The organism is Flavobacterium algoriphilum (assembly GCF_048158655.1).
Classification (GTDB): domain Bacteria; phylum Bacteroidota; class Bacteroidia; order Flavobacteriales; family Flavobacteriaceae; genus Flavobacterium; species Flavobacterium algoriphilum.
This window is the reverse complement of sequence record NZ_JBLNKY010000002.1, coordinates 173,014-403,699: the sequence shown is the minus strand read 5'-3', so window position 1 is coordinate 403,699 and position 230,686 is coordinate 173,014. Positions and strand designations below refer to the sequence as shown.

At 33.6% G+C, this 230,686-nt stretch carries 210 protein-coding genes, 3 tRNA genes and 1 pseudogene (2 of these 214 running past the window's edge); 83 read left to right on the top strand and 131 right to left on the bottom strand.

Features of this window, described 5'->3' with window-relative positions; genetic code table 11:
* From ACM55G_RS06650 to ACM55G_RS06625, 6 genes and pseudogenes are all read left to right on the top strand, one after another.
* A protein-coding gene (locus tag ACM55G_RS06650) for a Gfo/Idh/MocA family protein (RefSeq protein WP_416843107.1) crosses the window boundary here: on the top strand, positions 1–20 show its end. Its footprint begins 1,087 nt before the window's first position; only the last 20 of its 1,107 coding nucleotides appear in the window; its start codon lies off the left edge, out of view; it ends in the stop codon at positions 18–20.
* Positions 21–125: 105 nt separating this feature from the next.
* Positions 126–437, top strand: a pseudogene (locus ACM55G_RS06645) (dienelactone hydrolase family protein).
* Between the two features lie 434 nt (positions 438–871).
* The gene (locus ACM55G_RS06640) at positions 872–1,624 is read left to right on the top strand and encodes a dienelactone hydrolase family protein (RefSeq protein WP_416843106.1); all 753 of its coding nucleotides are present in this window, start codon (positions 872–874) and stop codon (positions 1,622–1,624) included.
* Between the two features lie 321 nt (positions 1,625–1,945).
* The gene (locus tag ACM55G_RS06635; protein WP_416843105.1) at positions 1,946–2,530 is read left to right on the top strand and encodes a zeta toxin family protein; all 585 of its coding nucleotides are present in this window, start codon (positions 1,946–1,948) and stop codon (positions 2,528–2,530) included.
* Complete coding sequence (locus tag ACM55G_RS06630) at positions 2,517–2,663, top strand: hypothetical protein (protein WP_416843104.1); 147 nt, start codon at positions 2,517–2,519, stop codon at positions 2,661–2,663. The genes ACM55G_RS06635 and ACM55G_RS06630 overlap by 14 nt, the downstream gene beginning before the upstream one ends.
* Positions 2,664–3,087: 424 nt before the next feature.
* Positions 3,088–3,444, top strand: coding sequence for a hypothetical protein (locus ACM55G_RS06625; protein WP_416843103.1), 357 nt, complete (start codon positions 3,088–3,090; stop codon positions 3,442–3,444).
* Between the two features lie 172 nt (positions 3,445–3,616).
* Here the strand turns inward: ACM55G_RS06625 and carB are convergent, their stop codons facing one another.
* Together carB and rpmH are read right to left on the bottom strand one after the other, a co-directional pair.
* Complete coding sequence (carB, locus tag ACM55G_RS06620) at positions 3,617–6,469, bottom strand: carbamoyl-phosphate synthase large subunit (protein WP_416843102.1); 2,853 nt, start codon at positions 6,467–6,469, stop codon at positions 3,617–3,619.
* A gap of 164 nt (positions 6,470–6,633) precedes the next feature.
* Positions 6,634–6,795 (bottom strand): 50S ribosomal protein L34, encoded by a 162-nt coding sequence (gene rpmH, locus ACM55G_RS06615; RefSeq protein ID WP_007136275.1) that lies wholly within the window; start codon positions 6,793–6,795, stop codon positions 6,634–6,636.
* 164 nt (positions 6,796–6,959) lie between these two features.
* Here rpmH and ACM55G_RS06610 point away from each other — a divergent pair, with 164 nt between their 5' ends.
* Positions 6,960–7,475 (top strand): DUF2892 domain-containing protein, encoded by a 516-nt coding sequence (locus ACM55G_RS06610; RefSeq protein ID WP_416843101.1) that lies wholly within the window; start codon positions 6,960–6,962, stop codon positions 7,473–7,475.
* Between the two features lie 224 nt (positions 7,476–7,699).
* Here ACM55G_RS06610 and ACM55G_RS06605 read toward each other — a convergent pair whose 3' ends face one another.
* Both ACM55G_RS06605 and ACM55G_RS06600 read right to left on the bottom strand, forming a co-directional pair.
* Positions 7,700–8,593: a lytic transglycosylase domain-containing protein gene (locus ACM55G_RS06605; RefSeq protein WP_416843100.1), complete on the bottom strand. Its 894-nt coding sequence runs from the start codon at positions 8,591–8,593 to the stop codon at positions 7,700–7,702.
* A gap of 30 nt (positions 8,594–8,623) precedes the next feature.
* Positions 8,624–9,307, bottom strand: a complete 684-nt coding sequence (locus ACM55G_RS06600) for an alpha/beta hydrolase family protein (protein WP_416843099.1) — start codon at positions 9,305–9,307, stop codon at positions 8,624–8,626.
* 443 nt (positions 9,308–9,750) lie between these two features.
* Between ACM55G_RS06600 and ACM55G_RS06595 the strand changes: the two genes are divergently transcribed.
* Both ACM55G_RS06595 and ACM55G_RS06590 read left to right on the top strand, forming a co-directional pair.
* Positions 9,751–9,885, top strand: coding sequence for a pirin family protein (locus ACM55G_RS06595; RefSeq protein WP_416843201.1), 135 nt, complete (start codon positions 9,751–9,753; stop codon positions 9,883–9,885).
* A gap of 70 nt (positions 9,886–9,955) precedes the next feature.
* Positions 9,956–10,240: a GNAT family N-acetyltransferase gene (locus ACM55G_RS06590; protein ID WP_416843200.1), complete on the top strand. Its 285-nt coding sequence runs from the start codon at positions 9,956–9,958 to the stop codon at positions 10,238–10,240.
* Positions 10,241–10,315: 75 nt separating this feature from the next.
* Here ACM55G_RS06590 and ACM55G_RS06585 read toward each other — a convergent pair whose 3' ends face one another.
* The 3 genes from ACM55G_RS06585 to ACM55G_RS06575 form a co-directional block, all read right to left on the bottom strand.
* Complete coding sequence (locus ACM55G_RS06585) at positions 10,316–11,953, bottom strand: ABC-F family ATP-binding cassette domain-containing protein (RefSeq protein ID WP_416843098.1); 1,638 nt, start codon at positions 11,951–11,953, stop codon at positions 10,316–10,318.
* A 199-nt stretch (positions 11,954–12,152) separates the two neighbouring features.
* On the bottom strand, positions 12,153–13,328 hold the full coding sequence (locus ACM55G_RS06580) for a GlmU family protein (protein WP_416843097.1): 1,176 nt from the start codon (positions 13,326–13,328) through the stop codon (positions 12,153–12,155).
* Between the two features lie 162 nt (positions 13,329–13,490).
* On the bottom strand, positions 13,491–13,742 hold the full coding sequence (locus tag ACM55G_RS06575; protein ID WP_039109118.1) for a type B 50S ribosomal protein L31: 252 nt from the start codon (positions 13,740–13,742) through the stop codon (positions 13,491–13,493).
* 242 nt (positions 13,743–13,984) lie between these two features.
* Here ACM55G_RS06575 and ACM55G_RS06570 point away from each other — a divergent pair, with 242 nt between their 5' ends.
* The 5 genes from ACM55G_RS06570 (at position 13,985) to ACM55G_RS06550 (ending at position 20,073) form a co-directional block, all read left to right on the top strand.
* Entirely contained in the window at positions 13,985–14,518 is a 534-nt protein-coding gene (locus ACM55G_RS06570) for a DUF4199 domain-containing protein (protein ID WP_416843096.1), read from the top strand.
* A 6-nt stretch (positions 14,519–14,524) separates the two neighbouring features.
* Positions 14,525–15,484 (top strand): glycosyltransferase family 2 protein, encoded by a 960-nt coding sequence (locus ACM55G_RS06565; protein WP_416843095.1) that lies wholly within the window; start codon positions 14,525–14,527, stop codon positions 15,482–15,484.
* A gap of 284 nt (positions 15,485–15,768) precedes the next feature.
* Entirely contained in the window at positions 15,769–17,496 is a 1,728-nt protein-coding gene (locus tag ACM55G_RS06560) for a phospho-sugar mutase (RefSeq protein WP_416843094.1), read from the top strand.
* Entirely contained in the window at positions 17,496–19,325 is a 1,830-nt protein-coding gene (locus ACM55G_RS06555; RefSeq protein ID WP_416843093.1) for an ABC transporter ATP-binding protein, read from the top strand. The genes ACM55G_RS06560 and ACM55G_RS06555 overlap by 1 nt, the downstream gene beginning before the upstream one ends.
* A gap of 49 nt (positions 19,326–19,374) precedes the next feature.
* Complete coding sequence (locus tag ACM55G_RS06550) at positions 19,375–20,073, top strand: hypothetical protein (RefSeq protein WP_416843092.1); 699 nt, start codon at positions 19,375–19,377, stop codon at positions 20,071–20,073.
* A gap of 3 nt (positions 20,074–20,076) precedes the next feature.
* On the opposite strand, the gene ACM55G_RS06545 is transcribed toward ACM55G_RS06550, so the two are convergent.
* The 3 genes from ACM55G_RS06545 to ACM55G_RS06535 all read right to left on the bottom strand — a co-directional run bounded on the left by ACM55G_RS06545 (position 20,077) and on the right by ACM55G_RS06535 (position 25,096).
* Complete coding sequence (locus ACM55G_RS06545) at positions 20,077–20,793, bottom strand: hypothetical protein (protein WP_416843091.1); 717 nt, start codon at positions 20,791–20,793, stop codon at positions 20,077–20,079.
* 124 nt (positions 20,794–20,917) lie between these two features.
* On the bottom strand, positions 20,918–23,386 hold the full coding sequence (locus tag ACM55G_RS06540; protein WP_416843090.1) for a TonB-dependent receptor plug domain-containing protein: 2,469 nt from the start codon (positions 23,384–23,386) through the stop codon (positions 20,918–20,920).
* A 12-nt stretch (positions 23,387–23,398) separates the two neighbouring features.
* Positions 23,399–25,096 carry a M23 family metallopeptidase gene (locus tag ACM55G_RS06535; RefSeq protein WP_416843089.1) on the bottom strand — a complete coding sequence of 566 codons (1,698 nt, stop codon included), beginning with the start codon at positions 25,094–25,096 and terminating at the stop codon, positions 23,399–23,401.
* Positions 25,097–25,275: 179 nt separating this feature from the next.
* Between ACM55G_RS06535 and ACM55G_RS06530 the strand changes: the two genes are divergently transcribed.
* From ACM55G_RS06530 to rny, 3 genes are all read left to right on the top strand, one after another.
* On the top strand, positions 25,276–25,566 hold the full coding sequence (locus ACM55G_RS06530) for a hypothetical protein (protein ID WP_416843088.1): 291 nt from the start codon (positions 25,276–25,278) through the stop codon (positions 25,564–25,566).
* 8 nt (positions 25,567–25,574) lie between these two features.
* A complete protein-coding gene (locus tag ACM55G_RS06525; RefSeq protein WP_416843087.1) occupies positions 25,575–25,868 on the top strand; it encodes a cell division protein ZapA in 294 nt (97 codons plus the stop codon).
* A gap of 209 nt (positions 25,869–26,077) precedes the next feature.
* Positions 26,078–27,643, top strand: coding sequence for a ribonuclease Y (rny, locus tag ACM55G_RS06520; RefSeq protein ID WP_416843086.1), 1,566 nt, complete (start codon positions 26,078–26,080; stop codon positions 27,641–27,643).
* A gap of 91 nt (positions 27,644–27,734) precedes the next feature.
* On the opposite strand, the gene xerD is transcribed toward rny, so the two are convergent.
* Complete coding sequence (gene xerD / locus ACM55G_RS06515) at positions 27,735–28,643, bottom strand: site-specific tyrosine recombinase XerD (protein ID WP_416843085.1); 909 nt, start codon at positions 28,641–28,643, stop codon at positions 27,735–27,737.
* Between the two features lie 77 nt (positions 28,644–28,720).
* Entirely contained in the window at positions 28,721–29,314 is a 594-nt protein-coding gene (locus ACM55G_RS06510) for a hypothetical protein (RefSeq protein WP_416843084.1), read from the bottom strand.
* Between the two features lie 272 nt (positions 29,315–29,586).
* Here ACM55G_RS06510 and ACM55G_RS06505 point away from each other — a divergent pair, with 272 nt between their 5' ends.
* Both ACM55G_RS06505 and aroQ read left to right on the top strand, forming a co-directional pair.
* The gene (locus tag ACM55G_RS06505; protein WP_416843083.1) at positions 29,587–30,150 is read left to right on the top strand and encodes a porin family protein; all 564 of its coding nucleotides are present in this window, start codon (positions 29,587–29,589) and stop codon (positions 30,148–30,150) included.
* 75 nt (positions 30,151–30,225) lie between these two features.
* Complete coding sequence (aroQ, locus tag ACM55G_RS06500; RefSeq protein ID WP_416843082.1) at positions 30,226–30,639, top strand: type II 3-dehydroquinate dehydratase; 414 nt, start codon at positions 30,226–30,228, stop codon at positions 30,637–30,639.
* Between the two features lie 68 nt (positions 30,640–30,707).
* Here aroQ and ACM55G_RS06495 read toward each other — a convergent pair whose 3' ends face one another.
* From ACM55G_RS06495 to ACM55G_RS06480, 4 genes are all read right to left on the bottom strand, one after another.
* On the bottom strand, positions 30,708–31,592 hold the full coding sequence (locus tag ACM55G_RS06495) for a cation diffusion facilitator family transporter (protein ID WP_416843081.1): 885 nt from the start codon (positions 31,590–31,592) through the stop codon (positions 30,708–30,710).
* Between the two features lie 115 nt (positions 31,593–31,707).
* Entirely contained in the window at positions 31,708–33,018 is a 1,311-nt protein-coding gene (gene murA, locus ACM55G_RS06490) for a UDP-N-acetylglucosamine 1-carboxyvinyltransferase (RefSeq protein WP_416843080.1), read from the bottom strand.
* Positions 33,019–33,120: 102 nt separating this feature from the next.
* On the bottom strand, positions 33,121–33,840 hold the full coding sequence (locus ACM55G_RS06485; protein WP_416843079.1) for a DUF4290 domain-containing protein: 720 nt from the start codon (positions 33,838–33,840) through the stop codon (positions 33,121–33,123).
* A 79-nt stretch (positions 33,841–33,919) separates the two neighbouring features.
* Entirely contained in the window at positions 33,920–34,216 is a 297-nt protein-coding gene (locus tag ACM55G_RS06480; RefSeq protein ID WP_416843078.1) for a DUF493 family protein, read from the bottom strand.
* 149 nt (positions 34,217–34,365) lie between these two features.
* Here ACM55G_RS06480 and ACM55G_RS06475 point away from each other — a divergent pair, with 149 nt between their 5' ends.
* The 5 genes from ACM55G_RS06475 to ACM55G_RS06455 all read left to right on the top strand — a co-directional run bounded on the left by ACM55G_RS06475 (position 34,366) and on the right by ACM55G_RS06455 (position 38,962).
* On the top strand, positions 34,366–34,905 hold the full coding sequence (locus ACM55G_RS06475) for an AAA family ATPase (protein ID WP_416843077.1): 540 nt from the start codon (positions 34,366–34,368) through the stop codon (positions 34,903–34,905).
* An 83-nt stretch (positions 34,906–34,988) separates the two neighbouring features.
* On the top strand, positions 34,989–36,884 hold the full coding sequence (locus ACM55G_RS06470; protein ID WP_416843076.1) for a RecQ family ATP-dependent DNA helicase: 1,896 nt from the start codon (positions 34,989–34,991) through the stop codon (positions 36,882–36,884).
* Positions 36,884–37,831, top strand: coding sequence for a methionyl-tRNA formyltransferase (gene fmt / locus ACM55G_RS06465; RefSeq protein ID WP_416843075.1), 948 nt, complete (start codon positions 36,884–36,886; stop codon positions 37,829–37,831). The genes ACM55G_RS06470 and fmt overlap by 1 nt, the downstream gene beginning before the upstream one ends.
* Positions 37,832–38,011: 180 nt before the next feature.
* On the top strand, positions 38,012–38,284 hold the full coding sequence (locus ACM55G_RS06460) for an HU family DNA-binding protein (protein WP_035667751.1): 273 nt from the start codon (positions 38,012–38,014) through the stop codon (positions 38,282–38,284).
* A gap of 117 nt (positions 38,285–38,401) precedes the next feature.
* Positions 38,402–38,962, top strand: a complete 561-nt coding sequence (locus ACM55G_RS06455) for a YqgE/AlgH family protein (RefSeq protein WP_416843074.1) — start codon at positions 38,402–38,404, stop codon at positions 38,960–38,962.
* Here the strand turns inward: ACM55G_RS06455 and ACM55G_RS06450 are convergent.
* Together ACM55G_RS06450 and ACM55G_RS06445 are read right to left on the bottom strand one after the other, a co-directional pair.
* Positions 38,959–39,798 carry an aminotransferase class IV gene (locus tag ACM55G_RS06450; RefSeq protein ID WP_416843073.1) on the bottom strand — a complete coding sequence of 280 codons (840 nt, stop codon included), beginning with the start codon at positions 39,796–39,798 and terminating at the stop codon, positions 38,959–38,961. The genes ACM55G_RS06455 and ACM55G_RS06450 overlap by 4 nt on opposite strands.
* 54 nt (positions 39,799–39,852) lie before the next feature.
* Positions 39,853–40,245, bottom strand: coding sequence for an START-like domain-containing protein (locus ACM55G_RS06445; protein WP_416843072.1), 393 nt, complete (start codon positions 40,243–40,245; stop codon positions 39,853–39,855).
* Positions 40,246–40,400: 155 nt separating this feature from the next.
* Here ACM55G_RS06445 and ACM55G_RS06440 point away from each other — a divergent pair.
* Positions 40,401–40,477, top strand: a tRNA-Met gene (locus ACM55G_RS06440).
* Between the two features lie 431 nt (positions 40,478–40,908).
* Here the strand turns inward: ACM55G_RS06440 and ACM55G_RS06435 are convergent.
* Positions 40,909–41,583 (bottom strand): TonB-dependent receptor plug domain-containing protein, encoded by a 675-nt coding sequence (locus ACM55G_RS06435; protein WP_416843071.1) that lies wholly within the window; start codon positions 41,581–41,583, stop codon positions 40,909–40,911.
* 786 nt (positions 41,584–42,369) lie between these two features.
* On the opposite strand from ACM55G_RS06435, the gene ACM55G_RS06430 reads away from it, so the two are divergent.
* From ACM55G_RS06430 to ACM55G_RS06420, 3 genes are all read left to right on the top strand, one after another.
* The gene (locus ACM55G_RS06430; RefSeq protein WP_416843070.1) at positions 42,370–48,099 is read left to right on the top strand and encodes a LamG-like jellyroll fold domain-containing protein; all 5,730 of its coding nucleotides are present in this window, start codon (positions 42,370–42,372) and stop codon (positions 48,097–48,099) included.
* 440 nt (positions 48,100–48,539) lie between these two features.
* A complete protein-coding gene (locus ACM55G_RS06425; protein WP_416843069.1) occupies positions 48,540–61,070 on the top strand; it encodes a PKD-like domain-containing protein in 12,531 nt (4,176 codons plus the stop codon).
* A gap of 139 nt (positions 61,071–61,209) precedes the next feature.
* Positions 61,210–61,392, top strand: a complete 183-nt coding sequence (locus tag ACM55G_RS06420) for a hypothetical protein (RefSeq protein WP_416843068.1) — start codon at positions 61,210–61,212, stop codon at positions 61,390–61,392.
* Positions 61,393–61,488: 96 nt separating this feature from the next.
* Here ACM55G_RS06420 and ACM55G_RS06415 read toward each other — a convergent pair whose 3' ends face one another.
* Positions 61,489–61,941, bottom strand: coding sequence for a DUF4442 domain-containing protein (locus tag ACM55G_RS06415; protein WP_416843067.1), 453 nt, complete (start codon positions 61,939–61,941; stop codon positions 61,489–61,491).
* A gap of 192 nt (positions 61,942–62,133) precedes the next feature.
* Here ACM55G_RS06415 and ACM55G_RS06410 point away from each other — a divergent pair, with 192 nt between their 5' ends.
* From ACM55G_RS06410 to ACM55G_RS06390, 5 genes are all read left to right on the top strand, one after another.
* Complete coding sequence (locus ACM55G_RS06410) at positions 62,134–62,589, top strand: DUF4870 domain-containing protein (protein ID WP_416843066.1); 456 nt, start codon at positions 62,134–62,136, stop codon at positions 62,587–62,589.
* A gap of 183 nt (positions 62,590–62,772) precedes the next feature.
* Positions 62,773–63,105, top strand: a complete 333-nt coding sequence (locus tag ACM55G_RS06405; RefSeq protein WP_314897111.1) for a PadR family transcriptional regulator — start codon at positions 62,773–62,775, stop codon at positions 63,103–63,105.
* A gap of 2 nt (positions 63,106–63,107) precedes the next feature.
* Entirely contained in the window at positions 63,108–64,772 is a 1,665-nt protein-coding gene (locus tag ACM55G_RS06400) for a PspC domain-containing protein (protein ID WP_416843065.1), read from the top strand.
* A 2-nt stretch (positions 64,773–64,774) separates the two neighbouring features.
* Entirely contained in the window at positions 64,775–65,515 is a 741-nt protein-coding gene (locus ACM55G_RS06395; RefSeq protein WP_416843064.1) for a head GIN domain-containing protein, read from the top strand.
* Between the two features lie 89 nt (positions 65,516–65,604).
* Positions 65,605–66,438, top strand: a complete 834-nt coding sequence (locus tag ACM55G_RS06390) for a GIN domain-containing protein (protein ID WP_416843063.1) — start codon at positions 65,605–65,607, stop codon at positions 66,436–66,438.
* Positions 66,439–66,637: 199 nt separating this feature from the next.
* Here the strand turns inward: ACM55G_RS06390 and trxB are convergent, their stop codons facing one another.
* A complete protein-coding gene (gene trxB, locus ACM55G_RS06385; protein ID WP_416843062.1) occupies positions 66,638–67,585 on the bottom strand; it encodes a thioredoxin-disulfide reductase in 948 nt (315 codons plus the stop codon).
* A 158-nt stretch (positions 67,586–67,743) separates the two neighbouring features.
* Here trxB and ACM55G_RS06380 point away from each other — a divergent pair.
* The 7 genes from ACM55G_RS06380 (at position 67,744) to ACM55G_RS06350 (ending at position 73,414) form a co-directional block, all read left to right on the top strand.
* A tRNA-Pro gene (locus ACM55G_RS06380) sits at positions 67,744–67,818 on the top strand.
* A 263-nt stretch (positions 67,819–68,081) separates the two neighbouring features.
* Positions 68,082–68,849, top strand: a complete 768-nt coding sequence (locus tag ACM55G_RS06375) for a ParA family protein (protein WP_416843061.1) — start codon at positions 68,082–68,084, stop codon at positions 68,847–68,849.
* 4 nt (positions 68,850–68,853) lie between these two features.
* On the top strand, positions 68,854–69,753 hold the full coding sequence (locus ACM55G_RS06370) for a ParB/RepB/Spo0J family partition protein (protein ID WP_416843060.1): 900 nt from the start codon (positions 68,854–68,856) through the stop codon (positions 69,751–69,753).
* Entirely contained in the window at positions 69,753–70,316 is a 564-nt protein-coding gene (locus tag ACM55G_RS06365; protein WP_416843059.1) for a DUF5683 domain-containing protein, read from the top strand. Before ACM55G_RS06370 ends, ACM55G_RS06365 begins: the two co-directional genes overlap by 1 nt.
* 60 nt (positions 70,317–70,376) lie before the next feature.
* A complete protein-coding gene (gene dapB, locus ACM55G_RS06360) occupies positions 70,377–71,078 on the top strand; it encodes a 4-hydroxy-tetrahydrodipicolinate reductase (RefSeq protein ID WP_416843058.1) in 702 nt (233 codons plus the stop codon).
* 60 nt (positions 71,079–71,138) lie between these two features.
* A complete protein-coding gene (gene lepB, locus ACM55G_RS06355) occupies positions 71,139–72,689 on the top strand; it encodes a signal peptidase I (protein ID WP_416843057.1) in 1,551 nt (516 codons plus the stop codon).
* Positions 72,690–72,787: 98 nt separating this feature from the next.
* Complete coding sequence (locus ACM55G_RS06350; protein WP_416843056.1) at positions 72,788–73,414, top strand: WbqC family protein; 627 nt, start codon at positions 72,788–72,790, stop codon at positions 73,412–73,414.
* 9 nt (positions 73,415–73,423) lie between these two features.
* On the opposite strand, the gene ACM55G_RS06345 is transcribed toward ACM55G_RS06350, so the two are convergent.
* From ACM55G_RS06345 to mutL, 4 genes are read right to left on the bottom strand one after another with little or no spacing between them, the layout of a single operon-like run.
* Positions 73,424–74,476 (bottom strand): endonuclease/exonuclease/phosphatase family protein, encoded by a 1,053-nt coding sequence (locus ACM55G_RS06345; RefSeq protein ID WP_416843055.1) that lies wholly within the window; start codon positions 74,474–74,476, stop codon positions 73,424–73,426.
* Positions 74,477–74,513: 37 nt separating this feature from the next.
* Entirely contained in the window at positions 74,514–75,380 is an 867-nt protein-coding gene (locus ACM55G_RS06340; protein WP_416843054.1) for a rhomboid family intramembrane serine protease, read from the bottom strand.
* A 9-nt stretch (positions 75,381–75,389) separates the two neighbouring features.
* Positions 75,390–76,136 (bottom strand): rhomboid family intramembrane serine protease, encoded by a 747-nt coding sequence (locus tag ACM55G_RS06335; RefSeq protein WP_416843053.1) that lies wholly within the window; start codon positions 76,134–76,136, stop codon positions 75,390–75,392.
* Positions 76,133–77,974, bottom strand: a complete 1,842-nt coding sequence (mutL, locus tag ACM55G_RS06330) for a DNA mismatch repair endonuclease MutL (RefSeq protein ID WP_416843052.1) — start codon at positions 77,972–77,974, stop codon at positions 76,133–76,135. The genes ACM55G_RS06335 and mutL overlap by 4 nt, the downstream gene beginning before the upstream one ends.
* A 392-nt stretch (positions 77,975–78,366) precedes the next feature.
* Between mutL and ACM55G_RS06325 the strand changes: the two genes are divergently transcribed.
* The gene (locus ACM55G_RS06325) at positions 78,367–78,939 is read left to right on the top strand and encodes a YciE/YciF ferroxidase family protein (RefSeq protein WP_416843051.1); all 573 of its coding nucleotides are present in this window, start codon (positions 78,367–78,369) and stop codon (positions 78,937–78,939) included.
* A gap of 171 nt (positions 78,940–79,110) precedes the next feature.
* On the opposite strand, the gene ribH is transcribed toward ACM55G_RS06325, so the two are convergent.
* Together ribH and ACM55G_RS06315 are read right to left on the bottom strand one after the other, a co-directional pair.
* On the bottom strand, positions 79,111–79,686 hold the full coding sequence (gene ribH / locus ACM55G_RS06320; protein WP_416843050.1) for a 6,7-dimethyl-8-ribityllumazine synthase: 576 nt from the start codon (positions 79,684–79,686) through the stop codon (positions 79,111–79,113).
* Positions 79,687–79,784: 98 nt separating this feature from the next.
* Complete coding sequence (locus ACM55G_RS06315; protein ID WP_416843049.1) at positions 79,785–80,558, bottom strand: tetratricopeptide repeat protein; 774 nt, start codon at positions 80,556–80,558, stop codon at positions 79,785–79,787.
* A 231-nt stretch (positions 80,559–80,789) separates the two neighbouring features.
* Here ACM55G_RS06315 and recF point away from each other — a divergent pair, with 231 nt between their 5' ends.
* The 9 genes from recF to ACM55G_RS06270 all read left to right on the top strand — a co-directional run bounded on the left by recF (position 80,790) and on the right by ACM55G_RS06270 (position 89,781).
* Positions 80,790–81,869 carry a DNA replication/repair protein RecF gene (recF, locus tag ACM55G_RS06310; protein ID WP_416843048.1) on the top strand — a complete coding sequence of 360 codons (1,080 nt, stop codon included), beginning with the start codon at positions 80,790–80,792 and terminating at the stop codon, positions 81,867–81,869.
* Between the two features lie 76 nt (positions 81,870–81,945).
* Positions 81,946–82,641, top strand: coding sequence for a thioredoxin domain-containing protein (locus tag ACM55G_RS06305; protein WP_416843047.1), 696 nt, complete (start codon positions 81,946–81,948; stop codon positions 82,639–82,641).
* Between the two features lie 10 nt (positions 82,642–82,651).
* Positions 82,652–83,323: a DUF2461 domain-containing protein gene (locus ACM55G_RS06300; RefSeq protein WP_416843046.1), complete on the top strand. Its 672-nt coding sequence runs from the start codon at positions 82,652–82,654 to the stop codon at positions 83,321–83,323.
* Between the two features lie 15 nt (positions 83,324–83,338).
* Positions 83,339–84,406, top strand: a complete 1,068-nt coding sequence (locus ACM55G_RS06295; protein ID WP_416843045.1) for a glycosyltransferase — start codon at positions 83,339–83,341, stop codon at positions 84,404–84,406.
* Positions 84,407–84,408: 2 nt separating this feature from the next.
* Positions 84,409–86,256 carry an asparagine synthase (glutamine-hydrolyzing) gene (gene asnB, locus ACM55G_RS06290; protein ID WP_416843044.1) on the top strand — a complete coding sequence of 616 codons (1,848 nt, stop codon included), beginning with the start codon at positions 84,409–84,411 and terminating at the stop codon, positions 86,254–86,256.
* Between the two features lie 49 nt (positions 86,257–86,305).
* A complete protein-coding gene (gene murB / locus ACM55G_RS06285; protein ID WP_416843043.1) occupies positions 86,306–87,319 on the top strand; it encodes a UDP-N-acetylmuramate dehydrogenase in 1,014 nt (337 codons plus the stop codon).
* Positions 87,320–87,438: 119 nt separating this feature from the next.
* On the top strand, positions 87,439–88,053 hold the full coding sequence (locus ACM55G_RS06280) for an FMN-binding negative transcriptional regulator (protein WP_416843042.1): 615 nt from the start codon (positions 87,439–87,441) through the stop codon (positions 88,051–88,053).
* A gap of 79 nt (positions 88,054–88,132) precedes the next feature.
* Positions 88,133–89,239, top strand: coding sequence for a glycosyltransferase (locus ACM55G_RS06275; protein ID WP_416843041.1), 1,107 nt, complete (start codon positions 88,133–88,135; stop codon positions 89,237–89,239).
* Positions 89,230–89,781, top strand: coding sequence for an RNA polymerase sigma factor (locus ACM55G_RS06270; protein ID WP_416843040.1), 552 nt, complete (start codon positions 89,230–89,232; stop codon positions 89,779–89,781). The genes ACM55G_RS06275 and ACM55G_RS06270 overlap by 10 nt, the downstream gene beginning before the upstream one ends.
* 110 nt (positions 89,782–89,891) lie before the next feature.
* On the opposite strand, the gene ACM55G_RS06265 is transcribed toward ACM55G_RS06270, so the two are convergent.
* On the bottom strand, positions 89,892–90,644 hold the full coding sequence (locus tag ACM55G_RS06265; RefSeq protein WP_416843039.1) for a glycerophosphodiester phosphodiesterase: 753 nt from the start codon (positions 90,642–90,644) through the stop codon (positions 89,892–89,894).
* A 265-nt stretch (positions 90,645–90,909) separates the two neighbouring features.
* Here ACM55G_RS06265 and ACM55G_RS06260 point away from each other — a divergent pair, with 265 nt between their 5' ends.
* The 3 genes from ACM55G_RS06260 (at position 90,910) to gap (ending at position 96,513) form a co-directional block, all read left to right on the top strand.
* Positions 90,910–94,086 carry a TonB-dependent receptor gene (locus ACM55G_RS06260; RefSeq protein WP_416843038.1) on the top strand — a complete coding sequence of 1,059 codons (3,177 nt, stop codon included), beginning with the start codon at positions 90,910–90,912 and terminating at the stop codon, positions 94,084–94,086.
* A gap of 493 nt (positions 94,087–94,579) precedes the next feature.
* Complete coding sequence (gene lipA / locus ACM55G_RS06255; protein WP_039110082.1) at positions 94,580–95,449, top strand: lipoyl synthase; 870 nt, start codon at positions 94,580–94,582, stop codon at positions 95,447–95,449.
* A 50-nt stretch (positions 95,450–95,499) separates the two neighbouring features.
* Positions 95,500–96,513 (top strand): type I glyceraldehyde-3-phosphate dehydrogenase, encoded by a 1,014-nt coding sequence (gene gap / locus ACM55G_RS06250; protein ID WP_416843037.1) that lies wholly within the window; start codon positions 95,500–95,502, stop codon positions 96,511–96,513.
* Positions 96,514–96,536: 23 nt separating this feature from the next.
* Here the strand turns inward: gap and ACM55G_RS06245 are convergent, their stop codons facing one another.
* Both ACM55G_RS06245 and lpxK read right to left on the bottom strand, forming a co-directional pair.
* On the bottom strand, positions 96,537–97,349 hold the full coding sequence (locus ACM55G_RS06245) for a purine-nucleoside phosphorylase (RefSeq protein WP_416843036.1): 813 nt from the start codon (positions 97,347–97,349) through the stop codon (positions 96,537–96,539).
* The gene (lpxK, locus tag ACM55G_RS06240; protein ID WP_416843035.1) at positions 97,321–98,346 is read right to left on the bottom strand and encodes a tetraacyldisaccharide 4'-kinase; all 1,026 of its coding nucleotides are present in this window, start codon (positions 98,344–98,346) and stop codon (positions 97,321–97,323) included. Before lpxK ends, ACM55G_RS06245 begins: the two co-directional genes overlap by 29 nt.
* A 147-nt stretch (positions 98,347–98,493) precedes the next feature.
* Here lpxK and ACM55G_RS06235 point away from each other — a divergent pair, with 147 nt between their 5' ends.
* The 4 genes from ACM55G_RS06235 (at position 98,494) to rluF (ending at position 102,169) form a co-directional block, all read left to right on the top strand.
* Positions 98,494–99,591 (top strand): Nif3-like dinuclear metal center hexameric protein, encoded by a 1,098-nt coding sequence (locus ACM55G_RS06235; protein ID WP_416843034.1) that lies wholly within the window; start codon positions 98,494–98,496, stop codon positions 99,589–99,591.
* 3 nt (positions 99,592–99,594) lie between these two features.
* On the top strand, positions 99,595–100,374 hold the full coding sequence (locus ACM55G_RS06230) for a zinc ribbon domain-containing protein (protein ID WP_416843033.1): 780 nt from the start codon (positions 99,595–99,597) through the stop codon (positions 100,372–100,374).
* Positions 100,375–100,468: 94 nt separating this feature from the next.
* Positions 100,469–101,260, top strand: a complete 792-nt coding sequence (locus tag ACM55G_RS06225; protein ID WP_416843032.1) for an alpha/beta fold hydrolase — start codon at positions 100,469–100,471, stop codon at positions 101,258–101,260.
* 96 nt (positions 101,261–101,356) lie between these two features.
* Complete coding sequence (gene rluF, locus ACM55G_RS06220; protein ID WP_416843031.1) at positions 101,357–102,169, top strand: 23S rRNA pseudouridine(2604) synthase RluF; 813 nt, start codon at positions 101,357–101,359, stop codon at positions 102,167–102,169.
* Positions 102,170–102,260: 91 nt separating this feature from the next.
* Here rluF and ACM55G_RS06215 read toward each other — a convergent pair whose 3' ends face one another.
* From ACM55G_RS06215 to argS, 6 genes are all read right to left on the bottom strand, one after another.
* Positions 102,261–103,646 (bottom strand): DUF4153 domain-containing protein, encoded by a 1,386-nt coding sequence (locus ACM55G_RS06215; protein ID WP_416843030.1) that lies wholly within the window; start codon positions 103,644–103,646, stop codon positions 102,261–102,263.
* A 54-nt stretch (positions 103,647–103,700) separates the two neighbouring features.
* The gene (locus tag ACM55G_RS06210) at positions 103,701–103,994 is read right to left on the bottom strand and encodes a winged helix-turn-helix domain-containing protein (protein ID WP_416843029.1); all 294 of its coding nucleotides are present in this window, start codon (positions 103,992–103,994) and stop codon (positions 103,701–103,703) included.
* Between the two features lie 2 nt (positions 103,995–103,996).
* On the bottom strand, positions 103,997–104,611 hold the full coding sequence (locus ACM55G_RS06205) for a hypothetical protein (protein ID WP_416843199.1): 615 nt from the start codon (positions 104,609–104,611) through the stop codon (positions 103,997–103,999).
* Between the two features lie 556 nt (positions 104,612–105,167).
* Positions 105,168–106,052 (bottom strand): bifunctional 5,10-methylenetetrahydrofolate dehydrogenase/5,10-methenyltetrahydrofolate cyclohydrolase, encoded by an 885-nt coding sequence (locus ACM55G_RS06200; RefSeq protein ID WP_416843028.1) that lies wholly within the window; start codon positions 106,050–106,052, stop codon positions 105,168–105,170.
* Between the two features lie 125 nt (positions 106,053–106,177).
* Positions 106,178–107,527 carry a signal recognition particle protein gene (ffh, locus tag ACM55G_RS06195; RefSeq protein WP_416843027.1) on the bottom strand — a complete coding sequence of 450 codons (1,350 nt, stop codon included), beginning with the start codon at positions 107,525–107,527 and terminating at the stop codon, positions 106,178–106,180.
* A 154-nt stretch (positions 107,528–107,681) separates the two neighbouring features.
* On the bottom strand, positions 107,682–109,460 hold the full coding sequence (argS, locus tag ACM55G_RS06190; RefSeq protein ID WP_416843026.1) for an arginine--tRNA ligase: 1,779 nt from the start codon (positions 109,458–109,460) through the stop codon (positions 107,682–107,684).
* Positions 109,461–109,748: 288 nt separating this feature from the next.
* On the opposite strand from argS, the gene ACM55G_RS06185 reads away from it, so the two are divergent.
* Positions 109,749–112,118 (top strand): TonB-dependent receptor, encoded by a 2,370-nt coding sequence (locus ACM55G_RS06185; protein ID WP_416843025.1) that lies wholly within the window; start codon positions 109,749–109,751, stop codon positions 112,116–112,118.
* 99 nt (positions 112,119–112,217) lie between these two features.
* Here the strand turns inward: ACM55G_RS06185 and ACM55G_RS06180 are convergent, their stop codons facing one another.
* The 4 genes from ACM55G_RS06180 to ACM55G_RS06165 form a co-directional block, all read right to left on the bottom strand.
* Positions 112,218–113,225, bottom strand: coding sequence for a 3-oxoacyl-ACP synthase III family protein (locus ACM55G_RS06180; protein ID WP_416843024.1), 1,008 nt, complete (start codon positions 113,223–113,225; stop codon positions 112,218–112,220).
* A gap of 157 nt (positions 113,226–113,382) precedes the next feature.
* On the bottom strand, positions 113,383–114,327 hold the full coding sequence (locus tag ACM55G_RS06175) for an ABC transporter ATP-binding protein (protein WP_416843023.1): 945 nt from the start codon (positions 114,325–114,327) through the stop codon (positions 113,383–113,385).
* Positions 114,328–114,430: 103 nt separating this feature from the next.
* Positions 114,431–115,126, bottom strand: a complete 696-nt coding sequence (locus tag ACM55G_RS06170) for a YiaD family glycine zipper/OmpA-like lipoprotein (protein WP_416843022.1) — start codon at positions 115,124–115,126, stop codon at positions 114,431–114,433.
* An 18-nt stretch (positions 115,127–115,144) separates the two neighbouring features.
* Positions 115,145–115,618, bottom strand: coding sequence for a lipocalin family protein (locus tag ACM55G_RS06165; protein ID WP_416843021.1), 474 nt, complete (start codon positions 115,616–115,618; stop codon positions 115,145–115,147).
* Positions 115,619–115,794: 176 nt separating this feature from the next.
* Here ACM55G_RS06165 and htpG point away from each other — a divergent pair, with 176 nt between their 5' ends.
* Positions 115,795–117,696, top strand: a complete 1,902-nt coding sequence (htpG, locus tag ACM55G_RS06160) for a molecular chaperone HtpG (protein WP_416843020.1) — start codon at positions 115,795–115,797, stop codon at positions 117,694–117,696.
* 162 nt (positions 117,697–117,858) lie between these two features.
* On the opposite strand, the gene ACM55G_RS06155 is transcribed toward htpG, so the two are convergent.
* Positions 117,859–118,326, bottom strand: a complete 468-nt coding sequence (locus ACM55G_RS06155; protein ID WP_416843019.1) for a hypothetical protein — start codon at positions 118,324–118,326, stop codon at positions 117,859–117,861.
* Between the two features lie 224 nt (positions 118,327–118,550).
* Here ACM55G_RS06155 and ACM55G_RS06150 point away from each other — a divergent pair, with 224 nt between their 5' ends.
* The 10 genes from ACM55G_RS06150 (at position 118,551) to ACM55G_RS06105 (ending at position 125,961) form a co-directional block, all read left to right on the top strand.
* Positions 118,551–118,955, top strand: coding sequence for a DUF2721 domain-containing protein (locus ACM55G_RS06150; protein ID WP_416843198.1), 405 nt, complete (start codon positions 118,551–118,553; stop codon positions 118,953–118,955).
* A 145-nt stretch (positions 118,956–119,100) separates the two neighbouring features.
* Positions 119,101–119,667: a DUF1800 family protein gene (locus ACM55G_RS06145; protein ID WP_416843018.1), complete on the top strand. Its 567-nt coding sequence runs from the start codon at positions 119,101–119,103 to the stop codon at positions 119,665–119,667.
* The gene (locus ACM55G_RS06140) at positions 119,642–119,836 is read left to right on the top strand and encodes a hypothetical protein (protein WP_416843017.1); all 195 of its coding nucleotides are present in this window, start codon (positions 119,642–119,644) and stop codon (positions 119,834–119,836) included. The genes ACM55G_RS06145 and ACM55G_RS06140 overlap by 26 nt, the downstream gene beginning before the upstream one ends.
* 56 nt (positions 119,837–119,892) lie before the next feature.
* Positions 119,893–120,789: an EamA family transporter gene (locus tag ACM55G_RS06135; RefSeq protein ID WP_416843016.1), complete on the top strand. Its 897-nt coding sequence runs from the start codon at positions 119,893–119,895 to the stop codon at positions 120,787–120,789.
* 66 nt (positions 120,790–120,855) lie between these two features.
* Positions 120,856–121,209 carry a DoxX family protein gene (locus ACM55G_RS06130; RefSeq protein ID WP_416843015.1) on the top strand — a complete coding sequence of 118 codons (354 nt, stop codon included), beginning with the start codon at positions 120,856–120,858 and terminating at the stop codon, positions 121,207–121,209.
* Between the two features lie 4 nt (positions 121,210–121,213).
* Positions 121,214–121,822: an alpha-ketoglutarate-dependent dioxygenase AlkB family protein gene (locus ACM55G_RS06125; protein WP_416843014.1), complete on the top strand. Its 609-nt coding sequence runs from the start codon at positions 121,214–121,216 to the stop codon at positions 121,820–121,822.
* A 45-nt stretch (positions 121,823–121,867) separates the two neighbouring features.
* Entirely contained in the window at positions 121,868–122,695 is an 828-nt protein-coding gene (locus tag ACM55G_RS06120; RefSeq protein ID WP_416843013.1) for a sterol desaturase family protein, read from the top strand.
* A 119-nt stretch (positions 122,696–122,814) separates the two neighbouring features.
* Positions 122,815–123,093 (top strand): DUF2805 domain-containing protein, encoded by a 279-nt coding sequence (locus ACM55G_RS06115; RefSeq protein WP_035670363.1) that lies wholly within the window; start codon positions 122,815–122,817, stop codon positions 123,091–123,093.
* 171 nt (positions 123,094–123,264) lie between these two features.
* Positions 123,265–125,127, top strand: a complete 1,863-nt coding sequence (locus ACM55G_RS06110) for a M61 family metallopeptidase (RefSeq protein ID WP_416843012.1) — start codon at positions 123,265–123,267, stop codon at positions 125,125–125,127.
* Positions 125,128–125,250: 123 nt separating this feature from the next.
* A complete protein-coding gene (locus ACM55G_RS06105) occupies positions 125,251–125,961 on the top strand; it encodes a DUF4369 domain-containing protein (protein ID WP_416843011.1) in 711 nt (236 codons plus the stop codon).
* Between the two features lie 143 nt (positions 125,962–126,104).
* Here the strand turns inward: ACM55G_RS06105 and ACM55G_RS06100 are convergent.
* From ACM55G_RS06100 to idi, 6 genes are all read right to left on the bottom strand, one after another.
* Positions 126,105–126,178: transfer RNA gene (locus ACM55G_RS06100), tRNA-Thr, on the bottom strand.
* A gap of 78 nt (positions 126,179–126,256) precedes the next feature.
* The gene (locus ACM55G_RS06095; protein WP_416843010.1) at positions 126,257–126,523 is read right to left on the bottom strand and encodes a hypothetical protein; all 267 of its coding nucleotides are present in this window, start codon (positions 126,521–126,523) and stop codon (positions 126,257–126,259) included.
* 68 nt (positions 126,524–126,591) lie between these two features.
* Positions 126,592–127,554, bottom strand: a complete 963-nt coding sequence (locus ACM55G_RS06090) for a type I phosphomannose isomerase catalytic subunit (RefSeq protein ID WP_416843009.1) — start codon at positions 127,552–127,554, stop codon at positions 126,592–126,594.
* Positions 127,555–127,631: 77 nt separating this feature from the next.
* Positions 127,632–128,090, bottom strand: coding sequence for a peroxiredoxin (locus ACM55G_RS06085; RefSeq protein WP_416843008.1), 459 nt, complete (start codon positions 128,088–128,090; stop codon positions 127,632–127,634).
* Positions 128,090–128,500: a 6-pyruvoyl trahydropterin synthase family protein gene (locus ACM55G_RS06080; protein ID WP_416843007.1), complete on the bottom strand. Its 411-nt coding sequence runs from the start codon at positions 128,498–128,500 to the stop codon at positions 128,090–128,092. The genes ACM55G_RS06085 and ACM55G_RS06080 overlap by 1 nt, the downstream gene beginning before the upstream one ends.
* Positions 128,501–128,520: 20 nt before the next feature.
* Positions 128,521–129,048: an isopentenyl-diphosphate Delta-isomerase gene (idi, locus tag ACM55G_RS06075; RefSeq protein ID WP_416843006.1), complete on the bottom strand. Its 528-nt coding sequence runs from the start codon at positions 129,046–129,048 to the stop codon at positions 128,521–128,523.
* Positions 129,049–129,205: 157 nt separating this feature from the next.
* Between idi and ACM55G_RS06070 the strand changes: the two genes are divergently transcribed.
* The 4 genes from ACM55G_RS06070 to ACM55G_RS06055 all read left to right on the top strand — a co-directional run bounded on the left by ACM55G_RS06070 (position 129,206) and on the right by ACM55G_RS06055 (position 134,106).
* Positions 129,206–129,667, top strand: coding sequence for a GNAT family N-acetyltransferase (locus ACM55G_RS06070; protein ID WP_416843005.1), 462 nt, complete (start codon positions 129,206–129,208; stop codon positions 129,665–129,667).
* Positions 129,668–129,813: 146 nt separating this feature from the next.
* Complete coding sequence (msrB, locus tag ACM55G_RS06065; RefSeq protein WP_416843004.1) at positions 129,814–130,374, top strand: peptide-methionine (R)-S-oxide reductase MsrB; 561 nt, start codon at positions 129,814–129,816, stop codon at positions 130,372–130,374.
* Position 130,375: 1 nt separating this feature from the next.
* Complete coding sequence (msrA, locus tag ACM55G_RS06060; RefSeq protein ID WP_416843003.1) at positions 130,376–131,002, top strand: peptide-methionine (S)-S-oxide reductase MsrA; 627 nt, start codon at positions 130,376–130,378, stop codon at positions 131,000–131,002.
* Positions 131,003–131,616: 614 nt separating this feature from the next.
* On the top strand, positions 131,617–134,106 hold the full coding sequence (locus tag ACM55G_RS06055) for a PAS domain-containing hybrid sensor histidine kinase/response regulator (RefSeq protein ID WP_416843002.1): 2,490 nt from the start codon (positions 131,617–131,619) through the stop codon (positions 134,104–134,106).
* Between the two features lie 64 nt (positions 134,107–134,170).
* Here ACM55G_RS06055 and ACM55G_RS06050 read toward each other — a convergent pair whose 3' ends face one another.
* Positions 134,171–135,733, bottom strand: coding sequence for an NAD(P)/FAD-dependent oxidoreductase (locus ACM55G_RS06050; protein WP_416843001.1), 1,563 nt, complete (start codon positions 135,731–135,733; stop codon positions 134,171–134,173).
* A 200-nt stretch (positions 135,734–135,933) separates the two neighbouring features.
* Between ACM55G_RS06050 and ACM55G_RS06045 the strand changes: the two genes are divergently transcribed.
* Positions 135,934–136,173, top strand: a complete 240-nt coding sequence (locus ACM55G_RS06045) for a hypothetical protein (RefSeq protein WP_416843000.1) — start codon at positions 135,934–135,936, stop codon at positions 136,171–136,173.
* A 78-nt stretch (positions 136,174–136,251) separates the two neighbouring features.
* On the opposite strand, the gene recQ is transcribed toward ACM55G_RS06045, so the two are convergent.
* Complete coding sequence (gene recQ, locus ACM55G_RS06040; protein ID WP_416842999.1) at positions 136,252–138,447, bottom strand: DNA helicase RecQ; 2,196 nt, start codon at positions 138,445–138,447, stop codon at positions 136,252–136,254.
* 84 nt (positions 138,448–138,531) lie between these two features.
* Here recQ and ACM55G_RS06035 point away from each other — a divergent pair, with 84 nt between their 5' ends.
* The 4 genes from ACM55G_RS06035 (at position 138,532) to lptB (ending at position 141,560) form a co-directional block, all read left to right on the top strand.
* Complete coding sequence (locus tag ACM55G_RS06035) at positions 138,532–139,497, top strand: KpsF/GutQ family sugar-phosphate isomerase (RefSeq protein ID WP_416842998.1); 966 nt, start codon at positions 138,532–138,534, stop codon at positions 139,495–139,497.
* The gene (tatC, locus tag ACM55G_RS06030; protein WP_416842997.1) at positions 139,497–140,312 is read left to right on the top strand and encodes a twin-arginine translocase subunit TatC; all 816 of its coding nucleotides are present in this window, start codon (positions 139,497–139,499) and stop codon (positions 140,310–140,312) included. Before ACM55G_RS06035 ends, tatC begins: the two co-directional genes overlap by 1 nt.
* A complete protein-coding gene (locus ACM55G_RS06025) occupies positions 140,305–140,658 on the top strand; it encodes a carboxymuconolactone decarboxylase family protein (protein ID WP_416842996.1) in 354 nt (117 codons plus the stop codon). Before tatC ends, ACM55G_RS06025 begins: the two co-directional genes overlap by 8 nt.
* A 161-nt stretch (positions 140,659–140,819) precedes the next feature.
* Complete coding sequence (gene lptB / locus ACM55G_RS06020) at positions 140,820–141,560, top strand: LPS export ABC transporter ATP-binding protein (protein ID WP_416842995.1); 741 nt, start codon at positions 140,820–140,822, stop codon at positions 141,558–141,560.
* A gap of 141 nt (positions 141,561–141,701) precedes the next feature.
* Here lptB and ACM55G_RS06015 read toward each other — a convergent pair whose 3' ends face one another.
* Both ACM55G_RS06015 and ACM55G_RS06010 read right to left on the bottom strand, forming a co-directional pair.
* Positions 141,702–142,565, bottom strand: coding sequence for a glycoside hydrolase family 25 protein (locus tag ACM55G_RS06015; protein WP_416842994.1), 864 nt, complete (start codon positions 142,563–142,565; stop codon positions 141,702–141,704).
* A gap of 9 nt (positions 142,566–142,574) precedes the next feature.
* Positions 142,575–143,291, bottom strand: coding sequence for a CDP-alcohol phosphatidyltransferase family protein (locus tag ACM55G_RS06010; protein ID WP_416842993.1), 717 nt, complete (start codon positions 143,289–143,291; stop codon positions 142,575–142,577).
* 193 nt (positions 143,292–143,484) lie between these two features.
* Here ACM55G_RS06010 and ACM55G_RS06005 point away from each other — a divergent pair, with 193 nt between their 5' ends.
* Positions 143,485–144,555 carry a putative type IX sorting system protein PorV2 gene (locus ACM55G_RS06005; protein ID WP_465245443.1) on the top strand — a complete coding sequence of 357 codons (1,071 nt, stop codon included), beginning with the start codon at positions 143,485–143,487 and terminating at the stop codon, positions 144,553–144,555.
* Between the two features lie 112 nt (positions 144,556–144,667).
* Positions 144,668–145,807 (top strand): lipoprotein N-acyltransferase Lnb domain-containing protein, encoded by a 1,140-nt coding sequence (locus ACM55G_RS06000; protein ID WP_416842992.1) that lies wholly within the window; start codon positions 144,668–144,670, stop codon positions 145,805–145,807.
* 39 nt (positions 145,808–145,846) lie between these two features.
* Here ACM55G_RS06000 and ACM55G_RS05995 read toward each other — a convergent pair whose 3' ends face one another.
* The 34 genes from ACM55G_RS05995 to ACM55G_RS05830 all read right to left on the bottom strand — a co-directional run bounded on the left by ACM55G_RS05995 (position 145,847) and on the right by ACM55G_RS05830 (position 183,445).
* Positions 145,847–147,241 (bottom strand): exopolysaccharide biosynthesis polyprenyl glycosylphosphotransferase, encoded by a 1,395-nt coding sequence (locus ACM55G_RS05995; RefSeq protein WP_416842991.1) that lies wholly within the window; start codon positions 147,239–147,241, stop codon positions 145,847–145,849.
* A 226-nt stretch (positions 147,242–147,467) separates the two neighbouring features.
* Entirely contained in the window at positions 147,468–148,823 is a 1,356-nt protein-coding gene (locus ACM55G_RS05990; protein WP_416842990.1) for an O-antigen ligase family protein, read from the bottom strand.
* A complete protein-coding gene (locus ACM55G_RS05985) occupies positions 148,820–149,899 on the bottom strand; it encodes a glycosyltransferase family 4 protein (RefSeq protein ID WP_416842989.1) in 1,080 nt (359 codons plus the stop codon). The genes ACM55G_RS05990 and ACM55G_RS05985 overlap by 4 nt, the downstream gene beginning before the upstream one ends.
* 67 nt (positions 149,900–149,966) lie before the next feature.
* Positions 149,967–151,100, bottom strand: a complete 1,134-nt coding sequence (locus ACM55G_RS05980; protein ID WP_416842988.1) for a glycosyltransferase — start codon at positions 151,098–151,100, stop codon at positions 149,967–149,969.
* Positions 151,101–151,174: 74 nt separating this feature from the next.
* On the bottom strand, positions 151,175–151,903 hold the full coding sequence (locus tag ACM55G_RS05975; RefSeq protein ID WP_416842987.1) for a class I SAM-dependent methyltransferase: 729 nt from the start codon (positions 151,901–151,903) through the stop codon (positions 151,175–151,177).
* Positions 151,904–151,930: 27 nt separating this feature from the next.
* Positions 151,931–152,890 carry a glycosyltransferase family 2 protein gene (locus ACM55G_RS05970; protein ID WP_416842986.1) on the bottom strand — a complete coding sequence of 320 codons (960 nt, stop codon included), beginning with the start codon at positions 152,888–152,890 and terminating at the stop codon, positions 151,931–151,933.
* A complete protein-coding gene (locus ACM55G_RS05965) occupies positions 152,887–154,248 on the bottom strand; it encodes a hypothetical protein (protein WP_416842985.1) in 1,362 nt (453 codons plus the stop codon). The genes ACM55G_RS05970 and ACM55G_RS05965 overlap by 4 nt, the downstream gene beginning before the upstream one ends.
* Positions 154,249–154,321: 73 nt before the next feature.
* Positions 154,322–155,314 (bottom strand): glycosyltransferase family 2 protein, encoded by a 993-nt coding sequence (locus ACM55G_RS05960; RefSeq protein WP_416842984.1) that lies wholly within the window; start codon positions 155,312–155,314, stop codon positions 154,322–154,324.
* On the bottom strand, positions 155,311–156,846 hold the full coding sequence (locus ACM55G_RS05955) for a glycosyltransferase family 2 protein (RefSeq protein ID WP_416842983.1): 1,536 nt from the start codon (positions 156,844–156,846) through the stop codon (positions 155,311–155,313). The genes ACM55G_RS05960 and ACM55G_RS05955 overlap by 4 nt, the downstream gene beginning before the upstream one ends.
* 4 nt (positions 156,847–156,850) lie before the next feature.
* Positions 156,851–157,657: an FkbM family methyltransferase gene (locus ACM55G_RS05950; RefSeq protein WP_416842982.1), complete on the bottom strand. Its 807-nt coding sequence runs from the start codon at positions 157,655–157,657 to the stop codon at positions 156,851–156,853.
* The gene (locus ACM55G_RS05945; RefSeq protein ID WP_416842981.1) at positions 157,654–158,829 is read right to left on the bottom strand and encodes a glycosyltransferase family 4 protein; all 1,176 of its coding nucleotides are present in this window, start codon (positions 158,827–158,829) and stop codon (positions 157,654–157,656) included. Before ACM55G_RS05945 ends, ACM55G_RS05950 begins: the two co-directional genes overlap by 4 nt.
* A gap of 3 nt (positions 158,830–158,832) precedes the next feature.
* Entirely contained in the window at positions 158,833–159,708 is an 876-nt protein-coding gene (locus ACM55G_RS05940; RefSeq protein ID WP_416843196.1) for a hypothetical protein, read from the bottom strand.
* Positions 159,709–159,847: 139 nt separating this feature from the next.
* Positions 159,848–161,281 (bottom strand): MBOAT family O-acyltransferase, encoded by a 1,434-nt coding sequence (locus ACM55G_RS05935; RefSeq protein ID WP_416842980.1) that lies wholly within the window; start codon positions 161,279–161,281, stop codon positions 159,848–159,850.
* Between the two features lie 31 nt (positions 161,282–161,312).
* The gene (locus ACM55G_RS05930) at positions 161,313–162,392 is read right to left on the bottom strand and encodes a glycosyltransferase family 4 protein (RefSeq protein ID WP_416842979.1); all 1,080 of its coding nucleotides are present in this window, start codon (positions 162,390–162,392) and stop codon (positions 161,313–161,315) included.
* Complete coding sequence (locus tag ACM55G_RS05925) at positions 162,385–163,782, bottom strand: hypothetical protein (protein WP_416842978.1); 1,398 nt, start codon at positions 163,780–163,782, stop codon at positions 162,385–162,387. The genes ACM55G_RS05930 and ACM55G_RS05925 overlap by 8 nt, the downstream gene beginning before the upstream one ends.
* A 5-nt stretch (positions 163,783–163,787) precedes the next feature.
* A complete protein-coding gene (locus ACM55G_RS05920) occupies positions 163,788–164,531 on the bottom strand; it encodes an FkbM family methyltransferase (protein ID WP_416842977.1) in 744 nt (247 codons plus the stop codon).
* A gap of 263 nt (positions 164,532–164,794) precedes the next feature.
* A complete protein-coding gene (gene neuC / locus ACM55G_RS05915) occupies positions 164,795–165,916 on the bottom strand; it encodes a UDP-N-acetylglucosamine 2-epimerase (protein ID WP_416842976.1) in 1,122 nt (373 codons plus the stop codon).
* Positions 165,917–165,981: 65 nt separating this feature from the next.
* Positions 165,982–167,025 (bottom strand): N-acetylneuraminate synthase family protein, encoded by a 1,044-nt coding sequence (locus ACM55G_RS05910; protein ID WP_416842975.1) that lies wholly within the window; start codon positions 167,023–167,025, stop codon positions 165,982–165,984.
* 85 nt (positions 167,026–167,110) lie between these two features.
* Complete coding sequence (locus ACM55G_RS05905; RefSeq protein ID WP_416842974.1) at positions 167,111–167,785, bottom strand: acylneuraminate cytidylyltransferase family protein; 675 nt, start codon at positions 167,783–167,785, stop codon at positions 167,111–167,113.
* 25 nt (positions 167,786–167,810) lie between these two features.
* Positions 167,811–168,719 carry a glycosyltransferase family 2 protein gene (locus ACM55G_RS05900; RefSeq protein WP_416842973.1) on the bottom strand — a complete coding sequence of 303 codons (909 nt, stop codon included), beginning with the start codon at positions 168,717–168,719 and terminating at the stop codon, positions 167,811–167,813.
* 5 nt (positions 168,720–168,724) lie between these two features.
* The gene (locus ACM55G_RS05895; RefSeq protein ID WP_416842972.1) at positions 168,725–169,966 is read right to left on the bottom strand and encodes a glycosyltransferase family protein; all 1,242 of its coding nucleotides are present in this window, start codon (positions 169,964–169,966) and stop codon (positions 168,725–168,727) included.
* Complete coding sequence (gene wecB / locus ACM55G_RS05890; RefSeq protein WP_416842971.1) at positions 169,963–171,075, bottom strand: non-hydrolyzing UDP-N-acetylglucosamine 2-epimerase; 1,113 nt, start codon at positions 171,073–171,075, stop codon at positions 169,963–169,965. The genes ACM55G_RS05895 and wecB (ACM55G_RS05890) overlap by 4 nt, the downstream gene beginning before the upstream one ends.
* An 8-nt stretch (positions 171,076–171,083) precedes the next feature.
* Positions 171,084–172,016, bottom strand: coding sequence for a glycosyltransferase family 2 protein (locus ACM55G_RS05885; RefSeq protein WP_416842970.1), 933 nt, complete (start codon positions 172,014–172,016; stop codon positions 171,084–171,086).
* Between the two features lie 78 nt (positions 172,017–172,094).
* On the bottom strand, positions 172,095–173,036 hold the full coding sequence (locus ACM55G_RS05880; RefSeq protein ID WP_416842969.1) for a glycosyltransferase family 2 protein: 942 nt from the start codon (positions 173,034–173,036) through the stop codon (positions 172,095–172,097).
* Between the two features lie 22 nt (positions 173,037–173,058).
* On the bottom strand, positions 173,059–174,192 hold the full coding sequence (locus tag ACM55G_RS05875; RefSeq protein ID WP_416842968.1) for a glycosyltransferase WbsX family protein: 1,134 nt from the start codon (positions 174,190–174,192) through the stop codon (positions 173,059–173,061).
* Positions 174,193–174,258: 66 nt separating this feature from the next.
* Positions 174,259–175,095, bottom strand: coding sequence for a glycosyltransferase family 2 protein (locus ACM55G_RS05870; protein WP_416842967.1), 837 nt, complete (start codon positions 175,093–175,095; stop codon positions 174,259–174,261).
* Positions 175,085–175,990, bottom strand: a complete 906-nt coding sequence (locus ACM55G_RS05865) for a glycosyltransferase (RefSeq protein ID WP_416842966.1) — start codon at positions 175,988–175,990, stop codon at positions 175,085–175,087. The genes ACM55G_RS05870 and ACM55G_RS05865 overlap by 11 nt, the downstream gene beginning before the upstream one ends.
* A complete protein-coding gene (locus ACM55G_RS05860; RefSeq protein WP_416842965.1) occupies positions 175,990–177,078 on the bottom strand; it encodes a glycosyltransferase WbsX family protein in 1,089 nt (362 codons plus the stop codon). The genes ACM55G_RS05865 and ACM55G_RS05860 overlap by 1 nt, the downstream gene beginning before the upstream one ends.
* 1 nt (position 177,079) lies before the next feature.
* Positions 177,080–178,315, bottom strand: coding sequence for a glycosyltransferase family 4 protein (locus tag ACM55G_RS05855; RefSeq protein ID WP_416842964.1), 1,236 nt, complete (start codon positions 178,313–178,315; stop codon positions 177,080–177,082).
* Between the two features lie 28 nt (positions 178,316–178,343).
* Complete coding sequence (locus ACM55G_RS05850) at positions 178,344–179,309, bottom strand: FkbM family methyltransferase (protein WP_416842963.1); 966 nt, start codon at positions 179,307–179,309, stop codon at positions 178,344–178,346.
* Positions 179,310–179,316: 7 nt separating this feature from the next.
* Positions 179,317–180,588, bottom strand: a complete 1,272-nt coding sequence (locus ACM55G_RS05845) for an ABC transporter ATP-binding protein (protein WP_416842962.1) — start codon at positions 180,586–180,588, stop codon at positions 179,317–179,319.
* Positions 180,589–180,756: 168 nt separating this feature from the next.
* The gene (locus ACM55G_RS05840) at positions 180,757–181,602 is read right to left on the bottom strand and encodes a glycosyltransferase family 2 protein (protein ID WP_416842961.1); all 846 of its coding nucleotides are present in this window, start codon (positions 181,600–181,602) and stop codon (positions 180,757–180,759) included.
* 26 nt (positions 181,603–181,628) lie between these two features.
* Positions 181,629–182,513 (bottom strand): FkbM family methyltransferase, encoded by an 885-nt coding sequence (locus ACM55G_RS05835; protein WP_416842960.1) that lies wholly within the window; start codon positions 182,511–182,513, stop codon positions 181,629–181,631.
* A 62-nt stretch (positions 182,514–182,575) separates the two neighbouring features.
* The gene (locus ACM55G_RS05830; RefSeq protein ID WP_416842959.1) at positions 182,576–183,445 is read right to left on the bottom strand and encodes an ABC transporter permease; all 870 of its coding nucleotides are present in this window, start codon (positions 183,443–183,445) and stop codon (positions 182,576–182,578) included.
* 933 nt (positions 183,446–184,378) lie between these two features.
* On the opposite strand from ACM55G_RS05830, the gene ACM55G_RS05825 reads away from it, so the two are divergent.
* Positions 184,379–184,891 carry a hypothetical protein gene (locus ACM55G_RS05825; RefSeq protein WP_416842958.1) on the top strand — a complete coding sequence of 171 codons (513 nt, stop codon included), beginning with the start codon at positions 184,379–184,381 and terminating at the stop codon, positions 184,889–184,891.
* 460 nt (positions 184,892–185,351) lie between these two features.
* On the opposite strand, the gene ACM55G_RS05820 is transcribed toward ACM55G_RS05825, so the two are convergent.
* Positions 185,352–185,819: a hypothetical protein gene (locus ACM55G_RS05820; protein WP_416842957.1), complete on the bottom strand. Its 468-nt coding sequence runs from the start codon at positions 185,817–185,819 to the stop codon at positions 185,352–185,354.
* A 312-nt stretch (positions 185,820–186,131) separates the two neighbouring features.
* Here ACM55G_RS05820 and ACM55G_RS05815 point away from each other — a divergent pair, with 312 nt between their 5' ends.
* Together ACM55G_RS05815 and ACM55G_RS05810 are read left to right on the top strand one after the other, a co-directional pair.
* Positions 186,132–186,293 (top strand): IS3 family transposase, encoded by a 162-nt coding sequence (locus tag ACM55G_RS05815; protein ID WP_416842956.1) that lies wholly within the window; start codon positions 186,132–186,134, stop codon positions 186,291–186,293.
* 180 nt (positions 186,294–186,473) lie between these two features.
* Positions 186,474–187,214 carry a tyrosine-protein phosphatase gene (locus tag ACM55G_RS05810; protein ID WP_416842955.1) on the top strand — a complete coding sequence of 247 codons (741 nt, stop codon included), beginning with the start codon at positions 186,474–186,476 and terminating at the stop codon, positions 187,212–187,214.
* 235 nt (positions 187,215–187,449) lie between these two features.
* Here the strand turns inward: ACM55G_RS05810 and ACM55G_RS05805 are convergent, their stop codons facing one another.
* From ACM55G_RS05805 to neuB, 45 genes are all read right to left on the bottom strand, one after another.
* The gene (locus tag ACM55G_RS05805; RefSeq protein ID WP_416842954.1) at positions 187,450–189,303 is read right to left on the bottom strand and encodes a polysaccharide biosynthesis protein; all 1,854 of its coding nucleotides are present in this window, start codon (positions 189,301–189,303) and stop codon (positions 187,450–187,452) included.
* A 269-nt stretch (positions 189,304–189,572) separates the two neighbouring features.
* A complete protein-coding gene (locus ACM55G_RS05800) occupies positions 189,573–190,712 on the bottom strand; it encodes a DegT/DnrJ/EryC1/StrS family aminotransferase (RefSeq protein ID WP_416842953.1) in 1,140 nt (379 codons plus the stop codon).
* Between the two features lie 249 nt (positions 190,713–190,961).
* The gene (locus ACM55G_RS05795) at positions 190,962–191,537 is read right to left on the bottom strand and encodes a sugar transferase (RefSeq protein ID WP_416842952.1); all 576 of its coding nucleotides are present in this window, start codon (positions 191,535–191,537) and stop codon (positions 190,962–190,964) included.
* A gap of 48 nt (positions 191,538–191,585) precedes the next feature.
* Positions 191,586–192,539 carry an MraY family glycosyltransferase gene (locus ACM55G_RS05790; protein WP_416842951.1) on the bottom strand — a complete coding sequence of 318 codons (954 nt, stop codon included), beginning with the start codon at positions 192,537–192,539 and terminating at the stop codon, positions 191,586–191,588.
* Positions 192,540–192,756: 217 nt separating this feature from the next.
* Complete coding sequence (gene rfbA, locus ACM55G_RS05785) at positions 192,757–193,626, bottom strand: glucose-1-phosphate thymidylyltransferase RfbA (protein ID WP_416842950.1); 870 nt, start codon at positions 193,624–193,626, stop codon at positions 192,757–192,759.
* A 20-nt stretch (positions 193,627–193,646) separates the two neighbouring features.
* On the bottom strand, positions 193,647–193,754 hold the full coding sequence (locus ACM55G_RS05780) for a GxxExxY protein (RefSeq protein ID WP_416842949.1): 108 nt from the start codon (positions 193,752–193,754) through the stop codon (positions 193,647–193,649).
* A 47-nt stretch (positions 193,755–193,801) separates the two neighbouring features.
* Positions 193,802–194,044, bottom strand: a complete 243-nt coding sequence (locus tag ACM55G_RS05775) for a GxxExxY protein (protein ID WP_416842948.1) — start codon at positions 194,042–194,044, stop codon at positions 193,802–193,804.
* Between the two features lie 14 nt (positions 194,045–194,058).
* Entirely contained in the window at positions 194,059–195,108 is a 1,050-nt protein-coding gene (gene rfbB / locus ACM55G_RS05770) for a dTDP-glucose 4,6-dehydratase (protein WP_416842947.1), read from the bottom strand.
* Between the two features lie 87 nt (positions 195,109–195,195).
* On the bottom strand, positions 195,196–196,050 hold the full coding sequence (gene rfbD / locus ACM55G_RS05765) for a dTDP-4-dehydrorhamnose reductase (RefSeq protein WP_416842946.1): 855 nt from the start codon (positions 196,048–196,050) through the stop codon (positions 195,196–195,198).
* Between the two features lies 1 nt (position 196,051).
* On the bottom strand, positions 196,052–196,603 hold the full coding sequence (gene rfbC, locus ACM55G_RS05760) for a dTDP-4-dehydrorhamnose 3,5-epimerase (RefSeq protein ID WP_416842945.1): 552 nt from the start codon (positions 196,601–196,603) through the stop codon (positions 196,052–196,054).
* Between the two features lie 98 nt (positions 196,604–196,701).
* Positions 196,702–197,598: an NAD-dependent epimerase/dehydratase family protein gene (locus ACM55G_RS05755; RefSeq protein ID WP_416843195.1), complete on the bottom strand. Its 897-nt coding sequence runs from the start codon at positions 197,596–197,598 to the stop codon at positions 196,702–196,704.
* Positions 197,599–197,600: 2 nt separating this feature from the next.
* Positions 197,601–198,803, bottom strand: a complete 1,203-nt coding sequence (locus ACM55G_RS05750; protein WP_416842944.1) for a glycosyltransferase family 4 protein — start codon at positions 198,801–198,803, stop codon at positions 197,601–197,603.
* A 4-nt stretch (positions 198,804–198,807) separates the two neighbouring features.
* A complete protein-coding gene (gene wecB / locus ACM55G_RS05745; protein ID WP_416842943.1) occupies positions 198,808–199,950 on the bottom strand; it encodes a non-hydrolyzing UDP-N-acetylglucosamine 2-epimerase in 1,143 nt (380 codons plus the stop codon).
* Positions 199,951–199,995: 45 nt separating this feature from the next.
* Positions 199,996–201,114 (bottom strand): polysaccharide biosynthesis C-terminal domain-containing protein, encoded by a 1,119-nt coding sequence (locus ACM55G_RS05740; protein WP_416842942.1) that lies wholly within the window; start codon positions 201,112–201,114, stop codon positions 199,996–199,998.
* 98 nt (positions 201,115–201,212) lie between these two features.
* Positions 201,213–201,626, bottom strand: a complete 414-nt coding sequence (locus tag ACM55G_RS05735; RefSeq protein ID WP_416842941.1) for a WxcM-like domain-containing protein — start codon at positions 201,624–201,626, stop codon at positions 201,213–201,215.
* Positions 201,627–201,702: 76 nt separating this feature from the next.
* On the bottom strand, positions 201,703–202,737 hold the full coding sequence (locus ACM55G_RS05730; protein ID WP_416842940.1) for a polysaccharide biosynthesis protein: 1,035 nt from the start codon (positions 202,735–202,737) through the stop codon (positions 201,703–201,705).
* Positions 202,737–203,507: an AglZ/HisF2 family acetamidino modification protein gene (locus ACM55G_RS05725; protein ID WP_416842939.1), complete on the bottom strand. Its 771-nt coding sequence runs from the start codon at positions 203,505–203,507 to the stop codon at positions 202,737–202,739. The genes ACM55G_RS05730 and ACM55G_RS05725 overlap by 1 nt, the downstream gene beginning before the upstream one ends.
* A gap of 2 nt (positions 203,508–203,509) precedes the next feature.
* The gene (gene hisH, locus ACM55G_RS05720) at positions 203,510–204,124 is read right to left on the bottom strand and encodes an imidazole glycerol phosphate synthase subunit HisH (protein WP_416842938.1); all 615 of its coding nucleotides are present in this window, start codon (positions 204,122–204,124) and stop codon (positions 203,510–203,512) included.
* A complete protein-coding gene (locus ACM55G_RS05715; protein WP_416842937.1) occupies positions 204,121–205,266 on the bottom strand; it encodes an N-acetyl sugar amidotransferase in 1,146 nt (381 codons plus the stop codon). The genes hisH and ACM55G_RS05715 overlap by 4 nt, the downstream gene beginning before the upstream one ends.
* The gene (locus ACM55G_RS05710) at positions 205,253–206,488 is read right to left on the bottom strand and encodes a glycosyltransferase (protein WP_416842936.1); all 1,236 of its coding nucleotides are present in this window, start codon (positions 206,486–206,488) and stop codon (positions 205,253–205,255) included. The genes ACM55G_RS05715 and ACM55G_RS05710 overlap by 14 nt, the downstream gene beginning before the upstream one ends.
* Positions 206,489–206,503: 15 nt before the next feature.
* Positions 206,504–207,955: a hypothetical protein gene (locus tag ACM55G_RS05705; RefSeq protein ID WP_416842935.1), complete on the bottom strand. Its 1,452-nt coding sequence runs from the start codon at positions 207,953–207,955 to the stop codon at positions 206,504–206,506.
* Between the two features lie 14 nt (positions 207,956–207,969).
* Positions 207,970–208,839, bottom strand: a complete 870-nt coding sequence (locus ACM55G_RS05700) for a glycosyltransferase family 2 protein (protein ID WP_416842934.1) — start codon at positions 208,837–208,839, stop codon at positions 207,970–207,972.
* 8 nt (positions 208,840–208,847) lie between these two features.
* Positions 208,848–209,786: an NAD-dependent epimerase/dehydratase family protein gene (locus ACM55G_RS05695; RefSeq protein WP_416842933.1), complete on the bottom strand. Its 939-nt coding sequence runs from the start codon at positions 209,784–209,786 to the stop codon at positions 208,848–208,850.
* On the bottom strand, positions 209,783–210,229 hold the full coding sequence (locus tag ACM55G_RS05690; RefSeq protein ID WP_416842932.1) for a dTDP-4-dehydrorhamnose 3,5-epimerase: 447 nt from the start codon (positions 210,227–210,229) through the stop codon (positions 209,783–209,785). The genes ACM55G_RS05695 and ACM55G_RS05690 overlap by 4 nt, the downstream gene beginning before the upstream one ends.
* Positions 210,217–211,332 (bottom strand): CDP-glucose 4,6-dehydratase, encoded by a 1,116-nt coding sequence (gene rfbG, locus ACM55G_RS05685; protein WP_416842931.1) that lies wholly within the window; start codon positions 211,330–211,332, stop codon positions 210,217–210,219. Before rfbG ends, ACM55G_RS05690 begins: the two co-directional genes overlap by 13 nt.
* Positions 211,317–212,114: a glucose-1-phosphate cytidylyltransferase gene (gene rfbF, locus ACM55G_RS05680; protein WP_416842930.1), complete on the bottom strand. Its 798-nt coding sequence runs from the start codon at positions 212,112–212,114 to the stop codon at positions 211,317–211,319. The genes rfbG and rfbF overlap by 16 nt, the downstream gene beginning before the upstream one ends.
* Before the next feature lie 95 nt (positions 212,115–212,209).
* Positions 212,210–213,190 (bottom strand): glycosyltransferase, encoded by a 981-nt coding sequence (locus ACM55G_RS05675; protein ID WP_416842929.1) that lies wholly within the window; start codon positions 213,188–213,190, stop codon positions 212,210–212,212.
* Entirely contained in the window at positions 213,183–214,319 is a 1,137-nt protein-coding gene (locus tag ACM55G_RS05670) for an NAD-dependent epimerase/dehydratase family protein (protein WP_416842928.1), read from the bottom strand. Before ACM55G_RS05670 ends, ACM55G_RS05675 begins: the two co-directional genes overlap by 8 nt.
* Before the next feature lie 209 nt (positions 214,320–214,528).
* Positions 214,529–216,313, bottom strand: coding sequence for a carbamoyltransferase family protein (locus ACM55G_RS05665; RefSeq protein ID WP_416842927.1), 1,785 nt, complete (start codon positions 216,311–216,313; stop codon positions 214,529–214,531).
* A gap of 6 nt (positions 216,314–216,319) precedes the next feature.
* Positions 216,320–216,880, bottom strand: a complete 561-nt coding sequence (locus ACM55G_RS05660; RefSeq protein ID WP_416842926.1) for a CatB-related O-acetyltransferase — start codon at positions 216,878–216,880, stop codon at positions 216,320–216,322.
* A gap of 131 nt (positions 216,881–217,011) precedes the next feature.
* The gene (locus ACM55G_RS05655) at positions 217,012–218,565 is read right to left on the bottom strand and encodes a lipopolysaccharide biosynthesis protein (RefSeq protein WP_416842925.1); all 1,554 of its coding nucleotides are present in this window, start codon (positions 218,563–218,565) and stop codon (positions 217,012–217,014) included.
* A gap of 4 nt (positions 218,566–218,569) precedes the next feature.
* Positions 218,570–219,757, bottom strand: a complete 1,188-nt coding sequence (locus tag ACM55G_RS05650) for a hypothetical protein (RefSeq protein ID WP_416842924.1) — start codon at positions 219,755–219,757, stop codon at positions 218,570–218,572.
* Between the two features lie 3 nt (positions 219,758–219,760).
* A complete protein-coding gene (locus ACM55G_RS05645) occupies positions 219,761–220,312 on the bottom strand; it encodes an acyltransferase (protein ID WP_416842923.1) in 552 nt (183 codons plus the stop codon).
* An 8-nt stretch (positions 220,313–220,320) separates the two neighbouring features.
* Positions 220,321–221,295 carry a polysaccharide deacetylase family protein gene (locus ACM55G_RS05640; protein ID WP_416842922.1) on the bottom strand — a complete coding sequence of 325 codons (975 nt, stop codon included), beginning with the start codon at positions 221,293–221,295 and terminating at the stop codon, positions 220,321–220,323.
* Positions 221,296–221,302: 7 nt separating this feature from the next.
* Positions 221,303–222,310, bottom strand: coding sequence for a hypothetical protein (locus tag ACM55G_RS05635; RefSeq protein WP_416842921.1), 1,008 nt, complete (start codon positions 222,308–222,310; stop codon positions 221,303–221,305).
* A 4-nt stretch (positions 222,311–222,314) separates the two neighbouring features.
* Positions 222,315–223,043 carry an SDR family NAD(P)-dependent oxidoreductase gene (locus tag ACM55G_RS05630; protein WP_416842920.1) on the bottom strand — a complete coding sequence of 243 codons (729 nt, stop codon included), beginning with the start codon at positions 223,041–223,043 and terminating at the stop codon, positions 222,315–222,317.
* A complete protein-coding gene (locus tag ACM55G_RS05625) occupies positions 223,036–223,455 on the bottom strand; it encodes a MaoC family dehydratase (RefSeq protein WP_416842919.1) in 420 nt (139 codons plus the stop codon). The genes ACM55G_RS05630 and ACM55G_RS05625 overlap by 8 nt, the downstream gene beginning before the upstream one ends.
* Positions 223,456–223,701: an acyl carrier protein gene (locus tag ACM55G_RS05620; RefSeq protein ID WP_416842918.1), complete on the bottom strand. Its 246-nt coding sequence runs from the start codon at positions 223,699–223,701 to the stop codon at positions 223,456–223,458.
* 1 nt (position 223,702) lies between these two features.
* Positions 223,703–225,478 (bottom strand): HAD-IIIC family phosphatase, encoded by a 1,776-nt coding sequence (locus ACM55G_RS05615; RefSeq protein WP_416842917.1) that lies wholly within the window; start codon positions 225,476–225,478, stop codon positions 223,703–223,705.
* Positions 225,479–225,493: 15 nt separating this feature from the next.
* A complete protein-coding gene (locus ACM55G_RS05610; RefSeq protein WP_416842916.1) occupies positions 225,494–226,237 on the bottom strand; it encodes an SDR family oxidoreductase in 744 nt (247 codons plus the stop codon).
* Positions 226,227–227,150, bottom strand: a complete 924-nt coding sequence (locus ACM55G_RS05605; protein WP_416842915.1) for a Gfo/Idh/MocA family protein — start codon at positions 227,148–227,150, stop codon at positions 226,227–226,229. The genes ACM55G_RS05610 and ACM55G_RS05605 overlap by 11 nt, the downstream gene beginning before the upstream one ends.
* On the bottom strand, positions 227,147–227,869 hold the full coding sequence (locus ACM55G_RS05600) for an acylneuraminate cytidylyltransferase family protein (protein WP_416842914.1): 723 nt from the start codon (positions 227,867–227,869) through the stop codon (positions 227,147–227,149). The genes ACM55G_RS05605 and ACM55G_RS05600 overlap by 4 nt, the downstream gene beginning before the upstream one ends.
* A gap of 1 nt (position 227,870) precedes the next feature.
* Positions 227,871–228,917: a nucleotidyltransferase family protein gene (locus ACM55G_RS05595; protein WP_416842913.1), complete on the bottom strand. Its 1,047-nt coding sequence runs from the start codon at positions 228,915–228,917 to the stop codon at positions 227,871–227,873.
* Positions 228,914–230,017: a UDP-N-acetylglucosamine 2-epimerase gene (neuC, locus tag ACM55G_RS05590; RefSeq protein WP_416842912.1), complete on the bottom strand. Its 1,104-nt coding sequence runs from the start codon at positions 230,015–230,017 to the stop codon at positions 228,914–228,916. Before neuC (ACM55G_RS05590) ends, ACM55G_RS05595 begins: the two co-directional genes overlap by 4 nt.
* Positions 230,014–230,686, bottom strand: the 3' portion of a protein-coding gene (gene neuB, locus ACM55G_RS05585; RefSeq protein WP_416842911.1) for an N-acetylneuraminate synthase. Its footprint extends 350 nt past the window's final position; the window shows 673 of its 1,023 coding nt (coding positions 351–1,023); its start codon lies beyond the right edge, outside the window — the gene reads right to left on this strand; the stop codon is at positions 230,014–230,016. The genes neuC (ACM55G_RS05590) and neuB overlap by 4 nt, the downstream gene beginning before the upstream one ends.

Sequence of the window (230,686 nt, the reverse complement as noted above, 5' to 3'; positions counted from 1 at the left end):
CAATTGAAATCAATAAATAGAAACTGCATCCATAAGAAAGTGGAAATTCTTAATACTTTGAAATAAAAAATAATTATAGTTCACTAAATTGTCGAAAATGAAAACAGAGGACTGAAATTGCCAATATGATGGCGTTCAAGATTCCTACTTTAGCTGCGGCAGTTCCTTATTACGGCGGACAACCAACAGCCGAACAAGCAAAAAAAAAAATGTCCATCATGGCACACTATGCCAGTTTAGACACCAAAGTAAATGAGGGTTGACCCGCTTTTGAAGCTATCCTTAAAAGAACAAAGTAGAACATACAGCTTAATTTCTATCCCGGAGTGAATCATGGTTTTCATTATAACACCACACCCAGATACGACGAAGCAGCCGCAACCTTATCTTGGACAAGAACTATTGATTTTTTTAAGGATAAACTGAAGAAGAAATAAGTTTAGCATTTTGATATTTAAAAGTCCCGTGATTGGGACTTTTTTTGGGATTAGCTTGAACAATTTTTAAAGAAAATACTTAATAAATAATAAGAGAGTGGCAATTTGATTATATTTGAAAAGACGAATTTAATTACAAATAGTTTTAACTCTTTTAGCATTGATTATATTAGATTTAGCTATGAGCAATTTTAAAAGACCCAACAAAAAATGAAATATTGTCAAACATTATTATTCCTTTTTTTATCTCTTAATTTACTAGGACAATTTAACCCAAAACCAGAAAAATATCAACACTATTCAATAATTAAAAGAAAGACACTATCAATTTTCATTTATATTCAAATGATAAAATTGAGAATACAAATAGCATTTTACTTTTTCTACAGGGTTCTGGGCCAGAACCTTTTATGAATATTAAAAAAGAAGGCAAAATGACTTATATAAAAAGTCATATTCCTTTTGACTTAGAAAAAATACCCAAAAACTTCGTATTTGTTATATCAAAAAAAGGAATCCCTTTTTCAACAATAAATAGTGAATTTAAAGCTACAAAATTGTTTTATGAAAATGAATCTTTAGAATACAGGGCAAACCAAGCAAATGAAGTCCTTAAATATATAATAAGGAATTTAGTCAAAAAACCTAAAAAAATTATTGCAATTGGTCATTCTGAAGGAAGCGATGTTGCTGCTAAATTAGGTACAATAAATAAAGATTTAACTCATATTGGGTTTTGGTCAGGTGATGGAAACACTCAGTATTATGATTTCACACTTTTTATCAGAAAAGAGATTCAAAAAGGTACTTTAACAGAAAATCAAGGAAAAGTAAAAATGGACTCTTTATTAAATCAACTTAAAGAAATTGAAGTGGATGAAAACTCCATTAGTAAATTTTGGGAAGGGCATACATTTCGACGTTGGACAAAATTTTCTGAAGCAGCGATTGATAATTTACTGCAAATCAAAATCCCAATTTTTGTTACAGCTTGTGGAAAAGACGAATCTGTACCTATTGAATCTACCTATTTGATTCCAATTGAGTTCATCAGACATAAAAAAAACAATCTAACATTTAAAGTATATCCAGATTATGACCATTCATTTATCATTTGGCAAAAAAATAAACCCGAATATCATTGGATGGATGTATTTGAAGAATTTATGATGTGGACTAATGATTAATAAATATAGCCTGCTGGGTAGCAAAGTCACTCGCTCTATGAAGAGTTAGTCGGTTTACGCTGGGCAAATGTCTCCGACTTTGACCCCATAACGATAAGCCACTAACACACAAAAAACCCGAAATTTCGGGGCTTTTTACATATAACAAATTCAAGTTTTTATTTACTCAAATACATTTTCTTCTAGCGTACAATTCGTAGAAATGATTGTCTTTCAAGTCATCGATAAACAAGTTCTTTATCCAGTTGATTCATCTATAGATTAAGATGATGGAATAAAAACTAATAATTTTCAAACCTAAAATTATTTACCTTTGTATAAATGAATAAAAACCTTTACATTATTGCTGGTTGCAATGGAGCAGGAAAAACAACTGCTTCCTTTACTATTTTACCAGAAATTTTAAATTGCAAAGAATTTGTAAATGCAGATGAAATTGCCAAAGGATTATCGCCTTTTCAGCCTGAAAAAGTATCTTTTGAAGCAGGAAGAATAATGCTCAAACGAATTAACGAACTTCTGGAAACAAATCAAACCTTTGCTTTTGAAACTACTTTGGCAACCAAAAGTTATAAATCTAAAATTGCCGAAGCAAAAAAGCAAAAATATAACGTAACGTTGTTATTTTTTTGGTTAGAAACTGTTGATTTAGCTATAGAAAGAGTTAAAACTCGAGTCATTGAAGGAGGTCATAATATTGAAACCGAAGTCATAAAGCGTAGATACATCAATGGAATTAAAAACCTTTTTGAAATTTATCTTGAAATTGCAGATGAAGTACTTATTTTTGATAATTCATTTGGAGTACCAGAATTAATTGCAGAAAAATCTTTAGAAACTGAAATAAAAATTTTAAGCGAAACTAAATTCTATAACTTAAAAAAATATTGGAATGAAAGAGTATAAAAGATCTCAAAACCAACAAAAAATTGTTGATGGGATGAACAAAGTTTACGAGAAATTAATCGAATTCAAAAAGAGAACAAATAGTGAATTGGTTATTCTCAAGGATAATAAAATAGTTAGGGTAAAACCTTAAAACCACAAAAAAAAGCCCCAAACGGGGCTTTTTCAATATATAAACTCAAGCTTATTTACTCAAATACATTTTTCTTCTGGAGTACAATTCGTAGAATTGATCGTCTTTCAAGTCATCAATTTCGCAGCTCTTTCTACCTGAATAAAAATGACAATACCAATGCACAATGCTTTTTGAAATACTTATTAAGAAGGGTAACTGAAAAATGCGAAATTATATGAGTAGTAAGTTTCATGAAAAGTCAACCATAATAAATCTACTTGTTTTTTTATTCCAATTATTGAAAAATTAATTTATATAAAAATTAATTATATTTTCATAATTCACAGATAATCACCTCAACCATTAATATTTAGCTACATTTGAGAATTAATCCTTATTTAAACAAAAGGTGAAAATTCAACCCCAATTAAACAATTATTTTATGATCAAGAAACAAATTCTCGCATTTTTATTTATTGCGCTATCAATTGTAAGCTGTAGTAAAGACGAACCGACATCGACACCAGCAATTGCATTTACACAGGCAGAAGGAAAAGCTGTAAATGGAGAATATACTATTACAGGAACAATTACTTCTTCGGTAGCATTATTAAAGGTTATTCTTACGAAAGAAGGGGCTGCAACACCATTTATTGTTGATGACACAACAGCAAAAAATAAAAACAACTATCCTTACTCTTACCTAATTACTGGTATTACCAAGGACACTTACATTATGATTGATGTCTATGATCAAAACAACACAAAAACCTCTACGAGATTTTTAATCAGAGTTTAGTACTACTATTAATAACCAGAAAGCTCATTTTTACATTTGGGCTTTTTTTATCTTTAAATTTCAAAGGTGGTACGTACAAATAAATTATACTACCAAGTGGTCCTTTCAAACACACACACCCACAAAAAAAAGCCCCAAACGGGGCTTTTTCAATATCAATAAATTCAAGTTTTTATTTACTCAAATACATTTTTCTTCTAGAGTACAATTCGTAGAATTGATCGTCTTTCAAGTCATCAATAAACAAGATGCTTTCTCCTGTTGATTTCATTTCCGGTCCTAATGCTTTGTTCACATTATGGAATTTGCTGAAAGAGAAAACCGGTTGCTTGATAGCATATCCTTTCAACTGTGGGTTGAAAGTAAAATCGGTTACTTTATTGTGACCTAACATTACTTTAGTCGCATAGTTCACATAAGGTTCTCCATACGCTTTTGCAATAAATGGAACCGTACGAGACGCTCTAGGATTTGCTTCAATGATGTAAACGATATCATCTTTTATCGCAAACTGAATGTTGATTAAACCAACGGTTCTCAAAGCCAATGCAATATTTTTGGTATGGTCTTTTATTTGTTGCATTACAAATTCACCTAAGTTAAACGGTGGCAAAGTGGCGTTACTATCTCCAGAGTGTACTCCGCAAGGTTCGATATGCTCCATAATTCCTATGATGTATACATTCTCCCCATCGCAAATCGCATCCGCTTCCGCTTCAATCGCACCATCTAAATAATGGTCTAAAAGCAATTTATTTCCTGGAATCGTTTTCAATAAATTGATAACGTGTTCTTCTAATTCTTGTTTGTTGATGACAATTTTCATTCCCTGACCACCCAACACATACGAAGGACGAATCAATAATGGAAAGTCTAAAGTATCAGCCAAAGCAGAAGCTTCGTCCGCTGTTTCTGCAATTCCAAACTGTGGAAAAGGAATTTTTAAATCGGTTAACAATTCTGAGAAACGTCCTCTGTCTTCGGCTAAATCCAAAGCATCAAAACTCGTACCTATAATTTTAATACCGTATTTAGACAGTTTTTCGGCCAATTTCAAGGCCGTTTGCCCACCTAATTGTACGATAACGCCTTCCGGTTTCTCATGTTGAATAATATCGTAAATATGCTCCCAGAAAACCGGTTCGAAATACAATTTATCCGCTGTATCAAAATCAGTCGAAACTGTTTCTGGATTACAGTTGATCATAATCGTTTCATAACCACATTCTTTGGCGGCAAGCACCCCGTGAACACAAGAATAATCAAACTCGATTCCTTGTCCAATTCTATTTGGGCCTGACCCAAGAACAATTATTTTCTTTTTATCCGTTACTATACTTTCGTTATCAACGTAACGTGTTCCATCTGCTTTTTCAATTTCGGCTTCAAAAGTCGAGTAATAGTAAGGCGTTTTCGCTTTAAATTCGGCCGCACAAGTATCAACGAGTTTGAATACACGATTGATGTTCATTTCTGAACGTAAATTGTGAACTTGGCTTTCCAGGCAACCTACCATGTGCGCGATTTGTCTGTCGGCAAAACCTTTTTGTTTCGCTTCAAGCAACAATTCTCTTGGTAAAGATTCTACTTTATAGTTTGAAATTTCTTTTTCTAACGTATAAAGCTCTTCGTATTGTTTCAAGAACCACATATCGATTTTAGTGATTTCATGAATACGGCTCAATGGAATTCCCATCACGATAGCATCATAAATCACAAAAACACGATCCCAACTCGCAAAAGTCAGTTTCTCGATAATTTGTTCGTAGTTAGTATATCCTTTTCCGTCAGCACCCAGACCATTTCTTTTGATTTCCAATGATTGAGTCGCTTTGTGCAATGCTTCTTGGAACGAACGTCCAATTCCCATTACTTCCCCAACAGATTTCATTTGAAGTCCTAACGTTCTATCAGCTCCTTCAAATTTATCAAAGTTCCAACGAGGAATTTTCACAATCACATAATCCAAAGTTGGTTCGAATAAAGCCGAAGTCGATTTGGTAATTTGATTTTGTAATTCATCTAAATTGTAACCCAAAGCCAGTTTGGAAGCGATTTTTGCAATAGGATATCCCGTTGCTTTTGATGCCAAAGCAGAGGAACGAGACACACGAGGATTGATTTCAATCGCTACAATGTCTTCCTTATCGTCAGGAGAAACGGCAAACTGCACGTTACAACCTCCGGCAAAGTTTCCGATGCTTCTCATCATCAAGATTGCATAATCACGCATTCTTTGAAATGTCGTGTCCGATAATGTCATTGCTGGCGCAACAGTGATGGAATCTCCGGTATGAATTCCCATTGGATCCATATTTTCGATAGAACAGATAATCACAACATTATCGTTTTTATCTCTCAAAAGTTCCAATTCGTATTCTTTCCAACCCATTAAAGCCTTATCAATTAAAACTTCGTGAATGGGTGAAGCTTCTAAACCTCTGGTTAAAAGTTCATCAAAATCTTCTTTTTTATAAACGATAGCAGCTCCAGTTCCACCTAAAGTAAAGGACGGACGGATTACTAAAGGGAAACCAAATTCCTGAGCAATTTCTTTTCCTCTAAGATAAGAGGTACATATTTCTGCAGGGGCAGATGGAACTCCGATTTTTTTAAGAAGTTGTTTGAACTGCTCTCTGTCTTCGGTAATATTAATGGCATTGACATCAACACCTATCAATTTCACTCCGAAATCCTGCCAAATTCCTTTTTCATCCGCTTCCAAACACAAGTTTAACGCCGTTTGTCCACCCATAGTAGGCAAAACAGCATCAATTTGAGGATGTGCTTTCAGGATTTCAATAATGGATTTAGTTGTTAATGGCTTCAAGTAGACATGATCGGCCATAGTTGGGTCGGTCATAATCGTAGCCGGATTGGAGTTGATTAGAATCACTTCAATTCCTTCCTCACGAATAGAACGTGCAGATTGTGATCCTGCATAATCAAATTCGCATGCTTGACCAATAACAATTGGGCCTGAACCTATTATTAAAACTGATTTTATGGATGTATCTTTTGGCATTGTATTATAATTGTAGTTAGTTTTTTTGTTTAAAATTTAAGGTTTAAGGTCAGTTGCACAACATTAAACCTTTAAACATTAAACTTTTAATCTTATTTTAACGATAAGGTATAAAAAAAGGCGATACTAAAAAAAGTAACGCCTTATATATGTTTATAAAAACATTATTTTTTGTGTCTTGGTTCACAAGAAACAGTCAATTTATGTCTTCCTTTAGCTCTTCTACGCGCTAGAACTTTTCTTCCATTAGCAGAAGCCATTCTGTCCATAAATCCGTGCTTATTTCTTCTTTTTCTTTTCGATGGTTGAAACGTTCTTTTGCTCATTGCTTTGTATCTTTAAATCTTATTTATATGTCTTCCTATTTTTAGAACAACTGTTATTCTAAAACCGAGTGCAAATATACAAAGACTTTTTTTTCTCACAAGCAGTTTTGTAAAAATATTTTCAATTCCTTTTACTATATTTGTGATCTTAAAATAAACACACTATGTTTCACAGAAATATTAAACTTATTATCGCCGGACTTATTATAGCTACTGGCATTTGGCAATTTACAGAAGGAAATATCGGTAATGGAATATTCCTTATTTTATTGAGTGCAATTCCTATTTTTCTGTACTTCAAAAACGAATTCATCTTACTTGCCTTCTTAAAACTAAGAAAACAGGATTTTGAAGGCGCTAAAAAATGGTTGACTTACATCAAAAACCCCGAAACTGCGTTAGTACAAAAACAACAAGGATACTTTAATTACTTACACGGAATCATGCTTTCGCAAACGAATATCAATCAAGCAGAGAAATATTTCAAGAAAGCAATTGAGTTAGGATTATCAATGGATATGGATTTGGCTGTAGCCAAATTAAATTTAGCCGGAGTTGCCATGACACGTCGCCGAAAATTAGAAGCTACTTCTCTATTAAATGAAGCCAAAAAATTAGACAAACAGAATATGTTGAAAGATCAGATTACGATGATGAAAGATCAAATGAAAAAAATATAATTATATTCAACTATTGAAAAAGGGTCAAATGATACACATTTGACCTTTTTTTATTTCGTTCAATCCTGCTTTGAAAGAACAAAAATTACTCTACATTTCAAATCAACCACATAAGAAATATAAGTTCATTTAAACATTTGTGCATTTTAGTTTAAGACTAACACCATATATTTTCCCGTTTGCCTTATATTTTCTTAAATATCTTATATGGTTTAAAAAAACAGCTAATATCCATTTAAAGGAATTTCGATTTGGTATTTTTTACCGGTATCATTTATTAATTTCGTTTCCCTTAACCAAGGATTGTGTATTTTCAAAATCTTATAGTTAATTCCCTGGCTTTTTGCAAAATCAGCCAAATCAGTAATCGAACTGTCAATTTCGATTTTCTTAGTTGGTAACGTTACATATAAATCTTTCGAAGCAATTGAAAACCCATATTTTACGGGGTTTTTCATGATCTCTTTCAATGCTAAAATTCTAAAAACATAGCGAGACGTTTCTTCCGTCAGCAACAAATCATAATAATTAGATACTTTTTGAATGTCGATTTGTTTATTCACACCCGTCATTCCGCCATTATAGGAAGCTGCCGCCAAAGTCCAACTGCCAAATTTTCCTTTGGCACTCAAAAGATAACTGCAAGCTGCTTCTGTAGATTTTTCTAAATCATAGCGTTCATCAACATTTTCATTGACTTCCATTTTTCTTTCTTTGGCTGTCTCAGGCATAAATTGCCAAACACCTCTTGCTCCTGCTGGTGAAACGACATTCACTAGACCACTCTCTATAACTGCCAGATATTTAAAATCATCCGGAATCCCATTCTTTTTCAAAATAGGTTCAATCACAGGAAATGCACGATTGGCTCTTTTTATAGCCAAAATAGTCGACGCATGCAGGTTTACATTTACCAGTAATTCCCTGTCCAAACGTTCTTTAACATCGGATATTTTTAATGGTGTTTCTTCCCCTGCAAAATCCATTAGTACAGGAAAAATCGACACTGATTCTCTTTTTAAATCTTTAACTTCGTCCGGATTTGCAGCAGCAAAAATAAATATCCCACTAGCAACAACTACGGTAAAGAGTAGCGTAATCTTATTTATCAATTTCATATTTCTGTTTTTTTTAAGTCTTTCGTTTGCTTACAAAAGCACCTTTGCTTCCTTTTCTGTTTTTAATATAATGGAAGGCAAATTTTCATTCAACCATTTGTACTTATTCAAAATCATAATATGCGTCCCTCCTTTAACAACGACACAATTTTTAATATTTTTTATAGGAAAAACATCATCCATATCTCCATGAATATGAATTACGTTTTCATCAACAACCGTTCTATCCCAAAGAACAACTTGTTCAACTGCCCAGTTCAAATACCTAATATCCCGAACCGAAAGAAATTTTTCATACAATTTCAATCTTTGATTCACTTTTTCTCCAAAGGAAAATTTAGCCAAACTCTCCATATTTAAAATTAGATTCATCGGAATCAGTTTATAGGCTTTAGTGGTTTTGGCAATTTTTAATCTGCGGGGAAATTCCAAATTACTTTTCACACTAGAAATAATAATTACTTTTCTTGCTTTGATGTATTTTGCCATTTCCTGAACTAAAATACCCCCAAAGGAAACCCCAATCAAAACGGGATTTGGATGTTTAATTTTCTCGGCAATCCGCTTTCCATAATTCGTTAAAGATTCATTATTCAACGGAATTTCCCATTCTAATAAATGCGTTTCAAAAGTATCCTCCGGAAGCGCAATTCGTTCAAAAATTGCAGTACTTGCCGCTAATCCTGGCATTAGATAAACTGGGATTTTACTCATAATGATTTTAATAATTTTACAACCGCATTCCACTTTTTTATAACGATTTTTTATAAAAATAATTTTTTTATCGGAAACTACCCGAATTCCCTCCTTATATTATCAATAATTTATGACTACACAACTATTCGAATCGGACACAAGAGACAAGCCAATTTCTCCTTTTCATTTGGAAATTATTACAATTTGAAGCACCAACACTTTGGATAGTTAGGCATTTTTAATGCATGCCGACCAAAAAGACCAAAACAGCACAATTATGGACATTCCCTGACAAAGAAGCGGTTACACCAAGATATGACCAAAAATGATTTGATATTGAGAATCAAATCTATACCTTTGTAGATATTGTTCGAGAAATATAGTAATGACGGAAATGCGCTTTGGGTTTACCAGAAAACCTTTTTTCATTTAGGAATTTTCGATAGCAATACCACTATGCCATACGAATTAAAATTCCTCAAAACGGAGTTTGTTTATTTTTAATTAAAGGCGAAATAAAAGTTTATAATCAAATTTTGAAGGCAAGAGATGCCATGGGAATAACTTTTTCGATCAATTTGAAATCAAGCTTATAACCAAATCAAAAATAATTTTGGTAGAAGTGCCAATGAATCACATTAAATTATTATGGAAGCAGCAATCACTATGGAAATCAAGGACAATACTTTTGCCAGACAATTTGAAACTATAGTTGACGAAGGATTAGTTTCTGTTGAATATTCGTTTCAAGAGAAAAAAATATTTTTAACAAAAATAAATGTTCCTGATTTATACGATGACGAGGAATTCATTTCTAATTTTCTAAAAAACATCATGGAAATTGCGATTGAACGAAAATTCAAAGTCGTCCCAATCCTTCCTAAAATAGTGTTATTTTTCAAAAAAAACACTATTTACAAAGAGTTACTTCCTCCTGGAATACGATTATAAGAAAAGAGGCGTCCGAAAATTACTTTTCGGACGCCTCTTTTTTATTTCCGAAGTGTTTCGTCTTAAAACTGAATACTACTTCTTCTCTATCTCTCTCATGCTGTCCATTTTTTTATTTGCCAAGAAACCTGTAATATCTTCAAAATGTTCCACTACTCTTTTGTTTCCAAATTCAAAAACCTTAGTCGCTAATCCATCCAAGAAATCCCTATCGTGAGAAACCAAAATTAATGTTCCATCAAAATCACGTAGCGCTTCCTTGATAATGTCTTTGGTTTTCATATCCAAGTGATTTGAAGGCTCATCCAGGATCAATAAATTTACCGGTTCCAATAATAATTTTATCATTGCCAAACGGGTTTTCTCTCCACCGGAAAGCACTTTTACTTTCTTGGTTACATCATCACCGTGAAACATGAAAGCTCCCAAAATATCTTTAATTTTAGTTCGAACCTCACCCACGGCAATATCATCTATAGTTTCAAAAATAGTGGCATTTTCATTTAATAAAGAAGCTTGGTTTTGGGCAAAATAACCAATTTGTGCATTGTGACCGATCTCTAGACTTCCACCATCAATCTCAATTTGCTTCATGATTGCTTTAATCATCGTCGATTTTCCTTCGCCATTTTTTCCTACGAAAGCTACTTTCTCCCCTCTTTCGATAACAACATTAGCATCTTTAAAAACAACATGCTCGCCGTATGATTTGGACAAATCTTTTACAATCACAGGATATTGTCCAGAACGTACTGCAGCAGGAAACTTTAATTTTAATGCCGAAGTATCTACTTCGTCAACCTGTACAATGACCAATTTCTCTAACATCTTAACTCGGGATTGAACGGCATCTGTTTTAGAAAACGTCCCTTTAAAACGGTCAATAAAAGTCCTATTATCCGCAATCATTCGTTGTTGCTCATCGTATGCTTTTTGTTGGTGAACTCTCCTATCTTTTCTCAGTTCTAAATAATGAGAATATTTAGCTTTATAATCATAAATACGCCCCATGGTAACCTCGATGGTACGATTGGTAATATTATCTACAAACGCTCTATCGTGAGAAATCACTACTACCGCTTTGGCTGAATTAATCAAGAAATCCTCTAACCATTGAATACTTTCAATATCCATGTGATTGGTAGGCTCATCCAGTAAAATTAAGTCTGGTTTTTGCAAAAGGATTTTGGCCAGTTCTATTCGCATTCTCCATCCTCCAGAAAACTCCGAAGTTTGACGGCTAAAATCTTCGCGAACAAATCCCAAACCAATTAGAATTTTTTCTACTTCAGCTTCATAATTTATTTCTTCAATAGCATAAAATTTCTCGCTTAAATCAGAAACTCTCTCGATCAATTTCATGTATGCATCACTTTCATAATCCGTACGAATTGTCAATTGCTCATTGATTTCATCGATCTCTGCTTTCATTCCAAAAACTTCACCAAAAGCTTTAGAAGTTTCTTCCATAACCGTTGCGCCATCAGTTGTCAATAAATGCTGGGGCAAATATGCTACAACAGCATCTTTTGGTGCCGAAATATTCCCGGTTGAAGGCTTACTTTGTCCCGCAATAATTTTAAGAAGCGTCGATTTTCCTGCTCCATTTTTACCCATAAGGGCAATTTTATCATTTTCATTTATGGCAAAAGAAACATCACTAAAAAGTGTTGTGCCACCAAATTGCACGGAAATATCGTTAACTGTAATCATTTATTTTTGTTTAAAGTTTAATGTCAAAATGTTTAAAGTTGTCATTTGCACTTTGAACATTTTTTTGAAAGTGCAAAGATAGATTAAATTGATAATTAGACAATTTGGAAAAGGGATTATAAGAAATTATTATTTCAAATTTCTTATAATCCCTTTTCAGATCCATACATTTCAGTCTTTCAAATGATTTTATGTCGTATTACTCTTTCCTCCACTTTTTAGATTCCTCAAAGACATGTTCTAAAATCGCAGCTTCTCTTTCATCAAAGTCAACATTTCTGCGAGCCATAACTAATCGAGCCGTTTCAAACGCTTTTTTGGTCACATACGTAGTAAAACCAGAAGCACCTCCCCAAGAAAAACTCGGTATAAAATTGCGCGGAAATCCACTGCCAAAAATATTAGCGCTAACTCCTACTACTGTCCCCGTATTAAACATCGTATTAATTCCGCATTTACTGTGATCTCCCATCATCAATCCACAAAACTGAAGTCCTGTTTTGGCAAAACCTTCGGTTTCATAACTCCACAATTTCACTTCTTCGTAATTATTTTTTAGGTTCGAATTATTACTGTCGGCACCTATGTTACACCATTCTCCAAGAACGGAATTTCCTAAAAACCCATCATGTCCTTTATTAGAATAACCAAACAATACCGAATTATTAACTTCTCCTCCAATTCTGGAATGCGGACCAACAGTTGTAGCGCCATACACTTTGGAAGCCATTTTTACAACTGCATTTTCGCACAAGGCAAAAGGACCTCGGATTACGGAACCTTCCATAATTTCGGAATCTTTACCTATGTATATCGGTCCCATTGAAGCATTTAAAGTCACAAATTCTAACTTTGCCCCTTCTTCAATAAATATATTTTCCGGTGCGATGACATTGACACTTTTAGGAATGGGTTGTGATTTTCTATCTTCGGTTAAGAATTCAAAATCCTCTCGAATTGCTGCATCGTTTTTGGAAAAAATATCCCATGTATGCTCTACCGTTAAGCAATCGTCTTGATATTCTATAATTTCATAGGTATCAAAATCGACTTCTTCCTGGTTTTCGTTGGTATGAAAAGCAATTACTTCATCTCCTTTGAAGATAGCCTGATTCGACTCCAAATTACTGACCATTTCTACCAAAACATCGTTAGGCAGAAAAGAGGCATTTATCATTACATTTTCTTCTAGTTCTACCATTGGATATTTTTCAGACAAATATTCTTCTGTCAATGTTGTCGTAGTGGAACCCAAACGCATTTCCCATTTTTGACGAATGGTCATTATCCCAATAAGAATATCAGCAACTGGACGCGTGAAAGTAAAAGGCAATAATGCATTTCGTGAAGGACCGTCAAAAAGTATGTAATTCATAAATTTTTTTTATTTGTTGATTCGGTTATTGGTTGATTCAAAAATTAATTTTAGTCTACCGTTATAATACTATTGGGCCAAAGTTACAAAGTTTTCAAATAGATAAAAATAAAAAAAGCCCTCCGAAAGGAAGGCTTCAATTTATTTAAAAACAAGTTAAAATTATTTAACGTGTTTAGCGTATTTAGTTTTGAATTTATCAATACGTCCTGCAGTATCGATAAGTTTAGATTTACCTGTGTAAAAAGGGTGAGAAGTTCTAGAGATCTCCATTTTTACAACTGGGTATTCAACACCGTCAACTGTTAATGTTTCTCTTGTATCTGCAGTAGATTTAGTAATAAAAACTTCGTCATTTGACATGTCTTTAAATGCAACTAATCTGTAATTTTCTGGGTGAATTCCTTTTTTCATCTTGTTAATCTTTTTTTATTTGTTAATTATAACTTGTCTTGAAGCTTTTCTTCTAACAGAAAAGGTATAAACTCCTTATAACTTTTTGTTTTACAATATTATTTTGAGTTTGCAAATTTACAATTTTTTTCCAATAATCAAATATTTGCTTGACTTTTTTTATATAATCGTAAAAAGCGATTTTTATCCCCGAATATATTGGGAATTGCTATATTTGTGGATTAATAAATAAACAGCTACTAATGGTTAATGAAATTATAAAAAGAAACGGAATCACATTTGGGATAATCACGGGAATAATATTATCATTAATCACTACTTTAATGTATGCAATAGACATAAAACTATTCATCGCCTGGTGGACCACACTTTTAAGTTTTTCTGTTTTTATCATTGTTCCAATTGTATCGCTTTCTAAAACAAAAAAAGAATTAAATGATATTTTTCCTTTTAAAGAAGCCTTTACTACCTATTTTATTACCGCAGTAATTGGCGTGATTATTTCTGTCGCTTTCAAAATCATTTTGTTCAATTTCATAGATCCTTCAGTAAAAGCTACGCTCCTGGATTTAACGATAAAATATTTGATTAATACTTCCGAAAAATTTGGCGTAGCGGCTTCCTCTTTAAAGGAAACCATTTCGAAGTTAAGAGAAACGGATCCTTATTCCATAGTTGAACAACTAAAAGGATCTATTTTCAATATGTTTTTTTGCGCCATATTAGGATTGATCATGGCAGCATTTTTTAAAAGTAAATCTCCATCACAAGAATAAACAGTAATGAATTTATCTATACTCATCCCCCTTCTCAACGAAGAGGAATCACTTAAAGAACTTTATACTTGGATCATTAAAGTGATGCAATCGAATAATTACACCTACGAGATCATTTTTCTGGATGACGGAAGCACGGATAATTCTTGGAATATTATCGAAGAATTTGCAAATGAAAATCCTCATGTAAAAGGTGTTCGTTTCATGAAAAACTTTGGAAAATCGCAAGCGTTACATGCTGGTTTTGCAAAAGCCAAAGGGGATGTGATTATTACCATGGACGCCGATTTACAAGATAGCCCTGAAGAAATTCCCGGATTGTATGAAATGATTGTGAAAGGTAAATATGATTTGGTATCCGGCTGGAAAAAGAAACGTTACGATTCTGTAGTTGCCAAAAATTTACCTTCAAAATTATTCAATTGGGCTGCCAGAAAAACATCGGGAGTTGAGCTGAATGATTTTAATTGTGGCCTAAAAGCCTACAAAAATGTGGTGGTAAAAAATATTGAAGTTTCGGGTGAAATGCACCGATACATTCCGGTTTTGGCAAAAAACGCCGGTTTTGGAAAAATTGGCGAAAAAGTGGTACAGCATCAAGCCAGAAAATATGGCGAAACTAAATTTGGAATGGAACGTTTCATCAATGGTTTCCTGGATTTAATTACCATTTGGTTTCTTTCCCGTTTTGGAAAAAGACCGATGCATTTATTCGGGGCCATGGGATCATTAATGTTTATTATTGGTTTTATGCTTGCTGGATATATTGGTGTTTCAAAACTATACCATATGTATAACGGCATGAATTATAACTTAGTGACTACAAATCCTTGGTTTTATATTGCGCTTACGACGATGGTATTGGGAACACAATTATTTTTGGCTGGATTTCTTGGCGAAATAATTTTGCGTACCAAAAACAACGAAGAGCGTTATAAAGTTTCAAGTGAGGTTAATTTTTTATAATTTTAAATCCTCAACCCAACCCTCTTCAAAGGAAAGGGATACGAAACCGAAAAACTTTTATGAATGCTCATTGATACAATATAAACGCAACTAGCCCTGATTACTTCACTTGACTTTTATTTTAATAGGAGTTCAGTGAATTTCATTTGAAGCGGCATCCTTTTTCTTTTTTTTCAAAAAAAAAAGAAAAAGATACAGCGAATAGCAGGAAACAGCTCCAAAAAATAAAAGTAACGATATTGAAATTTTAAGCTAAGAATTTAGAAACTAAAAAACATATAAAAATGGACATCAAACAAAACATTTTGGATGCCGTAAATGAATGGCTAACCCCAACATTTGACACAGCAACACAGGAAGCTATTAAGGAATTGATGACTACATCGCCTAAAGATCTGGAAGAAAGTTTTTATAAAAATCTTGAATTTGGAACGGGTGGAATGCGCGGTGTCATGGGCGTAGGAAACAATCGCATCAATAAATACACCCTTGGAAAAAGCACACAAGGACTTTCTGATTATTTGCATACGGCATTTCCTAATCAGCCTTTGAAAGCAGTTATCGCTTACGATTGTCGTCATAATAGTGATACATTGGCCAAAGTAGTTGCTGATGTTTTCTCAGCGAATGGTATTCATGTTTATTTGTTTTCTAGTTTGAGACCAACCCCAGAATTATCATTTGCCCTTAAATATTTAGGTTGCCAATGCGGAATAGTCCTTACGGCTTCGCACAATCCACCAGAATATAATGGTTATAAAGTGTACTGGGAAGATGGCGGACAAATTGTTCCACCGGAAGATGAGGGAATCATCAATGTGATTGAAAATTTAAATTACGACCAAATCAAATTTACTGCAAATGAAGATTTGATAGAATATATAGACACCGAAGTAGATCAGGCTTTTATTAAATCATCGATTGAAAATGCCAGTTTCAATACTCCGGCTGCAGCCAAAGAAAATCTAAATATTGTTTTTACTTCGTTACACGGAACTTCAATAACACTGGTTCCAGATACATTATCACAAGCGGGTTACACGAATGTGCATATTGTTGAAGAACAAAGAATCCCTAATGGTGATTTCCCAACGGTAAAATCTCCTAATCCTGAAGAGCCGGAAGCATTGGCAATGGCCTTGGCATTAGCGGATAAAACCAATTCTGATATTGTAATAGGTACCGATCCTGATTGTGACCGATTGGGTGTTGCTGTTCGAAATAATGAAGGGCAAATGACTTTGTTAAATGGAAATCAGACTATGATTTTGATGACCGCTTTCTTATTGGAAGAATGGAAAAAAGCTGGCAAAATCAATGGAAAACAATTTGTGGGTTCAACTATAGTTTCGACACCTATGATTATGGAATTGGCTACTGCTTATGACGTACAATGTAAAGTGGGTCTGACCGGTTTTAAATGGATTGCCAAAATGATAAAAGATTTTCCTGAACTCCAATTCATTGGTGGTGGAGAAGAAAGTTTTGGATATATGGTCGGCGATGCGGTTCGCGATAAAGATGCCGTAGCTGCGACTTTATTAATTTGCGAAGTAGCAGCTCAGGCCAAAGCCAAAGGCAGCACCGTTTATAAAGAATTATTAAAACTTTATGTAGCACACGGTTTTTATAAAGAACATCTGATTTCTATTACTAAAAAAGGAATGGAAGGCTTAGTCGAAATCAATCAAATGATGATTTCTTTACGTGAAAATCCTGTAAAAGAAATTAACGGACAAAGAGTAATCATGTTAGAAGATTATAAATCATCTGTTGCTAAAAACTTACTCACTGGTGAAGAAGAAATCATAGCTATGCCAAAAGCTGATGTATTGATTTATTATACGGAAGACGGTTCTAAAATTTGTGCAAGACCAAGTGGTACGGAACCTAAAATAAAATTCTACATCAGCGTGAACGCTGAATTGGATTCAATTGAGAATTTCACGAAAGTGGAAGCTGATTTAAATGAAAAAATAAAAAATATTATTATTGCAATGCAATTGAACTAATGGACAAAAGCTTATTAAAATTAATTCCTTATACAAAACCTTATAAGTCTCATATTATCTGGAATGTGGTATACAATGTTCTGTATGCTTTGTTTAGCACTATTTCTATGCTAACACTGCTTCCTGTTCTTGAAGTGCTGTTTGGTAAAACCAAAACAATAGAAAAAGAACCTATATATACGGGAGTAGGAGATATAAAACAGTTTGGTTCCGATTTTATGTATTATAAAATTTCAGAATTAACAAAAGAAAATAGTATTCAAGTTGCGCTGTTATTTGTTGTTTTAATGGTTATCACAACATTCTTATTCAAAAATTTATTTAATTATCTTGCTTCGCATCACATCATGCACCTCAAGAATGGGGTTTTAAGAGATTTGAGAAAATCAATGTATAATAAAATAATAGAATTACCCATTTCCTATTATTCTGAAAAAAGAAAAGGGGATATTATGGCTCGAATGCTTGGCGATGTCAATGAAGTCCAAAATTCCTTTTTTTCTATATTAGAACTTGTCGTAAAAGAACCGTTAACGATTGTTTTTGCATTAGTAACCATGTTTTTTATAAGCACGAAACTGACTTTATTTGTTTTGATTTTCATCCCGATTTCCGGATTAATCATTTCTAAAATAGCTAAAAATTTGAGAGCCAAATCGTTACAGGCACAACAAGAAAGTGGTTTCCTAATTTCTATCGTCGATGAAAGTCTGAGCGGATTGAAAGTGATAAAGAGTTACAATGCAGAGACTAATTTTAAAAACAGATTTAATGATTCGGTAACCCGATTGTTGAATTTATCAAACAGCATCGGAAGCAAAAATAATCTAGCAACTCCATTAAGTGAATTTCTGGGTATCACAACAATTTCAGTCTTACTTTTTTATGGTGGGAATTTGGTGTTAGTAGAAAAAACATTAGAAGGCTCTGCCTTTATTGTTTATCTGACATTAGCTTTCAATATTCTTACGCCTGCCAAAGCCATTTCTAAAGCTTCTTATTCCGTAAAAAATGGATTAGCAGCCGCAGAGCGAGTTTTTGAAGTTTTAGAAGTCAAAAACGAAATCACGTCAAAAGAAAATGCGATTGACAAAAACACTTTTGATTCTACTATCACAATCCATAATATCAACTTTAAATACGAAGATGAAGCTGTTCTAAAAGACTTTTCATTGGAAGTAAAAAAAGGACAAACTGTGGCTCTTGTGGGACAATCCGGAAGCGGAAAAAGTACCATTGCCAATTTGCTTACCCGTTTTTATGATGTTAATGAAGGAACAATTTGTATCGATGGAATTGACATCAAAGACATGAATATCCATTCCCTTCGTGATTTAATGGGACTGGTAACTCAAGACAGTATTTTATTTAATGATACCATAAAAGCAAATATTTCATTAGGAAAATTAGATGCAACTGATCAAGAAATAATTGAAGCCTTGAAAATTGCCAATGCGTATGAATTTGTAAAAGATTTAACGCTGGGAATTCATACTAATATTGGCGACAGCGGAAACAAGCTTTCTGGTGGTCAAAAACAACGATTGTCTATTGCGAGAGCCGTTTTGAAAAATCCTCCGATTATGATCCTCGATGAAGCGACTTCTGCATTGGATACCGAAAGCGAAAAATTTGTACAAATCGCTCTGGAAAACATGATGCAAAACAGAACCTCTATTGTAATTGCTCACCGTTTATCCACTATTCAAAAAGCCGATTTAATTGTAGTAATGAAAAAAGGAAAAATTGTAGAACAAGGAAAACATGAGGAATTAATTGCTATGGACGGCACATATAACAAATTAGTAACCCTACAATCTTTTGAATGATGATTTAAAATTAGTAGTTTTATGTTCAATTGTGTATTAAATCTAAAAAATGTACCTAAACAATCCCAACTTAAAACTTCCTGAAGATTCCACCATTGTTTGGAAATACCTTGATTTATCAAAGTTTCTCGACTTACTGATGTCGCAAAAACTATTTATGTCTCGATCTGATAAATTTGAAGATCAATATGAAGGTACTTTTAGCGAACCCACATTTGAAGAAATAAAAAAACTATCGATTAACAATCCTGAATTTCTCAATTTTTATAAAACACGTCGGGAAAAAGTAACGATTAGCAGTTGGCATATAAATGAATACGAATCCTTTGCGATGTGGCAAATTTTCACACAAAACAGCGAAGGATTGGCTATTCAATCCACAATTGGCAGATTACAAAAAGCGCTTCACCCTGAGGCAAATTTGAATCAATACATTGGTGAAGTAAACTACATAGATTACAAAAAAGAGTACATTCCGTTTGATGATATGTTTTTTCCTTTTTTATTCAAAAGAAAAAGTTTTCAATACGAACGTGAAGTACGAATCATATCAGATGTTGCAGACGATACCATCAAAATCAATGACGGTCTTAAAATCAATGTTGACATCAATGAATTAATCGAAAAAATATACATTCATCCAAAATCTGAAAACTGGTATAAAAACCTCGTTATTCAATTAGTAAAACAATTGGGATTTGATTTTACGATTGAAAAATCTGATTTGGAAAGTGATATCTTAATTTAAGTTTTAAACTGGTTTGTAACTTATAATTTTCCATTCTTTGTTTGATAGATCAACGTAGTTATAATGCACCACATCCATTTTATCAAATTGTCCATTTTTGTTAGTATCCTCAACCGTTCTAAAATACAAACGGTTATTTGATTCAATCAAATTCCAATCAATTAATTCCTGATAACTATCTGATAATTTAGTCAATTTATCCCCACTTATTTCACTTAGATACAACGCCTTAATATCACTTGTATCAAGTTTACCGTCTTTATTGGTATCCATATCAACCATCGTGTAGACCATGATTTGGTTTTTGGTTTTATCGGAAACTGATTTTAAATAAGTCGCCGTTTGAATCAAAACAGGTTTATCTGTCAATGCTTTTATAGAATCTGAACCAATTTTTTGAAATTTTATGTTTTGTAAAAAACCCGTGATTTCATTTTCTCCGTAATTAGAGATAGTAAAACGCAAATCATTCACACTGGAAGATCCATATCTTGTTTTAATCCCTTTTTCTCGAATGCTTAAATCTCCCACAGGATGAATCAGATAGTTAGTTCCATCTATGTGAATAGGCAAATCGGCGATTTCAATTTCTGTCGAATCCGATTTAATAGCTCTTCCTTTTGAAGCATCGTAAGTTACTTTTGGTTTTTCTGAATCTTCTTTGCAGCTCGTTAAAAGCAGAATTGAAAGGCCTAATAACGCGGTATGTAATTTTCTCATGATGTCTTATTAAAAAATAAATTCAAATGTAATCATTTTTAAAAATGCTTATATCATTCTGTAACTGTTTTATGATCTTGAAAGTGTTTAAAACTGCAATAAAAAAGCTCTTATTTCTTTTCTTTTATAACTTCGCACTCAATTTCACATTAAAAACCCTGGTGGTCATATAATTAGGAATTGCATATTGATTTTTTGAATATACGTCCCTAACCCAAGTATTCGTAATTGCATTATGATTATCAAAGAGATTAAAAATTTCTAAACCGATAGCTAACTCCTTAAAGCTTTTAAGCCAACCTTTAGTAGCGCTAGCCGAACTATTATCTAAAAACACTTTAGAAAAACCAACATCCGCTCTGCGATAATCCCTTAATCTGTTTTGGTACAAATAAGGATCGGCATACGAAGGTGAACCTCCCGGCAAACCAGTATTGTACACTAAATTTAGGTATATTTTTACACTCGGAATATTCGGCATAAAATCTTGGAATAAAATCCCAAATTTCAATCTTTGATCCGTTGGTCTTGCTATATATCCTTTGTTACTGCTATTTTCTTCCGTCTTCAGATATCCAAAACTAAACCAAGATTCCGACCCCGGAACAAATTCACCATTCAAACGAACATCTAACCCTTGCGCATATCCTTTCGCATTGTTATTAGCCGCATACCGTATGCGAACATTATCAATAGTATAAGTGTTTACATCGGTCAACAATTTGTAATATAATTCTGAAACCAGTTTAAAAGGACGATTCCACATCTTAAAACTATAATCAGTGCTCAAAACCAAATGAATGGATTGTTGTGCCTTAACATTTGGTTGCACAACTCCATTAGCATCCCTAAGTTCCCTATAAAAGGGCGGTTGGTGGTACATACCTCCCGAAATCCTGAAAACCATATCCTTTTCCCAATCTGGTTTTATAGCAAAGTGCGCTCTTGGACTAAAAGTAATTTGTGATTTACTCCTTGCATTATCTCCAGAAACTTCCCAGTTATGCAGTCGTGCTCCGGCATTGTACCAAACTTCATTCGAACCTAACTTTCTTTTTCTACTCCATTGTGCGTAACCTGAAAATCTATTAATTGTATTGAAATTAGTTGCTCTCACATTTTGATAAGGCACTAAAGGGCCTGAATAAGCTGCATACGGTTGATCATTTTTAGGCAAAATAACAATTGGCGGATTTATAGAAAACCCTATCGAATCAATTACCTCCCACTCCACTACTCTGTCTCGAATGGATTCGCGTGTATATTTCACACCCCATTCGAATTGATTTTCTTTCCAATCGTGAAATCCTTTTACTTCGGTATTAACAATTAATGCATCTAAATCATTTCGTGCATGATTCAGCTGCGAGCCAATTCCTCGTGAAAAAGAAACATCGCCATACGTATCAGAACCGATTGTAGTATCTACTTCGCCCAGACGATATTGGGCAAAAATATCAAAATGCTCTTGTTCTAAAGTATGAAAAACGGATCCTATAAATTTCAATGTAAAATTATCCGAAGTTTTAAAGGTTGTTTTTACAGCTCCAAAATAGGTGTCATATTTATCTTTTTCCTGGCCTTCATAATAAATAGAAAGCGCCATAGGATTATCAATCGTTCCAAATTTAGTTTGACGCGTCAATGGGTGATACTGGTATTTGTTTTGAGAAATATTCCCTAGAAAACTCCATTGCCATTTAGCCGATGCCAGGTAATTTATATTCGTTTGAATATCGGCAAATGTTGGCGTGAAATTCGTTTGCGTTTCTTGGCTTTTCACCAAAAGACTATTGTTACGGTACCGAACTCCGGTAACTGCAGACCATTTTTTATTTTTGGAAACCGCATCGATAGAAAGGCTTCCGCCAAGAAAACTAGCTTCTAAATTGGCTCCAAATTTTACTGGTTTTCTATAGGTAATATCCAACACTGAGGATAGTTTATCTCCAAATTTTGCCTGAAAACCTCCGGCTGAAAAATCAATATTTTGCACCAAATCAGTATTGGTAAAACTCAATCCTTCTTGTTGACCGGAACGTATTAAAAAAGGACGGTATACTTCGATTTCGTTAACATAAACCAAATTCTCATCATAATTTCCACCCCGAACGGCGTATTGCGTACTCAACTCATTATTAGAATTTACTCCCGGTAAAGTCTTCAATATATTTTCGATACCAGCATTGGCTCCGGGAATTTTTCGGATAACTTCAGGTTCAATAGTGGTAATTCCCTGAACTCTTTTCCCATTTTTTGCAATAACAATAACCTCGCCCATTTGTTCTTGATAATCACTCATTACCAAATTAAACTCATAGTCTTCATTTGCTTTTAAAACAATTAAAACAGTTGCTTTTTTTAAAGAAATATGCGTAAAAACAACCACCAATTTTTGATTGGCAGGAACAGCCAAATCAAAAAACCCATTTATATTAGATTGCGTTGTTTTGCCAAAACACAAAACATTTACATTCTCTACTGGTTGGTTCTTTTTATCGAGAATAATTCCTTTAATCCTAGCCGATTGGGCTGATACTGCAAGTCCAATACAGAAAAAAAAGAAAACAAGTATTAATTTATTAGGAATCAAATGGTTTGGTTTTTACTTTTTTTGGCTTCGAAAAAAATGAATTTCAAAGATAGTTGAATTTCCTACATTATCAATTACATCCACTTTTAAATGATTGTCACCTTCACCAACAATCCCATCACTGAAATTGTGAATTAGTTTTTTAGTTTTATTGTCGTATTCGAATAATATCCAGTTTCCATTCAAATAGCCATTGTACGATTTTATACCCGATAAGCTATCGTTTATAGTGAGTTGAATCGTCTTTTGACCGCTCAACCATTTCCCTTCAATTGGTTTCGCAATAGTGATTGTTGGCGCTATCGTATCTAAAACCAAAGAATACTTTCCTAACGTTTTCACTTTTATATTAAAAACATTCTCTTTTCTATACGTAGAATTATAAGTCACTTTCTTACCATCAATTAAACCTATAAATATTTTTTCTCTTTGGGCTTCGTTGTATTTATTGTCTTCTATAGAAATTGTAAAAGTAGAATGCGCCGGAACAGTATCATCATGAAGATATAAAATATCATTTTTGACATCAAAATTCATATCAAAATCCTCATAAAATGTTCCTGCAGGAAAGAAAACCGACATGTTATCTTTAGCAAAATTACTGTCTTTGTTCGCTTTTACAAAATAGTTAGACACCACGGGCTCTTGCTCAATAATAGTGGACAACAAATCATATTGAATAGGAATGGAAACCGTGCTTTTATTTCCAAAAAAATCCGAAACTTCAACTCGATAAATCGAAGTCAAGTTAGGAACTACTGAAATAATTCCGTTGTTTTCATCAGCCTGAATAATGCTTAATCCAAATTTATTTTTCATGAATAATTTCTGGACTCTTTGCTGTGTTTTCTTATATCTCGAATAATCGATTAGCGCATTTACATAACGCATATCGTCGAAAGAATAGGTGTCGAATTGATACCCAAAATTTGGTTTTCCATTGTAAAAAGACTGGACTTTAAAAAGGCCATTTTTATTAAAAGAAACATCATCATAATCAACAGCAGTTATTCCAAAACCTATCTTCCCGTTGGCAACCACTTTTTCAGACAGATAGGTTCCATTTTTTTGTAATGACAAATTAAGTAACAAGGGGCGTTTCGAATGATTTACCGAAGTTTTTGTATCCAAAGGATAGACATAAACAGACGAAATAAGTGGCTTTTTTGTATCCTTAATATTTTTATCAAATCCGAAAAACATAGGATTAATAATTTTTTCTGTTTTGCTGTCGCGAATTTCAAAATGCAAATGTGGTCCCTCAGAACCGCCCGTATTTCCAGAAAAAGCAATTATTTGTCCTTTTTTAATAATCAATTCCTCTGGTCTAGGAAACAATTCGATTTCAAACGATTTCAACGCATAATGGGATTTCTTGATATAATCTTCAATACCGTCATTAGCTTTTTGCAAGTGACCGTAAACCGATGTATACCCATTAGGATGAGTGATATAAATGCATTTTCCATTTCCAAAAGTAGAAATTTTTATTCTTGATATATACCCATCGGCAACAGCGTAAACCTTTAATCCTTCTTTCTGTAGTGTTTTTAAATCAAAGCCTGCATGAAAATGATTGGGTCTCAATTCGCCAAAATTCCCTGAAAGTTGCATTGGAACATCAAGTGGGGCACTAAAATAATCTTTGGGATAGTCCCCTTGAGCAAAAAGGGGAGTGCAAAAAAATATAAGAAATATAAAAATTTTCATGGGGTTCATTTTTGCTAAGATAAAAAAAAGACGGTAATAAAAAATTATAAACGAAATCAAATCACAACATATTGAATTACAAATAATTGATTTATTTAACGTAAAAAAATCAATAAAATATTGCAATAATAAAAAGGAATACTAACTTTGTAAGATTAAGTAATGAATTAGAATTAATAATGAGTGTAATTGCAGAAATAATTGATACTCTTGAAAATAAAGTTGAAAAACTTTTCATTAAACTGAAAGGTTTGGAGAAAATCAATCAAGATTTAAAAATTGAATTAACGAAATCTGCAAAAACCATACAAACTCAACATCAAGAGATTGAAGCGCTAAAAACGCAATGTGAAACACTCAAAATTACTAATACATTATTAGGCAGTGACGATAATAAAAGAGATACGAAGCTTAAAATAAATTCATTAATTCGCGAAATTGATTACTGTATAGCACAACTATCAGATTAATAATAAATATGGACGATAAGCTTAAAATTAAAATATCAATCGCAGACAGAGTTTACCCGTTAACGGTAGAATTGTCTCAAGAAGAAGGCCTTAGAAGCGCCTCAAAGAAAATTGATGTGATGATAAAGCAATTTGAAGAAAATTATGCTGTTCGTGACAAGCAAGATGTATTAGCCATGTGTGCTTTACAATTTGCCTCACAAGTAGAACAAAAACAAATTGATAATTCAATTGATGGCGAAGCAACCATTGAAAGATTAAAAAAAATCAATGCGGTTTTAGATCAATATCTCGACAATTAAACGTTCTTTACAAAGACTAAGATACTGCCTACATTAGTTCATATTTGGTAAACTCAACACTAACAATTTAGAATGAGCAAATCATCACTACTAAAGCATGCCACGCTTCGGCGAGGAAACTTGAACAGTGAGTTAGCTCAAAACTTGTCTTTCCGAGTTTATTCAATTACCCTAATGTAGGCTTTTTTTATATATAAATTTTAACAAACATGGACAACATATTAACGATCATTATTACCGGTTTTATAGGTATTGCAGGAGGTTTTGGAATAGCCAAACTTATAGAAAAAAGCAACATTTCTAACTTAATTAAAAATGCAAAAAAGGAAGCGTCATCAATTTTAAAAGATGCCAACCTTGAAGCCGAAAACATAAAAAAAGACAAAATTCTTCAAGCAAAAGAGAAATTTATCGAATTAAAATCAGAACATGAGCAAGTAATCCTTACTCGTGACAAAAAAGTAGCAGAAATAGAAAAAAGAGTTCGTGACAAAGAATCTCAAATTTCTAATGAATTGTCTAAAGCAAAAAAAGTCAATGATGATTTTGAATCAAAAACTGTAGAATACAACACTAAAATAGAAGTTTTAGATAAAAGACAGTCTGAAGTTGACAAATTACATAAAAGCCAATTGCAACAACTGGAAGTGATATCTGGTTTGTCTGCAGAGGAAGCTAAAAATCAACTTGTAGAAGGATTAAAAGCCGAAGCTAAAAGTAAAGCGATGTCTCATATTCAAGACACCATTGAAGAGGCTAAATTGACCGCACAACAAGAAGCCAAGAAAATTATAATCAACACGATTCAAAGAGTTGGAACAGAGGAAGCAGTAGAAAACTGTGTATCTGTTTTTAATATTGAATCCGATGACGTAAAAGGTAGAATTATTGGTCGAGAAGGTAGAAATATCCGTGCCCTTGAAGCTGCTACTGGAGTTGAAATCATTGTCGACGATACACCAGAGGCTATTATTCTTTCTTGTTTTGATCCTGTACGTAGAGAAATCGCACGTTTGGCATTACATAAACTGGTAACTGACGGAAGAATTCACCCAGCACGTATTGAAGAAGTTGTTGCTAAAACAGCAAAACAAATTGATGATGAAATCATAGAAGTAGGTAAGCGTACCGTTATTGATTTAGGAATTCATGGTTTACATCCTGAATTAATTAAAGTTGTGGGACGTATGAAATACCGTTCTTCTTATGGACAAAATTTACTGCAACACTCTCGTGAAGTTTCTAAACTTTGTGGAATCATGGCAGCTGAACTTGGCTTAAACGTAAAACTGGCTAAAAGAGCAGGTTTATTACACGATATTGGTAAAGTTCCAGATGCAGAAAGTGATTTACCTCACGCGCTTTTAGGAATGCAATGGGCTGAAAAATACGGTGAAAAAGAAGAGGTTTGTAATGCGATTGGTGCGCATCACGATGAGATTGAAATGAAATCATTATTATCTCCTATTATTCAAGTATGTGATGCTATTTCAGGTGCAAGACCGGGTGCAAGAAGACAAGTATTAGATTCTTATATCCAACGTTTAAAAGACTTAGAAGAAGTTGCCTACGGTTTCAGCGGTGTAAAAAACGCTTATGCTATCCAAGCTGGTAGAGAACTTCGTGTTATTGTAGAAAGTGAAAAAGTTTCTGATGAAAATGCAGCTAATTTATCTTTTGAAATATCACAAAAAATTCAAACAGAAATGACTTATCCTGGTCAAGTTAAAGTAACTGTAATCAGAGAGACAAGAGCAGTTAATATTGCGAAATAACACTACTCTGATTTCTTCATAAATAGAAAAAGGCTTATTGATTTAAAATCGATAAGTCTTTTTTTTATTTTCCTCTTCTACAATTCTGCTATTAGAAATCTGATTTTTTTCTAGGATGAAAAGTATTAATTACCTGTGTTAAAAATTTTCGATCAAGATGAACATAAATCTCTGTTGTGGTTATCGATTCATGGCCCAGCATTAATTGAATCGATCGTAAATCGGCTCCATTTTCAAGAAGATGTGTGGCAAAAGAATGTCGCAAGGTATGCGGACTGATGTTTTTGTTTAAATTTATTTTGACAGCCAAATCTTTAATAATAGTAAAAATCATAGCTCGTGTCAATTGATTTCCTCTTCGATTTAAGAACAACGTATCTTCAAATCCCTTTTTAATTTTCAAATGGATTCGCATCGTATCTTTATAAATCTGAATGTATTTTTGAGTCAAATTTCCGACTGGCACAAAACGTTGTTTATTCCCTTTACCCGTGATTTTGATAAAACCTTCCTCAAAAAACAAATCAGAAATTTTCAAAGCTGTCAATTCAGAAACCCGTAATCCACAACCATAAAGTGTTTCCAGCATGGCACGATTGCGTTCCCCTTCATTAGTAGTTAAATCAATGGCCGAAATAAGAGCATCAATCTCATCAACTGATAAAGTATCGGGAAGCTTTCTACCTGTTTTAGGGGTTTCAATCAACTCCAAAGGATTATTTTCTCGAAAGTCTTCAAATATTAAATAACTGAAAAAACTTTTAAGCCCCGAAATAATTCTGGATTGTGAACGCGGATTGACTTGTTTTGAAACATCATAAATAAACTGCTGAATTGTTTCGTCATCAATATTTATTGGAGAAATGACTATTCCATTATTTTCAAGAAAAAGGCACAAACGTTCAATGTCGAAAGTATAATTTTCAATAGTGTTCTTTGACAAGCCACGTTCAATTTTTAAATAAGATTGATAACTTTTTATATAGGTATTCCAATTCATATCCCAAAGTAAAGCATTTTTTAGACATAAAAAAACCACGCTTTTAAACGTAGCTTACTTTACTATTAAATCAAAAATTATTTTCTCCATTTACCACCGCCAACATAAAATCCTAAATGAATTCCTAAATAAGTATTAGAAACAATTCCTACTTTATCTCCATATATATTGTATAAATCAGATTTTGGCACCAAATTATATTCCATACCCATCCTGAATTTACCCCATTCAAACCCCCCTCGCAATAAGGCCCCCATTTTACCAGTTCCACTTACAGAAATCTGATCTGAAGTATTTACGTCTTCGTATGCAACATTTGCAATTGAATAAAGTCCTGCTCCACCACCAACAAAAGGAACAAAAGATTTTCCAGCCTTATTAAAATAATAATCATATGTTCCTACATAAGAGACATTAGCTGAAACATTTGCGCTAGTGGTAGTGCCGTTATTTTGAAAATCACGTACCATTCCAGCAGCACCAATTCGCAATCCAATATTCATGTTTTCTTGTATATTATATTTAGGTTCAATAGAAAACAACAGACCTCCCCCACCATTTGCAGGCACTGTATATCCTAGATCCAATCCAACTCTAAACCCACCTTTTTTTTGTGAATAAACATTGGTAAAAGCCACTGCTATAATTGCTGCTAAAATTACTTTTTTCATATTTTATTTTAAATGTTAATTGAAATAAAAATACGAATAAATAATCGTTTAAAATTCTTACTTATTAAAAATTAGAAACCGATTTATCAACAGTAAAATTCAAGTAGCCTTTTTTATAAAAACCTCCCGAATTGGAAGGCAAGAAATATTTAATTTTTAAATAAAATTTAAGTGAATGTTATAAGTAAAAAACATAAAATTATAATATTTCTTTAGATAAAGAGTTTTATCTTGTACATTAAAATTAAAAACAATTTTTAAAAAATAATATTATGAAAAAGACAATTTTAGTTGCCGTTTTACTGTTTGCAGTTTCAAGTACTATGCAAGCTCAATTGGTTAAGTTTGGAATAAAAGCAGGATTAAATTACGCGAATCAAACCGGTACTGATATTACAATAAATAGTGGTAATTATAATAAAGATGCAATTACCAGCTACCATGCAGGAATAGTCGCAGAAATCAAACTTATGGATAGCTTCTCTATACAACCCGAATTACTCTACTCTACTCAAGGTGCAACATACAAATATGCGGCTACAGAATTTAAAAATGAATTGGGTTATTTATCAATTCCTGTTTTAGCAAAAATTAATCTGAATAAAGTAATTAGTCTTGAACTAGGTCCTCAAGCTTCCTTTTTATTAAGCGAAAGAAACAATTTTGATATCAAAAATGCTAACACGTTCGATTTTGCAGTTGTTGGTGGTTTAGGCCTAAACCTTACAAACCATTTTTTCATACAAGCACGTTATGGTTTAGGATTAACAGATGCTTCACAGGAAGCACAAGTTAAAAACTCTGTTGTTCAACTTTCAGCAGGTTTTAAATTCTAATAAAATTAAAAAATAATTTATTAAAACCGTTCCATAAATTGGAACGGTTTTTTTATTTTTACCAAAATAACATTTATGAAAATAGGTATCATCAACGGACCAAATCTTAATCTTCTTGGGAAACGCGAACCAGAAGTCTACGGCAGCCAAACTTTCGAGGAGTATTTTACTACTTTACAAATAAAATTTCCGACAATAGAATTTACTTATTATCAAAGCAATGTTGAAGGAGAATTAATTAATACGATCCAAGAATTAGGTTTTTCTTATGATGGTATTATTTTAAATGCTGGTGCTTATACACATACTTCTATCGGTATAGCTGATGCTATAAAAGCCATTACGACACCCGTTGTTGAAGTACATATATCGAACACATTTTCTCGAGAAAGCTTCCGCCATCAATCCTATATTTCAGGGAATGCAAAAGGAGTTATACTAGGCTTTGGATTAAAAAGTTACGAATTAGCGATACAATCTTTTTTGTAGTTAAATAGATTTACAAGAAAATGAATAAATTAAAAGATAAAAGGCACAAAAAAACTTGTGCCTTTTGTTTATAAAATCTCTAACTCATTATTCGGCTCTACATGAATTAAAACATGCCCCAATTCGGGAATTTCTTGTCTTAAAGTGTCTTTCAGCTTATGGGCTAAATCATGTCCTTCTTTCACTGATATATTCGCATCAACTATAGCATGAAGATCTACATGATATTGCATTCCAGCTTTGCGAATAAAACATTTCTCTGTATCAATAATTCCCTCGACTTGAAAGGAAACCTTTCTAATTTCATCAATTAAATCATCGTTCAAATTTTCATCCATAATTTCTCCAAGAGCAGGTCTGAAAATAAGATAACTGTTATAAAGAATAAACCCAGATGCAAAAAGCGCCGCCCAATCATCAGCAGATTCGTATCCTTTTCCTAAAATTAAAGCAATTGAAATCCCTAAAAAAGCCGCAACTGAGGTGATTGCATCACTTCTATGATGCCAAGCATCTGCTCTTAATGAAGAGCTATTCGTTTCTTTACTGCGTCTCATAACCAACCGAAAAGAATATTCTTTCCAAATAATTATAGCCCCAAGGATAAAAAGCGTCCATGATTTTGGTAATTCATGAGGTGTATTAATATTATTAATACTTTCATAAGCTATGATTGTAGCCGAAGTAATTAAAAAACCAACAACCATAAAAGTGATTAAAGGTTCCGCCCGACCGTGGCCATAAGGATGATTGTCATCCGCAGGTTTATTAGAATACTTGATTCCGAACAATACTAAAAAAGAGGAAAAAATATCAGTAGTAGATTCAATCGCATCCGCTAATAAAGCATATGAATTTCCAAAAAAACCTGCTAACCCTTTTATAATCGCTAAACAGATGTTTCCAACTATGCTAAAATAAGTTGCTTTTATTGCAGTTTGTTCGTTTGACATTGTATTTTGTAATGATTTAATAAAATAAAAAATCGTTTAAATAATCCTTTAGAATTTTGAATTTATACATTCACTCAGGTAGGATTTTTTAAACGATTTTTTTATAAAATAGGTATTATGCTCGAATGATATTAGCACCAATCGCTCTTAATCGTTCGTCAATTCGCTCATAGCCTCTATCGATTTGTTCTATATTTTGAATAGTACTTGTCCCTTTTGCCGAAAGAGCTGCAATCAACAAGGAAATTCCTGCACGAATGTCAGGTGAAGACATGGTTGTTGCTTTCAATTGTGATTTGAAATCATGCCCCATAACTACCGCTCTATGCGGGTCACATAACATAATTTTCGCGCCCATATCAATTAACTTATCAACGAAAAACAATCGGCTTTCAAACATTTTTTGATGAATCAATATATCTCCTCTTGCTTGTGTGGCAACTACTAAAACAATACTTAGTAAATCAGGCGTAAATCCTGGCCAAGGTGCATCAGAAATAGTAAGAATAGAACCATCAATGTCCGTTTTCACTTCATATCCATCTTCGTGGGCAGGAATATAAATATCATCTCCTCTTCGTTCTAAAGTGATTCCCAATTTTCTAAAAGTATTTGGAATTAATCCTAGATTATCCCAACTAACATCTTTAATTGTAATTTCACTTCTGGTCATAGCAGCTAATCCAATCCACGAACCAATTTCAATCATGTCCGGAAGAATTCTATGCTCACAACCGCCTAGACTTTGGACTCCTTCGATAGTTAATAAATTAGATCCAACTCCCGTAATGTTTGCACCCATTGCATTCAACATTTTACAAAGCTGTTGCAAATAAGGCTCGCAGGCTGCGTTGTAAATTGTTGTTTTTCCTTTTGCCAAAACAGCAGCCATAACAATATTAGCAGTCCCAGTAACTGAAGCTTCATCAAGTAGCATATCAGTTCCAGTCAATCCTTTTGGAGCCTCTACACCATAAAAATGATCTTCTCTATTGTAACGGAATTTAGCACCCAGATTAATAAATCCTTCAAAATGCGTATCTAATCTTCTACGACCTATTTTATCTCCTCCGGGTTTTGGAATATATCCTCTGCCAAAACGAGCCAATAACGGTCCAACAATCATAATAGAACCACGAAGTGAGCCTCCTTCTTGTTTAAATGCTTCCGTTTCTAAATATAGTACATTAACATCATCCGCTTGAAAAGTATAAGAGTCAGATCCATTTTTTTGAATTTTAACGCCCAAGTTTCCTAAAAGGGTTATCAATTTATTGATGTCAATAATATCAGGAATATTATTAATTGTAACTTTTTCAGGAGTCAAAAGAACTGCACATAAAATTTGCAATGCTTCATTTTTAGCTCCCTGTGGCGTGATTTCTCCTTTTAGACGAATGCCACCTTCTATTTTGAAAATTCCCATATGCTGTTTTTAAGGTTCTGAGGTTTTAATTGCAAAGGTTATGAAGTTTTACCGATTTTTTAAAAAGCAGTAATTCAAAATCTTAACAACGTATTGCCTATTTTATTTTGGATTATTGTTTTTTACGAAAGGTTTTGGTTTGCCCGTTTTTAAATTCTTATTACTTAGAATTTTTGGTTGTCCAACAGGAGTGATTTTATTGGAAACTCGTTTATTAGTTCGCAATAAATCGGTCGTATTTAAAAGCTCTTCTGTACTTTGAATTAAATTTAGCTTACCGTCAGACAATTCATACAAGTGTTCGAAGATAACATCATCCTTTACGGTATCTTTATTCCAACTTAAATAGGATTTTTTCATATGATTGGCAATCACTTTTACCAATGCATTTTTCATTTCACCATCGTCCCATTTATTAGCGACATCAATCATATACTTTATGTTGTTGCCATAATACCTGTATTTCGGAAAATTTTGCGGGTATTTTAAAACATCCGGTTTTAGTTGTAATACTTCACGAGATGGAATTGGATATGGTGAATCAGCTACTAATTTAAAATCAGACATAATAAAAATCTGATCCCATAACTTATGTTGAAAATCAGGAACATCTCTTAAGTGAGGATTCAAACTTCCCATCACCTGAATAATATATTTTGCGGCTTTGTTGCGCTCCAAATCATCTTCAATATGAGTCGCCTGATCAATTAATTTTTGCAAATGACGACCGTATTCCGGAATAATCAAATGAGATCGCTCTGCGTTATATTCCAAATGATGGACAGTATCGTTCGCGTTTTCTTTTATATATTTTGAATTCATATTCGAATGTATCTTTTTTTGATCTTACATGCCACATTTCTAAAATTTTTAATCATTAGAAATGTATCAAAATTTTATATTATAGGGAAATAATACCTTTAATGGTAGAAACTTCTATGTATTTATCTACTATTTCTTGTGAATTTTTTACGGTAACATCAACAGATATACTTGTGAATTTACCCGTTTTGGATTTTGTCGTTTTTATAACCGCTCCCATACAGTCAAAAGCCAGTTCAACACGCTCTACATTATCATTTTCTGATGGCACAATAAACTTAAATAAATACTCTGCTGGCCATGTATTACTCATATCCAGCTCTACTTTTAATCTTTCGTAAAATTCTGCAGTCTCTTTTTCTTTATCGTTATCCATTTTCAATTTAAAAATAAAAGCAAATATACGGTTTCAAATGTAAATTTTGAATATTTGAAATATGATTTTTTGTCAAATTATATTTTTACGGCAATCATTTTTTCAAATTCCAATAAGTTTGAGTAATTTTGCGCCTTATTTGTAAAAAAGTGCAGAAAGAAATCATAGTTATCATTGGCGGCCCAGGAACTGGAAAAAGTACAATTATAGACCAATTGGTTGCTAATGGATATTGCTGTTACCCAGAAATTTCCAGACAAGTAACTTTAGAAGCTCAAAAACAAGGCATTGAACAATTGTTCCTAACAAACCCTTTGCTGTTTAGCGAATTACTTCTGGAAGGCAGAAAAAAGCAGTTTCAAAGCGCACTGGAAGAACCGCATGAAATTGTATTTATCGATCGTGGCATCCCAGATGTTTTAGCCTATATGCATTATATCGGGGACAGATATCCTACTTTTTTTGATTTGGCTTGCCAAGAATACAAATACACTAAAATTTTCATTCTTCCGCCTTGGGAGGAGATCTATACTAGTGATACTGAACGGTATGAAAACTTTGAACAAGCGAAAGACATCAATGGTCATCTTATTTCAACTTACAAAAAATATGGTTACGAACTTATAGAAGTACCTAAAGATAGTGTGGATAACAGAATTCTTTTTATCTTAGATAAAATTTCTAAATAATTTAAGGATTACAAATTGGGATTGACGATTTTTTCATCAGGTATAAATTAAAATCTAATCCCGAAGCTTTGGGAACCAAATCTATGCCAGAAGCACTACAGATTCTCCAAAAATATTGGAAGTATGGCAAATTTAGATCACTACAAAACGAAATTATAAATTCTGTTTTAAGTGGTGAAGATACTTTTGCGATAATGCCTACCGGTGGCGGAAAATCCATCTGTTTTCAAATTCCTGCAATGATGCAGGAAGGAATTTGTTTAGTAATTTCTCCATTAGTGGCATTGATGAAAGATCAAGTCGCTAATTTACAAAAACGAAATATTAAAGCGATTGCATTGACTGGTGGAATAAAATCGGATGAAATGATTGACCTTTTGGATAACTGCCAATTTGGAAATTACAAATTCCTGTACCTATCTCCGGAACGATTACAATCAGATTGGATTCTCGAAAGAATAAAAAACCTTCCCATAAATTTAATTACCATTGACGAAGCACATTGCGTTTCACAATGGGGGCACGATTTCAGGCCTGCTTATTTGAAGATTTCAGGATTAAAAAAGCATTTTCCAAAAATCCCTTTCTTGGCTTTGACTGCAAGCGCAACTCCAAAAGTTAAAGAAAGCATCATCACTGATTTAGGATTGCACGATCCCAAAATTTTCGAAAAGTCATTTGCCAGGGAAAACATAGCCTACATGGTTTTTGAAGTTGAAGACAAACTTTTTAGAATCGAACAAATTTTAAAGAAAAACCCGCAATCCTCTATAATATATGTGAGAAACAGGAAATCCTGTTTGGATATTTCGGCACAACTTCAGTCCTTAGGGTTCAAAGCAACGTATTATCACGGCGGGCTTGCGTCCAAAGAAAAAGATAAAAATATGCAGTCTTGGATGAATGAAGAAGTGCAGGTTATTGTTGCCACCAATGCGTTTGGAATGGGAATTGATAAAGCCAATGTAAAAACAGTCATCCATATTCAGCTTCCGGAAAATTTAGAAAATTATTATCAGGAAGCTGGAAGAGCCGGAAGAAATGGTGAGAAAGCCTATGCCGTATTATTAACAAGTCCATCGGATATTCTTCAAACCGAAAATCAGTTTATCAATATTCTTCCTGATAAAAAGTTTTTGAATCTAATGTATATCAAACTCTGTAATTATTTTCAGATTGCTTACGGAGAGGGAATCGACGAACAATTTACTTTCAATTTACATCATTTTTGCTTAAAGTATGAGTTCCCAACATTGAAAACCTACAATGCCATGCAGTTTTTGGACAGACAAGGTATCATTAATTTATCTCAAGAGTTTTCTGAAAAAATTACACTGCAATTTCTTATTCCTTCCAAAGAAGTGATTCGTTACACGAGTTTAAATCCTAATGACGAAGAAATCATCTTGGCAATATTGCGAACCTATCCTGGGATTTACGAGATTCAAACTGCTTTCAACTTAGAATTGATTGCCAAAAAATCACATCACGGCATAAATCAAATACAGGCAGTTCTACATAAATTAAAGGAAAAAGATATTATTGAGTATCATTCGAAAAATAATGATGCTACATTAATTTTTAATGAAATCCGCGAAGATGAAAGAACAATAAATAGAGTTGCTAAATATTTAGAAAATCAAAACCAGTTAAAAAAAGAACAACTCAAGTCTGTTATTTATTATACCAATGAGAAAAAAATTTGCAAAAGTAAATTGATTTTAGATTATTTTGGCGAAAAGACAACTGTTGATTGTGGTATTTGTTCCTATTGTATCACTAAAAGAAACAAGAAAAGGGATGTGACCTCGCTTTCAAAAGAAATTGTGGCTTTATTACAATCAGAAGATCTAAATTCTAGAGACATTCAAAACAACTCTAAAAATAGCCCAGACGACGTTATCTTTGTGCTACAACATTTATTAGAAAACAATATTATACTTGTAAAACCAAATAATAAATACACTTTAAAATCATAATGGAAAAATTACGAATTATTTTTATGGGAACTCCAGAATTTGCTGTTGGGATTTTGGACACTATAATCAAAAATAACTATGAGGTTGTTGGTGTTATTACAACAGCAGATAAACCTGCAGGTCGTGGACAAAAATTAAAATATTCAGCAGTAAAAGAATATGTGTTAGCCAATAATCTTACTTTATTACAACCTACAAATCTAAAAGACGAAACTTTTGTAACGGAATTAAAATCTTTGAATGCTAATTTACAAATTGTAGTTGCTTTCAGAATGTTACCAAAAGTAGTTTGGGACATGCCTTCGTTAGGGACCTTCAATCTTCATGCTTCGCTCCTACCCAATTATCGTGGAGCAGCACCAATAAATTGGGCTATTATAAATGGAGAAACAAAAACGGGTGTGACTACTTTCTTTATTGATGACAAGATTGATACCGGAGCCATGATTTTAAGTTCTGAAACACCAATCTCAGCAACTGAAAATGCAGGACAATTGCATGATCGATTAATGGATATAGGAAGTAAGACCGTTATTGAAACTTTGGAAATGATTGAAAAAGGAAATATGACAACCATTATTCAAAAAGATGACGCTAATATTAAGACTGCATACAAGCTAAATAAAGAGAATTGTAAAATAGATTGGACAAAATCAGCTTTAGAAATACATAATCTAATACGAGGTTTGAGTCCTTATCCAGCTGCTTGGTGTATCTTTGGGGACAAAAATGAAGAGTGGAATGTGAAAATATATGAAGCGAAAATTATTTTAGAAGATCACAATTATCTTAATGGTAGTTTGATTTGTAACAAGAAAGAGATGAAAATTCCTGTAAAAGATGGATTTATCCAAATACTTAGTTTACAGTTTCCAGGAAAAAAGAGGATAAACACTATAGAATTGTTAAATGGCATGTCTTTTTCTGAAAATGCGAAAGTCTATTAACATCAGTAAAAACAAGGGTTTTGATGATTTTAACAAGAAATAAGCTTTGTTTTATTAACAAATAAAATAAGTTATTAACAAAACAAACTAAAATAACACAAAACGCTTGCAAGGAACGGATTTCCTACTAAATTTGTGTATTAACATTTTTTTTTAACCAACAATTAACAACTATTTATTATGAACAAATCAGAATTAATCGATGCTATCGCTGCAGATGCAGGAATTACAAAAGCTGCAGCTAAGTTAGCTTTAGAGTCATTTTTAGGAAATGTAGGCGGTACTTTGAAAAAAGGAGGAAGAGTATCTTTAGTAGGTTTTGGATCTTGGTCAGTATCTGCTAGAGCAGCTAGAGACGGTAGAAATCCTCAAACAGGAAATACTATCCAAATCGCAGCTAAAAACGTTGTGAAATTTAAAGCTGGAGCAGAATTAGAAGGAGCGGTAAACTAATCATAAGTTTTCCATTATAATAAAACCTTCCACATGGAAGGTTTTTTTATGCATTTAAACGACTTTGTTTGGCATGATAGATAATTATTTCTTAATTTTAATAAAAAACTAGCCGTCATGATTTCAGAAAAATTAAAAAAAGGACACCTACTTATAGCAGAGCCTTCTATATTTGGAGATTTATCATTTAGCAGATCGGTAATATTATTAGCAGACCACAACAAGGAAGGTTCTGTCGGTTTTATTATAAATAAACCTTTGAAATATACCATCCACGACTTGATACCAGATATTGATGCACGATTCAAAATTTACAATGGTGGTCCTGTAGAACAAGATAATCTTTATTTTATCCATGACATCCCCGAGTTAATTCCTAATAGTGTAGAAATTTCAAATGGCATTTATTGGGGTGGCGATTTCGAATCTACAAAAGAACTTATCAATACCGGAAAAATAAGTAAAAAAAACATTCGCTTTTTCCTAGGATACACTGGGTGGGAAGAAGACCAACTGGAAACAGAAATGGAATGTAATTCGTGGATTATCGCTGAAAACAATTATGAAAATAAAATAATAGGAAAATCAGCAGCTCATTTCTGGAAAGAACAAATCATGGAACTAGGAGGAGAATACCTTATCTGGTCTAATGCTCCAGAAAATCCTTATTTAAATTAAATAACACCTACCGCTTCGTTCAATTTTTCGACTAATTCATTTGCCAATTTTGTTGCAAACCCCTTTTTACGATATTTTGTGACAGGCTGTATCCCTTTTATAACATTGGTAATAAACAATTCATCTGCTTTTTGAAGATCAAATGGAGAAACTACTTCTTCCACTACCTCTAAATTTGCCATTTTTTTTGCCAAACTTAAAATTTGTTTTCTCATAACACCATTTAAACATCCTTCGGAAACAGGCGGCGTAATGAGTTTATTACCCAATAGCATAAAAATGTTTCCTTGCAAAGCTTCAACAACATTCTTACTGTCATTCAACAAAATACAATTGTCTAATCCATTTTCATTTGCATATATACTACCTGTAATATTTATGATTTTATTCGTAGTTTTAATAGAAGACAACAATTGTTTAGTCACATAAAAGTCTTTATACAAATCAACTTCATATTCTTTTTTGTCAATTGAATAGAACTTCTCTTCAAGTGCTGTTACATGAATTAAAAAAGAAATTGTATTATTTTGTGGTAAATAATAACCCCCGTCATTTCTATAAATGGTAATTCTGGCTCGTGCTGAATCATCTAAAGAATTATTTTTCACGAGAGAAAGAATTTGTTCTTCAAAATATTCCATGGTAAAATTCATTGGAATTTCCATTCGAACCACTCGCATAGAAGACATTAATCTAAAATAATGATCTTCTAAAAAAAGAATTTTATTATTTAATATTTTAACCGTTTCGAAAACAGCATCTCCATATAAAAAAGCGCGGTTCTGTGTCAATATATTAGTGTCTTGGGACACTATTGTTCCATTAAAATTAATCATAAAAAAGCCCTAAATTTTGTTCAGGGCAAATATAAGTCATAAAATATAATTTTACTATACAGACCCTATGAGATGTTTCAAATCTGAAATTTGATTTTGCCATAACTGTGTTGCTTCATCCACTTCATTTTTATCGGCAAAATCGATAACCATTAAAGAAACATCCTTGGTAAGTTCATCAACTAAAATATGCAATTCAAAAAAGTACTCTGTGTCTTTACTGTTTTCATCAACCCATTTGAATTTGACTTTTTCACCCGACTTCTTAGAGGCAAGCCTCGCTTTTTCTTCGGAGTCATTCCAAATGAAAGTAAAGAATTCTCCACGAGAATTTACGTTATCGGCAAACCATTCTGACAGACCAGAAGGAGTTGATATATATTGATATAATAATTGAGGTGAAGAATTTATGGGAAACTCGATTTCGTAACGTACTTTTTGGTCCATGAGCTACATTTAATTTTTGTGTAATATATAGAATATAACTCCGAAAAAAAAGCATTTCTAAAAATATTTTTTTTTCTTCAAAATATACTTGCAAGCTGTAATATTATTTTTATATTTGCACCCGCATTCAGGGATGGTTTTCTACCCTCAATTATGGCGAGATAGCTCAGTCGGTTAGAGCGCAGGATTCATAACCCTGAGGTCCCGAGTTCAAATCTCGGTCTCGCTACCAAAGCAAAAACCCTAACATCAATATGTTAGGGTTTTTTTATATTTAAAATTTGATTTATTCTCCAAACCTCAACCCTAGAAGTGACGAAAAGGAGTAATGTTTTATGTTCCAAAAACAGAAATTTTCAACACCCCTTCTTCAATTATACTTAAAATAGTTGGGTCAATATTAATACCTTTCAAGTATCTCATCGGCTGAATTTGGTTAAAAACACTCAAGCCTTAGTTCACTACTGCATTAATCCATGATAAATAAGTCTTTCTTAAATTTTTAAAATTTATTTTTTTATCAATATTCACCATATTTTTATAATTGAATAAATCCTCTTGACAAGTCATTCATTATGGTTTTTGACAATATTTCTCTCTGTAAATAGTATAAAATCATTTGTTTATTTGCCATACCATTGTAGAATTCTATTATTCATTAAACTATTTAGTCTTTATGACAATAACCCCGGCTGAAGCCTGTGATCCATAAATAGATGCTTCTGCACCCTTTAACACGCTTATATTTTTCACATTATTGGGTGATATATAATCAATCCCCGATACAATCATTCCATCAACAACAAATAATGGTTCTACAATGTTACGAATAGAACTTACACCTCTAATAATTATCTTATTATCTCTTGAAACTGTAACACCTGATAAACGTCCTCTAATCATGTCGAATATTGTATTATAAATAACCGTATTTTTATCATTTAGGACACTTACACCCTCTGAATTATTAACCCTATACTTTTTATCTGCTTCAGAATATTCAATTTTAATCTTATCTCCTTTTTTTATTTTCCCTTTTGTAGGTTTATCCAAATCTAAAAACATAAAATTCATGACGTTTTCATTATTGAATTTAGAAGATAACAAACCGTATTCAAGAGAGTAAACATTTATCACAGTTACCTCTTCAGGAAGTAACACTTTAAAATCCCCATCTTTATTGGTTTCAACATTTGTATAAATAGAATCTAAATATATTTTAGCATTAGCAACTGGTTTATTCTTACTATTGGTAACCTTCCCTGTTAGCTTATTTTGTGCATAGCCAAGACTAACTAATAGTAAAAAAACAAACAGTAGTGTTTTTGAAATGTTCATGGTACAATAATTTATAAATTTTCATTAAATATATAAAAAAGTAGAACTCTTTCAAAGATAAATCTAAAAACCATCTACAGACTCGGATCGTTTTTTCATAAGCCTTATCGTCAAAAAAATAATTTTTTACCCTCTCAGTTAAACAAGGTAGCTGAAGCCAATACGACCAGAAGTAGGTTGCCGTATGACCAATTATTTGAAACTCTTCTATTATCTTCTATTTGCTAAAAATTGATATTATTTTATTTGCCATAAAAACATTTATCAGTGATTAATTAGCGTTTAATATAATAATATATATTTTATTTAACAAGTTATTTCTTTCTTAAAATGATGATTTTTAAAATAAAACTCATGCATTTGTCCTGGTCTAATTGCATCAAGAATTCGTTCACAAAATATTATACCCCAAAATGGCAAACCATGTAGAAACTTCATTTTGAAATTAAATTTAGACAATCTTACTTAAAGTTTTTCAATATATTTCTTTCCCTATCATTAGTAAAAAAAACCCTATAAAAACCCAATATCAATAACACTGTTAATTCTAATTCTTAGAGAATTCATCAACCTAAACACGCCATTTATTTTAAAAACAAAATTATTTTTTATATATAATTTTACGCACAAAACTTTATTTAAAACGCTTTTAATCGGTTTTTTTAAACCTTTAATCTATTAAATAAAACAAAACACATAATTTTACCTCTTAATAAGCATGATTTTAATCTGAATTCATTTAAAATAAAAACACATGTGACATAATAATTTAAACAGAATAAAATAATGAAGACAATCTATTTAATAATCATAAAACTAATTCTCCCATTTTGTTTGCTTCTTATTACATTTTTTGGATATTCACAAACAACGCAAACTTTTAGTGCACCTGGAAGTTTTACAGTTCCAGCAGGAGTCACAAGCTTAGTAGTTGAAGCATGGGGGGGTGGTGGTGCAGGTGGCGGAGCAACCGGAAATATATCAGCTGGTGGTGGAGGTGCTGGTGGTGGATATGTAAAAAATACATCTCTAACCGTAGTTCCAGGTACCACATATACCGTTACTGTTGGAACCGGTGGTATTGGGACAACAGGGACAGGAGCTGCAGGAAATCCATCTTGGTTTGGATCAACCGCTATTTTATTAGCTGTTGGTGGGAATGGTGGGAATGGTGCAACTGCAGGTGGTGCAACCACTAGTGGTGCAACTGCATCGACAATTGGTAACATTGGTTTCTCTTCAAGTTTTAATTATTATGGTGGAGCTGGAGGAACCGGTGCAGCAGGAGGAGTATCAAGCGGCGGCGGCGGCGGAAGCGCAGGAACAATGTCAAATGGAAATAATGCTCTTATTATGCTTGGAGGTGCTGCTGTTACTGGAGGTGGCGCAGGAGCTACCGGCATAAATATCACTAGCGACGGGGATTCTAGTACTGCCCTAGGCGGGGCTGGAGCTGGGGCTAGAACTGGAAGCGGCGTAGATAAATCAGGCGGAAATGGCTATAGGGGTCAAGTAATTATTTCATGGATCTGTCCTACTTATAATTTAACGGGAACTCTATCGTCAACTTCAATCTGTCCAGCAAACACTTCTAATGTATCAATAACATCTTCAGCATCAGGACTACCAGTAGGTACTTATACTGTAACTTATAATTTATCCGCCCCCAATACTGCAACAGGAAATACCGCAATTATGACTGTAACAAGTGCTGGTTCAGGAACTTTTACCACAACCGCATTATCAAATTCAGGCACAACCAACATAACAATTACAAATCTTACAAGTGGTGGAACTTCTCCAAATAATTGTAGTTCACTCATCAGTTTAAACAATATTGCAAGCATAATCATAACCGCTACACCTACTATAACGAGTACGACACCTGGATTTACAAGTGGATCTGGAACAGTTAATTTGACTGCAACTGCTTCTGCAGGGATTGTTTACTGGTATACTACCGCTACAGGCGGAAGTACTTTAGGAACAGGTACAAATATGACCACCCCGATTATTACAACAACTACAACCTATTATGTTGAAGCGGTTAATGCATCATGTATTTCTACCGCAAGAACCGCAATAGTTGCAACTGTAAATTCTCCAGAAATAAATATTCTGGGAAACACCACTTCAATTATTGATGGTGATGCGACCCCAAGCGTTACAGACTGGACAGAATTTGGATCAATGGAGACAAGCACAGGAATCATCACAAAAACATACACTATTCAAAATACGGGCACTTCAACCTTATCCATAGGAGCCATAACTATTTCAGGAACTAACGCTGGTGATTTCAGCGTTACCATTAGTCCAAGTGCTTCAATTGCTGCGGGAGCCAGTTCTACTTTTTCTGTTAGTTTTAATCCTAATGCCTTAGGATTAAAAACTGCGGCAATTTCAATTATAAACAATGACTCTAATGAAAATCCTTATGATTTTTCTATTCAAGGTACTGGAATTCAAACCTTTTTTGATAGCGACGGAGATGGTGTATTTGACAATTTAGACACAGATGATGATAATGATGGCATTCTAGATGCGACTGAGGAAATTAATTGTAACAGCTCAAATGGCCATAAAGTAGATTATAAGTTTTTAAATGAAACCTTTGGCACAGGAGCAAAAACTTCAAACTTTACCGCTGCCTATAATGCCACAACAACCTATTGTTATGAAGACGGAATTGCAGGCACTAATACAACCGCATGTCCAAGTCAATCAAGCTGGATACTGGATGATGGTGAATACACGGTAGTCTCTAAAATAACAGGAACAGTAGCTAGCGACCCTGAAAATATTCATGGTGATTTAGCTTGGTATAACGGAGAAGATCATACAACAGGAGATACCAATGGAAGAATGGCTGTTTTTAATGCCAGTTTTACTCCCGGAATATTCTATGAGACAACTATTACCGGTGTTTTGTCTAATTTACCTATAACCTACAGTTTTTGGGTATTAAACATAATGGCCGCCTCTACTTTCCCCGGCTCAATTTTACCCAATGTAACAGTAGAGTTTTATGATTTATCAAACAATCTTCTTACAACTTTCAACACAGGAGACATAGGAAGATGTTCCGGAAGCACAACAGACAACACTTGCAATCAAGGAATTTGGAAACAATTTTCCACTAGTGTCAACTTAGGAAATGTAAATGCCTTTACCATCCGTTTCAAAAACAATGCGCCTGGTGGCGGCGGTAATGACCTTGCATTGGATGATATCCTAATTTCACAAACTTTATGTGATTTAGACAATGATGGCGTTGCTGATATGTTTGATCTAGACGCCGATAATGACGGAATTGAAGATATTATAGAAGCGGGCTTAGGAAACTTGAGTAATGCCAAAGGAAAAATAGATGTGGCTTGGGTCGATACCAACGGAAACGGACTTCATGATGGTGCTGAGTCGACAGCCGTACTAACTGCATTAGACTCTGATGGTGATGGAATTCCAAATTATATAGATTTAGATAGTGACAACGACAGTCTTTTTGATGTGGACGAATCTGGGGCAGGAAATACAAATGCTGTTTCTGGATATGAAAATGGTGATGGAGACATCAATGGAGATGGAACAGGAGACGGTCCGGAATCAGAAACATTTAGAACTAGAGACATTAATGGAGATGGTATAACGGAAGGTTATGGTGACGGAATATTAGACATTTATGACTATGGTACTGGAGCTACGAACCAATACGGAAATTTAGGACAAGGTATTGCAACTGCAAATCCTGCAACTACTTATTTAAAAGACACGGATGGAGATGGAATCCCCGATTATCTTGATACAAAATCTAATGGAAGTTCATTTGATATTGCTAATACTCTATTAATCTATGACTATAAAACGTTAGACACCAATAATAATGGCGTTATTGATGGCACAACCGATATTGATAAAGATGGAATTCTGGATACTTTTGACACTAACACGGCTTTATTTGGTTCTCCAAGAGATTTACATACCAAATTATTTCTAGACTTTGACGGCAGAAACGATTACGGCCAAAGTACGGCAGTTCTTGGGGGATTAGCCAATGCATCTTTAATGGCATGGATTGATTTAAATGCCGCTTTTTCTACTGATGGAGTTATTGTAGGACAAAATAATTTTCAAATCCGAATTACTGCCGCTAAGAAATTGGAAGCAGTTGTAAACGGCACAACAGTAACCTACAATACAGCTTTAAATATATCCCAGTGGTATCATGTTGGAGTAATTTACGACGGAGCAAATATAAAGTTATATTTAAACGGTGCTTTAGTGGCAACCCAAGCTAAAACCGGAAGCATCTCAGCTGATGCAACATTACTTACTTTAGGAAAAAACCCTGTTTCAAATACAAAATATTTTAAAGGAAAAATTGATGAAGTACGGGTGTTCAATATGGCTTTAACTGAAACCCAGCTACAAAGAATGGTATATCAAGAAATTCAAGATACTGGTTCACAAATTAGAGGTACAATTGTGCCTAAAAATGTCGCCACATCCCCTGCTTCTTTGCCTTTTGCTTCTTTGCTTCGTTATTACAGAATGGACAACTACACAAATGACATTATTGATGACTTAACTACAACAGCCATTGATGTTACCGGAACAAAAATGTATAATAATAAATATATATATGGACAACAGGCCCCTATGCCTTTTTTGACGGAACGTAACGGAAGTTTTGCTAGTGCTGTAAACAGTCCTACAAAAGAAATTAGAGGGAATGATATTATGGATCAGGATTGGTCTATTGTAAAAGTACAACATGATATTACTGAAACGGCTAATAATATTGATTTAGGAATGTTAGTAGATTCTGGAAAAAAAATTATAATGAATAATGATACCAAAATACAAAATGATTGGTATTTAAAATTAGATGGAAAAATAGATTTAGTGGGAATGTCACAGTTAGTGCAAACTAGCGAGAGCGACTTAGATATTACAAGCTCTGGATCAATAGAAAGAGACCAACAAGGTCAATCCAACAAATACAATTATAATTACTGGAGTTCTCCGGTAAGTCCTATAAGCACTACTGCCAACAACACTAATTATACCGTTGGTGGAGTAATGAAAGATGGAACTACAACAATTCCTCAAAATATTAACTGGATTGGTGGCTATGATGGAGCGCCCACAACCCCTATTAGTGTACCTCGATACTGGCTTTATAAATTTGACAATTATGTCAATACTTATGCTAATTGGGTTCAAATATTAGAAACAAATCCACTACGTGTAGGACAGGGATTTACATTAAAAGGAAGTGGAGCAATAGCAGGAACTCAAAATTACACTTTTGTTGGAAAACCAAATAACGGTACAATTTCAACAAATACTATAGGTGACAATCAATTATTGTTAGCTGGTAATCCCTATCCATCAGCATTAGATGCTGATGCTTTTATAACTGATAATATAAGTTCTTTAGAAACTTTCTCAAACCCTTCTACAGATGGCACTTTATATTTTTGGGAACAATATGCTACTAACAACACTCACGTTTTACGTGATTATCAAGGGGGATATGCTGTACGAAATTTGACTGGAGGATTAGCCCCTTCCTCTGCAGGTGTGGATTTCATCAGCAAATCAGGAACTCCTTCAAGAGGAATTCCTAACCGATATATTCCGGCAGGACAAGGTTTTTTTATAGTTGGAAAAACAGGTTCTAGTGGCATTGTTACTTTTAGAAATAGCCAAAGAGGTTTTCATAAAGAAAATGACGCTTTAAATTCGAATGTAATGTATAAAACCAAGACCGATAAAGAAACACCCTGGAATAATAACAATAATGACCCCGTAATAAAAGATACTTATAAAAGAATTCGTTTAGGTTTCAATTCCCATAATGATTATCACAGACAGGTGTTGTTAGGATTCATGGATGAAAAAGCAACTAGCGAAATGGATTACGGCTATGATGGTTTTAATTTTGATGACTTTCCAAATGATATGTACTTATTGAATGGTGAAAATCAATTAGTAATAGAAGGAGAAGGATTTTTTGATGCAAGTGCCTCCTACCCTATTGGTGTAAAAACAGATGCAGAAGGAAATGTAAAGTTCTTAATTGATGAATTAGAAAACTTCGACTCAGCACAAGCAATTTACATCCACGATGATTTAACAGGGATGTATCATGATATTCGCAATAAACCATTTGAAGTGATGCTTCCACAAGGTGTAAACAACAACCGTTTTTCATTACGATTTACTAATAAAACATTAAGCCTTGATGACGTAATCATCAATGATAATGCCATTAAAATTACTCATTTACAAAATGGAAATAGTCTTATAATCAACAATACTATATTAGACACGACTGTTAAAAAAGTTATTTTATTCAATATAATTGGCCAATCAATAGACACTTGGAAAATTGATAATCAAGACCAACAAAACATACACTTAACTATTAAAAAAGTAAATTCTGGTGTATATATTGTAAAACTTCAAACCACAAAAGGAGATTTTAGCAAAAAAATAATTATCCCTTAATAAGCAGAAAAAATAATTTTAACATTTAGAAACTGTCTGAAAAGACAGTTTTTTTTATGTCTAAATTGACCCTAAATAAAGAAAAAACTAAAACATGTAAAGTTAATTTTCTTAAAATGAGTAGTTTGTCGGATGATAAAATCCTTTCATCGAAAAAAAATTTTTTTTTCAAACAATACCATCCTAAATACTTAATTTTAAGACATGTAAGCCAAATACATTATAACTAAAAAAAATAAATAGTACTCCAAGCACAATTTTTCTTGTTGCTTTTTGTGTAAAAAAAAATAAATATTACACCAAAAAAAGTAACATTCAGATAGATTTTCATTGAAAACAACACCACTACAATAAACATTATTTTGTTTCTAAGAACAGCATCAATTTCTCTATGCCTCTTTATAAAAAATATTAATCGTTTGATTTAAAATGTAGGTATCATGAAAAAAAAATACTTTAACTTCCATATAAATTTATATTTAGTATTAATAGTATCCAAAAGCTATCATTTATTTACAATTGTTTTGTTTACTTTTTTGATTAGTATTGATAGTTTTGCCCAGACAATATCAAGTTTTACTCCAACTAATGCTTGTGCTGGTTCAGCTGCTTCAGTTGTCATAACGGGAACCGGTTTTAGTGGAGCGACCTCAGCAACTTTTAATGGTGCAATTGCCACTTATACCGTAGATAGCGATACGCAAATAACTGCGCTATTACCTGCTGCTGCCACCACTGGATTTATCACGGTAAAGACTTCTTCTGGGGTTACTATTGTTAGCTCGGGCACATTTACTGTAACCAGTACTGTAACGCCATCAGTATTAATCGCTGCAAGTCCGATTAGTCCGATATGCTCCGGAACTTCGGTAACATTTACTGCAAGTCCTGCAAATGGAGGTAGCACTCCAACATATCAATGGTATGTTGGTGGAATTGCTGTGGGTACAAATAGCCCAACCTTAACAACTAACACTCTTAGTAATGGCAACCAGATAAAAGTTGAAATGACCTCTAATGCAACTTGTCCAGTTCCTGCAACCGTAACCAGCAATATAATAACGATGACCGTTAATAATACTGTTCTTCCATCGGTCTTAATTTCAGGAAACCCTTTAAGTCCTATCTGTGTAGGAACAAGCGTGACATTTACAGCAGGGGTTCCAAATAATGGAGGACTTAATCCTACTTATCAATGGCAAATAAACACAATAGATGTAGCAGGTGCAAATGGTACAACATTTACATCATCTTCTCTTGCAAACGGGGATATCGTTAGGGTTAAGCTAACATCAAATGCTGCCTGCGCCGCTCCTAATCCAGTTAATAGTAATGAAATTACCATGATTGTTAACCCTAATGCCACTATTTCACTTACATCCGGAAACAATAATCAAACGATTTGTATCAGTACAGCAATTACCAATATTACTTACAGTATTAATGGCGGTGGCACTGGCGCTACTGTGAGTGGATTACCTACAGGAGTAAATGGAAACTATAGTGGTGGAGTCTACACCATAAGTGGTACACCTTCAGTTAGTGGTACTTTCAATTATACCGTAACAACAACCGGCAGCTGTGCCCAAACTTCTGCTACCGGTTCAATAATAGTGAATCCAAATGCAACTATGTCTCTTACATCAGCAAATAATAACCAGGCCGTTTGTATAAACAATCCGATTGCAAATATCACATTTAGTGTAGGAGCTACTGGAAACAATGCTTCTGTAAGTGGATTGCCTTCAGGTGTATCTGGTTCCTATAGTGCTGGAATATTTACCATTAGCGGAACTCCCACAGCCAGTGGAACATTCGCCTATACGATAACAGCAACCGGTACCTGCGGAAATACAACTACCAATGGAACGCTCACAGTTAATCCTGCAGCTTCAATTACATTGGCTTCTGCCACTGGCACAGATAACCAAACGGTTTGTGTCAGTACGGCGATTACCACTATTACCTACAGTACTAGTGGGGGTGGAACTGGCGCTACTGTGAGTGGATTACCCACAGGAGTAAATGGAAACTATAGTGGTGGAGTCTACACGATAAGTGGTACACCTTCAATTAGTGGTACCTTCAATTATACGGTAACAACAACCGGCACCTGTGCCCAAACATCCATCGGCGGCACAATAATAGTGAATCCAAATGCAACTATATCCCTTACATCAGCAAATAATAACCAGACCGTTTGTATAAATAATGCTATTGCAAATATCACATTCAGTGTCGGAGCCACCGGAAACAACGCATCGGTAAGTGGATTGCCTTCAGGTGTATCTGGTTCCTATAGTGCCGGTGTATTTACAATTAGTGGAACTCCCACAGCCAGCGGTACATTCGCCTATATGGTAACAGCGACCGGTACTTGCGGAAATGCAACTACCAGTGGTACGCTCACAGTTAATCCTACAGCTTCAATTGTATTAACATCTGCCGCTGGCACAAATAATCAGACAAAATGTATAAGTACAGCCATTACCAATATTACCTACAGTATTAATGGTGGTGGAACTGGTGCTACTGTGAGTGGATTACCCACAGGAGTAAATGGAAACTATAGTGGTGGAGTCTACACGATAAGTGGCACACCTTCCGTTAGTGGCACCTTCAATTATACCGTAACAACAACCGGAACCTGTGCCCAAACATCCATCGGCGGTACAATAATAGTGAGTCCAAATGCAACAATATCCCTTACATCGGCAAATAATAACCAGACCGTTTGTATAAACAATGCTATTGCAAATATCACATTCAATGTCGGAGCCACCGGCAACAACGCATCTGTAAGTGGATTGCCTTCAGGTTTATCTGGCTCCTATAGTGCCGGTGTATTTACCATTAGCGGAACACCCACCGCCAGCAGTACATTCGCCTATACAGTAACTGCGACCGGTACTTGTGCAAATGCAACTGCGAGTGGTACACTCACAGTTAATCCTGCAGCTTCAATTACATTAACTTCGGCCGCTGGCACAAATAATCAGATAAAATGTATAAGTACAGCGATTACCAATATTACCTACAGTATTGGTGGTGGTGGAACTGGTGCTACTGTGAGTGGATTACCTACAGGAGTAAATGGAAGCTATAGTGGTGGAGTCTATACCATAAGCGGCACATCTTCAGTTAGTGGTACATTCAATTATACGGTAACAACAACCGGCACCTGTGCCCAAACATCCATCGGTGGTACAATAATAGTGAATCCAAATGCAACGATATCCCTTACATCAGCAAATAATAACCAGACCGTTTGTATAAACAATGTTATTGCAAATATCACATTCAGTATCGGAGCCACCGGCAACAATGCATCGGTAAGTGGATTGCCTTCAGGCGTTTCTGGTTCCTACACTACCGGTGTATTTACCATAAGCGGAACACCCACCGCCAATGGTACATTTGCCTATACGGTAACAGCGACCGGTACGTGCGGAACTGCAACTGGCAGTGGTACATTGATCATCAATGCAAATTCAACAATAGCGCTTTCTTCAGCCATAGGAACTGATGCTCAATCGGATTGTATTAATACCGCAATAACAAATATTACCTATAATATTGGTGGTGGAGGTACCGGAGCAATTGTTTCTGGTTTACCAGGTGGTGTAATCGGGAATTACAATAGTGGAACAAAAATATATACAATTAGTGGCTCACCAAATGTAAGTGGAACTTTTAATTATACAGTTACAACTACCGGCTCATGTATCAACCCTTTATTAAGCGGCACTATTTTCGTATCACCTGCAATACCAGCTACTCCACTTGCTCCAACGAGCCCACAATCTACATCAGTTTGCCCTGTAGTAACGGGGCTACAATATAATGTTACAACAGTTATGAATGCTACTGGTTATATATGGTCTTTACCAGCTGGTTGGAATATCATTTCAGGCACGGGAACAAATTCAATAACAGTTACTGCATCTACATCTGCTGTAAGTGGAAATATTACAGTGAAGGCAACAAATGCTTGTGGTTCAAGTGCTGCGAGTCCAAGTTTGGCAGTTACAGTTGGTAATTTTGCTTTTGTGGACGCAGGTATTGACCAAACAGTTTGTGCTTCGGCGCCAGCTGTTTCGCTTTCAGCAACAGTTGGTGGCGCAACGGGCATAAATAATGTTAACTGGACTTCTTCAAATGGAGGTGCTTTTTTCAACGCAGGAAAGGCGTCAACTACTTATACACCTGGCGCTTCAGCGATTGCCGCTGGTACTGTAACATTAACTATTACAACTGATGATCCTTCTGGATCATGTGTTCAGGCAAGTGATCAATTGACAGTGACCATTAGAGCTAATCCAACTGCAATAATAAGCAGTATTAGCCCCATCTGTTCTGGCACTTCAAGTACAATAACATTTACTGCTACTCCAAATACTACCGTAACTTATAAAATTGGCGGAGGGGCTAATCAAACAATTACAGTTGATGGAACTGGTATTGCTACATTAAATACCGGGGCTTTAGTTTCAAATACAACCTATACATTGGTAAGTGTCGCTTATACATCAGCACCGGGTTGCAGTGTAAACGTCTCAACTTCGACAACCGTTAACATTAATACACCTGTAGTTACGAACGCAAACGTAGATCAAACCGTATGTTCGAGCAGTCCGAATGTAACGCTTGCTGGATCTATATCAGGAGGAGCTACCACGGGAACATGGAGTGGAGGTAGCGGAACATTTAATCCAAATAATACGACTTTAAATGCGGTTTATACGCCAAGTCCTGCAGAGATTACGGCAGGCACGGTAACACTTACCTTAAACAGCGCAGATCCTGCCGGTCCATGTGGTGCAACTACTGATGCTATGGTCGTTACAATAAATCCTTCGGTTGTTACAAATGCAAATACAGATCAGACCGTTTGTGCAAGCAGTCCGAATGTAACCCTTGCTGGATCTATATTAGGAGGAGCTGCAACCGGTACTTGGAGTGGCGGTGGCGGAGCATTTACGCCTAATATTACAACTTTAAATGCAGTATATACGCCAAGTGCAGCAGAGATTACAGTAGGAACAGTAACACTTACGCTAACGAGTGCAGACCCTACCGGTCCATGTGGCGCAACTACAGATGCTATGGTCATTACAATAAATCCTTTGGTTGTTACAAATGCCAATGCAGATCAGACTGTTTGTGCAAGCAGTCCGAATGTAACCCTTGCTGGATCTATATTAGGAGGAGCTGTAACCGGTACTTGGAGTGGCGGTGGCGGAACATTTACGCCTAATATTACAACTTTAAATGCAGTATATACGCCAAGTGCAGCAGAGGTTACAGCAGGTACGGTAACACTTACTTTAACCAGTGCAGACCCTGCCGGTCCATGTAGCGCAACCAGTGATGCAATGGTGATTACAATTAATCCTTTGGTTGTTACAAATGCAAATGCAGATCAGACTGTTTGTGCAAATAGTTCGAATGTAACCCTTGCCGGAGCTATAACAGGAGGAGCTATAACCGGTACTTGGAGTGGCGGTGGCGGAACATTCAATCCAAATAATACGAATTTAAATGCAGTATACACGCCAAATGCAGCAGAAATTACAGCAGGCACGGTAACACTTACTTTAACCAGTGCCGATCCTCCAGGTCCATGTGGTGCAATTAGTGATGCAATGGTGATTACAATCAATCCTTCGGTTATTACAAATGCAAATGCAGATCAGACTGTTTGCGCAAATAGTCCGAATGTAACCCTTGCGGGATCTATATCAGGAGCAGCGGCGACCGGTATCTGGAGTGGAGGAGGAGGAACATTCAATCCAAATAATACGAATTTAAATCCAATATACACGCCAAGTGCAGCAGAAATTACAGCAGGCACGGTAACACTTACATTAACCAGTGCAGACCCTCCAGGTCCATGTGGTGCAATTAGTGATGCAATGGTGATTACAATTAATCCTTTGGTTGTAACGAGTGCAAATGTTGATCAGACTGTTTGTGCAAGCAGTCCGAATGTAACCCTTGCTGGATCTATATTAGGAGGAGCTGTAACCGGTACTTGGAGTGGCGGTGGCGGAACATTTACGCCTAATATTACAACTTTAAATGCAGTATATACGCCAAGTGCAGCAGAGGTTACAGCAGGTACGGTAACACTTACTTTAACCAGTGCAGACCCTCCAGGTCCATGTGGTGCAACCAGTGATGCAATGGTGATTACAATTAATCCTTTGGTTGTTACAAATGCAAATGCAGATCAGACTGTTTGTGCAAATAGTTCGAATGTAACCCTTGCCGGAGCTATAACAGGAGGAGCTATAACTGGTACTTGGAGTGGCGGTGGCGGAAGCTTCAATCCAAATAATACGAATTTAAATGCAGTATACACGCCAAGTGCAGCAGAAATTACAGCAGGCACGGTAACACTTACTTTAACCAGTGCAGACCCTCCAGGTCCATGTGGTGCAATTAGTGATGCAATGGTGATTACAATCAATCCGTTGGTTATAACGAGTGCAAATGTTGATCAGACGGTTTGCGCAAGCAGCTCGAATATATCACTAGCAGGTACAATAACTGGCGGAGCAACCACAGGCACTTGGAGTGGCGGAGGCGGAAGCTTCAATCCCAATAATACGACTTTAAATGCATTATATACCCCTAGTGCAGCAGAGATAACAGCAGGAACAGTAACTCTTACCTTAACCAGTGCAGACCCTGCAGGACCCTGCGGTGTAATTAGTGATGCAATGGTGATTACAATTAATCCGGCCGCAACCGTTTCTGCTGGTTCAAGCCAAACTATATGCTCGAATCTAAGTGCAACTATGGCAGGTTCTTTTGGCGGCGGGGCTATAGCAGCAATCTGGTCAACAAGTGGTACAGGATCCTTCAATAATAATACAACTACGGCAATATATACTCCAAGTTCAGCTGATATAAGTGCCGGATCTGTTATTTTAACTTATACCACCAATGATCCAGCGGGTCCATGTGGATCAATAAATGCAAGCTTAGTATTGACCATTAAAAAAGCAGTAAGTATCAATACACAACCATCTAATGTGGGTATATGTGCCAGCAGTCCTGCACAGCTAGGAGTTGTAGCTAGCGGCGATGGACTAATTTACCAATGGTACAAAGGAACTTTTCCCGGAACTGCAGTTACCAATACAGTTTTTATTACTGGAGCTCAAACTAGTATTTTAAATTTTAGCCAGGCATTTCTGCCAGATGACGGCATTTATTATGTTGTTGTAGGTGGAGCTAGTCCTTGCTCTTCCGTGAAATCAAATGAAGTAACCCTAAACGTAGACCAATCCATTTTAATTACAAACCAGCCCGTTGCACAAACTGTTTGTGAAGCCACTTCTAATATTAGCTTCTCTGTTACTGCAAATGCAGGCGGTGATCCTATTACTTATCAATGGAGAAAAAATGGAACCAATATTTCAGGTGCAACAACTCCAACTTATACACTTTCAACAGCAGTATTGGGTAGTGCAGGTAATTATGATGTGGTTGTTTCAGGACCTTCGGGTTATACTTGTCCAACGGTTACTTCTGTCAGTGTAGCACTTACAGTTACGCCAACAGTAGGTATACCAACAGCGATTAACATATCTGCAGGAACAGAACCAAGTTGTCAAATAACAACTTCTACCACTACCTATGTGACTACAGCTACCAACACTACCGGCTTTAACTGGTCATTAAGTAATCCAGCAGCAGGAACTATCAATTCATCGGGAGTGATGACGTGGGCAACAGGATTTTCTGGTTCAGTCAATATTCAGGTGACAGCGAATGGCTGTAACGGCCCTTCACTACTGGTAATAAGAACAGTTGTTGTTACCGCTACACCAAATGCAGTCGCAACAAATTCGGCTCAAACAATTTGTTCAGCAACTGCAATTACAACAATGGTTTTATCTGGAAATGTAGCTTCTACTACTTTCAATTGGACTAGAAATAATTCAGGAACTGTAACGGGAATTGCAGCTAGTGGAAGTGGAGACATCAGCGGTAGCTTAACTAATACTACTAATGCCCCACTAACCGTAACATTTACCATTACCCCTACAGCTAATGGATGTGGTGGAACACCCATAACCACAACAGTTCTGGTTAATCCAACTCCAAATGTAGTGGTAACAAATTCAGCTCAAACAATTTGCTCTGGAAGTGCCATTACAGCGATGGTTTTATCTGGAAATGTGGCTTCGACTACATATAATTGGACTCGAGATAATACAGTCGCATTAACTGGAATTGCAGCTAGTGGAAGTACAAACATTAGCGGAAGCTTAACCAATACAACTAGTGCACCCGTAACCGTTACTTTTACAATCACCCCTATAGCTAATGGATGTTCTGGAATGCCAATAACAGCTACAGTTCTCGTGAATCCAACACCTGTTACAGTCGCAACAAATTCGGCTCAAACAATTTGTTCGACAAATGCAATTGCAACAATGGTTCTTTCAGGAAACGTAACTTCAACGACTTTCAATTGGACTAGAAACAATACGGGAACCGTAACAGGAATAACAAATAACGGAACTGGAGACATAAGCGGAAGCTTAACCAATACTACTAGCGCACCTATAACCGTAACGTTCACCATCACCCCTATAGCTAATGGATGTTCGGGAATACCAATAACAGCAACAGTTCTCGTTAACCCTAAGCCAAATTCAGTGGCAACAAATTCGGCTCAAACAATATGTTCGGGAACTGCAATTACAACAATGGTTTTATCTGGAAATATAACGTCAACGACTTTCAATTGGACTAGAAACAATACAAGTACCGTAACAGGAATAACAAACAGCGGAACTGTTGACATCAGCGGAATCTTAACCAATATTACTAGCGCGCCTGTAAACGTAACTTTTACCATTACCCCTACAGCTAACGGATGTCCTGGACTACCAATAATAGCAACAGTTTTAGTGAATCCAGCACCAAATGCAGTTGCGACTCCAGTGTCACAAACGATATGCTCAGCAAGCCCAATTACAACAATAGTTTTATCTGGAAGTAACGCTTCAACTACTTATAATTGGACCAGAGACAATACAGTCGCAGTAACAGGAATAGCTTCTAGTGGAAGTGGAAACATCAGTGGAACTTTGACAAACACAACTAATGCACAAATAACAGTAACTTTTATGATTACGCCAATAGTAAACGGTTGTAATGGAATACCAATAAATGCAACGATTATTATTGAAGCAGCTTCAGTAGGAGGCGCAGTTACAATTTCCCAACCTAGTATATTGCCTGTTGTTAAAATAGTTACGGTATGTCACTCTGCCAGCGGAACGATATACCTAAGTGGGCATACCGGTACTGTTGTGAGATGGGAATCTTCAACAACAGGAGGAGCTAGTTGGACTCCAATTGTAAATACCGGCATTAAATATGATTATACAAATATTCTCGTTACTACACTATTTAGAGCCGTCATACAAAACGGATCATTATGTGCGCTGGCCTATTCCGCTACATCAATTATAAACGTAATTCCAAATATCAAGCCATCACCTGTTAGCGCTACACCGTCGACTATATGCAATGGCGATTCCACAATTTTATCTTCACAAAGCGGCTATGCTACGAGTCAAATTCTAGCTTCCGGAGGCGCTTTTGACACTGCAAATCCAAAAAACTGGTTGGTAGATGGTTGTGGAAATTGTCTTTCTGCTGGTGGTAGTAATACAAATCCGGGTCCATTTCAAGAAAGCGCCACCAATGGAGGTACTTATTCCGGCATAAATTATACTTCATCTGGAAAATTTGTAATTGCCAATGGCAACTTCAACTCCATCTTACAAACTCCCGTCTTTAATACCTTAGGATTAACATCTGCAAGTTTACATTTTGACCATGCCTATAATTTATTGGCAGGCGCATCTGCAAAAGTTGAAATTTCTATAGATGGCGGTACCACATACAACACTATTTTGGCTCAATATAATGGACCAAGTACTCAACTTCCATATAATATTAGTACTAATATGAGTATAGATTTAAGCGCTTATTTGGGTCAAACTAACTTAAAAATACGATTTAACTACCAAGGTACAGTAGGAAGTTCATGGGCAATCGATAACATTGAAATCCCTGAAGCACCTGTAGGAGTGCTAACATCTCAATGGGTTGATACCAATACAAATACTGTTATAAGCAATACCAATTCAACAAATGCGACTGTATCACCAACTGTAACAACAATCTATGCAGTAACATCCTATCTTAATGGTTGTACTAGTCTTGGTATTAATGGAACCACTTATGTGACAGTAACAGTAAATCAAAGACCTGTTGTAACTGCCCCTCCTGGGATAATTTGCTCAGATGACACCACTAATATTCCTCTTACAAGTAGTGAACTGGGAACAACATTTGCATGGACTGTAGTTCAAACAGGAGTGTCAGGGGCAAGTCCGGGTACTTTAAATACTATTGCGCAAAAATTAACAACAACTAGTGCTACGTCTGGAACAGCTGTTTACACAATTACACCTACTTCTAAAGGGTGTGCGGGAACAGCAAAAACAGTAACGATAGCAGTACATCCAGCACCTACAGGAAACATAGGACCATCACAAACGATCTGTTATGACGGCACAGCTACTTTTAGCATTGCATTAACAGGAACTGCTCCTTGGAGTATAACCTACAGCAATGGCACAACTCTTACAACAGTAAACAATGCCAGTGCAAATCCTTTTGTATTTACTGTTTCAAATATCATATCTAATAAAACCTATACTATCACTGCATTGAGCGATTCGCAATGCAATGCGAAACCAACAGATTTAACTGGTTCAGCTACTGTAAGCGTATTAACTGGAACAGCAGGTTTATGGACAGGATTGGTAAGCACCGATTGGTTTGATTGCAAAAACTGGGCTGGCGGATTACCTTCCAGCACTATAAATGCTCAAATTCCTACTATTCCTTCCGGAGGGCCTAGAATGCCCGTAATCAATCCTGCAAACTCTGTTTTTGCGGCAGCGTATAGCAATATTGCCAGCGCACAAGATTTAATAATTGACAGTGGCGCTTCTGTTACCATGGCACCAATCGGTGTATCCGATTTGCAAATTAGTCGCGACTGGAAAAACAGCGGTTCTTTTATTCCGGGAACTGGAACTGTTACCTTTAATGGTGGAACTTCAAATCAGGTTCAAACTGTAAATCTTGGTATTAAAACCAATGAAAATTTTTATAATCTAACCACAAATAATTCAGGCACAGCTAAAGGAATTAATTTAGTAGATGACTTTGAATTAACCGTTTCTAATACCTTATCCTTATTAAGTGGTGATCTACGTTTGACAGGAGAAGCCCAACTAGTACAGGCTGGAACCGGAGCAAATCCTAGTAGTGGTTCAGGAAGGTTGTTGAGAGATCAACAAGGTCAAAAAAATAGTTTCAATTACAATTACTGGTGCTCTCCTGTAAGTACAAATAACACTAATTATTCCATTAGTGGTGTTTTAAGAGACGGTACTGATGTAACTACAAATCCATTTAGTCCTGGAAGCATAACCTTTGGAGATAGTGCTTATTTTGCTGATGGAGCGGCTACAAACCCGATAAAAATAAGTAACCGTTGGCTGTTCTGCTATAGTTCTCTTACCCTTGATTCTAATACTGGTTTACAAAACTATTCGCAATGGAACTATATTGGAAGTACTGGAGTTGTAAAAATAGGCGAAGGATTTACAATGAAAGGAACTGATGGAACTGCTTCTTCATTATTCTTACAAAATTATGTCTTTGTTGGCAAGCCTAATTCCGGGACTATACCATTAAATATAGTCACAGACCAAACGTATCTGATAGGAAATCCATATCCATCAGCACTTGATGCCGATGAGTTTATAAAAGACAATTTAAAAGATTGTAGCGGTTGTAGAGGCAGTGCAAATATCTTTAGTGGAGCCCTTTATTTTTGGGATCATTTCGGATTAACAAGCAATCACTTTCTGGCTCAATATGTTGGTGGTTATGCAACTTATACATTAATGGGTGGATTAGTCGCCATTGCTAATGATCCTTTAAATATAAATAATGGATCAACCGGAGTTAAAACACCAAAACGGTACATTCCAGTAGCTCAGGGCTTCTTTGTAGATGCTTCTTTAGCCCCATCATTAGCTGGAACAGTAGCTACGGTTCAGGGCGGAATTCTGAATTTTAAAAACAGTCAACGAGGCTTTATTAGAGAAAATTCAGGGAATTCTATGTTTATGAAAGAAAGTCTTTCTAAAAAACAACACGTTGTTTCCAATGACCAAAGACCTAAAATCAGATTGAGTTTAGCATCTTCAAAAGGAATAAATCGACAATTACTGGTGGGAGTTGACAGCAATACTACAAATCAATTTGATATTGGTTATGATGCCCCGATGCTCGATATAGAAGGAGACAATATCTATTGGGAAATTAGTAATAGTAAATTTATAATTCAAGCAATACCCGATTTTAATCTTGAACGAATAATCCCTATAGGTCTCACAATAGTAAATGAAGGCATAGCCACCATTAAAATTGATGCCGTTGAAAACATACCTGAAACTACTAAAATTTACTTACATGACAATGTTTCCGGGAGTTATCATGACATAAAAAATAGTAAATTCACGATTGCCTTGGCTGTTGGTGAATACAAAAATCGTTTCTCCTTACAATTCACAAATAAAACACTTGCTGTTGAAGAGAATAATATAGATGATGGTATTCAAGTTTTATATTCAAACAATTATAAAGTTTTAATTATCCAAAACAAAATTCTTGACACGATAATTAAGGAAGTTCATCTTTTTAATCTATTAGGGCAACATCTCGTAAAATGGGATGTTGAAAATAAGGATCAAACCAGAATTCAAATTCCAATCAAGAATCTATCTTCTGGAGTATATATTGTAAAACTGACAACTTCAAAAGGAGGTTACAATAAAAAAATAATTATCAAATAAATTCAATTACAAATGATTAAAAAGCCTTATCTGAGTAAAATAGTTTTCTTAATTTTAAAATTGGTTTAATTTATTACATATATTTGAATCGTATTTTGGGATTCAAACCCAAACAAAAAACCATCTTAAAGTTATTAAAATGAAAAAAATTATTACACTTATAACTATTGCGTTCTTTTCAGTTACTGTTAGCGCACAAGAAACAAAACCAGTTGCAAAAGAAAAAGCTAAAAAAGAATCTTGTTGTACTAAAAAAGATTCAAAAGCGGAAGGAAAAAAATGTGATGCATCAATGGCTAAAGGCAATGGAAAAAAATGCTAAGCTAAAACATAACTATTCCATTATTTATAAAAAACGCCTCTTGATTTGAGGCGTTTTTCTATTTTTATAATTTCGATTCAAATAAACTAAGTTTTTTTATTTAACTCTTACACTCCATTCAAAATCCATTTCGGAAACTTGGATTCCTTTTTCGTCTGTTCCAATAGATTTCATCCAGAAAGTTTGTCCTGCTCCACTAGCAATAGTGTCTTGAATGGCTTTTTCAATTAAATGCCCATCGGTACAGGTAAAAGTGATTCTTCCAGTTGCTTTTTTTGTAAAATTTCCTTTATTGCTAGCCACTAGCATCGATATTTTTCTGCCACTTTTTTGAATTTGAAACATGACTAAAGCTCCCGTAGAAAGCTCCGCAGCCATAGCTTGCACAGCAAAATACATGGAATTAAATGGATTTTGGTTGATCCAGCGGTGTTTTACTGACACTACACATTTTTTCTCATCTATCTCTTTTACACGTACGCCACAGATAAATGCCGATGGTAATTTGAATAATAGAAATTTATTAAGTTTTGATAGGGTAAGTTTCATATGAAGTTACTATTTATTTTTATGGGACTGGATCGAGATCGAATAACTTGTTTTGTTGCTAAAATACAAAAAATACTATGCACACATAATAAAATATTTTGTTAATTATTTGTTAATATTAAGTACTGTGCGATACAAGATACTGTCTTTTAGCCATATATTTGTATAAGAAATTACTATATACTTTTAATCATGGAAACAACTACTGAAATAAACACCGCTACATTTACGCATTTGAGTGCATTAACGCAATATTTCATTCCTTTTGGAAATTACATTTTTCCAATATTGATTTGGTTTTCCAGAAAACACAAATCGGAATTTGTGGATTATAATGGAAAACAAGTGCTCAATTTTCAATTGAGTTTATTACTCTATTCTTTGGTACTAATTATGATTGCTGTTCCAATCTTTCTTATTACTTTCTTAAAGAATATTCCTTTTGAAGCGCTACTAAATGATCACGATATTGTTTTAAGAAATTTTAGTTTTGAGGGTAACATCGGAATGTTAACAGTAGGTATTGTAGCTGTTTTAATTTTTGGTCTTTTGAAAGTGGTTGAATTCTTTTTGATCATTTATGCTTCCATAAAAACATCAAATGGTGAAAAATACAACTACCCAATCACGATTCCGTTTATTAAATAGTAAATACTAAATTAGGTAAGTAGTTTCTAAATAGCCCTGATTGCAATGGAAATCCTTTTTTATTTTTACTTTAAAAATAAAAAAGATTGAAATGGAAAGCAGGAAATAGCTCCAAAAAATAATCATCAATCATCAATCAAAAAATGAATAGTTTAATCAACCAAAAATCAAAAAAAAGAAATTATGAACATTGAAAACACAAAAGCCCAGATGCGTAAAGGTGTTCTCGAGTTTTGCATCTTATCCGTATTGAAAGAAAAAGATGCCTACACATCGGAAATATTAGACACTTTGAAAAACGCAAAACTGTTAGTCGTGGAGGGAACCATTTATCCGCTGCTCACCCGATTGAAAAATGATGGATTACTCAACTACCGATGGGAAGAATCAACATCAGGACCACCAAGAAAATACTATGGTCTGACCGAAATAGGACAAGCTTTTTTAAACGAACTTAGTGGCACTTGGACCGAATTATCTGATGCCGTGAACCTTATAACCAACCAAAAACAATAGTCATGAACAAAACTGTAAATATAAACTTAGGCGGAATGTTCTTTCATATAGATGAAGATGCATACCAAAAATTAACACGATACTTTGATGCTATAAAACGTTCTTTATCGAATTCATCAGGACATGATGAGATTATAAAAGATATCGAAATGCGTGTTTCAGAATTATTGAACGAGAAACAAAAAAGTGACAAACACGTTGTAGGATTAAAAGATGTAGATGAGGTAATTGCCGTAATGGGACAACCTGAAGATTACATCATTGAAGATGAATTAAAAGTTTCTAATAGTTATAGCGACAACACAAATAGAAGATCGAAAAAACTGTACAGAGATAAAGAAAAAGGAATGATTGGTGGTGTTGCCACAGGATTAGGACACTATTTTGGAATCGATGCCGTTTGGATCAGAATTGCGCTACTATTATTGGTTTTTGGCGGATTTGGAACTGGGATTCTTGCATACATTATCCTTTGGGTTGTAACACCAGAAGCCATTACAACATCAGAAAAACTAGAAATGACAGGAGAACCGGTTAACATTTCGAATATCGAAAAAAAAGTTAGAGAAGAGTTTGAAAGCGTTTCCGGAAAAATAAAAAATGTTGATTACGACAAATATGGCAATCAAATAAAAACGGGTGCCAGTAGATTAGGAAACTCATTTGGTGATTTTATAATGACTGTTTTCAAGGTTTTCGCAAAATTTCTGGGTGTGATTTTGATTATTACAGGAATAGCTACTCTAGTTTGTTTGCTAATTGCAGTTTTCACTTTAGGTTCTTCAAACTTTATTGATGTGCCGTGGCAAAGTTTTATTGAAGCGGGAAATTTTACTGATTATCCTATATGGTCTTTTGGACTATTGATGTTCTTTGCTGTTGGCATTCCGTTCTTTTTCTTGACCTTATTAGGGTTTAAATTATTATCCCCAAACATGAAGTCAATAGGAAATATTGCAAAATATACTTTATTGGCACTTTGGATAATTGCCATAGCCATTCTAATTTCAATTGGAATAAAACAAGCATCGGAAGTGGCTTACGAAGGAAAAACAGTTCAAAAAGAAACAATTAATCTACTGCCAACTGACACTTTATATGTGAAATTTAGATACAATGATTATTACACTAAAAGCATTAACGACAGGGAAAACTTCAAGTTTGTTCAAGATTCTGCAAATACTGAATTAATTTATTCTAACAATGTAAGATTACAAATCTTACATACGGATGAAAAACTACCATTCATCCAAATTGAGAAGATGGCCAGAGGAAAATCATTTCAAGATGCCAAAAAAAGAGCTGAAAAAATAAAATACAGTATTAAAATTGAAGGGAATAATTTGATTTTAGACAATTATTTATTGACTGAAGTGACTAATAAATTCCGTGATCAGGAAGTGGCAATTTTCTTATATTTACCTGAAGGAACTTTATTTAAACCAGATTCTTCCCTTCAGGATTATGACAGATCAGATGATTCGTTCTTCAACTTACATTACAGCTCTGACAACTATATTTATAAAGTAGAAAATTCACAAATAAAATGTTTGAATTGCCCTACTGATGAAAATGAATATAATGACGTAGAAAATGACATGGATGATGATAGCAGCCAAACATCAGTTACAATTAATAAAAATGATACTATCATTAAAACCAAATAGCCATGATAAAAATCATCACCTTAATTACAAAATTCATTATTGTCACTTTGGTTGCTTTATTGTTTGCATCGTGTAATCACATGATAAACATAAAATCAATAGAAGGAAGCGGCCAAGTCACGACTGAAAAACGAATTGTACAAGGCGATTTTAAAAGTATTGAAGTCAGCAATGCTATAGATCTTATCATTGAACAATCAGACAAAACAGAAATCATTGTTGAAGCTGATGATAATTTGCAAAAAGAAATCACAACAAAAGTAGAAAATGGTAAACTTATTATAACTTGTGATTACAATTCTTTCAACAATATAAAATCAAAAAAAGTAACTGTAAAAATGCCTCTTATTGATCAATTAAAAGCTTCTGGTGCTGCTACAATCAAAAGTATCAATACGATAAAAGGTGAAAGTATAAGACTGGAAGCATCCAGCGCAGCTTCAATAAATTTAAATATTGAATCCGATACTATTTTTACTGAAGCCAGTAGCGGAAGCTCTATTTCCATCGATGGAAAAGCTCTTAAACTAGAAGCAACAGGATCAAGTGGAAGTACAATAGATGCCAAAGATTTATTGGCAAATGAAATCAAAGCCCATTCCTCAAGTGGTAGTACTGTAAATGTTCATCCAATTGTGAGCTTGGAAGCAGAAGCATCTAGCGGTGCAAGTGTAAACTATAATACTATTCCAAAATCAATTCGGAAAAAAGCTAATTCAGGAGGAAGCATTCATCAGGAATAAGAATTCCTTTTTAATCAAAAATTAGACAAAATCATCCATCAAAAGTGGATGATTTTTTTATATTTGTAAATATACTAATTCAAATAAAAATGAAAAAAAATACTATAATACTTCTACTCGTTTTATCAACTACATTAACATTTGCACAGAAAAAAGATAAAATAAAAGGATCGAAAACGGTTACTATTGAACAAAGAGAAGTCGGTAATTTTGAATCCCTTGAAGTAGAAGATAATCTTGAAGTACATTTGGAAAGAGGAGAAAAAAGCGAAATAAAAATTGAAGCTGATGACAATTTACATACTATTATTTCATCCGATTTAAGAGACAACATACTGCGTATTTATACCACTAAAGAAGCCCAAAATTACAAAAAACTAATTGTAAGGGTTACTTATACTAAAGATTTAAACTTGGCTACTGCCAAAAACGAATCGACTATAAGTGCAATTCAAGAAATTCTACTGGACAATTTAACATTTAAAGCCCATGATTTTTCACAACTTTATTTGAATGTCAATGCTAAAAATTTCATATTACAAGTAGATGATAAATCAAAAACAGAACTAAATTTGAAATCAGAAAATGCAATTGTCGAATTAAGTAAAAACGCATCTCTAAAAGCATTGGTTTCCACTATTGATTTAAAAGTTGATCTATACCAAAAATCAAATGCAACAATTGAAGGTGATGCGACCAATGCAATCCTTCGATTGGATAACAATTCGAGTTTGACAGGAAATAAACTTACCATAAAAAATGCGGATATCACTACTGAAAGTTATTCTACTTGCAGTTTGAATGCAGTAACAACGGTTATTATTGATGCTGCAGAAAAATCAGAAATTCAGATTTTGGGAACACCAAAAATTGAAATTAGAAAATTTGCTGATGAAGCTAAATTGATAAAGAAATTGAAATAGGAAATCCTCCTCAACCCTTCTTCTTTCCAACCCTCTCCAAAGGAGAGGAAGAAAAAACTGGATTGATAATAAATATTCTAAACAACAAAAAGTCCCATTTGCTAAGGCAAATGGGACTTTTTCATTTTGGTAAGTTAGTACGATTAAAATAATCGAACAAATCTATTATCTGCCTATTATCTTAAAAATCTAATTGACTTTATTCTTTAGAAGCCAAATATCTTTCGGCATCCAGAGCAGCCATACAACCCGTTCCGGCAGCTGTGATTGCCTGACGGTACACATGATCTGCAGCATCTCCGGCTACAAAAACTCCATCCACATTAGTCTTTGAAGTTCCTGGAGTATTGATTATATATCCTGTTTCATCTAACGTAATAAACTCATTAAAAATATCTGTATTTGGTTTGTGACCAATAGCGACAAAGAAACCGGTAGCGGGAATATCAAAAATATCTCCTGTAGTTTTATTTTTTGCTTTTACACCTTCCACTACTTGTTCATCTCCTAATACTTCAACAGTATCATGATTCATTAATATCGTTATATTCTCTGTTTTACGAACGCGTTCTTCCATGATTTTAGAAGCTCTGAATTTTTCACTTCGCACCAACATCGTTACTTTTTTACAAAGTTTTGACAAATAATGTGCTTCTTCACAAGCTGAATCTCCTGCCCCAACGATTACTACTTCTTGGTTTCTATAGAAAAAACCATCACAAACAGCACATGCAGAAACGCCACCGCCCATTTTTAAATAGTGTTGTTCTGAAGGTAATCCTAAATATTTAGCAGATGCTCCGGTCGAAATAATTACGGTTTCACAATGCAATTCTTTAGTCCCATTGATCCAAACTTTATGAATATCTCCTGAAAAATCTACTTTAGTTGCCCAACCGTCACGTACATCAGTACCAAAACGTTGCGCTTGCGCTTGTAATTGAACCATCATCTCAGGACCAGTCACACCGTCAACATATCCAGGAAAATTTTCCACCTCATTCGTAGTTGTTAATTGGCCACCAGGCTGAATTCCTTGATATAAAACTGGATTCATATTAGCTCTGGCTGCATAAATAGCCGCAGTATACCCTGCTGGACCAGAACCTATAATAAGACATTTAATTTTTTCGATTGTATCTGACATAGTAAGGATTATTATATTTTTTGATGTTGCAAATGTAGTTTTTTAATAAAAATTATGACTAAAAAAACATCGTTTTTACCTATTCCGAAATAATATTCTCCTATTTTGATTTTTGTCTTGGTCAAATAAAAAATAATTCTATCTTTGCACCGGAATTGCGGGGTGTAGCGTAGCTCGGTTATCGCGCCTGCTTTGGGAGCAGGAGGCCGCAGGTTCGAATCCTGCCACCCCGACAAAAGTCGAACAGAAATGTTCGACTTTTTTTATTACAACTATTTTCAACTGCTTTTGTGTTGAAATAAATTGAAAAAAAAATTCCTTATTACCCTACATTCACAAAATGTTTATTTTTGTTCTGACGCAAAAGCGTATTGACTATTTCAGAAATAAAATGCTATCAAATGGCGACTAATCAACCTTTAACAAATGTTAACAAAATAGATTTTTAGAAACCATAAATAATTGTATTTTTACGGTTCAAAATTTAGAAAAATAAATGGGCAAAATCATCGCGATTGCTAATCAAAAAGGTGGAGTTGGTAAGACTACAACGTCAGTAAATCTTGCTGCTTCACTGGGTGTTTTAGAAAAGAAAGTATTACTTATTGATGCTGACCCCCAGGCAAATGCCTCATCAGGATTGGGTATTGATGTTGAATCTGTTGAAATTGGTACGTATCAAATTCTGGAACATAGTCATACACCGAAAGAGGCCATTATACAATGTTCTGCTCCAAATGTGGATGTAATTCCATCACATATTGATCTTGTTGCTATTGAAATCGAATTAGTCGATAAAGAAAACAGGGAATACATGCTTAAAAAAGCATTGGAAAGTGTCAAAGACGATTACGATTATATCATTATAGATTGCGCACCATCGCTGGGATTACTTACCTTGAATGCCTTGACTGCTGCTGATTCTGTAATTATTCCTATTCAATGCGAGTATTTTGCATTAGAAGGTTTAGGAAAGTTATTAAACACGATAAAAAGTATCCAAAAAATACACAATCCAGATTTAGACATTGAAGGGTTATTATTGACCATGTTTGACTCCAGATTGCGTTTATCAAACCAAGTAGTGGAAGAGGTTCAAAAACATTTCAACGACATGGTTTTTGATACTATTATTCAAAGAAATGTAAAACTGAGCGAAGCGCCAAGCTTTGGAGAAAGTATAATAAACTACGATGCGACAAGCAAAGGAGCTACTAATTACTTACATCTTGCTCAAGAAGTTATAAAGAAAAACAGTAAATAGTTTTATGGCAAAAGCACTAAAAAAACAAGCCTTAGGAAGAGGATTATCCGCATTATTGAAAGATCCGGAAAACGATATAAAATCCGTAAACGATAAAAATGCCGATAAAGTTGTAGGAAATATTATTGAGCTTGAAATTGATGCGATTGAAATAAATCCGTTTCAACCCCGAAGTAATTTCAATGAGGAATCATTGAGAGAATTAGCGACTTCTATTAAAGAATTAGGTGTTATTCAACCCATTACCGTACGTAAATTAGACTTTAATAAATACCAATTAATTTCGGGGGAGCGTCGTCTTCGTGCGTCAACTCTTGTGGGATTGACTACCGTTCCTGCTTACATTCGTATTGCAAATGACAATGAATCATTGGTTATGGCCTTGGTTGAAAACATACAGCGTCATGATTTGGATCCAATTGAAATTGCACTTTCCTACCAACGTTTAATTGATGAAATTCAACTGACTCAAGAACAAATGAGCGAGCGTGTAGGAAAAAAACGTTCTACAATTGCCAATTATTTGAGACTTTTAAAATTAGACCCGATAATCCAAACCGGAATTCGTGATGGCTTTATCAGTATGGGCCATGGCCGTGCGATAATTAATATTGAAGATCAAGACATTCAAACTGATATTTATCAGAAAATCGTCAGTCAAAACCTTTCCGTTCGCGAAACAGAAACTTTGGTAAAAAACTATCAGGAAAGTTTAAAACCGAAACCTGCTGGTAAACCTAAAGCGGCTTCGTTTGAAATTGCAGATTCTCACAAAAGCACTTTTACAAATTATTTTGGAACCAAAGTCGATGTAAAAGTAGCCGGAAACGGTAAAGGAAAAATCACCATTCCATTTCACTCTGAAGAAGACTTCAATAGAATTATTAAACTAATAAACGAGTAGTGCATAAAATCATTTTCATAAGTCTATTCCTCTTTACAACAGGAAACGCAACTGTTTTTGCACAATCAAAAACTAAAGATGCGGTTCTGATAGCAAAAGACACTTTGAAATCCAATGATATAGATCCTTTGACTCCTGCAAAAGCAGCCTTTTATTCTGCAATTTTACCAGGGCTTGGACAAGCTTACAACAAAAAATACTGGAAAATCCCTCTTGTTTATGGAGCTATGGGGACTAGTCTTTATTTTTATATTGACAGTAATAAAAAATACCATCAATATAGAGACGCATACAAACGTAGACTCGAAGGTTACACAGATGACAATTACGCTTATTTAGATAAAACACGATTGATAGCAGGCCAAAAATTTTATCAGAGAAACAGAGATTTGTCGGCATTGATAACTTTAGGCTTTTATGTTTTAAATATTGTGGATGCTAATGTTGACGCTGCATTACTACAATTTAATGTTGATGAAAATTTATCCTTAAGACCAGTTCTTTATCCAAATGATGTAACATTAAGAACTAATGTAGGACTAACTATTAATTATAATTTTTAAATAAAGAACCATCCGAGCCATCTGGCTACTTAATTATTTAAATTTAAAAAATAAAAACAAATGAAAATTGCGCTTTTAGGATACGGAAAAATGGGTCAGGTAATAGAAAGAATTGCTCTTGAAAGAGGTCATGAAGTCGTTTTAAAAAAGGATGAATTCAACACTTATGAAGGGCTTTCCAATGCGGATGTGGCTATTGATTTCAGTGTTCCAACAGCTGCTGTAAGCAATATTTCCAGTTGTTTTAATGCTAATGTCCCTGTAATCTCAGGAACTACCGGATGGTTAGAACATTATGATGAAATGCTTGCTTTATGCGCAGCAAAAAATGGCGCATTTATTTCTAGTTCAAACTTCAGTTTAGGTGTAAATATTTTCTTTGAACTCAATGAATATTTGGCTAAAATAATGTCGAAATTCAACAATTATACTGTTGAAATGGAAGAAATTCATCATACTCAAAAACTGGATGCACCAAGTGGAACTGCGATTTCATTAGCAAAAGGAGTAATTGAAAATAGTAATTACACTAATTGGACATTAGAAAATCCTGAAGCGAATCAAATTTATATCGATACCAAAAGAATTGGGACTGTTCCTGGAACTCATACAGTAACGTACAACTCCGCTGTTGATGCTATCGAAATAAAACATACCGCACACAATCGTGAAGGTTTTGCACTTGGAGCCGTAATTGCAGCAGAGTGGATTGTAGGCAAACAAGGTGTTTTTACAATGAAAGACGTTTTAAATTTAAAATAAACTTGTTTCAATCTAAGCTCGTTTCGAATGAAACAACTTTAAACCTTTAAATAAAAAATTATGACAGCATATCAATGGTTCGTGTTTTTTTTAATCATACAAGTAGTCCACTTTTTAGGAACTTGGAAATTATACGAAAGCGCAGGTAGAAAGCGTTGGGAAGCAGCTATTCCTGTTTATAATGCTATTGTTTTAATGAAAATAATAAACCGGCCTACCTGGTGGACGGTTTTACTTTTTATCCCAATTATTAACCTCATTATGTTCCCTGTAATTTGGGTTGAAACCTTAAGAAGTTTTGGAAAAAGATCATCTTTAGATACTTTTTTAGGCATCATAACTTTTGGATTCTATATCTATTATGTGAACTACACCCAAAAATTAGATTACATAGCTGACCGAAGTTTACATCCTGAAAATAAAACAGGAGATACCATTAGTTCTTTACTTTTTGCCGTTATCGTAGCTACTTTAGTTCACACCTATTTTATCCAACCCTACACCATTCCTACATCCTCACTGGAGAAATCATTATTAATTGGCGATTTTTTATTTGTGAGCAAAATGAATTATGGAGCAAGAGTTCCCTTGACTACTGTAGCTTTGCCAATGGTTCATGATTCAATTCCATTAACTAAAAGCAAATCATATCTTACATGGCCACAATTGCCTTATATGAGATTACCTGGTATTCAAAACATAAATCGAACGGATATAGTTGTTTTCAACTGGCCTGTAGACACTGTATATAGGTTTTTTGACACATCCAAAAGAAGAGCTTACAAACCAGTAGATAAAAAATCGAATTATGTAAAAAGATGTGTTGGTATTCCTGGCGATAGCTTGTCTATAAAAGATGGCATTGTTTACATCAACGGCAAAATATTACAATTACCGGAAAGAGCCAAACCGCAATTTTCTTATGCTGTTGCATTAGACGGAAAAACGTCAATCGATTTTGAATCTTTATTAAAAGAGTTAGATATTACGGATGATGCAGGGTTTAAAAATGATTTAAGAGATACTTTATTCTTAAAAGCACTTACCGCAGCCGGAGCAGAAAGATTAAAAAATGTTCCCGGAGTTGTATCCGTAACAAGACAAATTTCAAAAGGTATTGAAGGTGGTATATTTCCTCATATCAACAAATGGAATCGTGATAATTTTGGTCCGATTTATATTCCACAAAAAGGGAAAACAGTTTCTTTAACTCCTGAAACATTCCCATTTTACAGAATGATTATTTCTGAATATGAGAAAAAAGATTTAAAAGTTAATGGAAGCGAAATAAGAATTGATGGTAAAGTAGTCAATAGCTACACTTTCGACCAAAACTATTATTGGATGATGGGAGATAACCGTCATAACTCTGAAGACAGCCGCTATTGGGGTTATGTTCCAGAAGATCACATCGTAGGAAAACCAATTTTTATATGGCTAAGTATTGATCCTCACGGAAAAGGATTAAATAAAGTTCGATGGAATAGAGTTTTCACAACTGTTAGCGGTGAAGGCCAGCCTCAATCGTACTTTAAATTATTTCTCCTTGCTTTAGTAGCCTACTTTGTAGGAGAATATTTCTGGAAAAAAAGAAAAGAGAAAAAAGATTAATTTGAGTATCGGTTAATTCAAATTACATAACAGACAACTAAAGTCATAATTTCTATAAAATGTTTTTATGACTTTTGTTTTTAAAATACTTTTAAAAGATGAGCACTTTATTACATCCAACCTATTTCCCATCAATTAGCCATTTTGTAGCTATGGCACAGGCTGAAAGTATTTCGTTTGAAATTGAAGATAATTTCCAAAAACAAACCAATCGCAACCGCACTTACATTTACAGTCCTAATGGAATTCAATTATTGAATATTCCTGTAAAACATTCGAAAGAAAGCCATCAAAAGACAAAAGATATAAAAATAGAAACTGATTTTGACTGGCAAAAACAACATTTCAAATCATTGGAAGCAGCATACAGAAGCTCTCCTTTTTTTGAATTTTTTGAAGATGACTTACGTCCAGTTTTTGAAAAAAAGCATACCTTTTTACTGGATTTAAATTTTGAAACTTTAGCTGTTTTATCTAAATGTTTGCGTTTTAAAATCGAATATACAGCTACAACTGAATATTTTCATGAAATAGATATAAATTCAATCACAGACTTTAGACCTTTAGTAGATGGAAAAAAAGATTCTTCTTCCTTTGAAACCTATACGCAGGTTTTTGATGATAAATATGGTTTCATCAATAATTTAAGTATTCTGGATTTACTATTTAATGAAGGGAAATATGCAATGGAGTATTTAAAAAAACAAAACCTTATTATAAAATAGAATTTATACTTATTGCTGTTCAAAAGATAATCTTGCCATAATAGGAAAATGATCTGAATTTATAAATTCAGGAAAGTTTTCAAATTTCTTGACAGTAATTTTTTCATCGGCAAAGATATAGTCAATACGAGCTGGATAATACCTGAATTTATATGTGGCACCAAAACCTTTTCCTGCTTCTTCAAAGCTATCTTTTAGCTTTCCTTTTATACCTCTATAAACATACGAAAAAGCGCTATTATTCATATCCCCGCAAATGACAATTGGGTATTCACAACCTTTAACATGTTCTTTTAGCTTTTCAGCTTGTTCTTGTTGTTCTTTGAAACCTTCACTAATTCTCATTAGCATTTTTTTTGATTTCTTCTGATTAATCACTTCAATATTTTCATCAATTTCATTTACATCGGGAGATATTTTCAATGATTGCAAGTGCATATTATACACTCTGATGATATCCTTTCCTTTTTTAATATCAACAAAAACAATATTGTTAGTCGTGTTCGCAAAAACAATATTTCCCTGATAAATAATGGGAAATTTAGAAAAAATAGCCTGCCCACTTTTAATATTATTTCCATCTGTAAAAATATACCGGTGCGGATACACCTTAAAATCAATATTGGCTGAAGAGGAGTATTCCTGAATGCATAATATATCAGGATTTTTATCATTTATAAAGGTTAAAATCTCAGAAGGAACATCATCTCTATCAATCCACTTAAACACATTGAATAAATGAACATTATAACTCATTAAAGTAAAATCATTTTCTCCTTTAGGTAATTCGACAGCAGAAAATTTATAGAATTTATTAATAAAAGTAATTCCCATTAACAGTACTAGACCAGAAACAATCATTCGTTTTTTGAATTGTATTGCCCAATATGCAAAAAACAATCCATTTACAATAAAGAAAAGAGGCATAAAAAGTGTTAAAACAGACAAAAGAGGGAATGTTTTTGGTGCTAAAAAAGGAAAAACATAGGCAATGAAAGTCATTATAGCGAGTGCTATATTTAATACAAACATTACTTTATTGAACCATGAAAGGTTTTTCATTATTTTTCTTTTTTCTCCTAACTAAAAAACCGCTAACTTACTTGCCCGCTTTGAACAAAAATTCTTTTTCTTCTTTGGTCAGACTATCATAGCCTGATTGACTTATTTTATCCAAAATCTCATCAATTTGTTGCTGTGATTTATCTTTAGTAATTATTCTTGAAGGATTTTTTTCAACTGGCTTGCTATAATTTTTGTGTACTTTTTTGAATGGCGTAGCTGTATTTTTTTTAAACAAATTTGTAAAAAAATCTAGAGTACGAGACACTATTTTACTTAAATCAATTCCGTTTTGAAGTAATTTAATGAAAATAAAACCAAAAAAAGCTCCTGAAAGGTGAGAAATATGCCCTCCGGTATTCCCTAATCTGAATTGCATTAAATCAATCAAAATAATCACAAAAGTGATGTGCCATAGTTTTACGTTACCAATGAGTAACAATCGAACATTCATCAAAGGATGATAGGTTGTTGTAGCTACTAAAATAGCCATGATTGCCGCAGAAGCACCAACAATGGAAGAACTCAAATTTAAAAAATAATAACCCAAAACAAAAGTAATTCCTGCAAATATAGCACTCAATAGATACAATCCTAAATATTGCTTGGGTGTAAAAAAGGTCAAAAATAAACTACTTGAAAAATTTAAAACCATCATATTAAAAAACAAATGCCAAAACCCATCATGAACAAAAGCATAAGTTAGAAAAGTCCAAGGTTTTATACTAAAATTCGAAGGTTCTGAAGAAAGTGCAATCCAATTTGGGAAATCAAATGCACCAACCTTAAATTGATAAAAAAACAATAATGAAACCAGAAAACAAAAAACATTCCAATAGATTAACCGTTGGGTTATTCCACCTAATTTATACTGCAATTTCAAGTCGTCTAAAATATTACCCATTTTCTTAAATTAATTCCAACGATTACTATTAAACTGATTTTTCTTCCAGTACCACATAATAATGAAACCAAATAAGGCACCACCAACGTGAGCAAAATGAGCTATTCCACCCCCGCCGCCAAAAATTGATTTTCCTGACACTCCTAAATACAAATCTACTAAAACTAAACCCGGTACAAAATATTTTGCCTTTATTGGCACAGGAATAAACATTAAAGCCAATTCCGCATTAGGAAACATAAAAGCAAAAGCAACAATTACACCATATATAGCTCCAGAAGCTCCAACAACAGTTCCAAAATAGGCACTTACGAAATTTTGAAAACCGGGACTGTTTAAAATTGGAACTATCTGATCGTTACCTTTTCCATTCAAAACGGCCAAAATTTCTGTTTTTGAAAATCCTTGACCCATCAAGGTATTAATTCCATCCTGATAGTAATAATAGTTGATTCCCGTATGAAGTAATGCTGCACCTAAACCACAGGAAATATAGAAAAAGAGAAACTTTTTGCTACCCCAAATACTTTCTAATGCAGATCCAAAAGAATATAGGGCAAACATATTGAAGAAAATATGCATAAATCCACCATGCATAAACATGTGTGAAATAGGCTGCCAAACTTGGAAATTTGGATTTTCAGGAAAATACATAGAAAGCATTTTATAAGCTGGATCCCCTATCACAAGTGTCCCCACAAAAAACAAAATATTAATAATGATTAATTGCTTAACCGTCTCAGTTACATTTCTCATAGTGCAAATTTTTTATCTAATTCTTCCACACGCATAGTGATGAAAGTGGGTTTATGAAATGGGGAAACATTAGGGTCTTTACAGGCAAAAAGCCCGTTTACCAAATTTTCCTGTTCTTTTTCTGTAAGGTGTGTTCCCGTTTTTACGGCCAAACTTTTTGCCATAGATTTGGCAATTGTATCGTTCTGGCTAAAACTGCTTTCTGGAATTCCGTCTTGTAAATCACTTAATAATTGTTCCAAAACTATGGAGACTTCACTCTCTGTCACGTTCACCGGTATTCCTGAAATGACAATATGATCTGTATTATTTTCTTCGAAAACAAATCCGGTGTTCATCAATGAAAGTTGCAATTCAGCGATAAGATCCATTTCGCTTGACGAAAAAAACAAGTTCAATGGAAATAATAACTGCTGACTTGAAGCTTGATTAACCGTCATATTAACCAGAAATTGTTCGTACAAAACACGCTGATGTGCCCGCTGTTGATCAACAATTACCATTCCTGATTTTATAGAAGAAACAATATATTTTTTATGAATTTGATAGGTTTTATGAATCGCATGCTCCACTTCTTCATCATTGAATAAAGAGGAAGTCACTTCTTCATTTTCGAAAGTAATATGTCCTATTTCATCCGAATCTTGTTTTAAACCTACATACAAACTTTCCCAATTTGCTGAAGGCTCGGGCTTTTTGTAATTTGAAAAATGTTTATTCGGTTTATCATCAGAGAACGGATTAAAATTTCCATCGACCTGAATAGTTGGTGTAGCACCTTCTAAATCTTTGTAATGATAAGGCGTGTCTAAATTTGAATCGCGATCAAAGTCCAAAACTGGAGCCACATTAAATTGTCCCAAACTATGTTTTATAGAAGCTCTTAAAATAGCATACAAAGCATGTTCATCATCAAACTTAATCTCCGTTTTAGTAGGATGAATATTGATATCAATTGTATTGGGTGGTACCGATAAATATAAAAAATAGCTGGGTTGCGCACCATCTTTCAAAATCCCGTCATAAGCAGCCATAACAGCATGATGCAAATAACCACTTTTTATAAAACGGTCGTTGACGAAAAAAAATTGTTCGCCACGATTTTTCTTGGCAAATTCAGGCTTACTGACAAATCCTTGAATCGCCACTATTTCTGTTTCTTCCTGAACCGGAACTAATTTTTCATTGGTTTTACCCGAAAAAATATTGACAATACGTTGTCGCAATGTGGAAGGTGGTAAATTAAACATTTCACTACCATTGTGATAAAACGTAAAATGAATTTTTGGGTGAGCCAAAGCCACACGTTGAAACTCATCAATAATATGGCGGTATTCCACGGTGTCCGATTTCAAGAAATTGCGTCGTGCCGGAATATTAAAAAATAAGTTTTTGACTGCAAATGAAGTTCCTTTTGGCAAAACAGCAACATCCTGAGATACAAATTTGCTTCCTTCAATTATAATATGCGTTCCAAGTTCTTCTAGATCCTGCTTGGTTTTCATTTCTACATGGGCAATCGCCGCAATAGAAGCCAATGCTTCTCCACGAAATCCTTTGGTATGCAATGAAAATAAATCTTCAGCTTGACGAATTTTGGAAGTGGCATGACGTTCAAAACACAAACGCGCATCAGTCACGCTCATTCCTAAACCATTATCAATCACTTGTACCAATGCCTTTCCTGCATCTTTAATAATTAATTTGATATCAGTTGCTCTTGCGTCTACAGCGTTTTCAAGCAACTCTTTGACAACTGAAGCTGGTCTTTGGACGACTTCTCCAGCAGCAATTTGATTGGCAACGTGATCAGGAAGTAATTGAATAATACTCGACATTAAAAAATTTAGGTTAAAGTTTATGGTTTAAATTTTTTTAAAACCAAGAAGTACAAATTTAATGAATTTCTATTGGGTTTTATTATTAATGTGCTTTTAAAAAAGAAAAAATCTCACCTTAAAAATTCGGGGTAAGCGGTCTTAAGAGGCTAATTCCAACAAGATATCCCTTAAATCAACGGTGATACAAATATTCCGCATGTATTATCAAAACGCATCTAATTCTAAATCAAAGACTAAAAACCAAAGGCAAAAGCAACAACTCAAACACCTGAAAAACAATACTATAAAGCAATAATTTTGAAATTTTTTAACGAAATTATATAACCCTTATACTTGTTTAAAACTTAAATTTGTTATTCCAAACAAGTAAACAATTAAAAACAACAATTATGAAAGCAACCAATGAAAAAAAAGAAAATGCAAGTGCAGAATCTAAAAAAGGAGCTGTAAAAGCAAAACCAGATGCGGCACAAGGTCTGAGAGATTTTTTTGAAGACGGATTGAAAGACATCTTTTGGGCAGAGCATGCATTGACGAAAGCTTTACCAAAAATGGCAAAAAATGCAACTTCGCCTAAATTGATTCATGCCTTTGAAAATCATTTAAAAGAAACACAGGAACATGTTGTTCGTTTAGAAAAAGTATTTGAGTCTTTAGGTATAAAAGCAGTAGGTAAAAAATGTGATGCTATGGAAGGATTGCTAAAAGAAGCCGATGGCATTTTGGAAGAAACACAAATTGGAGTCGTACGCGATGCAGCAATTATTGCCGCAGCGCAAAAAGTAGAACATTATGAAATTGCGACTTACGGTACTTTACGGGCTTATGCAGTAACACTTGGTGAAAATAAAGCTGTAACGTTATTAGAGAAAACTCTTGAAGAAGAGAAAAAAGCGGATGTATCGTTAACAGAAATTGCGCTATCAGATATTAATCTTGAAGCAGCTCATGCACATGAATAATCTTTTGGATTAATGATTACAAAACGGATTTCCACAGATTCTTTAATACTTTATTAATTGCTAATGCCATGATATATATTGAGAATCATATATAAATACAGTAGTGGCTCAATAAAAAACCTACTCCATTGGAGTAGGTTTTCACTTATGTTTTAAATAAAATTGTATTATTTATTCCTTCAACTCTAAAGGCGAACCTTCTTCAATTTGGATAGCGCCTACGGATAATAAATGTTGATTGTCTATTTGATGCGTTAAAGAAGCTTGTTGACGAATATAAGCCATTTTTATAGCCGCAATCGCAGCCTCAGTACCCTTGTTCCCGTGAATTCCTCCACTTCTGTCAATGGATTGCTGTATGGTATTATCAGTCAAAACACAAAAAATAACAGGAATGTCGGTTTGAATATTCAAATCTTTAATTCCTTGAGTTACTCCTTCACATACAAAATCAAAATGTTTTGTTTGCCCTTGAATTACGCATCCAATCGCAATGACAGCATCAACATTCTGCGTTTGCAACATTTTCTTAGAGCCATAAATAAGCTCAAAGCTTCCAGGAACATTCCACCGAATAATATGCTGGGGTGGAACTTGGTTATCCAATAGGGCTTCTATGGCACCTTTATAAAGTCCTTCAGTTATAGCATCATTCCATTCTGAAACAACAATCCCAAAGCGAAAATCTTTCGCATTTGGGATTAAATTTTTATCGTAATCAGATAAATTTTTATTTTCGGTAGCCATTTGTTTTTTGATTATAGCGTTTTGATTTCAGATATTAAAGATAGTATTTTGAGAACAAAAACCTACACTCTTCAATCAGGAATCTTAAATCATTTTTACTATTGTGCCAATCCTATTAAGACGTCAATTGAAGCAGCTTCTGGTGTTGCCTCAAAATTTTCTTTTATATCTGTAAAATATTTTAAAGCATCAGCTTTGTTCCCTAAGGCTAAAGCCGTTTTCCCAGCTTTTAACAAGAAACGTGGTGTTGTAAAATCATTTTTATTTGACTCTGCTGCTTTTACATAATTATCCAACGCTTCTTTAGGTTGATTTTTTTGAGAATAAGCATCCCCTATCGCCCCTTTTGCCAAAGCACCCAAAACTATATCTTCAGATTTAAATTTACCTAAATATTCAATAGCTTCGTTATATTTTCCAGTATTCAAATAAGCCAAACCTGCATAATAATTAGCTAGGTTTCCTGCATCTGTTCCAGAATATTCATCAGCAATTTTTAAAAATCCAAATTTCCCTTCGGAACCATTCAAAGACAACTTATATAATGAATCACTAGCAACTCCATCAGTCGCTTTTTGAAAATTTTCCTGAGCTACAAACATTTCATTAGCCGCTTCGTCTTGTTTTGGCGTAGCAACAAATTTTTGATATGCTAAATAACCTACAGTAAACAATGCAACACCTGCAACTAATCCTATAATGACTTTTTGATTTCTAGCTACCCAATCCTCAGTTCTTGAAGCTGTTTCGTCTAATGTTGAAAAAACACCAGCTGTTGTGCTGTCTTTTTCATCAATTTTAACCTCTTCAACCGCAACATTTACTTCTTTTTCTTTTGGTGCTTTATATCCTCTTTTACTGTATGTAGCCATTTATTTTTAATTTAGTGAGTCGCAAAAATAAAATTTTTATTCAAACCGACATAAAAAATATGCTTTTATATTCAAAAAAATATTATAAGAGGTTCTTTCTTTCCCAAGGCAAAATAATTACCATAGAAAAAAAGGAAAAGCCTTTTTTATCGATATTTTTCAATAATTTGCACCCTCTTTGAAAAACCTGTTCAAAAACATCAAAGTTCTCAATACCAGCAAGCCTTACCCATGTATTTAAAAAAGATTTCATTATTCAATTATAAGAACTTTTCAGAAGCAAATTTCGATTTTGACAGCAAAATAAATTGTTTTGTAGGTAAAAATGGTATTGGAAAGACAAATGTGCTTGATGCAATCTACCATTTATCGTACGGAAAAAGCTATTTCAATCCATTAGCAGTCCAGAATATCAAACACGGAGAAGAATTTTTTGTAATTGATGCGGAATTTGAAAAAAACGAAAGAAATGAGCAAATCCTTTGTAGTCTAAAAAAAGGCCAAAAAAAAATATTAAAACGTAATGGAAAAGCGTATGATAAATTTTCAGATCATATTGGTTTTATTCCTTTAGTTATTATTTCTCCCGCTGACAGGGATTTAATTGTGGAAGGCAGCGAAACTAGAAGAAAATTTATGGACAGCGTAATTTCGCAGCTCGATTCCCATTATTTACAACAACTGATTCAATACCAAAAAGTAATGAGTCAGCGTAATGCTTTATTGAAATATTTCGCACTAAATCATGTTTTTGAAAACGATACACTCTCTATATATAATGAGCAACTCAACAGTTTCGGAAATTATATTTTCGAAAAAAGAAAAGAATTTATCAATCAGTTTATTCCTATTTTCAACACACACCATCAAGCCATAACAGGTTCACAAGAAACAGTTCAACTGGTGTATGAAAGTCATTTGTTCGAAAAAGATTTGCTGACACTTTTACAAGAAAACATCAATAAAGACAGAGCTTTACATTATACAAGTGTGGGAATTCATAAAGATGATTTATCATTTGAAATAGACCAACATCCCATCAAGAAATTTGGATCTCAGGGACAACAAAAATCATTTTTAATTGCTTTAAAATTAGCGCAATTTGAGTTTCTAAAAAAACAAAGTGGTGTAAAACCGATTCTATTATTTGATGATATTTTTGACAAATTAGACGAAAGCCGAGTAGCCAAAATAATTGAAATGGTTAATAGCGATACTTTTGGACAACTCTTTATTTCAGATACACATCCGGAACGTACCGAAGCGATTGTGAAATCGACACATCAAACCTATAAAATTTTCAACTTATAACTTATTTAATACTGTGTTAAGGTTCAAAAATTGAAAAAATACGTAAATTAGCCTATTCCAATTCAAATCATTTACAATGAAATTTCATTCTATATGCCTTATAGTCTTATCTTTTGTAGTGCTATCCTGTACCGGACAAACATCAAAAAATATAAAAACGATTGAAGCAAAAGCTTTTGCAGAAAAAATTGCAGCAACTCCAAATACACAAATTCTTGATGTAAGAACTCCTGAAGAATTTGCGTCAGAACATATTGACAATGCAAAAAATGTGAATTGGCTAAGCACTGATTTCGTTACAAATACTGCAAAATTAGACAAATCAAAACCTATTTTTGTGTATTGCAAAAGTGGCGGAAGAAGTCAGAACGCGGCTGAAAAATTAAACCAACTGGGCTTCACTACAATCTACCAACTAGCGGGTGGAATCCTAAAATGGGATGCAGCCGGTTTAGCTAAACCAAGTGATAAAATCATTGGAATGTGTAGTCAGGAATATGCCGAATTATTAAACTCAGATAAGAAAGTGTTGATTAATTTTTATGCAGAATGGTGTGCTCCTTGTAAAAAAATGACGCCGTACCTTTTGAAAATGCAAAAAGAATTAGCAGATAAAGTCACCATCATTCGACTGAATGCAGATGAAAACAAAACCCTACTTTCTGAATTAAAAATTACTGAACTTCCTACCTTATTATTGTATGAAAACAAAAAAATAAAATGGAAAAATTCTGGTTTTATAAGTGAAGACGATTTAAAAAAACAATTATAATAGCTTCAATATGCTTTCAAAAGACACACTACAATTTCTGGATGATTTAAAGACTAACAACAATAGAGATTGGTTTTTAGAAAACAAAAAACGTTACGAAGGGGTCAAGAAAGAGTATCAGCAATTAGTTAGTGATTTACTTGACGTTATGAAACCAATGGATCCTTCGCTGGAAATGTTGGAAGTAAAAAATTGCACTTTTAGAATCAATCGTGACATTCGGTTCTCTAAGGACAAGACTCCTTATAAATCGCATCTGGGCGTTTGGCTTTCTTCGGGGGCAAAAGGTTTAAATCGTTCTGGATATTATATTCATTTAGAAAAAGACGCTAGTTTTATTGCTGGAGGATTGTATTGTCCAGAACCGGAAGATTTGAAAAAAATGCGTAAGGAAATTGCTTATTTCCATGATGATTTAGAAGCAATTCTTGAGGATAAAACTTTCAAAAAGGAATTTAAGGATTTTGATCGAAATGAAAAAAATACGCTTAAAAACCCACCACGAGGGTACGAAAAAGACCATCCAGCCATAGCTTTACTAAAATTAAAAAGCTTCGAATCTTCTCAAATAATTAATATTTCCGAAGTGACAAAAAAAGATTTTGTTGCTACAATGAGTAAAAAATTAATTGCCTTGAAACCACTGAATGACTTTATAAATCGCGCTTTAACTTCTGAATAATTCAAATTTATACCGATGCAAAAAAAGAAAATTCTTTTTCTGGGAGAATCCTGCAGAGCTGATGCCATCACTTGGATGAACGGCCTTAAGGAATTTGGTGATTTTGAAATCATTACTTGGGAATTAAAAACCCCCAATAATTGTATTTATAACCGAATTTTAAGAATTTTAGAATTTAAGATCGCTTTTTTTAAAATTAGAAAAATAATAAAATTACATAAACCGGATATGGTTATTGCAGAAAGAACTACCAGTTACGGATTTCTTGCTGCATTATCTGGTGTAAAATCTATAGCGATCGCACAACAAGGCAGAACCGATTTATGGCCTGAAAATTCGATTTCATTACCTTTAAAAAAACTGATTCAGCATTATGCTTTCAAAAAAGCTACTTTAATTCATGCTTGGGGATCTGTGATGACTACTTCAATGATGGAAGCAAATGTTGATATGAATAAAGTCATGGTTTTACCAAAAGGAATTGATTTAGAGAAATTCAGTAATAATAACAATGCCGATCCCGAAAAAATTTGTGCTATTGTCACTCGCTCTTTGTTGCCGGAATACCGACATGATATTATCTTAAAATCCTTTGCCCTTCTAAACCAAAAGGGAATTGACTTCTTACTTACCATTATAGGAGACGGAACACAACTATCAAACTTGAAGAATTTAGCAAAAAAATTAAATATTCAAAACAAAGTCAACTTTACCGGAAGAATTCCAAATACAGCATTACCAAAACTATTGCAGCAATCTAATATCTACATTAGTATGCCAATAACTGAAGGTGTTTCGGCCTCTTTATTTGAAGCGATGGCTACTAACTGTTATCCTATTGTGACCGACATTACAGGAAATCAAAGTTGGATTAAACACCGAGAAAATGGACAATTAGTTCCCGTTGATAATTTTGAAATGCTCGCAGAAGAATTAATTTGGGCATTTGAAAACAATAAACATAGGAACGCAGCCGTTTTAAAAAACAGAAAATTTGTAGAACAAAAAGCAGATTACAATATAAATATGAGAATTATTGCTGACAAATACCACAAATTAATCAACACAAATAGCCCAAATTAACTATGTGTGGAATTAATGGAATCTTGCATTTACAGTTACAAAAAAAAATCGACGAACGGATTCTAACAAAGATGCGCGATTCGCTAGAACATCGCGGACCGGATGATAAAGGATTATTTATAGCGAATAATATTGGCTTTGGACACCGAAGACTTTCAGTTCTGGATATTTCCTCAGCGGGACACCAGCCTTTTTTATCAGACGACGGAAGATATGTACTGGTTTATAATGGTGAAATCTACAATTTTAAAGAATTTTATCCCGAGTTAAAAAGCAATGGATTTGACATTAGAACTACTTCGGATACCGAAGTTTTGCTGAAATTATTCCAATTATATGGTTTAAAAATGCTCAACCGTCTCAACGGAATGTTTGCTTTTGCTATTTGGGATAAAATGGAAAAAAAACTCACTATTGTTCGTGATAGAATGGGCGTTAAGCCGCTATATTATTCTTTTTACAAGGAGACTTTTTATTTCGCTTCTGAACAAAAAGCACTTTTCACGGCTGGAGTTCCTCTCAAAATGGCACAAGACGGACTAGAAGAATATATTTTCAACCGATTTGTTGCTGGCGAAAATACTTTATACCAAAATGTAAAAAAAGTATTGCCCGGACATATCATGACCATTCATGAAGGTGGAAAAGTAACAACCAAAAAATGGTGGGACTTAAAAAAGGAAATTCAAAATCAGCTCGAAATAAAAAATCCCGTTGAATGGTTTCGCGAAACTTTTGATGATTCCATAAAACTGCGAATGATAAGTGACGTTCCTGTTGGCGTTTTATTGAGTGGCGGACTGGATTCTTCTTCAATTTTGGCTTCATTATTCAATCAAAACTATAAAGATATTCAAACTTTTAATATTGGTTTCAAAGAGAAAGAGCACAATGAAGCACATTTGGCTAAAATGATGGCGGAGAAATTCGACTATGGATTTCATACGATGCAATTGGAAGATAAAAATCTTTATGATCAATTAATCCGTTCCACTTATTTTCAAGATGAACCTATCATGCATTTGAGCGAACCACAACTTTTGGCAGTTTCACAAATGGCAAAACCATCAGTAAAAGTATTACTTTCAGGTGAAGGTGCTGATGAATTAATGGGCGGTTATGTGCGATACAAAGCCTTACAATACCCATCGTTATTGAATTCAATTGCCACTATTGGTAAATTAGATTTTTTAACAAAAAACCTGCGGTACGATAAGTTAACACGTTATGCACAAATCATTAAAAAATCTGACTTAGTCATATATAATGGTTCTAATAATTATCCAAATGACATTGCGAAAATTTTTGGGATTAATGCACCTCCTAAAAACGAGTACAGAAAACAAATTTATAAAGACGCAAAGTCTTTATATCCGAATAATTTACGCCGACAAGCCCTTTATTTTGACCAACACACCTATTTATGCTCGCTACTGGATCGAAATGATCGCTGTACAATGGGGGCTTCTATTGAATGTCGTGAACCATTTTTAGATCCAAGATTGATTATTGGATTAGGCTCATTGGAGGACAAATGGTTATTTACAGGGAAAAAGTGGAAATTCATTCTGAAATCCGCTATGGAAAAACGTTTACCAGATGAGATTTTAAAATTCACAAAAGTAGGACTAAGTGTTCCTTGGGGTGATTATATCACAAAAAGTCCTGCTTTTAAAGAAGAATTAGAATCTTTTTCTAAAAGTGATTTGTTCCAAATTCCTTATTTTGAACACATCAACATTCAAAAACTCGTTCAGAATTTACAAAAAGGTGACACCCGCATGACTTCTTACATTATGCCGCTGTTTATGATGCATATCTGGATGAAAACGTATCCAAATAAATTTTAATTCTTACTTTTGACCTCGGATTATACTATTCAAAAAAGCACTTTCTTTTATGGAAATACTACCTAATTTCTCTTTAAAAAAATACAATTCATTTGGCATAGAAGCCAAAGCAAAACAATTTATTGCAGTACATTCGACAGAAGATTTAAAAACCATTTTACAGGAAAATAAATCCCAGAGAAAATTTATTTTAGGCGGCGGAAGCAATATGCTTTTGACAAAAGACATTGATGCACTGGTTATTCATATCGATTTGAAAAGCAAAAAAATCATCGAAGAAGATGATAATTTTGTCTGGGTTGAAAGCCAGGCTGGAGAAAACTGGCATGAATTTGTGCTTTGGACCATCGACCAAAATTTTGGCGGTTTAGAAAACATGTCCCTTATTCCTGGAAATGTGGGAACCACACCAATACAAAACATTGGAGCTTACGGCACTGAAATCAAAGACACTTTTGTTTCCTGTACAGCTATGACGATAGAAAATCAGAAAAATAAAACGTTCACAAAAGACGAATGTCATTTTGGTTACCGAGAAAGTGTTTTCAAAAATGAAGCAAAAGACCAATATGTCATTACATCGGTAGTTTTTAAATTGACAAAACGTAACCATAAAATCAATACCTCTTACGGCGATATCTCATTAGAATTAGAAAAAAACAACATCACCAATCCTTCTTTAAAAGACGTCAGTAATGCTGTAATTGCGATTCGGCAAAGTAAATTACCCGATCCGAAGGAATTGGGAAATAGCGGCAGTTTTTTTAAAAATCCTATACTATTAAAATCGGATTTTGAAAAAATACACCAGGAATTTCCTGAAATGAAGTATTTCGATATTTCTGAAACCCAAGTAAAAGTTCCTGCCGGATGGCTGATTGAGCAGGCGGGTTTCAAGGGAAAACGTTTTGGTGATGCCGGAATCCATAAAAATCAAGCTTTAGTTTTAGTCAATTATGGCAATGCCACGGGACAGGAAATTTTGAATATTTCAAAAGATATACAGGAGACAATTTTTAAAACGTTTGGCATTCGTATAGAAGCCGAGGTAAATGTGATTTAGTTTTTAAGTATTCAGTCGTGTTCAGTTCTGAGAGAAATCTGAATATAGATTGTAGCTTTCAGAATATCAATACCAAAATAGTATTTCAAAATCCCTAAATCCTAATTTTTAAATTAAAAATGTACACTCCAGATATTTATAAAAAAGAAAATCAAGAAGAAATTGAAAAATTTCTTCTTGAGAACAGCTTTGGGATCCTAATCAATCAAACGGATGGAAAATTGTGTGCAACACACATTCCATTAGAACTGGATAGCAATGAAGACGGAAATCAAATTTTATGTGGCCACATTTCTAAAGAAAACCCGCAGTGGATAGGTTTTACTGATAACGACCAAATTTTAGCTGTTTTCTCCGGACCACATTCTTACATTTCTTCCTCGTGGTACGATCATGAAAATGTGCCAACATGGAACTATATTGCCGTACATGTTTACGGTAAAATAAAAATAATCGAAGGCGACGCAGTAATAGAGTCCCTAAAAAAACTGGTTGATAAATATGAGCAGCATTCTAAAAACCCGGTTCGTGTAGACGATTTATCTAAAAAAACACTGATGCAAACCCGAGGTATTGTAGCATTTGAAATCGAAATCACAGAAATTCAATGCACCAAAAAGCTGTCACAAAACCGAGATGATAAAAATTATCAAAACATCATTTTCGAATTAGAAAAAACAGAAGACGTCCAAGCAATTGCTGTGGCAAATGAAATGAAAAAATGTCCTCGCTAAATTATTTCGAAATTCACAATTCTATTCATACCTTTGCACTCTCCCAAAATTTCGGGATTAAAAAATTCATTAAACTCTGATGCTAATACTAATTCTTTACTTCTTTATTTTTATAGTTGCTGTTCAAATTTCGTATTATCTGGGTGTTTTTGGAAAATTCGCTTTCGCCAAAACACAAAAGATAACGCCAAAAAAAATCCCAATATCAGTTATTGTTTGTGCCAAAAACGAAGAAGAAAACGTAGCGAATTACATCCCGTTACTTGCTGAACAAAATTACCCTGATTTTGAAATTGTCTTAATTGATGATGCTTCAAGTGATAATACTTTGGCTATTTTCGAAGATTTTGAAAAGCAATATTCAAATGTTCGTTTGGTAAAAGTGGAGAACAACGAAGCCTTTTGGGGAAACAAGAAATATGCGTTGACTTTAGGAATAAAAGCGGCAAAAAAAGAATATTTATTATTCACTGATGCTGATTGTTACCCTACTTCTAAAGATTGGATCCTTGCTATGAGTTCACAGTTTACGATGCAAAAAACAATTGTTTTGGGTTATGGTAAATATGAAAAAATTCCTAATTCATTTCTTAATAAAATAATTCGTTTTGAAACTTTACTTACGGTAATTCAATATTTTTCTTGGGCAAAAATTGGACAACCTTACATGGGTGTGGGTAGAAATTTAGCCTACAAAAAAGAAACTTTTTTTAATGTAAATGGTTTTATAGAACACATGCAAGTCCGTTCCGGAGATGATGATTTATTTATTAATCAAGCGGCTAATGCAAAAAACACGGCTATTGCTTTCACTGCGGAAAGTTTTACCCTTTCTAGACCAAAAACGACATTCAAAGACTGGTTTACCCAAAAAAGAAGGCACGTTTCAACGGTAAATTATTATAAACCTTTCGATAAATTACAATTAGGAGCATTTTATTGTTCGCAATTACTATTTATTTTATTGCCTATTCTTTTATTGGCTTTCCAATTTCAATGGATATTAGTTTTGGGTTTAATTGCACTCCGATACATAGTTGCTTGGATTGTTGTAGGATTTTCGGCAGGGAAATTAAAAGAAAATGATATTAAATTATGGTTTCCCATAGTTGAAATAGTACTTATATTTACACAAATCAATATCTTTATAACGAATATATTCTCAAAACCAGTACTTTGGAAATAAACAAACAAATAGAAAAAGCAAAACAAGGCGATCAGGTTGCCTTTACTTTTCTATTGGATTATTATTGGAATGAAGTATATGGTTTTATGCTTAAGCGTACTGAAAACGAAACCAATGCCGAAGACATTACCATAGAAACTTTTTCGAAAGCTTTTGACAAATTAGCGACTTACAACTCTGAATTTCAGTTTAACACATGGCTCATCGCTATTGCAAAAAATGTTCATATCGATTTATTACGAAAAAGGAAATCGAGTCTTTTTGTAGAAATTACTGATGAAGAAGACCAACAAGCTTACAATATTGCCGACACTACCCCATCGGCAGAAGATGAATTGATCACGGAACAAAATCTTTCCCAATTATTACAATTCATCAAAGAATTGAAACCACATTATCAGGAAGTTATCCAGCTGCGCTATTTTCAGGAAATGAGTTATCAGGAAATTGCTAACAAAATTGACGAACCGTTGAGTAATGTGAAAATTAAATTGCTTCGCGCCAAAAAACTTCTGGCAGAAATTATCCAGAATAAAAGGTAGCTTTATTTTATAAAACAGTTTCAATTCTTAATTCCTTAAAACAAAAAAGTGATCTAAATTAATTTTAGACCACTTTGTTAAATCAAAAGTAATTACAGATTTCTGAAAAATTATTTTATAATTCTTTCCGGATAATCAGTGATAATCCCACTCACTTTTAGAGCTTGTATATTTTTAATATCCGCTGGCTCATCCACAGTCCAAGGATAAATTTTAAAATTATTTACTTTCATTATTGCTACGTTTTCAGCAGTTAAGGTTTTATAATACGGGTTTATTGCCTGCGCATTAAGCTCTTTTCCAGTTTTGATAACAGTTTCAATAGGATCTTTATAAGTAAGTAATCCAATTGCTATTTCTTTACTTAAAGACCTCATTTTTTGCAATTCTCCTATTCGAAAACTGGAAATAAAAAAATCTTTATTTCTCCAGCCTTTTTTCTTGTACTCTTCAATTATCCTATAAGTATCCGTTGCGGTATTTACACCTTTCAATTCAATATTAAGCACTGCTTTTTTATCTATAGTTTCGATAACTTCCTGCAAAGTTGGGATTTGATGTTTCCCAGCAACCAGAACTTTTCTCAATTCATCAAAGGTGTATTCTTCAATTTTTCCTTTTGCGTTTGTGATTCGACCCAAACTATCATCGTGAAAAACTACTAATTCTCCAGTTTTAATTTTATAAACGTCTATTTCTAACATATCGGCTTTCAATTCGATTCCCTTTTCAATTGATGCTAAGGTATTCTCTGTAGCATGGCCCATTGCTCCTCTATGACCACAAACAACAAATTTATTTGAAGTACAATTTAAAAATAACAAAGCTAATGCTGATGCCGATAATAGTGTCGTGAATTTCATGATTTTTATTTAATTTATTGAGGTAAAAATAGGTTATACCGCAGGCTCAAATATTAAGAAAGTATTAAATAAAAAATATTTTACCTATCAAATTGAATGATTTTAGTGCCGAATTAGTTAACAATATCTTAAAAAAACGGTTGTTTTAGGCTTCGTTTTTAGGTTTTCATTAACCTAAAAGTATTCTAGTGTTATTGTTAAAATAACGGCCATTTTTCAATTAGTCAATTCCTTTGTCGCCACTATAAAACAAAAAAAAGTATTCATGAAACAACTCAAATTATTTTTATTTACGATTGTACTGACTGTATTTGTCGGCAATAAAAATTTTGCCCAAACTACTCAAGCATCCATTTCAGGTATTGTTTTAGGTAGTAATTCAGAACCTATTAAAGATGCAATGGTTCAAATTCGAAATGAATCCACTGGATTTAAAACCAATTCATTGTCTAACTTCAAAGGTGTTTTCACATTCAAGGAACTCCCATTAGGCGGACCTTACACGATTAGCGTTACAACTTTAGGCTACGGAGAACAACAGCGCTCCGGCTACACTTTAAATCAAGGTGATTTAATAAATATTGAAATCTTAATGCAGGACAACATTCAAAACTTAGAAGTGGTCGAAGTTGTCGGACGAGGTTTAAAAAACAAAACAGGAAACTTAGGAGCAGCTACGGCAGTAACTGCAAAACTTATCAATGCATTGCCAGTAAACGGAAGGAATTTCACTAGCTTGATGGATTTATCGCCTTTGAGCAGAGGGGGAAATATTTCAGGACAATTAGCATCTTCCACTAATTACACGCTGGATGGAATGAATGCCAAAAATCCAACTTCGGCAGGATCAACAACAAGTCGAAGTGGTGCACCTTACTCCATATCGATTGAAGCGGTAAGAGAATTTAAGGTAGTTACGAATCAATATGATGTAGGCTATGGCCGAAGTGGTGGTGGAACTGTAAGTGCTGTGACTAAATCAGGGACAAATGATTTTACAGGAAGCATGTTTGCCTATAATCGTGCAGATTGGTTATCTAGCCCATATGACATTAGAGGGAATAGACGTCAAAATGATTTTTCTACTTCCCAATACGGTTTCACTCTTGGGGGACCGATCATTAAAGATAAATTGCATTTTTTTGTAGCTTGGGATCACCAACAAGATTCACGACCATTGATCATAGCTGACGTTCAATCACCAGAAGACGAACTTCGTTTTAATATTACAAGAGCTACATTAGATAATTTTGTTACTATCGCCCGCAATAAATATGGGGTTTCTAATGCTCCACAATACGGAACTTTTGATAAAAAACGTAATTCAGATGCCGCTTTCGCTCGTATTGACTGGCAAATTAACAGTAATAATTTATTGACTGTACGTAATAATTTCACTTATGACAATAATAAACTAGGATTACAAGATAATACGACCATCAATTTATATGAATCGTTTGGTGACGATTTGAATATTGACAATAGTATTTTGGCTTCTTTACGAACAAAAGTAAATGCAAGAGTAACGAATGAGTTAAAAGTACAGCATTTATATACTTTTCAAGACAGTAATCCAGGAGACCAATTGCCTTCCTATAATATCCCACGTGCTATAGTAGAAAATGTTGCTTCAACTATTAACGGAGCTGTAAGAACTACGAATATCCAAATTGGAGGTCATCGATTTGCCCAAGAAAAATTTACCAATAATGTTTTTCAAATTGTAGATAATTTATACTTCAACACGGATAAAGTTAAATATACTTTTGGTTTTGATTTAATGCAAACCAATTCTAAATCTTTATATGGAAGCGAAGTAAATGGCCGTTTCCATTTCAATAATCTTGCTAATTTTGACAACTTAACACCTTATCGTTATTACAGAGAAGTACCTTTACTAGCTGATCCTACGGTCACTTCGAATATATTAAACGCTGGTATTTATGGTCAGTTACAAACCAAAATTGCACTAGGATTAGACCTGACTTTAGGGTTGCGATTTGATTATGCTAAATACCCGACAGCAACATTCAATCAATTAGTTTTTGATGAATTAGGCATTCGCACTGATAATAAACTTCAGTCGGCAATCCTTCAACCGAGAGTGCAATTATCTTGGGATGTAAATGAAAACCACAAAGACTATATTCGTTTAGGTGCTGGAATTTTTGCATCCGATTTAAATAACTACGCGGTCATCAATAATTTATATTTTGATGGAAATCACACCGCCACAGTGGATGTAAGATCACCAAATGTTCCTTTGCCAAATTTCATTGATTACCGAAATAATTATGCCAGTATACCCACTTTGGATGCGTTCCAATTACCGACTATTAATTTCACAGGAACAGATGCTAAAGTACCAGTAGTCTATAAAGCCAATATATCCTACTCTCATTTCTTTACGGATAAATTAAAAGCAGGAATAGCAGGTTATGCCACTCTAGGACGCAACAACTATGTTTATGTAGACCGAAATATGGTAGCGAATCCATTTTTTACTTTGGCCAATGAAGGCAATCGTGGTGTGTATGTTCCCGCAAGTTCAATGCCTGCAAATGGTGCCGGAGACTGGATGCAAGGACGTATCAGCAATAAATTAGGTCGAGTATTAGAATTAAACAGTGAGGGAAAAGTCAATCAATTTGCAATGGTGGTAGATGCTACGTATCGTTATTTTAAAGACGGTGAAATATCCGCCAGCTATACTTTGAATGACACAAAAGACAACACTTCATTTAATGGAAACGTTGCTAACACAGCAACTTTAGTTTTACCGGTAGAAGATGACCCGAGAGACTTAAGCAAAATGAGTTATTCTGATAATCATTTCCGTCATAAAGTGGTGTTTTACGGAACTTTGCCTACTTTTTATGGTGTCAGTGTTGGTGTTCGTTATTCGGGTATCGGTGGCACACGCTACAGCTTACTTTCAGGAGGAAACACAAACGCAGATTTTGTCTCTGCTTCAAATGATTTAGCTTATATTTTTGACATTAATAATCCAGCGGTTCCCCAAAATGTAAAAACGGGATTACTAACCATACTTAACAACCCGGCTGCAAGTCAAAGTTTGAAAGATTACATCAATAAATACTCCGGAAAATTAGCTGAAAGAAATGGAGGAATAAATGAGTTTTATGGTCTTGTTGATGTTAGAATTAGTAAAAAGATTGCATTAGACAAAAAACAATTCCTAGAATTTACAGCAGACATATTTAATGTTGCCAATTTATTAAATAAAGAATGGGGCGTAAATAAATCCCTTAGTAGTCAGTCATTATATGCTTTAGGCACCCCGGCAGCAGGAACAACAGCTGCAGTTCCCGGATTTGACAGTACAAGACAACAATTTAATTACAGAGTAAACAATGCTGGACTTCCTACGCTTTCAGGAAATCCATTTCAAATACAAATTGGATTAAAATATGCTTTTTAAATTCTTTTTATAAATCATTTAATACTAGAGCAAGCGCATTCATTGATTTGGATGCGCTTTTTTTATGAATTAATTCAAATTTTAGATTAAATGTGTAGCAAGTGCAACTCTGGACAAACTTATAAAAACGAAATGGTCTCCGGAAATCATTGATTCAAAACTGGTTCGAACTAACTATACTCTTTCCATTCCGGTCCAAATGGATTAGCTATTTTAAACTGAAAAGCTTCATTTAATTTTGAAGCTTTTTTTTAACACTGCTTATTTTTTTAAAATATTTTATCATAAAACAACCAAAAGGCCTTTTTAGCCCTGATTGCAGTGGTATCCCACGCATTTTTTTGCGTGGATATAACGAAAAGCAGGACAACTATTTCCTGAAAATGCCCCAATATTGTGCTCCAGCTGTTTCAATTTCTCTACTTTAAAAAAACAAATAAACGAATCCACAAATAAATTACATTCCTTATCTTTGTGCTTTGAAAATTGATTTATGGAAACTGTTTTAGAAAATACTTTACCAATTGGAAAACCGAAATGGTTGAAGGTGAAACTCCCAATTGGCCAAAAATATACAGAGCTTCGCGGTTTAGTTGACAAATATAGTTTGAACACGATTTGTACTTCGGGAAGTTGCCCAAACATGGGGGAATGCTGGGGTGAAGGAACGGCAACATTTATGATTTTAGGAAATGTATGCACCCGTTCTTGTGGTTTTTGTGGTGTAAAAACCGGAAGACCAGAAACTGTGGATTGGGATGAGCCTGAAAAAGTGGCGCGTTCTATTAAAATTATGAACATCAAACATGCTGTAATTACAAGCGTTGACAGAGATGATTTAAAAGATGGCGGATCAATTATTTGGATTGAAACCGTAAAAGCCATTCGAAGAATGAACCCAAACACAACACTTGAAACATTAATTCCGGATTTTCAAGGTATCGAAAGAAATATTGACCGTATCGTGGAAGCCAATCCTGAAGTAGTTTCGCATAATGTAGAAACCGTTCGCAGATTGACTCGTGAGGTGCGTATTCAAGCTAAATATGACCGAAGTCTGGAAGTTTTACGTTACTTGAAAGAAAAAGGAATCAATAGAACGAAGTCAGGAATCATGCTTGGTCTTGGTGAAAAAGAGGAAGAAGTTTTTCAAACGATGCGCGATTTACGTGAGGCAAATGTTGATATTGTAACGATAGGCCAATACTTACAACCCAGTAAAAAACACTTACCAGTAAAGGAATTCATAACGCCAGATCAATTTGCAATATATGAGAAATTTGGTTTGGAATTAGGGTTTCGCCATGTAGAAAGCGGACCATTAGTTCGTTCTTCTTACAAAGCACAAAAACATATTTTATAAAAAATTTATTTGGTAAATCGGTTAACCAAATAAACGAATAAACAATACATTTGAAAACAAGAATTGCCATTAATGGTTTTGGAAGAATTGGTCGGAATTTATTTCGCTTGCTTTTAAACCACCCTACTATTGAAGTCGTTGCCATAAATGATATTGCTGATAAAAAAACTATGGCACATTTAGTGAAATACGACAGTATTCATGGTGTTTTACCCTTTTCAGTAAGTCCTGATGAAAAAGGCTTTTCCGTAGATGGAAAGCATTATTTATTCTTTCACGAAAAAAAAATTTCAAATCTTGATTGGAAAATTTTAGACATCGATTATGTAATAGAGTCGACTGGAAAGTATCATACTTTTGAAGATATAAATACTCATATTTTGGCTGGCGCCAAGAAAGTAATTCTTTCTGCACCTTCAGAAGTTGACGCGATAAAAACGGTTGTTCTGGGTGTAAACGAGAATATTCTAGATGGTACTGAAACCATAATTTCCAACGCCAGTTGTACAACCAATAATGCGGCACCAATGATGAAAGTCATTGATGAACTTTGCGGTATTGAGCAAGCCTACATCACTACTATTCACTCCTTTACAACAGATCAAAGTTTACACGATCAACCGCATAAGGATTTACGAAGAGCACGTGGGGCAAGTCAATCAATTGTCCCTACAACTACTGGTGCAGCAAAGGCATTAACAAAAATTTTTACTAAATTACAGGGAAAAATTGGCGGATGCGGTATTAGAGTCCCTGTACCAGATGGTTCCTTGACGGATATTACGTTTAATGTAAAGCGAGCTGTTTCCATCAACGAAATAAATGCTGCTTTTAAAATTGCAGCACAAACCGACTTAAAAGGGATTCTCGATTATACGGAAGATCCTATTGTCTCTGTAGATGTTATTGGAAACAGAAACTCTTGTCTTTTTGATGCACAACTCACTTCAGTAATTGACAAAATGGTGAAAGTGGTAGGCTGGTATGATAATGAAATAGGGTATTCGTCTAGAATTATTGATTTAATTCTATTAATAGAAAGTAAGAAGAATTCTATGCTGTAATTACTAAAAATGTATAGCAATCACTAATATTTCAAAATCAATTCTTTGATTAGACTTCTTACTTTTGGTTCTGCATTTTTAGCGGCTTCTAAAACTTCATTGTGAGAAATAGTTCCTATATTTTTTTCATCTCCCATATCAGTAATTACAGAAATTCCGAATGTTTCTAAATCCATATGACGAGCCACAATCACCTCGGGAACAGTTGACATGCCTACGCAATCAGCCCCAAGAATTTTTACCATTCTATATTCAGCCAAAGTTTCAAAAGTAGGACCTTGCAAACCAAGATAGATTCCTTCTTGAACCTCAATATTTAATTCGTCTGCTAATTCAGTAGCTTTAGCAATCATTTTCCTTGAATAGGGCTCACTCATATTTACGAAACGAGGTCCAAAGCGTTCGTCGTTTTTACCCCGCAAAGGATGTTCCGGCGTCATATTTATATGATCTGTAATCAGGACAATAGAACCTACTTTATAATTTGGATTTACGCCACCGGAAGCATTTGAAACAATTAATTTATCAATGCCCAAATATTTCATCACCCGTACCGGAAAAGTGACCTCTTTCATCGAATACCCTTCGTAAAAATGAAATCGCCCCTGCATGGCAACCACTTTTTTATCGCCTATTGTTCCAAAAACCAATGCCCCTTTATGTCCTTGGACAGTTGAAACAGGAAAATTTGGAATTTCATTATAAGGCAATGTAAATTCTACTTTCATTTCATCAGTAAAGCTCCCTAATCCTGAACCTAAAATCACACCATATTTTGGTGTAAAATCAATTTTTCTTTCAATAAAACTAACGGTTTCTTGTACTTGTTCCCACATAATTTAAAATGGTTTTATCAAAATTTTCACTTCCTAAAATAAAAGAACTTTTTATAGGCAGATAGAAAAGTTGTTCACTTGGTAAAAGGCCTGTCAATCGAACATAATCTTTTTCGGTAGTAATAATAATGCTGTTTTGAGCTGCATTTTTAATTTCTAAAATATCTTTATCGGTAAAATGATGATGGTCTGGAAATGACAAACAGGCATCATTTGTATCCTTCAAATAGGCGAAAAAAGGATCGGGTTTTGCAATTCCTGCAACTAATACTTTATCAAGTGATTTTATTTCATCTACTTTTATTTTTCTGTTTTCAGAATAAATATGCGTATCATAATCAATGTAAGAAAAATACAATTCCTGATTTATGGAAAGATTTAATTTGTTTTTAATCTCCTTTTGCACGTCCAGAGAGAGAGGAGAAGGACATTTTGTAACAATAATTACATTTGCTCTTTTTGCCCCACTGCTACTCTCTCTTAAATTTCCTGTTGGAAGCATCAAATCATCCGAATACAAATCTCCATAGGTAGTAAGTAAAATATAAAAACCTGCTTTTACTTTTCGGTGTTGAAAAGCGTCGTCCAGTAAAATAACTTCCGGTTTTATGACTTGAGTAAGCAATTGTTCAATTCCGTTTTTTCTATTGGCATCAACGGCAACTTGGATACTTTTAAATTTTTGAAAAAACTGAAAAGGCTCGTCTCCAAGAATAGCAGCATTCGAATTGGAATCAGCCAAAATAAATCCTTCCGATTGTCTTTTATATCCTCGGCTTAACGTGGCAATTTTATATTTATCAGAAAGCAACCGAATCAAATATTCTATTTGTGGCGTCTTTCCGGTTCCTCCAACACTAAGATTCCCTACGGCTATAATGGGTAAATCAAAAGAGTAGGATTTTAAAATACCTTTATCGAAAAGAAAATTCCGAATACTCGTTATCAGACCATATAAAATAGCAAACGGAAAGAGTATTTTTCGCAGTAAATTCATTTTACGAAAGTAGAATATTTTATCTTTATAAAAAAAGTTGATTTGTTTATTCGTTAATTTGTTAATCCGAAAAAAAACAAAATGAAATCAAAGATTATTTCATCCGTTCGCCTACAGGCTCGGATCACAAATACTAAAAACTAAACGATGAGTAAAATCAAAGAAATAATAGCCATACTTGAAGAAATGGCACCACTCGCCTATGCGGAAGATTTTGACAATGTGGGCTTATTGGTTGGAAATCAAGAAGCAGAAGCGACAGGTGTGTTAGTTTGCCATGATGCTTTGGAAAATATAATTGACGAAGCAATTGCAAAAAAATGCAATTTGGTGGTTTGTTTTCATCCAATATTATTTTCGGGTTTGAAAAAAATTACGGGTAGAAACTATGTGGAGCGAGCTGTTATAAAAGCCATAAAAAATGACATTGCCATTTATGCCGTTCACACCGCTTTGGACAATCATCAAGAAGGCGTGAATAAAATATTTTGTGATGCTTTGGGATTGATAAACACTAAAATTCTAATTCCAAAACAAAATTATATTCGCAAACTAGTAACGTATACGATTCCTGAAAATGCCGAAGAAGTACGAAATGCATTATTTGATGCCGGAGCGGGAACGATTGGAAATTATGAAAATTGCAGTTTTAATTCGAAAGGAATTGGAACTTATATGGGAAATGAACGCAGCAATCCTCAAGTTGGCGAGCGATTCGAATTTGTACAAGGAAATGAAATCAAAATCGAAGTCACTTTCGAAAAACATTTAGAAAATAAAATTCTAAAAGCATTATTCAAAACCCATGCTTATGAAGAAGTCCCTTATGAAATTTATGCCTTACAAAACCAACATCAAAATATAGGCTTAGGAATGATTGGTGAATTGAAAAATCCGATGAAAGAAAAAGAGTTTCTGCTTTTTGCAAAAGAGAAAATGCAAAGTGATGGGATTCGACACTCCAACTTTATAGGAAAAGAAATAAAAAAAGTCGCGGTTCTTGGCGGAGCGGGAAGTTTTGCTATAAAAAATGCGATTCAGGCCGGAGCAGATGCTTTTTTGACTGCCGATTTGAAGTACCATCAGTTTTATGAAGCCGAAAATAACCTTTTATTGGCAGATATTGGACATTTTGAAAGCGAACGCTATACAAAAAATTATATTGTTGACTATCTTCGGAAAAAAATCCTTAATTTTGCAGTTATTTTATCAGAAGAAAATTCAAATCCAGTTAAGTACTTATAGAATATGGCGAATACGAAAGAATTAAGTGTTGAGGACAAGTTAAGAGCAATTTACGATTTACAACTAATTGACTCAAGAATTGACGAAATCAGAAATGTAAGGGGTGAACTTCCTCTTGAAGTAGAGGATTTAGAAGATGAAGTTGCAGGTTTAAGCACACGTTCAGAAAAATTGAAAAGTGAACTCGAAGTTATCGAAGATCTAATCAAAGCAAAAAAGAATGCAATTGATGAGCACAAAGAGGCTATCAAAAAATATACGAAGCAACAAGAAACTGTTCGCAACAACAGAGAATTTAATTCGTTGACTAAAGAAGTTGAATTTCAAGAGTTAGAAATTCAATTGTCTGAAAAACAAATTAAAGAAATGAAAGCTTCTATCGAACACAAGAAAGAAGTAATCTCAAATTCAAAAGAAAGATTAGAAGCAAAATCGAATCATTTGAAGCACAAAAAATCAGAATTAGACGCTATCATGTCTGAAACTGCTAAAGAAGAAGCTTTTTTATCTGATAAATCAGCTGAATACCAAGCTTTAATCGAAGAAAGATTATTGAAGGCTTACACTAGAATCAGAACTAGCGTTCGCAACGGATTAGCTGTTGTTTCTATTGAAAGAGGAGCATCTGCAGGATCATTCTTTACGATTCCACCACAAACACAAGTGGAAATCGCTTCAAGAAAGAAAATTATTACTGATGAACATTCAGGAAGAATATTAGTCGACAGTGCTCTTGCTGACGAAGAAAAAGAGAAAATGGAACAATTGTTTTCTAAATTCTAATTACATTTAAGCCTCCTTAATCGGAGGCTTTTTTATTATGAAGAAATTGACATTTTTTATATTCACTAAATCCATTGGATTATACATTAACTTTTTGAGTTTTGTATTTCCCAAAAAAGCATCGCAATTGGCGTATGCCTATTTTAGCGAACCCAGAGAGGGAAGACTATCAAAAAGTAAGTTGCCTGAAATTCTTCAAGAAGCGCAATCCGAGACGTTTCATCAAGAAGATCATTCTTTTCATACCTATACATGGAAAGGAAATGACACCATTATTCTTTTGGTTCATGGATGGGAAAGCAATGCTTCTCGTTGGGAAAACATCTTACCCTATCTAAAAAAATCAGGAAGTACTATTATTGCCATCGACGGTCCGGCTCATGGCTTATCGAGCGGAAAAGAATTTAGTATTCCTAAATACGCTGAATTTATTCATATTGCTGTTCAAAAATTTAAGCCTCAATACCTTGTAGGTCATTCTATGGGCGGAAAAACCTGTTTGTATTATCAATCGGTATATCAAAATGATTTGCTTAAAAAAATGGTAATTCTTGGAGCTCCTAGTGATTTCAAGATAATCTTGCACAATTACATTGCGCTGTTGAGTTTGAATTCTAAAATTTATAAAGCTCTAGAAGTTCACTATTTAAATAATTTCAAACTCAGTTTGGAACAATTTTCTGGTAAAATATTTGCTTCCAAATTAAATATAAAAGGATTTATTGCCCATGATATTGATGACACTGTAGTTTTATTCGAAGAAGGTGAAAAAATTGCAAGTACATGGAAAAATGCCATTTTCATAGAAACAAAAGGTTTAGGCCATAGTATGCATGATGCCGAGCTATATGAAAAAGTCTCCCAATTTTTATTTGAAACGGAGTAAAATTATACATCAGCATAAACTTTTGCTTACTTCTTAATTTTCAAATAAACAAATAACTACACAAACGATTAAACAATTTAGTACTACTTTTGCATTATGGAAGAAAATCTAAAACGCCTCAATAAATTCATAGGAGAAACTGGGTATTGCTCCCGCCGTGAAGCCGATAAAATCATTGAAGAAGGTCGAGTAACCATCAATGGAATCGTTCCGGAATTAGGTACAAAAGTTTCACCCGATGACGAAGTGCGTATTGACGGAAAATTAATTCGGGAGAAGAATGAAAAACCCGTTTATTTGGCTTTCAACAAACCTGTAGGAATTGAATGTACCACAAACCTAGATGTTCGCAATAATATTGTAGATTACATCAATTATCCCAAACGTATTTTCCCTATTGGAAGATTAGACAAAGCCAGTGAAGGATTAATTTTCATGACCAATGATGGTGATATTGTTAACAAAATTCTTCGCGCCAGAAACAATCATGAAAAAGAATATACCGTAACGGTAAACAAACTCATCACCGATCGTTTTATTGAAAAAATGGGAAATGGGGTACCAATTTTGGACACTATTACCCGAAAATGTAAGGTAGAAAAAATAAGCTCCACCATTTTTAAAATCGTCTTAACCCAAGGTTTAAACCGTCAAATTCGTAGAATGTGCGAATATCTGGGTTATGAAGTTACCGCTTTGAAACGTATTAGAATCATCAATATTTCTCTTGACATTCCCGTAGGTCGCTACCGTGATTTGACTGATGCCGAAATTAAAGAATTAAATGAATTGATTGAACCTTCGAGCAAAACAGAAGAAGCGAGTTTACCCAAATCGGAAGCTCCAAAAAGAAGAACCGAATTTATTAAAAGAGACGATCCTAGGTTTAAGGGAAGAGGAGATTATTAAGAATAGAAAAAAATATTTGCATATGCATTACACCTATAAATTTGTCCAAACTTTGGGGTGCAATGCATATGCAAATGTTTTTTTTTTGCTTTTAATTTCTAGTTATAAATTCGTAGTACAAAGCTTCTGATAAAAAGTTTTCAGATTGCCTGTTACTAATCTCCTTCTCTCTTGTAAGTTCAATTTCTTGTCCATCTAATTGCTTTAGTAAAAAATAGTCTCGACGGCTTTCATCATTAAAATTTAATCCAGATAAAAACATAGGCTCTACCCCTTTATTTACAGAAATATTGTAATTGGTGACTATATTCCCCCAATTAACAAAACTGCACAAAAGTATTGTTCCATAAAAATACCAAATCATTTGATTGAAAAGATAAGCATTTGTTTTTTGTTTATAAATCTTCCAAAAAGTAATTAGCAAACCTATAATTGCTAATAACAGGAATGCAAAAACGCCTAATCTTTTATAGGTTAAACCAAATGCAGTAACATATTCAATGTTTTTTATAGTTGTACAAATAATTAATACTCCGTTCAATGTTATCCAAATTTTAGATAGTAATTTGAGATTACTCGCTTTCTTGTCAAAATTAAATCCACTTTTAAAAAAGAAAAGCATCACGCCAATCGCCATTATTATTGAAAAGATAACTGCATTTACTCTTTCATGAGTTGCAGCGCTCAAAGACACTGAAACTTGTTCCTCAAAAAACTGCTCGTAATTATAGGTAACAATAAAAATTAAAATCATACAATTTAAAAGCACTAACGTAATTTCGCCGCTCTTTCTTTCAAAATCAAGATCAAGAAATGGAAAAGTTTGTTGATGCTCCATTCTTGTCTGATTACTAAAATCATTATCTAACATTGAATTTTTATCATAACAAATCTCTGGCACCCAATAATTCCAGAAACTGAACGATATATAAAAGCCTAACAAAGCAATTAGAGAGACTTCCAAAACATCCAAATCTAAAGTGTACTCTATAAATAGAGCTGAAAAGTGTTCGCTACCGAAAGCGTAAACCACAAAAAACAAGGTTATAAATATAGCTGGAATAACAACGTAGGCTATAGCTTTTTTAGTGAAATCATTTTTGATTTCTCTTATTGGAAGCCATTGACTAAACATCAATATGCGACCTAATGAAGCCAATCCATTGATAACTACAATTGGAAAAATCTGTAGCATTTTAAGTTTTACTTCATGAGTTTTAAATTGTAAAAAAAGAACAGACATAGATAAAGCCAAAAAAGATGCAAAATCGCCATACCAAGCAAAGGCAAAACACGACAAGATAGAAGTGATTACTAATCCTAAATGCAAACGACTTGTAAATTGCTCCTGAAAGAAATAGCAAATCATTATGGTCAATAGCAACCCAAAAATCGCCAGATTTACTCCGACTGCTTCCTTGTAAAAAAGCAATGTAAAAAGCAAACTACAAACTAAAATTAAATGATGTTTTTTCATAATAAAAAATTTAGAAGTACTTTGCATTTCAAAGTATAAGGTTAAAAAAAAGTGCTATTTAGATTTAATTAATTTATCAAGACTATTTATGTGGGAAACAAAAGCATTTCTTCCCATATTGGTAACTCGATACGAAGTTTTCGGCTTTTTACCGACAAACTCTTTTTTCACTTCAATATATCCGGATTTTTCTAACGCAGAAGAATGACTCGCTAAATTACCATCCGTAATATCCAACAAAGATTTCATTTCGGTAAAATCAATCCAGTCATTTACCATCAGAACGGACATGATACCAAGTCTGACTCGACTTTCGAAATCTTTATTTAACGTATCAATGATTCCCATTTTTATTTATATTTTTTGAACATAATTAAACCATAGAGAATATGCAAAATTCCAAATCCTATAGCCCAAAAAATAAGTCCGTATCCAAGATAAAAAAGGGAAATACATCCTAAAAAAATTTCACATATACCTAAATATTTAATATCTGAAAAAGTATACTTCTCAGCATTAATAAGTGCTAAGCCATAAAACAATAAAGTTGTTGGTGCAATCAGAGCAAATAACTGATGGTATAAAAGGGCTACACAAAATACTCCTCCAACAAATAGAGGAATCGCTAAATTGAGCAACATCTTTTTAGTAGTATTAGTCCACACGGGTAAATTAAATTTTTTACTTTTTCGTAAAGTGAAAAATATACCAAATACCAATGCTAAAATCAAAATTAACAAAGCAATGAAAGTTAATTCCATTATCAAACCATAACTGTACTTTTTTTGATTACCGTCAAAATATTCAATACCATTCTGTTGAAACAGCAGATATACATATACTGCCCCAGCTAAAGCAACTATGCCGGCAAACACTCCTGAAAGGCCACTTAACGAAATAAATCTTGAAGAGCGCTCCATCATGGAACGAATATGCAATAAATCTTCTTGATGTTTTTGACTCATAAATAAAGTACTTTGAGTTACAAAGTTATTCATTATTTTTAGATTTCTAAATATAAACTGATTTAATTTCAATAAATTTTATAAAATAATTTTCATCAAAAGTTTTGATCCTAGATAAAATAAAGGAAGATTCTTAATTATTGGATTTTTCTTGGTTTCGTTTTTGCGATTTGTTCCTCAATCAAAACGCCATCATCGTTTTTCTGTCCCAAAATCTAACATCTATTTCTTTAACTGAAGTAAATTTGGTTATCTCAAAAATTCTTACCAAAAAGAATTGCTTTTACAAAAAACAATCGCAGCCCCTTTTTTAAGTTTCCCCAAGGGATCGAAGCGGGCCAACTATAATAAACCCGAGAATGACAATAATAAAAAGAGAGATTGTAAGCTCATTCTCTTTAAAATTTGGTAAACATTCTAAATTAATTTTACGCAAAAAAAAAGCTTTCTAATTCCTCTAAGGTAAATAATCTAGGAACCCATCTGTTGAAAATTGTATACCTTGTGAATTGCCTTAATAAAAAAAGCCTATTCTTTCGAATAGGCCTTAGCTTAATTAATTTTTTGCACTTCTCAGTTTCCTTGCCAGAAGTGTATTTTTTAACAACATTGCAATGGTCATTGGTCCTACTCCACCTGGAACGGGTGTTATAAAAGAAGCTTTTTTACTCACTTCATCAAAATCAACATCTCCAGTAATCACATATCCTTTGGGATGAGAAGCATCTTCGACTCGGGTAATACCTACGTCAATTACAACCACTCCTTCTTTTACCATATCGGCTTTAAGGTAATTAGGAACACCAAGGGCTGTGATGATTATATCCGCATTTTTTGTAAACTCCTCAATATTTTTGGTTCTACTGTGAGTCAGCGTTACCGTTGAATCTCCTGGATACCCTTTGCGACTCATTAAGATACTCATCGGTCTTCCCACAATATGGCTACGTCCAATAACTACGGTATGTTTGCCAGCTGTCTCCACTTTGTATCGCTCTAGTAATTCCATTATTCCATAAGGAGTTGCCGGCAAGAATGTTTCCATATCCAACGCCATTTTTCCAAAATTGGCCGGATGAAAACCATCTACATCTTTGTCAGGATCAATCGCCATCAAGATTTTTTGCTCATCAATGTGTTTTGGCAAAGGCAATTGAACAATATAACCATCTAAATCACCATCTTCATTTAGCTCTTTGATTTTTGAAAGCAACTCGGTCTCAGTAATAGTTTCTGGCAAACTTACTAAAGTGGATTCAAAGCCAATTTGTTCACAAGAACGTACTTTGCTTCCAACATAAGTTAAACTGGCTCCATTAGTACCAACGATTACAGCTGCTAAATGAGGTACTTTTTCCCCATTAATTTTCATTTGTTGTACTTCGGCTGCTATTTCTTGTTTAATATCCTCCGATGTTTTTTTCCCGTCTAGTAATTGCATTTCTTCTTGTTTAAAAAGTTTAAAGTTTAAAGTTTAAAGTTTTGGAAACTTAAATAAAAACTCTTAAAATATAATATAATGTGTTCAAAATTGATTACTGAAAACCTAAATACTGAACACCATTTTTATCGCATTCCTGGCATCCCACCTGGCATTCCGCCCATCATTTTCATTAGGTTTTTACCGCCTGGTCCTTGCATCATTTTCATCATCTTGCTCATTTGATCAAACTGCTTCATCAATTGATTGACTTGCTCAATTTTTGTTCCAGAACCCTTTGCAATTCTAGCTTTTCTTTTTACGTCAATTATAACGGGCTTGCTTCTTTCTTTTGGAGTCATCGAATGAATAATCGCTTCAATATGTTTGAAAGCATCGTCTTCAATTTCTACATCTTTCATGGCTTTGGAAGCACCTGGTATCATTCCTACCAAATCTTTCATATTACCCATTTTCTTTACTTGTTGTATTTGAGACAAGAAATCATCAAAACCAAATTCGTTTTTTGCGATTTTCTTTTGGATTTTTCTTGCTTCTTCTTCGTCAAATTGCTCCTGCGCTCTTTCTACCAAAGACACAACGTCTCCCATCCCAAGGATACGTTCCGCCATACGAATAGGATAGAAAACATCAATTGCATCCATTTTCTCCCCTGTACCTACAAATTTAATTGGTTTATTTACAACCGATTTAATTGAAATCGCAGCTCCACCTCGGGTATCACCATCTAATTTGGTTAAGATAACCCCGTCAAAATTCAAGATATCATTAAAGGCTTTAGCTGTATTTACAGCATCCTGCCCTGTCATTGCATCGACAACAAATAAAGTTTCCTGTGGTTGAATTGCTTTATGGACTTCAGCAATCTCTTTCATCATTACTTCATCAACAGCCAAACGACCAGCAGTATCGACAATCACAACATTAAATCCATTTGCTTTAGCGTGTTTAATTGCATTTTGAGCAATTTCAACAGGATTTTTATTTTCAGGTTCCGAATAAACCTCAACTCCTATAGAATCCCCAACAACGTATAACTGCTGTATAGCTGCAGGACGGTAAATATCACAGGCCACCAAAAGTGGTTTTTTATTCTTTTTTGTAAGTAAATAATTTGCTAATTTTCCTGAAAAAGTAGTTTTTCCGGAACCTTGTAAACCTGACATTAAAATCACTGTCGGATTTCCCGATAAATTAATTCCGGCAACATCACCACCCATTAATTCAGTAAGTTCATCTTTAACTAACTTAACTAATAATTGTCCTGGTTGTAATGTTGTTAACACGTCCTGACCTATTGCTTTTTCTTTTACTTTGGTGGTAAAATCTTTGGCAATTTTAAAGTTGACATCGGCATCAAGTAAAGCTCTACGAACTTCTTTTAATGTTTCGGCAACGTTTACCTCGGTGATTTTTCCGTGTCCCTTTAGTATATGAAAGGCTTTATCTAGTTTATCGCTTAAATTATCGAACATAATTTTTTATTTTATTGAAGTGCAAAGATAAACTAATTAGATAATTAGGCAATCAGATAATGGGATAATTGACAAGAGCTGTATCCAATTTATTTTAACAAAAAAAAACGACCTCAATTTGAAGCCGTTTTATATTTCTATTATTTTTATTTTGTTACATTCTTTCCGGAACATTAATTCCAAACAAACGGAAAGATGCTGCGATGGTATCTGCTACTTTTTTAGATAATTGAACTCTGAAAATTTTCTTCTCTAAATTTTCTTCTCCAAGAATAGGGACAGCCTGATAGAATGAATTGTATTCACGCACTAAATCATACGTGAAATTTGCCAGTAAAGCCGGACTATGATTGTGTGCCGCATTTTGAATTACTTCAGGAAATAATTCCAATTGTTTCAGTAATTCTTTCTCTTTTTCATGAAGTTCCGCGACTGTACTCGAAATGGCATAATCAAAATTAGCCTTGCGAATAATAGATTGAATTCGGGCATAAGTATATTGAATAAATGGTCCTGTATTTCCTGCAAAATCTACGGATTCTTCCGGATTAAAAAGGATACGTTTTTTTGGATCTACTTTTAGAATATAATATTTCAAAGCACCAAGGCCTATGGTGTTGTATAGTTTTGCTTTTTCATCAGCAGAATAGGTATCTAATTTCCCTAAATCCTCCGCAATTTTTTGAGCGGTATCTGTCATTTCCTGCATCAAATCATCTGCATCGACAACAGTTCCTTCACGGCTTTTCATTTTGCCTGAAGGTAAATCTACCATTCCGTAAGATAAATGGAAAAGGTTTTCAGACCAATCAAAACCTAATTTTTTCAGGATAAGAAACAATACTTTGAAATGATAATCTTGTTCGTTCCCTACAGTATAAACCATTCCACCAACATCTGGGTAATCTTTTACACGCTGAATGGCAGTTCCAATATCTTGTGTCATGTAAACGGCGGTTCCATCTGAACGAAGCACAATTTTTCTGTCCAAACCTTCATCAGTCAAATCAATCCAAACCGACCCATCAGGATCTTTTTCGAAAACACCTTTCTCCAGACCAATTTGAACAACGTCTTTTCCTAATAAATAGGTATTACTTTCATAATAATAACAATCAAAATCAACGCCCAAATTTTTATACGTAATAGCAAAACCATCATAAACCCATTGATTCATGGTTTTCCAAAGCGTGATTACCTGTTCATCTCCTGCTTCCCATTTCAATAACATTTCTTGTGCTTGCAGAATAATTGGCGCTTGTTTTTTGGCTTCTTCTTCCGTTTTACCGGCGCTCATTAATTGGGCAATTTCTTCTTTATACGCTTTGTCAAAAGCTACATAAAAATTTCCAACTAATTTATCTCCTTTTAAACCTGTTGATTCTGGTGTTTGTCCGTTTCCGAATTTTTGCCAAGCCAACATTGATTTACAAATATGAATTCCTCTATCGTTTATTATTTGGGTTTTATATACTTTTTTACCGGAAGCTTTGATAATTTCAGCCACCGAATACCCTAATAGATTGTTACGAACGTGACCTAAATGCAACGGTTTATTCGTGTTTGGTGAAGAATACTCTACCATTACAGCTTTATCTTCAGGATTTGGTGTAACAAAACCAAACTTGGCATCGTCTTTAATCCATTTGAAGAAATTCAAATAATATTCGTCAGAAATAACAATGTTCAAAAATCCTGAAACCACATTGAAACGACTAACTTCAATTACGTTTTCTACTAAATACGTACCAATTTTGTTTCCTAATTCTACTGGATTACTTTTAATAACTTTCAATAATGGAAAAATAACCATGGTAATATCACCTTCAAATTCCTTCCGAGTAGTTTGAAATTCAACTTTGTCAATAGCAATGTCAAATAAAGCTAGAACCGCTTTTTCAATAGAAGGCGTAAGAATTTGTGATAATGTCATTTTATGTATTTATTTAAAGGTTGCAAATATAGTTATAATGCCTCAATTTGAAAATTGGAAAACAATATAATTTCCTAGTGACAGCATCCCTCTTGAATATTCACTAATTACAGTTGAGTTATTTTTTCTAAAGTGGTTGTAACAATTCACCCATTAAAGAGTCTATTTAGGTAACATTTTATTTAAATAAAATGTTAAATTTCATAAAACAGTACTATGTAATACATACGTCTAAAATAAATGAATACCTTTGCATCATCAATCAATTTTTAATCAAAAAAAAAAATCATGAAGCTCAAATTAATTTTACTCTGCTTATTCGGAACCGTGTTTTCGATAGAAGCGCAAAATTCGTTCAAACCAATACTTTGGGAAAATTCCGGAAGTATTTCAGGTAAGGTAATCGATAAGAAAAGCAACGCCCCACTTCCTTATGTGAATATTATTGTAAAAGAAGAAAACAAAGTGGTTACGGGAGGAATAACTTCGGACAATGGAACTTTCCTTATCAAAAACTTGGATTTAAAAAAATATACGGTTGAAATACAGTTTATAGGATATAAAACGGTTTCAAAAACAATTTCATTAACAAGTGGAGACAAAAATGTCAATTTGAATACAATCGAGTTAGAAGAAGATGCCATTGAATTGAAAGGTGTTGAAGTGGTCAGTGAACGCTCTACAATTGAACAAAAGATCGATAGAAAAGTAATCAATGTTGGTAAAGACTTAATTTCAGCTGGGGCCACTGCGGCAGAAATCATGAACAACATACCATCAGTAAGCGTTGACCCGCAGACAAATGCAATAAGTCTTCGTGGAAATTCTAATGTCCGAATATTAATTGACGGAAAACCAACTACAATTGAAGCTTCTCAATTATTGCAACAAATACCATCGACTTCTATCAAACAAATTGAATTAATTACTAATCCGTCTGCTAAATACAATCCGGAAGGAATGAGTGGAATTATCAATATTGTTTTGAATAAAAACAGTAAAATTGGTTTTAACGGAAGTGTAAATAATGGGGTAACCTTTGGAAAAACACCAAAATTAAATTCTTCAGTAGACATGAATTACAGAACCGGGAAGTTAAATATCTATGGTAATTATGGTTTGAATACTGGTAAACAATCCAATTACGGGTTTATAAAAACAACAGAGCCAGGTCAGGAAGATTTTCAGAAATTTACTTTTTTGAATAATAACACTTCTCATTTAGCGAAAGTTGGTTTTGACTTTTATTTAAATGAAAAAAATACTTTCTCCTTTTATACGACACAAAATATATATAGAGGAAAGGGAGATTCTAAAACTACTGTAGATTTTCTTGATCCATCAAAAACGGATATTACGCAATTGTTCAATAATAAAAACAACAATTACTCACAGGCTTATAATTTTGATTATAAAAAGGATTTTAAAAAAGAAGGACATAACATTGAACTTGAGGTAAATTATATTAATAACGATGACAACGAAAATGCCTTTTTCAGCACTCCTGCCATTAACTATATTACGAACAAAGGGAACAATACTTTAATCAATTTAGACTACACCAATCCGCTTACGGAAACAACCAAACTAGAATTGGGATTAGAAAGTAGAATCGAAAACACAAAAAACAATTACCTTTTAAATAATTCTTATAATTCGGACTTCTCCTATGAAAGAAATATTTATTCTGCTTATGCAAATGTTTCCAAACAAATAGGAAAATGGAGTGGCCAAATAGGAACACGTTTCGAAAAATACAATGCCAAAGCATTATTTAAAAAGGTAAACGAGAATAACGAAACATTCGAGGATGATTTATTTACCCTTTATCCATCCGGATATATCAATTATACGCCAAGCGAAAAGAATTCATTTAATTTAAGTTTTTCAAGACGTGTGGACAGACCAAGTATTGATCAGGTAAATCCAATACGGGAATGGAGTACCCCACAAATTGATTCAGAAGGAAATCCAGAACTTTTTCCACAATTTACGAATTCTTATGAATTGAATTATACCAGAAAAACAAAAATTGGTTCCATAACAACCGGTGTATTTTACAGAAGAATAAATGATGAAATTACACGAACTCTTTATGAAAACCCTACTGATCCATCTAAGATAATTTTATCCTATGCGAACCTCAACGACAACAATGCTTTTGGTTTCGAAATATCTGGAAATTTACAATTTACAAAATGGCTGAGCTCTAACATTAGTTTTGATGCATATAGTAAAAAAACAAGAGGTGTGGTCGCTGATGAATTTGTTGAAGTAGATGTAACAGCAGTTAATGCACGTATAAGCAATACATTCAAGGCTTCTAAAAACTTACGCTTTCAATTATCGGGGCTGTATAGAGGTCGTGATTTAGGAATACAAATGCTAAGAGAACCTATGTGGAAAATGGATCTAGGAACCAGTTATACGGTTCTAAAAGGAAGCGGAACCATAACAGCAAGATTCAGCGATGTTTTCAACACGATGTACTTCGCTTTTGAAGGAACCAAACCAAGAAGACTGGAAGGACAATTCAACTGGGAAAGTCAATCGGCATATATTGGATTCAATTACCGTTTTGGAGCAGGAAAAAACAAAGCGATTGAAAGAAAAGCACGGGAAAAAAACGAAACCCAAGGAGGCGGTGGACTTTTATAAGATACGTTTTAATAGTTTGTTGCCAAAAGAAAACCCGGAGTATGCCAACTCCGGGTTTTTCGATTTAAAACTATAGTTACAATCAAATAAAATGATTGACTACCATTTTATAATAGCACTTCCCCAAGTAAAACCACTACCAAAAGCAGCCAAAACTACCGTATCTCCTGATTTTATTTTTCCTTGTTCCCATGCTTCCGTCAAAGCAATAGGGATAGATGCCGCAGTTGTATTACCGTATTTTTGAATATTATTATATACTTGATCATCCGTCAATCCAAATTTCTTTTGGATAAATTGAGAAATTCTCAAGTTTGCCTGATGCGGAATCAACATGTCAATATCCGAAACCTGCAAATTATTCGCCTGCAACCCTTCATTTATTACTTCGCTAAAACGAACAACCGCATTTTTAAACACAAATTGTCCATTCATATATGGAAAATAACTTTCATCATCTGAATCATTGTCGGCCAAGATATCAGTAACCCATCGCCCTCCCATTCCTGGTGCTTTCACTATTAATTCTTCGGCATGTTGCCCTTCTGAATGCAAGTGAGTGGACAAAATTCCTTTGGTCAAATCTTCTTCCCTGCTCAAAATTGCTGCGCCTGCTCCATCACCAAAAATCACCGAAACACCTCTGCCTCGAGTCGTCATATCCAGTCCTGTCGACTGCACCTCAGAACCAATTACCAAAACATTTTTATACATTCCCGTTTTGATGTATTGATCTGCAACGGACAATGCATAAATAAATCCCGAACATTGATTTCTTACATCCAAAGCTCCGATAGTTCTAAGACCTAAATCACGTTGTACCAAAACCCCCGGACCTGGAAAATAGTAATCAGGACTCAATGTAGCAAAAACAATAAAATCAATGTCTTCTTTTGCAACACCAGAACGCTCAATCGCGATTTCAGCCGCCTTTACTCCCATCGTAGTAGTAGTATCTTCCCCGTTTATAATGTGTCTTCTTTCTTGAATACCGGTACGCTCCTGAATCCACTCATCATTCGTGTCAATAATTTTCGACAAATCGTCATTGGTAACTATATTGGAAGGGACATAAAATCCTAATCCAGCTATTTTTGAATGGTACATAGTTTTGTTATTTTATTAAAATAAAGGATACAAATTTAACGATATGCTAAATATCAGGTCACAAATTACTACTTTTTCGGCAATATGCAATTATAATTTTCAGCAGCTATTTCCTGCTGTACGCTATATCTTTTATCTGAAAACTGCTATCTGATACTTAAGCTAGCATCAAAGTCACTTCTTGGTTCAATTCTAATTCCGAATCGTGTTCAAAGAAAATGGCCCTTCTTTCAAAAGCAGCTTTAATCAAATAATGACTTCCTTTAAAATAACATTGTTTCACAATTACCTTCATCCTTCCGTTATCGACCACTTTTAATTGATGTGGATACAATAAAAGCGCTTCATCGGCTCCATCAAGTTCAATTAATTGAGACAATTTTAATTCATTAACTTCCCCAAAAAGAGATGCAACATATTTATTCGTGGGATTTTCATACAAGGCTTTTGAGTTTCCTTTTGCTAGAACGTTTCCATTTTTAACTACAATCGTCTCATCCGAAAAAGACAAAGCATCCGTGCTGTCATGTGTGGCAATAATGCAGGTAATCCCCTTTTGTTTTAAGTAACTGAATAAATTTCTGCGCAAGGCATTTTTCCGAAAGGAATCAATCTGACTGAAAGGTTCATCCAACAAAATTATTTCTGGCTCTAATGCCAAAACTCTGGCCAGCGCCACCCTTTGTTGTTGGCCACCACTGAGATATTTGGCTTTTACTTTTACAAATTCCGTCATTTCGACCATTTCCAAAAGCTCCTGAATTCTGGCTTTCTTTTTGTCTTTATAAATATTAGACAAAAACTTACCTACGTTTTCTTCTACAGATATATAAGGCATCAAATCGAAATCCTGCGCTAAATATTTGATGTAGTCTTCGCCAGGGATAAGATTCTGTTTTGGCCCAAGAATTCGTTTATTGTTATAGGTTATTTCTCCTTCATCCAAATCATATAATCCATAGATTAATTTCAACAAAGTACTTTTACCGCAGCCGCTTTCACCAATTACAGCAATATTTTGTCCTTTACCAATTTCAAAACTAACATTATTAATAACTGGATTTTCAATGTAGGTAAAAGAAATGTTTTTTATTTCAAGCATGTTCTGTATTTAAGAGCGCAAATTTACAATGTTTAATTTAAAAATGAAGTCAAAAAAAAAGCTGTTTCCTACGAAACAGCTTTTACTTTTATAGAAATTTGGCTTATTGCTTCACTTCCGTTTTAGCTTCTTGAATCATTTTCTCATTTGCAGTAATAGCAAATTCAACACGACGGTTTTGGGTTCTGCCTTCAGCTGTTTCATTTGATGCAATTGGGTCAGCAATTCCTAAACCAGTTACTTGAAACCTCGTAGAAGAAACGCCTCTGCTCGCTAAATAATCTCTGACAGACGCAGCTCTTTCTCCTGAAAGTTTCAAATTATATTTTGGTGTACCAGTAATATCTGTATATCCATAAATTGTAATATTTGTATCAGGATATTCTTTAAAAACTGGAACTAATTTATCCAAATTCGCTTGTGCTTCAGCAGTCAAAGAAGATTTGTTTGTATTAAAACGCACTGCATTTTCATTTAAAACCAGTTTAATTCCTTCTCCTACACGTACCACTTCTGCTCCCGGAAGGGCAGCATCAATTTCTCTAGCCTGTTTATCCATTTTGTTACCAATGACACCGCCGGCAACCCCACCAACAACTCCACCTAATACAGCTCCAAGGGCACCTTTTCCACCTTTTCCAAGGTTGTTTCCAAGAATCCCTCCTATAACGGCTCCACCTACGGCTCCTATACCGGCACCTTTTTGCGCATTATTTGTATTTTTTAATGCTTCGCAGCTTGTAAACATTGAACCTATAACTAGTATTGTTGCTATGGCAACTATTGAAATCTTTTTCATATCTGTCTTTTTATGTTATTAGTTTTTTTGAAATTGGTATACCACATCAGTTATTTTTCCTCCTACATCAATTTTATCAATCAATTGAAAAGAAGTAGGTGTTTGATTTGCTACCATAAGGATATAGCCTTCTCTAACTTTTTTAGCTTTTACACCTGCGTCTAAAACTTTTAAAACAAATTGCCCGTCTTTGTTTATAAACCAAGTAATAGGTGAGCTAAATGAAGTACAACCCGCTTTTGTCAAAGCTACATTCCCTTTATTATTATTTGAAACAAACTTCCATGTACTTCCAACAAAACATTCTGAATCAGCAATTTGAAAAGAATTCACTTTGATGTATTGCGAACCCGGATACGTTACCGAACTGATCATCCAGTTTCCTTTCATTGCAACTTGGGCTTTAGTATTTTCATTAGTACCAGTTACTGATTTTGACTTACAGGCAAACATCGAAACAGCTAATATGCATAATAAAATAATTTTTTTCATCTTTTAAAAATTTACAATTAATACTCTTACAAAGATACGAAGCATTAAAAATAAATAAGTTTCAAAATTAAATTATTTTATATCATAATTAACACTTACGACAATTTGTCACATCCTTCTTAATTGGTATCTTATTTGAGTAAATAGTTCCAAATTCAAACTTAAAAATTCAAAATATGACAACTGGAAAAATTAATGTTTCGGTAGAAAACATCTTCCCCCTTATCAAGAAATTCTTGTACAGTGATCACGAAATTTTCTTGCGTGAATTGATTTCAAATGGGACTGATGCTACTTTAAAATTAAAACATTTAACTAGCATTGGCGAAGCCAAAGTAGAATATGGCAATCCAATTATCGAAGTAAAAATCGACAAGGAAGGTAAGAAACTGCACATTATCGATCAAGGTTTGGGGATGACTGCTGATGAAGTAGAAAAATACATCAACCAAGTAGCTTTTTCTGGTGCCGAAGAATTTCTGGACAAATACAAAGATTCTGCTAAAGATTCTGGCATTATTGGTCATTTTGGTCTTGGTTTCTATTCAGCATTTATGGTTGCCGAAAAAGTGGAAATTATCACTAAATCTTTCAAAGACGAACCTGCAGCGCATTGGACCTGCGATGGAAGTCCTGAATTTACATTAGAGCCTGCTGATAAAACCACTCGTGGAACAGAAATCATCTTACATATTGCTGAAGATTCTTTAGAATTTCTGGAAGAGTCTAAAATCAATCAATTATTAAATAAGTATAATAAGTTCATGCCTATTCCAATTAAATTTGGAACAAAAACGGAGAAAATTGAACAAAAAAAGGGTGAAGAAGTAGCGCCAGAAGACAAAGAAGAGCCATTCAAAACAGTTGAAATAGACAACATCATCAATAATCCAAATCCAGCCTGGACTAAACAACCAACTGAGTTATCGGATGAAGATTATAAAAATTTCTACCGTGAGTTGTATCCAATGCAATTTGAAGAACCGTTATTTCACATTCATTTAAATGTGGATTACCCGTTTAATCTAACCGGTATTTTATATTTCCCAAAAATGGGTTCTGATTTGCAAATTCAGAAAGATAAAATTCAGTTGTACCAAAATCAGGTTTACGTAACGGATAATGTTGAAGGAATTGTTCCTGAATTTTTGACCATGCTTAAAGGGGTGATTGATTCCCCGGATATTCCATTGAATGTATCTCGTTCTGGATTACAAGCTGACGCTGCCGTTAAGAAAATATCGAATTACATTACCCGTAAAGTTGCTGATAAACTAAAATCGTTATTCAACGAAAATCGCGAAGATTTCGAGAAAAAATGGAACGACATTAAAATCGTTTTGGAATACGGAATGCTTTCTGAAGACAAATTCTACGAAAAATCAAGTGCTTTCGTTTTGTACCCTACAGTGGATGATAAATTCTACACTTTGGAAGAATTAAAAGAAAAACTAGCTGCTAATCAAACTGACAAGGACGGAAAACTGGTTGTTTTATATGCCGGAAATAAAGAAGCACAACACTCGTATATTGAAATTGCAAAAGAAAAAGGATATGAGGTTTTATTGCTTGATTCACCAATTATCTCGCATTTAATTCAAAAAATTGAAGGCGATAACAGCGGAATGACTTTCGTGCGTGTCGATTCAGACCATATTGATAATTTAATCAAGAAAGAAGAAACTACTATTTCTAAATTATCTGAAGAAGAGCAAACGAATTTAAAAACGGTTTTAGAAACTATAGTTCCAAAACAAAACTATTCGGTACAACTGGAAGCAATGGACAGTCAAGCGGCTCCATTTATTATTACGCAACCAGAATTCATGCGTAGAATGAAAGAAATGAGCCAGTCTGGCGGTGGCGGGATGTTCGGAATGGGAAATATGCCTGAAATGTACAATTTGGTTGTGAATACCAATTCCGATTTGGCTACAACCATCCTTACTACCGAAGACAAATCAGCTCAGGAAAGTTTGGTAAAACAAGCATTAGACTTAGCTAAATTATCACAAAACTTATTAAAAGGAGAAGCATTAACTGCTTTCGTGAAAAGAAGTTTTGAGATGATAAAATAATTTCAGCAAATCGTTAATATACTAAAGGCTGTCCATATCGGGCAGCCTTTTTTTTGTTTTAGGAGCAGCACACCCGTTTTCACAAGTACGACTTCTCCTGTAAAATAAATAAAGCCGTTTTTTCTAAACAAGAAAAAACGGCTTTATGCAAACTTCAATATATTAAAAAAGGCCTAATCGTACGCTGGGGGCGCGCACGCCTATTTGTGTATTTACAGAAGTATTGCTTGGTCTTCTTTGATAATTGCTTTGATCATATTCATAATAATAAAATCCTGCGTGTCCATAAAAGGAATCACTGTGGTGACAATGGGCATCACAATGAGAATGATGCGTTGTATAAGCATCTTGCTTGCTGGCAATATAAGCCTGATACGCTTTTCTATTCTTTTTCTTTAAATCCTTTTCGTAAGCTTTTTGCTCTTTCCAAAAGGCTTTTTCTTCAGCTTTAGTTTTAGCCTTGAATGTTAACTCATAATTGGCATCTTCACTACCCCTTTGTTGATAATAAGTAATTTTATCCGGATTGTTATTTATACTTGTTTCACTTTCTACACGAGCTTCTTGTGCCTGTACTGGGGCTATTGTTCCCAAAAAAAGTATTGCGAATAACGTTTTAATTGTTTTCATGATTATAAATTTTAATTACAGTTACTATCGATTGTATTTCTCAATTCAATAGTAAGACAACTTTAAAGCACTTTACCCTACCTCAAAGCAGTATTATTTTAAAAAACGTATTCAGTTAATACAAATTGGCTGGTGATCTATCTACCCAACACTCTTATCCTTTTTTTATCAAAAAAAGAATCGAATTGCGTACTTTAGATTTTTCATTACATACAACCCCAATTATGACCTTACCTATTGAAACTCCTGCCCTGCTTTTCTCCGCAACTTCATTAATTTTATTGGCATACACTAATCGGTTTCTAACAATCGCCACAATCATAAGAGGACTAAAAAAAGTTTACAAAGAGAAAGAAAATAGTCTTATTTTATTGGAAATTAAAAACCTAAACTTGCGATTAACACTCATTCGCTACATGCAAATGGCTGGCGTATTAAGTTTATTTCTGTCGGTATTTACCATGTTGTTATTGTTTTTGGAACAGCAATTATTTGGGGTTTATCTTTTTGGATTGAGTCTATTTAGTTTATTGATTTCATTGGGTTTATCGTTTTGGGAAATTAACATTTCAGTCGATGCACTTCGATTGCATTTAAGCGATTTGATGGATAATAAAGAAGGTGTTTAAGTAGACCAACTTGGATCACGAATACGGAAACCCGATCGTATTTGGTATTAAATTCGAACAAATAATTCAACCAGTTAGAAACATTTTTTTTAGGCATTAAACCCTTTTTCAATTTCAAAGTCCAACTGTCATAGCACTTTAGATTATGAACAACCACACCCTTTGGTCATTGCGACTCGGATATTCAGCTAAACAAGCGGAAACCATCAAAAGAACAGGTTTAAAAAATTTCTTGGAACGATCTTTTGCCACAAAATTTGATTTAAAAATTCCTGATTTTCTGGAAAACAGTCCAAAATCATTTAATGAATTCAAAGAACTCCGGAAAAAATTAAAATCCTCAAGTCCCGAAGAAGCAAAAGAAATGCAAAAAAAAGAAGTGCAAACTTCCTTTGAAATGAAAGCCTGGTGGATTGATAAAATGACCGAAGACGAATTTCCGCTTCGCGAAAAAATGACCTGTTTCTGGCACAACCATTTTGTTTCTACTTACCAAAAAGTAAAAGTGAATTATTGGGTTTTTCAGCACAATCAAATCTTAAGGGAGCATGCTTTTGGCAATTTCAAAACCCTGACCAAGGAAATTATTAAAAGTAATGCGATGGTGCGTTATCTCGACAATGTTGATAACAGGAAAGACAAACTCAATGAAAACTTAAGTCGGGAATTACTCGAACTTTTTACCCTTGGAATTTATTTTTGGAGCCAATAACCAAGGAAAAATCATTGGGAAAAACTCCAATCTTTCGGATTTAGACAATGGTGATTTAAAACATGATATTGATTTTAGGAGCGTTTATACCTCTTTTTTGAAAAATAAATTTGATTTCGATTCCTCTCAAATTGGAATACGAAACAAAGCGCTGGAAGGACTGTTTTAACTAACACATAAATCACTGCAAAACCCTATCTTTACCCGCTTTTTAAAATGGAATAAATGATAAAGAATAGTGTATTAAAAGGAGTTTTTTTAGTAGGTCTTGGCGCAACGAGTTATGGAATGCTGGCTACTTTTGTAAAAATAGCCTACGGCGAAGGCTTTACCACACCGGAAGTTACCATTGCACAATTTGTATATGGAATCACGGGAATGTTGCTGATTAATCTGTTTCAAAAAGCTAAAAAAGGAAATAACGTTATAAAAGCATCTAAGAAAAACATTACCCAATTAATCCTTGCGGGAACTTCCCTGGGAATGACGAGTATTTTTTATTATTTGGCAGTAAAATATATTCCCGTTTCCATAGCTATCGTTTTATTGATGCAAACCGTTTGGATGGGTGTTTTATTTGAAATGATTTTAGAAAAAAAAATCCCTTCTACTCAAAAAATAGTTTCTGTGATCATTGTTTTATTAGGAACTGCACTGGCCACTAATCTTATTCAAAGCGAAGTAGAACTAGACTGGCGAGGGATTGTTTTAGGCCTTTTAGCTGCAACATCTTTTACTACAACTATGTTTACCGCTAATCGTGTAGCAACTCACATTTCATCGGCGCAACGCAGTTTGTATATGCTCCTTGGTGGAGCCATAATCGTAGCTGGTTTTGCAATCGCAACACAAACTACCGCTTTCAATTTTGAGATTTTCATGAAATGGGGAATTGTACTGGCCCTTTTTGGTACCGTAATCCCGCCATTATTGTTTAATGCCGGTTTTCCACTTACCGGAATTGGATTAGGAAGCATTGTGTCCGCATTGGAACTTCCGGTTTCAGTACTAATGGCTTATTTTCTTTTAAGCGAAAAAGTAAATGCGATTCAATGGTTTGGAATTGTTTTAATAATTCTGGCCATTGTCATCATGAATGTGAATTTTAAAAAAACAACTTGATTTTCAAATCAATTCAAGAGCATTAATTCCACTATTTTTTATAAATTCGTACTAAATAATTTCATTATGAATTTACCTTGGCATCTATATGCAATGGCTTTTATTTATATTTTAGCAGGATTGAATCATTTCAGAAACCCTAGACTTTACCTAAAAATCATACCTCCGTATTTTCCAAATCCAAAATTATTAAATTCCATAAGCGGTTTTGCCGAAATACTTTTGGGAATAACACTCTGTATTCCTCTAATCTCAAATTACGGCGCATGGGGAATTATAGCCTTATTAATAGCTATTTTCCCTACGCATCTTTACATGTATGCCAATAAAAAAGCAAGAATGGGTTTGCCAAAATGGGCTTTACTGCTACGAATGCCTTTACAATTGGCTTTAATTTTCTGGGCTTACCAATATATTTAAGACATTGAAATCACTATTTGACTCCACTTCAGAACCGATACAGCTCCATCTTCCAGATGCCGAAATCGTGTATTATCCCGCCTTTTTTAACAAAGAAGAAGCCGATAGCATTTATGCGGAACTGATAAATGATATTCCTTGGCAACAAGATGAAATTCGCGTTTTTGGCAAAATTCATCCACAACCTCGTTTGACAGCTTTATATGGAAACGAAGGAAAACCATATTCCTATTCTAATATAAAAATGCAACCGCATCCTTGGAATTCGCTTTTGCAAAAGATAAAATCCCGAATTGAAAGTGTTTGCGATACTACTTTCACGACCGTTTTGCTCAATCAGTATCGCAACGGAAAAGACAGTAACGGCTGGCACGCCGATAACGAAAAAGAATTAGGAATAAATCCTGTAATTGCCTCTGTGAGTTTTGGTGCCGAACGCACCTTTCAATTAAAACACAATTCCGAGAAAGACCAGAAAAAAAGCATCGTTCTGGAACACGGCAGTTTATTACTAATGAAAGGAACCACACAGCATTTCTGGAAACATCAGATTCCAAAAACCACTAAACCGGCAGGTCCGAGAATAAATGGTACTTTTCGGGTAATCAAATAGATAATTTCTGCAAAAAACATTAGATTTGAAATAAATACCCAAATCATGAATACTATTATTGCCTATTTTTCTACTATTCCATCTTCGCACAGAAGTTTAATTCTTGTGGCCGGAATCACTATTTTTTGGTTGATAGAAAATGCTTTTCCGCTTTTTAATTTTACTTATAAAAAATGGCATCACGCCAGTATCAATATTTTTCTGACGTTCACGACTATAGTTGTCAATTTTTGTCTGGCTTTTATTTTATTAAAAGCTGCTGATTGGACAATTGCAACTCATTTTGGAATTTTACAATGGCTTCCGCAAATGCCGCTTTGGCTATATGCTCTTGTCGGATTGCTTTTATTGGATTTAATAGGAGCGTATTTGGTGCATTTAGTAGAACATAAAACCAAATTTTTATGGCGTTTTCACTTAATTCATCATACCGATACTTGGATAGACACCACTACTGCGAATAGACATCATCCCGGTGAAAGTGTCATCCGATTTGTATTTACTACTCTGGGTGTTTTAATCGTAGGAAGTCCCATGTGGATGATTTTTCTTTATCAAACTTTATCCGTTGTTGCAACACAATTTAACCACGCTAACATTTCTCTTCCTAAAAAAGTAGACACTATTTTGAGCTATTTTATTGTCTCTCCTGATATGCATAAAGTACACCATCATCATGTGTTGCCATATACTGATAGTAATTATGGAAATATATTTTCTGTTTGGGATCGTCTATTTGGTACATTTATGACGCTTCCAAAAGAAGAAATCATTTACGGCATCGATACCCATACAAAGCCCGAAGAGCACAACCAACTAAAAAATTTGCTCAAAATACCATTTCAAAAACCCCGATCCACAAAAAACAAGTAAAAACAGTAAAAAAAATCTTCTTTTAATAAGAAGTAATTATTTTTTTTCTTAATATTGGAATATAATTAGAAATTGAATTTATTAATCATTAACAACTTATTTGAATTAATTTTCACGTGATGAAAAAGAGTAACCGCAAAGAATTGAACTGGGAACAAACAGAAAAACTTGTTACATTGGCCTTAGAGGAAAAAAATCCTTTTGAAATTATTAAAAAAGAATTTGGTCTGGCTGAAAAAGAAGTTCTTGAGATCATGAAAAAGAAGATGCCCGCAGAAAAATTTGAAATGTGGAAAAAGAAAGCTACTGCAAATAAGCCAAAACCAAAACCCGTTAAAATAGACGATTTTGATGAAGATTTGGATGGTAAATATTACATAAAAAATAAACTTGACTAAAAACGAAACTCCTGTATCATTCAGGAGTTTTTTGCTTTTAAAGTGTCACTTTCTAAAATAACCATTCAAAATAAAAAATAATTATTACAAGACTAAAACATAGCTTTTATTCAACAAAATGTAACAATTGTATAATTAAAGGACTAATATCTAAAATAAAAACAACCGAAAATGAAACGAATAATTTTTTCTCTCGCATTTGCTTCTATTCTTTGGAGTTGCAAAACAGCCAGTTCATCGATTACTGGCAATACAAAACAAGAAGTTCAGGTTGGAATCAATCTAAATGAAGTCAAAAATGACAAGGTGATGGTAACAGTCAATCCTCCATCAATTTCGACTGATGAAATTACGTATCACATTCCAAAAACAGTTCCAGGAACATATTCTGAAGACAATTACGGTAGATATATTGAGGATCTTAAAGCCTATGATACTAAAGGAAATTTATTATCGGTAAAGAAGACAGACGCTAATTCTTGGTCCATTACGAATGCCAAAACTTTAGACAAGATTACTTATTTGGTAAATGATTCCTTTGACACCGAAACCGGGAAAAAATTTGGAGGTGATGAAATTTTTTCACCTGCTGGTTCAAATATTGATGCTGGTAAAAACATAATGCTTAATACACATTGTTTTGTAGGTTATTTTACAAATTACATGTCAATACCCTACAATGTAACGATTTCACATCCAGCAACAATTTGGGGAGCAACCTCTATGACTGATTTCGACACAAGTACCACAAATGATAAATTCATAGCATCTCGTTATGCGGTACTGGTAGAAAACCCGATCATGTATGCCAAGCCAGATTACACCACTTTTACCATTGACGGAATGGAAATTCTGATAGCTGTATATTCTCCTACTGGAAAAGTTACTGCGGAAAGCATTACTCCGGAAATGAAAACGATGATGACTGCTCAAAAGAATTTTTTGGGTAAAATAAATGCCACTAAAAAATACAGCGTTTTGTTATACCTGTCCTCTATGAAGGAAGATGACGCAAAAGGATTTGGTGCTTTAGAACATCCTACAGCAACCACAGTAGTTTTACCTGAAATGATGCCAAAAGAAGAACTAGTAAAATCGATGAAAGATGTAGTTTCACATGAATTTTTTCATATTGTAACTCCTTTATCAATTCATTCCAAAGAAATTCAATATTTTGATTACAATGCGCCAAAAATGTCTCAACACTTATGGATGTATGAAGGTGTAACAGAATATTTTGCTAATCTTTTTCAAATTAATCAAGGCCTTATTAATGAAGAAGAATTTTTCTCCCGAATAGCCGAAAAAATTACTCGTGCCAATACCTTAAATGACACGATGTCTTTTACAACGATGAGCGCTAATGTATTAACAGAGCCATACAAAGATCAATATTTAAATGTGTATGAAAAAGGAGCTCTTATTGGGATGTGCTTGGATATTATAATCCGAGAAAAAAGCAATGGAGAAAAAGGAATTCTTGATTTGATGCAAAAACTTTCGACTGAATATGGTCCAACAAAACCATTTAATGACGAAGAGCTTTTTGCAAAAATCACCTCTTTGACCTATCCTGAAGTCGGAACTTTTTTAAATACTTATGTATCTGGAACAACTCCAATTCCTTACGCAACTTACTTAGCCAAAGTGGGCGTTACAAATACAATAGAAAAAGTTCCTGGCAATGTTTTTTTAAAAGAAAAAATACCATACGTCATTATTAATCAACAAACTAAAGAAATTATTGTTGATCCAAATATTAAGTTAATTGATTTCTATACACACCTTGGTATTAAAGGAGGAGATATTATAATGGCTATAAATGAAAAACCTTATTCATTAGACAATATCTATGAAATGATAACCGAAAGTCAAAATTGGAAAGAAAACGATGCAATTACCGTAAAAATAAAACGTGATGGTGTAGCCCAAATCATTGAAGGGAAAGTAAAACTTCCTTATGAAGAAAAAGAAGGACTCAAAGCAACCGATTCTTCCAAGAGTAAACTAAAAGAAGCTTGGTTTAAAGCTTAGATAAAAAAGTAATTAAGAAAATTCCAATTTAGAAATAGATTGGGATTTTTTTTTGTAAAATTTGAATGCGTTACCAAATCATTCCAACAATTTTCTTTATTTTGCGCCAAAATATAAACACAAATGAAAAAATCTATTATTGCATTCGTTACTCTTTTACTTTTGTCATCTTGTAACGAAAAGGATTCAAAAACAAACTTGCATATTACCGGAAATATTAAAGGATTAAAAAAAGGAACTTTATATATTCAAAGAGTAGTGGACACTACACTTGTTGCAATTGATACTATTAACATCGATGGTAACTCTGCTTTTGAAAGTGACTTAGAATTAAAATCTCCTGAAATGCTTTATTTATTTTTGGATAGAGGTGTGAGCAATTCAATGGACAATAACCTTTCCTTTTTTGCTGAACCAGGAAAAATAACTATTGAAACTAGTTTAGACTCTTATCTTTCTAGCGCCAAGATTAAAGGATCTAAGAATAATGATTTATTGCAAGAATACAAAAAAATAAATTCGCGTTTCACAGATGAAAACCTTACTTTAATTGAAAAAAAATTCAATGCCATTAAAAGTAACAACCCAAAAACTCTTGACAGTTTAAACGCAAAACAAGACTCTAATACAAAACGAAAGTATTTATTTGCCACTAACTTTGCTATAAACAATAGAAATTACGAGGTAGCGCCTTACATTGCCTTATCAGAGATCTATGATATCAATATTAAATACTTAGATACGATTCAAAAATCAATGTCTCCAAAAGTAGCACAATCACTTTATGGAAAAAAATTGACCAAATATGTTGCCGACATCAAAAAGCAAAAATAAATGAATTGTTAATTCCCCTAAAATAGAAAAACCGTCTCGACTTATCGAGACGGTTTTTTTTTAACCTTGAATTAAATTTAATATTGCCTTTTTTTTAATAAAAACAAAAAACCATCTAAGAGTATTAGATGGTTTTATTAAAGAGCCGGCGGAGGGACTCGAACCCACGACCTGCTGATTACAAATCAGCTGCTCTAGCCAACTGAGCTACGCTGGCGACTCATTACGGGTGCAAATATAAGTCTGAATTTCCATTTTCCAAAACAAATTCAAACTTTTTTTGCTTTTTTTTTGACTACAATTCGTTGATTTTAGCAATCAATTGATTAGCAGTTTGTTCCAATTCAACATTGATTTGTTTGAAGTGTGCTTTTTTATCTTCTACCTTTTTTTCGTTCACTTTTGTGATTAAAACGTCAAAAGCAGCGATAGCTTCGTCAATTAAAGCATTAGTTTCTGTTGTTGGTTTTCCTGTTGTAGAAATTTCGAACAAGTAAACTGCTTCAATAATATCTCCTAAAACGTAGTTGATGTCTTTCTTTAAATTCTTAACGTTTGCCATTTTTATTTTTTTAAAATTTGAATTTTAATTTGCGTCTGCAAAAGTACACATAATCTTTCTATTACCGACTATGAAATGTAAATTTCTAAAATTGAAGCTTTTCCATTTAGAGTAAATGCATTCATTGCAGCGGGAATCAAAACAGTATCTCCTTTTTTATATTGCGATTTTGAATTGTCAAAATCAATTTCAAATCCTCCTTCCACACACATATAAACTGTAAAGGTTTTTCCAGATTTAGAAACAGTAATTTCACCATTCAACGGAAGGAAATTAGTGGTGAAATACGGACAATCCACAATTTCATTGGATACATTTTCGTTTTTAGTATATTCTTTTTTAGCTTCTATCGTATTATAGTTAATAGCCTCAAGAGCTAAATTTACATGTAGTTCTCTGGTATTCCCGTTAGCATCTACCCTGTCAAAGTCATAAAGACGATAGGTAATATCCGATGTTTGCTGAATTTCGGCAACAACCAGTCCCGCACCAATAGCATGAACCGTTCCCGCTTCCAAGAAAAAGACATCTCCTGATTTTACTTTTACATCGGTAAGAATGGAAAGTAACGTTTTGTTTTTTAGATTTTCTAAATAATCGTTAGCATCTGATTTTTCTTTAAATCCTACAATTATTCTAGCATTGTCATCCGCTTGCATAATGTACCACATTTCTGTTTTTCCAAAAGAATTATGTCGCTTTTTGGCCAACTCATCGTTGGGATGAACTTGTATAGACAAATCTTCACTAGCATCCAGGTATTTAAAAAGCAATGGAAATTGTTTTCCAAACCGAGCATGAACAGCTGTTCCTAATATTTCGTTTGGACATTCATTAATCAAAGTAGTCAATGATTTTCCTTTCCATTCACCATTAGCTACAACACTCACATCGCATTCGACCGTAGATAACTCCCAGCTTTCGCCAGTAATTTTTGATGTAATCGGTTTATGAAGCACCGTATTTAGTTTTTCACCTCCCCAAATTCTTTCTTTAAGAATGGGATTAAACTGTAGTGGATAAAATTTCATCTTACTTTTTTATATTTTGCAAATTTGCATAATCTATATCATCCCCGCAAACTAGTTTTCTAATACGATTTTGTTAATTATGATACTATCTTTTTAATGGTTTCAAGTGCTTTAAGCATGTGTTTAGTGGCTAACATACTATCAAAAATTAACTGAATAATTCCGTTCTTATCCGTTACATACGTTACACGCCCCGGAATTAACCCAAGCATTTGAGAGTGAACACCAAAAAGTTTTTTGATTTTTTTATCACTATCTGACAAAAGAAGAAAAGGCAATTTATAGTGTTTCGAAAATTCCTGATGAGAAGCGACACTATCGCTACTTATACCTATCACCTCGGCACCTAAATCCTTAAAATCTTCATATTGATCTCTAAAACTGCATGCTTGGGCAGTACAGCCCGGTGTATTGTCTTTTGGATAAAAATAAATGACAAGCGGTTTATTTCCTATTAAGCTTTGACTGTCAAAATCATTACCATTGGTATCTTTTGCTTTAAAATTCGGGATTTTATCTCCCACTTTTAAGTCCATTATTCCCCTTTGTAGGTTACAAAATTACGAGGTGTTTCATAAAGAACCACTTCTAATTCAAATTGAGGTTTAATTTTTTTTCGGATTCTATTCCAAATTACCACTACGATATTCTCGGCTGTTGGATTTAAGTCCTGAAATTCCAAAACATCAAGATTAAGATTTTTATGATCAAATCGATCTTCAACTTCTTCTTTAATGATTTCGCTCAGGAATTTCACATCCATAACAAATCCGGTTTCTGGGTCAATTTTTCCCGTTACACTAACAATCAATTCGTAATTGTGTCCGTGATAATTAGGATTGTTACATTTGCCAAAAATAGCATCGTTTTGCTCGAAAGTCCAGTCTTTTCTATATAATCTGTGTGCCGCATTGAAATGGGCTTTTCGTGAAATAGTAACTTTCATTATAAAAGGTTGAGTTAACGTTATACTTTATGTTCTTCCAGAAAATGATAAAACTCGTCGAAAATTATTTTGAACCAAACGGTATACAGTTCGGGATTAATTTCCATATTGATTTTCACATCCTCGATTTTCATCCATTTCCAGTCTTCTACTTCTTCCGTATTAATTTCGGGATCTTCATTATAATACCCTATCATAACGTGATCTAGTTCATGTTCAGTCAAACCGTTATCAAATGGGGCTTTGTATATAAAATGAAAAAGCTCTTTGAGCTCAGTTTTAAAACCCATTTCTTCATACAGTCTTCGGCTTCCGGCTTCAATATTAGACTCCCCTTCCCGTTGATGACTACAGCAGGTATTGGTCCATAATAGAGGGGAATGGTATTTTTGATGCGCCCGTTGTTGCAGCATGAGTTCATTTTTATTGTTTAAAATAAAAACAGAAAAGGCGCGATGCAAAATAGCTTTTTCATGCGCTTCAAGCTTTGGCATCAACCCTATTTGCTCATCATTTTGGTTAACTAATATTACGTTTTCTTCTTTCATAGGTGTTTATAGCCTTACAAAAATACAAAAAAGAAAATTATGGAAGGGAGCTTTAACGTTTCTGTTTCGATTTGTTGCGTCGAAACCATTTTGGATCATGCAATGCGAATCCTTTAAAGATTCTTTTGTATTTTTATACTCAAATATAAATTCTGCAATGCATACTATAAACACCCGAAAAGCACATCCTGATGATTTAGAAAAACTCCTTGAATTCGAACAAGGAATTATTACTGCCGAACGCCCTTTTGACCCCACTTTAAAAGAAGGAAAAATTAATTATTATAACATTGAAAAAATGATTTCAGCATCTGATGTTGAAATAGTGGTTGCCGAAATCGATTCGGAAATTGTTGGTTCCGGATATGCCCGATTAGAAGCTGCGAAGCCCTATTTGAATCATGAAACCTATGCCTATTTAGGCTTCATGTATACAGATGTCATTCACAGAGGTAAAGGAGTGAATTCTAAAATTATGGAAGCACTGAAGGATTGGTGTCGTTCAAAAGACATATCCGAAATTCGACTGGATGTCTATAATGACAACAGTCCTGCAATTAAAGCCTATGAAAAAGTAGGATTCAAAAAACATTTGATAAACATGCGAATGAGTTTGTAGCACCATTTTTTTAATTATTAATCCAAAAGTATTTTTTTTACGTAAATATCAATAGTTAAAACTTACTTAAATCACTATTAATTTGTAAAGTAGGCGACTTATTATAGTAAAAAACCGCTTTACATTTGTAGAACAAAAAAGAAAATATGAAAACAACAACCCGTTTTTTAAGCGTATTATTTTTGCTTCCATTATTCATGTTTACTGCCTGCGGGCAAAATACAAACAAACAGAACAATATAAAAAAAAATACTAGTATGGAAAATCCAATCAACAAATCCGGAAATCCGTATTATTCTAATACAGATACGACAAAACTAAACCTTACAGATGCCGAATGGAAAAAGGTATTACCTGAAGACGTCTACGAAGTAATGCGACACGCTGATACCGAAAGACCATTTACAGGAAAATATTGGAATACGGATGAAAAAGGAACGTATTATTGCGCTTCTTGTGGCAATAAATTATTTCGTTCCGGTGCAAAATTTGCAAGCAGCTGCGGTTGGCCCAGTTTTTTTGAACAAGACAACAAAAAAAGTATAGTTTACAAAACCGATAATTCACTTGGAATGGAAAGAATTGAAGCACTTTGTGGCAGATGCGGTGGACATTTAGGACATCTTTTTGATGATGGACCAGCACCAACCGGAAAAAGATATTGCATGAATTCTATAGCCCTTGATTTTATACCTGATACTAAATAATATGAGAAATTTATTTCTGATTTGCCTCTTAACAACACTGAGTATGTTGGGTCAAAACAATACTGCTGGCCAAGCCACAAAACAATCGAATCTCGAAAACATCACTTTAGCGGGCGGTTGTTACTGGTGTGTTGAAGCGGTTTATGAGAATCTAAATGGTGTGAAATCGGCGGTTTCAGGTTACGCTGGTGGTAAAATAAATAACCCATCATATGAGGATGTTTCCACCGGAAGAACTGGTTATGCCGAAGCGGTCCAAATTACCTACGATAAAAATGTAACGAATCTGGACGAAATTTTCAAAGTTTTCTTTACTGTTCACGATCCAACTACGTTAAACCGTCAAGGTGCTGATGTCGGGACACAATACAGATCTGCTATTTTCTACAAAAATGAACAACAAAAAGTAGCCGCAATAACGATTATAAATTCCTTGAAAAAAGCTAAAATATATGACAGTCCTGTAGTAACAACACTGGAACCGTTGAATAAGTTTTATAAAGCAGAAGATTACCATCAAAATTATTATGCAAATAATAAAAGCCAACCGTATTGCCAAATGGTGATTCAACCCAAAATAGAAAAATTTGAAAAGCTATTTAAAGATCGATTGAAAAAGAAAAAATAGAAATCCTGACAAAACCGTCTCATTATAATGAGACGGTTTTTTTATCGGTATGAAATAGATTTATAAAAGTGAAATTCACAAACCATAAATGTTTTCAATAATTTAAAATTTTAATTACGCATCATGATAATCACTTTAGGGGAATACATATGTTATAGTGGGTATTTTTATGCTTAACTTACATGGAGAATGACACGATTATCCATTAACTATTAACCCATTTAAAAAATGCATCGATTTCGGTCAAATAAATCCACCCTAAAACAACGCGATTGAAATCTTAGATGCAACATTTACTTTAAAAAGAGATTTGCTATTTAATAAAATAACTGCAACTTTACCCAATAGTTTTTTATAAAACTTAAATAGTAGCAATTAATATAATTAAAAGGTATTAAAACATGATTTCAGAATAAAATAGACAGATATTGATTATATTTCATCTTTTATTAGTCAACTAATAATTAGAAACAATGTAAATTTTTCGAATTTGAATTACTGAACTTTGTAGGCCTTTTAAATTACAGTAGTACCATCTAAACATCGAAGCTTTTATAGCCTTTTCAAAGTATAACAAAAACAAAATAGTTTTTTACAACTAAAAAAGCATTCTTATGTTTAAAAATGACTATAAAGATTTATTCAATCTTTCTCCGGCAATATTAATAGTTATTGACACTAATTTTACAATAATTGCCGTTACCGATTCTTTCTTAGATGCAACTATGACGGAAAGGAAAGATATTTTACAGAAAAATATTTTCGATGTATTTCCCATTAACCCTAATGATATAGATGCCGATGGAGAGAAAAACATTCGCACTTCTCTTAATACTGTGATTAAAAACAAGCTAACAGACACGTTGCCGGTTCAAAAATACGATATTAAAAAAACGAAGGCAAATGGTGGTGGGTTTGAAGTTAGATATTGGAAAATAAGCCACTCTCCCGTATTAGATGCTGATAATAATGTGAAATACATTATCCAGCATGGGGAGGATATCACCGAAAATCAAGAACTTATTTCCAGTAATCAAGTTTTGAAAAAAAACAATGAACTGCTGGCTGAATCTTATGAATATTCTGAAGCAATCATTGATACTCTTCATGAAACAATGATTATACTTAATAAAGATTTCTATGTAAAATCAGCTAATAACTCATTTTACAACAAACATCTTACAACCAAACAAGACACTGAAGGGAAACGTTTGTTTGAATTGGAAAATGGGTTTTTCGATATTCCTGAATTACGTGAATCTCTAAAGGATATTCTGTCTAAGAATAATGTTATTCAAGATTTAGAAGTCAAACATGTAAATCCAAATCTTGGTGAAAAAATAATGTTAATTAACGCCAATAGCTTTTTAAAAAAAACAGATGGAGAAGAATTGATCTTTCTTGCAATTAAAGATATTACTGAGGTTAGAAAATTAGCAATTGAAATTCAAAATAAAGAAAAAAAGGCATTAGAAAAACAGCTAGAAATAGAAAAAAAATCCTTGAAAAAGATTGAAGAAAGTGAAAAGCGTTACAATCTAATGCTGATGACATCCCCATTTGCAATAGCAATATTAAAAGGAAAAGATATGATTATTACTCTTGCCAATAATAGTGTTAAAGAATTATGGGGAAAAGGAAATGCTGTTGAAGGAAAAAAATTCATAGATGTATTACCCGAACTCATAAGTCAGCCATTTCCTGAATTACTTAACAAGGTATATACTACCGGCATTCCCTTTTACGGAGAAGCGCTTTTAGCCCCATTAAAACGGAATGGAAAAATTGAAGAACTCTATTTCAATTTTGTTTACCAGCCCTATTTGGAAGCGGACCAAACCATTTCTGGCGTAACTATTATTGCATATGATGTAACCTCTCAGGTAATGGTAAAAAAAGAATTGATTGAGGCAAAAATTAATGCAGAGTTAAAAACACAAATTGCAGAAGAAGCTGTAAAATCTAAGCAACAATTTTTGTCGAATATGAGTCACGAAATAAGAACTCCCATGAATGGAATTATTGGGTTTACTAATGTCGTGTTAAAGACAAAATTAGACGATTCTCAAAAAAAATACATTAGCGCAATTAAAGAATCTGGAGATGCATTGATTGTTTTAATCAATGATATTCTTGACATTGCTAAAGTAGATTCAGGAAAAATGATCTTTGAAAAAGTTCCGTTAAGCTTATCTGTTTCCATTACTACAATGCTTCATTTATTTGAACCTAAAATGAAGGAAAAAAATTTAGAATTAATCAATGAATATGACTCAAATATTCCTTTGAATTTAATTGGCGATCCTATACGTTTACGTCAAATAATCTTAAACCTGATGAGTAATGCCGTGAAGTTTACATCCGCGGGTAAAATTACAATAAGTGTTCGTTTACTAAAAGAAGATGCTGAAAAAGCGACCATCGAATTTAAAATAACCGATACCGGCATAGGAGTTCCTAAGGATAAATTAGACGAAGTTTTTAATAATTTTGAGCAAGCCTCACCAGGCATTAGCAGCTCATATGGTGGAACTGGCTTAGGACTCGCAATTGTCAAACAACTGGTAGAACTTCAAGGAGGAACAATTATAGTAAATAGCGAGGAAGGCAAAGGATCTGCTTTTGGATTTGTGTTGCCCTTTGAGAAAAGAAATTCGGAAACTGAAACAACACCTATATATACAGTAGAATCGATTCAAGAAAAACCATTGGAAGAAAAAACTAAAGAAAATATAAAAGTATTGGTTGTAGAAGACATTAAACTAAATCAGCTTTTAATAAAAATAATATTATTAGATTTTGGTTATGATGTAACTATTGCCGATAATGGTAAACTTGGTGTTGAAAGTTTTGAAAAAAATAATTATGATATTATTTTGATGGATTTACAAATGCCTGTAATGAATGGTTTTGAAGCTACGGCACACATTCGCAATACAATGAAATCAAACATTCCCATTATCGCGCTTACGGCTGATGTGACCTCGGCAGATGTTGAAAAATGCAAGGCAGTTGGAATGAATGATTATTTATCTAAACCCATTGATGAAAAATTATTGTACAATAAAATCAATCAGTGTTTAAAGGAATTTAATAAAAAATAAAATACCAAAATGAAAGCACCCCAATTTCAATACCCAAACTAGATTAATAATTATTCAAGAGTTTTTATTTATTCAAAATCGCAGCAATCATCAACGCGCATTTCTCACCATCAATAGCCGCAGATATTATTCCACCCGCATAACCTGCCCCTTCTCCACAAGGATACAAACCTTTTATTTGAACATGTACATAGGTCAATGGATCTCTGGGGATACGCACTGGCGAGGAAGTTCGTGATTCTGGCGCGTGAAGTACAGCTTCATTAGTCATGTAACCACGCATAGATTTCCCGAATTCAGAGAATCCTTCTCGCAATATTTGCGTTAAAAACCCTGGGAAAACCTGTCCCATTTCTACTGAAGTCGTTCCGGGAACATAAGATGTTTTCGGTATTTCGGAGGAAACTTTATTTTGGGTAAAATCAATCATTCGTTGTGCAGGAACTTTTTGGGTTCCCCCAGCCAAACGCCATGCTTTTTGCTCGATACTTTTTTGAAATTCCATTCCGGCTAAAGCACCAAATTTGGCAAACGGTTGAAAATCTTCAAGTTTCAATTCGATTACAATTCCAGAATTGGCAGTCGCCTGATCCCGTTTAGAAGGCGACCAGCCATTCGTAACCACTTCTCCCGGGCTTGTGGCACAAGGCGCAATCACGCCGCCGGGACACATACAAAACGAATACATACCCCTACCTCCTACTTGCTTCACAATAGAATAAGGTGCCGGGGGTAAATTTTCACCCCGATAATCACAACTGTACTGAATGCTGTCAATTAACGATTGTGGATGCTCGGCTCTTACGCCCAGGGCAAAAGGTTTGGCTTCGATAAAAATTTGTTTCCTATCCAATAATTCGAAAATATCACGTGCAGAATGTCCTGTGGCTAAAATCATTTTATTGGCAAGAATCGTATCTCCATTTTGAGTAACGATACCTTGCACCTCATTATTTTTAACTAAAATATCAGTCAATCGGGTTTCGAATAAAACCTGTCCGCCACATTCGATGATTTTCTGCCTAATATCCTGAATAATTTGAGGTAATTTATTGGTTCCAATATGCGGATGCGCATCAATTAAAATGTCCTCCGAAGCTCCAAAAGCAACAAACAATTCCAAAATTCTCGTTACATCGCCTCTTTTTTTAGAACGCGTGTATAATTTTCCGTCAGAATACGTTCCTGCTCCGCCTTCGCCAAAACAATAATTAGAATCTTCATTGACAAGATGTTCGACATTGATGGCTTTTAAATCTCTTCTTCTGCCACGAACATCTTTTCCACGCTCAATAACTATTGGTTTCAAACCCAATTCTATCAATTGCAATGCTGCAAAAAGTCCTGCAGGTCCAGCGCCAACAACGATTACTTCGGGAGCAGTTGTCACATTTTTATAATCGGGAAGTAAGAATTTATGCTCCTGAAAAGATTCTCCTTTCAAATAAATCATCACTTTCAAATTAATTTTTACCGCTTTCTGACGCGCATCAATCGAGCGTTTTAAAATCGAAACATGCTCGATTTCTTTGGCAGTAACCTTAATTTGTTTAGCCAAATAGTCATTTAACAACAATTCATTTGCAGCTATTTCTGGCAGTACTTGTAATAGGAGTTCTTGAGGCATTTTATCTTATTTAATCATTGCTTTGTTGAATCGTTTATTCGAAAAACAAAAACAAAGCACAAAAATAGTATTTTGAAGTGGAATTAGTGAATCAATAAAGAATCCATTTTCAATTTTTCAAATTACCCTATTTTAAAATTAGACTTTGTAACTTTGTCCTTTCAAAACAGTTAACCGATTAAACACTTAACTTCAACAAAATGTCAAGAAAAATAAAACTGATTTGGGAATTCCGTGGCCCTGTTTCCGCAAAAACAGCAGAACATCACGAAATTCATTTGAAAGAATATATTGTAATTGAAAAACTGGACTTAAACATTACGGGCTTTGAGATTCAAGGCGAAATGCAAGCTATCGCTTTTATGGTAGTCACAGATGAAAATATGATTCAAGTAAGAGATGCTTTAAAACCGCATCGAGGAGAGTTATACCTGCTCTAAACTCATAAATTCGAAGGTCTTAAAGTCAAAAAAAAAAAACCTGCTAAAATTTTTGACTTAAAACCTTCTACTTTATAACTAGTTAGCTACTTCACTGATAAATTTAATTCGCATTAAACGCAATTCATCAATATCATAATCACCCTCAAATTCTTTGAGCGCGTCTTCTATATTATCGGAAAGGGATTCCATGAAATAATCATGAATTTCCTCCTGTTGATCATCATCAAGCATATCATCAATCCAATATTTTATATTTAACTTGGTTCCGGAATAGACAATTTGCTCCATTTCTTTAATCAAATCGTCCATCTTTAACCCTTTTGCGGAAGCAATATCATCAAGAGATAATTTTCTGTCGATATTTTGAATGATATAAAGTTTATTTACTGAATTGACTCCAGTTGATTTGACCACTAAATCCTCCGGACGAATAATATCGTTATCTGCTACATATCGGCTAATTAATTCGAGGAATTCCTTTCCGTATTTCTTAGCTTTCCCTTCTCCAACTCCATGAATATTGATCAATTCTTCTTGGGAAAACGGATATTTCAAAGCCATGTCTTCGAGTGATGGATCTTGGAAAACCACAAATGGAGGAACTCCTAATTTCTTGGCTACTTTTTTACGTAAATCCCGTAACATACCCATCAATACTTCATCGGCAGTTCCTGTAGATTTTGCTGCAGTTACAATAGCCTCATCCTCAGATTCATTGTATTCATGGTCTTCCGACATCATAAAGGATTCTCGGTTTTTAATAAAATCCAATCCTTTCTTAGTAATTTTCACTATGCCATAGGTTTCAATGTCTTTCGACAAAAGCCCGGCAACGAGAACTTGTCGCAATAAAGCCATCCAATATTTTTCATCATGATCCGAACCACATCCAAAAAAAGACTGAGTATCGGTTCTATGTGCTTTGATGACTGCATTGACACGGCCAATCAAAGTAAAAACAACTTCTTTTGATTTGTATAAATGCTTCGTATCACGCACCACTTCCAGCAGTTTCACCACTTGATCTATGGCTTCGACTTTTGATTTTGGATTTCTAACATTGTCGTCCATATCAGCGCCTTCGCCATTCACATCATCAAATTCTTCTCCGAAATAATGAAGTAAAAATCTCCTTCTGGACATGGAAGTTTCAGCATAAGCTACCACTTCTTGTAATAAGGCAAAACCAATTTCCTGCTCGGCAACGGGTTTACCCGACATAAATTTCTCTAATTTCTCAACATCCTTATAGGAATAATAAGCAAGACAATGTCCTTCACCTCCGTCACGACCTGCGCGACCGGTTTCCTGATAATAACTTTCCAATGATTTAGGAATATCGTGGTGAATTACAAAACGAACATCCGGTTTGTCAATTCCCATTCCAAAAGCAATAGTTGCCACCACCACATCAACATCCTCCATAAGAAACATGTCCTGATGTTTAGCACGGGTTTTAGCATCTAATCCTGCATGATAAGGAACGGCACTTATACCGTTAACCTGTAAAACTTCGGCAACAGCCTCTACTTTTTTTCGGCTTAGGCAATAAATGATTCCTGATTTGCCTTTATGTTGTTTGATAAAACGGATAATATCCGATTCAACATTTTTAGTTTTGGTACGTACTTCGTAATATAAATTGGGCCTGTTAAATGATGCTTTAAAAGTAGTAGCATCAGTCATATCTAAATTTTTTAGAATATCTTCCTGAACTTTTGGAGTAGCCGTAGCGGTCAAGCCAATAATAGGTACATCACCTAATTGCTTAATGATGTGTTTTAGGTTTCTGTATTCCGGTCTAAAATCATGTCCCCACTCAGAGATGCAATGAGCTTCATCGATAGCCACAAAGGAAATAGGCACCGTTTGAAGAAAAGTAACATACTCGTCTTTGGTCAAGGATTCTGGGGCAACATATAATAATTTGGTTAAACCGGAAGTAATATCCTTTTTAACTTGCGTAATTTCGGTTTTGGTAAGTGAAGAGTTTAAAACATGGGCAACACCATTTTCAGAAGACAAACTACGAATGGCATCAACTTGATTTTTCATCAAAGCGATTAAAGGCGAAACTATGATAGCAGTTCCCTCCTGAATCAAAGCAGGCAATTGGTAACAGAGTGACTTCCCTCCTCCTGTAGGCATAATCACAAATGTGTTTTCTTTATTAAGGAGACTTTTAATCACTTGTTCTTGTAATCCTTTAAATTGGCTGAAGCCAAAATATTTTTTTAATTCTTTGTGGATATCAATTTCGTTTGAATTCATTCTTGATTATGTGGTATTTTGTATAAATTTGCATCAATAAAGATACAAAATTCTTTTTAACATACAAATTTTAACCATTCTGTTTTGATAAGCAAAGAAAATATATTGGCTAGCGCCAAAAAAACTATTCTATCTGAAAGTAAAGCAATTGCCAAACTAACTGAATTTCTGGATGAAAACTTCATTGAAGCTACACAAAACATCTACAAATCCAATGGAAGATTAGTAGTGACAGGTATTGGAAAAAGTGCCATTATTGCTCAAAAAATGGTAGCCACCTTTAATTCCACCGGAACTCCTTCGTTGTTTCTCCACGCTTCAGAAGCCATTCATGGGGATTTAGGAATGGTACAAAATGACGATATAATTATTTGTATTTCGAAAAGTGGCAATAGCCCAGAAATAAAGGTTTTGGTACCTCTTTTAAAACGTTTTGGAAATACTTTAATTGCGATTACAGGAAATATGAGTTCCTTTCTAGCTAAAGGTTCCGATTTTATTTTGAACACTACAGTAGAATCAGAGGCTTGCCCTAACAATCTTGCTCCTACCAATAGCACTACTGCGCAATTAGTAATGGGCGATGCCATTGCTGTCTGTCTTATGGAAATGCGCGATTTCAAACCAGAAGATTTTGCAGTATACCATCCAGGCGGTGCTTTAGGCAAAAAATTATTACTCCGCGTAAAAGACATGCTGGAACATACTTTGAAACCTATGGTTGCTCCTGATGCTTCGATAAAAAAAGTTATTTTCGAGATTTCTGAAAAGCGTCTCGGTGTAACTGCCGTTGTAGATCAGGATAAAATTGTGGGAATTATTACCGATGGTGACATTCGAAGAATGCTAAATGACAGGGATTCTTTCTCTGATTTGACCGCAAAAGATATTATGACTAAAAATCCAAAATTAATACCATCCACAGCAATGGTTGTAGAGGCACTGAATATACTTGAAGACTTCTCCATCACACAATTAGTTGTGGTTGACAATGGTGAATACAAAGGCGTTTTACATTTACACGATATTTTAAAAGAGGGAATAGTATAATGGCAAAGAAAAACTTAAACGAAATGTCGTTTTTAGATCATCTTGAAGAATTAAGATGGTTATTGGTTCGAAGTACTATTGCAATATTAATTCTTGCAACCGTTACTTTTTTCATCAGTGATTATATATTTGATGTAATTATTTTTGGACCAACAAATGCAAATTTTATCACGTACCGATTTTTTTGTGATTTATCACATGCCTTAGGTTTTGCAGATAGTATTTGCGTTACCGAAATGCCTTTTATTATCCAGAACACGGATATGGAAGGGCAGGTAAACGTATTGGTATGGACGTGTGTATTAGCGGGATTCATTCTGGGCTTTCCTTATATTTTATGGGAAATATGGAAGTTCATCAGCCCTGCATTGTATGAAAAAGAAAAAAAGCATGCGAAACTTTTCATTTTTGTTTCCTCATTATTATTCTTTATGGGAGTCTTGTTTGGCTATTTTGTAGTCGTGCCCATGTCAGTTAACTTTTTCGCCACTTTTAAAGTAAGTGCGATCGTAAAAAACCAATTTAGTATTGATTCCTATATTAGCATGGTAAAAACGAGTGTTATTGCGAGCGGATTGTTTTTTGAATTGCCAATAATTATCTACTTCCTGACCAAACTAGGATTAGTTACCCCTGAATTTTTAAGAAAATATTGGAAATATGCTGTAATAATAATACTTATCGTTGCCGCAATTGTTACACCTCCCGATGTGGTGAGCCAAACAATTGTTGCTATACCGATGTTAATAATCTATGAAGTAAGTATCTTAATTTCAAAAATTGTAATCCGAAATCAAAAAAAAGAAAATGGCTGATATCATTCAAGAATTCAACGAGTATCGTTCTAAAATGAACGAAAAATTATTGTCAGACAACAATAAAATTGTTAAGCGTATTTTTAACTTAGATACCAATGCCTATGCAGCGGGAGCCTTAGATATAAAAACAAAAGAGTTACTGGGATTAGTGGCTTCAGCGGTTTTACGTTGTGATGATTGCGTCAAATACCATTTGGAAACCAGCTTTAAAGAAGGAGTAACCAAAGAAGAAATGATGGAAGCTATGGGAATCGCCACACTTGTCGGCGGAACTATTGTCGTACCTCATTTGCGAAGAGCTTATGAATTCTGGGAAGCATTGGAAGAAACCGCAACCAAATAAAATTTCCTTTAACTAAAAAAAAAACGGTTCCTGACCACCAAGTAAATAACTGTATTCGGGAAGAAACTAAATAATTGTTAATCCGTTTATTTGTTGATTCGTTTATTCGTTTATTTGTGACGATTAAATATTCCAACGAATAAACGATTAAACCAACAAAAATGAAATTAAGAGCTGAAAATCTTATAAAAACATATAAAGGTCGCAGTGTTGTAAAAGGCATTTCGGTAGAAGTGAATCAAGGTGAAATTGTAGGGCTTTTGGGACCTAACGGTGCCGGAAAAACGACTTCTTTTTATATGATAGTAGGATTAGTTAAACCAAATTCAGGCAACATATTCCTTGATGATTTGGATATTACTGATTATCCTATGTACAAAAGAGCACAACAGGGAATTGGTTATTTAGCTCAAGAGGCTTCTGTTTTTAGAAAACTAAGCATCGAAGACAATATCCTGAGTGTTTTACAATTGACGAAACTCTCCAAAGCCGAACAAGAAGCTAAAATGGAAAGTTTAATCGAAGAGTTTAGCTTGGAACACATTCGCACGAATCGAGGAGATTTACTTTCTGGGGGAGAACGTCGGCGTACTGAAATCGCGCGTTGTCTTGCTACCGATCCAAAATTTATTTTGCTGGATGAGCCTTTTGCAGGTGTTGATCCGGTTGCCGTGGAAGACATCCAAAGAATTGTAGCCCAATTAAAAAATAAAAATATAGGCATTCTTATTACCGACCACAATGTCCAGGAAACATTAGCAATTACAGACAAAACCTACCTGATGTTTGAGGGTGGAATCCTAAAAGCGGGTATCCCTGAAGAATTAGTAGAAGACGAGATGGTTCGTCGGGTGTATTTGGGACAAAATTTCGAGTTGAGAAAGAAGAAATTAGAGTTTTAAAGAAAGTTTTCAGTCGCAGTTTACAGGTAACAGATTAGATAGAAGGTTGGTAATTGAAAAAAAGTTGCTAACAGACAGAATAGAACAGGATGTTTAAAATTCTTAATTTGAAAACTGCGACTGAATACTGTAAACTAAACACTATTCCACAGTAATGTACCGCAGCTGTTGTAAATCACCATTGTAAATATTGACATCTACATTTCCTTTTATGCCTGGAATTGATGCTTTTTCGGTGAACTGCCAAAACAACCAATCGTCATCTATTTCCTCCCTGTAAAAATTATAATTGGCAATCCAAAAAAGATAATTACTGAACTCCTCTTTCAAAAAATCATCGTAATATTTCTCTCCGGTATAAATAATAGGTTTTACTCCATAATGCAATTCTACTGCTTTTAACCATCGTTTTAAACCAACTCTTAAACTATCCAGCGATTGATTTTTAGGTAATTTTTCAATATCTAAAATAGGTGGTAAATCTCCTTTTCGAAGTGTCACTGTTTTAATAAAAAGCGCCGCTTGCTCTAGTGAATTTTCGTTGGGCCGGTAATAATGATACGCACCTCGAATCATTTTATTTTCTTTGGCGCCAAGCCAATTTCGATTGAACTGACGGTCTTTTCTGTCTTTTCCTACCGTGGCACGAATAAATACAAAATCTAAGGGATATTTTTTTTCTAAAGTATCTACATACGACCAACGGATTTTTCCCTGATATTCCGAAACATCTAAACCAATACTTTTCCCTTTGTGTTTTTCTAAAACCTGAAAATTTCGAACATCGGAAATGCGCTTTGCTTCGGTAGCTTCCCTTAAAATCTTATTGGATTTAAAGCTAAAATAATAAGTTAACCCGTTGCGATAATGGTAGCCAATTCCAAGAACAAATACAATTAAAAAAGCTATAATTAAAAAACGCACAAGCTTCCCTGAGAAAAAAGATGCTTTCTTTTTGGATTTACGAACTACAATGGTTCTTCTTCTGACTATTTTTTTTCTCATTCAAAAAAACTACTTTTTTAAAACTTTATTATTCACTACAGACAGTAAAATATAAAAAATGATAAGCAAAGAAATTCCTAAATATTGGAAGAAAACCAATAACAAAAGAGAAATAATCAGAAAGATCATTTGAAGTGCATTATCCTTAAAATTAAATTTTTTGATTTTTAACGAGAATAATGGGATTTCGGCATTTAGTATGTATGCACTTAATACAGTAATCATCAATAGAATCCATGGATTTGTGAAAATTTCGAGAACAAAAAGAGAATCAGAATACTTTATAACCAAAGGCAAACTTAAAATAAACAATGCATTGGCGGGGGTTGGCAAACCGATGAAAGAATCTGTTTGACGCGTATCAATATTAAAATTCGCCAATCGATAACAAGAACCCAAAGTGATAATAAAACCTAAATAAGGAAAAATTTGCATATAACTATCCGGCATAGTAGTCGAAGTATCAATCATCATTTGATACATTATCAAACCAGGAACAACACCACTGGTAACCATATCTGCCAAAGAATCCAACTGCAAGCCCAACGGACTGGAAACCTTGAATAATCGAGCGAAAAAACCATCAAAAAAGTCCAAAAATATACCCAGACAAACAAAATAAAAAGCCATTTCAAAATTACGATGAGATGCAAAGACCAAAGCGACACAGCCGCAAAAAAGATTAAGCAAAGTAATACTATTTGGAATGTGCTTTTTAATATTCATAGTTTTAAAGTTTAGTGAGCCAAAGTTGGCAAATTTAGTATAATAAGTGAAGAGGAAGTACGTTTTTTAGTAGAGATTTTTCAACAGGCACTTCTTGTTTCTATGTATTTATCCTCAGGAAGAAATAAGCTCAGTAAAAAATTATATTTTTGATAAAAATTAAACAGGCTTTCGGTTTGTAAAAATAGTTCAATTGAAAAAAGGCTCCTTATTTTTATTGCTTTTGGTTTACACCTTAAATTACAGTCAGACTGTCAGGAAATACTCCAATGAGTTTATGAATATTGGCGTTGATGCCGCTGCTTTGGGCATGTCAAATGCGGCTGTAGCTTCAACCCAAGATGTCAATTCCGGGTATTGGAATCCTGCAGGACTGATTCACTTAGAAGACCATCAGGTTTCCTTAATGCATGCCAATTATTTTGCCAATATTGCCCAATATGATTACTTAGCGTACGCCAGTCCCATCGATGATCGCAGCGCTTGGGGAATTTCTTTAATTCGTTTTGGCGTTGATGATATTTTAAATACTACTGAATTAATAGACAGCCAAGGCAACATTGACTACAACCGCATCAGTCTTTTTTCTACAGCCGATTATGGCTTTACCTTTTCATATGCTCGAAAACTTCCCGTTCCCGGATTTCAATACGGTGTAAATACCAAAGTAATCCGACGAATTATTGGAAAATTTGCCAGTTCCTGGGGTTTTGGATTTGATATTGGAATACAATTCGAAAAGAACGACTGGCAGTTTGGATTAATGCTTCGCGATATAACCACTACTTATAACGTTTGGAATATCGATGAAGCCGAGTACAAAAAAATTGCCAATGCCCTACCTGGAGAAAATCAGGAATTACCAGAAAGCACTGAGATTACGGCTCCAAAAGTGCAACTGGGAATAGCAAAAAAGTTTATCATTCATTATGATTACAGTATTTTGGCTGCTGCCAATATGAATATGCGATTTGCAAAAACCAATGATTTATTTTCAACTGATTTTGTAAGTGTTGACCCCGCGGTAGGATTCGAATTTGGTTATACCGACTTAGTTTTTTTGCGAGCCGGTGTAGGAAATTTTCAAAATATAGCACAATTGGACAGCACTCAAAGAGTAGGATTTCAGCCCAATATTGGATTGGGATTTAAATACAAAGGCATTCAAATTGATTACGCACTAACTGATCTAGGCAATCAGAGTACGGCGCTGTATTCGAATATTTTTTCGGTTAAAGTAGATTTGGGCATGTTTAGAAATTAATAAAAAAAAGCCAACTCTACTCCCATTAAAATAGTGCGCAGATTAAACAGATTTACACTAATTTTATAAAAAATAATTTAGGTAATAGTACGGACAATAACAGAACATCCAAATGAACATTTCTTTATTAAAAAAATTCTTCTTTTCCACGTTACTTTTTTTAACTGTAAGTTACAGTTTCTCCCAAAACCTTTTATTATCAAAAGACGCTCATGTCAGCGTACTTACGTGCGGAACGGGTAACGAATCCTATTCACTGTTTGGACATACCGCCATTCGCATTAGTGATACTTACAACAATATTGACATGGTGTATAATTATGGTGCTTTTGACTTTAACACGCCCAATTTTGTTTTGAAATTCATCAAAGGAGATTTACAGTATTTTGCAGTAGCGCATTCCTATGGGGATTTTATCAATGAATATACGTATGAAAAAAGATCAGTTTATGAGCAAGAATTGAATATTCCGGAGAACCTAAAACAAAAATTATTCGATAATTTGAATACTTCTTTAGCCTCAGGAGAAAGCCATTATACGTATAAATTTATTGACAAAAACTGTACTTCGATGGTAGTTGACATCATTAATAAAACATTGGATACTGTTGCAATTGTAAAAAAATCAGACACTGAAATCACCTATAGAACCATATTGTATCCTTATTTTGACAATCACTTTTATGAAAAATTAGGAACAAGTATTATCTTCGGTAAAAAAGTAGATGGTTTAGGAACGCAAATTTTTTTACCTTTTGAATTACAAAAAAGCCTAAAAAAGGTTTCTTTTAAAAACCATCCTCTTGCTCCCGTAAACAAAACCATAATCAAATTCGATGAGGAAACTTCTGGATCTTGGTGGAACAATTGGTATACTAACATTCTATTCCTTGGATTTATTATACTTATAAATAAGAAAAATATAAATCTATTTTATCTTACTATGATGGCATCGTTAGGAGTATTTTTTGTCTTTTTGGGATTTTATTCGGAACACCATGAATTGGAATACAATTATAATATCTTGTTGTTTAACCCAACATTATTAGGATTGCTGTATTTTTACGCAACAGAAAACAAAAAAAGAGTTTACAATCTGGCTGTATTCAACATCCTTTCATTACTGATTTACTTCGTAATTCTGATCAACAAAGCGCATTTATCGATTGTGCTGCCTTTAATATTTTCAAGCATGATCATTTTAGTTCGACTAGTACTTCAAAATAAAAAACGCATTCCAATTATCATTTAGAAAGCAACTTTAACTAGAAATATACTGAGACTATACCTATTACTGTCCTCTATAAAACAATACGGTAGTAATCGTTTTAAAAGCAATATTCAAATCTAGGAAAATACTTCTATGTTTGATGTAATACAAATCATATTGCAGCTTTATTAAACTATCTTCCATAGTCACTCCATAAGAATAATTGACTTGTGCCCAACCAGTCAGACCTGGCTTAATAATGTGTCTGGTTTCATAAAAAGGCATTATTTCAGCGATTTCTTTGACTACAAAAGGACGTTCTGGACGAGGACCAATGACCGCCATGTCTCCTTTTAGAATATTTATAAATTGAGGAAATTCATCAATTCTTGTTTTTCTTAAAAATTTCCCAAATACTGTTACCCTCGAATCGTTTGAAGTAGTGAAAACAGCTCCGTTAGATTCAGCATTACTAATCATCGTCCTGAATTTTAAAATTTCAAATACCACACCGTCTTTCCCCACACGTTCCTGGGTATAAAACAACTTCCCTCTGTTCCCTATTGCATTCCCAATTAATATCAAAGGAGATAAGACAAGAGCAACTAACAGCCCAAGCACCGAAATACCTATTTCAAAAATTCTTACACTTAATAAATACAACTTATTATGATTACTGCGACTAAAAGGAAAAAAGCGATAAAAATCTCTGGAAATATAGTGTACAGGTATGCGTTGCGTTTTACTTTCATAAACTTGGGTATACTCCCTAATAATACTTCCGGACTCCAACAAATGAAGTAATTGCTGGTACAATTCTGTAGTAATCCCCTCTGTATTTTGGGAGGCAATCACAATCTCAGACACAGAATTTTCTTTTACAAAAGAAAATAAATCGGCTCTTTTAATGTTGGAAACATAGTAATATTCCAACGTATCATCTTCGTTAGCATCAGCATGGACAAACGCAATTATTTTATAATGCGGGTCAATATGTTCTAATCCGGATATTAACTCTTCAACCTGCTCCTTATCACATATTAAAATAGCATTTTGAAAAAAACGATTAGATGCTAAAAATTTAACATAAAACATCCTCCATAAAAACAAAGCCATAAATACAACCAAATAAAACACTAGAATTTCAACTCTTTTGGTGGGTAATTCCGGAGAAAAAACTGGTGTTAATAAATAAATTAAAACAGTCGTTGAAGCGGTAAGAATGGCACTTCTCACCACCTGAAATTGATTACTGGCTACCTGAAGGTCGTACATTTCAAATATCGTCCCAAAAAGATTGAGATAAACACTCAAAACGATTGTCCAGTGGAAATTAACAGTAGAGAATGTGAAATAACCAAAATTGAACACCTTAGCCACAAATAACAGTGCACCCAAAACAAAAAAAACATCAAAAAGACGAAGAATCATCTTCCGCTCTGATATTTCAAAATGCATTTTCTCTATTGAAAACATTGGTGGTATTTAGATTGTTAGTGCAATTTAACGCTTTTACTACGAAGTAAATTTAATAAAGCTTAACTTTTTTAACAAAATTCCCTTTTTTACGAATTAATCTATTGACAACTTGAATGTACTTAATAAAAACAACTCAGTTGGTCATAATTCCTGGGATTTTGGGTAATCAAAGCAAGCAAAAAAATGCATCGAGAATCTGCGTGCTTAATTAAAATAAATTATCCTAAATAAGTTGATTTGATATCTTTTTTTTAGAAGCTCCCCCTAATTGCAAATTGAGTAAAGATAAAGAGTACACAAAGGCAGGTGCAGCAGTTCGCATAGCAGCATGATTAATGGTTAACAACCAGAATAAAACAAAACATATTAAAAACATATTGAACTTATTTTCTAAATACAAAACAAGCGGCGTAAAAAACAAGATTAATAAAGCTATAATTCCCAAAGATCCATGTTCAGCCAACATTCGAGTAATTTCATCGTGAGACAATGTACCATCTCCTGTCTCCTCTTTTCGAGCTTCCACACCTTTTCCCACACCCACCCCAAAAATGGGATTTTTAAGAAAAAGATCAATTTCACCTCTTGCCACTTCTTCACGTCCTGTAAATTTACTCTCTTTTACCCTTCCAGCCGCATCTTGATTAGCATACCGTTTATCGATTAGCCCACCAGTTTGAAAAGAAGTATAACTCCAAGTCACGATTAAGGCAATTGTTACCAATCCAAAAATGTAATTCAATTTCACCCTCCCTTTAAAATTGGATTTGGAATACAGAAACAACAACAACAAGACAATCATTAAAAAACCAGTAATCATACCACCACGGGAAAAAGTAACTATCCCCCTATAAGTAATATTTAGGGCAATAATCATATTGATGACTAATAAGAATTTTGTCCTGGACTCTAATATGATTCTAGAAAAAAAAATAAACATACCTAAACCTAAAATAGTTGCTACTTGGTTGGGACCAAAACCACCCGAAGTCTCAAAATTGGATTGTGTACTGGTAATAACGTCCCGAATGTTTGGAGTATAGAACGTTAAATATACCATACAGCTGATAATTGGCAACCCCATACTTAGGAGTATGTTATTCATTTGTTCCAATGGAATTTTACGCCTAAAAGTATATAGTGAAGCGACTCCCAAACAGATGGGACCCGAAATATTAAAGGCTACGGTCGTTCTGATATTGGTATTGAAATTCAACACAAAGGTGGAAAGCACGATACTGGGAATCAGCAACAATAAAAACAACCAATAGGGAACAGCTCCTCTTGAAAATCCACTAAAATACATGCCAATTAAAATAAAGAACATTACTCCGTATTTGGATAGTTCGTACAAAGGATTTCCCCCTGTCATTCTCAAAAAAACTTCGCTCCCTACTACATAAGCCGCAGCCATAAGCGCTTCGTTATTCCTATTTTGTTTTTTAATGATATAATAAACCCCAAAAATAAAGATAGAATAGCCATATATTTTTGAAAGAAAAGGCACTACAAATACTGAAGTCCCAATAGCAACATGGAATAAAATTAAATAGAGATAGGATTGTTCTTCTTTTTTCATACGGGACTGTTATCTAACCAATTTAAATACTGCTCTATCACGACCTCTTCTGAATGATTTGCTACGACCCTCTGAAACAATTCTTGACCGAAATTCATCTGCAATGATTCACTTCCTATAAGTTTAACAACTGCATCAAAAAACAATTCGTTCTGATGAGCTGCAACAACAAATCCATTTTTTCCACTTTGTACTAAAGACGAAATCTCGCCAACATCAGTGACAACAACCGGTTTTTTATGCCAGCCATATTCCAAAAGCGCTACCGGTAATCCTTCAGACTGAGATGCTAAAACAGCTATTGTTGATTGATCTAGAATATTTTTTACATCTTGTTTCGATCCGTAAAGAAACACGTTTTCTTCTAAATCAAATGCAACTATTAAGTTCTTAATTTGCTGAGAATAGGCGTCGTAAAAATCCTTCCCTATTAAGTGAAAGCTCCATTCTGGATAAATTATCTTTATCTTTTTAGCGACTTCCAACAATAAAAAATGATCTTTCTGAACTCTCAAATTAGCTAAACAAACAATCCGTTTTCCTTTGGCTCCTTTCAGTTTAGTATCATCTGAAACTATATTTTCTTCCGCTGGAAAATTGGACAAATAAATAGTATTCTTTATCTTTAATTCCTTTTCTGCCCAAATTTTTAATTTTTGATTAACGACAATAATTCCATTAAAAAAAGTGGCTGTAGCTCTTAATCCTATCATCGGTCTTTTTTCTAAAAAATCGCTGTCACCATAATGATCATGCCAAATTAATGACAAATAAGGGCAGCTTAGTTTTAAAAGAAATGCCAAAAAAAAAGAAGTACTGTGAGCGTGGATGACTGTTACGTTGTTTTTTCTCACATAAGCTCGCAATCGCAATATCGCTTTAAAATCAACAGCTCTTTTCTTGTTTAAATACAAATACGAAACCTGTTTATCAATCTGATTGAGTAGCGGTCCTTCTTTTCGCGTAACTACCAATCCTGAGAATTCAATGCGTCCTGCCAAAGCATTGGCATAACTTACTGCCATTCGTTCGGCACCTCCGGACTCAAGAGAATCTATAATTTGTATGATCCGCATTTTTTATTTTTCTCTTTTAGTTTGTTACTCTTATTAAGATGCAACTATTGGGAACTCGTTGTTATTTTTAAAAATTGTTTTTAGAACCCTTTAATAATTTTTTAATCTCTTGCTCAAAAAAATCTAAAGTATACTCTCTTGACCATTGTGCAGCTTTAGTGCGCTTAATATCAAAATCAATTTGACTCCGTAAAAGAATTTCAATCTGCAAACTATCTTCCTCTAAATTCATTTCCAACAAAACCCCTCTTTTCCCATAATCCAACATAAATGGCACACAAGATACGGAAGTAGCAACCGGAATACAACCCCAAAACATACCTTCGGCGATAACTTTCGGCCATCCTTCGGTGTTAGAAGGCAACACTACAAAATGACAGTTTTGATAGGCTTTTTTAACGGTTTCTTTCGATTGGTTTCCCTTCATTGAAATGATTTTGTTTAAATTATTTTGAGCAATATAACGTTCTAATACGTCTTTTTCCAAGCCTTCGCCATACAGTGCTAAAGTGACATCATATCCTTTCTGAAATAATGCTTCTATCAATTGAATGGCATACAAAGGGTTCTTTCCTTTAACCAAAGTTCCAGCAAAAACAAAATCAATACGCCCTGTTAAGTCTTTTTTTGAAATAGGTAATTTATCGATTTCATAATAAGTGGCAGTAAAAAACGGTTTTATATTCTTTGAGCTCCCTTCCCATTCCCCATAAACCAAAACCTGCATATTCCGTGTTAAGTATTTATTTTCCAAGATGAACTGCTGCAATTTGTAAGTCCAGGACTGTTTCGATTTGGGATCCCAGTTGCCAGCATATTTAGCAGTTTTGGGAGTGTTGGGAAACAAAATCTGAATCAAACAGCCCAACAAACCTATGTTACCGGGGCATCGCAAATGAATATGATCTGCTTTTTTCATGGCAGTATAAATGCGCCAACTGATTCTTGGTATTTTCAAAACAGCACGAAATATACTTTTCAAACGCAATACATCAAAACTGTCAATCTTTACAAATTGAATTCCATGGTGTTCATAAGAACGATCTATAGGTGAAACCGGCCCAGAAATCTCAGGGGCAACTAAAATTAATTCGGATACATACTTTGACCAAACGTTCATTTCACGAACGTAAGGTGCATAAGCATAATAGTAATTTTCTGTTACTACATGAGGAACATGGGTGATTACAACAAATTTCATTTATAAGGTTATAATTTCAAAAAAACATTTCTGTTTTTATTAATTAGTTTTATAATCTAAACAGCTTTAGAATATTACTTTTTAGCGATACAAAAAGTGCTGATTCCAACAGGAAAATCTACATACTTAAGTATTCTGTTCTCTACTAGAAGTAATTTAAACAATATAACATTTAATACACTGTTTTCAATAATCTGCCCCTCTTTATTTTTATTTTTCAAAAAAACACCGCTTAGTTTTCTATAAACATAAACGGGTACGAATAAAGAAAAATTCCAATAACTTGATTTGGAAATAGTCAGATTTTCGCTAAGCAGTTTGGTTTTTAATTCTAGATTAGTATACCTTCTATAATGCATATTAACCACATCATGTTGGCTCCATAAAGATTGAAAGGCCGGCACAAAAACATACATTTCTCCACCTGTTTTTAATAATTGACACCAATTTTTAATAGCCTTCCTGTCATCTTCCAGATGTTCCAGACAATCTGATGCCACAATAACATCAAATTGCTCGGTCAAAGTAATCATTTGAGCATCCATCACAAAAGCATTAGGAATCCCATTTGCTTTACAATTGGCAATGGCATTTTCACTAATATCAATTCCAAAAAGATGCGCTGTCTTAAATCCTAAAAGTTCCAGATCTTTTAAAAAAATACCTGAGGAACATCCAATATCTAATATTTTACTGTCTTTCGGTGCGTTTCGTAATAAGTCAAGCAAATACCTTCTTCTGGATTTAAACCACCAATTTTCTATTTCAACTTCATGATATTTCTTTTCAAAAGCTAGTTCCATTCCAAATAATCTAAATTGTTCCGGTTTTTAATCTATTTTTTTATCTATAATATAACGCGGTCTTTGTTTAACCTCAGCATATATTTTGCCTATATATTCCCCAATGATTCCAATGGAAAACAGTTGAATTCCTCCTAAAAAATACATCGGCAAAACAGTCGATAACCACCCTGGAACTGTATCACCGGAAAATATGGCTAAAAATGCATAACCACTCATAAACAAACAAACAATAAAAATAACAAATCCAATTGCCGAAACTAATTTTAAAGGAACAGTACTAAAAGAGGTAATACCGTTCCAAGCAAAGGAGAGCATCTTCCGAAAAGGAAATTTCGAATTTCCGACTAATCGTTCCAATCGATCATAATAAATAATTTCTTTATTAAATCCTATCAATGGAATTATTCCCCTGAGAAACAAATTGACCTCATTAAAATCAGATAACGCAGTGATAACTCTCTTACTGCACAATCTGTAATCCGCATGATTAGGAATCATGTTAGATTTCATCTTTTTTATCAAAAAATAAAACAACAAGGCACTATTCCTTTTGAAAAAGGTATCCGTAGGTCGCTCTTTTCTAACCCCGTAAACTACATCAACTCCCGACTTATATTTTTGAATCATTTCTTCAATGATTCGCACATCATCTTGCAAATCGGCATCAATAGAAATTAGTGCATCCGCATCCCCATTATAAGTAAGCAAACCAGCTAATAATGCATTCTGATGCCCAACATTTCCTGCCAATTTTAATCCTTTTACAACAAAACTCTGTATAGCCTTTTTTTCAATAACATCCCAAGTTCCATCTTTGCTGCCATCATCTATAAATACAATAAAACTTTTATCTGAAATCAGCTCTCTATCAACTAAATCAAAGATTAAATTGCGGAGTTGTTTTTCAGTTTCATCTAACACCTGCTCCTCATTATAACAGGGTAAAACTATTCCAATAACAGGTTTAAAAATAACAGGTTTCATAATTTGGAGTTAGGAATTGGAAATATATAAATGGTTATTTTTTGAATTATTTTTCGAATCCAAGCAATACGATACAAACCTGCAGCACTCATAAGATACAATGCGACTCGCGAAGGAAAGATATATCTGGGTTCCATATACGTTAATCCATGAAAGATAAGCAAAGAAATAATGACACCCCAAAAAATCCAATACCGAATTAAATTTTTCTCTCGGAATAAAAATAATATAGCACCGGCAACAATAATTAAATTAATCGAATTGATAAGCAAAATAAAAGTCCAATAGCCAATAGGTCCTTTCAATGGCCCTAAATCAAATTTATCAGGCTGAACACTATTGATAAAATAAACATGACCGTAAAAACATTTCACAAAAAATTGTCTGATAAATAAACCCGGATGTTCCAATGCATCATCAATTAGAAATTTTTTATAAACCTCAGCATAGGATTCATGCGTTTGTTTCATAATTGCTGAAAGTGCAGCGCCACTTTTATTCCAGTTCTGATAGTCTTTACTGTCCGGTCGAATATCACTTTCCCAAAAACGGAAATCGGTTGGTTCTTCTCGAAATTGAAATCTTCCTTGATGCGCAACATAATAAAATAAGGTTTCTTGGTTTCCTCCGGATTTAGTTCCCGTTATGATTTTTGTAAGTTGTAAAACACCAAACCCTAATAATCCAACACAAACAAAGGAGACCATCATTTTTTTTCCATAAGATATAAAGAAAGATTTATTCTTAAAAAAGGCATAGAAAACAACTAAAAAACCTAGGCCTAAAAGTAATAATGTATTGGGTCTGTTCAAAATCAGAAACCACATACCCAGTATTAGAAAAATCCAGCCGGATTTCTTATCAGGTTGATGAAGTGCTATGGACCAGCCATAAATCGCTAAGGTTAAAGAAAAAAAAGCGGGAGCTTCTGCCATTATTCCCAAAGAATAATAACAGTGTATTGGGAAAAGAAAAAAAAGCAGAACACTTAAAAACCCTACCTCTTTAGAAAAAAAAGAGCTTCCAATTCTAAATATCAAAAGTAAACTAATTGTAATAATGATTGATGTGAATACTACCCCGTAAACCCAAAGTTGGTCGTCAGTCGCATTTACCGGCGCTAATAAATAAGCAGGAGTATAGAACAGTATGGGCCCGGGCGCTTTCGTAATTACAACCTGATCACAGGTCCTTTTTCCTTTAATAAATAAGGCTAAATTCTTAGATTCTTCATGGAAGGTACTATCTCCAAAAGGCTTCGCCTTAAAAGGAAGATTTAAAAAAATCAACATCATCAAAGATGAGACCAATACAATAATTCCATTAATTCTTTTAGTTGAAAAAACTATTGTATTCATATAATATATCCTTTAATATCAGGTTTTAAAAATGCAGCTTAAAAACCTGACTAAAATTTAAATTTTAAATTATTTATTGAGGCTTATTAAACAGTAAAGTTAACCAACCCATCGCCCTGCCTGTGGCTTCAGCAAAAGCTTCTTTCCTTTTGGTAGTTGTAAATGTATTGCTAAATCTTATAATTGTCAAGAGTATTGTAATCGCATGCCATTTTAATTGATCACCTACAAGTGGTTTCGGATTTTTAGTGCGCCATACATACCAGCCATTTCGAACTACCATTTTCCCATATTTATAATGATTGGGTCTTCCTGAAGGGTGATGAAAATGCTTCAACTGCAATTTAGTATTGATGACATTCTTACCAAACTGTAACGCTCTAATACTAAAGTCAGTATCTTCATACAAACCATAGCCTTCAAAATAGGTCGAAAACCGCAAAGAATCAACTACTTTTTTTAGAAAAGCAAACGACATGCCTATAAGCAAATCGACCTCGTAGGTTTTGTCATTTAATGGAAACCCACAGGTTTTACCATGAGAGTAATCAGGCATTTTCCCCGGACCAAGATGGGATTGTAAACCCAGATAATTCCGGACTACATTGCGTTGCCCTTCTTTATACACATACCCTTCAAACTGAATATATCGATGTGAATCATAAGTTACATCCGGTTGTATCAAGCTCCAGCTGTTTTCATTTAGGGCTACACCGCCAACACCGGTAATCGCTTCATCAGAGGCAAATGTCGAAATCAATTCTTCAAAATAATCAGGCAACAATTCCGTATCATCATCCAAAAAAGCAATTATATCGCTTGTAGCCTTCACTTTATCCAAACCATAATTTCTTTGTTTGGTCAAACCGCGATGAGTTGGTGGAACTAGAAAATAGGATAGGTTTACGAAATGATTTTCATGTAACATCTTTTCGGTTTCCCGGTTAGTTGATCCATCAATGATTAGAATTTCAGTTGGATATAGTGATTGTTTCTGAACCGACTGCAATAATTGCAACAAGGGTTGAGAACGTAGGTAAGTACAAATAATCAGTGTGAATTTCATTCTCTTTTTTTCAATTCATTAGCCCAAAAAACACTTCTTTTCCATTGTTTTTTATAATTCCTAAAATAATGCACCGGATTTTTTATAGTTTGATATTTATAATATTTAAAAAACAAAATAGTTTTGTAACCTTGTATTTGTTCTTGCGTAGAATGCAAAATTTGATACAACATGATTGTTGGTGAAGGTTTGGGTTGAATAGTATCATTTTGCCATTTTAAAGTGGGTTTTGTTCTAAAACCGCCAACAGGAGCTTTCAAATGGAGTATTTCAGGATCAGGTAAATACAAAATATCATACCCCTTATTTCGTAATTGCATTCCAAAATCACCATCTTCACCAAAGCCAAACTCAAATGCCATATTGAATCTAACTTTATTCAAAAGATCTCTTCGGACAAAACTATTACCAGCTCCAAAAGTGGGCCATTGAATTACTTTTATGGATGCCTTAAATTCATTTTCTTGAGGATAGGAGGTAGTCACTAACGGATTACCAAATTGCTCTATTTTCTTGAAAATCTCCTCCAGCAAATCAGATTCAAAGCGATTATCATCATCCGCTAAAAAAACCCATTCACTATCTGTTTGATTCAATGCTAAATTACGTGCATGACATGCTCCCGCTTGATGAATAAAAAAATGTTGGATTTCAAATGGCCATTTTTCATTTTGGATATAATCCAATTCCGTTTCACTATATTCTTCTGAATTTTGTTCTACTATTATAATTTTATTAGGCAACAAATTTTGCCGAGAAAAATCTTTTAAAACATCATACAAATAGTTCCTTCTTCCAATAGTCGGGATAATTACATCAATGGTTCTTTTATCAATCACTTTTTTTGAAGATTGTATTAGAATCCCATCTAAGTCTAAATTTATAACACTTCTATTCTTATAAAAAAGCGAACAAATAAAAGGCATTATTGGAAATTTTCTTTCGTACAATAGTAAATTCAATAATAATAAAAATGTCCATTGTGTTTTATAATGCTGTTTTACAAAACGAAAAAGAATGTACTTATTGTTTTTTGTAAAGAAAGTATCTGGATTCTGTTTTAAAAATTTAGGTTCAGAATAGCAAAGTAATCCCTTTCGCATTCCCAGTTTGGCCAATGAACATAAAAAATAATCAAAATTTTTGTCTGGAGCCATTTCATCCTTTAGAGCCACTAAAATGGAAGAATGAATCCCTCCGACCATGCCACTCATTTGCCAAGTTGGAAAAGTCACTGATTTATTAATCTTTATAAATGGAGATTCTTCTACGTAGCCAATACTTTTGTCTAAAAAAAGAATATCCGATGGATTGTAAGAAAGCAATAATTTATGATGGTGAAATAATTTTTCAATTCCCAAAACATTCAACTGCTCCTTTAAACTGATGTGGCACCACACCAAAATAGCATCCGGAAATTCTTTGGCTAACAGTAGCAAAAAGCTAATTATAGATACCGCATTAGCTTTATCTATACTATAAGAATTACTTAATGCTACAACTTTATTTCCATTATGATAAATAATTATCATTGAATTAATTTTTTATTGATGCTCCGGCAAAGGTTATAATTTCATTTTTTCTAAAGCGTACTGTTTTATAAGGATACTTCATTTTTTTAAAAAAGGCTTCCACTTTAATATAGGTTGGCGCTCCGTTGACAATATGATAGGACGCAATAGCAAAATTTGGAGAAAGATTTTCGATGGTTTTCATACACCCTTCCAAGGCTTCAATTTCGGCCCCTTCTATATCCATTTTTACAAAATCCAATTTTTTAATGTCGTTATTCAGTACCCAGTCATCAATTCGTATGGCTTGTTTTTTGACACATTTATCATTATCTGGAATCCAAACAGCTGAAGATCCAACTGTTCCGGCCTCGTAAAAATCAACTAACCTATTTTCATTCCATAGCAACAAATTCTCGATTTTAATATTTTTTGGCAGTCCCTTATTTAATTGCACATTATTATTAATTCTCGCAACGTTAAACGTATCGGGTTCAAAGGCATAAACAATTCCGTTTTCCCCAGTTAATTTTGAAAATAAAATAGATAAATGACCACAATTTGCTCCGGCATCAATAATAATATCTTTACTTTTTACTTGATAAAAATGTTGATAGTAATTAAAATCGGGAGCTACAAAATATAAGGCTTCATTAGTAATCAGTGACAAATCCTGAAAAGTCGTTTTACAAACCGTTTTTTTTTTTTCATAGATTAGCGCATAAGAAGTTTGTTTTGGTGTATTGACACTGTAGTAAAACAATTTAACCTTTTCCTTAAAATTGCCTTTAGGAAAAAGCATACTGATGACTTTTTTTAATTGTTTTTTCATTTCGATTCAGTTAAACTACTATAAAAAGACAGACTCTGTTGTGCCACTATTTCCATGCTGAATTTTTTCACAACCTTTTCTCTGGCTTTTACACCAAATTCTTTTTGCAATTCTTTATTTTCAAGTAAGTTAATGATTTTATTTGCATAATCAATATGATCTGTTGGATGTACTAAAAATCCATTTATTCCATCATCAATAACTTCTTTTGCCCAACCTATGTTAGAAGCAACAATTGCTTTTTCCATTGCCATAGCCTCTATCCAGGAAACAGGGAGCGCTTCCGCAAATGTGGGAAAGACACATACTGTTGCGGCATTAATCTGCTTTTTTATAACTTCATAGGGTACACTTCCCAAATAAATTACATTTACTCTTGCCTGTTCAGTAAACAGTTTCTGCATCATGTGCCAAGTTGAATGAGTTCCTGACAGTATATCAGCAACATCTCTGCCCACCAAAACTAATTTTGTATTTGATCTGATTTTGACTACTTCATTAAAAATCAAAGGCAATTCCAACAATCCTTTTTTCCGGATTAAACTGCCAAAATAAAGAATAGTATCCTCTCCTAAACGATGGGAATTAGAACTAGAATCACCACTATAAATAGTATTATTAAATAAATTAGTATCTATACAATTAGGAATGATCGTAAATTTCTTCTCTAGACCAAAAACAGCATTCGTTTGAACAGCAGTGAATTGACTTACGGAGAGTAAAGCGTCGGCTTTTTGTAACGCTCTTTTTTCATGAAATTTATTAATCCATTTTACAGGTCTTTGATCCAAATGACAGAAATAGGCATCCGAACCATTCAATCGAATAACTATCGGGCATTTTTTGGGGGATATAAAAGAAGTAATCCCCGTCCAATCCGGTGCTTCTACCAAATCGATTTCTTTTTCTTGATATAAGGTGTCGATTATTTTTTGGAGTTTTTTTCGAGTAAAATACCACGATAACCCTTTTAGTTTTACATTTTTTATTTGCTGGATGCAAATGCCATTATCGTAAAAAACACCTTCTTCCTTTTGTCCATACACTAAAACCCGAACAGTAGATCCTTGCTTTAAAAGGCCTAAAGACAAGTTCTTGATACTGGTACCAATGCCACCGGAAGCACCAATTTTAGGATGTGGATATTCGGGAGTTAAAAAGGCAATTTTCATATCTTATTTTTTGAAAAAATCTTTTAAAATTCTCTTTGTAAACAATCTTGCCCCTGCATCATTTAGGTGACCACAAGAAGAAAAATACTGATCTCCTTGAACTACATCCTCATAATTATGGATTTCAGGATAAATTTTATTTACTTTCTGAAAATAATCCAATCCTTTCGTATTAGAACACATAGGCGTCATCACTGCAATTAATTTGATGTTATTGGCTTTGCAAATTTGCTTTATTTCTTCATAATATTTATTGTGAAGCGGTTTTAGATTAGTGAGGTTATTTTTCATATTCCCCTTTTTACTAGGTAAAGGATAATACCCTAAATGAGCTAAAACATTCGATGGTTTGTTTCTGACTGTACTATACATCTCTCTAAATCCAATACGCGGTTCAAAAGTAACATATCTGTAAAAAGGGATATAATACAATGCCCAAAAATTTTTCTGTTTTAAAAAATGGTTTGCAATTGTTTTAGAATCATGAATATAAGGTAAAAATTTAGAGGCTACACTCTCGGACTGTTGCTCGTTAGACAAATTCAAATCAGCTTCCAGAATCACATTTTTCATGTGATAGCCGCGTTCTATCATTAATTTCAATAATAAAGATGCTTCAAACAAATGACCTCCACTCATCCCGTAATTAAACGTTTTTAATCCTTTCTCATCAAATAGTGGCGCTACAAAATGATTATTCGCTCTGGAGGAACCTAAAATCACAACATCATAATCTCTCGCTTTTGAATTGTAAACGTATCCGATTTTATTCCGATTGGAGGATTGTTTATACACTTGGGTGTAAATCACATCCAACACCCCCAAAATTAAAAAGGCAACCAGTAGTAATTTTGCGGTAAAAAGTAAAAAATACTTCATTTTTAAATTTCCATTATTATTTGTTAGTGCCATTTAAAACACTTATTTAACAAAAGTATTACAATAATTCCGACTTTAACCTGTCCTGAATGAAACCTCGATTGTGTTCCCTATAAACCTGTCGATTTGACATAATTCATCAGAATTGAAAATAAATAAATTCTTTATAATCAGAATAAGTCCCCAAGGCAATAATAGCTAGGATACACAATGCTACTTTCAAGCCGCTGTATCTTCCTGAAATAGGTTCTATTTGACTCCTGCTATTCCATTCAACGAGAATGAAAGCAAAAACCAATAACAGGATTTCGTAACTGTATCGTTCATTTTCCAGATATTGAGCCTGAAAATTTCGGTCAGTAAAAATACGTCCTATATAATCAAATGCATCGCCTATCGATTTTGCCCTAAAAAACACCCAAGCCAAGCAGCATAAAGCAAAAGTAACAAACATACTTCCCAATACTTTAAGAGAACTGAAATTCCATTGCAGCTGAACCGTTTCAATATTTGATCTGTTTTTATCTCGAAGCAATAAGGGTAAAAAATAAAGTGCATTGATAAATCCCCAAGCGATAAAGGTCCAATTAGCTCCATGCCAAAAACCACTCAATAGAAAAATAACAAATACGTTCCGAACTTGTTTCAATTTACTCCCTTTACTCCCTCCTAGCGGAATGTAAACATAATCCCGAAACCAAGAAGACAAGGAAATATGCCAACGACGCCAAAACTCGGCGATATCTCTGGAAAAATAAGGATAATTAAAATTTCGTAACAAATCCAATCCGAACAGTTTAGACATTCCTAACGCCATATCCGAATAGCCCGAAAAGTCCCCATAAATCTGGAAAGCAAAGTAAAAAACGCCCAACAAGAGCGACAAGGAATTCATCGAAGTGTAATGATCAAAAATGGCATTGGCATAGGTAGCACAAGTATCGGCAATTACGACTTTCTTAACTAATCCCCAGATAATTTGATAAATCCCTTCTTTAGCTTTTTGATAATCAAAGGTTCTTTTTACCTTTACTTGTGGCAGCAAATGAGTGGCTCTTTCAATAGGCCCGGCCACTAAAAGAGGAAAATAGCTGACAAACAGAGAATAATCCACAAAATTGTATTCGGCTTTAATTCTCTTCAAATAGATATCAATCACATAGGATAATCCGTGAAACGTATAAAAAGAGATACCAACAGGAAGAATAACATGTAGCAATAACGGACTCGTTTGCAATCCAAAACCGTTCAATAATTCCGAAAAAGAGGCCGCAAAAAAGTTATAATATTTAAATACACCCAGAAACCCCAGATTTATGGTTATACTCAACCAAAACCAAAATTTTCGAGCAGTTTCAGTCTTAGCCTTTTCAATTCGAATACCAGTGTAATAATCTAAAAAAGTAGAAAAAACCAACAGAAGCAAAAAACGCCAATCCCAACAGGAATAAAAATAATAACTCGCAATAATGAGGATTGCATTTTGTGTACTCTTTGTTTTATTAAATACAAACCAATACAACACGAATACGATGGGCAGGAAAACAGCAAAGGATAATGAATTAAAAAACATAGACTACTGTAACTAATTTAAAAATGTAAAATTAAGGTTTATTATTCAATACCAATGCCAAATGATTGGCCACCATTTTTGCCAAAGAAAAATTTTTCAATTTACTGTTCTCCCAACAATTGCCTATCAGAAATTTATGCTTTAAAATATTTTGCAAAATTTCTTTCAACTCCACTACATTCAATTCTTCAAATAAAAATCCGTTTTTATTTTCAACTACTAAACCCAACACATTTCCTTGGTTTCGGGTTGTTATTACAGGTAAATTACTCATCAAACTTTCAACAACGGAATAACAAAATGTCTCACCATGAGAAGGATGAATTAAATAATCATACTTGCAATAAATTTCAGTCAGGTTGGAAACACTTCCTTTAAAATTAAAAAAACTTTGAAGAGAAAAATCCTGAATCATTTTTTTTAATTCTCCTTCAAAATATCCTTCACCATAAATATCAATTGTAAAATCAAACGATTTTAAATCCTTAACCGCTAAAATTAAGTCTTGAATTCCTTTCTCTTTTCTAAGATGAGAAGCCACAATAAATTGGTTATTAGAACTGAAGTTTTTTTTCTTTTTAAATTTACTAATCTCTAAACCATTAAAAATAACGATTGATTTCTTCTCAATTTGCGCACCAAAATCTTTAATTAATTCACTTTTCGAAAATTCTGAAACCCCGACAAAAACATCAATATATCTTGAAAATAAAATCCCTTTGATTCTTTTCTCAATTTTCTTTTTCAATGGATAACCGTATAAAGGCCTTGGGTTATGATCTACTGCAATAATTTCAGCCTTGGAAAATTGCTTTATTTTATAAAAAGAAGGTGTACAGAGTTCTAAGAAATGCGTTATAATATGAGAATAGTCCGTTTTATTTTGCTTACAAAAAGCAAAAAAATAGTTTTCCACATTATAATTACAATCATGAATACTCAGTTTGGAATACTCCCCGTGATGGTATAGATTTGGAAAAAACCAGTCCACTTGAATATCCTTTTCTTTGCATTGTTTGTCAAATAGCCAAAAAAAGTAGTCCATTCCGCCCACTCTTCCGGGTAGCAATTCATAATTACAGAGTACGGCAATTTTTTTGGACTCAGTCATTCCATTGGGATAAAGTAGTTGCTATTCGAGCACTTGTACCGGATAATTTTTCACTTATTTGTAAATCAATCATTGCTTTTCTTTGCAAAGTTCTTTCTTTTGGATGCTCCAAAGCTTTATTAATTTGGTCTATTAATTCCGTTGCATTTTGGGCTACGGTTACGGATTTACTATCAACTACTTTTTTAAAATGGCCATAATTTAAAAATCGTTGGTCGTTATACAAACCATTTTCTATGTTACCAAAAACGGTATTGATTACCGGCTTATCAAACAATAAGAAATCCAGACTCATGGTCGAACACATATTGATGTTCAAATCCACATGTTCTAACAACCAACGCAAATCTTTAATATCTTCCTCACTTGGAACACGCTGGGACCAGCTTTCTGAATGCTTTTCCCGAGTCAAAATCCATTTAGGTACATTCCAAACTATTTCAGGAAATTCATCCTTAACAGCTTTAAATCGAGTATCATCTTCAGCAGGGGAAGTTCTCACAATCAATTGTACATCAGTAGAAATACTTTTATTCCGAATAGCAGTGGCTATGACTTGGATTACAATGGGATCATTTTGTCCAATGGAAACATCGGCACAACTAAAACAAATAATTTTCTTATCGGCATCCAAATGAAATTTACGGTAAAAATCTTCCGCCTTAGTTTCATATTTTTCCATTACATACGGTTCGAACTGAGGAGTTCCAACCACTTTTACATTTTCCTCTTCCACATTTGGATAAAAATACAGCAATTCGGCTTTCATTAAATTACTCCACACTAGAAAATAATCAAAACTACCGAGCATTCTCCCTTTAGAAGCCAGATTATCCCAACTGAAAATAAAGGTGCTAACCGGTATTTTTAATTGAATGACAGCGTGTAAAAATGGCGCTAAATAAGGCGGTCTTTGGTGCGTGAAGAAAACATGGGAGGGTTGGTCTTTTTGTAATAATTGACTATACGATTTTGTTGTTTTATGATTGGAAAAGGATAGAAATTGCAATTTTTCGGCTAACAAAATACTCTCGTCAGAATGAATAAAACGGGTAAAAAAATAAATGACTTTGATCAATAGGGAGCGTGCCGAATTATTTTTCGGATAGCCTGTAACCAAATTATCTTTCATACCATAAAAAGAACGGTGCCTTTGCAAATGGGCTACTTCTTTCCACTTTCTAAAAAACCAAGTCAGTTTTCCCTCTACAAAAACTTCGAGTTCCTTTATTTTAATCTTGGATTGTGGAATAGTACGAAAAGCACTTATCGGCAAGCCGGAATAGATGGTAACCGTATCAAATTGTTGTGAAGCTTCCATCAAGAAATCACTCATGATGAAATTGCGGTAACCTACACCATCCGTTATAACTATTCCTAATTTTTTCATTTATTTTAAGAATCAATTTTAAAGAATAAATTACGTTGATAAGCTGTTATATCATTAACTTCCTGCCAAATTTCATAATCATTATCATTCAAAATTTTCAAAATTTGATTAAAGGTTTCTTTACTCATTGTGTTAGGAATATAATACTCAAAATTAATAATTGATGGCTTTATCTCTTTAAAATCAATATTCAAGATGATTTCAGAGTCATATCCCTCGGTATCAATTTGAAGCAAATCTATATTTTTAATATTATTAGTTTTTATTAGATTTTGTAATGAAATACAAGCCACTTTTTCTTCTAAAATATGCTTTGAATCTATTTTACAATTTATATGGTGTTCTCTATTGAACGAAGCTATCCCTTTAGAATATTTAGGTAATACAGATGCCTTATTTGGGTCTACTCGATGTATTATCATATTTTCCTCAGTATTATGAATGGCCAAATTAAGTGTGTTAATTAAAGGGTGATTTCTATAATTTTTTTGTAATTCGTAAAAATAATCCAATACAGGTTCTAAAATTAACCCCTTAATTTTATTTTTATTCCAGGTTACAAAATGATACAAAGGATCATCATTAATACCATCATTCCCTCCAATTTGAACAAAATAAATTTCACCATTTTTAGCCAATAATTTATTCAAAATACTATCCAAAAAGATGAAATTACGGGTTCTAGTGAATTTATATCCCTTTTTATAGATTATCTTTTTAAGATAAATCTTTAGCTTTTTTGTATTCATATTTTGTGCCTATATTTTTTTAATGTCATTAATTCTAATATAATACTTTCTATTATTATTCCCGTTTTTTATATTTATATCAAATATTATATAATTTCTTGAATTATTGAAGTCAAAAAAGGTTCTTATTAAAATTTCATTTCATCAATAACTCCTCTTTAAGGATTTCAGTAAATCGTTTTGCTAATTGTTATCCAAATGATTACGATTCATTAACATTTTAAGGTAAAACAATGAAAAGAAATATCAGGAATGGAATAGCATTATATATCCCTAAATTGTTTCTGATGATTGGTTGCCCAAATATTTCCATTCTCCATTGATTCCAGAAACAATTGAGTACTATTTCCATGTCCAAAATCAGCCTCCATTTTTTCAACTTTTTGACTATGTATTTTTTTCAAAGCGGCACCAATACTTTCAGGCTTATAATCAACATTGATAATAGATGAAAGCACTGTCCTATTTTGTTGACGCGTCCCGATATTGATAATTGGAATACCATAATAGGGTGCCTCTCTAATCCCCGCACTACTGTTTCCTATAATAAACTGACTGTTTTTTAATAAACTCAAAAAATATTCAAAACGAAGGGATGGAAAAACTCTAAATCTTGGGTTATTCTTTAACCTTTCATATTCCTCAATAATGCATTTACTTCCAAAATCATTATTTGGATAAATTACAATATAATTATGCGTATCTTTTAATATAGCTTCTACAAAATTATTGGCATACAACTTCATTTCTTTGGCTTCTGTAGTTACTGGATGAAACATAACTATGGCATACTCCTCAAAATTTATTTCGTAATACCGTTTTACTGTTTCTAAATCTGGAAGCGAATCTGAAAACATAATATCAATATCGGGAGAACCAATCGTGTAAATGGAAGATTCCATCTCACCCATTTGGACCAATCGTTTTGCTGCAGCACCATTAGAAACAAAATGAATATGCGCTAATTTACTGACGCTGTGACGAATCAATTCATCAACCGTTCCTGATAGTTCTCCCCCTTCAATGTGTGCTACTAAAATATTATTTAAAGAACCAACGATGGCTCCTGCTAAAGTTTCTACACGATCACCATGAACCACAATCAAATCTGGTTGTACTTGCTTAGAATAGCCTGATAAACCTTCTATAGTTTTGGCTAATGTTAAATCCATGGTAGTTTCATCGGTGTGATTTTCAAACCTATGGATGTTTTTAAAATTGCATCGTTCTATTTCTAAAAGCGTATATCCGTATTCTTTTTGCAAATGCATACCGGTAACAAAAACATAAACTTCAAAATCTTGATGGGTATCAAGAACAGAAATTAATGATTTTATTTTTCCAAAATCAGCACGGGTTCCCGTTAGGAATAAGATTTTTTTCATTTTAATACTTGATATTTCTTATTTTGTCAAGTCTAGCGCAATTGAGGCTTATTCAATGAAACACTTTATTTTTCAATCTGCTCCCACATTAATTGTACATCGTTATCTATATCCCTTAGTGCCGTTTTCCCTAAAAGGCTATCAAAATGCTCTGCCAGGATTTCCCCTGTTCCGGGACGTTTTACCCAAATATTTTCTTTGGTAAGCAGTGCTCCCTTTTTAATCTTAGCAATAGTACAAACAGTTGCAAAAGCAAAATCGATGGTAACTTGTTCCTCTAAAGCGGGCTGTTTCGTTCCTCCTCGCATTTGGGCCATTTCTGCACTATTTACAAGGAGTGCGCTGCAAGTATTCTCGTCCATACTGCATATAATATCCGGACCGTTTCGATTCATATGATCTGTAAAATGACGTTCCAGAATAGATGCGCCTAATGCGACAGCTCCTAAACAGGCATTATTATTAAGTGTATGGTCTGACAACCCAAATACTTTATCGGGAAAGGCATCATGCATGGCGGTCATAGCACCAAAACGCACTAAATGAATTGGAGTTGGATACAAATTAGTGGTATGTAAAAGCGCCACAGGTACAGTATACTTTTCAAAAATGGCAACTGCTTTACGAATACTTTCTATAGTATTCATCCCGGTACTTAGAATAACTGGTTTGCCAAAAGACGCAATATGTTCCAACAAAGGATAATTATTACATTCCCCGGAACCAATTTTATAAGCTGGCACATCAAATTTTCGCAATCGTTCGGCAGCAGCTCTTGAAAAAGGGGTAGAAATAAAAATCATACCCTTACTTTCTACATACCTTTTTAACTCTAATTCATCGGCTTCGTTTAACGAACACCTTTCCATTATCTCATAAATAGAAACATCGGCATTTCCAGGAATCACTTTTTTGGCGGCACCGCTCATCTCATCTTCCACTATATGAGTTTGATGTTTGACCATCTCAACACCTGCCCTATGGGCTGCATCGACCATTTCTTTGGCTATTTGTAAAGAACCTTCGTGATTAATGCCAATCTCTGCAATAACCAAAGGGGGGTAATCCAGACCTATTTTTCTTCCTGCTATTGTAATATATGGATTCATAAAATGAGTTATCTGTTATATGTATTTCGAATGTGCTAGTTTTCGGCTTCAATCGAAAGTGACAATTAATTTTATTTTGTCACGTCTAGCACAGTCGGGCTGCTTTTTTTAATAAATACTCCGCATAATCAAAATCATCTTGAGTATCAATATCAATACTGGCAAAAATATGATTTACTACATAAGGGATACTATTTTCAGAAATAATTTTGCCCTCTATTATCAATTTTGATTTACTGATATACAACAAACCATTTTCAAAATAAAGCGGTTCTAAATCCTGACTGCGTTGTCCTATCGAATAATTATAAGGTTCAAAACAATTACTTGTTATCTTCCCTAATTTTTGATGATTTCTGGTAACGGTAAATAAACTATCCGAATCACTTATTCGATACCTTTCAAAAGCTTCCCGAAGCAGGTTTTCAGGACGCAAAGGATTTGTAGGTTGTAATAAAATTACATTTTCAACAGTGCTATCTCCGATTACTTCAAGCGCATGCTGTAATACAGTCAATGTAGGTTCAAATTCCCCAGACAAATGTTCCGGTCTGTCAATCACTTTTACCCCATATTCAAGGGCGATTTTTTTTATTGCTTCATCATTCGTAGATACATAAACTTCATCTATAATATCTTTATTCTTTTGGGCTAATAAAATACTGTGAGCAATAAGCGGAATGCCTCCAAAAAGAAGATTATTTTTATTTGGTAGCCTTTTAGACCCCCTACGCGCTGGAATTATTGCTATATTCTTCATTAAAAAAAGTATTTGCTAAAAATAGTTATTTTTTTGGCTGCCAATATATTTTTGTATCAGCAATTTTTAAATACTCATCATACTCTACTGAAGTCAATCTATTGCTGTTTCTTACAATTTTAGGAAGAGCCAATACTAAATCTAATACCGCCAGTACAATAGCTTTTATAGCGCTAAAATCACGTTTAAAAACCTTTAGTTTGAATTGCATCCAAATAGAATACCCCATTTTATTAGGAATACTGCGAATGGGATAAAACAAAAAGAACAAATACCAACCTGAGCGTAACGATCTACGCTGTCGAATATCATAATCGAAATCGTTTTTTCTGGATTTAAAATCAACTCTGTGATGTACTAAAACGTCTGGCAAGTAGCTCACCTTCCAGTTTTTTTTAAACAAGTGATAAGATGCAAAATCTTCTTCTCCATAAAAAACAAACCATTCCGGATAATTAGGAATAGCACGCCAAGCTTTCATACGCCACACATGGGCACAACCTACAAAGCCTTTCACTTGATGGGGCTGCTCGCTGGAGGAAGTCGAACTTGGTAATTCCAACCCCCAAAAAATACGCAAGGCAATTAAGCCACAATTGTCATTTTCATCAAAATGTTTTTTTATAGTTTCCAATGGATTCTCGGTTACAAAATGGGCATCATCGTCCAACGAAATAGCATAAGAAGCTTCGGTTTCATTCAGCATTTTATTCCTGCAAAAAAGGTAGCCTTTTGAAATCGCATTTCTTTGGATTTTTATAGTAGGAAAATGAAGCTTTACATATTCATAAGTACCATCAACGGAACCATCATCATAAACTACACATTCCACATTAGTGTCTTCTAAGAGATAACTGATTTTATTTAACGTAAAAAACAAATCGGCTTTACGATTTTTAGTGGTAATGAGTATTGAAAATATTTTATTAGTCATGATGATTAATTTATTTTCAAATTATTAATAACCTTTTTCAAATAATTGGCAGACAAATAGTCCTCTAAATCACTTCTATCCAAAAGCAAATTGTCGGGATTCTGTTTCCATAATAGATAAAGTTTTCCAATAAGGGCAGCGATTTTTTCTACATCATCTACTTCTGACCAATAAGGATAGTCACTACCTAACAATCTGTGAGTTTCGCTATAAAAGGGTGAAAGTAATAGAATAGTTTTATTTGCTGCGATGCAGTGGGGAAACTTAGCGGGAAGAAAGGGACTTATTTCTGATTTTGCTTCCAAAATAACATTAACGGAAACACTTTGCTGAAGTTGGTACACGGTATCAAAAGCCACATTGCCGTTGTAAATATAAATTTCGGGACATCTTTTTTTATATTCTTCCAGCATTATGGTATGGTCTGCTGCATAACCCAATAAAAGAAGTCTTACCTCTTTTCTGGCATCTAGATTTTGTTGTAAAAACAATTTGAATCCCTCTATCAAGCCTCTGGGAGAGCGTTGTGCCAAGAGATTCCCAGCATGCATTATATTGAATTTTGACTCATCAAAATAAGAAGGAAACTTAGTATTTACAACATCATATTTAGCATTTTGGTGCGGAATAATCATCCCTGTTATGAGAAAATTCGGAAAATAACTTCCCATCCATTCTTGGAGTAACAAACTAGGAAAGGCAGAATATTTGGCTTTTTGGGAAACCTTTATAAAGAATTGATCTTTTTGTTTGTAACTTGATTCTATCCAATTGTAAGGCCTTGGATAATAATGAATCGGATATGGATCATGTACATATGCCATCCATTTATCATGTAATTTTGGTATTTTTAAAACAGCATAATGTGGCCTAAAACTAGTACCTTTACTTAAAGTCAGAACTAAGTCAGGTTCGAAGGTACTTTTTTTCAAGGCTTGTGCAATACTTTTGGCATCATTGAAAAAAGTAAACGAAAAGCCAAACAGTTGCTCTAGTAAAGAAGCCAAATTAACATAAAAATTCCGACTCAAAACCCGTTGTATCCGGCTTAAAAAATACAAACAACTGTATTTTATCTCTGGAATGACATAGGAGCTCACCCCAGATAACTGAATGTTTTTAAGAGTATAATGGTACACCAAAACTTCAAAACCCGCTTCTGCCAGATTATTAATCAGTGCTACATTTGCCTTTGAGCCACTGCTGTCCTCGATGTTTATGGAGTCGACTACAACGAGTATTTTCATTTTGGTTCTTTTAATAAAAAATCCACAATTTGTTGGGAAGCTTTTCCATTCCCATATGGATTTCGTTTTTCTTCAAAACCTGTGAAATCATCTAGAATAGCCTCCATATTCTTTATGATTTTTTGTAGATCTGTTCCTACCAACGTAGAAAACCCTGCTAACACTCCTTCGGGTCTCTCGGAAATCGTTCTTGTGACTAAAACAGGTTTACCCAGTGATGGTGCTTCTTCCTGAATACCTCCGGAATCAGTTACTATCAAAAAGGATTGTTGCATTAACCAAACAAAGGCTGGATAAGAAACTGGTGGAATAACACAAATGTTTTTTTTATTGAACAACAATTCATAGATGACATGCTTCACCTTGGGATTCAAATGTACTGGATACACAATCGCCACATCGTCTCTTTCTGATATTTTCAAAAGGGCTGCACAAAGATTTTGTAAGCCTTCCCCAAAACTTTCACGGCGATGCCCGGTTACCAATATTATTTTTTTATTGGTAGGAATACTCTTTTTTAATTGTTCTATTTCGGGATGCAAATAACCTGCCTCTTGAATTTTATTGGCAGTCCAAAACAATGCGTCAATAACGGTGTTTCCGGTTTCGGATATGTACGTTTCAGAAACACCTTCGTTTAACAAATTTTTTGTAGCTTGTGTTGTGGGTGTAAAATGAATATCAGCAATTCTACTGGTGATTTGACGATTAATTTCCTCCGGAAATGGGGCTTGTTTATTGTACGTACGTAATCCTGCTTCAACATGACCAACTTTTATTCCCCTATGAAAAGCAGCTAATGCAGCCATGGAAGAAGTTGTGGTGTCTCCATGCACCAAAACCCAGTCAAAGGGCTCACTCATTAAAACGGCATCCATTTTTTGAATAATCCTGCTACTCAGCTCATTTAACGATTGATTGGCCTGCATCAAATCGAGATCATAATCGGGAACAATTGCAAAAAAATCCAACACTTGGTCGAGCATTTGACGATGTTGTGCTGTGACACATACTTTCACCTCACAACTACTTTTTTGGAGTTCGTGATATAAAGGTGCCATTTTGATGGCTTCAGGACGGGTACCAAAAACAATTAGAATATTAGTCATGGATAAATTTACATTTTTATTGCTTTTTTAATTTTATATAATGACAAACGTAATGGTAAAATTGTGTAAAAAATTTGCCATTTAATTTTTTCAACACTAGATATCTGTATTGTGCTTATAATTTGTTCGAATAAATTATATTCTTTAAAACCAATTGAAAGACATATAAAATATCTTTTTAAAGAATAGGTCAACATCTTTTTTGCAGCTAAATTTTTTACTATTAATAAAGCTGCCTCTTTTTTTGCTTCCACTCTTATATAATTATTACAATTAAATTCATGTGTCTGAGAACAAGAATGTTTACGCGCATAAATCAATACTTTATTTATGTTAATCCCTTTTAACCCATTTGAAACTAATCTCGAATAATATTCCCATTCTTCTGCATAAAGCAATTCATTACTAAATTTTTCAAATCCTAGTGATTTCTTTTTCCAAATAACACTACAAGTATTAATAGGCAATTCATTGTTTATAATTTTCTCTATGTGGCTTTTATCTATAAAAAAAACATTTTCGTCAATGTTATAATTATCAAAACATTTAACGTCAAAATTATCAAAAAAAACAGTCCTTTGAAATCTACAGAAATCAATGATATTCCATGAAAATTCATTAATACATAATTCAAAAGTTAGAGGATGTATAATGTCATCACTATCAAGCCAATATATATATTTTCCTTGACTTAATTCTAATCCATAGTTCCTGCTCGCATTTGCTCCCTTTGCATAACCAAGAGGTTTTGTGGTAAATTTAAATCGCTTATCCTTTAAAAAAGGGGTCACAATTTCTATAGTATTATCATTTGAATTATCATCGATAATAATACACTCCCAAGAATCAAAAGTTTGGCCTAAGATCGACTCTAAACTTTCGGCAATTAAATCAGCGCGATTGTAAGTAGGTATTACAATCGATATTTTTGGCTTAGTCATAATATAATTTATCCTTTCTTATAAGTTATTTTTCTACAAATTTAAATAGTCAAAAAAAAAAAAAAACTTTTCATATATTTATTTAAAAAAAACATATCCTTTATTAAACAATCTAAAAAAAACATAACCAAAGACTGTCATCATTATTCCTCTAAAATCAAATAACTTTAATTGCGTTATTAGAAGTTTTTTAAAAAAATACACCTTCTTATTGTTATTCTGAACTAAAGCTAATCTTAGAATAAACTTACATCTATTTTTATAAAAGGTTTTTAAAACAAAAATATTAGCCTTTTTATTATTTCTAATTAACTCTAAATGTTTCTCAAAAGCATTAATTTTTGACATTAATTCCTCAAAATTGAGCTTGGAAATTTCTTTAGTCAAAGAATGCTCGTGAAAGCGATATTGAATTAAAGGTAAATTTATATAAACTATGTTCGGGTTTTGATACAACATCCGCAAATTAAAATCCCAATCATCTAAATTTCGAATATTTTCGTCGAATAACTCTACCTGCTGATTCAAAAAACTTTTTCTCCATAAAGGACCACAGACATAGAAAGCTATTTTTCCTATAAAGAAATCCTCAATGATATTATTCGAAAAAATACTATTTTCACTAATTTCATTTCCTGATTTAAAATCTATTTTCACCAACTTGGCGACAACCACATCAGTTTCTTTACCAAATTGTTTTATCCATGTAGATAAAGCATTTGGAAAATACAAATCATCACTATCGAACCAATTAATAAATTCTCCTTTAGCTTTTTCTAATCCGTAGTTTCTACAAGCTGAAGGTCCTTTTAATTTAGTTTCAGGACGATGATGGTATTGAAATCGGCTATCTTTTTTTAAATATTCATTAAGAATTACAACAGTGTTATCTGTAGAACCGTCATCCACAATGATACATTCCCATGCGGTGTATGTTTGTGCAATTATACTGTCGAGGGTTTCACTTATTAAATGTGCTCGATTGTATGTGGGAATGATTATGGAGATTAGTGGATTCAACTATATTTTTTGTCTTATCTATTCAACTTTTCTTTAAATTTTCTTTAACTTTTTTAACCGACTCTAGCCATTGTAGCCCGTAATTACAATCAGGTTCTAAATAATTACCTTCAGCCCATTCATTCCAAGATTTTAATATTACAAATTGAGGATTTTCCTTATTCTTTTTTAATTCTACTACAGCTTTAATAAGATGTTGACACCATGCTTGTGGTGTAGCATTTTTAAAAATTAGTGATTTCTTTCCATTCCGAGCATAATTATCCCAATTGGGAAACACACATGGTATGTATTTTTTATTAGGAAAATCAATATTCAAATTTGAAACCCCTTTGGAGTAATCTAGTATTAATGGTTTTCGTTTTTTTTCTACTTCATTACTATACCCCATAATTGAATATATTTTATTTTCTAACTTTCCCCAAAAAGATTTTCGATCGAAATAAGTTATTTGATTGTACCGTATTTTATTAAATATATCTATGCCAACTACACCAAATATTTTATTGTTGTCAATTACATTTCTAGAATTTATATTTCCAGTGGCTACAAAATAAATACCTTCAAAACCATTTGAAATTGCTAATGAACTAAAAGTCGTTATAAAAACATCTAAATCAGGAATTGCGTCTATCCTGTAGATATGAAACATTGGTTTGTTGTCTATTTTTATATAACGATCATCTTTAAAAAATGGAAGCAGGTAATAAAAATAAGCTATATAATCCGATTCTCCATTATAGGTTTGATCCATTAATACATCGGGATTATTTAAGCCGTGCCAAATACCTTTCCAAGATTCGTTTGCCCAACAAAAACAAAATGAAATATCTACTTTTTTATTTTTTAACATCGATTCTGCTGGCCTTTCCAACAACATTTTCCCATTGCCAAACCAATATTGATAATAAATAAATCCATCAATCCCATATTCTTTAGCTAATTCAGCCTGGGCTTCCTGAACTTGTGGTACTCTTAAATCATAAAAACCCAAATCCGCTGGTAATATAGGCTGATAATGCCCTTTGAATAGAGGTTTAGCCTTGACCACATTTGTCCACTCGGTAAAACCTTTTCCCCACCATAAATCATTCTCAGGAATGGGATGATATTGAGGTAGATAATAGGCTAAAAATTTTATTTGGTTTGTAGGCATATTACTTGATATTCTTAATAAGAATGGTTTAATTAAAGAATCTTATAGTTTTATTAATTTAAAAAACTATTTATACTTACCAAATATAGTAAAACCAAAGAATTTCTTGCAAAAAACATCAATTACAAATTTCTCACTTTTTAGATTTACTTCATTTTCTCTTTTTACCTCCCTTAATTGATTTTCCATTGATTTAAATGAACCATAGTATTTAACATAAAAATCTGCATGTTTTATACTTAAATAGTTCAGAATAGCTATCTCATTATCACTATTAATAGTTCTTAGCATTGAATTGGATTTTATTCTGTAATAAAACCCAACTTCCTCCAAGCACTTTACGTTACCTCCATTTTTTAAAATGGCAATCCATAATTCCCAGTCTTCCCATCCAAAAATCATATTGGTATCATAACCGCCTACTAATATCCAGTCCTCTTTTCTAAAAAAAGCTGAACAAAAAATCAAATTCTTTCGGCTTAGGTCATGAAGTGAAAATGATGGTAATTCCCATAGTCCAATCTCATTGCCAAATTTCTCTGCTTTACAATACACTACCTTCAAAAAGCTATCCTCTTGAAAAGAATTTACTGCCAAAGAGACATAATTTGGTCCAATTTTATCATCCGCGTCTAATGGAAGTATAAAATCGCCTTTTGCCTGTGCAATCCCAAAATTTCTAGCACTACTCAATCCTCCATTTTCTTGATACAAATAATTAAATCTTAAATCTTGTTTACACCATCGCTTAGCCACTTTTTCTGTATCATCTGGACTGCCATCATTAACAATAATACATTCCCAATCCGTATACGTTTGATCTAATACAGATTGCAAAGCCTCTGAAAGATATTGTGCTTGGTTGTAACAGGGAACAATGATGGAAACTTTTTTAAGATTCATGTCTTTTAAAAATACCGTTAAGAAATCTTTTTAGAAATTTTTTTGACAAATTAAAATTTTTAATATAAATGAAAAGCAAAAAAAACCATTCTTCTATTCTTAAATTTCTAACGTTCTTAATTTCATTTTCATATCGCCTCATTAATCCATCTCGTTGTTTCTTATTATATAACTCTAGTTTATTTGAAATAATAAATTTATAAAAGGCTATTACCGATAAATTCTTTTCTATAACATTGTCAGATCTACCAGAGATATTTAGCATTGAAATCCTAACAAAAACAATACTTTCATTTATGGTAAAAATAGGTTTATTATTTGAAAATTCTAGCCATGCTCGATCATCGCTATTCCAAGCTAAAGGATAATCATGAAAACCATATTTCACATAGGATATTCTGGAAAAAATATATTCCGATAAAGAACTTCTAGTCAAATTTTGAAATTTTCTGTAAAATGAATCTGTTGCATTTTCCCAAACAGGATGCACATATGCATCCGAAACAGTATTTGTTTCTTCAACTATTAATTTACTTGCAAACCGAATGACTTCCGATTTGATATTAAAAATATTATACTTTTCATACCAAAAAGCAACTAGATTTTCATCTAGATAATCATCATCTCCCATAATCATAAGCCATTCTTCATCACCAACCATTTCCACACAACGTTCCCATTGTTTTACTAAAGAAATACCTCCTAGATTACTATCAAATCGATGATAAACAAATTCAAATAGTCCTTTATATTTTTCTAATAAATTAGTTGGATTTTCAGGACTTGCATCATTACCAATATATACTTTAAATCGTTTATCTGTTTGATTTGCCAACGACTGTAGTGTGGCTTCAAAAAAAGTGAGCTTGTAGTATGGAATAACGATAGCTAGCATTATTTAACTGCGGTTTTAGTAGCTTCCAAATAAGCTATTCCCCATCTTTGGCAGGGTTCTAAATGATTGCCTTCCGCCCATTCGTTCCAAGCATTAATAAATAAAAAATTCTCTGGAACAGCGTCCCAAGGATAATTTTCTCTGATATACTGGAACCAAACTTTATATTTCTCTGGAGTTGAATCATGAAGAATAAAAGGATTTTCTTTTCTTCTTGCTGAATTATCCCACATAGGAGTAATTCCTGGATATACATCTTTTTTAAAGCCACTTTCAATCTGTTTGACTGCAAAATGAGAATAATCAATATAGTAATTTAAATCCGGCACTTCGAGTTTCATTTTCTTTTTAATTCTTTGAAGAACTTTCTCTATAAAAATTCTTGGAAATGATATTTTTGATGAAGTATTCAAAAAGTTAGGTTGAAACTCAAAAGCAAAATCAAAACCATTATTTTTAGGTTCAAAATGATTTTCCCCATTTTGAGCATACCCAATATACAATCCCGGAAAACCAGCTTCTTTAACTGCTTTCCGCCACAACATAATCGTTTTTTGTATATCCGGAAAAAGATTTGGTCTATATATAATAAACATTGGTTTTCCTTCTACTTTTATATATCTATTATCTTTAAAATGAGAAATCAAATGTTCTATGTGTGTAGCATCATCATCAAAACTATACTCTTGCTTTAACAATACCTCTTTATCCAAACCATCCCATGCTCTCGTCCAGTTTTCATTGGCCCAACACATTATGAAAGGTAAATTTTCTTTAGGATTTTTTAGTTTTCTATCCAAAGGTTCATGCAATAAGCGTTTTCCATTAAACCAATAATGGTAATAACAAAAACCATAAATCCCATAAGCTTTAGCCATTTGTTCTTGTGCCAATCTTGCTTCTTCCAATCGCAAATCATAAAAACCCAAATCGGCAGGCAAATGAGGCTGATAATGTCCCTCAAATCTAGGTTGGGCTTTGGTAACATTAGTCCATTCAGTAAAACCTTTTCCCCACCACTGGTCATTTTCAGGAATAGGGTGAAATTGTGGCAAATAAATGGCTATGGGTTTTATTTTGTTAGGCATCTTAATTATTAATTGCTTTTTTATAAACTTGAACAGTTTCCTCTAAATTCTTTTCCCAAGAAAAAAATTTAGATCGTTCAAGAGATTTGTTCACTAATTTTTTTCGCAATTCAGAATCATCTAAAATTGAACATATTTGATTACTTAATAATTCCACATCAAAAGGATCAATACAAATCCCAAATCCCTTAACCACTTCAGGTAACGATGCTTGATTTGATGAAATTACTGGAGTTCCACATTGCATTGCTTCAATTATAGGCAAACCAAAACCCTCGTAAAGAGACATATACACAAAACTCAACGCATTTGAATAAAAAACTGATAAGTCAGCATCAGGAACATACTCTATAAAATGAATATGTTTAAATCCTTTATACTTATCTATACTACTTTTTTTTAATTCGATATTATCAAATGTTCCTATTAAAACTAATCCTAAATCAGAATTTTTATTATCATTAACTACTCTAATATAGGCCTCAATAATATGTTCCGTGTTCTTATATTTTTGATTTCTATTTAAACACAATAAATATTTTTCAAATTTTAGGTTATATTTTTCAGATAGTACTGAAAATTTTGTTTCATTTAAATTCGGGAAAAATATATTTTTATCAGCTCCTAAATAAACAGTTTCCATTTGACTTTCGTCTAAATCCTTCCTGTAATTCAATAATTCAGATTTAGTAAATTCAGATACACATATCACTTTTGTTTCTCTATCTATTGAATCATATGCAGGTTTTAAAAGCTCGACAAAACTTAGAGGTGCCAAATCAGGTCTAGTAAACGGCATTAAATCATGAGAGGTAAAAACTCTTTTAATTTTTTTATACTTTTTTATCTCATCAGGTATCGCTTCAATTGGTGAATGGTAAATATCTATCCTTTTTATCATATTTTTATCAAAATGATTTAATTTTAAAACTTGCTTAGTATTCCAATTTTTAATTAAATAGGAATTAGCTTTTGAATTCAAATAATAGAGTATCTTGAATATTTCAGTCTGATTATTTGCTATTTTATTTTGAAATCTTGAAAATTTATTTTCTTCTATAAATGACACTAAATTATTAATTATAGCTCTATCGTATTTGTTTGAAGAGTAAAACAAATCAACTTCATTAGAGTTTTCAAGTCGTTTGGTAAGTTCATAAATTACTCTCAAACCTCCATGCATTGCATTTTGATTCAAATGAGTACCAATCCAAGTAGCGTCGAATAATACATTCATATCAAATATTATAATTTTAAAACTTATACTAAAAACTTGATTCTCGTAATTTTGCTTTTTTCAACTCTGCAATTTTCAAAATATCGACATCTGATTCTGAGTGTATCGCAATTACATCATAATGCCAATCATAATCATATATATCTCCTAAACACAATTTAACCAACTCTTCACGATTTACATAACCTTCTTTTAATTCAAAATGACTAAACTCACCGTATTTATTAAACCATATAAATTTATTATATCCAAATCCGGTAAGTATTTCAAAATGCTCATGAAAATCATTTTGAGTTTTTTTTATCATAATTGGATGCCATTCGAAAATAACAAAAGGTTTATAAACTTGCAATATTTTCCCACTCCCTTTTAAAATTTTACCATCATACCCATCAACATCTATTTTTATTATATCAACTCTTCCTTCTAATTTATCAAACAAAAGTGTGTCTAAACTTATTGTTTTAACTTTTTCTTCTCCAATAGCACTTGCTGTTCCTAAATGAGTTTTTATCAAACTACTGATTCTGTTATTGTCAGATTCACTTAGCATCACATTAAACAAGTCACTTTCTGGAAAGTATTTTTTATTTTCTTTTAAATATTTAAAAAACTCAAGATCACCTTCTACACAGTAAAATTTTTCGATTTTCCCAGGCAAATTCTTCATTAAAAATAAATTAGTGTCACCAACAGCTGAACCAATATCAATTATAGAAAGTTCTCGATTATATAACTCATAAACCGAATCGACAAGTTGCAATAATGGACTATTATAATTTGGAAACAATCTTGCATAAAGAGCATATGAATTACCATTATTAACTTTAACTTTAAAACCATGAATGGTAGTTGATACAGCACCAGAATAAATTTTAGTTGAATAATTCCAAAGAAGAAACCATTTTTTTGCAAAAAACCCTTTCTTGCCTCTAAATTTATAAGTCTTTAATAATAGATTATAGATAACACTATGATAGATGTTGATTTTCATTTCGAAGTTATTCTAATTTTAAGAAATCCCATTTATAATTTGGAACAACAAACCCTTCTCTGTCTAAATCTCTTTTACTAATTCCTAAATCCTCAATTTTAATTGATATTTTATCTTCTAAAATGTCAAAAAGTTTAGTTCTTGAAACGAAACAAGCAATAACTAAATTATAACTTCCAGGTATTAGAATATTTTTTGATATGTTAGCAATTAATTCATATTTACCTTTTTTAATGACTTCAAAATCATTATTAAAATCATGTAAAGAAGTTGTAAAAACAGCAATACCCTCAATATTTACAAACTTAATTGAAACTGTAGAATTACGAATATTGCTAAGGGCATTCAAAAAAATATTTATTGTAAAATCTTCACCTGATCCAATTCGATTTGTAATTTGTGAATCGTAATTTGAAACATAAATCCTATCAAAAAATAATTCGCTATCAGTTTTAATTTCTCTTTTCCATTCAGCTGTTGAATCTGAATTTAATAATAAATAATTAGATATTATACTATTAATATTATTTACATCTTTTATCTTACCATTTTCAAGCAAAATCCCCCTAGTACACAACTGTTTTACCGCTGCCATATTATGGCTCACAAACAAAACCGTTCTTCCTCCACTACGGGAAATATCCTGCATTTTGCCAATGGCTTTTTTCTGGAACTCGGCATCGCCCACGGCGAGTACCTCGTCAATGATTAATATTTCTGGTTCGAGGAAAGCTGCCACCGCAAAAGCCAGTCGTACCGTCATTCCGCTGCTGTAACGTTTTACGGGCGTGTCTATGTAACGCTCACAACCCGAGAAATCAATGATTTCATCAATCTTCAAGGCAATTTCTTTTTTGGTCATTCCCAGAATAGCACCGTTGAGAAAGATGTTTTCTCGCCCCGTCATTTCTCCGTTAAATCCCGTGCCCACTTCGAGCAAAGAGGCAACTCGCCCACCAAATTTTATGTTGCCTGTGGTTGGTGCCGTAACTCGTGATAAAATCTTCAGTAAAGTAGATTTTCCCGCTCCATTCTTGCCTATGATACCCAAGACTTCACCACGTTCCACTTCAAAATTAATGTCTTGAAGTGCCCAAACATAATCGCTTTCTCCCTTTGTGGTTCGGTCGTTACTATCGCCTATTTTTAGATAAGGATTTTCCTTGCCACGCACCTGATGCCACCAACGGTTCAGATCGTGTGTCAACGTACCTGTCCCTACCTGCCCGAGACGGTATTGTTTGGAAATGTTTTCGGCTTTTAGGATAATGTCTTTCAATAGGATTCTTTTTTTGCCGCTAAGGCGCTGATAAACAAAGTTATTTATTTTTTTTCTTATATAAACCTTATATACCTTATATGGTAAAATTTTTCAAACCATATAAGTATTTAAGGCAATATAAGGTTTTTGGCAATGGATTATGCATATAGGCTTTTGAAATTGGGACTACTTAAAAAAATTCAAGAAAAACCATTTTATGCTCCGCAATGGTTTCAAAAGTGCCGTCCCTAATTTATAATCAATCGTGTTTCTAAATTTATTGATTTCTACTTTTTCTAAATCTGAAACCGTTAAAAGCCGATCGATCAAGTCCTCATAATGCCTAAAATAAATGTCTTTGTTCTTAATGTAAATATATTTTTTGGCCTCTTTATGAACTTGATTTATTGCTGCACTTCTGGAATTGATATTTTGGCGGTAAAAAAACAAGACTTCTTCAATAATGTGCACTTTCCAGCCTAATGCACATACTCGTAAATAAAATTCCCAATCTTCATAGCCGTTTGCCTGGTTTTCATCGTATCCTTCCGCTTGTTCCCAACATGGTTTACGGAACAAGGATGTTCCAATTGCTGTATTATGGAACAAAAAATCAACGGTTGTTTTGCCTATTGATTTATATACCTGTAACTCCTTTTCGTTGGTGAAATACCTTCCCCAACTGCTCACTATTCCCACTTCATCGTTATTGATTAGTACTGTTAACGCCTTTTCTAGAAAAGCAGCGTCGTACTTATCATCGGCATCGAGGGTGAGGATAAATTCGGTTTTTGCATTTTTAATCCCTAGATTTCTGGCACTGCTAACACCTCCGTTTTCCTTGTATAAATACCTGAAACGAGAGTCTTTAAGCTCCCATTTTTGGGCAATTGCTTCGGTATTATCCGGACTGCCGTCATTTACAATAATACATTCCCATCTAGTATAAGTTTGGTTATATAAGGATTGCAGGGCTTCATCCAAATATTGGGCTTGGTTATAGCAAGGAACAATGATCGAAACTTTAGGCATTTGCATAAGCTTTAAAACTATTGGCTTTATTTTTTAAAAGCATAAATCATCCCGGTAATTGGAGTCAAAAACCTTGAAATTAGCCTGAAATTATTTTTTATTAATATATCTTCCAGTATTTTGGCTCCTTTGTCGTGCCATTCTATCAATAAAACATCAATATCTTTCAACAAATTGACATCATTCAGTTTTTGCAGTATCTCATATTCAGCACCTTCACAATCTATTTTTAAGACCCTTTTCTGTTTGGAGTGTTTCCGTATCAAATCAGGAAGTATATCGCTAATGTTCTTGATATCTATTTCAATTTCTTTGGCGTTATTCCTGTCAATGACAAGGCTTGAATCTAATCGTATACCACAGTTCCCTTTTGCTTGTGAATTATACAGCACTTTCTCCACTCTAGTCGAACCGCCCAATCCAAAATTGAATGTTTCGATTTTATTGGAATAGGCTTGATTCAATTCAAGATTATACAATGCTTGATTATAGGTTGTAACTACAGGCTCAAAAGAATAAATTTTAGATACATTTTTGTTTAACGCAAAAAACAAGGAGCTAATCCCTATATTCATTCCTATATCAAAAACAACGAAGCTTTCATCAGACAGTAGATTGTAATCCTTTTCAATAAATACTTCCTTCACTATAAAAAACTCTTCAGGAGATTCTATGTATAATTTCAAATCATTAAAACTGGCCAAAACGCCCTCCTCATGACTCTCCAGAACAAGCTCCGGAAAATATTTTTTAATTTCAAATAAATAAGGAGCTGATTTAAAAACTAAATTATGAGGATCATTTTGAACTGTAAAACTTCGCACTAGATTTTTTAAATCCTTTTCTTTCTTTGCTATATTTGAAATTTTGTAACCCAGTTTTTTTAATACGCTATGGATGTATTTTTTCATTACTTTATTTTAAATCTTTACTTTTTATTCGAATACTACGACTGAAAACGTAGTACTATCCACTAAACCGTATCAATGAAGCTCTTCTCCGTCTTATTAAAAATTAGGACTCCTATAAAAAACACAATCACCGTGACTAAGAAAGTATAACCCAATCCCCAATAAGAAATATGCCCTACATTCAACAACATATATCGGGTGGTTTCTATCACATACGCCAATGGATTGTACTGAACGAGCCACCCATAAGTAGGCAGTTTTTCTTTAATTAATGCCATAGGATACATTACTGCCGACAAATACATCAGCAATTGTACTCCAAAACCAATCAGATTACTAAAATCCCTGTATTTGGTTACCAAAGAGGAAATAAACATTCCCAATCCCAATCCTAAAACGCCCATCGTTATTATTAATAATGGAAAAAACAATATAGATCCATTCAAGCTTTCTGTTGCTCCTTGAAAATAATAATAAATATAAAAGGTAATAAATATGAAAAATTGAATCCCAAATTTAATCAAATTAGAAATCACAATTGATATAGGCACAATCAGTCTAGGAAAATAGACTTTCCCAAAAATTCCTGCATTACTACCAAAGGTATTCGAAGTTCCCGTAAGACAAGCGGTAAAATAATTCCAAACGGTAATTCCTGCCAAGTTAAACAAAAACGGCGGAACCGTTCCGGTATCAATTCCTGCTACAGTATTAAAAATAATGGTAAAGGTAATCGCGGTAAACAAAGGCTGTATCAAGTACCAAAGTGGCCCCAAGATAGTTTGCTTATAAACGGTCACTACGTCTCTTTTTACGAAAAGCATAAGCAAATCCCTGTATTGCCATACTTCCTTCAAATTGAGTGAGAAGAATTTATTTTTTGGTGTTATTTCAAACAGCCAAGTGGTATTTGTATGTTCGGTGTGGCTCATGGGTTTATGCTAAAATCCTAATTATTGATTTTATTTTCTCGTGCGTGTCTTATCGAACGTGTCTTCTCGAGCGCAGTCGAGAGACGATAGCCATTCTTAACTATTAACGAAACTGCATCATTACGAAGCAAATATAAATAATTCGCGCTTAGTATTGCATTAAAAAACAGCAACATATCGTATTTATTTTCGTATTATAGTCTACTTAATCACTATGTAGAATCAGAACCAATATATAAAAAAGTAACCTTCTGGATTAGCCCGGCAGCTCTAACTATCAGTATGGAGCTAGCTAATTTATCAAAAAAAGTTGTTTTTCAGCGAATATACTATTCATTTATAAATAACAGTAATGATTAGCAATATATCGACATATTAATACTTGAAAAGCTAATCCATCTATTTTTGTCTTAATCCATCAATAGTCTACCTACGTTTTTATAGAAGAGTCCGTTCGTTCTCAAGTAAAGACTTGAAAACCGGTTCAAAAGGAGTAAAAAAAAAATGATTTTGGTTTACGAACTTCCATAAATTAGTAATTCGTGAGTAATTAAGACAAAAGAAAAACACCCTTCATCAATAAAATATCCACTTCCGCTAATGTCACATTAAACCCCGTTTATCCAGAATTTTCGGAACTTTTAAGGGAGGTTTAGTAATATTCTAGCTAGAGTTTAGAAAAACACACTTTATCAATAAGTCCCTTTTTTACGTGCTTAAAACAGGTTTTTAAATAAGCTCTTACTTTGCCTTCTTATTGATGCTAACTTAGGCTTTAATGGATGTTTTTTTTGAGGAAATATTTAAATTGTATTTTAAATCCCATATATTTACTTTCTAATTAGCGAATCGTAAATTCGTTTAGAGCTTTTTATCCCACGCTTCGGGAAACTGAAGTTAGCAGCAAACTGCTCTCGAAACTTAAAAAACATAATGGAAAAATACTTACGACAATTAATTTCAATAGAATTTGACGATAAAAAAGAAATCTTTAGTGGTTTTCTTATTGATTGGACTGAAGATTGGATTTTACTGAAAAATAATCCTGTTGATTTTATAATTGATGGCTATACGATATTAAAAAACAAAAATGTAAAGTCAATTATTCAAGACAAGGATCATGAATTCACAGAAAGAGTAATTAAACTTAAAGGATTAAAAACAAGCGCAGAGGAAATAATTCCGCTTAAAGATTTGTCTTCAATTATAAATTTTATAGCGAATAAATATGAGATTTTTCAGATTACAAAAAAGTCAGATAAAGCTGTCTATCTGGGTAAACTCTTAGAACTAAATAAGGAAGAACTGGTGATAGATTTTTTGGGAACCGAAGGGCGATTTGAGGGTGAAATGAGTTTTAAGCAAAACAAAATAAGAGTGATAGAATTTGATACTGATTATATCAATTCTTTAAAACTAATTGTTGACGAAGAAAATAAGAAGTAAGCAACTGATAATGGAAGGCATTTGACGAGATTTTTGTATTTGCAAAACATTTATAGAACATCGCCAGCGGCTCGTTAAAATTCAAAATAAGCATTTTTAATATTGCTTTTTTGGATAAATTGGCAACCTACTTTAAAACTTTGAGTTGTTCACCTCTTCAGGTGTTAGCCTCTCGCACGTGTTCATTAAAACACTATATGAGAACACAATCCTGGGTAAAGTGTTAAGCAAGAGCGGTCGCAATAGGAAAATGCGTCCAATGATTTTGGGATAAAAATATTCCGGCTTGAAATAGAAGATTCGCGAATGCCTTAAAACAATAATAACCCATGAATATTTTTTCTTCCTTTGAAATCAAAGATTCTTGAACTCCAATAAATTATTATCGTGAGTAATTAAGCAAAAAAAAGACTCTTCCTCTACAAAATAGTTAAAAAGAGCAATCCCTTATTTGTTCAAATCATTTATCGACGCAGTCTACACTTGTAAATTTATATTTCACACGTTCAAAATCTATAGGTACGCCTTTAACAAAATAAGAGGCACCCATAGTAGTTTCTATTTTCCCATTGCCTAAAATGAGTTCGTTACCTCGCTTTAAAAATGCCATTGGATTTTTATATGTTATTTTATCATACGTTCCCTGAATAAATGTGTAGCTGGCAAATAAAGTATCTCCACGATATTCTCCGGCGATTTTCCCAACCTTTTTCGGCATATTAAAAAATTTCATCACCATATCTCCGGTTATTTTTCCATTTTTTAAGGTGTTCATTTTTAATTCAATAGTGTCTTTTTGATACAACGCTTTATAGCACTGTACGTCTATCGGGGTTTCAACCGAAACGACTTTTGGACTTTCATTTTTTTTACAACTTTGAAATCCAATACAAGCCAACAGCAAACAAAAAAGGCATAGATTTTTCATAATAGGAAATATTTAGTTAATAATTGCGGTAATAGTATTTGCTAATTTACAAATAAATAGCATGCAGTAGTACAAATTTAGATTGTCAACAAAACGGAGGAAGACACAAGCGAATGCGAAAGAAAAATTTATATACCTAGCAACTAGTATGGATTTATACGATAGTAAAATTATAGGTTGGAATTTCAGCGATGGAATGAGTATCGATTAATCCATGAAAAATGAAGGTTAAAGATCGAAATATTCAGGAAAATTTGACTTTTCATCCCGACAGAGGTGTTTAATATGCTTACAAAAAGTTTGTAAAAGTTCTTGATTCCTATAAAAACAACCTGTATTATCAGTGGTAAAGGAAATTACTGGTATGTAAAAAGCTTCTTTAAATCATTGAAAAATGAATTAATTTATGAAGACAAACTGATTTCTAAAGAAGAACTGAAACTGGAAATCTTTGAATACATTGAAATTTGGTAAAACCGAGAAGAGGAAATTCTATTTTAAATTACAAAAAAATTGAAGAATTTTAGCAATCTAATTAATTACAAAAATCAGCTTAACTTCATGTGCAGATTTATTTGCATATCCACTAGTTTACATAGTAGCTACTCTGAAATCTCAAACTCAGAACTGATTACTTTTTTCTATCTTTACAGTATGTTTTCACTATTCAATTCAAAACCTGTACTTAAGGATCTAATTCCGGACAACCATATCGATATTCACTCGCATCTTTTGTCTGGTATTGATGATGGTGCCAGAACTTTTGACGATACATTACGACTGACCAAAGCGCTTCAAGGATTTGGCGTTTCGCAGTTTATTACTACTCCGCACATTATTCAGAAGGTTTGGGACAATACACAGGAACAAATTCAATCCAACGCCAAATCAACGGTATCAGAACTAAAAAAAAAGGCTATTACTGTTCCCTTTAAGGCTGCCGCTGAGTACATGATGGACGATCAGTTTGCGAGACTTTTTCAATCCCACGATTTATTGACATTGAAAGACAATTATGTATTGGTAGAAATGTCTTATAGCAATGCTCCTATTCAGTTGTATTCCATATTATTTGACTTGCAGGTGGCAGGATACATTCCGGTTTTAGCCCATCCGGAACGCTACTTATTTTACCATAACAATTTTAATGAGTATGTAAAACTAAAAACGGCTGGTTGTTTATTTCAGTTAAATTTATTATCGGTTGTTGGTTATTATGGAACCCAAATTACTAAAATAGCTGAGCAGTTACTACAAAAAGGAATGTACAATTACGTAGGTTCTGATGTGCATCACAATAATCATATTGCATCTTTTAATGAAAAAGTAAAACTAAAAGACATACTCCCATTGAAAGAAGCCATTGCAAACAACCAGTTTTTTAAGTTTGAATAAATATTAAACCACAAGTTTGGGATTTTTGGCTCCCTTTAGGGCTGTGAAAAACGAAAATTATCTGGATTGTCAACTCCCTTTAGGGCTGGGAAAAACGAAAATCGATTTGATAAAATGGCGTCGAGAACCTCAAACCAAAAAAACTACCCGCTACCTTATGGGTCTTAAATAAAAAAGGTTGTAAAGAAAACTATTCTTTACAACCCTTTTTTATTTAACAGTCTAAAAACAATTATTACTTGTCTAATAATTCAAAAGTGGAATTCATACTTTTAAACTCAGGAACAATTTTTTTCATTTTCATTACAATATGATCGTTTTCATGATGATTTGCAACTCCTATTAGCTCCTCAATATCCGCATTCAGGTTTTCAAATTCATCTAGAATCTCTTCTGCAATCATGATTTTTTCGTGGTACGTAGGCAATGTTTTTGAAGTATCATTAAGCAACTCTTCGTATAATTTCTCTCCGGGTCTTAAGCCCACAATTTGTATTTTAATATCTTTATCCGGGATAAATCCAGCGAGCTTAATCATCTTTTTTGCTAAATCAATAATTTTAACCGGTTTTCCCATATCAAAAATATATATTTCGCCACCATTACCCATGGCTCCTGCTTCCAAAACCAATTGACAGGCTTCCGGTATGGTCATGAAATACCGAATAATATCAGGATGTGTGATCGTAACTGGTCCTCCATTAGCAATTTGTTTGGTAAATAAAGGGACTACCGAACCATTGGAACCTAAAACATTTCCAAAACGGGTGGTAATAAATTTTGTAGCATTTATTTCACCGTCATTTTTATTTTTTAATTGCAAGGATTGGACATATTTTTCTGCTATTCTTTTGCTGGCTCCCATTACATTGCTTGGGTTTACTGCTTTATCAGTTGAGACCATCACAAATTTTTTGACCTTATACAAGCATGATAAATCGGCAATGTTTTTAGTGCCCTCTATGTTAGTAAGAATTGCCTGTGAAGGATTTTCTTCCATCAGGGGAACATGCTTATAAGCTGCAGCATGAAAAACTACTTGAGGCTGATACCGTTTAAAAACGTTATCCATAGCGACTTTATTCCTTACATCGGCAATCACGTTATAAATCTTGGAATTAGAATCCAAATTTTTCATTTCTAAACAAAGATGATGCAATGGCGTTTCGGCCTGATCTAAAACAACAACTATTTTAGGATTAAAACACAATACTTGACGAACAATTTCGCTACCAATGGATCCTGCAGCACCAGTAATCAAAATGGTTTTATCCTTTAGCTGCTTCGAAATCAATTTACTGTCTAATACAATTGGTTTTCTTTCCAGTAAATCTTCAATTTGGATGTTCTTTACTTTTTGGGAAATCTCTTTTTGATTTTCCCAATCAGAAATCAATGGTACTGTATAAACCCTATAATTGAATTCTAAACATTGGTCTACAATGACCAATCGCTCTTCTTTTGACAAACTTTTATCGGCAATAATAACTGCCTGAGCATTAACGGAACGCATCAATGGCGGTAATTTTTTCTTTTTAACCAATATGGGCAAATCTAACATCCGTTTGGTTGCATTTTGATTGTTTTTATCAACAAATCCAACAATTTTAAATCGGGAAGGCGTTTCAAATTTTAATGCATTGGCAACTGATATGGCATTGGCATCCGTACCATAAATAATCGTTCTAATTAATTTATTTGTCCCTTGTTCTGAAAAATAAAATTCAAAAGTTTGTTTAATAATAACCCGATATAAAAATAATCCACAAAAAGAAAGTACTATATTGATAAAAAAAGCAGTATTTAAAAATGCTTTCTGTCCATACAGCAATTCATATCCAAAATTAAAAAAAAGAAAAATAGTAAGTACGGCCATTTGCGAAAACAAAAGCTTAACCGCATCAATATAAGAAGAGTGGCGAATAATTCCGGAATAGGTTCTGAATAACCAAAAAAAGAAAACATTAACCGCAAAAACGGAACCTATGAATAGAAAGGTATGCGGTGTAATAATATATTCCAGTCCAGTTCCTTTAAATATTAAAAGGGTAAAAAAAAATGACAAAACTAAAACCAAAAAATCTATCATGATAATGATCCATCTAGGCAGATAGCTCAAATTATGAATGTTAAATTTTAAATTTTCTCTTGAAAAAAAATTAGAGCTTATAGGTGATGAACCTGAGTTATTAATTTCACTCAAAATAATATTTTTAAAGATTACTATTTTTATTAAAACAAAAATAACAATTAATTAATGGATAAAAGGACACAAATCAATCCAATTTAGTTTTAAAAGCAATTAAACAACAAAACTGAATTTATCTGATCTTTTTTTAAGAAATAACTACTTTTTTTCTATTTTTCAAATAATTTTAAGATGACTGATTTTATACAATTACAATCTTCAGGAGTCATATTGGAACCCGAAGGCAAACAAAGCCCATTAATGAAAAGGGTTTCGGCAATATGGTTGCCATAATAGGGATAGTTGCAAAAAATAGGTTGTAAGTGCATGGGTTTCCACAAAGGTCGGGATTCAATATTTTCTGCTTCCAATGCCAATCTTAAAGTTTCTCTCGTAATCCCATGGGTTTCCAAAGGATTTATTAGAATTGTAGTCAACCAACAATTAGAAAAATAAGTAGCATCGGGCACTTCAAAAACAGTGACCCCTTCGATAGCTGCAAATAATCCGACATAAAATTCATGAACGTTTCTTCTCAAGCTAATATGATAGTCCAAAACTTCCATTTGTCCCCGTCCGATACCCGCACAGATATTACTCATTCTATAATTATATCCTATTTCACTATGCTGATAATGCGGTGCAGCATCTCTGGCTTGTGTCGCCAAAAAAATAGCTTTTTCTTTTATTTTTTTCGAATGAGCCACTAGCGCTCCTCCTCCAGAAGTAGTTATAATTTTACTTCCATTAAAAGAAAAAATTCCAATATCACCAAAAGTACCGCATGGTTGCCCTTTATAGCGGCTTCCCAGAGCTTCGGCACTATCTTCAAGAATGGGGATGGAATATTTATCGGCTACCGCTCTTATAGCATCAACTTTATAGGGAACCCCATATAAATGAACTGCTATTATCGCTTTTGGCTTCTTGCCTTTGGCCATCATGTCTACAATAGCTTCTTCAAGCGCAAAGGGACATAGATTCCAGGTTTCTGATTCACTATCAATAAAAACAGGAGTTGCCCCCAAATATAAAATAGGATTAGCTGAGGCTGAAAAAGTTATGCTTTGACAAATTACGGCATCACCCGATTGAACTCCTAAGAGTATCAATCCCAAATGAATAGCTGCTGTACCTGAGTTTAAAGCAGCAACATTTCCGGAACCCAAATACTTTTCTAAATCGTGTTCAAAACAATCTATGTTTGAACCGACCGGAGCAATCCAATTCGAATCAAATGCTTCTTGGATGTATTTCAGTTCGCTACCTCCCATGTGAGGAGCCGAAAGCCAAATTTTATTTTTATGCATGTTCTAAAATTTAAAAAAACACAGCAATTATAGAAACACAATTTATCTATTAATTTACTTGAATATATTCAACGTAGTTTAGTTTGAGTTGAGCGCAGTCGAAACCTTTTTTTTCCATTCGACTCTAACTTCTCTAAGCTTTTGACTAAGGTTCGAAGGGTTCTATACGAAAGGAAGAAAACCTAATATTTTCAAAGTTACTAGAGTAGAATGCGATTGCTATACTATAGCCCTTAATAACATGTCTTATTATTTTTTTCTAAAAAAAGTAACCCAGATTGTTTTCAAAATAATGGTCACATCTCCCCAAAAATTTCGATGATAATAATAATCTAAATTCAGCTGTACTTTATCCGGAAAAATAACACGGTCGTTGTAAATAGTAGGCGATGCCTGTTTTTCTAACAAATAGTTTTCTGTACTATATTTTAAGGAAGCTAAACTAGTTAATCCAGGTTTTAATTCTAATATTTTACGCTTTTCACCTTTTAATAAATCATAATAACCTGGCAAATCTGGCCTTGGACCTACGATGCTCATCTCCCCTTTTAAAACGTTAAAAAATTGAGGTAATTCATCCAGTTTATAGTTTCGAAGTAGCTGACCTATTTTAGAAATACGAACATTTTCAGATGACGATGAAATTTGTATCGTACGAAGTTTATAAATTTTGAATGGTACACCAAATTGACCAATCCGCTCTTGGATGAAGATTCCATTAGTATGCGTATCGATAACTGAAAGCAGCCAAGAAATCAATACAACCCAAAAAAATAAGAGAAGTGTCAAGAGGGAGAAAATAATATCAAAAAAACGTTTGGTCATACCTCTGGAAGTATTTTATTCGGCATAAAAATACACGCAAAAAACGAATTACAAAACTCTGAGAACCATTTTACGAGTAACAAACTTTCGGACTAGTAAATAAATAAAGGTCAGTAGCACTAAAAATCCACTGATAAAGAAGAAGGTTAAATACCCTTTGGTATCCATATAAATAACGAATCCGTTTAATGCCAATTGAAATCCTGCATAAACAAAGGCAACTAAAACATGGGAATACCCCATTTCATTGGCTAAATATTGGTACAAATGAGAACGATGAGGCTGAAATATATTTTCTTTTTTAAGCAATCTATTGATGATGGTGATAATAGCATCGATCCCATAAACGGAAAAGAAAAGAATATACCCGAGTTGCCCTGAATCAATAATGCTCTTTATCATAAAATAGCCCAAAAAAAGTGCCATACTAATGCTCCCAACATCCCCTGCAAAGGTTTTAGCTTTTTTTCGAACATTAAATAGTCCAAAAGCAAAACAAGACAATCCCATAGTAATTAGCAATGGCAAACTGGCTTCGTTTATTGGTAAAAAAGAAAAACTTACGATGGCGGTTAATGCGTATAAAACTGTTATGCCGTTAATGCCATCCATGAAATTGAAGGCGTTCACCCAACCTATTACTAATACAAAAACAATAGGAAGCAACCAAATGGATTCCGAAAACAAGTTTAGCTGATAAAAAATCAAGCCAACAGCTATAACATGTGATACAAATCGGGGTAATTGGGATAACGGTTTAATATCGTCGATAAAACTAATTATCGCGACCAATACTACCGCAAGTGTAATTGCCCAAGAAACGTATCCCAAAAAAAAGGCAATACTAATCGCTATTGGAAAAATAATCCCACCGCCTCTTAAAGTAATGGAAGTATGAGACGACCTACTATTGGGTTTATCAATAATATTGTACTTATCCGCTATTTTAAAATAAATAAGTTCAATAACTAGAAATAATAGAAATATGAAAATGTAAACCATTTTTAATTGAATATTGTAAAATGTAAATTATTATCGCTTTCAATATAAAAAGGAGAATCTGTATATCGTAGTCAAAATCAAACGCAATCAGACTCAACAGCTAGTTTCGGTTCGGCCTGCCCTGAGCTTTTGAAGAAGGGCTTCACTCAACAAACCGTTTTAAAGAAACGAAATCCATCTGTTTTTTAACCTCGAACTCGATACCTGCAAATAAACCTTACAATTTATGTTTCAGCAATCCCAAAAGATATTCTCCGTATCCGGATTTTTTTAAAGGTTCAGCTAGATCTTTTAGTTGTTGTTCCGTAATAAATCCCTGTCTCCAGGCAATTTCTTCAATACAGCCTACTTTCAACCCTTGGCGCTCTTCAATAACCTGAACAAATTGTCCCGCTTGCATTAAACTATTAAAAGTTCCGGTATCTAACCAAGCAGTTCCTCGGCTTAAAATTCCCACTTTTAATTTTCCTTTTTCTAGATACACTTTGTTTACGTCAGTAATTTCGTATTCTCCACGAGCACTTGGTTTGATATTCTTGGCAATTTCGACCACTGAGTTATCATAAAAATACAAACCGGGTACCGCATAATTTGATTTCGGTTCCAACGGTTTTTCTTCAATAGAAAGCGCTTTAAAATTAGCATCAAATTCGACAACACCGTATCGTTCCGGATCTGAAACATGATAAGCAAATACTACTCCACCTTCTGGATTAGTATTAGACCGCAACAATTCATCCATATTGGAACCAAAGAAAATATTATCTCCTAAAACCAAAGCCACACTGGCTTTTCCGATGAATTCTTCTCCAATAACAAAAGCTTGCGCTAAACCGTTAGGAATAGCTTGTTCCGCATAACTGAATTGACAACCTATTGCCGCTCCGTCCCCTAACAATTTCTTGAAATTAGGTAAATCATGAGGCGTAGAAATAATTAATATTTCATTTATTCCTGCCATCATCAAGGTAGACAACGGATAATAAATCATTGGTTTGTCATAAACCGGCATCATTTGTTTACTCATGGCCAGCGTTAACGGATGCAAACGGGTTCCAGAACCCCCAGCTAATATAATTCCTTTCATATTTATATTAATTTTACGAATTAATTCGAATTTTTAAAATTAATCATTCTTTTATAAGTTAATGAGGGCATCCCGAAATTAATCAATACACCCAGTTCCATTTTTGTACATTTTAAATAATTTTTCAATTGCGCATAAAATGTGACAGGTATTTGCGATACAGCTTTTATTTCGATTATAATAGTACATAGCAAACAAAATCTGCTCTATATTGTTTTTTTAATTTCTGATTATCGTAAAACAAGTCCAATTTCACTTGCCTTTTAAAAGGAATTTTTTGAATTTGAAATTCTTTTTCTAATGCTTCTTCGTAGACCGCCTCCAAGAATCCTGCTCCTAATAAACGATGCACTTTCATACAAGCGCCAATAATAGCAAAGCTTTCTTCTTTATAAAGTATTTTATTCGTAGCATCCATTAGTGAAATTCGACTTAATTTGCATACTGTTTTTCGTAATAAGTAGCATATTCCCCTGAGGTAATATTATTCAGCCAGATTTGATTTTCCAAATACCAATTTACGGTCCTTTCCAATCCTTGCTCAAAAGTAACCGATGGCTTCCATCCTAATTCTTTGTTTATCTTATTGGCATCAATAGCATAACGCAAATCATGCCCTGGACGGTCTTTCACATACGAAATCAATTGTTCCGAAGTTCCAGCCGGACGACCTAATTTCTCATCCATTATTTTGCAAAGTAATTTAACCAAATCAATATTTTGCCATTCATTAAATCCGCCAATATTATACGTATCATGGTTAACTCCTTGATGAAAAACCAAATCAATGGCTACTGCATGATCTTCAACAAAAAGCCAGTCACGGGTATATTTCCCATCGCCATAAACGGGCAAGGGTTTATTTTGAATGATATTATTGATGAATAACGGAATTAATTTTTCAGGAAAATGAAACGGCCCGTAATTATTGGAACAATTGGTCAACACATAAGGCAAACCATACGTTTCTCCGTAAGCCCGAACAAAATGATCCGAACTCGCTTTCGAAGCGGAGTAAGGCGAATTAGGATCATAAGCAGTAGTCTCGGTGAACAATCCTTCAGCACCTAAACTGCCATAGACCTCATCAGTACTGATGTGGTAAAAACGCTTCCCTTCATAATTGTCTTGCCAAATTGCCTTGGCCGCATTCAATAAATTCATGGTTCCGATAACATTTGTTTTCACAAAGGATAACGGATCAGTTATAGAGCGATCCACATGAGATTCTGCAGCTAAGTGCAAAACGCCATCAAATTGATGCTCAGCAAATAATTGATCAATAAATGGGGCATCAACGATGTCCCCTTTGATAAAAGTATAATTAGGGGCTGCTTCTATGTCAACAATATTTTCGAGATTCCCGGCATACGTAAGTACATCTAAATTAAAAATTTGATATTGTGGATATTTGTTTACGAAACGTCTTACTACGTGGGATCCAATAAAACCGGCACCACCGGTAATTAATATTTTTTTCATTTTTAGATTTTTAGATTTAATTATTCGTCAGTTTTTAACTGATTAATACTCCCAAGTTTCGGAGTATCGAAAACTGATAAAAAAAATTTAAACTTTAAACATTAAACATTTTTTTAAACTTTCCTTATATTCTGGTACACTCACCCCATATACGCGCTTGATTTTTGTTTTATCCAATAAAGAATAGGCTGGACGCTTGGCTGGTGTAGGAAAAGCTGAAGAGGGAATACCATTCACTTCACAGTTATATCCTCCTATTTCCTGGATAGCTAAAACAAATTCATACCAACTGATTTCCCCTTCATTTGAATAATTGTATATTCCCGGAATCCATTCTTCTGCTGTTGTAATGGTCATCATTGCCTGAGCTAAATCGGCGGCATAAGTTGGAGAACCAACCTGATCATTGACTACGCCAATACTGTCTCGTTCTTGTAACAAACGCTGCATGGTTTTCACAAAATTATTTCCAAACCTGCTATACACCCATGATGTTCTGATGATAATAGAGTCGGAATTTGCTTTTAAACAAGCCAACTCTCCCGCTCTTTTGGTTGCTCCGTACACATTAACAGGTTGCGTTATGGCTTCCTCGGTCAATGCGACGGATGATGTCCCATCAAAAACATAATCGGTAGAAATGTGAATTAGTTTCGCAGAATTATCTTTGGTATATTGGGCTATAATGGTAACCGCTAAATGATTGACAACATCCGCTAATTCTTGTTCAGTTTCTGCTTTATCTACTGCAGTATAAGCGCCACAGTTCAAAATAAAATCTGGACCAATTGTTTCCAATTGACCTTGTAAAACCGACAAATTATCCAAGGATACTTGCGTTCTATCCGCAAAAACCCATTCAAATTGGGAGTAGTTATTGGACAACACTTTTAATTCCGAACCCAATTGCCCGGTTGCCCCGGTTACTAAAATTTTTTTCATATTATTCAAAAGTCCAATCAATTTGGTCAAAGTTAGGCAATATCAAATCCTTTTCAGAAACAATAACTTCTTCAGGACTCACCTGCCAGTCAATCGCTAAAGTGGGATCATCATAACGAATCCCTCTTTCGCTCTCCTTATGATACAATTGATCTACTTTGTATAGTACCGAAGCGGTTTCACTCAAAACCGAAAAACCATGAGCAAATCCGTGGGGAACCATCAATTGTTTTTTATTGTCTGCGCTTAAAACCACACTAAAATGTTGCCCATAAGTAACTGAATTTTTTCGCAAGTCTACCGCCACGTCAAGGATTTCTCCTTCAAGCACCCGCACCAATTTAGCTTGTGCAAGAGGATTAATCTGCAAATGCAAACCTCGAATCACGCCTCGTTTGGAGAAAGACTGGTTGTCTTGTATAAATTGATATGAAATCCCATTTTCATAAAATTTAGAGTGATTGTAGGCTTCAAAAAAATAGCCTCTCGAGTCTTCAAAAACTGTCGGGGTAATGATTACTAAATCATTTATAAATGTTTTTTCAATGGTCATATTGTAAATTTTATTTATTCTATTTATATATTTGTTATTTTGTTTACCATATATTACAAAAAACAGCATTATTGTTTAGTCTGGCAAACAATATTATTTTATTTTTTAAATGATTGAAATGTTTTTAACAAACCTACATTCGATTCTATGGGCAAAGGTTTACCTATCGCAGCTACAATTTTTTTATTACTCACCACATAATTCTCCGTAAGCTTTTGCAACCGTTCTGAATTGAGCGGTAAATGCAAATGGTCTCCTAATTTAGCTATTCCACTAATCCATGAAACTGGAATTGACCAAATACTACTTTTTTTATCTAAACTAGTACCCAATAATTGAATTAATTCATTTGTAGATAAAGGACTATCATCTGCAACTTGATATACACCCGAGGCGATTGATTCATTTTCTAATAATTCTTTAATAACAAAACAAAGATTTCCAATACTCAAAAAAGAACGCTGATTTTCAAATGCTCCCAATGGCCATGGTAATCCTTTGGAAACCAATTGGTATAATAAACTGAGATTTCCTTTATTTCCGGGACCATGTATCATACAAGGTCTTAAGATGTAAACTCTTTTCCCGTGACGTAATTGCTGTGATAAAATATACTGCTCCGCCTGCTGTTTGGCTATCCCATAATGGGTTTTAGGATTAGGAATGATGTCTTCCGTCAAAACACCTTTTACTTGATCTTCAACCGCTTTTACGGTACTCATGAAAATAAAAACCTTAGCATTAGATGTCAAGAAAGCATTAAACAATTGCTTAGTTAACTCAAAATTAGCTTCGTAATAATCGGTAGGATTAGATACCTTTTTTAAATCGTGTGCTTTTCCTGCAAGATGAATTAAAGTATCTGTCTTTATCTCAAAGTGCTGATTGGGTATGTAACGAACACTCAACGGATTTATATCATGAGAAGCCTTTAAATAATTTTTAAGATTCGTGCCTACAAATCCTGTAGCTCCTGTAATGGTGATTTGCAATATTATTATTTTAAGATGAATTCTAAATTATCAATACACTTACCCATAGTGAAATTCTCTTCAAAATATTTAAATCCATTTACTCCAAGAATATTTCGCTCTCCATTACTCATTTCATATAATTTAAGTATTTTTTTCGCCAACCCATTAGAATCTCCAGCGTTCACAGACAATCCGCAATTAGCATCATTAATAATCGTTGCTCCCTCTCCATTCAACATCCCTAAAATTGGCTTTTGGGTACATAAATAAGCTTGCAATTTTGCAGGTACTGTTACATTAAAAATCAATTCATCTTTTAAAGAAACTAATAGTACATCTGCTTGATTAAAAAAGGTTTTCATCGCATCTATTGGAAACCTTCCCAAAAAATGTACTGTTTGATTTAAATCATTTTCAAGCACAAAATCTTCAAGCTGTACTTTGCTCCTTCCATCTCCTATAAAAACAAAATGAATATCAGTATTTTCTTTAAGAATTAAAGCCGTTTTTATTATAGAGTTAACATCCTGTGCCACTCCTATATTTCCAGCAAAAATAATCTTGAAGCCTTTTGGCAAATCAGGGATAGGATAATTCGAATTCCCTTTTAAAATAGAGTCCTCAGCCCAATTAGGAAAATAAACCAACTTATCATTATAATCTCCTTTAGCTAAAATGGATTCTTTGAATCCTTTGGAACTGACTAAAATTTTATCTGAATTATTGTAAATATACTTTACCATTTTTGTGAATATCAACAAAACATGTTTATTTTTTATTCCTCCTGCCGAGGTTAGACTTTCAGGCCACAAATCCAATACCCAAAAATGAAGCGGTATTTTTTGAATTTTTTTAACCACAATAGCTGGAAATCCTTGCGTTATTGGAGAAGGTTCATGAACTAAAATCACATCGAACTTCTTCTGAAAAGACAAAAACAATGCCCTAATAGAAGCAAAAAAAGCCCAACTGAAATAATTTAAAAAAAGTCGAATTCCCCCACCTTTTCCTCTCGGAACTAACCAGGTTCTAATCACGTTAACTCCTTGATAATTTTCTTTTGTCCTTTTAAAAAACCCATAGTTTTTATGGATTTTCCCTTCGGGATAATTGGGTAATGCTGTAAGAACAGTTACTTCATGTCCTCTTTTTGTCAATTCAAGCGCAATATCATTACTTTTAAAATTCTCTGGGTAAAAATATTGGGTTACAAGAAGTACTCTCATTTCATTAATTTATTTCACTCCAAACCACTCTATTTACATAATCGGTATAACTCAAAATAATACGCACCATTTTCTCCGAAACATTAGGCATAGAATAATCGGCTACAGGTCTAAAATTACGTTTAGTTCCTCTTTTTTGAGTTTGCAATTGCGTTAATCCCTGCATAATTCTTTCCGGATTCAATCCTACCATCATTACCGATGTTTCTTCCATAGCTTCTGGACGCTCGTGGGCATCACGAATATTCAAAGCCGGAAAATTTAATGTAGAAGACTCTTCTGATATTGTTCCGCTATCCGATAAAACGGCATACGACTTCATTTGCAATGCATTGTAATCATTAAAACCCATTGGTTTCAAAAACTGAACTTCTGGTCTCATGGCAATTTGCCTAGCATCAATCATATTACGCGTCCTTGGATGGGTACTTACAATAATTGGATAACCATATTTTTCGGCAATCAAATTCAGGCTTTCCATTAACCCTTTAAAGTTTTTCTCGCTATTAATATTTTCTTCCCTATGAGCCGAAATAACAAAGTATTTATTTTCTTCTAAATTCAATTTGTCCAAAATAGTCGAAGCATTAATTTTTGGCAAATAATGATTCAAGACCTCAAACATTGGTGAACCTGTTTTGATAATTCTATCCGCTGGCAAACCTTCTCGAAGTAAATATTCACGCGCAATATCGCTATAAGTCAAATTCACATCAGATACATGATCCACAATTTTGCGATTGGTTTCTTCGGGGACTCTTTGATCAAAACAACGATTGCCAGCTTCCATATGAAAAATAGGGATGTGGCGTTTCTTTGCAGGAATGGCGCATAAACAACTGTTGGTATCTCCTAAAACCAAAAAAGCATCTGGTTTTTCACTTTCTAACAAAGGATCAATTTTAATTAAAATTTGCCCTACTGTTTCTATGGCCGTAGATCCAGCTGCATTCAGGAAAAAATCTGGTTTACGAATCCCCAAATCCTCAAAAAATATTTGGTTTAATTCGTAATCATAATTTTGTCCTGTGTGTACTATTACATGCTCAATAGCTTCCGAAGCATCTAAGGCTGCCATCACTCTCGATAATCGTATAATTTCTGGTCGTGTACCAACCACGGTCATTACTTTTAATTGTGCTTTCATTCTTTTATTTTCTTTTCCCTAAGAAAGGTTTTATTTAAATCAATATTATACATTCTCAAAATACGTATCTGAATCATTCGGATCATAAAATTCATTAATCCAAAAATTGGTATAAAGAATATCTTCCCCAATGTTTTTTATATTATGTGTATACCAAATAGGCATATCTACATAAGCGGGTTCATTTCCATCCAGAAAAAAATCCAATACTTCATTAGTACCAATGCGACGCAATTGAATTAAAGCTTTCCCTTTGATTACGGCAAAACGTTCTATCTTTCGGGTATGGTAATGATTTCCTCTGGTTATACCGGGCACAGTCGTAGAAAATGATACTTGTCCTCCAACTCCTAATCGAATGATTTCTACAAAGGATCCTCTAGGATCTATATGCTCGACAAATTTTACTGGAAAATGATTTTTTATATCCATATAACAACGAAATGTATTGAACAGATTCAGTTCAAATGTAGTATCGATAGTTGGAATTACCCCGTTGTCTTGGTATTGCTCTTTATAGGTTTCAAGCAACGATAATAGTTGAGAAACTTTAAATTCCGAGGTATGAGGAATAACAGTTTCTGATTTACTTTCTCCACTTCTAATTTCTGAAAGAATTACATCAACCAATTCTCCCACATAAATCAGCTTCATATCCCCATCCATTTCAATAGTAGGAGTTTCATTATGTGCCAATTTATGGCAAAATGTAGCTACCACCGAATTGTAATTGGGATGCCCGAAAGGCCCAAAAACATTAGGAATTATCATTCCCGTGAATTTGCCTCCTGATCTTTTGGCCCAATACATCATCAACTCACGTCCTTCTTTTTTTGATTTCCCATACAGGTTACCTCTTTCTTCTTGGGTAGAAGAGGAAAATAAAACATGTGCTTTAGAACTTGTAACTTCAAGAGCCTTTATTAATCTCTGAACCAAATCAACATTCATTTCGTAAATTACCTGTGGGTCATTGTGGCGATTCATGGCTGCTAAATGAACAATTACGTCACATTGAGCAACAAATTCGTTCAGTTTAGTTGAGTCATCAAAATATTCTTTTCGAAAATCAATTCTCTGGAATTCTACTCGGAATAATTCTAAAGTATTGTATAGATGCGCCCCGACAAAACCTGCCTGTCCTGTTATTCCTATTTTAATCATAATTATATTTTCCAATTGATTTCACGCTGATAATAGCTGATCAGCTACATGCTGATTCTTTAATTTCATAAAATTAAAAAAATCTGTGTGAAACTTTTCTATTTAAAATAATCAATATCAAATCGATATTCATCTTGAATGGTTCCTAACAAATAATCTGCCATGACCAACAGTTTAGCTCCTTCCTTGAGTGCTTGAATACTACTTACATATCCTTGAGGAACATGGAGAACATCAAGTGTTTCAGCATTTACGATAAAAGAGAGTGATTTTAACCCTTTGGAAGGATTCTCCCAATTATCAATGGCAATCAGTTCAATTTTAAAACTACCTTGCAAAACAGAAAACCACCGTTGCTCTACGCAGTGTCCTTGCCACCCACGAACAAATTCGGTCTCGCTATTTTCTATGAGATAAATCCTTTTTATAGCCGTTGCATCAAAAGAATTGTTAAATCGAACTGTACCTCTAGTATCAGAATGATTTCCTCCTGTTATTATTTTTGGAATCATAGTTTTAAATCAAAAAATCAGCAATCGTTAATCTTTACACGAGCCAAAGGCGAACTGGCGAAGCAATCAAAAATCTCTATGCTGGCATTTGAGCCACATCTTCACCAAAAACTTCCTTACGAATCAAAGGCAAAGTAGCCAAAAGTTCTTTCATTCCTTCTACCCCTTGCTGTTCAGTATTATGAGAATGATAATCTTCTATAATAGAAACATCTTGTTCTCCCTCCGAAAAATATTGTGCATAATTCAAATCACGGTTATCGGCTGGAATTCGGTAGAAATCCCCCATATCCTCTGCTTTAACCATCTCTTCACGAGTACACAAGGTTTCATATAATTTTTCACCATGACGGGTGCCAATAATCTTGATTTCAGTATCCGACTTACACATTTCTTTTAATGCTTGTGCTAAATCTCCAATAGTTCCCGCAGGGGCTTTATTTACAAATAAATCGCCTGGATTACCATGCTCAAAAGCGAACAATACTAGTTCAACAGCTTCATCCAACGACATTAAAAAACGAGTCATATTCGGATCCGTAATCGTAATTGGATTTCCTTCCTGAATTTGTTTTAAAAATAGTGGAATCACTGATCCTCTCGATGCCATCACATTTCCGTAACGGGTTAAACAAACTGTTGTGTCGCTCAAATTTCTTGATGCAGCTACAGCCACTTTTTCCATTAGTGCTTTAGAAATTCCCATAGCATTAATAGGGTAAGCCGCTTTGTCCGTGCTCAAGCAAATTACTTTTTTAACTTTATTGGCTCCTGCAGCATCTATTACATTCTGGGTTCCAAAAACATTAGTCTTAGTGGCTTCTAAAGGGAAAAATTCACAGGAGGGGACTTGTTTTAAGGCAGCCGCATGAAATACATAATCTACCCCGCGCATCGCACGTTCTATACTACTATAATCACGGACGTCCCCAATATAAAACTTAAGTTTATCATTCTTTAACTGATTACGCATATCGTCTTGTTTTTTCTCATCACGAGAAAAAATACGGATTTCTTTAAAATGGTCGGTATGAAGAAAACGATTTAATACTGCATTACCAAAAGAACCAGTACCGCCAGTTATAAGGAGGATTTTATCTTGTATTTTCATTATTGATTTGTTTTAAAAATCTTGTTTTTTTCTAACTGTGTTGGATAGTTAATTAATACTGCTTTATAAGGTCCCTTAAACACAAATAAACTACCCGCAGCTACTCCAATAACTCCATGAACATCTATTACTTTTTCAATATCTTGCAGCGAACCAGCACCTCCTAACACAGTCATAGGAAGCGAAATTTTTTCACGAACTTTCGCGATTAAATCCAAATCGTATCCTTTCATGACCCCATCTTTATCGATAGAATTGATTACTATTTCTCCAGCTCCAAATTTTTGAGCTTCTTCTACAAATTTAAAAGGATTTATTCCTGTGGCTTTTTTACCATTATGGGTAAATACTTCATAGCCTCCAAGTAATTTTTTCTTAACATCGAGAACCACAATAACACTTTGAGCTCCTACACGATCTGAAATTTCGGTAATTAACGTTGGATTTTGCAAAACTGCCGAACTTAAGGCAATTTTTTCAATCCCAAGGCTAAAAATACGTTGTGCTTGCTCCACTGTTTTAACTCCGCCTCCATAGCACATTGGCATCATTGACTGACTAGCCAGTCGCTCAATCAAACTGTAGTTAGGTTCTTTACCTAATACTGTCGCATCTATATCAAAAATTGCCAACTCATCTACCGCTTTTTCGTTAAAAATTTTAACCGCATTAATAGGATCTCCTATGTATTTAGGATTTTTAAAATTCACGGTTTTTACTAAACCATTTTCATGAATTAAAAGACTTGGGATAATTCTTGGTCTAAGCATGGTTACAATTTTGCAAAATTATGTAATAAGGTTTCACCATAGTGATGACTTTTCTCTGGATGAAATTGAATGCCATACACATTCTCATGATGGGCTGCACAAGTAAATTCTCCTCCATACTCAGAAGTCGCCAAGATATCAGCGGTATTATTGCATTCAAAATAATAGGAATGTAAGAAATAAAACAGCGCCTCTTTTTCCAATCCATCAAATAATGGATTCGACATTACAGGATGTACGTCATTCCAGCCCATATGTGGAAGTCTGGTAACTTGCTGTATTTTAGTCTCATCAAATTTCTTTATAGAAGCATCTATCCATTTCAATCCCTCCAGCTTCCCTTCATCACTTGAATTACCCATCATTTGCATGCCTACGCAAATACCAATAACAGGTACTTTCTTCACCATGACCAATTCGTCTAATTTTTCGCGCATACCTGATTTTATCAATTCCGACATCGCATGATCAAAATGACCAACTCCTGGCAAAATTAGCTTTTGGGCTCCCTCCAAATCGGCCGCAGTTTTGGCAATTTTGGTTGGTACATTAACTCTTTTATAGACATTCACAAAAGCATTAATATTACCCACACCGTAATCAATAATTGTTATCATCTGAATAATCGCTTTTCTAGGCCTAGTTTCTGCATCATCTTTGCACCAAAACCTATTAATTTTATTTTATTTTTATAATCGTGAAAGGTTTTATTTTCGCCTTCAAATATTTCTTGTAATTCGCTTACAGTAAGATCTAATTTATCGGCAACGTATTCAAATTCTTTTTCTGAAAAATCTTCACTCAATTCGGGTTTTGAAACCCTTTCCAAGGCTTCTTCCCTTGTCATTTGCCCTGTGAGAATCAAACTCGAGAAATGGGCGCGTCGCTTTTGGAAACCAAACTTTTTCGGCAACCAATAATCTTCATAAAAACGGGTGAATCTAGATTCGTGATGTTTGTGCTGAAAAGGTTCCCAACCAAATTTCTCCATTAATAATTTTTCTACATCCGTTTTTATATAAGGAACTAAATTTAATGGTTTATGAACGTGCATCCCTATAACATAGCGGTAATACAGTTTATAACTCAAAATATCCACTAACGGAAAAGTCTTAAGCGGGCGTTTCCCAAACTTAGAATGTATGTCTTTTACCAACATGGTGTCAATACCGGGAAAACCTCCCCATTCTTCGGGTTCTCTACAACATTCGGTAGAGAAGTTTCCACCGGTTAAAACGTACTTAATTTTATTTTTCTTAGCAAATTTATAAAGACCTGAAAAAAAAGCGTAATCCTGCGGCAAATCCTGATCGGCAATTTGAGATTTAAGGAAAGCAACCTGCAAATCTTTCATTTCTTCCCAATTAATGACGTCAGTATATAAATCCAATCCTAAACCATTACACAATTTCTCAATATTCCCAACTGCTTTATCGGTATTCCAACCTGCATCAACGTGAAATAATAGTGGTCTCAGTCCCATGATTTCTTTTGCTACATAAGCTACATAAGAACTGTCAAGTCCGCCACTCAAACCAATTATACAATCAAAATCTTTGCCTATTCCTTCTTTTTTGATTTTTCCAGCCATTTCCATCAATTCCGCAAACCCTTTTTCATCAGTATGCCAATTCGGTAAGATAACATTTTGAAAATTATGATAGTAATCTGATATTCCGTTTGGATCAAAAATAATGTTTGGATCAGAAGTGTCCATAATGGTTTTAGTACATATTTGATAGGGTCTATTGGTTTTCATCTTTATTTTTTAAAATATTTTTATATAATTCAAAATAATCATTGAACTTTATTTTTCTGTTAAAATTCTTAATTGCGCTCTCTCTACAATTCTTTTCGTAAAAATATTTTCCCTTATTCTTAATGGATTTTATTGCATTTATTAATCCTCTAACATCGCCCTTATCAACAATAACACCTGTGTTTTCATTGACAGACTCTACGCTACCGCCTGTTTTATATGTGACCACAGGCGTTCCGCAAGCCAAAGACTCTAGATTTGTAGTTGGAAAAGTATCTTCAAAAGTAGGATTCAAAAACACATCAGCAGCAGAATATAAATCTGCAAGTTGATCAACATTTTCTGTCCGTTCAATTCCAATAATTGATTTTGGCAGTTTTTGTATTTGGTTTTTAGACAACCCGACCAAAACAATAGCATACAATTTACTATCTATTAATTCATTCAGTTTAGGAAACTCCTCTAATCCTTTTCTTTTATCCCATGTACTGGCTACTCCTAAAATTATAAACTTATCCTTTAAATTGTATAATTCATCAATTATAGTTCTTGATTTTTTAGGATAAAATGTGTTCAAATCTATTCCATTCTGAATTACTTTATACGGATAATTCTTGAGGAATGAATCCTTTACTTTTCCTGACAACCAATTTGAAACAGGTACAATTGTTAAATTATTTATAGAATTGAAAATTCTTTTTTTGTCGAGATAGTTTTGTTGAGAACGATCAGCAAGCAGACTTGCAGGATATTCAGTTTTTTGCTCACAATGATGGCATTCTGTTTTCCATTTCTCACAACCTATAAAATCAAAATGAGCACAGTGTCCAGTAAAAGACCAGCAATCATGAAAAGTCCAAACAACAGGAATTTTATATTCTTTTAGATAATCAAATAATATTTCTATATTGATAAAATAACCATGTAAATGGTGCAGATGAATAATGTCCGGTTTAATTTCTTTAATAGTATTTATTAAATCTTTAGTTGCCGATTTTGAGCTGAAACAATGGCTATCAAAAATTCTGGTTTCTATCCCATGTCGATACAAATCAAATTTATTACCTATCTTGATTACCTTTGACTTACTAGGATTGTTATTTCTGGCATACGTAATATAACTCGCCCAACCATTTTCAAATATGGTTGCGCCAATTTGCTCTGCAATTCTACCGACAGAACCACTATTCACCTCAATACTTATCTGTAAAAGTGTTGGCATACTAATTATTAAATTCTATTTATTGTTATTTTTAGGGGTAATTTTATCGAATTTAAAAAAACCTTTAAATATTTGGTATGTGAAAAAAATCGCAATAACATCTAATAATATCCAGTCTAATCCGAAGCTATTCAAAGTTGAATAAAAAATAAATAATAGGATAGCTCTTTTTAGGTAAAATAAATAAATATTATTTGGATTTAAATTTAAATATATCCTTTTAAAAAAAAAACCTGTAAAAAATATAGGAACTAACGCGAACCATTTACCAAATAAGGCATAAAACTCTCCATAAAAAGTAAACTCATCCGATTGATATGCTTCGCCCACTTTTGATAGACTTGGCGTTCCTCTTTCATTATAAACAAATGTTGTTGCATTGGCAACTCTTGGTGTATCAAAAATACTAAATCCAGGGGTTAAGATGTTATCAACAATACTTTTAAAATAAAACCAAGGATTAAATATCCCAGAATATTTATCAGAATTAGATATGGTTTCGGCGCAATAATCCAAAAATCCTATTCTATCAAAAACCCCCGTCAAAACTAAATCAAAACCTTCTGTAGCAGCTTTTTTTATATCAAATTCTTTTAAAACCTCAAAAGTTTCATTTCCTATTGCCCTCCTATTTTCAAGCCTAGGCCGAAGAAAAGTTGAAACAGCAAAAACAATAATCATTATAGGCAATAGAATAGAAAACAAAACTAAAATCTTCTTTTTTACTCTAATATGATCTTGAATTGCCAATAGTGCAAAAAGAATATAATTTATCAATGTTAATATTGCAGCCCTGCTTCCAGTAAGTGTTTGTATTAACACTAAAAAAAGAACCCCAAATAATACGACATTTTTTACTTTGGAACTGACTACGTCTCTAAAAAGAAATAGATAAACAATAGCCATAAATAACATTGTTCCCAAATTCACAATCAAACTCTGAATCATGCCCATTATAGTCTCTAAACCACCAAGTCCGATAACATTATAAAATGCAAAAAAATATCCTATTGCTATAAAAAATAAAATAAAATTCGTTTTTACAGGGATTACTTTTACTACTTGATCTAAGACGGAGGGTCGTATCCCATTAATAGTAAGCCCAAGGTAAAAAACAAGATTTGCAATGATAATAAAAGCCAACGCATAATTGAGGTTGATCGCTGTAAAAGGAAATCTCAAAAAAACATTTGAAAAAGAGTAATTTAACAGCGTTACAATTCTTAATGAAAAATAAAATATCATTTGCAAACACAACAAGATAACAAAGGGATCTCGTTTTCTCTTTTCCAAAAACAAAAAGACACCAATTTGAAGGGACAATACGGTACCCAACAGAATCGTATTAAAATTCACATATAATGCTTCCCCATTTTTATAATAGGAATACCACAATAAAATCAAAATACCCAAGTTCGACACTTTTAAAATATTGTTTAAATCCATAGCTTTTTTATCTTGAATCATTACGATGGATGCAATTATTTAATTCTTAAGCGACACATTAGATAACCTCCCATAGACTTCAATATTCTATTTAATTTATTCGTGTACAATGCCTCTAAATAACAATCGCAAGCTTCAGAATACATTGACAGATAGTGATACATACGAGCCGAATTAAAATGATGAAGCGAAATTGCCAATTTCTGTTCTCCCTCTGAGAGATTCTCCATGTATTTATCTAATAAACACTTTGCTCTATCAATTTGCTTGACAGAATACGAAATATTCTCCCCTACCCAATACCCCCCGAGACTTTGGTCAATATATTTAAAACGGTTCGTTACCTTAGCTACTCTAATCCAATAATCATAATCCTCAACCGCAATTAGGTTTTTATCTTCCGTAATTTTACCAACAAGATCAACAATTTCTTTTTTAATTATTACACTCGAATTTATGATTCCATTTCCATTAACAATCAAATCTTTTACAACATTCCCAGTCAAAATTCTGCCTTTTGCAACACCTTTAGATTTTTCCGCAGTAGTGTAAATATCTAAATCGTGATAAATTAAATCGTAATCCTCTAAAAACGGTAAACAAACTTCTAATTTGTTTGGATACCACCAATCGTCTGAATCTAAAAAGGCAATAATAGTTCCTTTTGCTTCAAAAACACCCTTGTTTCGAGAAACAGCTATTACTCCTCCATTTGCATTATTCACAAGTCTTATACGAGAATCATTAAAACTTTCTACAATTTCAACGGTATTATCCGTGGAAAAATTATTTACTACTATTGCCTCCCAATTTTGATGAGTTTGACTTAAAACACTATCTAAACATCTCCCTATAAAATGTGCATGGTTAAAAGTCGGTATTATTATAGAAAACAGAGGTTTCAAATTATTCATTATTTTTTTTCTAAAAAATCAAAAAGGTCATTTATTCCAGACTCAAGAGTCCACTTAGGTTCAAATCCAATACTGAGCAACAAACTATTGTCTAACAGATAACGTTGTTGTCTATTCTTATTTGTATTAATCGCCGAACTTATCAATAATTTTTCGCCATATCTATTAGCATAAATCTCTTTTATTTTTAAAGCAATCTCCATTATAGAAAGTGTACTACCTGAACTTAAATTATAAGTTAAATGCGGTTCGGAAGTTTCAATTATCGCTTCAACTCCTCTACACACATCCCATCCATGAATAAAATCACGCAACGGAGTACCATCGGATTGAAGTACAATCTCTTTTTGGGTAAAAGCCATTTTGCAAAGGTCATTTATAACTAACCACCAACAATTATTTTCGTTAAAAATGGGTGCTCCATAACTATTAGAAAGACGAACAACACAACATTCAGCCGAAGAAACACGGTTATAATATTCGCAGATAATTTCCCCTATATGATGCGTTAGCCCATAAGCATTTTGAGTATTTGTTTTTCTGACTTCAGTTACTGCCTCTTCCTGTAGCGTTCCATAAACCTGAGCAGTTGAAAAATACAAAAATTTTTGAAGTCCTTTCTTTGAAAAAATATCAAGTAAAGACCAAACCGGAGTTATATTTACTGAACTAACATTAGAAGGCGTTCCATTGGACTGATTATGATCTAAAGACACCAAATGAATTAGGACATCATATTTGTTTTCGGCTAATTCAGAAAGGAATTTTTCATCTCTAACGTCTCCAACAATAACGCTATCCATTTTAGAAACCCAATTTTCATCTTCGGGTATTTTCGAATGACATAGCGGAGTAACAGCATAACCCTTATTTGCCAAATGCAAGCAAAGACGTGCTCCTATATATCCACTCCCTCCAGTAACTAATATCTTTTTCATTCCCAATTATATACTATTTCAGATAGATTTTCTTTTCGTTCAACTTCATTTGGATTGTGTTCTAAATTAGCCAAATTCAACAGTAAGTTGTAAGCAGAGCCCACTCCACTGAATGCTACCCAAACCCCTGGTGGAATAGTAATTCTTTGATAGTTATTTTCTCCCAAAGTAACATCAAAAAAATTACTTTCAGTCGAACTACCTTTTCTATCATCAAAAATCACAAAACGTATTTCTCCAATTGGCACTACAAAGTTCAGTGTCATCTCAAGGTGCTTTTTCCAAGGTTTTGTATCTTCAAAGTTAATTGTAGAAAAATAAGCTTCCCCAAAACCAGAAAAGCCAGCATCCGATTTTTTCATCCCGTGAAATACATCTCCTTTTGGATGATGTATCTTTTTTAGTGGAGTCAACAATACTCCTTCTACATTTACTTTGTCCATCCGATATTTCCAATAGTGGCTAAGTTTTCATATCCTTCAATTTGTGATTTTGTATAAGCAAACATATCGCCCTTGTTTTTATAAAACTCGTAATACCAGTCACTCGTATATTCCAATAGCCTTTTATAATCCAATGCGGCTTTCCATTGAAAATGGAACAAGGCTTTATCGCAATTCAACTTCAATAAACCAGCTTCGTAAAACTTAATATCCCCCGTTATCTGATAAGCCTCTTTTGAGTTTTCAAAATGCCAACGAACACTCATATCTTCTAATATTTCCTGAACGGTATGATTGTATTCTGGCTTTGGACCAAAATTAAAGCTTTCGCCATTCAGTTCATGATCCTTATACAAACGCTCGCCTAATTGCAAATAACCGCTAAGCGGCTCCAAAACGTGCTGCCAAGGTCTTGTTGCTTTTGGGCTTCTAATCTCTACCACTTTTCCTTCGCTCCAAGAACGCATGCAGTCTGGTATGATTCGATCTAAAGCCCAATCTCCTCCGCCAATAACATTCCCTGCACGAGCAGAAGCAATTTGAACTAATCCACCCTCTTTTTTAAAGAAGGAATGGTAATAGGACTTAAAAATCAATTCGGCTGCACCTTTGCTTCCGCTATAAATATCTTTTCCTCCAACGGCATCCGTTTCTTTATAACCGTAAATCCACTCTACATTATCATAACATTTATCGCTGGTAATAATAATCGCCGTACATAGTTTAGTATAAGTACGCAGTACTTCAAGCACGTTTGCAGTCCCCATCACATTGGTAGAAATAGTATCAATAGGTTCGCTATAAGACAATGAAACTATGGGCTGTGCTGCCAAATGAAACACGAAATGAGGCTCTATGTCATTGACAATTTCTTTAAGAGCAACCAAATCACGTACATCGGCAAAAAAATGTTTCATTTTATCTGCTAATCCCAGCTCAACAAACATCGAAGGCGTTGAAGGTATTTCATTTGAAATTCCATAGACATCAGCTCCTAAAGAAATAAGCCAAGTACACAACCAAGAACCTTTAAATCCTGTATTCCCCGTAACTAAAACTTTTTTGTTACGATAAACATCTCCAAAAACTACTTTTTCTCCCATTTTACCCACGGTGCCTGATTATTATTATAAAGTTCATTTAGCAATGAATACTCTCTCGAAGTATCCATAGGTTGCCAAAAACCATCATGTTCAAAAACTTTCAATTCGCCTAATTCGACCAATTTTCTCATTGGTTCCTGTTCTAAAACTAACTCTTCAGCATCGCTAAGTATATCTAGGAATTCTCTATTACACACAAAATAACCGCCGTTAATACGTCCTCCACTAGCTTGTGGTTTTTCATTAAAACCAGTAATGGAAGATCCGTCTTCGGCTATCCCTAATTCTCCAAAACGCCCTGGTGGTCTCACTCCTGTTAAAGTAACCATTTTACCGTGTGACTTATGAAAAGCTACTAGTGCTTCTATGTCGATATCTCCCACACCATCCCCGTAGGTAAGCATAAACATCGATTCTTCTCCAATATATTTTTTTATTTTTCGCACCCTTGCTCCTGTCATTGCTTTAATCCCAGTTTCTGCAAGCGTTATTTCCCAACCATCTTCATCGTGACTTGTCTCCGAAACGATTTGTTCTGATTTTTTTCCTAATTTTATGGTAACATCGGCACTGCGAAGTTCATAGTTTATAAAAAAATCTTTTATAACTTCGCTCTTATAGCCCATACACAAAACAAAATTAGTATATCCATAAGCTGCATAGGTTTTCATAATATGCCAAATAATTGGTTTCCCTCCAATTGGAATCATTGGTTTTGGCATATCTTCTGCGACATCACGAATTCGTGTTCCGTATCCTCCGCATAATATCACAGTTTTCATATCAATGTTTTTATGTTATTTTAATTTTAAAAATTTCTTGTATTTTAATCTAACCAAATAATTTTATTCCACATCAGCAAAATAACAATTTTTATTCAAACTAAATTTATCTTATTTGTTTTCACAAACAAATACTCGAAAACATGCTTCTTTGCTCCAAGAAACAAATAATAAAGATAATTTCGTTCAATCTTTTTAATATCTGAACGAACTGCCGAAAAGCATTCTATCCATGTTTTTTTATTTTCAACAAAAAAAGAGAACCATACCGCTCCTGCACCCATTTTTATTTTATGCACTTGAATTGGTTCTAATTGATTTTTGGAGGTGTGATTGTAAAACATCTTGTATATTTCACCAATTTGAGTCTTCATTTTTATGCTACTTCTAATCGTAGTGGCATGCTGCCTAAAGTAATTGAGCGGTTGTGCTACGTAATAAAAATCGGTCTTCTCTGTCAAATCCAACCAAAACTCCCAATCGGCAACAACTAAATACTGATCCGATAGTCCATTAATTTCTTTAAACAATTCATGCTTGATTAAAGCGGCACTCAAATTTGGAATAACACAAGAAAAAGAAAGAAACTCCTTCATTTTAGCTGCCTTAATCAACCCTTTTTCTTTTACAGCTTCCTTAAAACTTTTTTCTCGTCCATAAAAGTCATCCGCAAAGGTTTCTCCTTTTTCACCTACAAGATTACTTTTAGAGAAAACTACTCCTACAGATGGGTTACTTTCAAACGCTTTCAAAAGTATTTCAATCTGGTTTGCCTCAGCAAAATCATCGCATTGTGCAAAAAGAATATATTCCCCTTTTGCAAAAGAAGCTCCAAAATTACTGGCTTTTACATAACTTCCAGAATTCTGTGTCTGTAATTTTAAATTTATATTTCCATAATGTTCATACTCCTTAAGAATTTCTTGACTTCCATCGGTAGAACAATCATCAATAATTATAATTTCGGTATTAGGATGCGTTTGGTTTACCAAGCTATCTAAGGCTTGTCTTAAATATTCCTGATGATTATAACTCGTAAAAACTATACTTACTAAAGGTTGGCTCAATTTATCCATTCAACAAACCTTTTTCTTTTAATTCCCCCAAAGACTTTATATAATCAGTGGTGTCTTTTGGAATGTCATTTTGGAGCAATGCCCAATCAATAAAGCTATGTAATCCTTCTTTAAAATTCCATTTCGGTTCAAAACCAATCACTTGATTTATAAGCTTCAAATCCGCATAATTATGGCGAATATCCCCTTCTCGAAAAGCTCCTGAAATTTTTATTTCAGAATCACTTTTTAAGTAGGAAACTATCTCTTGGGCGACTTCAAGCACATTTACAGGAACTCCGCTACCAACATTCAAAATGTGTTGTCCCTTTTTCTCTAATTTCAAACAACTTATTGTAGCCGCAACCACGTCATTAATATGTACAAAATCCCTACTTTCAAGCCCATCCTCAAAAATATTGATTTCTTCGTTTTTCAAAGCCAAACGAGTAAAAATAGACAATATACCTGTGTATGGATTTTTTAGAGACTGACCTTGTCCATATACATTTTGGTAACGCAGAGCATATCCATTTATATTTTTCAATTGGGTAGCCAAAATAATCATTTGCTCTTGCACCTGTTTAGTAATTCCGTAAAAGGATGAAGGATGAATTTTGGAAGATTCATCTGTTGCCTCAACTTCTAAGTTATGCTTTCCTGATTTAGGACAACATACCTCAAAACTTTCTTTTACGTTTTCAAATGTTCTTGAACTTGGATAAACCGTTCCGTATTCTAAAGAATTGTATTTTCCTTCCCCGTATATCGATCTGGAAGAAGCAACTATTACAGTTTGTATCTGGTGCACTTCGTTGATGATATAATCACAAAAATTAGCCGTTGCCTGGATATTTACATTCGTATAATGCGAAACAGCATACATAGATTGACCTGTACCCGTTTCGGCAGCATAATGAATAACCGCATCTTGCCCATCAAGTGCAGCATACAATGTTTCTTTATTTGCTACATCACCTATAATTAATTTTACTTTACCATTTAAATCATCGGACAATTCCTTTTTATCGCCATGAATTTGTGGCAGAAAATTATCTAAAATAGTAATTTCATATCCTTCTTTTACTAATATTCTAGCTACATTTGAACCTATAAAACCAGCTCCTCCCGTAATTAATATCTTTTTCATTATAAATTATAATTAATCATTTCTATTTATTGAAATCCATTTTTCAGTTTTTAAATCATGTTTCTTTATCACTCTTTCTGGACTTTTTAATACTTTACAATATTGTGAACTATAGTAAAACCTACAATCTTTGTAATTAAAACTCACTGTAACAAACATTTATTAAACTAAAAACTCATAGGAAAGCTAATCCATTACGCCTTAAAAAATTATTGTTTTGGAAATTTATCTTTTTTCTTTATGATAAATCTATCTACTGCTAATAAATCAATATCAGTAGATAAAAAACAACGAATTGCATCCTCTGGAGTTTCGACGATTGGTTCGTCAGCAACATTAAACGAAGTATCTAATACCATAGGTATACCTGTCTTTTTTTCAAATGCAGAAATCAATCCATAATATCGTTCATTAACGTCTTTGGTAACTGTTTGAACTCTGGCAGTATTATCTGCATGAGTAATTGATGGTATTAAATCCGCTTTGCCTTCTCTAACAAAAGGTGCTAATAGCATAAATGGTGATTCCACATCTAATTCAAAAAATTCATTCGATCTTTCAGCAAGCACTGATGGAGTAAATGGTCTAAAACTTTCTCTGAACTTCACTCTTGAATTAAGAATATCTTTCATATCATGTCTTCTTGGATCAGCAAGTATACTTCTATTTCCAAGTGCACGAGGACCAAATTCACTGCGTCCCTGAAACCAGCTAGTTATAAACCCCTCTGAAATTGCATCAGCTACTACTTCATAAAGTTCTTCTAAATTATCATATTTTATAATTTCTATCTCATTGTTTGATCTATATTTTTCAATAGCAACTTCAACTTCTTTTTCTGAATATTGTTTACCTAAATAATCATGAGTATCGATGTATTTACGCGAATTTTTATTTATAATATTATAAACATACAATGCTTGACCTACAACTAAACCATTATCTCCTGCATTAGGATGAATAAAAATGTTTTCAAATTTAGAACGTATCAAAACCTGATAATTTGCAACACAATTTAAACCAACACCTCCAGCTATACATAGATTTTTTGAATCTGTTTTTTCATACAACCAGTTTGCAAGATATACCATAACATCTTCCGTTAATTTCTGAACAGCATAAGCAAGGTCTTTATGGGTTTGAGTAAATTCTTCACCATCTTTTCTTTGCTCAAATTGTTGTAGAAACTTCCCATAATCGGGTAAAACATACAAAGCGTTATGAAAGCCAAGCCCTTTTTTTAAAACTTTTCTAAAATCGAAATCCAAAGATTCGAATTTTAAATCTTTCTTTAAAATATCATATAAAGCAGATGTTCCATAAGCTGCCAATCCCATTGTTTTACCTTCTTGATTTGTTTTAAAACCAAGTTTAGAAGTAAATTCAGCATACATTCCACCTAAACTATATTTAACAGGGAATTCCCATAAAGTATCAATATCTATTCCTTTACCATATGAGAGGCTTCCACTTAATTGGTCGCCACCAGTTCTCTCCATCGGCACACCTTGACCATCTACAACCATAATTGCTGCTTCATCAAATGACGACGGCAAAAAAGCCTGACAAGCATGAGAAAAATGATGTTCAGGAACAATAAATTCAATTTTAGGGTTTTTGTCCTTAAAAAATTTCCTAACTATTTCATTATGTCTATAACTATAAACTACACAATCAACATCTTCAAGAGTAATCTTAGCTACATCAAGCAAATAGTTTAACAGCAATTGGAATTTTTCAACTTTAGCTATATCAACTTTGGAATAATCGTTTTGCAAGTCGAATTCAAGATCTATATTATCAAGATATTTTTTTGGATCTGCTTTCCAACCAAAAGTTTCAAGATCTGCTTTTGAAATTGGGAATAGAATATCATTCTTTACTCTGGTAATTCTTTCCAAACTTGTAGCATATTTAATATCGCCATCAATACATACAGCTCCACTAAAACCGTGACCACTTAAAGTAAAACTAAGAATACAATTTGTTTTCATTTTATATCAATTTTTATTATTTAATTCTTTCAAATACAGCTTAAACTTTTCAATGTCTAACATCAAATAAGCATTTTTATCAAACCAATCCTCGGCATAATCCCACCATTCCGATTTTAAAAGTAAATCTATTTCTCTTTCCTCAAATCTAAATTTTATTTTTTTTGCTGGAACTCCACCAACTACAGCATAAGGTGCAACATCTTTTGTAACTACAGATCCCGCGGCAATTATTGCCCCAGTACCTATAGTCACACCATCCAAAATAACTGCTTTCTCCCCAATCCAAACATCATGACCAATAGTGGTCCTTTTTGAAGGCATAAAAGAATCCTTGTCACAATATATTTTAGCCAATGGTGTATTTTTGAGATAAAAAACAGGATGAGTACTAACCCCATCCATTTTGTGAACTCCAGGACCAATACTTACTCCAGAGGCAATGGAACAAAACTTCCCAATATCCGCATTAAATAATGTAGTTCTCTTTTGAATATAAGTATGATTGCCAATAGTACAGGAATCCATCAAGACATCATTAAATACAACATTATAATTACCAAACATCGTATTAGCAATTTTGGATCCTGCGTAAAACACACAATTTAGATGCTTTTTTTGTACCCTAGCCAACGAATACAATTCATTAATACATATATAGAAGTTAAGTAGTATTCTTTTAAAGAATAACAGTAGATTCATATTGCTGTTTTTACAAGATTTCGTTTAAATACTTTTACAAATATCGGACATAGAATATAATTTATACTATTTCTATATTCCGAAGAGCTAAAATAATAAATAATGAACGCAGTACTAATTACCAATCCATTGTATATAAAATAAATCAGTAGATTTAATTTATCCTTTTCCACAGGAAGATAGGATCTTGTTAATAGTGTGAAAATTATAACAAACAAAATCGGTAGTATAGCAGGCGACATCAATTTCCATAAAAACGGCCAAAATTTTAAATTCAAAAGTTTTATAATTATATTCAAATAGACAATGGCAACTACAAAAAAAGCTGCAACTTTAAAATCAGCAAACGCTTGTAAACCGATAAACTTAAAAGTTATAAAAACGCCCAGCCAATATACTAGTGGCAACATCGCATTGGTAAGATATAGCAGTTTTGCCCGCTCATAAGCCATTATCAAAATTCCAGTAGGTGATGATAAAAAACTAAATACAAAACTCAAAACCATTACTTGGGCGATAGGCACAGAATCTGCATATTGATGGCCTACCCAACAAAAAATAAAATTTTTTATAGTTATGGAAACAGCTAGTACCGGAAACACAGTTAAAGGCAATGCCATCACTAAAACTTTGTGAAAGAAAACATGCAAACCTTCGAAATTCTTTAAGCCTATAAAATGATTGAACTTTGCTGTAAAAGGGCCGAAAACAATCCCGAAAACACCCCTAAAATATTCCATCAATGTAAATCCGATGGCAAAAATAGCCAACTGTTTTGGCCCCAATAGTCTTGAAATTACGAAAGGATCTAATTCGTAATACAAAATCCAGCAAAGGGTAAGGAAAATGGAGACAAAGGCTAACTTTTTGATCTTTTCATATATTTCTTTTGAAAACTTAAATGACCCAAAAAACAGTTTAAAGTCATACCCAAAACTCTTTTTTACAAGATGCAAACCCAACAAAACAGCTACTAGAGTACATATTTGCGAAAAAAGAAAATAACCAACGATTGGGTAACTTTCATTACTAAAAAACACCATAGCAAAAACAATTTTTATAGCATTGGCCACTATGAAGATTCTTTGAAAAACATAATCTCTTAACCGTACAGCAAATATTATTTGAACAATTCTTTGCATTACAAAGACGGGACAAAACAAAGCTAAAATTAAAAGAAGATTCCTCGCTATAGCCCTTTCTTCATTATTCGCCAGACTCTTCACTATCATTTCGGGTCTAAAGGAAAGAAAAAATACTCCGAAAGCATAGAGTGACACAAATACCAAAAAGATGAATCCTGTAAATCCTATTATTTTAATTTCTTGTTTCAAATTATGTTGTGCATAACACTCCGAAGCAAATTTCATTCCTGCTCCCAGAAACCCAAAATCGGCATATGACAAAAACATATAGGCCGCTACAATAAGCGTATAAATCCCATATATGGTTTGATTGGAAGAAAGATAAGGGGTAACTACAAAAATGGCGGCAAAATTAAATAGAATAGAAATGAATTGCCATAAGTAAATTTTAAGGAATTGTTTCATTTCTTTATTGGGTAGATTTATCTTCTGATTTCAAAAAGTGTATAAAAATATCTTTCGATAATTGATTTTCGCTTTCTATGGAGGTTAAATATTTATAATTGAAATCATTGTATTTACTCAAATTTATTAACTCTGGAATATGAATTTCATTTTCTTTATCCATTGCAATTATAGTCACATCGCAGGCATTTACAATAGATTTAGCGACTATTAAAAATTGTGGTAATACCTCATTTAGATAATCACTAACCAGTAAAACTATCTTTTTTTTATAACAGATAGGGAAACATACTGCTGTACTAGCATGCGTTAAAACGAACGATGCTTCTCTTACTAAATCATTTGATTGATTGAAATAAATTTGCCTTTTATTAAATGGATTAAAATCCTTGTAACGTTCTGCTTTAGGATGTGCCGCAATAATAACTTTCTTGCCTGTTACCAATTCTAATCTGTCAAAGAAACCATTTACTTCCTTAAAATAGAGTTCTGATTCAACTGTTTTTATCTTTAAAAAGCTAGCATCTGGATGATAAGGTAAGTATTGGTCTAAAAAAACGATATATTCTTCTTCATGCAAGGATGGTAATTCTTTGTGAAGCAAGAATTGGTCATAATCAACCGTATTTACTTCAACTATTTTCGCTTTTTGGACATCAATTTCACTTCCAATTCCAAGTCCCCAATATCCGTACTCTCCAGCTTTAAAAATATAATCATACGATTTTATAAAACCTCCTTTTTTAGCAAGTGAAGTGATTTTATTAGCACAAAAAGCCGCAACTCTTTCGAAATTTATTGCTTTGACAACCCTTACAATTTTAGATTTCTTATCCGGTTCAGCACTACTAGGGAAAACTCCTCTAGCAAATACTGCCAAATTAAGATTAAATTTTGTAAACAGCCTAAACAATCTAAAAACCCGCCATTCAAAAGTCATTAAAGAAATATATAATATAGTTTCATTGTATTGCTCTTTCAAATAGGTCTCCAATTGCTTGTAAGAAGCAATTTTTACAGTACCTGCAAATTCGAAAGGCACTGTTGCTATAGTCTCAGGATAAAACAAACTTGTTATGTCTAAGTATTCAACCTGAATATTGTTTTGCATCAATTCCTGAAAATACAAATCTGTATATATAGCTTTGGTTAAAGGAAAATAGCGAACAAAAACAACTTTATTAAATTTCATAATTTATTCAATCCTTTTAATAATTTTAGCAGGATTACCTGCCGCAACAACTCCTGAAGGTACCGATTTAGTAACTACAGAACCAGCTCCTACAACTGAATTTTCACCGATAGTCACGCCCGGTAATATAATTGCATTGGCACCAATCCAACAGCCCCTTTTCAGGATAACAGCTTTCGGCGGATAAACTCCTTGATCAATTATTGGAATACCTACCATATCAAATCGGTGATTATTAATATAAATATGAACGCCACTTCCTAACATGACATCATCTTCAATCGTAATCGTTAAATCCAATTCCGGAGATTCCCCAAAAAGTCTACATCCTGGCCGAATTACAACTCTTTTCCCAATTTCAATCTGTGAGCAACCAACAGCATAAGCTCCTGGTCTAAATTGAGCGGTGTCTTCAAATTTTAAGAATTTACACTTACAAAGTTTTATCATTTTATTTGGAAAAAATAATTTCCAATGCGTAAATGGAATATCAGGACCTATTCGATCTGACGACAAATCAAACTTAATTTTATAATAAATATTTTTTAAAAACATAAAAAAATTTAATTCGATTTTTTATACCAATCATTAGGCAACTCGTTTGAATTTTTAGAAATATTGTTTGTATCTAGCCTACCCATTAATAGGCTTGACTTTATTGAGGTATTCGCAAGACTGACCTCAGAAGTGAATGCTAGTCGACATTTTTTTTGTCTCAAGAATTTTTCTACTTCTTCACTGTAAGAACCATAAGGGTATGCTGCTGTCCAATTGGAAATATCTACTCCCATTTCACTTAAAAAATTCAATGACAAATCTATTTCTTTTTCAAGTTCTTCAGCTTTCAATCTATTCCACCAAAAATGATTGTAACCGTGACATCCTATATGCATGCCTCCTTTCAACATTTCCTTAACCTGAGTTTCATTCAGATACAATTCTTTGGCAAATTCAGACTCATTAATTTGCAAATATTTATCAAACAAAAAATCAACAATTTTACCCCTAACATCCTCGGCAAGTTCTACTTGCAACAGTCTCTTTATAAAAATAACTTCGGCTGTGTCATGCCTCCACTCAACCGCAAGTTTTTTATAATAATAGTCAAAATCGTGGAGATTATATTCTAATTTAGAGTTTTCGATTAAAAACTTAATGTCTAAAATAATTTTATTTTTATCAAACACCGCCGCTAATATAAAATGTATCTTATTTACGTCTAGCATCTTGTGATCTCTGACTGCTTTTACTGGGATATAAAAACTTCCCTGTACATCAAACTCTTGAAGGATTGGAAATACATTGTTATAATGATCAACATAGCCATCATCAAAAGTAAGCAAAACCGACTTTGTCGGTAATTTATAATTGTTATACACACTATCGATTACTTCTTCAGTCGTCACAAAATTATAATGTTTTTTAAGAAATTTTAGTTGTTCCCGAAACAGCTCCGTTTCAAGCCCCTTAATTTCAGGAAATCGAGAGTTTTTTATTTCACGTACATAATGGTACATTATTACACTTATATCTGACATACTTTTTTTAATTTGGTCTATCTTGATCTCCATCCGCTTTAAAAAGTCTTAAAGATTCAATTTTGTTAGTATCCGCAAAAAAATAAATTGTAATATTTTTTTGTAAATAAGGAGCAAAATAGTTTGGTATTATTAGATCTTCCTTAAAAGGATCGATTATATAAAATCCAGCATTACTTAAAACTTCTTGATCCAAACCAAAGCAATAAAAATCGGCATACTCATACCTTTCCTTAACTATTAATTCCGAGAAAAAATTACCAAAACTTAGTAAACACTTTTCTTGTCCAATAAAATCAACAATTCTTAGTGCTTTGAATTCATTATAGGATTGCACTCTCGTTACAATCAGACCAACAGGCTTATCCTTAAAATAAGCACCGTAAACACTATATTGATATATTGGATGTTCAAAATATCTTTTGTGAAAATATTTCTTGTTTTTAAAAGGAATATTTTGTTTGTATTCTTCAAAATTAAAATACGACAAATCAAGCTCTTGATTTACCAATTTTATGTCATAATTGACATCTAAAGAAACAGAAGTACTATCGAAGTCTTTTAATTTATTAACTTTTGCAATCTTAAACTCTTGAATATTTTTATTAAGCATTGCAAACTGATTAAGTGAATCAGTGTACATCCCAAGATATTTATAAATTCCGATTGTTTTTTTATTAATGCCAACACTTAAAACTATCCTAACACCCTTTTCTTTTTGCAAAAATTGTAATAACTGGATACCTAATATCGGATTTTGACTATTCTTAGACACCTTCCAAATTACCGTACAAACATCAGAGCTCTCCTCTAAGGCACTAGGTATAAAACCAAGTACCCCATTGATCTTCATATTCTCGTCTTTTGAAACAACAAAATTTATTTGATCTTTACTTTGGTGTTCATATCTAAAAAAATCTTCATCTCTTGCCAAAATATGTCCTTCTTTCCATTCTGAATTAATGAATAACATGATATCCGCAACATCATTTAAAGAACCTAATGATATATTCATATTTTTAAAAATTACTTCCACCGGTAATTGGGATATTAACCCCATTTATATAAGCGGCATCATCTGACATAAGCATCATTATGCTAGGAATAACATCTAAAACGGTAGCATTTCTTTTTAATGGATGCGCTTCAGCTGCTAACTCAACTATCCTTTCGTTTATGTGGGATAAGAATTGAGTTTCAACCATTGAAGGCGAAATGCAATTTACGGTAATTTTTTTGTCAGCATATTCAGAAGCTAATGCTCTCATTAATCCCAAAAGAGCATACTTTACGGTTGTGTATTGGGTTAATGCTTTAGGAGGAACTCCTAAAACAACACTAGACAAAATAGTTACAACTCTGCCTCTTTTTTGCAATGCCATTTTTGGCAGAAACCGATTTAATATTAGAGTAATTGACCCTAAACTTACATTTATTTCATTTTGAAAATTATTCCAATTAACATCTTTAAATCGTAAATTTTCAAACTTAGGTGCTGCTAAATGTATAATTTTATTAGGTACACCAATTTCAGATTCAATAGTATCAAGCATTTTAATTATACTTTCATTGTAAGAAAAATCGGCTTGTATTGGAAAAATCTTATTTTTAGTTTCTTTTTGTAACTGCAATAATCTTTTGTTGTTGCTATTATAATGTGCTATAATTACACATTCCTCCGTTAAACTTTTAATTAGTGCTTCCCCTATATCTGAAGATGCACCTGTGATAAATATGACATTATTCATTTACTAACCCAATTTTAATTTTTGCTCTTGAAATTTTTTCTAAATTTTGGTTTAATATGTAGGCTTTCACCTCAATCTGACGAAACATTTCATTCACGGAAGACACTTCTCCAATTATAACAAGTTCGTCCCCAATAAAAACTGGTTTTAAAAACTGCACTTCAATTGAATGTAATAAGGCGAACTTTCCAGGTAAGTAAACACCAACTAATGTTGAATAAAATGAAGAGGTAAGCATTCCATATACTACTCGACCTATCATTCCTTTCGATTTTGCATATTCTGCATCAATATGCATCGGATTATTATCCCCTGAAATTTCAAGAAACCTTTGCATTCGGGCTTCGTCTATTTCCGCCTCAAAAGAATATTTTAATCCTATTTTAATATCTGAAAACAAATATTCTTGCATCTATTTTGTCATTTTAACCATCATTAAATCAACCATAGCTCCTACATTTTTAAGCGCTGCAAGATCATCGAAACTAAATTTAATATGAATCTCATTTTCAATTGCTACCACAAGATTAATATGATTTATAGAATCCCAATCATCAATGTCAGATGAGTTTGTAGAATCGCTTATTTCAAGTGTTTCATCATCAAAAATATCTCTAAATATTTCCTGCAATTTTCCAAATAATTCTTCTCTTATCATTTTAATTAATTTTTATTGTAATTTCTTTTTTGCTATAATCCTTTACTATCAGTTTCCAATTTGCCGTTTCTTCATTTTCATTTTCCGAAAATTCAAATCCAAACTCTGTAAACAAATTAGCAACCATATTATTTTTAGGCGTTTTCTTGTAAACACCAATTATTTCGTTCAAATTTCTTTTTTTACATTCTTGAACCAACATGTCAAGCATTGCAAATTCCATATCCCGTTTTAAAACTCTACAACTCATCAACCAAGTATCAACAATACACTTGTTCCCTACTATTTCTCCAATAACAATAGAAATTAAACCATTATCGCCGAATTTATCCGTCAATTTACCATATAATGGAATAAAATTTTCACTGTCTGTAATTGATTCTATTTCTGTTACCACATATCGTTTAGTAGTCAGATTAAATTGATTAGTCTTATTTATCAATTGCGTTATTCTCTCAACATAAACATGTTCAAACGGTTTAATTTCCGCTTCCATAGCTAAAGAGGATAAGAAATCCTGGTAATTATCAAATACAGAGTGTTCTTTTGCCCTTTTTTGATTGTCAGAATAAAACTTATTTCTATTAATATCATCAGCCGAAAGACTTACTGCTTCAAAATATCCATTTTGTTCAATATAGTCTATAAAATTTAAGATATTGTCACCAACATTAGGAACTGCTACAACTGGAAGCTGAGATTCTACTATATTTCTTTCCACTGCATTATCGTCAATAAACACCAAACTGTCAAGCCCTATATTTATCTCGCTTGCAATTTTTTCAATATTCAAATATTTAGGTTCCCAATTTGCTTTAAATGAAGTAAAATCTTCAAAACTCAAAATACTATCGGAATGTGTAAAAGCTTCTTTAGCAATTTCGTGGTCATTCTTGGATGAAACTGCTAGTATTACCCCTCGTTGTTTTAATTCTTTTACATAGTGCTGAAATACCATATAGGCTTCTCCTGCTGCTGTTTCATTCCCTAGTTTAATACCATTTAATCCGTCATCTCCAATTATACCTCCCCAACAAGTATTATCTAAGTCTAAAACGAGACATTTCTTTGACATCCCTAAAATTGACGCAATAATATTCACAATGTTATTTGCCAATGTAGGAATGGCATCAAAACTAATAGCATATTTAGCAGTAAACCAAATGTTTTTATCAAACCAATTTTGCAAACCAATAGAGGCCGACAAATAATTAATGTCATTTATATACAATACTTTATTAAATTGCGCTTCTTTGGCAAAACTAAGATTTAATCTATTTAAAAAATAAGTTTTTCCATGAATATCATAACAATCTAAATTTCCTAGACTCCTGTTAAGTGGAAAATCAAAATTATTCTGGATAATAGGACAATTAAATTTTTTCAATGACTTCCAAATACTTTGAAATCTGAATAGTTCATTATCAAATACCAATTCCACCTCTTCAATATTAGCGTGAAAAGAAGGGAATTCAGAAACATTTTCGTGAGTGGTATGGATATAAATTATTTCTGGATTGAATGCTGTAAGCTCCTCATTCCCAAAAATAGCATCTTCGTAATATCTATTATATTCTGATTCATAAAACGATGGAAGAAAACCATGTTTTAGAAGAAAAAGCTCAATAACATTTACCAATTCATTGGTAGTTGACCCACCTAAAACCGCAACTCTAATTTCTCTGGTATAAGTTTTTTGCAGTAACTCTTTGCGTATTGCTTTACGCTTTCTAAGAAGCATTGCATTATCAAATGGATAATCTAATAGTTTGATCATAATACTTTTAAGATTTCATATTGCAGTCCATCCTCCATCTACAATTAAATTCTGTCCTGTAATGTATTTGGCTTCATCAGACAGCAAAAAGGATACTGCAGGTGCAATATCATCCGGATTTCCCATTCTGCCCATCGGGACTTTTTTTTCATAATTAGCTACAAAAGTCTCATGCTGATTATCAAAAATACCGCCCGGAGAAACACAATTTACTCGTACTCCTTGTCTGCCATAATAAGAAGCTAAGTATCTTGTGAAATTAATAACCCCCCCTTTTATAGCTGAATAAGGTGCTGCTGTATTGATACTTGTATTTTCATATAAAGTCAAATCATTTCCAACTACTCCATAAATAGATGTCATATTCACAATTGACCCTTTGGTTTTTAGCAACTCTGGCATTATCTTTTGAATAAACAAAAAAGTGGTATTCATTTGCATATCCACATTTTTTTGCCAAGACTCATAAGTAATATCCTCAAATTTTGTCCCCCAATCTTTGGTTCTTGGATAAGCATTATTAACCAATCCGTCTATTTTTCCATAAAAATCGGTTACCAATTTTATTGCGTTCACAATAGATTCCTCAGAAGTGATATCAACAGAAAGAGTGTTTTTTTTAAAATCTGTGGCTACGTTAATATCTGCATTAATTGCAATGGATCCTTTAGCTACAAGATCCTTTATAATTTCCTTGCCTAATAATCCACAGCCTCCCGTTACTATTATTATTTTATCTTTTAATCTATTATTCGTCATTCAAACAAATTTTTAAAATTTCTACAGACGCTGCAAAACTATTCATTGGTACTTGATTATTTTTCAAACAACCAATAAAATACTCTAATTGAAGCAAATAAGTCTCTTTTACACTAAAATCAATTGCTTGAAACAAATATTCACCAGCATCATTTTTTATTTCATTCTTTATCAAATCAACCGTCAAAGTATCCTCATCCAAAACAATTTCTATCTCCCTTTTTGGTTTTCTCCTATAATAATTCAAAACCACATTTGCTGTAAAAGAATCATATTCTAATAGATAATTAGCATAATCAACTGCATCAATTTCCAAACTTGAACTATTTCGCAAAATTGATTTACTTTTACTAGGCAATCCAAAAAGCCATGTAGTATAATCTAATTCATGAAACAAATCCAAATGCACACCTCCGCCCATTGACGCATTTGCGCTGTATATTGTTCTGAAATCCTTTCCCGATCTCCAATCTGGCAAATAAGAACCACAATACACATTAAGTTCATTAACTCTTAAGGGCTCTATCTCTAATTTCTTTTTTAAGAATGCAATACATGGATGAAATCTAAGATTACAAGCAACATAAGTCACTATTTTTTTATCTTCAATTAGCTGAACTAATTCTTTTGAATTTTCAAGGCTGTGAATTGCTGGTTTTTCGATAAACAAAGGAATTCCTCTACGGGCTAATTTCTCAATATACTTATAATGCAAATTAGTTGGATTTGAGATAATGGCAAAATCGAATACAACTGTATTATTCTCTAAATCATAAATATTCTCAACATCTTCTTCACTAACCGCATTTAAGTTGGAACGCAATGCATAAATCTCAGCATCAACTTTCAAAGATTGCAAAGCTGTAATATGTTTTTTTGCAATAGAGCCTAAGCCAATGATCAAGACGTTCATAATTCGAAATCTAGTTTGTTATTTTGCAACAAATACTCCATAAACAAGAAATCTACTGGATGATCCAAATCAAAACAAATATGATCCATTGCATAAATCAAAGATTTATCGGTAATTGCACTTTTTGAATCTGTATCAAAAAATGAGCGTCTATACCAATAAAATGAAGCATTTAGGTCATACACTTTTGGTGCTGACTGACGTGTCATCACACTTCCATCTGGATTGGTTTTAACTAAAGAATAAAAACCATTACTATTTTCTTCAACCATATTGAAATACGGGTTTCTTGCCGCTTGATTTACGGAAAATAGGTTTTTTGCCTGTGAATTAGAAATCATAATTTGTAAAGATTTTTCTATATCCTCTACTGTTCTTAGTGGAGAAGTAACGTCTAAATCTAAAACAAAATCATATTTATAATCTACCAAAGACTCCTCGTATAACAATAAATCTTTTATTGTATCTATTTTACCTGCTACATCAGTAGCTAAATACTCTGGTCTTACATATTCCGTAAAAACACCTTGAGCAGCTGCTACGGTCTTTATTTCAGAATCATCTGTAGACAAAGCTACTTTTACATTCCATTTCTCTTTTAATCTATTTGTCAAATCGATCGAATAAGCAATAAGCGATTTACCTGCTATCAACTTGATGTTTTTCCCTGGTATTCCTTTAGAGCCTCCACGAGCACAAAGGGTGATTAATATGTTCATCCTAAAATTTAATATTATGTATATCTATGTGGGCTTTTTCGAAATCTTCATGCTTCCCCACATCCAACCAATAACCAGAAAAGGGAAAAGAAATCACTTTTAAATTATTATTAATCAATTCTTGCATTAAATCGGGAGCATCAAAAAAAGTGTCTTTAGGAATATACTTCAACATTTCTTTTTTCATCAAATAAATACCACCGTTAGAATAATAAGTATAAGTTGGTTTCTCCTTGAAACTTTTTACAGTTCCATTACTCGTTTCCAAAACAGCATAAGGGATACTCACCTGATACGGAATGGTTAACACTGCTAAATCCGCACCTTGCTTAATAAATTCTAGGAAAAACTGTTCATAATCAATGTTGGTTAACAAATCGGAGTTCGTTACCAATATATAATCGTGTTCGAAATTTTTAATTTGAGAAACAGCTCCTATTGTTCCAAGGGATTTTTCTTCCCAAACATATTCTATTTTAATATTTTTTTCTTTTCCCTGACCAAAATGACTTTCAATCTGTTCACCCAAATATTTTACGGAAATCCAAAAATCATCAATTCCAAATAATGCCAATCGATCCAGATTGTGTTCCATAATAGCCTTATTCCCCACTTTCAAAAGTGGTTTCGGTATAGTATCAGTCAAAGGCTTCAAACGTTGACCTCTACCTCCAGCCATAATCACGGCATCTATAGGTAAATAAGATCTTATTTTCCTGAAATTAATAACATTGACTACGCAATGATTTTCATCAACTACAGGTACAATTCTGAAATCACCTTCACGATATTCGATAATTTTTTCCAGATTATTTTCCCCTTTTATGATATATCTTGGATTATCCTGAATAATTTCATCGATAAAACTTTCAATAGTAAACCCTTTAAGTAATCCCCTTCTTACATCTCCATCTGTAAGTGCACCAATTAATTTATCTCCTGCATCAACAACAAATAATATAGCGTCTTGACCTAATTGATTGAATTGAAGTAAAGCTAGCTTTATTGTACTTCCAGAAAGAATTAAATGGTCTTTGTAAATTCTCATAAAAATTCTTTTACGATTTTAATTATGTTATCGGCTACTTCTTCTTTGAAATAAACATTTTTCCCATTGTATCTTTCAAAACTAATGGCTTTGGTAACCACTGCAATTATTGTTGTTTCTTTAAATTCACAATTAAAAACATTATCACTTTGAACTCTGCCTTTTTGTCGGTCTCCCACATTAACTACATACTTGCCAAATGATGCCGCTTCCAAAATCCCGCTAGAGGTATTCCCTATCAAAATTTTGGCATAATGCATTGCTGAAAAATAGTTAACTTTACCAAAGTTTTCAATCAACAAAATTCGGTCAGGAAATTTCTTTTTCAATTGCTCAATTGCTTCTCTGTAAACCGATCCCTGAGTATCGGCATTAGGCAATGTGATAATTACGAATATTATTTCTGAAATCGTTGCTAAGGAATTTTTCATCGCTTGGGCATATTGAACATTCTCATGTACCGACATCGTTTCCGGATGAAAAGTCACTAGGGCGAATTCTTCCTTAGGTATAGAGAATTTCTCTAAGAAAGTAGCCTTATCTATCGGAACAAAGGATTTAATATCATTTAAGCTCAATGCTCCAACAGAATAAATACCTTCTGAGGAACCTAACAAATCTATTACTTTTCCCCTAAAAACATCTGTAGCAGTAAAATGCAACATTGATGCTAAAGTAATTTGGTGGCGGTAGACATTGTCTATCGCTCCCAATGTGGTTTCTCCCCCATGTATATGGGCAAATTTCACCCCAAAAGGAATTCCTGCCTGTACTGCAGCACTCATTTCAAAACGATCGCCCAAACAGAACACCAAATCGTATGTGCGACTAGCCCAAAAGTCCGCAAACTTCAGTACTGTCAATCCATAAGACGATGCTATAGATTGTTCATCGTCATTAGAAATCAAAGAGGATATGGAATGTATACAACTATACCCATCCTTCTCTATATCCTTTACCGTATATCCGTGGCCTTTTGACAAATGAGTTCCAAAAGCAATAATCTCCATTTCAAAAAAAGAATCACTTTTCATTTTTTCAAGCAAAGGAAGATAAATTCCGTAATCAGCTCTTGAACTAGTTAATATTCCTATTCTCATGTTATATCTGATAAGAATAATTTATCGTCTTCTTTTTTATCTATAACAAGTTTTTTACCTACAATATTTTCCCATTCCATCGGAGAAACTCCATCTCCTGGTCGTAAAGAAATAATATCTTCTTCCGAAACAACATGCCCTTTTGTTAAATTTTTTGTCAAATGGATACTTTTTCTTGCTATCGAGATATTTTTTGTCTCACTGCCACTTGGCATTTTTTGCCCATCTCCACTCAAGGCCAACTCTATATTTCGTATCGCCTTAACCATTGCTTTTAATTCCTCTGGCTCTAATGAAGCTACATGGTCCGGTCCTGGTAAAGTTCTGTCCAATGTAAAGTGTTTCTCGATAATTGTAGCGCCCATCGCCACTGCGGCAATTGGGACTTCAATACCAAGGGTATGATCAGAATAACCAATCTGTACGCCAAAAGTTTTCTGAATTGACAACATCGCCTTTAGATTTACATCTTTCATAGAAGTTGGATATTCTGTATTGCAATGTAATATCGAAATGTTGTCCTTTTTTAAACCAAATTTCACTAGAACGTCCATTGCCTGTTTAATTTCAATTTCGGAACACATTCCAGTTGACATGATAACTGGTTTTCCGCATAAAGCAATTGCTCTGAGATAAGGATAATTCGTTATTTCTCCACTTGGAATTTTA

Bases quoted from the DNA above. Each gene is read 5' to 3' on its own strand.
- ACM55G_RS06555 (WP_416843093.1), top strand. From the start codon at position 17,496: ATGGACAAAAGCTTATTAAAATTAATTCCTTATACAAAACCTTATAAG.
- ACM55G_RS06350 (WP_416843056.1), top strand. From the start codon at position 72,788: ATGAGCACTTTATTACATCCAACCTATTTCCCATCAATTAGCCATTTT.
- ACM55G_RS05715 (WP_416842937.1), bottom strand. From the start codon at position 205,266: ATGAAAACCAATAGACCCTATCAAATATGTACTAAAACCATTATGGAC.
- ACM55G_RS05775 (WP_416842948.1), bottom strand. From the start codon at position 194,044: ATGGATGCTACGAATAAAATACTTTATAAAGAAGAAAGCTTTGCTATT.
- ACM55G_RS06215 (WP_416843030.1), bottom strand. From the start codon at position 103,646: ATGAAAAAACATCATTTAATTTTAGTTTGTAGTTTGCTTTTTACATTG.
- ACM55G_RS05735 (WP_416842941.1), bottom strand. From the start codon at position 201,626: ATGATTCCAAAAATAATAACAGGAGGAAATCATTCTGATACTAGAGGT.
- ACM55G_RS05630 (WP_416842920.1), bottom strand. From the start codon at position 223,043: ATGAATAATGTCATATTTATCACAGGTGCATCTTCAGATATAGGGGAA.
- tatC (WP_416842997.1), top strand. From the start codon at position 139,497: ATGGCAAAGAAAAACTTAAACGAAATGTCGTTTTTAGATCATCTTGAA.
- murA (WP_416843080.1), bottom strand. From the start codon at position 33,018: ATGGGAATTTTCAAAATAGAAGGTGGCATTCGTCTAAAAGGAGAAATC.
- ACM55G_RS06505 (WP_416843083.1), top strand. From the start codon at position 29,587: ATGAAAAAGACAATTTTAGTTGCCGTTTTACTGTTTGCAGTTTCAAGT.
- ACM55G_RS05675 (WP_416842929.1), bottom strand. From the start codon at position 213,190: ATGGATAAATTGAGCCAACCTTTAGTAAGTATAGTTTTTACGAGTTAT.
- ACM55G_RS06135 (WP_416843016.1), top strand. From the start codon at position 119,893: ATGATAAAGAATAGTGTATTAAAAGGAGTTTTTTTAGTAGGTCTTGGC.
- ACM55G_RS05920 (WP_416842977.1), bottom strand. From the start codon at position 164,531: ATGAATACAAAAAAGCTAAAGATTTATCTTAAAAAGATAATCTATAAA.
- ACM55G_RS05945 (WP_416842981.1), bottom strand. From the start codon at position 158,829: ATGAAAATTGCCTTTTTAACTCCCGAATATCCACATCCTAAAATTGGT.
- ACM55G_RS05740 (WP_416842942.1), bottom strand. From the start codon at position 201,114: ATGATTAAAATAGGAATAACAGGACAGGCAGGTTTTGTCGGGGCGCAT.
- ACM55G_RS06305 (WP_416843047.1), top strand. From the start codon at position 81,946: ATGAAATTTCATTCTATATGCCTTATAGTCTTATCTTTTGTAGTGCTA.
- ACM55G_RS05940 (WP_416843196.1), bottom strand. From the start codon at position 159,708: ATGAAGTATTTTTTACTTTTTACCGCAAAATTACTACTGGTTGCCTTT.
- ACM55G_RS05635 (WP_416842921.1), bottom strand. From the start codon at position 222,310: ATGAATATATCATTAGGTTCTTTAAATGATGTTGCGGATATCATGTTA.
- ACM55G_RS06175 (WP_416843023.1), bottom strand. From the start codon at position 114,327: ATGCTTGAAATAAAAAACATTTCTTTTACCTACATTGAAAATCCAGTT.
- ACM55G_RS06110 (WP_416843012.1), top strand. From the start codon at position 123,265: ATGAAACGAATAATTTTTTCTCTCGCATTTGCTTCTATTCTTTGGAGT.
- ACM55G_RS05905 (WP_416842974.1), bottom strand. From the start codon at position 167,785: ATGAAGAATATAGCAATAATTCCAGCGCGTAGGGGGTCTAAAAGGCTA.
- ACM55G_RS06275 (WP_416843041.1), top strand. From the start codon at position 88,133: ATGCTAATACTAATTCTTTACTTCTTTATTTTTATAGTTGCTGTTCAA.
- ACM55G_RS06120 (WP_416843013.1), top strand. From the start codon at position 121,868: ATGAATACTATTATTGCCTATTTTTCTACTATTCCATCTTCGCACAGA.
- ACM55G_RS05615 (WP_416842917.1), bottom strand. From the start codon at position 225,478: ATGATCAAACTATTAGATTATCCATTTGATAATGCAATGCTTCTTAGA.
- ACM55G_RS06155 (WP_416843019.1), bottom strand. From the start codon at position 118,326: ATGAAAACAATTAAAACGTTATTCGCAATACTTTTTTTGGGAACAATA.
- wecB (WP_416842943.1), bottom strand. From the start codon at position 199,950: ATGAAAGCACAATTAAAAGTAATGACCGTGGTTGGTACACGACCAGAA.
- ACM55G_RS05605 (WP_416842915.1), bottom strand. From the start codon at position 227,150: ATGAACGTCTTGATCATTGGCTTAGGCTCTATTGCAAAAAAACATATT.
- ACM55G_RS06390 (WP_416843063.1), top strand. From the start codon at position 65,605: ATGAAAAAAAATACTATAATACTTCTACTCGTTTTATCAACTACATTA.
- ACM55G_RS05710 (WP_416842936.1), bottom strand. From the start codon at position 206,488: ATGCCAACACTTTTACAGATAAGTATTGAGGTGAATAGTGGTTCTGTC.
- ACM55G_RS06405 (WP_314897111.1), top strand. From the start codon at position 62,773: ATGAACATTGAAAACACAAAAGCCCAGATGCGTAAAGGTGTTCTCGAG.
- aroQ (WP_416843082.1), top strand. From the start codon at position 30,226: ATGAAAATAGGTATCATCAACGGACCAAATCTTAATCTTCTTGGGAAA.
- ACM55G_RS06025 (WP_416842996.1), top strand. From the start codon at position 140,305: ATGGCTGATATCATTCAAGAATTCAACGAGTATCGTTCTAAAATGAAC.
- recF (WP_416843048.1), top strand. From the start codon at position 80,790: ATGTATTTAAAAAAGATTTCATTATTCAATTATAAGAACTTTTCAGAA.
- ACM55G_RS05895 (WP_416842972.1), bottom strand. From the start codon at position 169,966: ATGAAAATACTCGTTGTAGTCGACTCCATAAACATCGAGGACAGCAGT.
- ACM55G_RS06635 (WP_416843105.1), top strand. From the start codon at position 1,946: ATGAATAAAAACCTTTACATTATTGCTGGTTGCAATGGAGCAGGAAAA.
- lpxK (WP_416843035.1), bottom strand. From the start codon at position 98,346: ATGAATTTACTGCGAAAAATACTCTTTCCGTTTGCTATTTTATATGGT.
- argS (WP_416843026.1), bottom strand. From the start codon at position 109,460: ATGACATTATCACAAATTCTTACGCCTTCTATTGAAAAAGCGGTTCTA.
- ACM55G_RS05690 (WP_416842932.1), bottom strand. From the start codon at position 210,229: ATGGACAAAGTAAATGTAGAAGGAGTATTGTTGACTCCACTAAAAAAG.
- ACM55G_RS05870 (WP_416842967.1), bottom strand. From the start codon at position 175,095: ATGAATCTTAAAAAAGTTTCCATCATTGTTCCCTGTTACAACCAAGCA.
- xerD (WP_416843085.1), bottom strand. From the start codon at position 28,643: ATGAATTGGAATACCTATATAAAAAGTTATCAATCTTATTTAAAAATT.
- ACM55G_RS06010 (WP_416842993.1), bottom strand. From the start codon at position 143,291: ATGAATATTAAAAAGCACATTCCAAATAGTATTACTTTGCTTAATCTT.
- ACM55G_RS06260 (WP_416843038.1), top strand. From the start codon at position 90,910: ATGAAACAACTCAAATTATTTTTATTTACGATTGTACTGACTGTATTT.
- ffh (WP_416843027.1), bottom strand. From the start codon at position 107,527: ATGTTCGATAATTTAAGCGATAAACTAGATAAAGCCTTTCATATACTA.
- ACM55G_RS05970 (WP_416842986.1), bottom strand. From the start codon at position 152,890: ATGAAACCTGTTATTTTTAAACCTGTTATTGGAATAGTTTTACCCTGT.
- ACM55G_RS06640 (WP_416843106.1), top strand. From the start codon at position 872: ATGACTTATATAAAAAGTCATATTCCTTTTGACTTAGAAAAAATACCC.
- murB (WP_416843043.1), top strand. From the start codon at position 86,306: ATGGAAATACTACCTAATTTCTCTTTAAAAAAATACAATTCATTTGGC.
- ACM55G_RS05645 (WP_416842923.1), bottom strand. From the start codon at position 220,312: ATGTTTTTAAAAAATATTTATTATAAAATTAAGTTTGATTTGTCGTCA.
- ACM55G_RS05960 (WP_416842984.1), bottom strand. From the start codon at position 155,314: ATGAAATTCACACTGATTATTTGTACTTACCTACGTTCTCAACCCTTG.
- ACM55G_RS06370 (WP_416843060.1), top strand. From the start codon at position 68,854: ATGGCAAAAGCACTAAAAAAACAAGCCTTAGGAAGAGGATTATCCGCA.
- ACM55G_RS06410 (WP_416843066.1), top strand. From the start codon at position 62,134: ATGGAAACAACTACTGAAATAAACACCGCTACATTTACGCATTTGAGT.
- ACM55G_RS06455 (WP_416843074.1), top strand. From the start codon at position 38,402: ATGATTTCAGAAAAATTAAAAAAAGGACACCTACTTATAGCAGAGCCT.
- ACM55G_RS05640 (WP_416842922.1), bottom strand. From the start codon at position 221,295: ATGTCAGATATAAGTGTAATAATGTACCATTATGTACGTGAAATAAAA.
- ACM55G_RS05650 (WP_416842924.1), bottom strand. From the start codon at position 219,757: ATGAAATTTAATAAAGTTGTTTTTGTTCGCTATTTTCCTTTAACCAAA.
- ACM55G_RS05860 (WP_416842965.1), bottom strand. From the start codon at position 177,078: ATGCCTAACAAAATAAAACCCATAGCCATTTATTTGCCACAATTTCAC.
- ACM55G_RS06235 (WP_416843034.1), top strand. From the start codon at position 98,494: ATGAGTAAAATCAAAGAAATAATAGCCATACTTGAAGAAATGGCACCA.
- ACM55G_RS05975 (WP_416842987.1), bottom strand. From the start codon at position 151,903: ATGGAACTAGCTTTTGAAAAGAAATATCATGAAGTTGAAATAGAAAAT.
- rluF (WP_416843031.1), top strand. From the start codon at position 101,357: ATGGAAGAAAATCTAAAACGCCTCAATAAATTCATAGGAGAAACTGGG.
- ACM55G_RS06395 (WP_416843064.1), top strand. From the start codon at position 64,775: ATGATAAAAATCATCACCTTAATTACAAAATTCATTATTGTCACTTTG.
- ACM55G_RS05950 (WP_416842982.1), bottom strand. From the start codon at position 157,657: ATGAAAAAACAATTAAAAAAAGTCATCAGTATGCTTTTTCCTAAAGGC.
- ACM55G_RS06170 (WP_416843022.1), bottom strand. From the start codon at position 115,126: ATGAAAAAGATTTCAATAGTTGCCATAGCAACAATACTAGTTATAGGT.
- ACM55G_RS06425 (WP_416843069.1), top strand. From the start codon at position 48,540: ATGAAAAAAAAATACTTTAACTTCCATATAAATTTATATTTAGTATTA.
- asnB (WP_416843044.1), top strand. From the start codon at position 84,409: ATGTGTGGAATTAATGGAATCTTGCATTTACAGTTACAAAAAAAAATC.
- idi (WP_416843006.1), bottom strand. From the start codon at position 129,048: ATGAAAGAAGAAAACGTAATATTAGTTAACCAAAATGATGAGCAAATA.
- ACM55G_RS06150 (WP_416843198.1), top strand. From the start codon at position 118,551: ATGACCTTACCTATTGAAACTCCTGCCCTGCTTTTCTCCGCAACTTCA.
- rfbD (WP_416842946.1), bottom strand. From the start codon at position 196,050: ATGAAAAAAATTTTAGTAACCGGGGCAACCGGGCAATTGGGTTCGGAA.
- ACM55G_RS06525 (WP_416843087.1), top strand. From the start codon at position 25,575: ATGGACGATAAGCTTAAAATTAAAATATCAATCGCAGACAGAGTTTAC.
- ACM55G_RS06055 (WP_416843002.1), top strand. From the start codon at position 131,617: ATGTTTAAAAATGACTATAAAGATTTATTCAATCTTTCTCCGGCAATA.
- ACM55G_RS06345 (WP_416843055.1), bottom strand. From the start codon at position 74,476: ATGAAAAACCTTTCATGGTTCAATAAAGTAATGTTTGTATTAAATATA.
- ACM55G_RS06130 (WP_416843015.1), top strand. From the start codon at position 120,856: ATGAATTTACCTTGGCATCTATATGCAATGGCTTTTATTTATATTTTA.
- ACM55G_RS06000 (WP_416842992.1), top strand. From the start codon at position 144,668: ATGAACATTTCTTTATTAAAAAAATTCTTCTTTTCCACGTTACTTTTT.
- ACM55G_RS06530 (WP_416843088.1), top strand. From the start codon at position 25,276: ATGAGTGTAATTGCAGAAATAATTGATACTCTTGAAAATAAAGTTGAA.
- ACM55G_RS05855 (WP_416842964.1), bottom strand. From the start codon at position 178,315: ATGAATGTATTATTCGACGCTACTTGGATTGGTACTCATTTGAATCAA.
- ACM55G_RS06335 (WP_416843053.1), bottom strand. From the start codon at position 76,136: ATGAGAAATGTAACTGAGACGGTTAAGCAATTAATCATTATTAATATT.
- recQ (WP_416842999.1), bottom strand. From the start codon at position 138,447: ATGAATTCAAACGAAATTGATATCCACAAAGAATTAAAAAAATATTTT.
- ACM55G_RS06585 (WP_416843098.1), bottom strand. From the start codon at position 11,953: ATGATTACAGTTAACGATATTTCCGTGCAATTTGGTGGCACAACACTT.
- ACM55G_RS05925 (WP_416842978.1), bottom strand. From the start codon at position 163,782: ATGAAAAAATTAGGAATAGTTATAACGGATGGTGTAGGTTACCGCAAT.
- ACM55G_RS06280 (WP_416843042.1), top strand. From the start codon at position 87,439: ATGTACACTCCAGATATTTATAAAAAAGAAAATCAAGAAGAAATTGAA.
- ACM55G_RS06045 (WP_416843000.1), top strand. From the start codon at position 135,934: ATGTCAAGAAAAATAAAACTGATTTGGGAATTCCGTGGCCCTGTTTCC.
- ACM55G_RS06610 (WP_416843101.1), top strand. From the start codon at position 6,960: ATGTTTCACAGAAATATTAAACTTATTATCGCCGGACTTATTATAGCT.
- ACM55G_RS05595 (WP_416842913.1), bottom strand. From the start codon at position 228,917: ATGAGAATTTACAAAGACCATTTAATTCTTTCTGGAAGTACAATAAAG.
- ACM55G_RS05995 (WP_416842991.1), bottom strand. From the start codon at position 147,241: ATGTTTTCAATAGAGAAAATGCATTTTGAAATATCAGAGCGGAAGATG.
- ACM55G_RS05670 (WP_416842928.1), bottom strand. From the start codon at position 214,319: ATGAAAAAGATATTAATTACGGGAGGAGCTGGTTTTATAGGTTCAAAT.
- ACM55G_RS06180 (WP_416843024.1), bottom strand. From the start codon at position 113,225: ATGTACCATTCAAAAATAGCTGGATTAGGATTTTATGTCCCTTCCAAT.
- ACM55G_RS06560 (WP_416843094.1), top strand. From the start codon at position 15,769: ATGGACATCAAACAAAACATTTTGGATGCCGTAAATGAATGGCTAACC.
- msrA (WP_416843003.1), top strand. From the start codon at position 130,376: ATGAGAAATTTATTTCTGATTTGCCTCTTAACAACACTGAGTATGTTG.
- msrB (WP_416843004.1), top strand. From the start codon at position 129,814: ATGAAAACAACAACCCGTTTTTTAAGCGTATTATTTTTGCTTCCATTA.
- ACM55G_RS06325 (WP_416843051.1), top strand. From the start codon at position 78,367: ATGAAAGCAACCAATGAAAAAAAAGAAAATGCAAGTGCAGAATCTAAA.
- ACM55G_RS06315 (WP_416843049.1), bottom strand. From the start codon at position 80,558: ATGGCTACATACAGTAAAAGAGGATATAAAGCACCAAAAGAAAAAGAA.
- ACM55G_RS06535 (WP_416843089.1), bottom strand. From the start codon at position 25,096: ATGAAAATTTTTATATTTCTTATATTTTTTTGCACTCCCCTTTTTGCT.
- ACM55G_RS06470 (WP_416843076.1), top strand. From the start codon at position 34,989: ATGCCAGAAGCACTACAGATTCTCCAAAAATATTGGAAGTATGGCAAA.
- ACM55G_RS06085 (WP_416843008.1), bottom strand. From the start codon at position 128,090: ATGGACTTAAAAGTGGGAGATAAAATCCCGAATTTTAAAGCAAAAGAT.
- ACM55G_RS05865 (WP_416842966.1), bottom strand. From the start codon at position 175,990: ATGCTAGCTATCGTTATTCCATACTACAAGCTCACTTTTTTTGAAGCC.
- ACM55G_RS06375 (WP_416843061.1), top strand. From the start codon at position 68,082: ATGGGCAAAATCATCGCGATTGCTAATCAAAAAGGTGGAGTTGGTAAG.
- ACM55G_RS06630 (WP_416843104.1), top strand. From the start codon at position 2,517: ATGAAAGAGTATAAAAGATCTCAAAACCAACAAAAAATTGTTGATGGG.
- ACM55G_RS06095 (WP_416843010.1), bottom strand. From the start codon at position 126,523: ATGGCAAACGTTAAGAATTTAAAGAAAGACATCAACTACGTTTTAGGA.
- ACM55G_RS05810 (WP_416842955.1), top strand. From the start codon at position 186,474: ATGTTTTCACTATTCAATTCAAAACCTGTACTTAAGGATCTAATTCCG.
- ACM55G_RS06590 (WP_416843200.1), top strand. From the start codon at position 9,956: ATGGAAATCAAGGACAATACTTTTGCCAGACAATTTGAAACTATAGTT.
- ACM55G_RS05990 (WP_416842990.1), bottom strand. From the start codon at position 148,823: ATGAAAAAAGAAGAACAATCCTATCTCTATTTAATTTTATTCCATGTT.
- ACM55G_RS06510 (WP_416843084.1), bottom strand. From the start codon at position 29,314: ATGAAAAAAGTAATTTTAGCAGCAATTATAGCAGTGGCTTTTACCAAT.
- ACM55G_RS05800 (WP_416842953.1), bottom strand. From the start codon at position 190,712: ATGCATAAAAATAAAATTTGGCTTTCGGCTCCTCACATGGGAGGTAGC.
- ACM55G_RS06450 (WP_416843073.1), bottom strand. From the start codon at position 39,798: ATGATTAATTTTAATGGAACAATAGTGTCCCAAGACACTAATATATTG.
- ACM55G_RS05750 (WP_416842944.1), bottom strand. From the start codon at position 198,803: ATGAGAGTACTTCTTGTAACCCAATATTTTTACCCAGAGAATTTTAAA.
- ACM55G_RS05985 (WP_416842989.1), bottom strand. From the start codon at position 149,899: ATGCGGATCATACAAATTATAGATTCTCTTGAGTCCGGAGGTGCCGAA.
- ACM55G_RS06625 (WP_416843103.1), top strand. From the start codon at position 3,088: ATGATCAAGAAACAAATTCTCGCATTTTTATTTATTGCGCTATCAATT.
- ACM55G_RS06200 (WP_416843028.1), bottom strand. From the start codon at position 106,052: ATGCAATTACTAGACGGGAAAAAAACATCGGAGGATATTAAACAAGAA.
- ACM55G_RS06090 (WP_416843009.1), bottom strand. From the start codon at position 127,554: ATGAAATTTTATCCACTACAGTTTAATCCCATTCTTAAAGAAAGAATT.
- ACM55G_RS06430 (WP_416843070.1), top strand. From the start codon at position 42,370: ATGAAGACAATCTATTTAATAATCATAAAACTAATTCTCCCATTTTGT.
- ACM55G_RS05835 (WP_416842960.1), bottom strand. From the start codon at position 182,513: ATGAAAAAATACATCCATAGCGTATTAAAAAAACTGGGTTACAAAATT.
- ACM55G_RS05610 (WP_416842916.1), bottom strand. From the start codon at position 226,237: ATGACGAATAATAGATTAAAAGATAAAATAATAATAGTAACGGGAGGC.
- ACM55G_RS06400 (WP_416843065.1), top strand. From the start codon at position 63,108: ATGAACAAAACTGTAAATATAAACTTAGGCGGAATGTTCTTTCATATA.
- ACM55G_RS05930 (WP_416842979.1), bottom strand. From the start codon at position 162,392: ATGACTGAGTCCAAAAAAATTGCCGTACTCTGTAATTATGAATTGCTA.
- rfbB (WP_416842947.1), bottom strand. From the start codon at position 195,108: ATGAAAAAAATATTAATTACCGGTGGTGCCGGTTTTATTGGATCCCAC.
- ACM55G_RS05840 (WP_416842961.1), bottom strand. From the start codon at position 181,602: ATGCCTAAAGTTTCGATCATTGTTCCTTGCTATAACCAAGCCCAATAT.
- ACM55G_RS06295 (WP_416843045.1), top strand. From the start codon at position 83,339: ATGCAAAAAAAGAAAATTCTTTTTCTGGGAGAATCCTGCAGAGCTGAT.
- ACM55G_RS06600 (WP_416843099.1), bottom strand. From the start codon at position 9,307: ATGAGTAAAATCCCAGTTTATCTAATGCCAGGATTAGCGGCAAGTACT.
- ACM55G_RS05805 (WP_416842954.1), bottom strand. From the start codon at position 189,303: ATGATAGATTTTTTGGTTTTAGTTTTGTCATTTTTTTTTACCCTTTTA.
- ACM55G_RS05600 (WP_416842914.1), bottom strand. From the start codon at position 227,869: ATGAACATATTAATCACCCTTTGTGCTCGTGGAGGCTCTAAAGGAATA.
- ACM55G_RS05900 (WP_416842973.1), bottom strand. From the start codon at position 168,719: ATGACTAATAAAATATTTTCAATACTCATTACCACTAAAAATCGTAAA.
- hisH (WP_416842938.1), bottom strand. From the start codon at position 204,124: ATGATAACAATTATTGATTACGGTGTGGGTAATATTAATGCTTTTGTG.
- ACM55G_RS06565 (WP_416843095.1), top strand. From the start codon at position 14,525: ATGAATTTATCTATACTCATCCCCCTTCTCAACGAAGAGGAATCACTT.
- ACM55G_RS06210 (WP_416843029.1), bottom strand. From the start codon at position 103,994: ATGGGAATCATTGATACGTTAAATAAAGATTTCGAAAGTCGAGTCAGA.
- ACM55G_RS05665 (WP_416842927.1), bottom strand. From the start codon at position 216,313: ATGAAAACAAATTGTATTCTTAGTTTTACTTTAAGTGGTCACGGTTTT.
- ACM55G_RS05790 (WP_416842951.1), bottom strand. From the start codon at position 192,539: ATGGTTTACATTTTCATATTTCTATTATTTCTAGTTATTGAACTTATT.
- rfbA (WP_416842950.1), bottom strand. From the start codon at position 193,626: ATGAAAGGAATTATATTAGCTGGGGGTTCTGGAACCCGTTTGCATCCG.
- ACM55G_RS06145 (WP_416843018.1), top strand. From the start codon at position 119,101: ATGAACAACCACACCCTTTGGTCATTGCGACTCGGATATTCAGCTAAA.
- ACM55G_RS06605 (WP_416843100.1), bottom strand. From the start codon at position 8,593: ATGAAATTGATAAATAAGATTACGCTACTCTTTACCGTAGTTGTTGCT.
- ACM55G_RS05655 (WP_416842925.1), bottom strand. From the start codon at position 218,565: ATGAAACAATTCCTTAAAATTTACTTATGGCAATTCATTTCTATTCTA.
- ACM55G_RS06050 (WP_416843001.1), bottom strand. From the start codon at position 135,733: ATGCCTCAAGAACTCCTATTACAAGTACTGCCAGAAATAGCTGCAAAT.
- ACM55G_RS06495 (WP_416843081.1), bottom strand. From the start codon at position 31,592: ATGTCAAACGAACAAACTGCAATAAAAGCAACTTATTTTAGCATAGTT.
- lptB (WP_416842995.1), top strand. From the start codon at position 140,820: ATGAAATTAAGAGCTGAAAATCTTATAAAAACATATAAAGGTCGCAGT.
- ACM55G_RS06205 (WP_416843199.1), bottom strand. From the start codon at position 104,611: ATGAGTCAAAAACATCAAGAAGATTTATTGCATATTCGTTCCATGATG.
- ACM55G_RS06420 (WP_416843068.1), top strand. From the start codon at position 61,210: ATGAAAAAAATTATTACACTTATAACTATTGCGTTCTTTTCAGTTACT.
- htpG (WP_416843020.1), top strand. From the start codon at position 115,795: ATGACAACTGGAAAAATTAATGTTTCGGTAGAAAACATCTTCCCCCTT.
- ACM55G_RS05705 (WP_416842935.1), bottom strand. From the start codon at position 207,955: ATGATTCAAGATAAAAAAGCTATGGATTTAAACAATATTTTAAAAGTG.
- ACM55G_RS05695 (WP_416842933.1), bottom strand. From the start codon at position 209,786: ATGAAAAAGATATTAGTTACTGGAGGGAGTGGATATATAGGAGCACGT.
- fmt (WP_416843075.1), top strand. From the start codon at position 36,884: ATGGAAAAATTACGAATTATTTTTATGGGAACTCCAGAATTTGCTGTT.
- neuC (WP_416842912.1), bottom strand. From the start codon at position 230,017: ATGAGAATAGGAATATTAACTAGTTCAAGAGCTGATTACGGAATTTAT.
- ACM55G_RS06165 (WP_416843021.1), bottom strand. From the start codon at position 115,618: ATGAAAAAAATTATTTTATTATGCATATTAGCTGTTTCGATGTTTGCC.
- ACM55G_RS06545 (WP_416843091.1), bottom strand. From the start codon at position 20,793: ATGAGAAAATTACATACCGCGTTATTAGGCCTTTCAATTCTGCTTTTA.
- rfbC (WP_416842945.1), bottom strand. From the start codon at position 196,603: ATGACCATTGAAAAAACATTTATAAATGATTTAGTAATCATTACCCCG.
- carB (WP_416843102.1), bottom strand. From the start codon at position 6,469: ATGCCAAAAGATACATCCATAAAATCAGTTTTAATAATAGGTTCAGGC.
- ACM55G_RS06570 (WP_416843096.1), top strand. From the start codon at position 13,985: ATGGTTAATGAAATTATAAAAAGAAACGGAATCACATTTGGGATAATC.
- ACM55G_RS06105 (WP_416843011.1), top strand. From the start codon at position 125,251: ATGAAAAAATCTATTATTGCATTCGTTACTCTTTTACTTTTGTCATCT.
- rny (WP_416843086.1), top strand. From the start codon at position 26,078: ATGGACAACATATTAACGATCATTATTACCGGTTTTATAGGTATTGCA.
- lepB (WP_416843057.1), top strand. From the start codon at position 71,139: ATGACAGCATATCAATGGTTCGTGTTTTTTTTAATCATACAAGTAGTC.
- ACM55G_RS06015 (WP_416842994.1), bottom strand. From the start codon at position 142,565: ATGAGAAAAAAAATAGTCAGAAGAAGAACCATTGTAGTTCGTAAATCC.
- ACM55G_RS06550 (WP_416843092.1), top strand. From the start codon at position 19,375: ATGTACCTAAACAATCCCAACTTAAAACTTCCTGAAGATTCCACCATT.
- ACM55G_RS05830 (WP_416842959.1), bottom strand. From the start codon at position 183,445: ATGAGCCACACCGAACATACAAATACCACTTGGCTGTTTGAAATAACA.
- ACM55G_RS06265 (WP_416843039.1), bottom strand. From the start codon at position 90,644: ATGAAATTCACGACACTATTATCGGCATCAGCATTAGCTTTGTTATTT.
- ACM55G_RS06485 (WP_416843079.1), bottom strand. From the start codon at position 33,840: ATGAATTCAAAATATATAAAAGAAAACGCGAACGATACTGTCCATCAT.
- ACM55G_RS06300 (WP_416843046.1), top strand. From the start codon at position 82,652: ATGCTTTCAAAAGACACACTACAATTTCTGGATGATTTAAAGACTAAC.
- ACM55G_RS06080 (WP_416843007.1), bottom strand. From the start codon at position 128,500: ATGAAAGTTACTATTTCACGAAAAGCCCATTTCAATGCGGCACACAGA.
- ACM55G_RS05795 (WP_416842952.1), bottom strand. From the start codon at position 191,537: ATGACCAAACGTTTTTTTGATATTATTTTCTCCCTCTTGACACTTCTC.
- ACM55G_RS05730 (WP_416842940.1), bottom strand. From the start codon at position 202,737: ATGAAAATACAAGATAAAATCCTCCTTATAACTGGCGGTACTGGTTCT.
- ACM55G_RS05820 (WP_416842957.1), bottom strand. From the start codon at position 185,819: ATGAAAAATCTATGCCTTTTTTGTTTGCTGTTGGCTTGTATTGGATTT.
- ACM55G_RS05980 (WP_416842988.1), bottom strand. From the start codon at position 151,100: ATGAAATTTGTTGTAATCACCCATGTTCCTCATGTAGTAACAGAAAAT.
- ACM55G_RS06580 (WP_416843097.1), bottom strand. From the start codon at position 13,328: ATGAATTACATACTTTTTGACGGTCCTTCACGAAATGCATTATTGCCT.
- ACM55G_RS05965 (WP_416842985.1), bottom strand. From the start codon at position 154,248: ATGAATACAATAGTTTTTTCAACTAAAAGAATTAATGGAATTATTGTA.
- lipA (WP_039110082.1), top strand. From the start codon at position 94,580: ATGGAAACTGTTTTAGAAAATACTTTACCAATTGGAAAACCGAAATGG.
- rfbF (WP_416842930.1), bottom strand. From the start codon at position 212,114: ATGAAAACTGTGATATTATGCGGAGGATACGGAACACGAATTCGTGAT.
- ACM55G_RS05620 (WP_416842918.1), bottom strand. From the start codon at position 223,701: ATGATAAGAGAAGAATTATTTGGAAAATTGCAGGAAATATTTAGAGAT.
- ACM55G_RS06070 (WP_416843005.1), top strand. From the start codon at position 129,206: ATGCATACTATAAACACCCGAAAAGCACATCCTGATGATTTAGAAAAA.
- ACM55G_RS05850 (WP_416842963.1), bottom strand. From the start codon at position 179,309: ATGAAAATCAACATCTATCATAGTGTTATCTATAATCTATTATTAAAG.
- ACM55G_RS06445 (WP_416843072.1), bottom strand. From the start codon at position 40,245: ATGGACCAAAAAGTACGTTACGAAATCGAGTTTCCCATAAATTCTTCA.
- ACM55G_RS06185 (WP_416843025.1), top strand. From the start codon at position 109,749: ATGAAGCTCAAATTAATTTTACTCTGCTTATTCGGAACCGTGTTTTCG.
- mutL (WP_416843052.1), bottom strand. From the start codon at position 77,974: ATGTCGAGTATTATTCAATTACTTCCTGATCACGTTGCCAATCAAATT.
- ACM55G_RS05625 (WP_416842919.1), bottom strand. From the start codon at position 223,455: ATGCAAGAATATTTGTTTTCAGATATTAAAATAGGATTAAAATATTCT.
- ACM55G_RS06480 (WP_416843078.1), bottom strand. From the start codon at position 34,216: ATGGATAACGATAAAGAAAAAGAGACTGCAGAATTTTACGAAAGATTA.
- ACM55G_RS06435 (WP_416843071.1), bottom strand. From the start codon at position 41,583: ATGAACATTTCAAAAACACTACTGTTTGTTTTTTTACTATTAGTTAGT.
- ACM55G_RS06115 (WP_035670363.1), top strand. From the start codon at position 122,815: ATGAAAAAGAGTAACCGCAAAGAATTGAACTGGGAACAAACAGAAAAA.
- dapB (WP_416843058.1), top strand. From the start codon at position 70,377: ATGAAAATTGCGCTTTTAGGATACGGAAAAATGGGTCAGGTAATAGAA.
- ACM55G_RS06230 (WP_416843033.1), top strand. From the start codon at position 99,595: ATGGCGAATACGAAAGAATTAAGTGTTGAGGACAAGTTAAGAGCAATT.
- ACM55G_RS05885 (WP_416842970.1), bottom strand. From the start codon at position 172,016: ATGACTAAGCCAAAAATATCGATTGTAATACCTACTTACAATCGCGCT.
- ACM55G_RS06460 (WP_035667751.1), top strand. From the start codon at position 38,012: ATGAACAAATCAGAATTAATCGATGCTATCGCTGCAGATGCAGGAATT.
- neuC (WP_416842976.1), bottom strand. From the start codon at position 165,916: ATGAAAAAAATCTTATTCCTAACGGGAACCCGTGCTGATTTTGGAAAA.
- ACM55G_RS05725 (WP_416842939.1), bottom strand. From the start codon at position 203,507: ATGCTTAGACCAAGAATTATCCCAAGTCTTTTAATTCATGAAAATGGT.
- ACM55G_RS05955 (WP_416842983.1), bottom strand. From the start codon at position 156,846: ATGATAATTATTTATCATAATGGAAATAAAGTTGTAGCATTAAGTAAT.
- ACM55G_RS05910 (WP_416842975.1), bottom strand. From the start codon at position 167,025: ATGAATCCATATATTACAATAGCAGGAAGAAAAATAGGTCTGGATTAC.
- ACM55G_RS06415 (WP_416843067.1), bottom strand. From the start codon at position 61,941: ATGAAACTTACCCTATCAAAACTTAATAAATTTCTATTATTCAAATTA.
- ACM55G_RS05875 (WP_416842968.1), bottom strand. From the start codon at position 174,192: ATGCCTACAAACCAAATAAAATTTTTAGCCTATTATCTACCTCAATAT.
- ACM55G_RS06575 (WP_039109118.1), bottom strand. From the start codon at position 13,742: ATGAAAAAAGGAATTCACCCAGAAAATTACAGATTAGTTGCATTTAAA.
- wecB (WP_416842971.1), bottom strand. From the start codon at position 171,075: ATGACTAATATTCTAATTGTTTTTGGTACCCGTCCTGAAGCCATCAAA.
- ACM55G_RS06245 (WP_416843036.1), bottom strand. From the start codon at position 97,349: ATGTGGGAACAAGTACAAGAAACCGTTAGTTTTATTGAAAGAAAAATT.
- ACM55G_RS06340 (WP_416843054.1), bottom strand. From the start codon at position 75,380: ATGGGTAATATTTTAGACGACTTGAAATTGCAGTATAAATTAGGTGGA.
- ribH (WP_416843050.1), bottom strand. From the start codon at position 79,686: ATGGCTACCGAAAATAAAAATTTATCTGATTACGATAAAAATTTAATC.
- ACM55G_RS05825 (WP_416842958.1), top strand. From the start codon at position 184,379: ATGGAAAAATACTTACGACAATTAATTTCAATAGAATTTGACGATAAA.
- rfbG (WP_416842931.1), bottom strand. From the start codon at position 211,332: ATGGGAGAAAAAGTAGTTTTTGGAGATGTTTATCGTAACAAAAAAGTT.
- ACM55G_RS05935 (WP_416842980.1), bottom strand. From the start codon at position 161,281: ATGTTTTTTAATTCATTATCCTTTGCTGTTTTCCTGCCCATCGTATTC.
- rpmH (WP_007136275.1), bottom strand. From the start codon at position 6,795: ATGAGCAAAAGAACGTTTCAACCATCGAAAAGAAAAAGAAGAAATAAG.
- trxB (WP_416843062.1), bottom strand. From the start codon at position 67,585: ATGTCAGATACAATCGAAAAAATTAAATGTCTTATTATAGGTTCTGGT.
- ACM55G_RS05660 (WP_416842926.1), bottom strand. From the start codon at position 216,880: ATGTTTGGTAATTATAATGTTGTATTTAATGATGTCTTGATGGATTCC.